211 protein-coding genes, 5 tRNA genes, 1 other RNA gene and 3 pseudogenes (2 of these 220 only partly in view) are annotated in these 229,635 nt (G+C 44.2%); 120 read left to right on the forward strand and 100 right to left on the reverse strand.

Annotated elements, in window-relative coordinates:
* Positions 1 to 1,521: the 3' portion of an ABC transporter ATP-binding protein gene (locus WCW_RS01740; protein ID WP_013181463.1), read on the forward strand. 216 nt of this gene lie to the left of the window's left edge; only the last 1,521 of its 1,737 coding nucleotides appear in the window; its start codon lies beyond the left edge, outside the window; the stop codon is at positions 1,519 to 1,521.
* Here the strand turns inward: WCW_RS01740 and WCW_RS10370 are convergent.
* Positions 1,506 to 3,617: a type II toxin-antitoxin system HicA family toxin gene (locus WCW_RS10370; protein WP_013181464.1), complete on the reverse strand. Its 2,112-nt coding sequence runs from the start codon at positions 3,615 to 3,617 to the stop codon at positions 1,506 to 1,508. The two genes, WCW_RS01740 and WCW_RS10370, sit on opposite strands and share 16 nt — an antisense overlap.
* Positions 3,618 to 3,914: 297 nt before the next feature.
* On the opposite strand from WCW_RS10370, the gene WCW_RS01750 reads away from it, so the two are divergent.
* From WCW_RS01750 to WCW_RS01760, 3 genes are read left to right on the forward strand one after another with little or no spacing between them, the layout of a single operon-like run.
* On the forward strand, positions 3,915 to 4,613 hold the full coding sequence (locus tag WCW_RS01750; RefSeq protein WP_338063164.1) for a hypothetical protein: 699 nt from the start codon (positions 3,915 to 3,917) through the stop codon (positions 4,611 to 4,613).
* Positions 4,614 to 4,643: 30 nt separating this feature from the next.
* Entirely contained in the window at positions 4,644 to 5,444 is an 801-nt protein-coding gene (queF, locus tag WCW_RS01755; protein WP_143876392.1) for an NADPH-dependent 7-cyano-7-deazaguanine reductase QueF, read from the forward strand.
* 28 nt (positions 5,445 to 5,472) lie between these two features.
* Positions 5,473 to 5,859 carry a hypothetical protein gene (locus WCW_RS01760; RefSeq protein WP_013181467.1) on the forward strand — a complete coding sequence of 129 codons (387 nt, stop codon included), beginning with the start codon at positions 5,473 to 5,475 and terminating at the stop codon, positions 5,857 to 5,859.
* A gap of 13 nt (positions 5,860 to 5,872) precedes the next feature.
* Here WCW_RS01760 and WCW_RS10495 read toward each other — a convergent pair.
* Positions 5,873 to 6,323: pseudogene (locus WCW_RS10495) on the reverse strand (YchJ family protein).
* 30 nt (positions 6,324 to 6,353) lie between these two features.
* On the opposite strand from WCW_RS10495, the gene WCW_RS01770 reads away from it, so the two are divergent.
* A tRNA-Leu gene (locus WCW_RS01770) sits at positions 6,354 to 6,437 on the forward strand.
* A 176-nt stretch (positions 6,438 to 6,613) separates the two neighbouring features.
* Here the strand turns inward: WCW_RS01770 and WCW_RS01775 are convergent.
* The gene (locus tag WCW_RS01775; RefSeq protein WP_013181470.1) at positions 6,614 to 7,102 is read right to left on the reverse strand and encodes a YybH family protein; all 489 of its coding nucleotides are present in this window, start codon (positions 7,100 to 7,102) and stop codon (positions 6,614 to 6,616) included.
* Positions 7,103 to 7,219: 117 nt separating this feature from the next.
* On the opposite strand from WCW_RS01775, the gene WCW_RS01780 reads away from it, so the two are divergent.
* Entirely contained in the window at positions 7,220 to 7,513 is a 294-nt protein-coding gene (locus WCW_RS01780; RefSeq protein ID WP_013181471.1) for a hypothetical protein, read from the forward strand.
* A gap of 187 nt (positions 7,514 to 7,700) precedes the next feature.
* Here WCW_RS01780 and WCW_RS01785 read toward each other — a convergent pair whose 3' ends face one another.
* Complete coding sequence (locus WCW_RS01785) at positions 7,701 to 8,525, reverse strand: D-Ala-D-Ala carboxypeptidase family metallohydrolase (RefSeq protein WP_041941463.1); 825 nt, start codon at positions 8,523 to 8,525, stop codon at positions 7,701 to 7,703.
* A 71-nt stretch (positions 8,526 to 8,596) separates the two neighbouring features.
* On the opposite strand from WCW_RS01785, the gene WCW_RS01790 reads away from it, so the two are divergent.
* A complete protein-coding gene (locus WCW_RS01790; protein ID WP_013181473.1) occupies positions 8,597 to 9,277 on the forward strand; it encodes an HAD family hydrolase in 681 nt (226 codons plus the stop codon).
* On the opposite strand, the gene truA is transcribed toward WCW_RS01790, so the two are convergent.
* Genes truA through WCW_RS01810 form a run of 4 tightly spaced genes read right to left on the reverse strand, consistent with a single transcriptional unit; the run spans position 9,240 to position 12,084 of the window.
* The gene (gene truA, locus WCW_RS01795) at positions 9,240 to 10,004 is read right to left on the reverse strand and encodes a tRNA pseudouridine(38-40) synthase TruA (protein WP_013181474.1); all 765 of its coding nucleotides are present in this window, start codon (positions 10,002 to 10,004) and stop codon (positions 9,240 to 9,242) included. The two genes, WCW_RS01790 and truA, sit on opposite strands and share 38 nt — an antisense overlap.
* Complete coding sequence (locus WCW_RS01800) at positions 10,001 to 10,780, reverse strand: hypothetical protein (RefSeq protein ID WP_013181475.1); 780 nt, start codon at positions 10,778 to 10,780, stop codon at positions 10,001 to 10,003. Before WCW_RS01800 ends, truA begins: the two co-directional genes overlap by 4 nt.
* On the reverse strand, positions 10,780 to 11,748 hold the full coding sequence (gene lpxG / locus WCW_RS01805) for a UDP-2,3-diacylglucosamine diphosphatase LpxG (protein ID WP_013181476.1): 969 nt from the start codon (positions 11,746 to 11,748) through the stop codon (positions 10,780 to 10,782). The genes WCW_RS01800 and lpxG overlap by 1 nt, the downstream gene beginning before the upstream one ends.
* 51 nt (positions 11,749 to 11,799) lie before the next feature.
* On the reverse strand, positions 11,800 to 12,084 hold the full coding sequence (locus tag WCW_RS01810) for an SWIB/MDM2 domain-containing protein (RefSeq protein WP_013181477.1): 285 nt from the start codon (positions 12,082 to 12,084) through the stop codon (positions 11,800 to 11,802).
* A 200-nt stretch (positions 12,085 to 12,284) separates the two neighbouring features.
* Between WCW_RS01810 and WCW_RS01815 the strand changes: the two genes are divergently transcribed.
* On the forward strand, positions 12,285 to 14,375 hold the full coding sequence (locus WCW_RS01815) for a UTP--glucose-1-phosphate uridylyltransferase (RefSeq protein ID WP_013181478.1): 2,091 nt from the start codon (positions 12,285 to 12,287) through the stop codon (positions 14,373 to 14,375).
* 129 nt (positions 14,376 to 14,504) lie between these two features.
* Here WCW_RS01815 and WCW_RS01820 read toward each other — a convergent pair whose 3' ends face one another.
* Entirely contained in the window at positions 14,505 to 14,888 is a 384-nt protein-coding gene (locus WCW_RS01820; RefSeq protein ID WP_013181480.1) for a hypothetical protein, read from the reverse strand.
* A 495-nt stretch (positions 14,889 to 15,383) separates the two neighbouring features.
* Here WCW_RS01820 and WCW_RS01825 point away from each other — a divergent pair, with 495 nt between their 5' ends.
* The 15 genes and pseudogenes from WCW_RS01825 to proS all read left to right on the forward strand — a co-directional run bounded on the left by WCW_RS01825 (position 15,384) and on the right by proS (position 31,502).
* Positions 15,384 to 16,505 (forward strand): branched-chain amino acid transport system II carrier protein, encoded by a 1,122-nt coding sequence (locus WCW_RS01825; RefSeq protein WP_013181481.1) that lies wholly within the window; start codon positions 15,384 to 15,386, stop codon positions 16,503 to 16,505.
* Positions 16,506 to 16,547: 42 nt separating this feature from the next.
* Positions 16,548 to 17,624: a peptide chain release factor 2 gene (gene prfB / locus WCW_RS01830; protein WP_041941464.1), complete on the forward strand. Its 1,077-nt coding sequence runs from the start codon at positions 16,548 to 16,550 to the stop codon at positions 17,622 to 17,624.
* 5 nt (positions 17,625 to 17,629) lie between these two features.
* Positions 17,630 to 18,142: a GNAT family N-acetyltransferase gene (locus tag WCW_RS01835; protein ID WP_013181483.1), complete on the forward strand. Its 513-nt coding sequence runs from the start codon at positions 17,630 to 17,632 to the stop codon at positions 18,140 to 18,142.
* Between the two features lie 19 nt (positions 18,143 to 18,161).
* Positions 18,162 to 18,848, forward strand: coding sequence for a hypothetical protein (locus tag WCW_RS01840; protein ID WP_013181484.1), 687 nt, complete (start codon positions 18,162 to 18,164; stop codon positions 18,846 to 18,848).
* Positions 18,849 to 18,851: 3 nt separating this feature from the next.
* A complete protein-coding gene (locus WCW_RS01845) occupies positions 18,852 to 19,583 on the forward strand; it encodes a YebC/PmpR family DNA-binding transcriptional regulator (RefSeq protein WP_013181485.1) in 732 nt (243 codons plus the stop codon).
* Positions 19,570 to 20,820, forward strand: coding sequence for an anthranilate synthase component I family protein (locus WCW_RS01850; protein ID WP_013181486.1), 1,251 nt, complete (start codon positions 19,570 to 19,572; stop codon positions 20,818 to 20,820). The genes WCW_RS01845 and WCW_RS01850 overlap by 14 nt, the downstream gene beginning before the upstream one ends.
* A gap of 22 nt (positions 20,821 to 20,842) precedes the next feature.
* The gene (locus WCW_RS01855) at positions 20,843 to 21,865 is read left to right on the forward strand and encodes a hypothetical protein (protein WP_013181487.1); all 1,023 of its coding nucleotides are present in this window, start codon (positions 20,843 to 20,845) and stop codon (positions 21,863 to 21,865) included.
* A 12-nt stretch (positions 21,866 to 21,877) separates the two neighbouring features.
* On the forward strand, positions 21,878 to 22,825 hold the full coding sequence (locus WCW_RS01860; protein WP_013181488.1) for a hypothetical protein: 948 nt from the start codon (positions 21,878 to 21,880) through the stop codon (positions 22,823 to 22,825).
* Positions 22,822 to 23,538 carry an aminotransferase class IV gene (locus WCW_RS01865; RefSeq protein ID WP_041941465.1) on the forward strand — a complete coding sequence of 239 codons (717 nt, stop codon included), beginning with the start codon at positions 22,822 to 22,824 and terminating at the stop codon, positions 23,536 to 23,538. The genes WCW_RS01860 and WCW_RS01865 overlap by 4 nt, the downstream gene beginning before the upstream one ends.
* A 76-nt stretch (positions 23,539 to 23,614) precedes the next feature.
* Positions 23,615 to 27,664 carry a DUF6531 domain-containing protein gene (locus WCW_RS01870; protein WP_013181490.1) on the forward strand — a complete coding sequence of 1,350 codons (4,050 nt, stop codon included), beginning with the start codon at positions 23,615 to 23,617 and terminating at the stop codon, positions 27,662 to 27,664.
* Positions 27,665 to 27,679: 15 nt separating this feature from the next.
* Positions 27,680 to 27,778 (forward strand): annotated as a pseudogene (locus WCW_RS10375) (RHS repeat-associated core domain-containing protein); the annotation flags it as partial.
* A 15-nt stretch (positions 27,779 to 27,793) separates the two neighbouring features.
* The gene (locus tag WCW_RS10380; RefSeq protein ID WP_013181491.1) at positions 27,794 to 28,561 is read left to right on the forward strand and encodes a hypothetical protein; all 768 of its coding nucleotides are present in this window, start codon (positions 27,794 to 27,796) and stop codon (positions 28,559 to 28,561) included.
* A 1-nt stretch (position 28,562) separates the two neighbouring features.
* Positions 28,563 to 28,802: a hypothetical protein gene (locus tag WCW_RS01880; RefSeq protein WP_041941467.1), complete on the forward strand. Its 240-nt coding sequence runs from the start codon at positions 28,563 to 28,565 to the stop codon at positions 28,800 to 28,802.
* 122 nt (positions 28,803 to 28,924) lie between these two features.
* Positions 28,925 to 29,398 (forward strand): hypothetical protein, encoded by a 474-nt coding sequence (locus WCW_RS01885; protein ID WP_013181493.1) that lies wholly within the window; start codon positions 28,925 to 28,927, stop codon positions 29,396 to 29,398.
* A 580-nt stretch (positions 29,399 to 29,978) separates the two neighbouring features.
* Complete coding sequence (gene proS, locus WCW_RS01890; RefSeq protein WP_013181494.1) at positions 29,979 to 31,502, forward strand: proline--tRNA ligase; 1,524 nt, start codon at positions 29,979 to 29,981, stop codon at positions 31,500 to 31,502.
* Between the two features lie 3 nt (positions 31,503 to 31,505).
* Here proS and WCW_RS01895 read toward each other — a convergent pair whose 3' ends face one another.
* Entirely contained in the window at positions 31,506 to 31,823 is a 318-nt protein-coding gene (locus WCW_RS01895; protein ID WP_041941468.1) for a hypothetical protein, read from the reverse strand.
* A gap of 66 nt (positions 31,824 to 31,889) precedes the next feature.
* Here WCW_RS01895 and WCW_RS01900 point away from each other — a divergent pair, with 66 nt between their 5' ends.
* The 3 genes from WCW_RS01900 to WCW_RS01910 all read left to right on the forward strand — a co-directional run bounded on the left by WCW_RS01900 (position 31,890) and on the right by WCW_RS01910 (position 35,669).
* The gene (locus tag WCW_RS01900; protein WP_013181496.1) at positions 31,890 to 33,791 is read left to right on the forward strand and encodes a RasGEF domain-containing protein; all 1,902 of its coding nucleotides are present in this window, start codon (positions 31,890 to 31,892) and stop codon (positions 33,789 to 33,791) included.
* Complete coding sequence (locus WCW_RS01905) at positions 33,788 to 35,227, forward strand: SAM-dependent methyltransferase (protein WP_013181497.1); 1,440 nt, start codon at positions 33,788 to 33,790, stop codon at positions 35,225 to 35,227. The genes WCW_RS01900 and WCW_RS01905 overlap by 4 nt, the downstream gene beginning before the upstream one ends.
* 118 nt (positions 35,228 to 35,345) lie before the next feature.
* Positions 35,346 to 35,669, forward strand: a complete 324-nt coding sequence (locus WCW_RS01910) for a hypothetical protein (protein ID WP_041941469.1) — start codon at positions 35,346 to 35,348, stop codon at positions 35,667 to 35,669.
* On the opposite strand, the gene WCW_RS01915 is transcribed toward WCW_RS01910, so the two are convergent.
* The 5 genes from WCW_RS01915 to WCW_RS01935 form a co-directional block, all read right to left on the reverse strand.
* The gene (locus WCW_RS01915; RefSeq protein ID WP_013181498.1) at positions 35,661 to 38,585 is read right to left on the reverse strand and encodes an insulinase family protein; all 2,925 of its coding nucleotides are present in this window, start codon (positions 38,583 to 38,585) and stop codon (positions 35,661 to 35,663) included. The two genes, WCW_RS01910 and WCW_RS01915, sit on opposite strands and share 9 nt — an antisense overlap.
* Positions 38,586 to 38,650: 65 nt before the next feature.
* The gene (locus tag WCW_RS01920; RefSeq protein WP_013181499.1) at positions 38,651 to 39,133 is read right to left on the reverse strand and encodes a hypothetical protein; all 483 of its coding nucleotides are present in this window, start codon (positions 39,131 to 39,133) and stop codon (positions 38,651 to 38,653) included.
* Between the two features lie 35 nt (positions 39,134 to 39,168).
* Positions 39,169 to 40,161: a 1-acyl-sn-glycerol-3-phosphate acyltransferase gene (locus WCW_RS01925; protein ID WP_013181500.1), complete on the reverse strand. Its 993-nt coding sequence runs from the start codon at positions 40,159 to 40,161 to the stop codon at positions 39,169 to 39,171.
* 3 nt (positions 40,162 to 40,164) lie between these two features.
* Positions 40,165 to 41,703 carry an Rne/Rng family ribonuclease gene (locus WCW_RS01930; RefSeq protein ID WP_368664665.1) on the reverse strand — a complete coding sequence of 513 codons (1,539 nt, stop codon included), beginning with the start codon at positions 41,701 to 41,703 and terminating at the stop codon, positions 40,165 to 40,167.
* A gap of 116 nt (positions 41,704 to 41,819) precedes the next feature.
* Positions 41,820 to 42,191 carry a hypothetical protein gene (locus tag WCW_RS01935; protein ID WP_041941470.1) on the reverse strand — a complete coding sequence of 124 codons (372 nt, stop codon included), beginning with the start codon at positions 42,189 to 42,191 and terminating at the stop codon, positions 41,820 to 41,822.
* Between the two features lie 129 nt (positions 42,192 to 42,320).
* Between WCW_RS01935 and WCW_RS01940 the strand changes: the two genes are divergently transcribed.
* From WCW_RS01940 to WCW_RS01960, 6 genes are all read left to right on the forward strand, one after another.
* Positions 42,321 to 42,803, forward strand: coding sequence for a YceD family protein (locus WCW_RS01940; RefSeq protein ID WP_041941471.1), 483 nt, complete (start codon positions 42,321 to 42,323; stop codon positions 42,801 to 42,803).
* A gap of 10 nt (positions 42,804 to 42,813) precedes the next feature.
* A complete protein-coding gene (gene rpmF, locus WCW_RS09900; protein WP_013181504.1) occupies positions 42,814 to 43,005 on the forward strand; it encodes a 50S ribosomal protein L32 in 192 nt (63 codons plus the stop codon).
* A gap of 11 nt (positions 43,006 to 43,016) precedes the next feature.
* A complete protein-coding gene (plsX, locus tag WCW_RS01945) occupies positions 43,017 to 44,015 on the forward strand; it encodes a phosphate acyltransferase PlsX (protein ID WP_169302728.1) in 999 nt (332 codons plus the stop codon).
* Positions 44,016 to 44,164: 149 nt separating this feature from the next.
* Positions 44,165 to 44,626 carry a hypothetical protein gene (locus WCW_RS01950; protein WP_227738820.1) on the forward strand — a complete coding sequence of 154 codons (462 nt, stop codon included), beginning with the start codon at positions 44,165 to 44,167 and terminating at the stop codon, positions 44,624 to 44,626.
* A gap of 138 nt (positions 44,627 to 44,764) precedes the next feature.
* Positions 44,765 to 45,577, forward strand: coding sequence for an AAA domain-containing protein (locus WCW_RS01955; protein ID WP_013181507.1), 813 nt, complete (start codon positions 44,765 to 44,767; stop codon positions 45,575 to 45,577).
* Complete coding sequence (locus tag WCW_RS01960) at positions 45,537 to 45,980, forward strand: hypothetical protein (protein WP_013181508.1); 444 nt, start codon at positions 45,537 to 45,539, stop codon at positions 45,978 to 45,980. The genes WCW_RS01955 and WCW_RS01960 overlap by 41 nt, the downstream gene beginning before the upstream one ends.
* Here the strand turns inward: WCW_RS01960 and WCW_RS01965 are convergent.
* The 6 genes from WCW_RS01965 to WCW_RS09660 form a co-directional block, all read right to left on the reverse strand.
* Complete coding sequence (locus tag WCW_RS01965) at positions 45,934 to 46,629, reverse strand: lysophospholipid acyltransferase family protein (RefSeq protein WP_013181509.1); 696 nt, start codon at positions 46,627 to 46,629, stop codon at positions 45,934 to 45,936. The two genes, WCW_RS01960 and WCW_RS01965, sit on opposite strands and share 47 nt — an antisense overlap.
* A complete protein-coding gene (gene lpxB / locus WCW_RS01970) occupies positions 46,626 to 47,786 on the reverse strand; it encodes a lipid-A-disaccharide synthase (protein ID WP_013181510.1) in 1,161 nt (386 codons plus the stop codon). The genes WCW_RS01965 and lpxB overlap by 4 nt, the downstream gene beginning before the upstream one ends.
* Before the next feature lie 6 nt (positions 47,787 to 47,792).
* On the reverse strand, positions 47,793 to 48,509 hold the full coding sequence (locus WCW_RS01975; protein ID WP_013181511.1) for a glycosyltransferase family 2 protein: 717 nt from the start codon (positions 48,507 to 48,509) through the stop codon (positions 47,793 to 47,795).
* A gap of 9 nt (positions 48,510 to 48,518) precedes the next feature.
* The gene (locus tag WCW_RS01980) at positions 48,519 to 49,274 is read right to left on the reverse strand and encodes an alpha/beta hydrolase family protein (protein WP_013181512.1); all 756 of its coding nucleotides are present in this window, start codon (positions 49,272 to 49,274) and stop codon (positions 48,519 to 48,521) included.
* Complete coding sequence (pcnB, locus tag WCW_RS01985; RefSeq protein WP_227738821.1) at positions 49,271 to 50,494, reverse strand: polynucleotide adenylyltransferase PcnB; 1,224 nt, start codon at positions 50,492 to 50,494, stop codon at positions 49,271 to 49,273. The genes WCW_RS01980 and pcnB overlap by 4 nt, the downstream gene beginning before the upstream one ends.
* Positions 50,495 to 50,645: 151 nt before the next feature.
* Positions 50,646 to 51,176, reverse strand: coding sequence for a GNAT family N-acetyltransferase (locus WCW_RS09660; protein WP_013181514.1), 531 nt, complete (start codon positions 51,174 to 51,176; stop codon positions 50,646 to 50,648).
* A gap of 83 nt (positions 51,177 to 51,259) precedes the next feature.
* On the opposite strand from WCW_RS09660, the gene glmM reads away from it, so the two are divergent.
* From glmM to WCW_RS02025, 7 genes are all read left to right on the forward strand, one after another.
* Positions 51,260 to 52,624: a phosphoglucosamine mutase gene (gene glmM / locus WCW_RS01995; protein ID WP_013181515.1), complete on the forward strand. Its 1,365-nt coding sequence runs from the start codon at positions 51,260 to 51,262 to the stop codon at positions 52,622 to 52,624.
* A gap of 6 nt (positions 52,625 to 52,630) precedes the next feature.
* On the forward strand, positions 52,631 to 54,457 hold the full coding sequence (gene glmS, locus WCW_RS02000) for a glutamine--fructose-6-phosphate transaminase (isomerizing) (protein WP_013181516.1): 1,827 nt from the start codon (positions 52,631 to 52,633) through the stop codon (positions 54,455 to 54,457).
* 14 nt (positions 54,458 to 54,471) lie between these two features.
* Positions 54,472 to 55,650, forward strand: coding sequence for an amino acid permease (locus WCW_RS02005; protein ID WP_041941473.1), 1,179 nt, complete (start codon positions 54,472 to 54,474; stop codon positions 55,648 to 55,650).
* A gap of 17 nt (positions 55,651 to 55,667) precedes the next feature.
* Complete coding sequence (rhuM, locus tag WCW_RS02010) at positions 55,668 to 56,366, forward strand: RhuM family protein (RefSeq protein ID WP_013181518.1); 699 nt, start codon at positions 55,668 to 55,670, stop codon at positions 56,364 to 56,366.
* Positions 56,367 to 56,469: 103 nt separating this feature from the next.
* Positions 56,470 to 56,961, forward strand: a complete 492-nt coding sequence (locus WCW_RS02015) for an AAA family ATPase (RefSeq protein WP_079891149.1) — start codon at positions 56,470 to 56,472, stop codon at positions 56,959 to 56,961.
* Positions 56,958 to 58,187, forward strand: a complete 1,230-nt coding sequence (locus tag WCW_RS02020; RefSeq protein WP_013181520.1) for an exonuclease SbcCD subunit D C-terminal domain-containing protein — start codon at positions 56,958 to 56,960, stop codon at positions 58,185 to 58,187. The genes WCW_RS02015 and WCW_RS02020 overlap by 4 nt, the downstream gene beginning before the upstream one ends.
* Before the next feature lie 11 nt (positions 58,188 to 58,198).
* Positions 58,199 to 61,444 (forward strand): AAA family ATPase, encoded by a 3,246-nt coding sequence (locus WCW_RS02025; RefSeq protein ID WP_013181521.1) that lies wholly within the window; start codon positions 58,199 to 58,201, stop codon positions 61,442 to 61,444.
* 78 nt (positions 61,445 to 61,522) lie between these two features.
* Here the strand turns inward: WCW_RS02025 and WCW_RS10385 are convergent, their stop codons facing one another.
* Positions 61,523 to 61,843, reverse strand: a complete 321-nt coding sequence (locus tag WCW_RS10385) for a hypothetical protein (RefSeq protein WP_013181522.1) — start codon at positions 61,841 to 61,843, stop codon at positions 61,523 to 61,525.
* Between the two features lie 107 nt (positions 61,844 to 61,950).
* The gene (ftsY, locus tag WCW_RS02035) at positions 61,951 to 62,874 is read right to left on the reverse strand and encodes a signal recognition particle-docking protein FtsY (RefSeq protein ID WP_013181523.1); all 924 of its coding nucleotides are present in this window, start codon (positions 62,872 to 62,874) and stop codon (positions 61,951 to 61,953) included.
* Between the two features lie 63 nt (positions 62,875 to 62,937).
* On the opposite strand from ftsY, the gene sucC reads away from it, so the two are divergent.
* From sucC to WCW_RS10100, 4 genes are all read left to right on the forward strand, one after another.
* Complete coding sequence (gene sucC, locus WCW_RS02040) at positions 62,938 to 64,104, forward strand: ADP-forming succinate--CoA ligase subunit beta (protein WP_013181524.1); 1,167 nt, start codon at positions 62,938 to 62,940, stop codon at positions 64,102 to 64,104.
* A gap of 3 nt (positions 64,105 to 64,107) precedes the next feature.
* Positions 64,108 to 65,001 carry a succinate--CoA ligase subunit alpha gene (gene sucD, locus WCW_RS02045; RefSeq protein ID WP_013181525.1) on the forward strand — a complete coding sequence of 298 codons (894 nt, stop codon included), beginning with the start codon at positions 64,108 to 64,110 and terminating at the stop codon, positions 64,999 to 65,001.
* The gene (locus tag WCW_RS02050) at positions 64,992 to 66,131 is read left to right on the forward strand and encodes a site-2 protease family protein (RefSeq protein WP_013181526.1); all 1,140 of its coding nucleotides are present in this window, start codon (positions 64,992 to 64,994) and stop codon (positions 66,129 to 66,131) included. Before sucD ends, WCW_RS02050 begins: the two co-directional genes overlap by 10 nt.
* A gap of 99 nt (positions 66,132 to 66,230) precedes the next feature.
* A complete protein-coding gene (locus WCW_RS10100; RefSeq protein ID WP_143876337.1) occupies positions 66,231 to 66,575 on the forward strand; it encodes a hypothetical protein in 345 nt (114 codons plus the stop codon).
* A gap of 48 nt (positions 66,576 to 66,623) precedes the next feature.
* Here the strand turns inward: WCW_RS10100 and WCW_RS02060 are convergent, their stop codons facing one another.
* The 7 genes from WCW_RS02060 to WCW_RS02090 form a co-directional block, all read right to left on the reverse strand.
* Positions 66,624 to 68,096: a hypothetical protein gene (locus WCW_RS02060; protein WP_013181528.1), complete on the reverse strand. Its 1,473-nt coding sequence runs from the start codon at positions 68,094 to 68,096 to the stop codon at positions 66,624 to 66,626.
* Positions 68,097 to 68,222: 126 nt separating this feature from the next.
* On the reverse strand, positions 68,223 to 69,518 hold the full coding sequence (locus tag WCW_RS02065; protein WP_013181529.1) for a hypothetical protein: 1,296 nt from the start codon (positions 69,516 to 69,518) through the stop codon (positions 68,223 to 68,225).
* 96 nt (positions 69,519 to 69,614) lie between these two features.
* Positions 69,615 to 70,862, reverse strand: coding sequence for an NAD(P)/FAD-dependent oxidoreductase (locus WCW_RS02070; protein ID WP_013181530.1), 1,248 nt, complete (start codon positions 70,860 to 70,862; stop codon positions 69,615 to 69,617).
* A gap of 40 nt (positions 70,863 to 70,902) precedes the next feature.
* The gene (locus tag WCW_RS02075; RefSeq protein ID WP_013181531.1) at positions 70,903 to 72,279 is read right to left on the reverse strand and encodes a hypothetical protein; all 1,377 of its coding nucleotides are present in this window, start codon (positions 72,277 to 72,279) and stop codon (positions 70,903 to 70,905) included.
* Positions 72,280 to 72,288: 9 nt separating this feature from the next.
* Positions 72,289 to 73,740 (reverse strand): DegQ family serine endoprotease, encoded by a 1,452-nt coding sequence (locus WCW_RS02080; protein WP_013181532.1) that lies wholly within the window; start codon positions 73,738 to 73,740, stop codon positions 72,289 to 72,291.
* 87 nt (positions 73,741 to 73,827) lie between these two features.
* Entirely contained in the window at positions 73,828 to 75,195 is a 1,368-nt protein-coding gene (locus WCW_RS02085; protein WP_013181533.1) for a dipeptidase, read from the reverse strand.
* A 13-nt stretch (positions 75,196 to 75,208) separates the two neighbouring features.
* Entirely contained in the window at positions 75,209 to 76,477 is a 1,269-nt protein-coding gene (locus WCW_RS02090; protein WP_013181534.1) for a M48 family metallopeptidase, read from the reverse strand.
* 41 nt (positions 76,478 to 76,518) lie between these two features.
* On the opposite strand from WCW_RS02090, the gene WCW_RS02095 reads away from it, so the two are divergent.
* Positions 76,519 to 77,763, forward strand: coding sequence for a dicarboxylate/amino acid:cation symporter (locus WCW_RS02095; protein WP_013181535.1), 1,245 nt, complete (start codon positions 76,519 to 76,521; stop codon positions 77,761 to 77,763).
* Here WCW_RS02095 and WCW_RS02100 read toward each other — a convergent pair.
* The 3 genes from WCW_RS02100 to WCW_RS02110 form a co-directional block, all read right to left on the reverse strand.
* A complete protein-coding gene (locus WCW_RS02100; RefSeq protein WP_013181536.1) occupies positions 77,751 to 78,731 on the reverse strand; it encodes a hypothetical protein in 981 nt (326 codons plus the stop codon). The genes WCW_RS02095 and WCW_RS02100 overlap by 13 nt on opposite strands.
* Positions 78,724 to 83,115, reverse strand: a complete 4,392-nt coding sequence (locus WCW_RS02105; protein ID WP_013181537.1) for a glycogen/starch synthase — start codon at positions 83,113 to 83,115, stop codon at positions 78,724 to 78,726. Before WCW_RS02105 ends, WCW_RS02100 begins: the two co-directional genes overlap by 8 nt.
* Positions 83,116 to 83,193: 78 nt before the next feature.
* Positions 83,194 to 84,039, reverse strand: coding sequence for a glycosyltransferase (locus WCW_RS02110; RefSeq protein WP_013181538.1), 846 nt, complete (start codon positions 84,037 to 84,039; stop codon positions 83,194 to 83,196).
* Positions 84,040 to 84,110: 71 nt separating this feature from the next.
* Between WCW_RS02110 and mnmA the strand changes: the two genes are divergently transcribed.
* The 4 genes from mnmA (at position 84,111) to WCW_RS02130 (ending at position 87,350) form a co-directional block, all read left to right on the forward strand.
* Positions 84,111 to 85,175: a tRNA 2-thiouridine(34) synthase MnmA gene (gene mnmA / locus WCW_RS02115; RefSeq protein WP_013181539.1), complete on the forward strand. Its 1,065-nt coding sequence runs from the start codon at positions 84,111 to 84,113 to the stop codon at positions 85,173 to 85,175.
* A complete protein-coding gene (locus WCW_RS02120) occupies positions 85,172 to 85,528 on the forward strand; it encodes a hypothetical protein (RefSeq protein WP_013181540.1) in 357 nt (118 codons plus the stop codon). The genes mnmA and WCW_RS02120 overlap by 4 nt, the downstream gene beginning before the upstream one ends.
* Before the next feature lie 41 nt (positions 85,529 to 85,569).
* A complete protein-coding gene (locus tag WCW_RS02125) occupies positions 85,570 to 86,376 on the forward strand; it encodes a hypothetical protein (RefSeq protein ID WP_013181541.1) in 807 nt (268 codons plus the stop codon).
* A 107-nt stretch (positions 86,377 to 86,483) separates the two neighbouring features.
* The gene (locus WCW_RS02130; RefSeq protein WP_013181542.1) at positions 86,484 to 87,350 is read left to right on the forward strand and encodes an SDR family oxidoreductase; all 867 of its coding nucleotides are present in this window, start codon (positions 86,484 to 86,486) and stop codon (positions 87,348 to 87,350) included.
* Here the strand turns inward: WCW_RS02130 and WCW_RS02135 are convergent, their stop codons facing one another.
* Complete coding sequence (locus WCW_RS02135) at positions 87,351 to 89,165, reverse strand: glycoside hydrolase family 15 protein (RefSeq protein WP_013181543.1); 1,815 nt, start codon at positions 89,163 to 89,165, stop codon at positions 87,351 to 87,353.
* Positions 89,166 to 89,215: 50 nt separating this feature from the next.
* Positions 89,216 to 89,944, reverse strand: a complete 729-nt coding sequence (locus tag WCW_RS02140) for a hypothetical protein (RefSeq protein WP_013181544.1) — start codon at positions 89,942 to 89,944, stop codon at positions 89,216 to 89,218.
* A gap of 123 nt (positions 89,945 to 90,067) precedes the next feature.
* On the opposite strand from WCW_RS02140, the gene WCW_RS02145 reads away from it, so the two are divergent.
* From WCW_RS02145 to WCW_RS02210, 13 genes are all read left to right on the forward strand, one after another.
* Entirely contained in the window at positions 90,068 to 90,577 is a 510-nt protein-coding gene (locus WCW_RS02145; RefSeq protein WP_013181545.1) for a hypothetical protein, read from the forward strand.
* Positions 90,578 to 90,636: 59 nt separating this feature from the next.
* A complete protein-coding gene (locus tag WCW_RS02150; RefSeq protein ID WP_013181546.1) occupies positions 90,637 to 92,328 on the forward strand; it encodes an acyl-CoA dehydrogenase family protein in 1,692 nt (563 codons plus the stop codon).
* Entirely contained in the window at positions 92,329 to 93,885 is a 1,557-nt protein-coding gene (locus WCW_RS02155; protein ID WP_013181547.1) for an acyl-CoA carboxylase subunit beta, read from the forward strand.
* Between the two features lie 160 nt (positions 93,886 to 94,045).
* Complete coding sequence (locus WCW_RS02165) at positions 94,046 to 95,386, forward strand: acyclic terpene utilization AtuA family protein (protein WP_013181548.1); 1,341 nt, start codon at positions 94,046 to 94,048, stop codon at positions 95,384 to 95,386.
* Entirely contained in the window at positions 95,387 to 95,737 is a 351-nt protein-coding gene (locus tag WCW_RS02170; protein WP_013181549.1) for an AtuA-related protein, read from the forward strand.
* Positions 95,719 to 96,480 carry an enoyl-CoA hydratase/isomerase family protein gene (locus WCW_RS02175; protein ID WP_013181550.1) on the forward strand — a complete coding sequence of 254 codons (762 nt, stop codon included), beginning with the start codon at positions 95,719 to 95,721 and terminating at the stop codon, positions 96,478 to 96,480. Before WCW_RS02170 ends, WCW_RS02175 begins: the two co-directional genes overlap by 19 nt.
* On the forward strand, positions 96,477 to 97,316 hold the full coding sequence (locus WCW_RS02180; protein WP_041941714.1) for an MBL fold metallo-hydrolase: 840 nt from the start codon (positions 96,477 to 96,479) through the stop codon (positions 97,314 to 97,316). The genes WCW_RS02175 and WCW_RS02180 overlap by 4 nt, the downstream gene beginning before the upstream one ends.
* 292 nt (positions 97,317 to 97,608) lie before the next feature.
* Complete coding sequence (locus tag WCW_RS02185; RefSeq protein ID WP_013181553.1) at positions 97,609 to 102,819, forward strand: RHS repeat-associated core domain-containing protein; 5,211 nt, start codon at positions 97,609 to 97,611, stop codon at positions 102,817 to 102,819.
* Positions 102,813 to 103,091, forward strand: coding sequence for a hypothetical protein (locus tag WCW_RS02190; protein ID WP_013181554.1), 279 nt, complete (start codon positions 102,813 to 102,815; stop codon positions 103,089 to 103,091). The genes WCW_RS02185 and WCW_RS02190 overlap by 7 nt, the downstream gene beginning before the upstream one ends.
* Positions 103,092 to 103,239: 148 nt before the next feature.
* Positions 103,240 to 103,902 carry an RHS repeat-associated core domain-containing protein gene (locus WCW_RS02195; RefSeq protein WP_013181555.1) on the forward strand — a complete coding sequence of 221 codons (663 nt, stop codon included), beginning with the start codon at positions 103,240 to 103,242 and terminating at the stop codon, positions 103,900 to 103,902.
* A gap of 34 nt (positions 103,903 to 103,936) precedes the next feature.
* Positions 103,937 to 104,329 carry a hypothetical protein gene (locus WCW_RS10390; RefSeq protein WP_041941475.1) on the forward strand — a complete coding sequence of 131 codons (393 nt, stop codon included), beginning with the start codon at positions 103,937 to 103,939 and terminating at the stop codon, positions 104,327 to 104,329.
* Positions 104,319 to 104,588, forward strand: a complete 270-nt coding sequence (locus WCW_RS10395; RefSeq protein WP_041941476.1) for a hypothetical protein — start codon at positions 104,319 to 104,321, stop codon at positions 104,586 to 104,588. Before WCW_RS10390 ends, WCW_RS10395 begins: the two co-directional genes overlap by 11 nt.
* Before the next feature lie 144 nt (positions 104,589 to 104,732).
* Positions 104,733 to 106,427, forward strand: coding sequence for an RHS repeat domain-containing protein (locus WCW_RS02210; RefSeq protein ID WP_476723154.1), 1,695 nt, complete (start codon positions 104,733 to 104,735; stop codon positions 106,425 to 106,427).
* Positions 106,428 to 106,483: 56 nt separating this feature from the next.
* Here the strand turns inward: WCW_RS02210 and WCW_RS02215 are convergent, their stop codons facing one another.
* Positions 106,484 to 106,897, reverse strand: coding sequence for an acyl-CoA thioesterase (locus WCW_RS02215; protein WP_013181560.1), 414 nt, complete (start codon positions 106,895 to 106,897; stop codon positions 106,484 to 106,486).
* A 204-nt stretch (positions 106,898 to 107,101) separates the two neighbouring features.
* On the opposite strand from WCW_RS02215, the gene icmF reads away from it, so the two are divergent.
* Complete coding sequence (gene icmF / locus WCW_RS02220; protein WP_013181562.1) at positions 107,102 to 110,200, forward strand: fused isobutyryl-CoA mutase/GTPase IcmF; 3,099 nt, start codon at positions 107,102 to 107,104, stop codon at positions 110,198 to 110,200.
* Here icmF and WCW_RS02225 read toward each other — a convergent pair.
* Positions 110,192 to 111,382, reverse strand: a complete 1,191-nt coding sequence (locus WCW_RS02225) for a M23 family metallopeptidase (RefSeq protein ID WP_013181564.1) — start codon at positions 111,380 to 111,382, stop codon at positions 110,192 to 110,194. The two genes, icmF and WCW_RS02225, sit on opposite strands and share 9 nt — an antisense overlap.
* A gap of 55 nt (positions 111,383 to 111,437) precedes the next feature.
* On the opposite strand from WCW_RS02225, the gene WCW_RS02230 reads away from it, so the two are divergent.
* The 3 genes from WCW_RS02230 to WCW_RS02240 are packed head-to-tail and all read left to right on the forward strand — an operon-like array spanning position 111,438 to position 114,645.
* A complete protein-coding gene (locus WCW_RS02230; RefSeq protein WP_041941477.1) occupies positions 111,438 to 112,520 on the forward strand; it encodes a thiamine pyrophosphate-dependent dehydrogenase E1 component subunit alpha in 1,083 nt (360 codons plus the stop codon).
* Entirely contained in the window at positions 112,520 to 113,494 is a 975-nt protein-coding gene (locus WCW_RS02235; RefSeq protein ID WP_013181565.1) for an alpha-ketoacid dehydrogenase subunit beta, read from the forward strand. The genes WCW_RS02230 and WCW_RS02235 overlap by 1 nt, the downstream gene beginning before the upstream one ends.
* Positions 113,494 to 114,645, forward strand: coding sequence for a dihydrolipoamide acetyltransferase family protein (locus WCW_RS02240; protein WP_013181566.1), 1,152 nt, complete (start codon positions 113,494 to 113,496; stop codon positions 114,643 to 114,645). Before WCW_RS02235 ends, WCW_RS02240 begins: the two co-directional genes overlap by 1 nt.
* Here WCW_RS02240 and WCW_RS02245 read toward each other — a convergent pair.
* Genes WCW_RS02245 through WCW_RS02260 form a run of 4 tightly spaced genes read right to left on the reverse strand, consistent with a single transcriptional unit; the run spans position 114,637 to position 118,096 of the window.
* Positions 114,637 to 114,984 (reverse strand): DUF488 domain-containing protein, encoded by a 348-nt coding sequence (locus WCW_RS02245; protein ID WP_013181567.1) that lies wholly within the window; start codon positions 114,982 to 114,984, stop codon positions 114,637 to 114,639. The two genes, WCW_RS02240 and WCW_RS02245, sit on opposite strands and share 9 nt — an antisense overlap.
* Complete coding sequence (gene hmpA / locus WCW_RS02250) at positions 114,981 to 116,219, reverse strand: NO-inducible flavohemoprotein (RefSeq protein WP_013181568.1); 1,239 nt, start codon at positions 116,217 to 116,219, stop codon at positions 114,981 to 114,983. Before hmpA ends, WCW_RS02245 begins: the two co-directional genes overlap by 4 nt.
* A gap of 19 nt (positions 116,220 to 116,238) precedes the next feature.
* Positions 116,239 to 117,237: an arginase gene (locus tag WCW_RS02255; RefSeq protein WP_013181569.1), complete on the reverse strand. Its 999-nt coding sequence runs from the start codon at positions 117,235 to 117,237 to the stop codon at positions 116,239 to 116,241.
* Complete coding sequence (locus WCW_RS02260) at positions 117,164 to 118,096, reverse strand: PIG-L family deacetylase (RefSeq protein WP_049767104.1); 933 nt, start codon at positions 118,094 to 118,096, stop codon at positions 117,164 to 117,166. The genes WCW_RS02255 and WCW_RS02260 overlap by 74 nt, the downstream gene beginning before the upstream one ends.
* A gap of 118 nt (positions 118,097 to 118,214) precedes the next feature.
* Between WCW_RS02260 and WCW_RS02265 the strand changes: the two genes are divergently transcribed.
* A tRNA-Leu gene (locus WCW_RS02265) sits at positions 118,215 to 118,298 on the forward strand.
* Between the two features lie 115 nt (positions 118,299 to 118,413).
* A complete protein-coding gene (locus tag WCW_RS10450) occupies positions 118,414 to 118,536 on the forward strand; it encodes a hypothetical protein (protein WP_265100813.1) in 123 nt (40 codons plus the stop codon).
* A 485-nt stretch (positions 118,537 to 119,021) separates the two neighbouring features.
* On the opposite strand, the gene WCW_RS02270 is transcribed toward WCW_RS10450, so the two are convergent.
* From WCW_RS02270 to WCW_RS02295, 6 genes are all read right to left on the reverse strand, one after another.
* Positions 119,022 to 119,489, reverse strand: coding sequence for a GNAT family protein (locus WCW_RS02270; protein WP_013181571.1), 468 nt, complete (start codon positions 119,487 to 119,489; stop codon positions 119,022 to 119,024).
* 108 nt (positions 119,490 to 119,597) lie between these two features.
* Positions 119,598 to 120,587 (reverse strand): class I SAM-dependent methyltransferase, encoded by a 990-nt coding sequence (locus tag WCW_RS02275; protein ID WP_013181572.1) that lies wholly within the window; start codon positions 120,585 to 120,587, stop codon positions 119,598 to 119,600.
* 253 nt (positions 120,588 to 120,840) lie between these two features.
* On the reverse strand, positions 120,841 to 121,143 hold the full coding sequence (locus WCW_RS02280; RefSeq protein ID WP_013181573.1) for a hypothetical protein: 303 nt from the start codon (positions 121,141 to 121,143) through the stop codon (positions 120,841 to 120,843).
* Positions 121,144 to 121,348: 205 nt separating this feature from the next.
* A complete protein-coding gene (locus WCW_RS02285) occupies positions 121,349 to 122,524 on the reverse strand; it encodes an ISAs1 family transposase (RefSeq protein ID WP_013181114.1) in 1,176 nt (391 codons plus the stop codon).
* A 230-nt stretch (positions 122,525 to 122,754) separates the two neighbouring features.
* Entirely contained in the window at positions 122,755 to 123,228 is a 474-nt protein-coding gene (locus tag WCW_RS02290; protein WP_041941478.1) for a hypothetical protein, read from the reverse strand.
* Positions 123,209 to 123,643: an RrF2 family transcriptional regulator gene (locus tag WCW_RS02295; protein ID WP_013181576.1), complete on the reverse strand. Its 435-nt coding sequence runs from the start codon at positions 123,641 to 123,643 to the stop codon at positions 123,209 to 123,211. The genes WCW_RS02290 and WCW_RS02295 overlap by 20 nt, the downstream gene beginning before the upstream one ends.
* A gap of 109 nt (positions 123,644 to 123,752) precedes the next feature.
* On the opposite strand from WCW_RS02295, the gene ric reads away from it, so the two are divergent.
* From ric to WCW_RS02310, 3 genes are all read left to right on the forward strand, one after another.
* Complete coding sequence (gene ric / locus WCW_RS02300; protein WP_013181577.1) at positions 123,753 to 124,439, forward strand: iron-sulfur cluster repair di-iron protein; 687 nt, start codon at positions 123,753 to 123,755, stop codon at positions 124,437 to 124,439.
* Positions 124,440 to 124,474: 35 nt separating this feature from the next.
* The gene (locus WCW_RS02305) at positions 124,475 to 126,766 is read left to right on the forward strand and encodes a nitric-oxide reductase large subunit (protein WP_013181578.1); all 2,292 of its coding nucleotides are present in this window, start codon (positions 124,475 to 124,477) and stop codon (positions 126,764 to 126,766) included.
* Positions 126,767 to 126,833: 67 nt separating this feature from the next.
* Complete coding sequence (locus WCW_RS02310) at positions 126,834 to 127,532, forward strand: DUF1003 domain-containing protein (protein WP_013181579.1); 699 nt, start codon at positions 126,834 to 126,836, stop codon at positions 127,530 to 127,532.
* Positions 127,533 to 127,833: 301 nt separating this feature from the next.
* On the opposite strand, the gene WCW_RS02315 is transcribed toward WCW_RS02310, so the two are convergent.
* Positions 127,834 to 128,487: a hypothetical protein gene (locus WCW_RS02315; protein ID WP_063124733.1), complete on the reverse strand. Its 654-nt coding sequence runs from the start codon at positions 128,485 to 128,487 to the stop codon at positions 127,834 to 127,836.
* Positions 128,488 to 128,706: 219 nt separating this feature from the next.
* On the opposite strand from WCW_RS02315, the gene WCW_RS02320 reads away from it, so the two are divergent.
* Entirely contained in the window at positions 128,707 to 129,957 is a 1,251-nt protein-coding gene (locus tag WCW_RS02320) for an IS256-like element ISWch2 family transposase (RefSeq protein ID WP_013181580.1), read from the forward strand.
* An 18-nt stretch (positions 129,958 to 129,975) separates the two neighbouring features.
* Positions 129,976 to 130,236 (forward strand): hypothetical protein, encoded by a 261-nt coding sequence (locus tag WCW_RS02325; RefSeq protein ID WP_013181582.1) that lies wholly within the window; start codon positions 129,976 to 129,978, stop codon positions 130,234 to 130,236.
* A 13-nt stretch (positions 130,237 to 130,249) separates the two neighbouring features.
* Here WCW_RS02325 and cyoE read toward each other — a convergent pair whose 3' ends face one another.
* From cyoE to WCW_RS02360, 7 genes are all read right to left on the reverse strand, one after another.
* Positions 130,250 to 131,095, reverse strand: a complete 846-nt coding sequence (cyoE, locus tag WCW_RS02330) for a heme o synthase (RefSeq protein WP_013181583.1) — start codon at positions 131,093 to 131,095, stop codon at positions 130,250 to 130,252.
* Entirely contained in the window at positions 131,088 to 131,453 is a 366-nt protein-coding gene (gene cyoD, locus WCW_RS02335; protein WP_013181584.1) for a cytochrome o ubiquinol oxidase subunit IV, read from the reverse strand. Before cyoD ends, cyoE begins: the two co-directional genes overlap by 8 nt.
* Before the next feature lies 1 nt (position 131,454).
* Positions 131,455 to 132,084: a cytochrome o ubiquinol oxidase subunit III gene (gene cyoC, locus WCW_RS02340; protein ID WP_013181585.1), complete on the reverse strand. Its 630-nt coding sequence runs from the start codon at positions 132,082 to 132,084 to the stop codon at positions 131,455 to 131,457.
* Positions 132,081 to 134,048: a cbb3-type cytochrome c oxidase subunit I gene (locus WCW_RS02345; RefSeq protein ID WP_041941479.1), complete on the reverse strand. Its 1,968-nt coding sequence runs from the start codon at positions 134,046 to 134,048 to the stop codon at positions 132,081 to 132,083. Before WCW_RS02345 ends, cyoC begins: the two co-directional genes overlap by 4 nt.
* A gap of 2 nt (positions 134,049 to 134,050) precedes the next feature.
* A complete protein-coding gene (locus WCW_RS02350) occupies positions 134,051 to 134,941 on the reverse strand; it encodes a COX aromatic rich motif-containing protein (RefSeq protein ID WP_013181587.1) in 891 nt (296 codons plus the stop codon).
* A 75-nt stretch (positions 134,942 to 135,016) separates the two neighbouring features.
* Positions 135,017 to 137,080 carry a RhoGEF domain-containing protein gene (locus WCW_RS02355; RefSeq protein WP_013181588.1) on the reverse strand — a complete coding sequence of 688 codons (2,064 nt, stop codon included), beginning with the start codon at positions 137,078 to 137,080 and terminating at the stop codon, positions 135,017 to 135,019.
* 68 nt (positions 137,081 to 137,148) lie between these two features.
* Positions 137,149 to 140,109 carry an insulinase family protein gene (locus WCW_RS02360; protein ID WP_013181589.1) on the reverse strand — a complete coding sequence of 987 codons (2,961 nt, stop codon included), beginning with the start codon at positions 140,107 to 140,109 and terminating at the stop codon, positions 137,149 to 137,151.
* 72 nt (positions 140,110 to 140,181) lie between these two features.
* Here WCW_RS02360 and WCW_RS02365 point away from each other — a divergent pair, with 72 nt between their 5' ends.
* Entirely contained in the window at positions 140,182 to 141,030 is an 849-nt protein-coding gene (locus WCW_RS02365) for a CDP-alcohol phosphatidyltransferase family protein (RefSeq protein ID WP_013181590.1), read from the forward strand.
* On the opposite strand, the gene lexA is transcribed toward WCW_RS02365, so the two are convergent.
* Genes lexA through WCW_RS02380 form a run of 3 tightly spaced genes read right to left on the reverse strand, consistent with a single transcriptional unit; the run spans position 141,024 to position 144,537 of the window.
* Positions 141,024 to 141,641, reverse strand: a complete 618-nt coding sequence (gene lexA, locus WCW_RS02370) for a transcriptional repressor LexA (RefSeq protein ID WP_013181591.1) — start codon at positions 141,639 to 141,641, stop codon at positions 141,024 to 141,026. The two genes, WCW_RS02365 and lexA, sit on opposite strands and share 7 nt — an antisense overlap.
* A complete protein-coding gene (locus WCW_RS02375; protein ID WP_013181592.1) occupies positions 141,638 to 142,309 on the reverse strand; it encodes a phosphatase PAP2 family protein in 672 nt (223 codons plus the stop codon). Before WCW_RS02375 ends, lexA begins: the two co-directional genes overlap by 4 nt.
* Positions 142,306 to 144,537, reverse strand: coding sequence for an APC family permease (locus tag WCW_RS02380; RefSeq protein ID WP_013181593.1), 2,232 nt, complete (start codon positions 144,535 to 144,537; stop codon positions 142,306 to 142,308). The genes WCW_RS02375 and WCW_RS02380 overlap by 4 nt, the downstream gene beginning before the upstream one ends.
* Before the next feature lie 112 nt (positions 144,538 to 144,649).
* Between WCW_RS02380 and WCW_RS02385 the strand changes: the two genes are divergently transcribed.
* A complete protein-coding gene (locus WCW_RS02385; RefSeq protein ID WP_013181594.1) occupies positions 144,650 to 145,957 on the forward strand; it encodes a DNA recombination protein RmuC in 1,308 nt (435 codons plus the stop codon).
* Positions 145,958 to 145,998: 41 nt separating this feature from the next.
* Here the strand turns inward: WCW_RS02385 and WCW_RS02390 are convergent, their stop codons facing one another.
* Complete coding sequence (locus WCW_RS02390; RefSeq protein ID WP_143876338.1) at positions 145,999 to 146,754, reverse strand: hypothetical protein; 756 nt, start codon at positions 146,752 to 146,754, stop codon at positions 145,999 to 146,001.
* Between the two features lie 19 nt (positions 146,755 to 146,773).
* On the opposite strand from WCW_RS02390, the gene WCW_RS02395 reads away from it, so the two are divergent.
* The 3 genes from WCW_RS02395 to WCW_RS02405 all read left to right on the forward strand — a co-directional run bounded on the left by WCW_RS02395 (position 146,774) and on the right by WCW_RS02405 (position 149,203).
* Positions 146,774 to 147,949 carry an ISAs1 family transposase gene (locus WCW_RS02395; RefSeq protein WP_013181323.1) on the forward strand — a complete coding sequence of 392 codons (1,176 nt, stop codon included), beginning with the start codon at positions 146,774 to 146,776 and terminating at the stop codon, positions 147,947 to 147,949.
* Between the two features lie 256 nt (positions 147,950 to 148,205).
* A complete protein-coding gene (locus WCW_RS02400) occupies positions 148,206 to 148,661 on the forward strand; it encodes a hypothetical protein (RefSeq protein WP_013181596.1) in 456 nt (151 codons plus the stop codon).
* 266 nt (positions 148,662 to 148,927) lie between these two features.
* On the forward strand, positions 148,928 to 149,203 hold the full coding sequence (locus tag WCW_RS02405) for a DUF3566 domain-containing protein (RefSeq protein WP_013181597.1): 276 nt from the start codon (positions 148,928 to 148,930) through the stop codon (positions 149,201 to 149,203).
* A 40-nt stretch (positions 149,204 to 149,243) separates the two neighbouring features.
* Here WCW_RS02405 and WCW_RS02410 read toward each other — a convergent pair whose 3' ends face one another.
* Both WCW_RS02410 and WCW_RS02415 read right to left on the reverse strand, forming a co-directional pair.
* Positions 149,244 to 150,479, reverse strand: a complete 1,236-nt coding sequence (locus tag WCW_RS02410; protein ID WP_013181598.1) for an SH3 domain-containing protein — start codon at positions 150,477 to 150,479, stop codon at positions 149,244 to 149,246.
* Between the two features lie 108 nt (positions 150,480 to 150,587).
* Positions 150,588 to 151,337 carry a hypothetical protein gene (locus tag WCW_RS02415; RefSeq protein WP_013181599.1) on the reverse strand — a complete coding sequence of 250 codons (750 nt, stop codon included), beginning with the start codon at positions 151,335 to 151,337 and terminating at the stop codon, positions 150,588 to 150,590.
* A 180-nt stretch (positions 151,338 to 151,517) separates the two neighbouring features.
* On the opposite strand from WCW_RS02415, the gene WCW_RS02420 reads away from it, so the two are divergent.
* The gene (locus WCW_RS02420; RefSeq protein ID WP_013181600.1) at positions 151,518 to 152,819 is read left to right on the forward strand and encodes a PhoH family protein; all 1,302 of its coding nucleotides are present in this window, start codon (positions 151,518 to 151,520) and stop codon (positions 152,817 to 152,819) included.
* Here the strand turns inward: WCW_RS02420 and WCW_RS02425 are convergent.
* Together WCW_RS02425 and WCW_RS02430 are read right to left on the reverse strand one after the other, a co-directional pair.
* Positions 152,734 to 154,053, reverse strand: a complete 1,320-nt coding sequence (locus WCW_RS02425; RefSeq protein ID WP_013181601.1) for a DEAD/DEAH box helicase — start codon at positions 154,051 to 154,053, stop codon at positions 152,734 to 152,736. The two genes, WCW_RS02420 and WCW_RS02425, sit on opposite strands and share 86 nt — an antisense overlap.
* A gap of 53 nt (positions 154,054 to 154,106) precedes the next feature.
* On the reverse strand, positions 154,107 to 154,985 hold the full coding sequence (locus WCW_RS02430; protein ID WP_013181602.1) for a sulfite exporter TauE/SafE family protein: 879 nt from the start codon (positions 154,983 to 154,985) through the stop codon (positions 154,107 to 154,109).
* Between the two features lie 247 nt (positions 154,986 to 155,232).
* Between WCW_RS02430 and WCW_RS02435 the strand changes: the two genes are divergently transcribed.
* Positions 155,233 to 156,435 (forward strand): BaiN/RdsA family NAD(P)/FAD-dependent oxidoreductase, encoded by a 1,203-nt coding sequence (locus WCW_RS02435; protein ID WP_013181604.1) that lies wholly within the window; start codon positions 155,233 to 155,235, stop codon positions 156,433 to 156,435.
* Positions 156,436 to 156,458: 23 nt separating this feature from the next.
* A complete protein-coding gene (locus tag WCW_RS02440) occupies positions 156,459 to 156,839 on the forward strand; it encodes a VOC family protein (protein WP_013181605.1) in 381 nt (126 codons plus the stop codon).
* Here WCW_RS02440 and WCW_RS02445 read toward each other — a convergent pair.
* Complete coding sequence (locus tag WCW_RS02445; protein WP_013181607.1) at positions 156,830 to 158,590, reverse strand: cation:proton antiporter; 1,761 nt, start codon at positions 158,588 to 158,590, stop codon at positions 156,830 to 156,832. The two genes, WCW_RS02440 and WCW_RS02445, sit on opposite strands and share 10 nt — an antisense overlap.
* Before the next feature lie 81 nt (positions 158,591 to 158,671).
* Here WCW_RS02445 and WCW_RS02450 point away from each other — a divergent pair, with 81 nt between their 5' ends.
* A complete protein-coding gene (locus tag WCW_RS02450; RefSeq protein WP_013181608.1) occupies positions 158,672 to 160,225 on the forward strand; it encodes a GNAT family N-acetyltransferase in 1,554 nt (517 codons plus the stop codon).
* On the opposite strand, the gene WCW_RS02455 is transcribed toward WCW_RS02450, so the two are convergent.
* From WCW_RS02455 to WCW_RS02465, 3 genes are read right to left on the reverse strand one after another with little or no spacing between them, the layout of a single operon-like run.
* Positions 160,222 to 160,590 carry a BON domain-containing protein gene (locus WCW_RS02455; protein ID WP_013181609.1) on the reverse strand — a complete coding sequence of 123 codons (369 nt, stop codon included), beginning with the start codon at positions 160,588 to 160,590 and terminating at the stop codon, positions 160,222 to 160,224. The genes WCW_RS02450 and WCW_RS02455 overlap by 4 nt on opposite strands.
* Positions 160,591 to 160,599: 9 nt before the next feature.
* On the reverse strand, positions 160,600 to 161,391 hold the full coding sequence (locus tag WCW_RS02460) for an SDR family NAD(P)-dependent oxidoreductase (RefSeq protein ID WP_013181610.1): 792 nt from the start codon (positions 161,389 to 161,391) through the stop codon (positions 160,600 to 160,602).
* A gap of 2 nt (positions 161,392 to 161,393) precedes the next feature.
* Positions 161,394 to 162,476, reverse strand: coding sequence for an NAD(P)-dependent alcohol dehydrogenase (locus WCW_RS02465; protein WP_013181611.1), 1,083 nt, complete (start codon positions 162,474 to 162,476; stop codon positions 161,394 to 161,396).
* A 105-nt stretch (positions 162,477 to 162,581) separates the two neighbouring features.
* Here WCW_RS02465 and WCW_RS02470 point away from each other — a divergent pair, with 105 nt between their 5' ends.
* Positions 162,582 to 163,397 (forward strand): c-type cytochrome, encoded by an 816-nt coding sequence (locus tag WCW_RS02470; protein WP_013181612.1) that lies wholly within the window; start codon positions 162,582 to 162,584, stop codon positions 163,395 to 163,397.
* On the opposite strand, the gene WCW_RS02475 is transcribed toward WCW_RS02470, so the two are convergent.
* The 5 genes from WCW_RS02475 to WCW_RS10120 form a co-directional block, all read right to left on the reverse strand.
* Positions 163,388 to 164,194 (reverse strand): sulfite exporter TauE/SafE family protein, encoded by an 807-nt coding sequence (locus WCW_RS02475; RefSeq protein WP_013181613.1) that lies wholly within the window; start codon positions 164,192 to 164,194, stop codon positions 163,388 to 163,390. The genes WCW_RS02470 and WCW_RS02475 overlap by 10 nt on opposite strands.
* The gene (gene ade, locus WCW_RS02480; RefSeq protein ID WP_013181614.1) at positions 164,191 to 165,819 is read right to left on the reverse strand and encodes an adenine deaminase; all 1,629 of its coding nucleotides are present in this window, start codon (positions 165,817 to 165,819) and stop codon (positions 164,191 to 164,193) included. The genes WCW_RS02475 and ade overlap by 4 nt, the downstream gene beginning before the upstream one ends.
* The gene (locus tag WCW_RS02485; RefSeq protein WP_013181615.1) at positions 165,816 to 167,348 is read right to left on the reverse strand and encodes a helicase HerA-like domain-containing protein; all 1,533 of its coding nucleotides are present in this window, start codon (positions 167,346 to 167,348) and stop codon (positions 165,816 to 165,818) included. Before WCW_RS02485 ends, ade begins: the two co-directional genes overlap by 4 nt.
* The gene (locus tag WCW_RS02490; RefSeq protein WP_013181616.1) at positions 167,335 to 168,345 is read right to left on the reverse strand and encodes an aldo/keto reductase; all 1,011 of its coding nucleotides are present in this window, start codon (positions 168,343 to 168,345) and stop codon (positions 167,335 to 167,337) included. The genes WCW_RS02485 and WCW_RS02490 overlap by 14 nt, the downstream gene beginning before the upstream one ends.
* A 109-nt stretch (positions 168,346 to 168,454) precedes the next feature.
* Entirely contained in the window at positions 168,455 to 168,781 is a 327-nt protein-coding gene (locus tag WCW_RS10120) for a hypothetical protein (RefSeq protein WP_227738823.1), read from the reverse strand.
* Between WCW_RS10120 and WCW_RS02495 the strand changes: the two genes are divergently transcribed.
* The 4 genes from WCW_RS02495 to WCW_RS02510 all read left to right on the forward strand — a co-directional run bounded on the left by WCW_RS02495 (position 168,780) and on the right by WCW_RS02510 (position 173,465).
* Positions 168,780 to 169,364: a hypothetical protein gene (locus WCW_RS02495; RefSeq protein ID WP_143876340.1), complete on the forward strand. Its 585-nt coding sequence runs from the start codon at positions 168,780 to 168,782 to the stop codon at positions 169,362 to 169,364. The genes WCW_RS10120 and WCW_RS02495 overlap by 2 nt on opposite strands.
* Before the next feature lie 119 nt (positions 169,365 to 169,483).
* A complete protein-coding gene (locus tag WCW_RS02500) occupies positions 169,484 to 170,506 on the forward strand; it encodes a linear amide C-N hydrolase (protein ID WP_368664671.1) in 1,023 nt (340 codons plus the stop codon).
* 28 nt (positions 170,507 to 170,534) lie between these two features.
* Complete coding sequence (locus tag WCW_RS02505) at positions 170,535 to 171,575, forward strand: terpene synthase family protein (RefSeq protein WP_013181619.1); 1,041 nt, start codon at positions 170,535 to 170,537, stop codon at positions 171,573 to 171,575.
* Positions 171,576 to 171,599: 24 nt separating this feature from the next.
* The gene (locus WCW_RS02510; RefSeq protein ID WP_013181620.1) at positions 171,600 to 173,465 is read left to right on the forward strand and encodes a hypothetical protein; all 1,866 of its coding nucleotides are present in this window, start codon (positions 171,600 to 171,602) and stop codon (positions 173,463 to 173,465) included.
* Positions 173,466 to 173,531: 66 nt separating this feature from the next.
* Here WCW_RS02510 and WCW_RS02515 read toward each other — a convergent pair whose 3' ends face one another.
* From WCW_RS02515 to ssrA, 7 genes are all read right to left on the reverse strand, one after another.
* On the reverse strand, positions 173,532 to 174,764 hold the full coding sequence (locus WCW_RS02515; protein ID WP_013181621.1) for an IS256 family transposase: 1,233 nt from the start codon (positions 174,762 to 174,764) through the stop codon (positions 173,532 to 173,534).
* Between the two features lie 279 nt (positions 174,765 to 175,043).
* Positions 175,044 to 175,694 carry an RsiV family protein gene (locus WCW_RS02520; protein WP_063124726.1) on the reverse strand — a complete coding sequence of 217 codons (651 nt, stop codon included), beginning with the start codon at positions 175,692 to 175,694 and terminating at the stop codon, positions 175,044 to 175,046.
* A 25-nt stretch (positions 175,695 to 175,719) separates the two neighbouring features.
* On the reverse strand, positions 175,720 to 176,409 hold the full coding sequence (locus WCW_RS02525) for a hypothetical protein (RefSeq protein ID WP_013181623.1): 690 nt from the start codon (positions 176,407 to 176,409) through the stop codon (positions 175,720 to 175,722).
* A gap of 124 nt (positions 176,410 to 176,533) precedes the next feature.
* On the reverse strand, positions 176,534 to 177,214 hold the full coding sequence (locus WCW_RS10405) for a PDDEXK nuclease domain-containing protein (protein WP_013181624.1): 681 nt from the start codon (positions 177,212 to 177,214) through the stop codon (positions 176,534 to 176,536).
* Positions 177,215 to 177,223: 9 nt separating this feature from the next.
* Positions 177,224 to 177,643: a DUF1016 N-terminal domain-containing protein gene (locus WCW_RS10410; protein WP_013181625.1), complete on the reverse strand. Its 420-nt coding sequence runs from the start codon at positions 177,641 to 177,643 to the stop codon at positions 177,224 to 177,226.
* 39 nt (positions 177,644 to 177,682) lie between these two features.
* Complete coding sequence (locus tag WCW_RS02535) at positions 177,683 to 178,372, reverse strand: hypothetical protein (RefSeq protein WP_013181626.1); 690 nt, start codon at positions 178,370 to 178,372, stop codon at positions 177,683 to 177,685.
* A 337-nt stretch (positions 178,373 to 178,709) separates the two neighbouring features.
* Positions 178,710 to 179,148: a transfer-messenger RNA gene (ssrA, locus tag WCW_RS09910) on the reverse strand.
* A gap of 130 nt (positions 179,149 to 179,278) precedes the next feature.
* On the opposite strand from ssrA, the gene ileS reads away from it, so the two are divergent.
* Both ileS and WCW_RS02545 read left to right on the forward strand, forming a co-directional pair.
* Positions 179,279 to 182,392: an isoleucine--tRNA ligase gene (ileS, locus tag WCW_RS02540; protein ID WP_013181627.1), complete on the forward strand. Its 3,114-nt coding sequence runs from the start codon at positions 179,279 to 179,281 to the stop codon at positions 182,390 to 182,392.
* Positions 182,393 to 182,483: 91 nt separating this feature from the next.
* A complete protein-coding gene (locus WCW_RS02545) occupies positions 182,484 to 182,720 on the forward strand; it encodes a type II toxin-antitoxin system Phd/YefM family antitoxin (protein WP_013181628.1) in 237 nt (78 codons plus the stop codon).
* A 6-nt stretch (positions 182,721 to 182,726) separates the two neighbouring features.
* Here WCW_RS02545 and WCW_RS02550 read toward each other — a convergent pair whose 3' ends face one another.
* The 3 genes from WCW_RS02550 to WCW_RS02560 are packed head-to-tail and all read right to left on the reverse strand — an operon-like array spanning position 182,727 to position 186,274.
* Positions 182,727 to 183,635 carry a class I SAM-dependent methyltransferase gene (locus tag WCW_RS02550; protein WP_041941484.1) on the reverse strand — a complete coding sequence of 303 codons (909 nt, stop codon included), beginning with the start codon at positions 183,633 to 183,635 and terminating at the stop codon, positions 182,727 to 182,729.
* A complete protein-coding gene (gene lepB / locus WCW_RS02555; protein WP_013181630.1) occupies positions 183,619 to 185,499 on the reverse strand; it encodes a signal peptidase I in 1,881 nt (626 codons plus the stop codon). The genes WCW_RS02550 and lepB overlap by 17 nt, the downstream gene beginning before the upstream one ends.
* 25 nt (positions 185,500 to 185,524) lie before the next feature.
* Positions 185,525 to 186,274, reverse strand: a complete 750-nt coding sequence (locus WCW_RS02560; RefSeq protein WP_013181631.1) for a hypothetical protein — start codon at positions 186,272 to 186,274, stop codon at positions 185,525 to 185,527.
* An 86-nt stretch (positions 186,275 to 186,360) separates the two neighbouring features.
* On the opposite strand from WCW_RS02560, the gene WCW_RS02565 reads away from it, so the two are divergent.
* From WCW_RS02565 to WCW_RS02585, 5 genes are all read left to right on the forward strand, one after another.
* The gene (locus WCW_RS02565) at positions 186,361 to 187,395 is read left to right on the forward strand and encodes a glycerate kinase (protein WP_013181632.1); all 1,035 of its coding nucleotides are present in this window, start codon (positions 186,361 to 186,363) and stop codon (positions 187,393 to 187,395) included.
* Between the two features lie 30 nt (positions 187,396 to 187,425).
* Positions 187,426 to 188,898: a nicotinate phosphoribosyltransferase gene (locus WCW_RS02570; RefSeq protein ID WP_013181633.1), complete on the forward strand. Its 1,473-nt coding sequence runs from the start codon at positions 187,426 to 187,428 to the stop codon at positions 188,896 to 188,898.
* A 145-nt stretch (positions 188,899 to 189,043) separates the two neighbouring features.
* The gene (pncA, locus tag WCW_RS02575; protein WP_013181635.1) at positions 189,044 to 189,676 is read left to right on the forward strand and encodes a bifunctional nicotinamidase/pyrazinamidase; all 633 of its coding nucleotides are present in this window, start codon (positions 189,044 to 189,046) and stop codon (positions 189,674 to 189,676) included.
* Complete coding sequence (locus tag WCW_RS02580; RefSeq protein WP_013181636.1) at positions 189,669 to 190,058, forward strand: nuclear transport factor 2 family protein; 390 nt, start codon at positions 189,669 to 189,671, stop codon at positions 190,056 to 190,058. The genes pncA and WCW_RS02580 overlap by 8 nt, the downstream gene beginning before the upstream one ends.
* 42 nt (positions 190,059 to 190,100) lie before the next feature.
* Positions 190,101 to 190,385: a DUF167 domain-containing protein gene (locus tag WCW_RS02585; protein WP_013181637.1), complete on the forward strand. Its 285-nt coding sequence runs from the start codon at positions 190,101 to 190,103 to the stop codon at positions 190,383 to 190,385.
* Between the two features lie 20 nt (positions 190,386 to 190,405).
* On the opposite strand, the gene WCW_RS02590 is transcribed toward WCW_RS02585, so the two are convergent.
* Complete coding sequence (locus WCW_RS02590; protein ID WP_013181638.1) at positions 190,406 to 191,011, reverse strand: short chain dehydrogenase; 606 nt, start codon at positions 191,009 to 191,011, stop codon at positions 190,406 to 190,408.
* A 54-nt stretch (positions 191,012 to 191,065) separates the two neighbouring features.
* On the opposite strand from WCW_RS02590, the gene WCW_RS02595 reads away from it, so the two are divergent.
* From WCW_RS02595 to WCW_RS02605, 3 genes are all read left to right on the forward strand, one after another.
* Positions 191,066 to 191,821 carry an SDR family NAD(P)-dependent oxidoreductase gene (locus WCW_RS02595; RefSeq protein ID WP_013181639.1) on the forward strand — a complete coding sequence of 252 codons (756 nt, stop codon included), beginning with the start codon at positions 191,066 to 191,068 and terminating at the stop codon, positions 191,819 to 191,821.
* Positions 191,822 to 191,874: 53 nt separating this feature from the next.
* Positions 191,875 to 191,947: transfer RNA gene (locus WCW_RS02600), tRNA-Ile, on the forward strand.
* Between the two features lie 197 nt (positions 191,948 to 192,144).
* A complete protein-coding gene (locus WCW_RS02605; RefSeq protein ID WP_041941731.1) occupies positions 192,145 to 192,582 on the forward strand; it encodes a site-specific integrase in 438 nt (145 codons plus the stop codon).
* 164 nt (positions 192,583 to 192,746) lie between these two features.
* Here WCW_RS02605 and WCW_RS02610 read toward each other — a convergent pair whose 3' ends face one another.
* Positions 192,747 to 193,508, reverse strand: coding sequence for an IS3 family transposase (locus tag WCW_RS02610; RefSeq protein ID WP_013181286.1), 762 nt, complete (start codon positions 193,506 to 193,508; stop codon positions 192,747 to 192,749).
* Positions 193,505 to 193,783, reverse strand: coding sequence for a transposase (locus tag WCW_RS02615; RefSeq protein WP_013181641.1), 279 nt, complete (start codon positions 193,781 to 193,783; stop codon positions 193,505 to 193,507). Before WCW_RS02615 ends, WCW_RS02610 begins: the two co-directional genes overlap by 4 nt.
* 89 nt (positions 193,784 to 193,872) lie before the next feature.
* On the opposite strand from WCW_RS02615, the pseudogene WCW_RS02620 reads away from it, so the two are divergent.
* Positions 193,873 to 194,838: pseudogene (locus WCW_RS02620) on the forward strand (ISAs1 family transposase); the annotation flags it as partial.
* Here the strand turns inward: WCW_RS02620 and WCW_RS02625 are convergent.
* On the reverse strand, positions 194,839 to 195,393 hold the full coding sequence (locus tag WCW_RS02625; RefSeq protein WP_013181643.1) for a hypothetical protein: 555 nt from the start codon (positions 195,391 to 195,393) through the stop codon (positions 194,839 to 194,841).
* 149 nt (positions 195,394 to 195,542) lie between these two features.
* On the opposite strand from WCW_RS02625, the gene WCW_RS02630 reads away from it, so the two are divergent.
* The 3 genes from WCW_RS02630 to WCW_RS10500 are packed head-to-tail and all read left to right on the forward strand — an operon-like array spanning position 195,543 to position 197,323.
* The gene (locus WCW_RS02630) at positions 195,543 to 195,863 is read left to right on the forward strand and encodes a transposase (protein WP_013181644.1); all 321 of its coding nucleotides are present in this window, start codon (positions 195,543 to 195,545) and stop codon (positions 195,861 to 195,863) included.
* Between the two features lie 55 nt (positions 195,864 to 195,918).
* Positions 195,919 to 197,172, forward strand: coding sequence for an IS256 family transposase (locus tag WCW_RS02635; RefSeq protein WP_013181645.1), 1,254 nt, complete (start codon positions 195,919 to 195,921; stop codon positions 197,170 to 197,172).
* 46 nt (positions 197,173 to 197,218) lie between these two features.
* Positions 197,219 to 197,323, forward strand: coding sequence for a pirin family protein (locus WCW_RS10500; RefSeq protein WP_013181646.1), 105 nt, complete (start codon positions 197,219 to 197,221; stop codon positions 197,321 to 197,323).
* Here WCW_RS10500 and WCW_RS02640 read toward each other — a convergent pair.
* From WCW_RS02640 to WCW_RS02650, 3 genes are all read right to left on the reverse strand, one after another.
* The gene (locus tag WCW_RS02640) at positions 197,301 to 199,085 is read right to left on the reverse strand and encodes a hypothetical protein (RefSeq protein WP_013181647.1); all 1,785 of its coding nucleotides are present in this window, start codon (positions 199,083 to 199,085) and stop codon (positions 197,301 to 197,303) included. The genes WCW_RS10500 and WCW_RS02640 overlap by 23 nt on opposite strands.
* Before the next feature lie 44 nt (positions 199,086 to 199,129).
* On the reverse strand, positions 199,130 to 199,861 hold the full coding sequence (locus WCW_RS02645) for a hypothetical protein (RefSeq protein ID WP_013181648.1): 732 nt from the start codon (positions 199,859 to 199,861) through the stop codon (positions 199,130 to 199,132).
* A 261-nt stretch (positions 199,862 to 200,122) separates the two neighbouring features.
* A protein-coding gene (locus WCW_RS02650; protein WP_227738824.1) for an IS1 family transposase occupies positions 200,123 to 200,853 on the reverse strand; the annotation gives its coding sequence in 2 pieces (ribosomal slippage) (positions 200,123 to 200,364 and positions 200,364 to 200,853; 732 coding nt in all).
* A 157-nt stretch (positions 200,854 to 201,010) separates the two neighbouring features.
* Here WCW_RS02650 and WCW_RS02655 point away from each other — a divergent pair.
* A complete protein-coding gene (locus tag WCW_RS02655) occupies positions 201,011 to 202,792 on the forward strand; it encodes an ABC-F family ATP-binding cassette domain-containing protein (RefSeq protein WP_013181651.1) in 1,782 nt (593 codons plus the stop codon).
* Here the strand turns inward: WCW_RS02655 and WCW_RS02660 are convergent.
* Positions 202,750 to 203,658 (reverse strand): LysR family transcriptional regulator, encoded by a 909-nt coding sequence (locus WCW_RS02660; protein WP_013181652.1) that lies wholly within the window; start codon positions 203,656 to 203,658, stop codon positions 202,750 to 202,752. The two genes, WCW_RS02655 and WCW_RS02660, sit on opposite strands and share 43 nt — an antisense overlap.
* An 87-nt stretch (positions 203,659 to 203,745) precedes the next feature.
* Between WCW_RS02660 and WCW_RS02665 the strand changes: the two genes are divergently transcribed.
* The gene (locus WCW_RS02665) at positions 203,746 to 204,966 is read left to right on the forward strand and encodes a multidrug effflux MFS transporter (RefSeq protein ID WP_013181653.1); all 1,221 of its coding nucleotides are present in this window, start codon (positions 203,746 to 203,748) and stop codon (positions 204,964 to 204,966) included.
* Here WCW_RS02665 and WCW_RS02670 read toward each other — a convergent pair.
* Positions 204,938 to 205,609, reverse strand: a complete 672-nt coding sequence (locus tag WCW_RS02670; protein ID WP_013181655.1) for a cyclase family protein — start codon at positions 205,607 to 205,609, stop codon at positions 204,938 to 204,940. The two genes, WCW_RS02665 and WCW_RS02670, sit on opposite strands and share 29 nt — an antisense overlap.
* A 75-nt stretch (positions 205,610 to 205,684) precedes the next feature.
* On the opposite strand from WCW_RS02670, the gene WCW_RS02675 reads away from it, so the two are divergent.
* Positions 205,685 to 206,725 (forward strand): hemolysin family protein, encoded by a 1,041-nt coding sequence (locus WCW_RS02675; protein ID WP_041941486.1) that lies wholly within the window; start codon positions 205,685 to 205,687, stop codon positions 206,723 to 206,725.
* Here WCW_RS02675 and WCW_RS02680 read toward each other — a convergent pair.
* The 4 genes from WCW_RS02680 to WCW_RS02695 are packed head-to-tail and all read right to left on the reverse strand — an operon-like array spanning position 206,714 to position 209,665.
* Positions 206,714 to 208,141: an RtcB family protein gene (locus WCW_RS02680; RefSeq protein ID WP_013181656.1), complete on the reverse strand. Its 1,428-nt coding sequence runs from the start codon at positions 208,139 to 208,141 to the stop codon at positions 206,714 to 206,716. The two genes, WCW_RS02675 and WCW_RS02680, sit on opposite strands and share 12 nt — an antisense overlap.
* A complete protein-coding gene (locus WCW_RS09665; RefSeq protein ID WP_013181657.1) occupies positions 208,134 to 208,715 on the reverse strand; it encodes an archease in 582 nt (193 codons plus the stop codon). Before WCW_RS09665 ends, WCW_RS02680 begins: the two co-directional genes overlap by 8 nt.
* Positions 208,690 to 209,193, reverse strand: coding sequence for an NUDIX hydrolase (locus WCW_RS02690; RefSeq protein WP_013181658.1), 504 nt, complete (start codon positions 209,191 to 209,193; stop codon positions 208,690 to 208,692). Before WCW_RS02690 ends, WCW_RS09665 begins: the two co-directional genes overlap by 26 nt.
* On the reverse strand, positions 209,183 to 209,665 hold the full coding sequence (locus WCW_RS02695; RefSeq protein WP_013181659.1) for an NUDIX hydrolase: 483 nt from the start codon (positions 209,663 to 209,665) through the stop codon (positions 209,183 to 209,185). Before WCW_RS02695 ends, WCW_RS02690 begins: the two co-directional genes overlap by 11 nt.
* A 36-nt stretch (positions 209,666 to 209,701) precedes the next feature.
* Between WCW_RS02695 and WCW_RS02700 the strand changes: the two genes are divergently transcribed.
* The gene (locus tag WCW_RS02700) at positions 209,702 to 210,715 is read left to right on the forward strand and encodes a zinc-binding dehydrogenase (RefSeq protein WP_013181660.1); all 1,014 of its coding nucleotides are present in this window, start codon (positions 209,702 to 209,704) and stop codon (positions 210,713 to 210,715) included.
* Here WCW_RS02700 and WCW_RS02705 read toward each other — a convergent pair.
* Entirely contained in the window at positions 210,712 to 211,038 is a 327-nt protein-coding gene (locus tag WCW_RS02705; RefSeq protein WP_013181661.1) for a hypothetical protein, read from the reverse strand. The genes WCW_RS02700 and WCW_RS02705 overlap by 4 nt on opposite strands.
* A 57-nt stretch (positions 211,039 to 211,095) precedes the next feature.
* Between WCW_RS02705 and WCW_RS02710 the strand changes: the two genes are divergently transcribed.
* Positions 211,096 to 211,896, forward strand: coding sequence for a hypothetical protein (locus WCW_RS02710; RefSeq protein ID WP_013181662.1), 801 nt, complete (start codon positions 211,096 to 211,098; stop codon positions 211,894 to 211,896).
* Here WCW_RS02710 and WCW_RS02715 read toward each other — a convergent pair.
* The gene (locus WCW_RS02715; protein WP_013181663.1) at positions 211,855 to 212,568 is read right to left on the reverse strand and encodes a hypothetical protein; all 714 of its coding nucleotides are present in this window, start codon (positions 212,566 to 212,568) and stop codon (positions 211,855 to 211,857) included. The two genes, WCW_RS02710 and WCW_RS02715, sit on opposite strands and share 42 nt — an antisense overlap.
* Positions 212,569 to 212,633: 65 nt before the next feature.
* Positions 212,634 to 214,748, reverse strand: a complete 2,115-nt coding sequence (locus tag WCW_RS02720; protein ID WP_041941738.1) for an LOG family protein — start codon at positions 214,746 to 214,748, stop codon at positions 212,634 to 212,636.
* A 389-nt stretch (positions 214,749 to 215,137) separates the two neighbouring features.
* Between WCW_RS02720 and WCW_RS02725 the strand changes: the two genes are divergently transcribed.
* The 7 genes from WCW_RS02725 to WCW_RS02755 all read left to right on the forward strand — a co-directional run bounded on the left by WCW_RS02725 (position 215,138) and on the right by WCW_RS02755 (position 223,453).
* Positions 215,138 to 215,479 carry a DUF1622 domain-containing protein gene (locus WCW_RS02725; protein WP_041941739.1) on the forward strand — a complete coding sequence of 114 codons (342 nt, stop codon included), beginning with the start codon at positions 215,138 to 215,140 and terminating at the stop codon, positions 215,477 to 215,479.
* A 131-nt stretch (positions 215,480 to 215,610) separates the two neighbouring features.
* A complete protein-coding gene (locus WCW_RS02730; protein WP_013181667.1) occupies positions 215,611 to 216,501 on the forward strand; it encodes an MYG1 family protein in 891 nt (296 codons plus the stop codon).
* A complete protein-coding gene (locus WCW_RS02735; RefSeq protein ID WP_041941487.1) occupies positions 216,498 to 216,833 on the forward strand; it encodes a histidine triad nucleotide-binding protein in 336 nt (111 codons plus the stop codon). The genes WCW_RS02730 and WCW_RS02735 overlap by 4 nt, the downstream gene beginning before the upstream one ends.
* Complete coding sequence (locus WCW_RS02740) at positions 216,833 to 217,405, forward strand: isochorismatase family protein (protein ID WP_013181669.1); 573 nt, start codon at positions 216,833 to 216,835, stop codon at positions 217,403 to 217,405. The genes WCW_RS02735 and WCW_RS02740 overlap by 1 nt, the downstream gene beginning before the upstream one ends.
* Entirely contained in the window at positions 217,384 to 219,096 is a 1,713-nt protein-coding gene (locus tag WCW_RS02745) for a HEAT repeat domain-containing protein (RefSeq protein ID WP_013181670.1), read from the forward strand. The genes WCW_RS02740 and WCW_RS02745 overlap by 22 nt, the downstream gene beginning before the upstream one ends.
* A gap of 11 nt (positions 219,097 to 219,107) precedes the next feature.
* Positions 219,108 to 220,700, forward strand: coding sequence for an ABC transporter permease/substrate-binding protein (locus WCW_RS02750; RefSeq protein ID WP_162268179.1), 1,593 nt, complete (start codon positions 219,108 to 219,110; stop codon positions 220,698 to 220,700).
* 164 nt (positions 220,701 to 220,864) lie between these two features.
* Positions 220,865 to 223,453, forward strand: a complete 2,589-nt coding sequence (locus WCW_RS02755) for a hypothetical protein (RefSeq protein ID WP_013181672.1) — start codon at positions 220,865 to 220,867, stop codon at positions 223,451 to 223,453.
* On the opposite strand, the gene WCW_RS02760 is transcribed toward WCW_RS02755, so the two are convergent.
* Positions 223,419 to 224,108 carry an ABC transporter ATP-binding protein gene (locus tag WCW_RS02760; protein ID WP_162268177.1) on the reverse strand — a complete coding sequence of 230 codons (690 nt, stop codon included), beginning with the start codon at positions 224,106 to 224,108 and terminating at the stop codon, positions 223,419 to 223,421. The two genes, WCW_RS02755 and WCW_RS02760, sit on opposite strands and share 35 nt — an antisense overlap.
* A gap of 33 nt (positions 224,109 to 224,141) precedes the next feature.
* Between WCW_RS02760 and WCW_RS02765 the strand changes: the two genes are divergently transcribed.
* Together WCW_RS02765 and WCW_RS02770 are read left to right on the forward strand one after the other, a co-directional pair.
* Positions 224,142 to 225,332 (forward strand): M24 family metallopeptidase, encoded by a 1,191-nt coding sequence (locus WCW_RS02765; RefSeq protein WP_013181674.1) that lies wholly within the window; start codon positions 224,142 to 224,144, stop codon positions 225,330 to 225,332.
* 49 nt (positions 225,333 to 225,381) lie between these two features.
* Positions 225,382 to 226,650 carry an amino acid permease gene (locus WCW_RS02770; RefSeq protein ID WP_013181675.1) on the forward strand — a complete coding sequence of 423 codons (1,269 nt, stop codon included), beginning with the start codon at positions 225,382 to 225,384 and terminating at the stop codon, positions 226,648 to 226,650.
* Here WCW_RS02770 and WCW_RS02775 read toward each other — a convergent pair.
* The gene (locus WCW_RS02775; RefSeq protein ID WP_013181676.1) at positions 226,647 to 227,078 is read right to left on the reverse strand and encodes a SufE family protein; all 432 of its coding nucleotides are present in this window, start codon (positions 227,076 to 227,078) and stop codon (positions 226,647 to 226,649) included. The genes WCW_RS02770 and WCW_RS02775 overlap by 4 nt on opposite strands.
* Positions 227,079 to 227,190: 112 nt before the next feature.
* Between WCW_RS02775 and infA the strand changes: the two genes are divergently transcribed.
* From infA to nusG, 6 genes are all read left to right on the forward strand, one after another.
* A complete protein-coding gene (infA, locus tag WCW_RS02780) occupies positions 227,191 to 227,409 on the forward strand; it encodes a translation initiation factor IF-1 (RefSeq protein WP_013181677.1) in 219 nt (72 codons plus the stop codon).
* Between the two features lie 158 nt (positions 227,410 to 227,567).
* A tRNA-Thr gene (locus tag WCW_RS02785) sits at positions 227,568 to 227,639 on the forward strand.
* A gap of 46 nt (positions 227,640 to 227,685) precedes the next feature.
* Positions 227,686 to 228,870, forward strand: coding sequence for an elongation factor Tu (gene tuf / locus WCW_RS02790; RefSeq protein ID WP_013181678.1), 1,185 nt, complete (start codon positions 227,686 to 227,688; stop codon positions 228,868 to 228,870).
* A 49-nt stretch (positions 228,871 to 228,919) separates the two neighbouring features.
* A tRNA-Trp gene (locus tag WCW_RS02795) sits at positions 228,920 to 228,992 on the forward strand.
* Between the two features lie 29 nt (positions 228,993 to 229,021).
* Complete coding sequence (secE, locus tag WCW_RS02800; RefSeq protein WP_013181679.1) at positions 229,022 to 229,300, forward strand: preprotein translocase subunit SecE; 279 nt, start codon at positions 229,022 to 229,024, stop codon at positions 229,298 to 229,300.
* Positions 229,301 to 229,322: 22 nt separating this feature from the next.
* Positions 229,323 to 229,635, forward strand: partial view of a transcription termination/antitermination protein NusG gene (gene nusG / locus WCW_RS02805; protein ID WP_013181680.1) — the 5' portion only. Its footprint extends 230 nt past the window's final position; the window shows 313 of its 543 coding nt (coding positions 1–313); it begins with the start codon at positions 229,323 to 229,325; its stop codon lies beyond the right edge, outside the window.

Raw genomic sequence — 229,635 nt, forward strand, 5'->3', positions numbered from 1 at the left:
CTCTTTTTTGCCTATCTTTTGGATAGTTTAAACGTGTTGTTGAAAAATATCGTTGGACAACGCGCGCTGTTTGCTCTGCGCTCTGATGTGTACCGGCATATTCAGAGGATGCCGATCGATTTTTACAATCACCAAAAAGTGGGGACATTAATGACGAGGACGATACACGATGTTGATCAAATCAATCAAATGTTTGCCGAAAGTTTGATCCCATTGTTCGGAGGCGTTGTTCTGTTTATTAGCATCTGCATCTGCCTGATTGTTTTGAATTGGAAGGTTGCCATTTTGTTGATTGTCATTTTACCTTTCGTGTATCTGCTTACGCGTACATTCAGCCGGGAACAGCGGAGATGTTACGGACTCATTAGGAAAGCTGTGGCTAAAATGAACGCGTTCGTTCAAGAACATCTTTTAGGAACATCAACGATTAGAAGCTTTGGTCTTCAAAAAGAAGAAAAAAAAATTTTCGATGAGCTGAATCTGCAGCATCGCGAGGCGAATGTGGAGACGATTCATCACTTTGCCAAGTTTTTTGCCAGTATCGATTTTGTGCAGAGTTTTTCCTTAATCGCTGTTTTTGTGCTGTTGGTTCAGTGGGAGCCTTTAGGCCGCGGATTTCAAGCCGGGACATATTTCACTTTCAGCCTTTACGTACTTATGCTGTTCAGGCCTTTGTCTGATTTGGCGGAGCGCTACAATGTTTTGCAGTCTGCAGCAGCAGCAGCCGAAAGAATTTTTAGCGTTTTGGATCTTTCGGAAGAGGTCAAAGGGGGAGAAAAGGTTGTAGAAGAACTGAATCATTTGGCATTTGAAAATGTGTGGTTTGCTTATAGAAGCGAGGATTGGGTGTTAAAGGGGCTGAGCTTCGAAGTGAAAAAGGGGGAATCCGTTGCATTTGTCGGGATGACAGGAGCAGGCAAGACAACGATTCTCAACCTTCTTTTGCGATTTTACGATTATCAAAGGGGAAGGATTACAATTAATGGTAGGGAAATTACCGAGTATTCTATTTCTAGCTTGAGAAAGCTTTTTGGAGTTGTTTTACAGGATCCAGAATTGTTTTCCGGCTCAATACGGGAAAACATTTGTCTTGGCAATCCTGATATCAACGATCAACAGCTTCAGAAAACTTTGCGTTTTATGCAGTTGGATACGCTTTTAAGCAGCTATTCGGATGGACTGAATCACCGCTTGACGGAAAGGGGCAAGGGATTGTCTTCTGGAGAGAGGCAATTAGTTTCCATGGCGCGCGCCATGGCTCATAACCGCAGCTGCATGATCCTCGATGAGGCGACAGCAAATATTGATACCTCTCATGAAAAGATTATTCAGGAGGCGTTGAAAAAGATTCTCCATATGAAAACGTCGCTTGTGATCGCCCACCGACTTTCGACAATAAAAGATGTCACTAGGATTATTGTTTTACATCATGGAGCAGTTAAAGAATCGGGAGCCCATTTTGAGCTTCTTAAACAAAAAGGAATTTATGAGAAGCTTTATCGACTTCAATTTTTATCATGAATACGTTTTATCTGGGACCGAATATTTTTTACCACACCCGTTGATAAAGAGTCTTTGCTATTGACCGGAACGGTTGCGATTCCCACCTCTTTCGCCTTAGGATGTTGATAGTGATGATGGCTTCCGGAGGAGCGTTTGAGGATAAATCCAGCATTTGCAAGCTCTTTGCAAAGCGTTTTCCATTTGACATTATGTATCGAATAAGCTTTCTCGGAAAAATCACCTTCTTGCGCTGCTTCTGCGAGGCTATTTTGCAGTTTAGCCGTCGCTTCCTTCAATATTTGAGTGGCTTTTGTAATGGAAATCGTTTCTTTCGGATCGGGTTTATTTTCAACAATGGAAAAAGTTTTCTCTGTCAAATCAATGGCGCTTTCCTGTTTTTCCGCCTTGGCTCCGCTCTTTTTTTCGGATGAATCCGGTTTTGTTTGCCTTTTTCGGGAAATCGTCTTTTTTTGCTTGGCTGCTGAACCTTTAGGATTCCTTTTCTTTCGATCTCTTTCTTTGCGGTCTTGCGGAAGTTTTCCTTCAATCAGTGCATAAAGAAATTTGTTCAATTTTGGTGTCGTACTGCCTAAGGAGGCCATCATTTCTGTGGCGCATTGAATATTTCCGATCACTTTGTCGATCAATTCTGGATCTATCTTTTTTTTCCGAGTTTGTTCGTTTTCGATCACTTGGTAGATTTCCTGAAGAGTTTTAAGGATGAATTCCACTCCTTGATTCAAGCTGCCGCATACCGATCCTTTTAAATCTTGCAATGTAAAAAGAATCGCGGCAGCGTTGTCATCGGAAGATTCAATTAACTCTTCAAGGATTGTAGTGATATTTTCAATATGTATTCCCATATCGGAAAAAGAAAATTGTTGGGCTCCTGATGAGAAGACAGGCACTTTAGCTAGATCGTTTTTAATATTGATGAAGTATTGGGAAACACTTTTAGCTTCTTGAATAATTGCCTGTAAGATGTTTCTCTCTATTTTTATTCGGCTGCTTTTCATAGCATCCGCGAGAGAGGCGGACTGCATCGCTTGCAAGACAATAATGCGTCTACTATCTAGCTTGATCACTTTGGGAAGCCAGTTTGGGATCAAAAGCTGATAGAACAAAGCATTTTCTTTCTCGAGATCTGATTTTTCCATCAATTTCTTGATCGATTCCGACCATCCTAGAGGATCCAAGATTTGTTGTTTTGGAAAAGAATCAAGGATTTTCAGAGCATAAGTATGCATATTGCCAATTTTGTTCAAATGGACAGACAATGACTGATAAAACTGAACAAGGATTTTCGGGGTAAGGCTTTGGCTGTCTAGACGATGCTTGATGAGTTTTTGGACGAGTTCTAATCGTTTATCATAATTTGCGGTGTCTTCATGGAAATCGCATATTGTCCAAAAATGCGCATGTCGGTCATACCATTTGCAAGAGGTTTGCGTGTAGCGCAGCATGAGTTCAAGCCATTCATGCTGAGAGCGGACATTTTCATTCGGTTGTTCAATATGGATGGACGCTGTATTGAAAAGCTCGAATTGACATTTTTTTTCAGACAACTGTGCAGCTAAATAATCGAACGCTTCCGACACGTGTTGGCATTGGTCTTCTATCGCAGCTTTTTTTCCACTTCCCATTTTTTCAGTGAGAGCGGGCATTTGCTGACAAATTTCACGCCAGAGTTGCAAAAGGCCTTGTGCAAACTGAGGAAGTAAGACGCAAAGCCTTTCTTTTAATTGATTCTCGAAAATTTTCGCTTTTTCTCCTAATGACTCCGAAATCATATTCGCTTCTCTTACCAAGCCTAAAATGATCGAAAATTGCATATAAATGGAATCAAGGTCGATAGAGGGTACAAGGCTTGCAAGATTTATAAGGTTGCAATGCGTTTGCGTGTAGAAGAGTTCAAGGAGATTGAGATCCACCATTTTTATTCTCTTGGCGGTGTATTGCAATGCACGGGGCAGCTCTTCAATTTTTATCGAAGGATGAGGGTCGTGGATAGAGGGAATGACGGTGCTGATTACCGACATGGAATTTTTATCTATAAACGTTTCCAGTTGTCCAAAAAAATGACTTTTAGAATGATCAAGAATAGGAGGGGTCACTAATTTAATCCTTTTTTTAATTTGAAATATTGTCTCGATTTTTCAGTTTTAAAACAATGGATAACTCTGAATTTCATTTAGACTTGAAAAAAACTGAAAAGTTGAGATAATAAAAAATATTCATTTATTCAGGCCTAAAGCGACATGGACCGCTGGTTATCTTATTTGTTTGAGCGACTGAGCCCGTTTTCCTCTTTTTTGGTAATCGTGGGGGTTTCCATAAGCGCTGCGATCCTTGATGGCTCTCTTTTTAATCCAATCAATTTTACTACTTCTTGCATGGTCTGGCTTTTTTTGATGTTTTATTTTAGACTTCGCAATGATTTGGATGATATTGAGATTGACAAAGTTGCTCATCCCGGCCGCCCTTTGCAAAGAGGGTTGATTCAAAAGAAAGAGGTTGAGGTTGTTTTAAGAGGATTGGAGATAGCCCTTATTTTTTTAGGCGCTGCCATTGTTCTTTATTATGGGGCTTGGAGCCGTTTGTTAGTTTTTCTGATTGGCGGTTATTTTTGGCTGATCCGTCATCGTTTTTACCTAGGAAAAGCTCTTGATAAAAAGCCTCTTGCCAAAGCCTTAGCGTTCCAAGGGATTTTGATTCCGATGATCCTTCTTTCGATCAGTTTGTCCCATCCGCGTGCGTTGTTGACTGAAGCAAGTGTGTTTTACACACTTCTTTTATTCGGAGCTTTTTTTACGTTTGAGCTATGCCGCAAGCTAAATCCGTTTGCTCATCCAGCAGCGCAATCGCTTATTCATTTTTTTGGATTTAAGAAGGTCTTTCGTCTAGCGGCTGCTTCATTGTTTGCATCTGCAGTCGGCGCTTATGGTTTTGGAGTGTTTAGATATCTGGCTCCTTTGGAGATTTTGGTTCTGCTTGTTTTGATTTACATGTTTAAAAACCCCAGGCGGTATGCTGTTGCGAAAGCTGCGGCCAATCTTTCATTGATTGTCCATTCATGGTCGGCAATTTTTGAGAGAATTTCTTTATTTTAAAATTCGTTCTTTGATAAAATTGCAGGCATGGTGCAAGTGCAGGATTCAGTTTTAGGAAAAAAGACGTTTTATAAGGATCGGTACGATCCTTCGTTGCTCTTTCCCATCGTGCGATCCGATAAGAGAAAAGAGATCGGCATTGGAACAAAGCTGCCGTTTCATGGAGAAGATGTTTGGTTTGGTTACGAGCTTTCTTGGCTAAATGCAAAGGGGAAGCCGGCGATTACGTTGGCGGTTTTTACTTTTCCTTGCGAATCATCTCATCTCATCGAGTCAAAATCGTTTAAGCTGTATTTGAATTCCTTTAATCAGACTCGGTTTGAATCTTCCGATGATGTTTTGCAAACGTTGATTGAAGATTTATCCAAGGCTTGCGGAATGGGGGTCGGAGTGCAGTTTATCGATCGATTACCGCAGAACGATTTTAAAGGGATTTCGCTTGATTTATTGGATATTGAAGCGGACACCTATCAAGTCGATCCTTCCCTTTTGAAATGCGGAGGAGACCATGTGCAGGAGTCTATCCATACTAATTTGTTCAAATCTAATTGTTTAGTCACAGGTCAGCCTGACTGGGCATCATTGTTTATTCATTACCAAGGCCCACATATCGATCATGAATGTTTGCTTAGATATATTGTTTCCTACCGCCAGCATTTGGAGTTTCACGAGCAATGTATTGAAAGAATATTCATAGATCTTATGCGTGAGTGCTGCTGTGAAAAATTAACCGTTTTTGGCAAGTTTACCAGAAGAGGGGGTTTGGATATTAATCCATTCCGATCGAACTTTGAGCAGTCTTTGCCTCATTTCCAAACTGCTCGCCAATGAACCTATCCTTAAAGTATAAGAGTATGCGATGAGTTTATGGAATTTGTTTCCTTGGGGGAATCGGGCGGAGCCGTCGCCTCAGGAGATTCGAATCCCGCAGTTTGTCAAAGATCATGTGTATCTGACTGTTTCGGGAAGTTTGGCTTTGATTAAGGGTCCCAAAACCTTAGTTTTAGGTGGGGCTGGCGCTTTGTTTTGCAAGTTGGTGCAGTCTAGCAGAGTCTCTTCTCAAACTAAGCCGCTTGTCGACAGAGTTGTCGAGGTGATTCAGCCTGTTGTTGACGCCCCGATGACAACTGCTGATTTAGTGGCTCTTTGTGCTTGTATGATGTTTGATGATTTTGCTCCTTTTGCAACGGCATGGATCGGATTTACAGCAACTCTGATCCTTTTAGCCAAGCAGAATAGGGATTAATGAGCCGATTTTTTCAGAGGCGGCTATTTATAGAAACGATGCCGCTGGCGTAGAGCCATTGATTATTTTTCTTTAGAAAGCGGCTTTTTTCTGTAAACGAGATGTCTTGTCCATTTTGGCTGAGGGTAGCCTTGAAAGTTACGAAGGCTTCATTTTTTTTTTTCTGTGAAGGTGAAAATTTCCAATCCAATGAATTGCGTATGAATGGAGAAGGCCTGTAGTTCTTTTGTCCATTTTTTCTGATTGGATTGATAGGCAGGGTTATCGGGGTGGGTTGTTTTAATGATGTAATCGGGAAGGTTGAGTGCGTAGGCGGCGTATCGGGAGCGCATAAGTACTCGAGCGTTGGTTGCGGGTTTCCCTTGATGCAGGGGATGGCAACATCTTTCATAAGAGAGTCCGCTGTGACACGGGCAGGGTTTAGGCATAGAAGATAGCATATTCTTTTCTCTTTTAAATTTCATGAGAATTTGGTAGACTTCATTCCAATATTAGCCGATGTGGCGGAATTGGTAGACGCGGTGGATTCAAAATCCACTCTTGGCAACAAGGTTACGGTTCGAGTCCGTACATCGGCACTTCACCGGACAAATCCTCTTTGAAGAGACTTTGTCCGGTTTTTTTATTTTGTAACTCTCTGAATCAGAAAAGACGCTTAGATCAGGCTCTTCGATGCTTTTTAAAACATGATACTTGACTCTTCCTTGGTTTTTGTTTTAATTGACGACACTATCTAGTTGTATATTTGAACCCCTCATTGTTGTTGAGGAAAGGAAGAGGCTAACGTATAAGCATAAGAGATAATGATTTTCCATCCTTGGTCTTTCTGCTTGCAAAAAACATCCAATCCTTTTTCTTTTACTCTCTCAATCAGTTCGAAGTTTTTGTCAAAGACTTCTAAAGTCCAGATCAGCCTTACGATAGCTAAGTCTTCTACGGTAATGATTTGCTCAATTTCAGGCAGCTGATAACGGTATATCTTATTTGGGTCGGACAAGGATTCCGAAAGTTTTTGGCACATTCCTTCAAAATCTCTGTCGGGAGCTCCAGGATAGCTGGCAACTAAACTCGGAGAAAACAGCTCGCAAACAGCCGGAATATTTTTTTGATTAAAATCTTTTGGCCACTTTTGCAGAAGTTCCAAAATTTCAGCATGCGATTGAGGTGTGTCGTGATGCTCTAAAGCCGAAATGCTGTTTAGGCTCAAGTACATAGTAACAAGGGAAAAAAACAGAGATTTCACACTTGGCTCCTTGGTCTATTTTTAGATAGATATTTTCGATTCACCCTTGTATCCAAGAAGAGATTTAAGTTACACTGTTTTGATTGCTAACTGCAATGTTTAAAATAAAGGAATCCTATGTACCTAGAAGATTTTAACGAATTCAAAGAAACTTTAAATTCTTTTCATCAAACGCTGCGAAATGGTGTGGAAAATGACTCAGAATATGAAGGAGAAGCGGATGAATTACTCGGTTCTCTTGAAAGAGTTCAGGAAAAAATTAAGTCGATCGAAAATATTGACCAACTAAAAGAAACTGTCGGTCCATTCGGTTGGGACTTTTTACAAGTTTATCTTGCAATTGATGAGATCATGGCAATGGATGACGAAGACTTTGATTTCGAAGAAAACGAAGAGAACGCTTCTGTATAAAAGAAGGGGCTTTGCCCCTTCTTTAAACCTGTGATTGCGACTTAATCCCCCTGACAAACATCTGATAGCTGAACGTCATCTTTTTCATTTTGCTCCTCGGGAATGTAGGAACATTCCCTTCGTCACAAACTAAAAAATCTGCCGTCCATCTACAGCGTTTATCAGGGGATTAGGTCGCAATCACAGGTTAAAATCTTAAATAATTTTTGTAAGCTTTATCCCAGCTGTAAATGACCCTTTCTTTCGAATCAGGGTCGTATCTGACTTGCACGGCGATGTAAGGAAATGGGTGGCGGTTGTCGAAATTCCTTCCCTCGTTTTGTTTGAAAAGTTTGATATAAATCTCTTTGTTGTACCACGGTTTGGTTATGACACCTGTGTCATCCTTTTCATAACGTTGGAATTGACGGAAATCTTCATCTTGATGGTTTTTGTAGTAATCCATTAAAAGCTGGATAACTCTTTCCGGAGATTCCTCCAACCCTTTTACATAGAAGGACACCTCAGCTCCTACCTGATGTTTGGAGTAGAGGTTGCTTTTCGAAGAATCGACATATTGATTGTGCTCCGGACATCGGTGTCCTGAGGTGATCACGACTTTTTTTCCGGTCTCTGCCTGGATATGGTTCATTAAGGAAATAAGGATAGGCTGAACAAACTCTAAGCCGTCTTTTAACGGGAGGCTGTGCTTTTCAGCTCCTCCGCAATCGGTGATCCGTTCAAGCTGTCCATTCCGTTCGATCATTTTTTCAGGATTTAACAGGCTGCCGTTGCAACGGAAGTACTCTTTTGTAATTTTCGGAAGGTTTCCGACTAAACCTTCTTCCCATGGATAAAGAGGGGAAGGCTGGTAACGGGGAGGATCCAGGACTATGCTAACTTCATGGCTAAGCCTTGTGATCTGTTTTCCTTTATTCGCTCTTGCCGAATCCTTTTCCTTATCAAAGCATCCGGATAGGAAAAGAGAGAAGATTGTGAAAAACCCAAAGATGGGTGCATAATTGCGGGACATTGGATTTATACCGATCATGATGAAGAGTTAAAATTTGAATATGGGAATACGTTCTCAAAAGGAAAATCATAATGGAATGGACTAAAGATTATCAATTATTTCTCTTTGATTTTGACGGCCTGTTGGTCAATACGGAAGAGATCCACTATCAGGCATATAAAAAAATGTGCAGGGACCGAGGATTTGAATTGCCATGGGATTTTTCGAGATATTGCCAGGTGGCACATTATCATCAGGAAACTCTAAGAAGAGAGTTAATGCAATCGGTTCCTGGGTTGGAGAGAATGGAATCTGATTGGGAAGTTCTCTACCAAGAGAAAAAACAGGCAATGGTCGAGCTGCTAAGCAAAGGAAGTGTGACGATGATGCCAGGAGCTGAAAAGCTTTTAAGGGTGCTGGATCAAGAAGGAATCGAACGGTGCGTGGTGACGCATTCTCCCCTCGAGCAAATTGAATTGATTAAGCAGGGAAATCCGATACTTTTCTCAATTCCCCACTGGTTTACAAGGGAGAGCTACACTAAGGCAAAGCCAGATCCGGAATGTTATCTGAATGCGATTGAAAAGCTGTGTCCGGAGGAAGGAAAGGTGATTGGATTCGAAGATACCCCCAGAGGGATGCAAGCGTTGATGGAGACCCCCGCTGAAGCGGTTATGATTACTCAAGTCAACTATCCTGAACAGGAAACGTTTGTCAGCAGAGGGGCTAAGCTCTTTAACTCTTTAGCGGATTGGATACATAGTCGATCCTGACGAGAAAAAGACCTTTTGCAGGAGCTGCCCGCCCTGCATTTCTCCGGTCTTTTGATTCAAGGATTTTTTTGATCTCTTCAGGACTCAGTTTTCCTTTTGCAACATCGATTAGCGTGCCGGTCATGTTGCGCACCATCTTGTACAGAAAGCTTTCCCCTTCAAATTCCAGCCTCATGCCGATTCTTTCCGGAACAACGGAAATCCTTTTTAACGTTCGTATAGGATTTTTCTTTGCTGCGCCCTGGTTCGCCTCATTTGCGAAAGCAGAAAAATTGTGTGTTCCTATCAAGTAGGAAATCCCTTTTTTAAGCAATTCCATATTTAAAGAATTTGTAATATTCCAGCTGTATTGCTTCTCAAAAGGGTCCTGCACAGGTCCTAGATTCAAATGGTAGTAATAGATCTTATTGGTTGCACTGTAGCGTGCATGGAAATCCAGTGGAACCTCTTCCACATCCATGATTCGAATATCCTTAGGAAGAAGTCCATTGAGGGAGAGTCGAAGAAGGGAAGGGTTGAAAGGTGCCTCTACTTTAAAGTGCGCAACTTGCCCGATTGCATGCACCCCGGCATCTGTTCTTCCTGCTCCTGTTAAGGAGGTGCGGGTTTTTGTCAGCACTTTTAACTTTTCCTCCAAGACTTCCTGGATCGAAAGGGCATTGGGCTGCATTTGCCAACCGCTATACTGGGTGCCGTCGTATGCGATGATCAACTTGTATTTTTTCATGCCAAATAGTCGTTCCAATAATTAGCCATGACCTCTTTTCTTGGTCCTTTGAAGTGGAGGATTTTTTTATCAGGCTTAAAGTCAACCCATTCTCCTTGCGCTTCTATGGCATAATTATACTCAGAAGATGGAAGCAAGGCAATCTCGGCTCCTTCATAGATGAGATGATTGGGGAAAGCATTGTGCACTTTTTTAGGCACAAGGAGTTTGTTGAGGGAAGATTGAAACCCTCCCCATTCCTTGTATTCGGAATAATTCTCTAAGTAGCAGGAGTGGACGGTTTCCAAGAAATTGATCGCTTTGGTAAATCCTTCAGGGTGGATTCCTATAAAACCTCCATTAATGGGAGCTGGATGCAGGCCGCCTTCAAAAGACTTTCGATAGATAAGCGCCAAGTCAAAATTTTCCTTAAAAAGAAGCTCAATCGATTCTTGAAAAAGAAGATCGTAATCGCAAAATACAATAGGTTCTGAGGCAGTTGCTGTTTTTAAAAACTGTTGCTGCGCAATCAATCGCATGTATGCAGGCTGCTCAGGATCGACATCATAGCGGATCACTTCAACGCCTTCCATGATTTCAACAGGGGTATTTAGGTCAGTCAGCAGGATCAGTTTCGAGCGGGGATGGCAACGCTTAATTGATTGAAAACAAAAAGAGATTTCGTTGTCGACATTGAAGGGAAATCGCCTATCTAGATCTTTGAGATCAGGAAAAAATTTGCCGAATTTCTTTAAAAATGTTTTGCCAATCAGGGTGTAATAAATGGCAAAAATCATCAATTTTCCTTAAGGGTAAATTCTGTGATTTCTGGAGTTGAGAATAGCCGAAACGGCATGACCGAGCCTGTCCCGCGATTGACATACAGCCATTTTTTTCCTAATGAAAACAATCCTCTTTTGTATTGCGGCTGTTCCATTAAGGTAAAATGGTTCCATATCCATGGCAGGTTGACTTGGGCTCCGTGAGTATGGCCTGAAAGGATGAGATCTCCTGGAAACGCTTCCAAAAGAGGAATGCTGTCGGGATTATGAGAGAGGACAATTCCAGGAGCTTCAGCTTGATAATTGCTAAATGCTTTCTCAGGCAAGCAGCGGCCGAGCATGTATTCGCCTAATCCAGTCACGTTTAAGTCCTTTCCATTAATGGAAAGGACTTCTGTATGGTTGTTGAGAACTTTAAATGGAGTCTTTTCAAGAGTTTGCAGCAGTTCTGGATTGATCGGAATTTGTTTGACTGGCTTGCTGACCTTTCCCACAGGGTATTGAGGAGAGAAAAGTCTTTTGAAGCCTTGCTTGATCATTGATATCCGAAGTTCGTCAACATCATAAACTCCTTCATGATTGATAGAAACGGGTTGGTCGTAATCATGGTTTCCCATGATGGCAAAGCAGCCATAAACTGCCTTCAGACGGTTTAAAGTGGCGACCAACCTTTCTTTGTCTTCCATTTTGCAGCTGCAGAGGAAATCGCCGGTAAAAACGAGAATGTCGGGGTGTAGCAGATTGATTCTCTCCACAAGTTTGTCTAAGAAGTTTTGAGGAACTTTTCGACTCAGGTGAAGGTCGCTGAACTGTACAATTTTTGTTCCGCTAAGGGCAGGGGATAGGTTCGGGATGGGGAGGGTCAACTTGGTTGTTTTCAGAAGGCGCGGTTCGATAAACCTTGGCCAAATGCCCAAGACGGAACCGATACACCAAAGATCCCAAATTCGATCGGATAAATGTTGTTTCTTGGATTTTGCCATAGTTGAATACTGTGGAAGCTAAATGCTTCCACAGAGAGAAAGAAGTGTGTTTTATTTAGCACCCGCCGCTTCAGCTTCGTGCAGATGTTTAGAAACTTTGCTGGTCATTTTGAACATATCGATCGCTTGTGTGGAACCGAACACTTTCGCAAGCTTTTGATCAGGCACGATGTTTCTTTTGTTGTTTGGATCTTGCAGCTTGTTTTTCTTAATGTAGTCCCAAAGTTTTTTGGTGACTTCTGTACGAGCCATAGGTCCTTTGCCGACAATTTCGGCAAGAGCGTCGCTAACGCCTACAGGCTTCATGAACGCTGATGGTTTTTTTTGTTTTGTCATTGTTATTCTCCTTATTTTGAATCATGATCCGTCATAACGGACTTTTTTATCGTTTCCTCTAATTAATAGTCAAAGGATATCCCTGATAAAAAGGAAATTTTCTGCCCTTAAAGATAGCACAGATTTCTTTTTTATTGATTGCTCTTTCTTAAACCTATCCGTATATTGCTATTTACCAGGTTCATGAACTCAGGATTAGCATGATAGACAATCAACGGCTTGCCAGCTTGTCAAAATTACTCGCTGCTGCACAAGATGCTGATCAAAGGGTGCGCATCCTTCGCCAAAATTTAAACGTTCAAGAATATCTATCGGCAGCTAAACCTATTAATGACTGTCTTGTCCAAATGGATGGAGATTCCCAGGTCTCCCTATTATCTGTAATCGCTATCGGTGAAGGGGAAGTTGTTTTTCAGAATTGGCAGAGTGAGGCAGATTTGGCCGGTCAATTGAAAAAGCTGGCCGGCCAGCTTAATCAAGTTGAGCAGTTTTACCGCAGAATTGGAGGGGTCGTTGGTTATCACAATGCAGTTCTTGAATTAATCCGCGGATCTATTGATAAAAAAATTGAAAATTCATGCTTTTTGCAGCCTCCTGAGACAAGGATTGACAAGGGCTTTCTCGGAAGGGAAAGCTTTGTCAAGCGCGGAATCGAGGGAATGGAGCAGCTGGCAGAAATTTACGCGGTCGGAGGTGCTGGAGACCGCTTGAACTTGATGGATCATGAAAATGGCGAACCTCTTCCTGCAGCCGAGCTCCGTTTTGGAGGCATCACTCTTTTGGAGTGGTTGATCAGGGATTTAAAAGGGAGGGAATTCCTCTATGAACGGATCACTGGAAAGCCGATCGAGATTCCAATTGTGTTGATGACCTCCATGGAAAAAGATAATGACCGCAGAATTCGGGAAATTCTTGAAAGGCATCGCTGGTTTGAGCGTTCTCAAAATTCTTTTTATTTGATTATTCAACCGCTTGTTCCCGTTGTGACGGTTGAAGGGCATTGGGTGATGTCTGCTTCTTTTGACCTCTATAAGAAACCAGGGGGGCACGGAGTTCTATGGAAGTTGATGGAAGATCAGGGAGCTTTTGACTGGTTGCGCGAAAAAGGAAAGGAAAAAGCTCTTGTCAGGCAGATCAATAATCCTCTAGCCGGAGAGGATGACGGTTTATTTGCTTTCACAGGAGTGGGTTTGCAAGGGGATAAAGCGTTTGGTTTTGCCTCTTGTCCTCGGAAAGTCAATGCTTCCGAAGGAATGAATGTGTTGATCAAGTCAGAAAAGGAGAGTGGCAGCAGCTCTTACAGATTAACCAATGTCGAATATACCGATTTTAAGAAGTACGGAATCGAGGATATTCCAGAAAGAGAGGGAAGTCCTTATTCTCTTTTTCCAGCGAATACCAATATCCTTTTTGTCGATTTATCCGAAGTGCGTTCTCGAGCAAAGGAATATCCGGTTCCCGGCATGTTAATTAACCTAAAGTCCACAGCTTTGTACAGGTCGCCTGATGGGACGGCTCGCACCTTGAGAGCAGGAAGGCTGGAATCTACGATGCAAAATATCGCGGATGTTATTCCGTTTGATGCTGAGGAGCCGGAACATCAACCGGTTTACCTGACTTACAATGAACGGGAAAAAACGGTGGGATCAGTGAAGCAGGCTTTCGATCCCAATCGAGATGTGGAAGAGACGCCGGAGTTTTGCTACTACAAAATCTTGCTGCTGCATCGAGAGTTGCTGGCAAATGATTGCGGAGTGAAAGTGCCAAAGCTTGTGGATAAGGAAGAGTACTTGAAGATAGGTCCCAACTTGATTTTTTTATATACTCCTTCCCTGGGTCCCAACTATGCTTTGATTGCGAAAAAAATTCGTGGAGGAGAAATTTCCGATGATTCGGAAATGCACATCCAACTAGCTGACGTAGAGATCGACAACCTTCGCCTGGAAGGATCTTTATCGATCAGAGGAGAGAGCGGGCGTGCATTTTGCCGCTTGAAGAACGTTGCAGTAAAAAATAGGGGAATCGATCGGCAAAAGACTAGGGATTACTGGAAAAACGATCCGGTAAGGCATGAATTGCTAGAAATTTTCTTTGAAGGGAAAGGAGAGTTTATTGCTGAACAGGTTGTTTTCCATGGACAGCAACGCATTGTGATTCCCGATGGGGTTTGTGTCACAGCTTCAGAAGAGGGCAGTGAAATCACTCTTAAGAAAACACCTCTAAAAAGAGCGGCTAAAGTGTGGAAAATGCGGTTTGACAATGATGAGAAGATCATTGCTGAGATCTCTTGAACCCCTGATTGCGTCCTAATCCCCTGATAAACATCTGCCGTCCATCTACAGCGTTTGTCAGGGGATTAGGACGCAATCAGGGGTTGAAGAAAAATGGAAGAGCATAAGGGCTCTTCCAAAAAAAATGGACTAAATCAACGGAGCGTGAAATCCTATGGCGTAGCCGTATCCAAGAATGATTCCAGTTCCAATAGCTGTCACGATGGAAGCTGCCTGTAATGAAGCAGAAACCCACTTTTTCTCGTGATTGGTATGTGCTGCGTATCCAAGAGCAAGGCTTGATGCACCGAGAACAAGTCCCATTCCTGGAGCCGTTTTTAGAAAATCAGTTGTTCGGATCGCGAGATTTTTAAGAAATGGAAACACTGTGTTCCACGCTGTTTTGATCAATTCTGAGAATTTGTCGAAACCTTTAGTGATTTGGTGTCCTGCCCAAGCGGCCGCATTCTTGATTGGTGTAAAAACCTTTGCAGCAGCTTCACTAATTCCACTTTGAATAGATCCAATTGTCATAAGGATATCCTCCTATATTTTAAAAAAGCCATTTAATATTGTTCTTATATAGTACGAACCTATCCGAATAAAAGGATTTAATCATGCTTGGCGTTTTTTTTCAGGGCGTGCCCACACACCTTTCCGTTATTTTTCCTCGATCTGCATATTCATCTAATTGAGGAAACGCCTTAGAAAGAAAAATCGAAATTCGCCTAAAAAGATTCAAAGATCGACCATTTCTCGATTTTTTCCTTATAAGTGAATCCTTTATTCGGATAGGCTCTCTATCAACGACTAGAGATTTCAAAATAGAACTCGATAATCATTTTTGTCTATAATTTCTAAATAATCTCGAAATTATAGCAAATATACTGGCGATTTGTATTTTTTGCAATATACAAGTGGAAAATTGACAAAAACAATGGATGAAGATAAAATTATATCTTAAAACATAATATTTTTTGAAGTTAAGGTAAGGCTGTAGGGCCGATTTTTTTTAGGAGTCTTTGAATCATGAAACTGGATAAGAGTACATCTTCATTAGTAGTTGGGCTAGCATTGTTTGCCATGTTTTTCGGTTCAGGGAATTTGATCTATCCTCTGTTTGTTGGACAATTCGCACAAGATCAGTGGGTGACGATGGGTACAGGCTTTTTGTTGACGGCAGTCCTAATGCCTTTTCTTGGTGTTGTCGCTATGGTTGCCTATGAAGGATGCTATGCGAGTTTTTTCAACACGATCGGGCGTGTTCCGGGCTTTATCTTTAGAACGTTTCTATTGACGATTTGGATCCCTTTGGGGTCTGCTCCAAGATGCATGACCTTGGCATTTGCCAGCATGAAATCCTATTTCGCTTATATGCCGCCGCTTTGGATGTTTAGCCTGATTTATAGCGCACTAATTTTTGTGATTGTCGTAAAAAAACTGGGAATTCTTGACATCTTGGGAAAATGGATCACGCCTCTTCTTTTGGGCAGCATCGCTTGCGTTTTTTACCAGGGATTCACGTCTTTTTCTACTCCTTCCAGTGTTCAAGAAGTTAAGGACGGACTATTCTTTTCAGGCATTATCGAAGGCTACAACACGATGGACTTGATTGCCTCTTTTTTCTTCTCGGCATCTGTGATCCATATCATTAATTCCTCTGGAAGCACGATGAAACAGGCATTAAAACTTGTTGTGCGTTCGTCTGTAATCGGTATCGTTGTCTTAGCTGGTGTTTACGTGAGCTTGATTGCTGTTTCGGCCAGGCATGCAGGTTTACTGGAGGGGATTCCGAAAGACGAAGCTCTTGCTTACTTGGCACAAGTCTTGATGGGGCCGGCCTGGTCTTTCGCTGCGATTCTGGCCATTCTCCTTGCATGCTTTTCCACATCGATTGCCCTGATTTTGGTTTATACAGACTACTTGCATGATGAAGTACTGAAGAAAACGCAGCACCCTATTCTTTCCGTTATCATTGCTTTGGCAATCACTTATGTCATGTCGTTGTTCGGGCTGGAGGGGATTACGATGGTCACAGCTCCTGTGTTCAAAATTTGCTATCCCCTTCTGATTTGCCTGATCGTATGGAATGTGTGCGGGAAGCTTTTTTTTCAGAAAAAGGACAATGAACAGGTATACTCTAACAATTAAATCAGACAGAAGAAAGACAGATGACAAACGAACCTCAGAAAATTGACGTCAAAGACTTGGAAAAGAGAATCCTTCATATGTGGAGGTATCTTTGACATCCCTAAAAAAGAAAAACGGGTAGGCGAACTGCAGCTAAGTATGGAGGCTGCCGGCTTTTGGGATGATCCCGATGCCGCACAACAGGTAATTACCGAAATAAACTCCCTGAAACAGTGGACAATTCCTTGCAAAGAGCTCAAACGGCGGTTAGAAGATGTTAAGGAGCTTCAGCCCGAAGCTGAGGAGGCAGGTGACGAAGGTTTACTCGCGGATCTGAATCAGGAGCTTTTCCGCATCGAAAATGAATTGGGAGAGCTTGAGATACGCCGCATGCTGTCTGGAGAACTCGACAACAAAAATTGTTATCTAAGCATTAATGCAGGAGCGGGAGGAACCGAGGCGTGCGACTGGGTAGAGATGTTGTCGCGCATGTACCAGCGATGGTGCGATAAGAGGAAGTGGAAGTGCGAAGTGGTCGATATGGTTCCAGGAGAAGTGGCGGGAACTAAGAGTGTGACATTAAAGATGACCGGAAACTTTGCCTTTGGCTATTCAAAGGCCGAAAAGGGGGTGCATAGACTTGTGCGCATTTCGCCCTTCGACAGCGGTAGCCGCAGGCACACTAGTTTCGCATCTGTCGATGTCACTCCAGAAATTACTGATGATATCCAAATTGAGATCAATCCGGATGACATTAGAATTGATACATTTCGGGCGTCTGGAGCCGGAGGGCAGCATGTCAACGTCACGGATTCTGCAGTCAGAATGACTCACATTCCAACAGGAGTGGTTGTTTCCTGCCAATCGCAGCGCAGCCAGAACCAGAATAAGGAAGCCTGCTTTAAGATTTTGAAATCTAAACTCTACGAAATGGAAGTGATGGAGAGAGAAAAGAAAATCAAAGAGTTAGGGGGAGAAAAGATGGATATTGGCTGGGGCAGCCAGATTAGGAATTACGTTTTTCACCCCTATAGTCTTGTGAAAGATACCCGAACTAAAGTAGAATCAGCAAATGTGCAGGCAGTGATGGATGGCAGTCTAGATCTGTTTGTGAATGCTTATTTGAAAGAATTTGGTTAACCGCGATGACAATAGAAAAAAAAGAAATCGAAGGGTTGGATTTTCGCTACACGCAAAACAGCGATGCGAATTTTTTGAAAGATTGGCTGATGGATCCGTCAGTTGCTAAATGGTTTCCGATGGCGGATGAAGTGGAGATCGACGATGCTGTTAGTCGTTGGGTTGGATTTAGCCGATACCGATGCAGCATCACCGCCGAGATGCATGGGAAACCGTGCGGGATCTCAACTCTCTATTTACAGCCGTATAAAAAGTTAGCTCATCAGTGCGAATTTGGAATCATTGTCGGACCCGGGTACCGTGCTCAAGGGATCGGCGCTCAGCTTATATTAACTTTAATAGAATTAGCACGGGAAAGATTTAAAATAGAGCTTCTCCACCTACAGGTTTATGCAGAAAACCCTGCTAAGCGCCTGTATGAAAGGATGGGGTTTAAAGAATTCGGACGTCAGGATGAATGGATTAAAGAGGCGGATGGTTCGTACACCGGCCGCATTTTCATGGAAAGACGCCTTTAAATAATTATCGTTGTTCTTAATGAATCAAAATTTTTTTCTGGCTGATTTTCAACGCGAGCTTGAGCAGGCTTTGCGTAAAAGTGTCAAGCTTCGGATCAATAATAATCGATCGACGATGTTGAGTGTCAAATGGGAACCGGATTGCACGAAGGTTTCCATGCATCGGTTTTTTCTCGATGCTCCGAAGAATATCATGGATGACCTAGCATGCTATATTAAGAAAGAGTCGAAACAGTTGACTCCGGACGTGAAATCTTTCATGGAAGATAGAATCAACCGGCTTGACTACACTCACGAGTTGGGAAAAGTGAAGCTGAATTCGGCTGGCAGCATCTATAATTTGCGACAATTAATGGACCAGGTGAACCGGCAGTATTTTGAGAATCAGCTGGATTTGAACATTACCTGGTTTGAACAGCAGCGAAAAAAATTCAGATCGCAATTTACATTTGGTCTTTATCATCAACCTTTGCGCTTGGTAAAAATCAATCGGTTGTTGGATAGGGTGGATGTTCCGGAATACCTTTTGTCTTTTGTGATCTATCATGAGATGCTTCACTGTGTATTTCCCAGCTACTGCGATGGAGCTGGCAGAAGGAAAGTGCATCATCATCAGTTTAAAACAATGGAAAGGAAATTTCATGCGTACGATCACGCCATGGAGTGGATCGAATTAAATCGTGAACGATTGATTAGAATGAGGTAAATAATGGCAGGACATAGCAAATGGGCAAACATCAAACATAAAAAGGCGCGCGTTGATGCTAAAAAGGGCAAAATTTTTTCCCGTGTGGCGAAAGAAATTATCAGTGCAGTTAAAGTCGGAGGGCCTGACCCCAAAGCGAATCCCCGATTGAGGCTGGTTTTGCAAAAAGCCAAATCGCAGAATGTGCCCAATGACATTATTGATAGAAACATCAAAAAAGCAACGGATGCAGATCAAGCAGATTTCGATGAGTTGACTTACGAGCTCTATGGCCATGGGGGCGTAGGAATTATTTGCGACGTGATGACAGATAATAAAAACCGCTTGGCGTCTGAAATGAGGATAGCCACAAATAAAAAAGGGGGATCGATTGCGACTCCGGGATCGGTTTCGTTCAACTTTGACAGAAAAGGGGTGATCCAGATGGCTCTGGATCACGCAGTCGAAGAGGAGCTGTTCAATGCTTCCATCGAAGCTGGAGCGGAAGAATTTGAAAAAGAGGAGGGGATGTTTGTCATCACGACAGATCCTACCATGCTCTATGAGGTCAAAGAGGCAATCGAAAAGCTGGGATTTAAATGCGATGAGGCTTCTTTGGAGATGATTCCAAAAGTTTCTGTTGAATGCGATGTTGAAACTGCCAAGTCCAATCTGGAATTGATTGAATGGTTGGAGGAGATCGATGATGTTGATGTCGTTTATCACAATATGATCCTTCCCGATGAGCTTCAATAGATCCCGTTTAACGCGTGAACAGCTTCTAGCTATCGCCGGAAGGTATGCGGATCTTCCAGGGACATCTCTTTTTTATTCTGGCGGCTCTTTTGATTCTGCGCAAAAGTCTTTTCTGTGTTTGTTTCCGATTAGAAAAGTATCAGCTTCAAGTGACACTCCCTGGAATTTAGCTTTGCCGTTTTCAGGGAAGCCTTATCCTGAATGGACGGGATTTTTCTCTTACGAAATGGGAGCTTTCAGCGATCCTGATAAGAGCATTCCTCATTTTCAAAGCGAACTTCCCTATGCAGTGTTTTATCAACCTTCGGTCGTTCTTGAGGTTGATCATCAGACGGATGCTTTGCATGTGCATGGCGATCGAGAGTTTCCACTTGCAGACTTTCAAGAAAAACCTCCGCAGCCGTTTGCATTGCGTATGACTCAGAAAGGGGAGGGCAAGGGATGTTATATTGAAAAAATCCATGCTGCCAAGGAGTTGATCAAGAAGGGAGAGATTTATCAGGTCAATCTTTCTCAGGAATTTCTTTTTGAAGGATGCGCAGATCCTTTTCAATTATTTAAGACCGTTGCAGCGCTCAATCCCGCACCTTTCATGGCATATATAAGGCTTGAAGATCACGCCATCATTTCCTCTTCTCCTGAGCGTTTTCTACAAAAAAGAGGCAATGTCCTCGAAACGCGTCCGATCAAAGGAACATCTAAAAGGGGAAGCTCTCCCGAAGAGGATCTGCAGAGCAAGGAGGAGCTGTTGTCATCCCCTAAAGAGAAGGCTGAGCTTTTGATGATCACAGATTTAATGCGCAATGATCTTGGCCGTGTTAGCTTGTTGGGAAGTGTTAAAACGGAAAAAATTTGGCATTTGGAGAGTTATGCCAATGTTCACCACATGATTTCGATAATCAGATCGCTGGAAGATCCTAAATATAGACCTCTCGAAATCCTTCGAGCCTGCTTCCCTGGGGGATCGATCACAGGATGCCCAAAGCTTAGAGCCATGGAGGCAATCCATCAACTGGAGCAAAGAGCTCGCGGGATCTACACAGGATCGATCGGCTACTTCACCGGTTTAGGCGATTTTGACTTTAATATTGCTATTCGCACAATGCTTTGGAACAGAAAGGAGATCAGCGTCCAGCTTGGAGGTGGGATTGTCTTCGACTCTGTTCCAGAGAAAGAGTATGAAGAGACCTTGTACAAAGGGGAGTCCTTATTTCATTCTCTCTTGACCCAATATTAAACAATAAAATAAAGATAGAGGAATGACTAGTGCGTTATTAAGTGCAGCTGAAGCGGCGTTGGCGTTGAACGACGCTGTAGAGGAAGAGACTGGAGAGGCGTCCGGCTCTTTAAATGGAAGAGTTGTCACTCATTGGTCATATAAGCTTTTTATTGCTGGAACAGTTGTTGGAGTGGTCGTTGCAGTTGCTTGCTATGCGATTGGTATGCACGCCATTGCTATTTTCGGAGCCTTTCTTGCTGTCACCAATGGATTCGCTGCTTTTTATATCAAAAAATTTGCTGTTCTTAAAACCCTTGAAGATTATACCGGCAAGCTTGCTAAAAAAGTGAATGATTTAAAAGAGGTGAATCAAGACCTGGAAAAGGTAAATGGCGGTTTGCAGCAGATCCCGAGCGATTGGAGAGCGGAAATACAAAAGGGAAAACGGGAAATTGAGCGCAAAACCCGTCAGCTCAAAGATGTTTCCGAGAAATTGCAAGCAACTGAAAGAAAATTGCAGAAGTTAGCGGGGATCACTTGTGAGATTCAGAAAAGGACCGGAGAGCTCTCTGAGGCTGCAGTTAAATTCAGCAAGGAAAACCAGCTGTTTGGCGAAAAGGTGGAACGGCTGGAAGAAGGGGTGAAAAAGGTGGAAAAATACAATGTTCGCCTAGCTGATCTTATTATGGAAACAGACGTGAATACAGATGCCTATGAAAAGCTGAATCAACAATTTTCTGGACAACTGCAAATGCAGAGCGACCTATTTGGGTTAATGAAAGATCTATATATCAAAGCTCAAAAACGGATGAAGGATCTGGAAGCTCAGGTTGATGAATTGGGAGTCGTGATTCCTAAAGCAGTAAAAGCTGCAGAAGAGGCGAAACAGGTGCGCTTGGAAATGAAGCAGCTGCGGCAAGAGTATGAGCAGGTTGTCAATAAACTGGAAGCAACCGTTCACACAGTGGAGCGGTATCAGAAGTACAAAGAAGGCTATAAAGAATTGAAAGAATTGAAAAAAAGTGAAAAATGGCCGGAGATTGAACGTTTGTTAAAACTATAGGAGAATGTCGAGATGTTACCAGTGGAAAGTCGCGATATAGAGTTAGGTATCATTCCTCCTTCCGACGATGTGTTGGAATCTTCCAGTGCTCCTCTTGAAGAGCGCAATCAAAATTTTTGCGGCCGGATTGTTAAGGATTGGACGCAAGTCGTTGGCGGTTTTTTGACTTTAGCGGGTCTTGTTGGCGGCGGAGTGGGAGTCGGGTTAGAGGATTACCGCGTGATGCTGGGGGCTTCTGTAGTTATTCTTGCCAGCTCGGTGCTGTTATGCGCACGCATTAGCTGCTTAAAGCCTGAAAAAGAGTTAGAAAGGCAGGTTGCGTATTTCAGTGGAGAGGTAGATCGGCTGACACGCAACGAAGCTGAGCTAAAGACAAGTCGGGATGAACTCCGGAAAGTTTTGGGAGAAGCGGAAACGAGCATTCAAGAGTTAGCGTTGGCCATGAAAGTACCTGTGGATGAAATTGAAGGATTATCAGGGAAATTTGAAGCGATTGAAGAAAAACTGCATGTTTTGATCGATCTTTATCACCGCTACAAGGCTGTTGCAAAGGCTTTTAAAGATGACCTTGCGATTTTTAGAAAGAGCCAAAAAATCGCAGATGAAAATCTCTCCCGTTTAGGTGAAGAGACAAAAAAGATCAGCAGCTTTGAAGAGGAACTCGAAGAGTACCAGAAGGCAAAAGAGTTTCACCGGCAAAAGAATGAGGAGTTACAGGAGATTCTTTCAAGTTTTCAAGAGGATTTTGTCGATGTGCAAAAGCGCTTTCTTCTGATGAGAGGAGAATTAGAAGAGCTTAAACAACATGTTTTGAAGCTTGATGAGGTTGATGACAAATTCTCTTCGGGCGGTGCTGATTTTGAAGAAGGAATCGGTCAAGCGCGTTCCGAGCTGCTTCCCAAGTTAAAGGAGATCGTTGAACGTTTGGACAAAGCTGTAAAAGAATTAGGTGATGATTGACTTGGGTAATTTTAAATCATGAATGTGTTTTAGCGGATCGAGCATCTATTTCCATCAAGGACAGAGGATTTTTGTTTGGAGATGGTGTATTCACATCGGTAAAAGTGGAAAACGGCCGGTTGCTTCATTGGGATAGGCACTGCGAAAGAGTGACCGCTCAATGCGAAGCGCTCCATATCCAGCCTCCTGACATCAAGCAATCAAAAGTTGAGGAACTCATCGAGCGCAATGGGGCTGAGCAGGGGGTGTGGAAACTAAAAATAGTGATCACTGGCGGCATTGATTCAAGGCTTTCCCTTCCAACCCGTACATACGGGACGTATTTGGTCACTTTGGAAAAATATGAAATGCCGGAAGGGAAAGCGAAGTTGTGCCGCTATCCTTATCCGATTGAATCGCCGGCCTCTTCATTAAAAACGTTGGCATATCTGCCTCGATTGATGGTGAAACAGTATGCTCTTGAGCGAGGGTTCGATGATGCTGTTGTTTGTTCTTCCGAAGGGTGGGTGTTGGAAAGCGCCTTTTCTAATCTTTACTGGGAAGAGGGAGGAGCTGTGTTCACACCAATGTCCACTCTGCCGCTATTGGCAGGAACCTATCTCACTTCCATCGATCACTTAAAGGAAGAGCGGATCACTTATGAACAGCTGAAAGAAAAGCAGGCTGTCTTTATTTGTAATGCCATGGGATCGCGTTTAAGCGAGATCATATAGTAGCTCCTAAAAAAATATTCCTTGCAAGACAAACAAATTTTTTCGTGTAAAGTTTGCATTTTCAAAATCGGACCAGATGAAAATGCGCAAACTCTCTTTTTTACTCCTCCTCTTCCTTTCCACCCTCTATGCATCCGACAACGAGATCCCCGGGCGTCTGTCAGCCGACCAGCAGCCGCAGGCAGTCGTTGCAGGCTGCGTCAACACTGTTTCCGGCAGCTTTTTCTTTTCCGAAACCGACCTTCCAGCAGCAGGCCTTGGCACCCTTCAGCTCGTGCGCAGCTATGACAGCGGCAATGGCGGCAAAGGCTTTTTCGGCAAAGGAATGTCCCACACCTTTCCCACCAACCTCTGGATCAGAGAAAAAAAAGATCAAATCAAAGCCGCCCTTTCGACAAGCGAATCCTCAGAGATCCCCTATGAAGGGAAAGCTGGCGGCACCTTCTCTATCCCTTTCGATTTTAGGGAAGAATCCGGCTACACCGGCTCGATCAATCCCTTAAACCGCTTAGAGCCGCACCTAGGGCACATCCACATCAGCGGAGGCCAAGGCAAATGGAGAGCCCGGCTCTCCAACGGAGCCTTAAGACACTTTATACATAAAAAAGATCGCGACAACCGCCTCACGCTAGAAGAGCTCCCTAACGGACAAACCTTTCACTATCTCTATCCCTCTGATTCCATGTCCGTTTTTCAAAAAGATGCCGACGGCAGCCGCTTGTCCTCTTTATTCATCCTAAACGGAGACACGAAATACGCCAGCCTCGATAAACAAAAATACTGCACCTACCACTTCGATTCCAGAAAACGCCTAAAGGCAGTCGAAGCCGGCCACCTTCCCGCCCAAGGCTACGAATACAACAGAGCCGGCAAACTCTGCAAACTCTGGAAAGGAGGATCCGAGCAGCTCAAAATCGAGTACTTCAAAACAGACAAGCACCACAAAGGGAAAGTCAAAAACATCCAGCGTCCCAAAAGGTATGGCGGCCATGAAAAACTCTACACCTTTTCCTATAAAAAAGATCAAACCATCGTCACCTGTCCCCTTGGAAATGCGCAGATTTTCAACTACCACAACCGCAGAATCACCCAATTTGAAGACTGCGCAGCCAACAGATGCTGGAAATACCGCTACACCCCCCTTGCCGACATCCGAAGCCTTGCACTATTTGAAACCTCCACAAACACCTGCCTCCACTACATCAGCTACACCTACGATAAAAACGGCAACCCCTTAAGCAAAAAAACATACGGACAGATCACAGGCAATCAGGACAGCGCCGTCGCATTTCCCAACCAGGATCAGCCCCATCAAGAAACCGCATTCGAGTACTCGGAAGAGAACCGCTTAACCAAAGAGATCAAGCCAAACGGCACAGAAATCCACTACACCTACCATCCCGGCACCTCGCTTGTCCAATCCAAACAAATCATCAGCCAAGGCGTCTGCCAGCTCAGAGAGTTTTACACCTATAACAGCGCAGGATTTACAACAGAGATCATCGAAGACGACGGCAGCGGATCAGAGGCTGACGACCTTACGAACGCCACCTATCGCCTCAAAACCGTCAACACCTACGAAAAACTCCTGCCCCTCTCCACCTCTAAGCTTTACCAGGACCCCCAAACAAAAGAGTGGATCCTTCTTTCCCGCAAAGAAAACCACTACGACCACCTCAACCGGCCCATCGAACAAAGAACCTACGACGCCGGGGGAAGCCATGCCTACTCCACCCATACAGAATACGACGCCCACAACAACATCACCTCCCAGATCAACCCCTTAGGCGAACTCACCCTCTATACCTACGACCACCTCGACAGAAAAACCTCCGAAGAGCACTTCGGCACAGGAAAAATCACCCGTTTCCACTACAACAGATACAACCAGCTCATCAAAGAAACAGAAGAACATGCAGATGGCGAAACCCTTATCACCACCCATACCTATGATTTAGCCGGCAACCGCAAAAGAACAACCGACCCTTACGGCAACAAAACCATCTTTATCTATGACCAAAGCAGTCGCCTGATCTCCACCATCGACCCCTCAGGCAATCAAGAGACAACCACCTACGACATCTTCAATCATCCCATCATCGCCACAGATAAAAACGGCCATCAGACCCATAGAAGCTATAACATCTTCGGCCAGGTGCTCACCACCGCCCACCCCGACGGCACCTTTACCTGCAACCAGTACCGCCTCGATAGCACCCTCCATATCAAAACAGAAGCAGACGGATCCTATACCGAATACACCTACGACTATTTAGACCGCGTCATCAAAGAAGAGATCTTCAGCCCCGAGGGGAAAAGCCTTGCCGTTTCCACCAAGCATTATAAAGGAAAAAACCTCATTTTCGAAATCGATGCCCGAGGCATCAAAACCACATACACCCATGACCCCGCCGGCCGAAAAACCTCCATGCAAAGAGGCAGCCGCCTCGAAGAATACAGCTACGATTCCTTAGGCAGACTCTATTGCACCAAAACCCAAGACCGCATCGAGATCAAAGAGTTTGACAATTTAGACCGCGTCATCGAAGAAAGAGTCGAAGACCGTCAAAAGCTCCTGCGCAAGAAAACCCTTGCCTATGACCGCTTTGGCAACATCTGCCTGGAGCGTCAATACACCTCTTTAACAGAGTATTCAGAAATCCGCACCCTTTATAACTCCCATAACCTCATCGCATCCACTATCGATCCCCAAGGAAACGAAACCACCTATCACTACCTCTTTGATGACCAATTCACAAAAATACGGATCGACCCCTTAGGGCAAGAGCAGTGGGAGACATTCGACTGGAGCGGCAACTGCATCCGCAAAGAGATCCGCTTCTTTGGCAACGTATACGCCGGCCAGCGCAACCACTACGACCCCGTCGGCAACCTCATCAAGCAGATCCACGACATTTACATCGATACCGAGAAAACCGGCGAATACGTCATCGAGTGGCAATACAATGAAGTCGGACAGGTCGTCAAAGAAACCGAACAGAACCTAAAAACCACCGAGACCTACTATTTCCTTGGGAAAAAAACATGCGAAATCAAACCCGGAGGCGCCTCTCTTTGCTACGCCTACGATCATTTTGGCAGAGTGTCCGAGCTCTTTTCCTCCGACAGCACCATCCATTATCAATACCGCTACGACCCCGTCGGCAACCTCACTTCCTCAGAAGACCTCGTCAACCAAACCCTGCTTGAAAGAGAGTATGACGAGAACAACAACATCACCAAAGAGCGCCTGCCCAACGGGTATGAAAGCCGCTTTGACTACGACAGCCAAAACAGGCTCACTAAAATCATCCTTCCCGATCTCTCCGAAGTGCACTACATCTGGAATGCTGCCGATTTAATCGCCGTTAAGCGAGGAGATCAAGAGCATCGCTATACACTCGACTTAGCCGGCAACATCATCCAAGAAACCGGTTTTCACGGAGAGGTCGTTGACTACACCTACGATCCTAACCAGCGGATCACCTCCATTGTCTCAAAAAACTTTAAGCAGCACCTCGCCTTTGACGCCGTCGGCAATCTTGTCGAAGACAACGAGGAAGCGTATACCTACGATTTCCTCTATCAGCTCACCTCCGATCAAAACACCCATTACAAGTACGATTCGCTGAACAACCGCCTAGAGAAAGACAGCCTCTCCTATTCGCACACCCCCCTGCAGCAGGTGGCCTTCGACGGGGAGTCTGAGTATGCCTACGATGGCGACGGCAACCGAATCGTCAAAGGGAACACTTGCTATCAGTATGACGCTTTAAACCGTCTGATTGAAGCAGACGGCATCCGCTACAGCTACGACTCCTTCGGCCGTTTAATGAGCCGTAGCAACGAGTGCTTTTTTTACTACAAGAACTACGACCTCGGAAATCCCGATGCCTTAAGGTTGATCGGCAGGTCGACAATCGGGATCGAGACCTCTCAAGGACTTTTTTCCGCCCTTTGCGATTATCGGGGAAGTGTGTGCGTCATTTTGGATGAGGCGTTGAACAAAAGGGCAGAGTATCGCTACTCAGCTTTTGGCGAAACCGAAGCAACAGGAGATTTTCACTCTCCCTGGCAGTTTTATTCGCAGCGTGCAGATGCGGAGACAGGGTTTTTGCATTTTTAAAAAAGAGTTTACGACCCTGCCATCGGTCAATGGCTGACTCCCGATCCTCTAGGCTTTGCAGACGGCCCCAATCTCTATGCCTATGTGCACAGCAACCCCTTAAGGTTTTGCGATCCGTACGGTTTGTCGATGAAGGAATTTTTCAAGGGGTTTGCAGCATCGGCAGCTCAAGTAGGGGCGGCGTGTGTGGTTAAGTGGGCAATTGTCGGGGCTGTAACATTTGCTTGTCCTCCGGCAGGAGCTGCCGTGTCGTCTGCAATGACGGCGTACTCAGTGGGGATGACGGCATACAGCGTAGGGAAATGTGCGTATGACAACTACGATACGTTGCAGGAGATAGGAGACGCTGCACTCGCGGGCGACTTGGGACAGATTGCAGCATGGGGGATCGATGCGGTTTGCAGTATGTCTTATGAGCAGCTGGGGAGCCTGGCTTTCGATGCGGTGTCGATCGCAGCTCCTGTAGCCAGGGCAAAAGGGGCGAAGGCTGTGGCAGATGCCAAGGCTGCATCTGTAGCAGCGAGTGCTGAAAAGGTGGCGAAAGTTGCGCCGGTTGTTGGTTCTACAAAAAATTCTTTGCCTACTAAGTTGGATTTAGATGCATTGTCAAAAGCAGGGCAAGAATGGGATAGAGGAGGATTGACACGAGCTGGAAGGGCTTTGGATAAACATGGGAATAGGTCTGGAAGTGTTTTTCCTAGAGCTTTTGGTAATCCTGAATTTAAAAATGTACAAGGACAGTTTCATTTGGATGATATTTTAACTCATCCAGAGTCAAAATTTATTAATTGTGGTTTAAAAGGATTTGAAATCTACTCTCCTGATGGAAGAGGTGCATATTTTTATAAAGATGGGACATTTAGGGGATTCCTTAAATATAGAGAACTAGGAGATTGATATGGGAAAATTTAGAATCCGTGAATGTAGTGATTTAGATTATGATGGAATGGTAGTGGATATTATCTATGATGACAAATGGTTAGCTACTCTAAGTTGTGATGGCGGTTTTGATAAAACGGTTATAAAATTTTTTTGTGACAATAACGAAAATCCTTCTTGGGAATTTAACTTTTTTGAATTTATTCAAGTTTTAAATAATTCAATTAAAATTCTGAAAGAAATAAATAATTTAGATTAAATGATGAAGGTTTAACCGATGGATGTATCCAGAGATATCTGTTAGCCTTTGCAGACGGTCCCAATCTCTATGCCTATGTGCACAACAACCCCTTAAGGTTTTGCGATCCGTACGGTTTGTCGATGAAGGAATTTTTCAAGGGGTTTGCAGCATCGGCAGCTCAAGTAGGGGCGGCGTGTGTGGCCAAGTGGGCAGTTGTCGGAGCGGTGACAGCGGTTTGCTCCCCGGCAGGTGCTGCGCTGGGGTCTGCGTTGACAGCGTACTCGGTGGGGATGACGGCATACAGCGTAGGGAAATGTGCGTATGACAACTACGATACGTTGCAGGAGATAGGAGACGCTGCACTCGCGGGCGATCTAGGACAGATTGCAGCATGGGGGATCGATGCGGTTTGCAGCATGTCTTATGAGCAGCTGGGAAGCTTGGCTTTCGATGCCTTGTCGATCGCAGCTCCTGTAGCCAGGGTAAAAGGTGCGAAGGCTGCATCTGTAGCGGCGAAAGTTTATATGGTTGTTGGTACTACAAAAAAATCTTTACCCACTAAGTTGGATTTAGATGCATTGTCAAGAGCAGGGCAAAAATGGGATAGAGGATGATTGACACGATCTGGAAGAGTTTTGAATAAGAGGAATCGATTAGGAAATGTTTTTCTCAATTTTTTTGAAATATTGAAAAATATTTTTTAAATTTAGAAGAGAATGGACGCATTAGAAATTTATCTGCTTCGCCGAAAAACATGGACGCATACTGTAGATAGATCCTGTATTTTCCATTGTATTCTGGTACAATCCATGTTAAAATTGAACGCAATACCGTAGGACAGACGGGAATTAAAGTCTGTGGAGAGAGGTCTGAGAGGGATGATGACGATAAAAACCAAGCCATTTCCTCTGGGTAGTCTCATTGAAGCAGAAACCTGTTGAAAAGTGTGAGCAAGTACAACTTTTGTGAGTAATCATAAGGAATCACCTCCCTTTAGGTGGGTGAGGATGTCAATAAACTAAGTGATACCGAATTAACTTCAGGAATCGGAATTTTGCAAAGAGTTCCCTGTGTTTGAACCAAACGGAGCCGACGTGTCAAGCAGTCTCACGATGTATGAGACTCTAATGACGAGGTCAAATTCTGATTCTTCAAGTCGTTTCGGTATAAACGTAATATTTGGAATACCGACGTATGACACAAAGACGAGAAAAAACAGCAATCACTCCGACTAGGCAAGAAGATTATCCTGAGTGGTACCAGCAGGTGATCAAGGCTGCAGATATGGCCGAAAACTCTCCGGTAAGAGGGTGCATGGTGATCAAGCCTTGGGGATTCGGGATTTGGGAAAACATTAAATCGACCTTAGATCAAATGATTAAAGAAACGGGGCATGAAAATGTCTATTTTCCACTGTTTATTCCGTTAAGCTTTTTGGAAAAAGAAGCAGCGCATGTCGAAGGGTTTGCCAAGGAATGCGCAGTTGTGACGCATCATCGTCTGGAAGAGAAGGATGGTAAGCTGATTCCAACAGGAGAGCTGGAAGAGCCATTGATCGTGCGTCCAACCTCCGAAACAATTATTGGTGATTCTTTTTCCCGCTGGGTAGAGTCGTACAGAGACCTTCCTCTTTTGATCAACCAGTGGGCGAATGTGGTCAGATGGGAGATGCGGCCTAGAATCTTCTTGAGAACGTCTGAGTTTTTGTGGCAGGAAGGGCACACCGTTCATGCAACTAAGCAGGAAGCAAAAGAGGAAACGTTGAAGATGCTGGAGGTTTACAGAGTCCTTGCCGAAGAGGTGCTCGCGATTCCTGTGATCTTGGGAGAAAAATCTGCTGGAGAAAGGTTTCCCGGTGCAGAGAGTACCTACACGCTTGAAATGATGATGCAGGATCGCAAGGCCCTCCAAGGAGGGACGTCGCATTATCTTGGTCAGAATTTCGCTAGAGCGCAAGGCATCCAGTTTTCCGGAAAGGAAGGAGAGTTAGAATATGCCTATACCACTTCATGGGGCGTTACCACTCGTCTGATTGGAGGGATGATTATGTGCCACGGAGATGATGACGGGCTTCGTATCCCGCCGCGAGTGGCTCCAAAACAGATTGTCATCATCCCTGTCATTCCAAAACCCGAATTGGAAGAAGAAGTGCTTGCTTTCGCTGAAAAAGTTAAACAGCAGATCATTTCTCAAATGTTTTATGGCAAACCAATCTCGGTTCACATTGATAAAAGGGATCGCAGAGGTGGCGAGAAAAATTGGGAATGGGTCAAGAAAGGTGTTCCGGTTAGGATTGAAATTGGGCCGCGCGATATCGAATCAGATTCTGTGATGCTCGCAAGACGAGATCGGGGACATAAGGAGAAAGAAAAAGTCTCTTTAGAGACATTGGGAGCAATCATTCCTAATCTTCTTAATGAAATCCAAAAGAACTATTTTGAACAGGCAAAGGCTTTCCGTGAAATGCACATCCAGAGAGGAGTTGAAACTTTAGAGGCGTTGCGGGAGTTTTTCACTCCGAAAAATCCTGATAAGCCGGAAATTCACGGGGGATTTGTGTTAGCCAAATGGAGCGAAGATCCTGAGTCGGAAAAAATTTTAGATGAGATGAAGTTGACGATCCGCTGTTTGCCTTTGAGTCAATCAGGGACAAAAGGAAAATGCATCTTGACGGGAAAAGATGCAGTCAAAGATGTAATTATTGCTAAATCTTATTAACGTTTATCTGATGAAAAGCCAATGAGAGCCCACATTTCTATCTTGAAGAGCTTTTTTGCTTTTTAGAGGGTCTCTGATGTTGGTCAAATCGGTTGCTAATTTTTGCTCGATCTCTTTTTTCCTTTCTTGCAGTTGCTCCCAATTTTTCTCGGTAAAATTCTCTTTCTTTTCAATGAACCGGGAAAGTTGCTCCGATGTGATTTGGAGCTTGGAAAGCAAATCGGAATAATCTCTATCGATTTGACCGTTACGGATTTCTAATTCATTGATTTCTTTTTGTGTTTTATTAATGTTTTCGTCAAAATCTGAAGTTTTAAACATAACGATTTCCAATATAAATTTATAATTAGGCATTATACTAACAATAAGTATTTTAAGGCAATTTTCATGAATGATGTACGATTTAGCAGTGAAAGTCCTCTTTATACAACTGTCACAGAGGATTCAGGCGTCGAGCAAAAAAAGTCGAAGCAGCAATTGAAGCGTATCCATTCTATAAGAATCTCACGGATGTCTGTGAGCGATATTTACGACAATAGTGGCAAGCCAAATACGTTAAGCCTCCGTTCTCGTTGTGTGAAGCGTTCTCCGTCCAAGGTGACCCCTATTCTCAGGCAAGATGAACTAGATCGGATCCAATATGAGGATTCTATATTTGCAGATATTGATCTATCCAAAGAAAAAAGAGGTTTGAGGTTTGAGCCGGGGAATTTTTATCGTGTTTTAACGAAATGCATCCAGAACCCTTCCAGAAAGATTGCGGTTGGATCCAAAGGATATCCGGAAGCTTTTGCTACAATTGGAGGGGAACATTCCTTGGAATCCGCTGTTGCTGTCATGCGGCTTCTGCGACGTTCGATCGAACTGGAAGTGACAGGAATATTCACAGATCACGGTAAATGGGTGTCCATGAGAACCTTTTTAATGAAGATTCAAGCATTAATGGAAGCAGATCAAAAGTTTAAGGAGATCATGGACGAGGAAAACCTGTCATTACTGGAAAAGATCATAGATCGATATCCTAGCGAGGAAGACGATTCTCCCCGTGTGAACTTAAGAAAACTTCCTCTTCCTGATGGAGCCAAAAGGCTTAAAAAAGAAGATAGAAGGGTCGTGTACCTTTTGCAAAGACTTTACCCGTACGGAAAGTCAAGCCAAAAGGCAGTAGATCCAGTTAGATTGCTGTTAGTGTATCCCAAATATGTTTCAACAACGAGATTGTTTGAATTGGTTCATCTTCTTCTTAATGCTTCTGATGATCAGGTTCCTCTCATTCAAAAGCAGCGATTGCTCTGTTTTTGCTGCACATGGATTTCGCGAGGGTATCATTTAGATGGGGTCAACCATGCTGAACTTCATCAGATAGTTAAAGCAGGCAAGCTACTGAAAGACCCTGTTTCCTGCGATCTTGCCGACGAGCTGTCGGTTCTTCTCATGAAAATCCCAGTGTGTCTCAGACGCTACTCGTTTAAGAATGGAGATCCTCTGTCACTTGAATTGATCGATTCCCTCAATAAGGAGAACATAGATAAAATGACGAAGTTGTTTGTCGAAGACTGCTTTCGTATTTCACAAGGGTTAGCCTTAAATGTTCCATTGTACGAAATGTTGATGGATCCTTCTGAAACAACTCATCAAACGAAAACGATCGAATATTTTGAACAACTCTCTCGATTTATCGAAATGTCTATTCTATCTCCAGTTCAAGTTGAAGGAGTTGAAAAGGGAAGAGGAAAGGTTTATCAGCGGATTGAATTTTGGATCAAAGTTGCTTCAGGCTTGGTTGATAAGGGAGATTTCCACTCAGCTTTAGCGATTGTTGGAAGCTTGAACAGCACGTCGATTTCTCGTCTGTTTTGCAAAAAGGGAGAAAATGGAGAGACTAAAGCTAGCAAATTGTCTAAAAGCGGGCTTAAAAAATGGAAAAATTTAGATGTATTATTTTCTCCTTTAAAAGGGTTCTGTGTGATGAAGTATGAAACTTTGCGACGGAAAAAGGAAAAGCTGCCTGTTGTCCCCTATTCGGGAATCTTCTATACTCAATATCTCCACGCAGATGACGGAAACCCGGAGCTGGTTCGAGGACAGATCAATTTGGAGAAGCTCGAATTGATTGCTAAATTGATGCACGGTTTCTGGGAAGATTTGAACAGGGTTAGGAAAAACAGGAAAAACACAGGCTTTCAAACTCAGTTAGAGACCGATCTTAAAGACCAGCTAGAACGTTGTGAATACGATTGGGATCCTTGGGAAGTTTCTAAACAATTGAAGCCATCCGACCTAAAATGAAGCAGCTTGAAAAAGATCAGTTATTTTCCAAGTCCATTCTTTGGGATTTGCAATTGGCGGTTTACCGCGAGTTCGGCCCTTCAGCCTGGGCAGAAAAAGGGGTGCCTTTTTATTTGACGAGCAATCCTTTGCTTGCTCGTCAGTTCGTATCAGTAATTGAAAGTTATTTTTTTGAAATGCCGGCTTCCAATCCTTCAGAGCCGATCTATGTGTTTGATTTGGGAGCAGGCTCCGGGCGTTTGGCATTTCTCATACTGAAGGATTTGATTAAGCTTCGGGATCGGGTTCCGTTTGTGTATGTCATGACAGATATGGTGGAGGAAAATCTCAAGTTTTGGAGACAACATCCTCGCTTGAAGCCTTACTTTGAAAAAGGCGTTCTTGACTGTGCGTCGTACAAAAACGATCAGAAAGAACCTCTAAAGCTTCAAGTCAGCGGAAAAATCTTGGATGTTGTTCAAAATCCTATGGTATTAATCTGTACCTATTTTTTTGACACCATTCCACAGGATCTTTTCAGAGTCAAGAACGGCAAGTTGGAAGAGGGGCGCATATCGATTTCTGTTCCTGCTGGTTCTACGCAGTCGATCGATCCTGACTGGATTAACTCTTTAGAAGAGAGTTACTCGTTTCAACCGGTAGATAATGCAAGCAAGTATTATCCCAATGAGGCGGCGAACCAGATCTTGTGCGAATATGTTAAAGAGATGGAAGGGGCGACATTCCTTTTTCCATCGGGAAGTTTGCTTACGCTAGAGTATTTCCAGAAACTATCGAAAGGGAAAATGTTGCTGTTGGCTGCAGACCAGGGAGTCTGTTCCAAAGATCAGATCATGAGATGGGGAATCCCGCATATTTCTCGACATTCCAGTTTTTCCATAGCAGTTAATTATCATGCATTGGCAAGATATTTTGAGCTTCATGACGGTTTGGGATTTCTTCCTTCTTTACCCGACCACAGGTTTGCTTTGATTGCAGGAATCTTGGGAGAGGGGGTTTACAATCAGGCATGCTTGGCTTTCTATAAGGAAATGGATGTGTTGCAGCCGGTAGAGTATTGGCATTTGACGGGAATTTCGGATGAACAAGCAGATGAACTCAGTTTGAAGCAGCTGCTCATCCTTGTGAAAATGGGAAATAACGATCCCTTGAATATGCATTGTTTTTTTAAACAGATTCGCGACAAACTTTCAGAAGCTGATGAGGAAACACTCGATTTTTTGAAAAGCGTTGTTAAGAAATGCGTAGGGAACTTTTATCCGGTTTCCCCTTCAGAAGGTGATTTTGTGCAGAATATGGGAGTTCTTTTATTTGAAGCAAAGGACTACGAGAGTGCTGCGCAGGTGTTTGCTTACGCCGCTTCAATCAAAGGGCTGGATGCTCAGTTGATGCAAAACTTAGCTTTATGCAAAGCAAAGATTCATTCCCATTTGTAATCGTGCTTTCTCTGCTTGCAGGCATTTCAGTTGAATAATTTTATATCTTAAATAAATCTTAATTATTTATTAAAAATTTTTTGTTATAAATATTTTTTATAATTAATAGGTGATATTAATGATAGATCGATTAAATTATCAATTTGTGGGACCATCGTTTAAAAATGCCGATAGAAGAGAAAAAATTGGTGAAACCTTATTAAAACCTGCCAGGCTGGCTTTCGGTTGTGAAAAGACACGTATCTTCGTAAGCGCGAGAGGAAATTCTGCAGGCATCACAAAGGTTAAGGCCAGTGTTGTCTATATCTTTGCATTTTTTTTGACTTTGCCACTCTCTCTACCGCTTACAACTGCTGGAGCGCTCCTTTTGGGAAGTTCGAACACACACATGGATAAATACGCAGGCTATATTTCCCCTGAAAAAAAATCAGATTCAGTCTGAGTGAATCAGAGTACTAGCTTCATATTTGCTCGTCTTTTTAATCATGCACCGATTTCTTGCCCGATGATAGGTAAATGCCTGTGTATCGGGGATCTCTCCATCTAGTAAGATGGCAAGCCGCTGCTTGTTCTGCCTTCCAAGCATTTCCCTGGATAGTTGCAGCATTTCAGAATAGGTAAGGGATTGCATTCCCTTCTTTCTTTTATCCATCCATAGGAAATCCCCGTCATGCTTCACCATGAGTTCTGCCAGCAGTTTTCCCATCTCTTTGATGTTGTTCGCTGGCTGTTCCAGGTTTTGAAGAAGAGCTTGTTTGATTGTTTCAAACTGCTCCTCTGTCAATTCTGCTTTTCCTATTTCCTGCAGATAATTTTCAATAAACGTTTCAAAGCGATAGAGAAGGTCTTGAGGATCATGCGAATTTGATTGCACGACAAATAAATTGAACAGCTTTTTCTCGATTTCCTGGGCGAAGCTATCGACTATGTATCCTGTTTGCTGCTTCGTTCTCAACTCTTCAAAGAAAGGCTGTTTAATCGCTGTCATTAAAATCTGCTGGGCCGCTCTTTCTTTGAAGGAGAAGCGTGTGTTTTCGATCATGAGAAGCGCTGCGTTGCCTTGAGCTTTCGTGTGCAGTTCCAAATAAAAAGGGCCTTGCGTTTCCGGAAGCACGATAACTTTATCTAGTTTTTGTTCTGATTGCGGATAGACTCCATTGTAGAAGGATTTTTTCGTCAGTTCCATCGCTTCCCGTGCTTGGCTTTCACTCAAGTTTCCGTAGAACATTCCCTCTGTATAAGTGTTGAGGTAAAGCTGCCTGAGCCACTCGTTGAATTTCTTGAACGAGGCTTTTCCAGATGCCGATGCTTTCTCTTTGTTTGTCGCATAATCTTCGTACATCAGCGATTTCAGAATATCGATCGACTGTTCCAGAGGACTGGCTTTAGCGTGGTTGTGATACTCGCGCGAGACCGATTCTTTGTAGATTTTGTATTTTTCCGGTGTCGCGTTCAACGTCACCATTTGCTGCAGGATCTCTTCCCAAAGGAACTGCCCGTTTTCACTGTAGCCGTTTAGCGTCACTTGGATGCCATTATTTTTTCTTTCAATTTCGTAGTCAAGGCCAGCCATCTTAGCAGGGTAGCTGAATTTGTCCAACACGTCTTTGACGTATTTAATGTAGATGTCGGTAAAGACCGCTTTCAAAGGGTCGTCCTGTGTGACTTGAGGAGTTTTGATCAGGAGGGACCAGCTGATTTTAGGCACGCCGAAATAATTGTCTTGAGCAAAATAGAACTTGGAAGCACTGTCGTCCGAAAGGATTTTTACTTCAGGGATTTGATAGGTGTCTTGAATCAAGGAAGTGTCGACAAGTTCAAGATTTGTGGGGATGAACGGATTGTGCAAAGGAATGGCGATCTCTTGATGAGGTTCAAGGTGTTTCCATTTTCTAGATAGATCAGGCGATACAGGTTTAATGGCGTAGCTGACACCCATCCATTTCTCCTGGAGTGTGGGTTTGACCCCGGTTAGCCGCTGAGGAGCCATCACAAAAAGGAGCGCATGCTCGGGAGTTAGGTAAGAAAGCATTTCTTGCACTGCTTCAGGGTCGAAAATTTGGATCACCTTGGTTTTTTCAGGATAGGTTTCCATCTTTTCATCCTGAATGGTATATCCATGCATCAATAGGGTATAAAATTCATCCTCTCTTGATTGGTACTGGTATTGCAGCCGCTGCATGGTTTGTACTTCCTCAAAGATGTAGGGAGGAATCCCTTCCCTGCGCATTTGTTCGATCGTCTGAAATACCCGGGTCATGACCTTATCGACATCTACCACACCGCTGTTGGTCAGATCGATTTGAACATACAGGATAAATAAATTGTCTCCTGCTTTCATCCCTCCACTAGAGAGAGATTCGGCTAGTTTGTCTTTTTTCAGATTAGCCAGCAAACTTTTATCCCCTTCATATCCGAGGATATACGCAATCAATTCTTCCGGCTTGGAGTCGATTAAATGCGCAAATTTAGGGGGCAGTTCCCAGAAAATCGTTAACTTTTGCGTCTCTTTGATCGGATCGATGTAGACCACTTCTCCCGAAAGATTTTTGGGAAAGCTTGGCTGATTGTTGACATAGGGAGCCTTGTCGTGTGAGGGGATATCACTTAACTGATCTGCGACAAAGGTCTTCAATTCATCGATAGGAAGAGAAGAGTAGACAATCAACCGCATGAGATGCGCACTGTAGTGGTCTTGATACCATTTGCGCAAGGTGCTCTGAGACACTTTATCCAGTGTCTTGCTGTTTCCTATGTTAAATTGATGAAAAGGATGTTTGGGATCGGTCAATGCTTTCAATACGTAATATTGGCGGATCGAATCGTTTTCAAGATTTTTTGCGTATTCCTGATCGATTGCCTTCAATTCCCGAGAGACCCCAGAGGGATTGAAAAGAGGCTCTTTGAAAAATGAGGAAAATCTCTTGAAAGCTTCTTTAAATGCGTTATTTTGAATTGTGAATAGGTAGTTCGTCGTATTGCTGGAGGTGAACGCGTTTGTCTGACCGCCGTTTTCGCTGATAAACCGGCTGTATTCCGATTCGTCGGGATAGGCGCGTGTTCCCATAAAGAGCATATGTTCCAAAAAATGCGCCAGCCCTGGGTATTCCTGCGGGTCTTCCCAGCTGCCTGCATTGACAGACATCATTGCTCCCGATAAATTTAAATCAGGGTTGCTAATTAAGTAAGCTTCCAGCCCATTGCTTAAACGGATCTTTGCTGTTTTCTGGTCTTTGAAGGCTGCTGTGAGAATGGGAAGTTTTCCCTTTTCGGGGATCGTTTCGTATTGCGCAGCGGATAGGTGGAGGTGGAAGGTACATATGATCAAAGCCATCAAAATTAACAGTTTCAAACGCATGGGATTGCCTTATAAGTGAATCTGGGTTTTTATTTTAAAAAATTTCTGGATAGAGCACAAGCTATCTAATCCTCAAAAAAAGAGAAAACTTCATCCCACTCCTTATCAGGAATTCCCGGCTCCTGTTGAGGATCGGAAACTTTTTTGCGGGGAGATTTCTCTTCGGATAAATCTTCCGATTGAGGGAGATTCTCTAGAGAGCTTGAGGGCACATAGGATAAAAGAGAGGAGGCTTTTTTATAGGAATTACTAGGAGGAATCGGTATCTCTTTAGGGGAAACAAAGACACTAGCTGCTTTTTTATTAGTTTTTTCTACTGTTTCATCGCCTTTTTGATCCATAAATTTTTGGATATCAAAATCGCAATCATGCAGAGTGCTGATCTCTGAGAGCGAATAGCCAAGATATGCCAACACTTCATGGCACACAGCTTCTTTTTCTCGAGGCTTTCCAATCGTTGGTCCAAAGAATAGGGAACTCCAAACTTCGGGATTTTCATGAATGATTTTAGTAAGTTCACCGTGTTTAAAACCTTGAAAAGGGGTCATATTTCCTCCTTGAAATGGTCGTTTAAAATACGTCGTCAAACAATTAATTGATAAAGTTGATCGACAAGTGACCGAATGCAGCGAGCGCGTTCGATCCTTTGAGCTTTTTTATCTAAATTTATGGATATTGGCAATTGTTCGAAGAGAATTTCTTTTCCAAAGGCAAGATGGATGGGGGTAGTGTTTGGTAGCCGCTTTTCTCCTAATGATTTCTTGATTTCATCCGGTGGCGGAAGCAAGGGATAAGTGTTGAGTGCCAGGGGATAGAATCGAGTTGGAGTTTTTGACTGCTTAGCAATGAAGTGGAACATCTCAATGCTTTGGTGGTCGAACGGTGCAACCTCGACAACTCCTGCGGCATTCGGTCTGTCACGCCCTCCGCTGGGTGCGACATAAATGCACTGTCCGCCTTCTGTAAGGAGATCGCGCATCGTTTTCATGGTATGTTGGTTGTGGGCAATTTTTCGAGGCTTTTCTTCAGGGGGGTGATCGATGTAGTTTTTCGAATAGATACAAAGAAGATTGCATCCCATGCTCAAGGGAACGGCCATCGGATCTGTTGTCACTCTGTGACCTGCGACAAAGATCATGCGGTCGACAAGATCGGGATAGGTTTTCTCCAGAAGCAGGCTGATCGCTTGAGGATCGGGTTCAATTTGGTGATTGGCAAACAGAATGGCATTCTCCCCTCTTTTCATGCCAGTTTCGATCTCTTCGACAATGTCGAGTCCAAGAATTTTGGATTTTTCCAGCTGCACAAGGGGGCGGATAAAGTCGATCCCAAAGCGGTAAAGATCTTTCGGTTTTCTGATTTTTTTGTGAAAGGGCTCAAAAATAAAAGGGGATTTTAACTGAGCTTCCAATAGATCTAGAAAGGTGAGCAGCGGCTCTTGGCAATCGGCAACATCTACTCCGTTTTGCGAAACAGCTTGAGCATAGCTTGAATAAAATGCCTCTAAACTATCCAATAGAATCTTTGGATATGCAAAATCGCTCCGTATCTCCTGCAGCCGCTGTTGGAAGTCCATCCTTTAAGTCTCGATCTCTTCGCCATTTGTTGTCGAGTAGAAACGAAAGTCGTTGATATGAAGGTTGTCGTCCTGTTCGATTTCTAAACGCGCGTTCATTTTATCTGCAAGAGCGAGCAGGTACTCTTTGTCGTCAATGCAGAGATATCGGTAAAGCTCGGGATGGACGGTCAGCTTAAGAGCGAATTGCTGACTCAGGCCGACCACTTTTTTGAGCGATCTTTCCAATTCAATTGCGACACTCTCGTGCGTTTTAATCAATCCGCTGCCTGCGCAGTAAGGGCAGGTGGTAAAGACCGTTTGGATCAGCGACCCGCGGCTGCGCTGCCGCGTCATCTCTACTAATCCAAAATCGCTCATACTAAGAATGGTGCATTTAGCCGAGTCTTCTTTCATGCAGTCGCGCAGCCGGTCAAGGACGCGTCGTTGATTTTTTCGGTAGCGCATATCGATGAAATCGCAGATCACAAGCCCTCCGATATTTCTTAACCGAAGCTGTCTTGAAATCTCTTCGGCAGCTTCAAGGTTGATCTGCACCAAGGTTTCCTCTACATTGCTGTCGCTGCTGGAGCTGCGGCCTGAGTTGACATCGATCGTGTACATGGCCTCAGTGCGGTCGAAAAAGAGGTAGCCCCCGCTGTTCAGCCAAATTTTTCTGCGCAAAGATTTGTCGATCTCTTTTTCAACATTAAATCGCTCATACATCGGGACTTTATCGCGGTAAAGTTCGATTTTTAAAGGATGTTCATGCTGGTATTTGCTATAGTGCCTTTTGCATTTTTGATAGATGTTGTAATCGTCAATCAGAATGCGGTCGATTTTTTTATCGGCTGCTGTAATGAGAGCGCGTTTGATTAGATCAGATTCGGCAAATAAGATGCCCGATTCTTCTTTCGAGTTAAACTGCTCAATGATCTGCTCCCAGTTCTGAAGCAGATCGTTCGCTTCGTCGATCAGCATTTCCGGAGAGGCGTGTGCACTGGCCGTCCTACAGATCAATCCCATATCTTGAGGCATCTCAAACGAACGGATCAGCTTTTTCAGCCGCTCACGCGTATGCCTGTCCTCAATCCTTCTTGAGACTCCTCGATGCGATGAATTGGGAAGCAGTACAAGATATCTTCCCGCAATCGAGATATTTGATGTCAGCCGGGCGCCTTTTGTACCCATCGGCTCTTTGATCACTTGAACGAGAACAGGCTGATCCAGTTTGAGAACCTCGTCGATATTCAAATCGGCCTTTTTCTCATTGATTTTAGAGATGTCGTAATCAAGGTCGAATTCCAAATCGAACTGCTCATGGAATTTTTTTGTATTTTCGATGATGTCTGAGATATGAATGAATCCGTTTTCCCCTTCATTGATGTCGATGAAAGCGGATTGGATATTATGGAGAATATTTTTGACTTTGCCTTTGTAAATATTGCCTGTAAGCTGGCGGTCTTTCTTTCGCTCAACGATTAAGTCGTGAAGCACTCCGTGCTTCAGTAATGCGCAGCGGATCTCTTTGGACTCGATATTGAGTAAGATTTCTTGCATAATACCACCTTTTCAATTCCTTTTTCTCGTTCGCGGCGTCGTACGGCATTGGCATGCGTATGCGTAAGCGGACACTATAAAATTTAAGAGTACAGAATATAGGAATTGGGTGATCTTGCCTAGGGGTTTTTTTCTTCTTTTTGAGAAGAGTCTTCAGGGGGACGCTGCAATTTTTGCATGAGCTGCGTAAACTCTTTAATCATCCCAAAAAGATATCCAATGTCTTCAGTAATTCGGGTGATTTGCTCTTCGTAAGACTCTGATTGACCGCTTTCTGAAGTTTCCCGGCATTCTTCTTTCAAAGATTCGCATGAATCTTGGATTTGTTGAAGGAATTCCAAGGCCTTATATTGGCTTTTTTTCCTTTTCGGCTTTGGGAAAGCGGAAGGCTCTTGGGGAGTGTAGAACTCAAAAAGGAGGGTGCCTGAACGTTTGGAGTCGCTTTTTTTAAAGTCAATGACCCAGCAAATGGACGAATCCTTTTTTTTCATGATGTGAATTTCCTCCCTTTTCACTCTTTATTATATAGTGATTTTTTTAAAAAATCAAGGTTAAGGGAGTGTTTCGTAAACAAAAATAGTGGATGGAAATCCCGTTTTCAGCTAAGATTTATGATACTTATGTCCAATGAAGTCGATAACTATAAGATTTATGTAGATCAGTTGAGGGATGGCAAGATCGAATCGGTCGGCTGCTTTTTTCCTCCTGAGATGATGGATGTGCAGGATGACGCGCTTGCCTTCGATGCCCGTATTCATGTCAAGGGCGAGGCTTACGTCAGCGATCATGCTCTGATTTTGCATCTTGATTTACATGCATCAGCTGTGATTCCCTGTTCGATTTGCAATGCTTCCGTCGATACACCTGTTGTTGTCAAGGGAATCTATCATCTTGTTCCTCTAGACGAGATCAAAGGGCATATCTTTGATATAAGAGAGGTTGTCAGAGAGAATATTCTTCTCAACACTCCTTTGTTTTCGGAGTGTAATGAGGGAAATTGCAGCGAAAGGCAGTTTCTTAAAAAATATTTAAAAAGTGACGAAGATTTACAACAAAAACCCTTTGAAGGGCAACAGCCATTCAAGGATTTACCATTTATGTAGGAGTTAACTCATGGCAGTACCACGTAGTCGGTTATCTAATCAGAGAAAGAATACACGCCGCGCGCATCACGCCAAAAAACCCCGCAGCCTTATTGATTGTTCAAAATGCGGAGTGAAGCGGTTGCCGCACACCATTTGTCAATCATGCGGTTGGTACGGCGATCGTTCCGTTTTGGGGGGCAAGGAAGGCTCTCAGGAGTAGAGTAGGTCGTTTTGCGTATAGGTGTCGACCTAATGGGGAGCGAAAGTTCTCCAGGAGTTTTATTTGAGGCCGTTCTGGCCTCTGCTTCGTATTTATCTAAGCAGGATTCCCTTGTTGTTTTTTTGACCCGCTTCGCAATGGAAAGCATCTTGCGAGATTCTCGTTTCAGTTGTTTTTTAGATGAGCATTCGGGGCTTGTTGATCTTCATGTTGTGGAGGGAGAGATCTCCATGGAAGACGATCCGTTGGCGGCAGTAAGGTTGAAAAAGGAATCATCGGTTGTTGTCGGACTTCGACTGCTTAAAGAAAGGAACATCGATGCATTTGTTTCTGCTGGAAATACAGGGGCGATTGTTGCCGCAGCGGCTCTTATCTTGCCGAAAATGGGACTTGATCGTTGCTGTTTGCTGGCTTCCTTGCCTACTAAAAAAGATCCTTTAGCAGTGCTTGATGTCGGAGGGTTTTTAGATCCTACGCCGGAAATTTTGCTGCAGTATGCCAGGATCGGCGCGTTTTATCAGCGTGCGCTTTTAGGCAAAGAAACGCCCAATGTTGGATTGATGAATATCGGGGTTGAATCGAAAAAAGGCACTGGAGAAGTCAGAGAGGCGTACCGTTTGCTGAAACAAGAAGAGGGCGGGCAGTTTCATTTTGTTGGCAATATAGAGGGGCGGGAAGCTTTTGAAGGGGGAGTTGATGTTCTTGTCACAGACGGTTTTACTGGAAATGTTCTTTTAAAAGTCTCTCAGGGGGTCTCTTCATTTATTTTTGATTATCTAAAGTCTGAAATAAAAGAGATTTTAAATGATGAAGTTCATCAAGTGATCGATGATTTACACCGCCATTTCCGTTACGATGAGCATCCAGGGGCTTTTTTATGTGGTGTAGAGGGACTTGTGATTAAGTGTCATGGGGCCGCAACAGTGCGCAGCATGGTTCAGAGTATTTTAGGGGCAAAACGTCTTGTCCAGATTAACATTATTAATCAAATAAAAAGGAATTTTTATTAATGAGTATTCATCCTATATTAAATCCCAATTCAAAAAGTAATGAATGGATATGGGTTTCCGAAGATCCTTCTGGAAAGAGTGAAAGCTCTCTTCCGGAACCAAAAGAGACATCAACGCAGGTTAAAAATATAAAAACAACTCTTGGTAAAGTGGCTGAAGAATTTCTAAGTCTTCAAAAAAGTTTTGAAGAAATGGCGCTTAAGAATGCTGATAATGAACGTATGGTTAATAGCCTTATAAAAGAAAGAAGCGACCTTGTACAAGAAAATGGTCAATTGCGGCGCCAGACAGCTGATTTGCAGGAGTGCTATGCCAAGTTGCAGCATCTTGTGAATTGTTTGACCCAGGAAAATGCGCAGTTGCAGGATTTGACGAGCAATTTACAACATGGAAATGGTCAATTGCGGAACTCTGTAAGTCATTTCCAGAGAGAAAATGGTCAATTGCGGAGTTCTGTAAATCATTTCCGGAGTGAAAATTCTAGGTTGCAGCATCTTGTGAAATATTGGGAGAGTGCTCATCTTAGTTTATGGCTTGAGAAAAATGAAATGCAGCAAAAACGTCAAAAACAGGAAAGGGATTGCTCTGAACCGCATGAAAAACCCTCTTAACAGGAAATAGAAAAAAATATCAAAAATAATATCTAATTAGAATTTATTTAACCTCTGTCTGTAGCGCTTGGCCGCTTTTGCTTTTATTGTCGACCTCTTAATTTGAGGTCGACTTCTTATGCTAAGAGGAATTACGACATGGATGAAAAATCTCTTGTTCTTGTGCAGAACTCTGCAAATCAGTGGGAAGACAAGACTGAAGAGATTATCGAATATATTGTCGATCCTATTGAAGGATGTGTGAAAATCCTTTATAAAGGCAATTCCAGAAAATATACATATCGGCAAGGACGTGTGCGTCTGCTTGCTGCAACAGCTGTTTTGAATCCTTCAGAGGTTCAGCTCCGAGTTGGTGGTCGGCTTCTGCCTAAAGCTGATATGATTATTAAGTATCCCGGTTTTTATCTTGTTAAAACTCCTCGTTCTCGTAAGTTGTACGAAGAAGCTAAAGTCTGTGTGGAACGGGATATCGCTGTTGATCCTGCCTGTAAAATAGTATTGGACTATTTCCGTTCGGTGGCTAATCGGATTGGTATCAAAGGCGAGAATGAGCAATCGATATTGAAAGGGCAGTACAAATACTTGTCACGAGTACCTAATAGTAGCGTGCTGGCTGCTTACCTATCACCGGGTTCCAAACTGAAGGAATTAACAGCACCAGGTCCACTGATTTATCCTTTTGGCACTAATGCTAGCCAAAAAACTGCTGTCGAAAAGGTCTTTCAATCGCAGGTAAGTATTGTGCAAGGACCACCAGGAACTGGTAAAACGCAAACGATTTTAAACATTGTGGCAAATGCGATTTGCTTCAGACAGACGGTTGCCATCGTATCTAACAATAACGCAGCGACGAAAAATGTCGCTGACAAACTGAAAGCAAAGCAACAAGGTTTTAGATACTTGCGATGGTTTGAAGTTATTGGGGCGGAGTGGGATCGGGCAGGGAATTGAAAGGGGAGCGGGAGTTGTTGTTTTCGATCTGGCGATGCTTGTTTCGATCGGATTCATGGTTTGGGGGTTGACGATTGCTTTTAGCGAAGTGTTTCTTGCTAAATCCGCACCTGAGAATAGCGGTCACTTGTCGGAGTGGCCAATTAGTATCATCACCAATGTGTTTTTGATCTCCCTTATCTACTCCTGGACGATTAAAAGAGAACAGACGTTATATAAGACTAAGCGGATCATGGTCGAACATTTCCATTCAGGAGATATAGAGGAGGAGGGGCATGGATTACAAGGAGAGAGTTTAAATCGTTTGGTTGGCGCGTGTAATCACCTGCTAGATATGTTGGCGGAAAAGTGCCAGTTTAATACGCTGCCTTCTCAGTACCGTTTGGATCCCGATCGTTTGTGATTGCGAGGAGCGCATGCTCGAGTTGTTGAGCGTCCTGTTCCACTGTTGTTTCGCTTGTTTTGCCCAAAGTGACGGGATTGCCCCATTGTACCGTAATTGTGGAAAAGGGTTTGGGAAGCATCATGCCGTCCCATGTGTTGAATTTCCAGAAACGGTTTGCCGACCAGGAAAGAGGAATCACCTGAGCGTTGCACTTTCTGGCAGCTAAAGCAACACCGGGTTTAAGGGTATATTTTGGGCCGCGCGGTCCGTCAGGCGTGACAATGCCGATCTCATTGCTGGATTTTAATTGGTTGATCATCATTTGCAGTGCCTGCGCACGTTGATTGTGAGGCACCTTGATTGCTCTGCCTTCTTTATAGCTATTGGCGATCACAGCAATGAACTGGCCGTCGCGACTATTGCTCACCATCGCAGCGTACCGATATTGAGGCCCGGTCCGTTTAAGGATCTCTGTAATGATTCCTAAACGGTTATGCCAAGCGATTAAGATGCATTTTGAGTTTTTAGCGCTTTGGTGCAGCTTCTCAGTGCCAAGAATGCGAAAACGGCAGGTCATGGCAAGAAGGGAGATCACTCCTTTTAAGGTATACCCGAGAAAAAAGGGAATAACGGTTTTGCGGAAAAATTCTTTTTTGCGAAGCTTCATCCAATCAGTTCCCGAACGGCCAAGGCTGCTTGCCTGCTGGCATCTTTGTTTTGCAGAAGCTGATCGAGTTCTTGGCATTTTTCAATGCATTGCCGGCGCTCTTCTGTGTGGCCATTTAAAGGCATCAATTTTTTGTACAAATTTTGTGCAGATAAACCTTTCTCGATAACCTCAGGATAGACGGTTTGATTGCTGAGAATGTTCACAATGCAGTAATGAGGCAGGTTCAGTCGCAAAAGATATTTTGCAATGAAGCGGTTTAACCAAGTGAGTTTATACAAGACGACGGTAGGTGTTTGGTGCAAAGCAAGCTCAAGTGTAACTGTTCCCGATTTTGCAAGGGCACTTCGACAGTCCCGCATGAGTTCGTAAGAGTAGGTTTTCGGCAGGAGAAAAAGGTCTTGGTGCAGCTTCAACGAAACGTTGCGCAGCATTGGATGCATGACAGGCATGATTTTTTCATGCGCACAAGAAATTGCGAACACAAGATTCGGATTTTTCTTTTTCATTAATTCGCATGTTTTTAGTTGGTAGGGGAGATTCCTTTGAATCTCTCCTTTACGGCTTCCAGGAAAGATGGCGATCAGATGGTCCATTTTTTTGATGCCGAAAAGAGCGTGCCAGTTCTCATCGTGTTTGTGGTTCTGAACGATTTTTTTGACAGGATTGCCCACATATTCAACTTTCAAAGGGGAGTTCTCAAAATAAGCGGGCTCAAAAGGATAAATCGACAGCACTAAGTCAAGAGCTTCTTCCATCTTTTGCTTGCGTTTACGGCCCCATGCCCAGATGGTGGGACAAACATATTGGACGAGCTTTCCGCGATAGCCTTTCTTGCGTAGGGATTTTGCCATGCGGAGATTAAATCCTGGATAATCGATAAAAATGACAGCATCGGGATTCTTCGAAAGGATCCAGTTTCGAATTGTTTTAAACTGCTTGATTAGCTTGGGTACCGACCTGATGATATCTGAAAATCCATGAAGTTCGAAATCCTCAGTTCTCAATACGCAATCTAGCCCTTCCTGCCGCATTTCTTGTCCGCCGACTCCAGCGAAAGCGGTGCCAGGCATCTGCTCTTTCAGAGCTTTCATTAAATTGCACCCAAGCATGTCTCCACTTTTTTCGCCGGCGATTAAAAACAGAGAATGACTCATATGAAATTAGCTCTTTGTTGTTTTGTATTTTAACTGTCTCTTACGCATCCAGCGGACAGCAAACATATCAAAGACAGTGTTAAATGAACGATTTAGAAAATTGTACTTGGTTTTTCCCTGATCTCTTTTCCTGTGGTTGACCGCTAACTGGCCGACGCTGAACCCTTCGATCTTAAAAAGGGCGGGTAGAAATCTGTGCATTCCATGATACATTTTAATCTTGCTCAGACAGTTTTTCCTGTAGATTTTGAGAGAACAGCCTGTGTCTTGCACACCATCTCCGCAAAATCTGCTGCGGATGGCGTTAGCCCAATAAGAAATGGTGCGTTTCAACCACTTATCTCGTCGCTTTTTCCTGATTCCGCAGACAAGATCATATTGATCCGCCATAGCGATCATTTTTGGAATGTCGGAAGGGTCGTTTTGCCGGTCTCCGTCAAGAGTGATCACAAACTCTCCCAAAGCAGCACGAAATCCTGCGTCAAACGCGCTGGATTGTCCATAATTGCGGTCGAAGACAATTGTTCTTAAATACGGTTTTTCGACGCCAAGCTCGCTGAGGATCGCAAGCGTTCGGTCAGTGGAGCCATCATCAACGCAGATCAATTCCCATTTTTCATGCAAAGAGCACATAACGGGTTCGAGCTCTTCTATTAAAGGTCTAACATTCCCTTCCTCATCTTTCATAGGGATGACGATCGAGTATTTGACATTCGTAGGCATAAGAGATAATTATACAGTCTTTGCTGTTAATAAGGAAGCGATCCATTCAGCTCCCTCTTGAAAGGTTGAAGGAGGTGTGCCGTGCCCTTTGTGTCCGATGGACGAATTGATCACCAGCGTCACATCTGGGGAACGGATTTGACGCTCGTAGTTCAGATCGGTCAATTCACGGACAAATTGGTAGCAGGCGTCTGTTCCTACCCGAAGATCGCGATTGCCGATATAAAATTTGACCTTTTTTCCTACCAACAGGGATTTTTCGATTTCAAGGGATTGCGTAATGGGGTGGTTATGGATCTTGTTGAATTCTTGAATCGTGGCCATTGTCGTTAAAGGGGCAAATCCTAAAACCGTACTCAATTCGGGAACTCTGGAAGCAAGGTGAAGTGCAATAAATCCGCCTCGGGAAAGCCCGCCGACAGCCATCCGTTCGCTATCAACGATCCCATTTTGAATGAGGAAATGGATATTTTCCAGGCATTTTTCCAAAAAAGATGACAAAGGATTGACTCCTTGCTCAATCTTTTCTGCCCAAAATCCCATAGCTTCTGTGTTCTTCAGCCCTTCGCCGTGGCCAGGAATTGTAAAGGAAAAGGTGCGCAGAGGGTAGGATTCTAGAAAAAGTGCCGGTTGGTTAAAAGGGTCCAGGAACAGGCTGTCCTTTCCGGATAAGGCAAAGTAGAAAAAGGCTGGAAGCTTTCCTTCTTCTAGGGGAGCTCCGCGATGGTAAATAGGAAGCCCTGATGGAGAGGGGATCGCCTTCATTGCCTTTTTTCCAAGGGTGGCGGGTGGGGGTGCTTTTGATGCACCCCTTTCTTTAAGTGCTGGCGCCAGGCATTGTTCCAAGCTTTATAGGGTTTGAGCAGATCGGGATCAAGCGCTGCGCGCATTTTTAAAAATTGCAGTGCTTCGGGAAACTCGTTCATTGAGAGCGGTTTGTGTCGGATCGATTGCTTTCCTGACAGAGGAGTTAGCCGAAACTGCATGGTAATCAAGGAGGAAACTGCTGTGCTCAATTTTCTTGGAAGGAGGGAAAAAGAGGAGGCTACAAATTTTTTCATGACAGAAGAGGTTGCCATCATCACATCGCCAAGATGAAGGCATTTGTCTTGATCAACAGATTTTTTCTTCAATTCTTGGTCAACAATAGGGAATAGAAGGCAAGCGGTTAGAATGGGACGCGACAACAAAGATTCGGCCTGCTGCCGATGAATCTGGTCGGCAACTTGCAGAAGATCGTAGATCTGTTTCCCTTTTTCTGTTTCCAGGATGGTTGTCAACATGGGAAAAAGCAGGTGGAGCATTTTTGCTTGAGTCATTAAGTGGAAGAACTGAGCTGCTGCTCCGGACTCCAGCATCCGCAGCATCTCTTCGAGAATTCTAGCCGGAGAGCTTTTCGTAATTTCTTTTCGGGTAGCGATTAACGCCTGTTTTGTTTGTTCATCAATATTAAAGCCGAATCTGGCTCTGAATTTGATGAGGCGCAGCATGCGGACGGGATCCTGCTTGAAGCGGATGATCGGATCTCCAATGCTTCTTAACACTTTTTGATGGATGTCTTCCCATCCTCCGACGTAGTCAATGACTTTATGTTCAAAGGGATCGTAGAAAAGTCCGTTGATGGTAAAATCGCGCCGGATCACATCTTCTTCTTCGGTTCCCCAAGTATTATCCCGCACGATCAGGTCGCTTGCATTCTCTCCGGATCGGAAAGTGGAGACCTCGATAATTTTTTTGCCAAACTTGATGTGGGCGAGCCGGAATCTTTTCCCAATGAGGAAACAATTTCTTCGAAAAATTTTTTTTATTTCTTGCGGATGCGCAGAGGTGGAAATATCGAAATCCTTTGGCTCGCGTTTGACCAGAAGATCTCTGACACTTCCTCCAACAAGGTAGGCCGTGTAGCCGGCTTCGTTAAGTTTTCGAATCACATATAAAGCGTCGGAATCGACGTGGGCCGGATCAATTTCGTGATCGTCGGCCACAAATTCTCTGGGGCGCACTAGCTGACATCTCGAGTTAACAATCTAGGAAGAAATAAGCCCAAAAATCGGTGCTTTGGCGGCCAAAACCCCGATTTATGAGCTTTTTCGATCCAATAAATTGATGTTAAAAACTATCTTATCATCCCCAAAACTAAGGGAAATTTGTTAAATTGTCAACTGTTTTCCAGATATAAGCGACTGTCGGGATCTTATTTGATCGCACGCGTGAAATCCCTTCGAGATCTGTTTTTTCTGCACCGACTGATAAATAAAAAGATTGGTAAGGGTTTTCTTTGGCTATCCAGACAAAACATGAATGAAAACCGTTTTCAGTTAACCATTTGAAATATTTATTTACTAAATTTCTCCCAATCCCTTTGCCTCTGGATTCTTCAAGAAGGTAAATGGCATAGATCTCTGCATCGCAGTTTTCCAAAGTTTGGCGTGCCTGGCCTCCACTTAAGAAGCCTACAATCCGATCGTTTTCGACGGCGACTAAAATCGTTGCTTGACTGCCTAAAGACTTAATCGTTTCACGCCAGTTTTCTACGCGATCTTCCCAGTTCATCGCGCTAAGCACTTCTTCGTCGACAATTTTTTGGTAGGTTGTCTGCCAGCTTTTTACATGCACTTTTGCAATTTGTTCAGCATCTTCAGGTGTTGCGTTGCGGATTTCAATCATGTTTAACTTTTCTTTCACTTTATTAATACGAGTTGAATATGGTATCGTGATTTGGATTATTCAGAAAACATCCCTTTATTGAAATGAAAACATACCAAGAAAAAAAAATTTTTGGAACAGACGGCGTTAGAGGAAAAGCGAATTTCTCTCCGATGACAGTTGAAACGGCGCTTGCTTTGGGTCGCGCCGCAGGGAAGTTTTTCCGGCGCCACAATGGCAAACACCGGGTTGTGATCGGAAAAGATACTCGGTTGTCTTGCTATATGTTTGAAAATGCTCTCATTGCCGGTCTTTGTTCCATGGGTGTCGACACGCTCATGGTGGGACCTCTGCCTACGCCGGGAGTTGCGTTCATTACCCGCGCTTACAGAGCCGATGCCGGCATTGTGATTTCTGCTTCCCACAATTCGTACGAGGATAATGGAATTAAATTTTTTTCCTCGGACGGTATCAAACTCTCCGATGAATGGGAAAGAGAAATAGAAAAACTCATTGAGGAAAACGATTTTAACGATAGTCTGCCTGCTTCTCACTTGATCGGTCGAAATAAAAAAATTGATGACGCTGCAGGAAGATATATTGAATTTGTCAAAGCGACTTTTGGGAAAAAACTCTCTTTGAACGGGATGAAAATCGCTCTCGATTGCGCAAACGGAGCTGCCTATAGGGTAGCGCCGCATGTGTTCAATGAGTTGGACGGTCAGGTGTTTGCGTATGGCATCAATCCCAATGGATTAAATATCAATGATATGTGTGGATCTCTTCACCCTGAGGTGGTCCAAAAGGCTGTGATTGAGCATCACGCCGATGTTGGGATTGCTTTGGATGGAGATGGTGACAGAGTCATTCTCATCGATGAGCATGCTCAAATTGTTGATGGCGATCAAATGCTTGCCATTTGCGCTAAGCACATGCTTGGAGAGGGAACATTAAAAAATGCTCGCGTTGTTGCAACAATTATGACCAACATGGGCATTGTCAATGCAATGGAGCAGAGCGGAATCGAGGTGATCCGCTCAGCGGTCGGCGACCGCTATGTCGTCAAGGAAATGATCGATAACGGTGCTGAATTAGGCGGCGAACAGAGCGGGCATGTGATCTTTCTTGAACATAACACAACAGGGGACGGACTTGTTTCCGCGTTGCAGGTGCTGCGGATTATGCAGACGACGGGATTAAGGTTGTCTGAGCTTGCAAAGCCATTTGAAAAATTTCCCCAAGTCACAGTTAACGTTGCGGTCAAATCCAAACCTCCTTTAGAAGAGATCTCTGAGTTGCGTAAAGTGGTCCAAGATGTTGAGAAGAAGTTGCAAGGAAAAGGGCGTGTACTTGTTCGTTATTCGGGAACGGAGAATATGTGCCGCGTGATGGTCGAGGGGGAAAACCTGCATCAAGTTTCCGTATTCGCGGGGCAGATTGCAGAATCGGTGGAACAGGCAATAGGGTAATTGATCATGTGCGGTATTTTTGGATACGTAGGAAAGAAAAATTCCGTCAAGATTGCGATCGAGGGACTGAAGCGTTTAGAGTACAGGGGATACGATTCTGCGGGTATTGCAGGGGTTAGTTCGGGTCAGTTGTTTGCCTGCAAAGAGGTAGGAAAGGTTGCCATTCTTGAAACGATCGTAGAGAAAGCCGATATTTCACTTGATGCCGCGATCGCCCATACTAGATGGGCAACACACGGAAAGCCGAGTGGACTCAATGCGCATCCCCATCTGGATACCCTCCATTCACTTGCCGTTGTGCACAACGGTATTGTAGAAAATCATGACACTTTGCGCAGGCATTTGATGCAGCAAGGGGTTGCCTTCGAATCAGAAACTGATACCGAAGTGATCGCTCATCTCGTCAGCAGCTTTTATGAAGGGGATCTATTAAAAGCTGTAAAGGAGACGATTCCGTTGTTGGAAGGATCGTTTGCGATAGCTCTTGTCCATAAAGATTATCCCGATCAAATCATTGCTGTTGCTCATGAATCGCCCCTGGTGATTGGAATAGGAGAAGACGAAGCGTTCATTTCATCTGATTCTCATGCTTTTATCTCTCACACCAGGGAAGTGGTTTTCCTTTCGAATTCCGAAATCGCTGTTGTCACTCCTGACAAGTTGGAAATTTTCAATACTTCGCTTCAGCAGATTCAAAAAGAGCGTGAAATCCTTTCTATCGAAGCTGAAGAGATCTCAAAAAAGGGATATCAGCACTACACTCTGAAAGAGATTAATGAGCAGCCTCAGTCTATTCGAAACGCTCTGCTTTCCCGCTACTTTGAGGATTACGGAACTGCCGTTTTCGAAGAATTGACATTTGATGTCAATGAGTTGCTCTCTATCCAGCGAGTGTTGATTCTCGCTTGCGGCACTTCGTGGCATGCAGGCTGCGTTGGTTCCTATCTGATCGAGGATATGGCGCGCATTCCTGTCCAGGTGGAGATCTCTTCTGAATTTCGATATAAAAACCCTATCGTTCCCCCGGGTACATTTGTCGTGGCAGTCAGCCAGTCGGGCGAAACGGCCGACACTATTGCCGCATTGAGGGAGCTAAAGGCAAAAGCTGTAAAAGTATTGGGAATTTGCAATGTGCATAGCTCTACGCTGGCAAGAGAGTGCGACTGTACGATCTTTCTTAAAGCTGGACCTGAGATAGGCGTCTGTTCAACGAAAGCATTTGTTTCGCAAGTCGTTGTTTTTTCTCTTTTCTCTCTCCTGCTTGCACGGATGCGCCATATGAGCAAAGCAGACGGACAAGAATTTATTCAAGCGCTGAAGGTCTTGCCTGAACAGGTGCAAAAAGTGTTGAATCAGGCAGATGCCATCCAGTCTCTTGCTAAAAAGTATGCGAAATACGACAACTTTTTTTACTTGGGCCGCCACTACATGTTTCCTACAGCGTTGGAAGGAGCATTGAAGTTGAAAGAGATCTCTTATATCAATGCCAATGGATATCCAGCCGGTGAGATGAAGCATGGACCGATCGCTTTGATCGGGCCTGATTGTCCGACAGTCGCTTTTTGCGCTAATCGGCTGACTTATGACAAGCTGTTAAGCAATTTGATGGAAATCAAGTCTCGGAGCGGGCCGATCATTGCAATTTCAGAAGAGGGAAGTGCCGGGATCGACAGTATTGCCGATGATGTGATCTGGGTTCCGGCATCCAGAGATGAGATTGCTGTGGTTCCTACAACCGTCGCTGCGCAGTTATTTGCCTACTATGTTGCATTGGAAAGAGGAGAGGATATCGATCAGCCGCGCAATTTGGCTAAATCGGTCACAGTCGAATAACGAAAAGAAATTCTATGGATAGAAAACTTATTATAGGAACGTTGCTCGTTTCCGGAACGTGCATAGGGGGGGGGATGCTCGCGCTTCCCGTCTTGACCAGCTTAGGAGGGTTTGTCCCTTCCATGGTGATTTTCTTGTTATGCTGGCTTTTTATGGCGGGAACCGGGTTGCTGTTTTTGGAAGTTTGCCATTGGATGAATGGAGACACTAATATTGTTTCTATGGCAGGAAAAACTCTGGGAAAAGGGGGAAAGGCGTTTGCCTGGCTTCTCTATCTCTTTATGTTTTATTGTCTGACGCTTGCCTATATCGTTGGATGCGGAAATCTCGTGACTGAAATCCTTCCCTTGCCTGCTTGGGCGGGCTCTCTTGTTTTTGTTGCGGTTTTTTCGCCCGCGGTCTTTTTTGGAGCACGTGTTGTCGGCAGGGTCAACAGCTTGTTGATGGTAGGACTGTTGGTTTCTTATTTCGTTTTTGTTGCCATTGGAATTCCTTATGTCAACGTTGAGAATTTGAAGCATATTGACTGGCCTTCATCGCTTCTTGCACTTCCTGTTGCCTTCACATCGTTTGCTTATCAAGGAATTATTCCCACGTTATCCCGCTACATGGAGTTTAATATCAGGAAAACTCGATCTGCAATTTTACTGGGGAGCTTTTTGCCTTTTGCTGCCTATGTCATTTGGCAATGGCTCATTTTAGGGATTGTCCCCACTTTCAGTGAAAACGGGTTGGCAGATACCTTGGAGGTCGGCGGCAACGCAGTCGATCCCCTTAAATTTTTTATCAAACACTCATCTGTGTACACCGTCGGGCAATTTTTCGCCTTTTTTGCTTTGACGACATCTTTCTACGGGGTAACCTTAGGACTGCTCGATTTTTTAGCTGACGGTCTGGACATCAAAAAAGATGCTAAAGGGAAGTTCTTTTTGTCGATGCTTGTTTTTGTCCCGCCTCTTTTTCTAGCTGTCTCTTATCCTCGAGTTTTCCTCACCTCTTTAGAATACGCAGGAGGATACGGAAGTGCATTGCTTCTCGGATTGCTGCCTATTCTCATGGTTTGGTCAGGAAGATATTGCCAGAAGCTGCCTTCAAAATATTCCTTGTTTGGAGGGAGAATCACCCTTGTTTTAATGCTGCTGTTTGTGATTTTTGAGATCATTTTTGAAACAGCGCATCTCATTTTTCATTAACAGCATGAGGTTCAGTAATGCCGAAAAAGCCACAGATGGACGCAGATGAACATGGATTGGAAACTGCCAAAGGGCAGTTTCTTGTGTATCAAGCGGAAGATGGTCGTTTAAAGCTAGATGTACGCCTCGAAGGAGAGACGGTCTGGTTGACGCAACCCTTGATAGCGGAACTATTCCAGACTACCCAGCAAAATATAAGCCAACATATTTTAAGTATTTACGAAGAAGGTGAGCTGGCTCCTGAGACAACTCACAAGAAATTCTTGTCGGTTCGATCAGAGGGAAAGCGGGAAGTCAAACGACTGCTGGATTACTACAGCCTGGACATGATTATCTCGGTTGGCTATCGGGTGAAAAGTCATGTGGCTACTCGTTTCCGCATCTGGGCGACTCAACAACTAACCGAGTTTGTCAAAAAGGGCTTTCTGTTGGATGACGAACGCCTAAAAAACCCTGATCAGCCTTTCGATTATTTTGAAGAGCTCGAACGGCGCATTCAGGATATTCGTATTTCCGAGCGCCGATTTTATCAGAAGATTACCGACATCTACGCCACCAGCATCGATTACGACCCTACGTTGGATATCAGCATTGAGTTCTTTAAAACTGTCCAGAATAAGATGCATTGGGCTATTACCGGCCAAACAGCGGCAGAAATCATCCATTCCCGTGCCGATGCGGACAAGCCGAATATGGGTTTAACAAGTTACCGTTGATTGGAACAGGTATATAGACAAGCCTTTTGACTGGCTAAGGAGGAAATGAACATGTTTGATTGGCAAACGGGGGGCGAGAAATGGCCTTTGAACGGATAAGCAAATTCAAAAACAATTGGATTTTTCGCGGCGGCCAGGGAGATTTTATATGCTGACCAGCAACGCAACTGGTGCCAATCGATCTTCCTCTATATCAAAACTCGACAGCTTACTATATGAGTACGAATCAGAATATCACTATCTTTTTAGTCTTGTTTACGAAGCAGCCAATTCTAAAGAAAAGGCTGGCTTGCAACAAAATTACCCTCTGCCCAATATCGCTCGAAGGCTCTTGGAATCATTTCTTGCGTTTCGCCTGCCGTCAAAGTCTGGAGAATTGCGCCAGCAACTCGATTTTATCGATTTCGATGTAGTGAAAAAGACCAGAATTCTCAGATTTCTTCATACATACTCTCACTCTGGACAGATATCCGACTCGGAACACGATCCATCAATTCTTATTGAAACGAAACAGGTACTAAACGACCTGCTTTGCTTGATTCAAAAAGACGATTACCGCCACTTTAACCAGATGAAGGCGTTGGTTACCAAATGAGAGTTCTTCACACATCCGACTGGCACATTGGCCGCACCCTCTACGGCAGAAAACGCTACGAAGAATTCGAAGCCTTTCTGGCCTGGCTAGCGGAAACGATTCAGCAGAATGAAATTGATACGCTGCTCGTGGCAGGTGATGTCTTTGACACCAGTACTCCGAGCAATCGCGCCCAGGAGCTTTATTACCGCTTTTTATGCCGTGTAGCCGCCTCATCCTGTCGGCATGTTGTTGTCGTCGCGGGCAATCACGATTCACCGTCCTTTCTCAATGCTTCCAAGGAACTGCTCAAAGCTTTAGATGTCCACGTGGTCGGTAGTAGCACGGAATCCCCGGAAGACGAAGTGCTGGTGCTCCGTAACGAGCAGGACGCTCCGGAATTGATTATCTGTGCTGTGCCTTACCTTCGCGACAGGGATATCCGTGTGGCGGAAGCGGGTGAAAGCGTCGAGGACAAAGAGCGGAAATTAATTGACGGCATCCGTACTCATTACGCCACTGTTGCCTCCCTGGCAGAACAGAGGCGAGAGGAACTCGGGGCCGATATTCCCATTATTGGCATGGGGCATCTGTTCACTGCAGGCGGCCAAACTGTCGATGGTGATGGCGTGCGCGAACTCTACATCGGCTCCTTGGCTCATGTGACAGCCGGAATTTTTCCTACCTGTTTCAACTATCTGGCGCTTGGTCACCTCCATATCCCGCAAAAAGTGAACGGCTCCGAAACTATAAGGTACAGCGGCTCTCCATTGCCCATGGGATTTGGAGAGGCAAAACAGCAGAAGAGTGTTTGTCAGGTTGAATTCCACAGCACGACCGCATCCGTACAACTGATCGACGTGCCGGTGTTTCAGAAATTCGAGCGCGTCAAGGGAGACTGGGATGACATCTTAAACCGCATCATCGAATTGTCGGCAACCGACTTTCAAGGTTGGCTCGAAGTTATTTATGATGGCATTGAGGTTATTGGCAATCTGAGTGAGCGTCTGGAGGTTGCGATTTCCGGCACTCAAATGGAAATTCTACGGATAAAGAACAACCGCGTCATCGACCGCGTTCTGGAGCGAATCCATGAAGAAGAAACGCTTGACGATCTGAACGTGAACGACGTGTTCGAGCGCTGTCTTGCTGTCCATGAGGTGTCTGAAGAGCAGCGGCCGGAGCTGCTTCGGACCTACCAGGAAACGATCTTGTCTCTCTATGAAGACGATCTGCAGGCGGATTAGAGGGGCTGTCGATGAGAATATTACAGGTGCGCTTCAAGAATCTGAACTCTCTGGTCGGCGAATGGCAAATTGACCTGACCCACCCGGTTTTTGCGTCTGACGGCATCTTTGCCATCACCGGCCCCACCGGTGCGGGGAAGACCACAATCCTTGATGCTATTTGCCTCGCTCTTTATGGGCGGACACCGCGCCTGAACAAGGTTACCAAGAGCGGAAACGAAATCATGTCCCGTCAGACCGCCGAATGTTTTGCCGAGGTGATCTTCGAAACCCAGACAGGGCGTTATCTCTGCCACTGGAGTCAACACCGAGCACGCAGGAAGCTAGACGGCGAACTCCAGGCCCCGAAACACGAAATTGCCAATGCCGATTCTGGCGATCTCTTCGAATCCAAAATCAGAGGCGTAGCTGACCAGATCGAATCAGTTACCGGCATGGATTTTGACCGTTTCACCCGCTCCATGTTGTTGGCCCAGGGCGGCTTTGCCGTGTTTCTTCAGGCGGCACCGGATGACCGTGCTCCGATTCTGGAACAGATAACTGGCACAGAGATCTACAGCCAGATATCTATCTGTGTCCACGAGCGCCAGCGCGAAGAGAGGGAAAAATTGAACCTGCTTCAAGCTGAAACGGTAGGTATCGTGATTCTTGAGACGGAGCAGGAACAAGAGATTGGGCAGACTCTTGAAACAAGGCTGAAAGAGGAGAGAGATCTTGCCGCCAAATCCGCTGACACAGGGAAGGCTATTACCTGGCTTGCCAACATCGATGGGTTGAAGAAAGAACTCGCCAACCTAGCCGATGAAGCGAGTAAGCTGCAGGGCGATATCGAGGCGTTCAAACCGGATCGCGAAAAGCTGGGCAGGGCTTTGAGCGCCGCTGCACTGGACGGCGCATACGCAACGCTTACTGCCATCCGCAAACAGCAGGCGGATGACAATGCAGGCTTGAAAGCCTGGAAAGAGACTCTTCCCGAGCTGGAATCCTCTGCCAAGGAATTGGCCAAGGCACTGAAATCAGCAGAGCAACAAACTGCTCTGATCAAAGAAGAACTGAAAGCGGCCGTGCCTACATTGCAGAAAGTTCGCTCTCTTGATCAGAAACTTACCGATCAGAAAAAAGCCGTTTTGGAAGGTAATGAGGATTGTAAAAAGGATGCGGGAAAGATTGATGCAGACAAAAAAGCTAGGCTAGAGGAGGAGAGAAAACGATCCAAGGCTTATGAGGCGCTGGATCTCGTAGACGGCTATCTTAAGGAGCATGCAAAGGATGAATGGCTGGTTAGTGGTCTGGCTGGGGTTGAAGAGCAGATCGCCGGCCTGCTCTCCAAGCAAAATGAAATCTTACAACAAGAGGCTACTCAAGAAACGGTCACGAAGGCTCTGGAACAGGCGACAAAGTCATTCGACGACTGTCAGAAGCTATCTGGCATTCGGAAGCAAGAACTGAAGGGTAAATCAAAACAGATTCAGCAGGGCAAGGATGCTTTGAACCGGCTTTTGGGAGATCGCTTGTTGCGGGAATATCGCACCGAGAAAGAAACGTTGCTGCGTGAAATGGCCTTCCTGACGAAAATTGCGGAGCTTAAAGATCACAGGGAAAAACTGGAAGACGGCAAGCCCTGTCCTCTTTGCGGCGCAATCAAACACCCCTTCGCTGAAGAGAATATCCCTGCCCCTGATAAAACCGAACAAGAGATCGACGCCCTAACCAGGCTGATCAGCAAAGCCGAGGATCAGGAAATCACCATCAAAAAATTCGAAGAAGCAGAAAATCTGGCCCGCAAAAATTTGACGGAGGCTGAAAAGCTGGAGTCAGTAGCGGATAATGAAAAGAAGGCTGCCGAGAAAATCCTTGCCGAGGTGAGGGACTGCCTGGTAAAACTCCGTTCCGATTTTACCGAACGGAGGCAGGCTATTACTATCAAACTCCAGCCACTTGGTATTGCAGACATCCCTGAAACGGACATTTCATTACTGATCGGAACCCTCAAGGTGCGGCTCAAGGCGTGGCAGGCCAAGGTAAAGAAAAAGGTGGAGATCGAGAAACAGATTGCCGACATCGACAGCGAGGTGAAGCGGCTGGATGCGGTTATCGAAATTCAAAGCACTGCCCTAGCCGAAAAGCTGGAGCGCTTGGGTTTCTTGAAAAAGGAACTTGCAACCGAAAGCAATGAACGTAAGGCTCTTTACGGCGACAAGAATCCGGGCGATGAGGAGCGCCGTTTAAATAAGGCAATTTCGGATGCCGAAGGTTCAGAAAAGCAGATAAGAGAACGGCATAATGAACTCCAACAAAAATGGAATACCGCGAAGTCCCATGTTGAATCTCTGAAGAAACGCATCGAACAACGAGAGCCGGAACTGAGAAGGTTTGAAATAGAATTCTCCGCAGCGCTTGAGCCTGTGGAATTTTCAAATGAAGAACAGTTTTTGGCGGCCATATTGCCCTCTGAAGCTCGGGCGAAGTTGATGGCTACAGCCAAGGATCTGGATGAACGTCAAACAGATCTGAAAGCGAGGCAGAAGGATCGGGAAACGCGCTTGATCGCGGAAATGGCTAGAGAAGTTGCCGACAAGCCTATAGAAGAGCTCGAGACCCAACTCAAGGAGCACGAGGAAGTCCTGAAAGAGCTGCGAGACATCATTGCCGGTCTTAAGCACAAGCTAAGTGAGAATATGGCTGCAAAAGAGCGGATAAAGGAAAAGCAGACAGCTATCGAAGCCCAGAAAAAAGAGTGCCGCAGGTGGGAAAACCTGCACGAGTTGATTGGCTCCGCAGACGGCAAGAAGTACCGCAATTTTGCTCAGGGGCTGACCTTTGAAATAATGATTGGTCACGCCAACCGGCAATTGCAGAAAATGACCGACCGCTACTTGCTGGCTCGGGACAATGCTCAGCCTCTGGAACTCAACGTGGTCGACAACTATCAAGCAGGGGAGATTCGCTCCACGAAAAACCTTTCCGGTGGAGAGAGTTTTATCGTCAGCCTGTCCTTGGCGCTAGGCTTGTCTCATATGGCCAGCAAAAATGTTCGGGTGGATTCGCTGTTTCTAGATGAAGGCTTTGGCACCTTGGACGAAGAAGCCCTAGACACCGCCCTGGAAACTCTTGCAAGCCTGCAGCAGGACGGCAAGTTGATCGGCGTCATTTCACACGTGCCCGCTTTAAAGGAGCGAATCAGCACGCAGATCCAAGTAACACCTCAAACAGGTGGCAGAAGTCAGATATCAGGGCCTGGATGCAACAAATTCTAACTTTGAGGCTTGCTTGTATTGCGTGAGCCTGAACAGACTCACGCTGCTTGGTGCACCGGCTTTATTTGATTCCCGCATCTATCTGATGCGGAAGTAAACTCCGGCGCCGCCTCTTGGATAATAGTGATAGCGGTAATATGGGCCATAATAGGGATCGCGGTAGTGATGATAGTATCTTGGTTGATAACGATAGTGGTTTCTCGGATAATAGCGATATCGGTCATGATGCCGGTAATATCTGGGACTTCCTCCGAAATAGATTCCGAAGCCGCTGCTAGCGATCTCCTGGCCCTTATTAGGAACTGTTGTTTCTGCTGTTGCTTGCGGCATGAAAAATGGCGTGGCTGCAAATAATCCAACGAGCAACCAATGGTATACACGAGGCTTAATGTTAATCATCTCCAGACCTCCTCAGACATTCTTTTAGTTATAGAACGCCTTTTGTGATTAGATGACAAATGGATCTTTCCTTCCAATTCTTATTATAAAAAATATTTTATAAATCGTCAATCAAGCAAAGCTTGGGAGAAATGGGCGGGATTAAACGGCTCTAAGTCACTTAGCGTTTCACCGACGCCAATAAATTTTACAGGAATGCCAAGTTGTTTCTGAATATTGATGACAACCCCCCCCTTTGCTGTTCCATCCAGCTTGGTCAGGCAAAGTCCGGAAATAGGGGTGTATTCGTGGAAAATTTTCGCCTGATCGATCGCATTTTGCCCAATTGTCGCATCAAGAACGAGAAGTGTTTCGTGTGGAGAACCCGGCATCACTTTGTTGCATACCCGTTTAATCTTCTCCAGCTCTTGCATCAAGTCTTTGCGGGTGTGGAGCCTGCCTGCTGTATCGATCAGGACGACATCTGCGCCTCTTGCTTTTGCTGCTGTCATTGCATCGAAAGCGACTGCTGCAGCGTCGCTGTTAGGGGCGCCTTTCACAAGATCCGATCCAATTCTGCTGGTCCATACTTCCAGCTGTGCAACCGCTGCTGCCCGGTAGGTGTCGGCTGCTGCAATCAACACCTTTTTCCCGGCATCTTGATAGCGCTTGGCAAGTTTGGCAACAGTTGTGGTTTTACCATTTCCATTCACCCCGACAACAAGGATGACTGTAGGAGGGTCGGGGTTTTCGGCCATTTCTGCCGAGATTTTGGAAAGAGATTGCTCGATTTCCTTCTTCATCTCCACAATCAGTCCTTCGGCGTCCAGATTGGGATTTTTGCGGTAAATCTCTTTGACTTTTGCGGTCAGTTCTACAGATGCCTGAATTCCAAGGTCTGCTTCGTAAAAAAGCTGTTCAAGCTGTTCCAGTGTTTCTTCATCGATTTTTCCACTGAAAAGAGAACGCAATTTTTCTCCCAGAGCGGAACGCGTTTTGGAGAGGGCATTTTTAACTTTTTCAAAACTAGATTTTAAGAATTTTAGTACCATTGGAAGTCTCAGTTGTGTAAGATAAGAGTTTAAAGTCTAACATAACAGATACAATAAGAAAAGATGAACACACACGAATTTCAAGCAAAGAAGATTCTGGAAAAGTACGGTATGCCTATTCCACCATTCAGGGTGATCTCCGATCTTTCCGAGCTGGAATCGGTTATTTCCGATCTTGCACTTGACCAAGCGGTCATAAAAGTGCAAGTCCATGCGGGCGGGAGAGGCAAGGCCGGAGGGGTTAAATTGGCGAAAACTCCGGAGCAGATCCGTGAGGCAGCTAAAGAGCTTCTTGGCATGAAAATTGTCAACAACCAGACGGGAGAAGAGGGGGTAGTTGCACACAAGATTCTGATCACTGCTCTTACAGACTATCGGAAGGAATACTACATGGGAGCTGTGATCGATCGGCAGAATGCGCGTGCAGTGCTTATGGTGTCGCCGGATGGAGGAGTGGATATTGAAGAAGTGGCGGAGAAAACTCCGGATAGAATTTTAAAGCTTCCGATGAGCTTGAACGGAACTTTTAGAAACTATCAACTGATCGAATTGGTAAAATTTATGGGATGGTCGAAAGAGACTGCCAAGCAGGGCATCGCATTGGCCAAAGGTCTCGCTAAAGCGTTTATGGACAGTGATGCTTCCCTTTTTGAGATCAATCCTCTGGTTGAAACGGAAGAAGGCGATCTGCTCGTTTTGGATGCCAAGCTTTCTGTCGATGACAATGCACTCTACCGCCAAAAAGAGATCGCTTCATTTTACGATGAAACGCAAATCCCGAAAAATGAGGCGATGGCTCATGAACACAATCTTGCTTACGTTTCTCTTGAAGGGGAGGTGGGCTGCATGGTTAACGGAGCAGGACTTGCGATGGCGACTATGGATATGGTCTACCATTTTGGAGGGACGCCGGCGAATTTTCTCGACGTCGGCGGCGGAGCATCCAAAGAAAAGGTTGCCGAGGGATTTAAGATTATTTTGACCGATCCCAATGTTAAAGCAATTCTGGTCAACATTTTCGGCGGGATCATGAATTGCGCAACTCTTGCTTCAGGGATTGTTGCTGCGGTGAATGAGTTAAAATTGCAGGTGCCTCTAGTCGTTAGAATGGAAGGGACAAATGTAGATGAAGGGCGCCGCATTTTGGCGGGATCGGGGTTGAATATCGACATTGCAGATAGTATGACAGCTGCTGCGGAAAAAGCGGTTGCTGCGGCAAAGGGGGTGTAAATCATGGCGATATTAGTCAACAAGAAAACGAAAGTCATGACACAAGGGATCACAGGGAATGCTGGTTCCTTCCATACTGAGCAATGCCTTGAATACGGCTCCCAATTTGTGGGAGGGGTCACCCCTTGGAAAGGGGGACAGACGTGTTTGGGGCTTCCAGTGTTTGATACAGTGAAGGAAGCAAAAAAAGCGACCGGCTGCGACGCTACCATGATTTTTGTTCCTCCTCCATTTGCTGCCGAGGCGATTTTGGAAGCAGAGGATGCCGGTATTCCGCTTATCGTGTGCATTACCGAGGGAATTCCTGTGCGCGATATGCTGGAAGTGAGCCAGGTAATGAAGCGCAGCAAAAAAAGTCGTTTGATTGGTCCGAATTGTCCAGGAGTGATCACTCCTGGGGAATGCAAGATCGGGATTATGCCTGGATATATTCATCAAAGAGGAAGAGTTGGGATTGTCTCCCGTTCGGGAACATTGACTTATGAAGCTGTTTGGCAAACGACTCAACTGGAGTTGGGCCAATCCTCTTGCGTGGGAATTGGGGGAGATCCGCTAAACGGTACAAACTTCATTGATGTATTGGAGCTTTTTGAAAACGATCCGGAAACTGAGGGAATTCTGCTGATTGGCGAGATTGGAGGCGATGCTGAAGAGCAGGCAGCAGAGTGGATTAGAGAGCGTTGTTCAAAACCTGTTGCAGCTTTTGTCGCGGGACAGACGGCTCCTCCTGGAAGACGGATGGGTCATGCCGGAGCGATCATTTCCGGAAATCAAGGAACAGCTCAGAACAAAATTGAGGCGCTTAAACATGCAGGAGTGACTGTGGCCGAAACTCCAGCTGATTTGGGAAAGGCGATGCTGAGTGCGTTTAACGAAAAGCTAAAGAGATGCAACTGAATTTCGGATCAATTCCTATTCGTATACAGCCATTTTTTCTTGTGTTGATTTTTCTTATTGGTTGGTTAAGCACACAGTCTCTCTTGCTGACGTTTTTGTGGGCGTTTGTGATTTTTTATTCTGTTCTTGCTCATGAATTAGGACACGCATTAACGGCAAAAAAGTTCAATCAATCGGTGATGATCGAACTGTTTGGGATGGGCGGAGTCACCTATCGCCAAGGCCCTCCTTTGCGCAAATGGCAGGATTTCGTGATAGTTTTTAACGGCCCTCTTGCTGGCTTTTCATTGGCAGCGACCGCTTATCTTCTTTTAAAAATCTTGGGAGCAAATCCTCCCAATTTATTTTCCTATCTTCTTATTGTTACGTTCAACGTGAACCTATTTTGGACAGTCGTCAATCTTTTACCAGTTCATCCTTTGGATGGCGGACACCTGTTGCGCATTTTATTTGAGGGAATGATGGGATTTCGCGGTGCTCAAGCGGCACTGCTTTTGAGTACTCTGTTTGGCCTTGCCTTCAGCATTTTATTTTTCATCATCCATTTTTGGATCGCCGGTGCGCTGTTTTTTATGTTTACTTTCGAAAGCTTTAGAAAATTTCAAAGCACGCTTCAACTTTCGAATAGTGACCAGAGTGAAGAGCTTCAAGCGTTGTACAAAGAGGCTGAAGAGGTGCGCGTTTCTGGAATGGATGAACAATCGCTTCAGCTCTTTCTTGAGCTGCGGAAAAAGGCTGGCGAAGGGGTGTTGTTCTTGGGAGCTTCGGAATCGGCAGCACAACTCCTAGTCCGTTTGGGCCGTTTAAAGGAGGCGTATAAAATTTTATTGCCGATTTCCAAAAAACTTAGTATGAGCAGCCTGTTTTTACTTCATCAATTGGCTTATGAACTTGGACACTGGAAGGAAGCAGCCACAATTGGGAATCAAGTCTTTCAACAACGTCCCGAATATGAGATAGCTGCAATTAACTCCCTTTGTCATGCCGCACTTGGAGAAGCAGAGCCTGCTGTTGGTTGGCTTCAAGCAGCGATTGACGCAGGTTTGCCAAATCTCTCTGAATTTTTGCAGAAAAGAGAGTATGACCGTATTCGAGAAAACGATCAATTTAAAAAATTAAAAATTAAGTAAAATTTATCTTATTAATTTATTTATTTAATCTTTATGATTTTTTAATCTTATTCTTTCAAGATTTATAAATTTCAACAAAAAGTACAAAGGGGCATAATTATGGTATCGCCAGCAAGACTAGTACCTGGAGGAGATCGTCGGAGAAACGATCTTGGAGTTTTTGGATCGCGTCAGATTCCGGGGGTAGACAGAAGAACACATGTCGTTTATGAAAGATCAAGGCCCTTTTATCGAACAAGGCCCTCTAATCATTCGGTACACATCATGCATACGCCGCCAGCTGCAAGAGTTAGCAAACTTTCGGCATTAATTGTTGGGATTGCACTGGCAATTTTTGGCGTTTGCATTTTCCCTGCCAATCCTATTGCAGGTTTCATCATAGGAGGAGTAGGGGGTGTTATAGCCGCTTCTGGAGCGATTGCTTATAACGCGGGTCGCCGCTAAATAGTGAAAATAAAACGCCGCCTTTTTAAAAAGGAGGCGTTTTATCACTTATTCTTCCTCAACAATTCTAGGAGGAAAGATCCCATATGGTTGAAACATCAAAGGATTCATCATTGGTGTTCCCATGTAGGCAAAACGAAGGCGTGTTGAACCGGTTGTAAACTCTTTGGTTGCTATTGGACGAGCTGTTCCTATCTGTTGCCCTAAGAAAGAGTTAGCCGATGAGATGATATTTTTAAAAACATCATAGAGATATCCACGCCATCCTTGCGTTTTCTTGGTCGGATTCACTTTGGCGATCGTGTGATCTTGAGAGGCTGTTCGTCTTTGATATGAATGGTTGGTGTGTAAAAGAGCAAAAACGGAAAATAATACTCCTACTCCTGCAATTCCCACCATTCTAGGATTAAACCCTAAACGAGAGCTGATGCCAACTGCTTTAGAGATCGAGTTAATACTTGATGTAGGAGGAATTATGGAAGGTTGCGGATTAGAGCTTGCCATGAGATGAAGCTCTTCTCGAAGTGCTTTCTCAAACAATGCTGTTGATGCTAAAAGCGTAATCGCTGGAGTGCTGTTAATCAGGTCTTTTTCCGTATCTTCTGAAAGATCTTCAGGGTTATCCTCCAATTGCAGACGGCCGTGGCTGCTGCCGCCTTCTAATTGCAATACGCGTTTATGTGCACCTTGCAGCTCGAATGGAAGCTGTTGATGAAGGTTAGACATGACCATATCTATAGGAGATCGATCTCCTGTTAGCGGTGTGTCCAAAGAGATTTTGACGAGATGTTCAACACGATCCAAAACAATGAGAATTGTCGCATCGGCTTTGAGATGAGGTTCTTCATGACCAGCGATATAGTTCCATCCTTGGCTAAGTATAGAGCTGAGAGAGCTTAAATAACCGCTGTTTTGCGTTGGAATGAGGCTCCTTTCACTTAATGGATTGGCTTGGTCTTCAATTTGCAGCGGAGGGGGACTATGCAAGACTTGCTCCGGACTCATGCCGAAGATTTCCAGGTTCATTTCTAGTACCGTAAAAGTCATTTCTGGTAGAGGCCTTCCTTGTTCAATATTCGGAGTCAGAGGAAAAGGTTGTCCGATAAAAGGGTTGGTTTGAACGATACCAAGGTCTTGATTATGTGGAGAGATAGTATCCGGTTCAACATTTTCACCAGAAGAAATAGGAGGATCTTCCGGGGCTTCGATCTTTTCGTCGGTTCCTTCATTTTTGGCTTCTTGTATTGGTTTATCTTTTCTGCCACTGACAATTTCACTGATCTCTTTATTATGGAAGACGCGCCCGTATTCTCTTTTTAAGAAAGAATTTTCACCCCGTAGAAGTTCAAAATTGATCGTAAAAACTGTTAAAATATTTAATAAGATTAATCCTGTACCTTCAAAAATTTTTCTAGCGATGCTATAGGTTTTTTTGTCTATTTTATTTAAATCTTTATTAGATTTTTCTTGTTTCTCAATCTGAGAATAATTTTGTTTAATACTATCTGTAGAATTTACCATCTTTAATCCGTCCTCTTTATTTTATTTATAATAGAATTTTAAAATATTTATTTTAATTTATTATAAAGAAATTTTTAAGATAAAAATGTTAGGCAATGATGATTGCCTAACATTTTCTTAAGATGATCAATCTAGTTCTCTATTATCATTTAATCGAATGCCTAATAAATCCACTTTGACAGGAACATTGCCAACGTTGATGATTCTGGTGTCAATGGGGGTTGCGTTTTGCCACCAAAGTTTAGAAGAATAAGTTCTCGCAGACTGCCCAATATAAGCGATGGCTTTAGTGAAAACGGAGTAGAAACGGGAGTACCAAGGCTGGCTTTTCTCCGGTGTTTTTGCAGTGAATCGATCTGCTCCCATGTTTGCACCTCTCATGTGCATCATTGCCCAGTACATGATAAATCCAACTAATGGGGGAGTTTGTGTGTATTTTGGTTTGGGGCGTTCGCTTTCTCTTTGAGGTGCTTGTTGCCGCTCTTCGGTTTTTACAACAGGTTGTCTTTTGTTTTGCACTTGCGGGGGAATGCCCAAGTGTTTTGGAGCTTCTTGATTTGTTAAGAAAAGAGAGGGTGAACATTTTGAGATGCTGGTTTTCATAACAGGCCGGCTTCCCTCCAGCATTAGTGGTTGAGGAGGAGAGGAGATTTTTTTGGAAACAGAAAAATTTGGCTGAGAACTGCCTTCAATTTGCCCAAATATATTGCCTGCAACGGAATTCATGAATTGAGGCGTCAAACGTTCTGCAGGTACATTGAATGATATTTTGAATATTGTTTCGATATTGTCGATTGTTAAGCGCATGGTAGAGCTCTGCTGAACTGTTGCCTCGGAAAGCTGGCCTCTGAAGCCGAACACTTGATTAAAAGCTTGCCCTGCTCCATTCCAAAGACGGCTTAATGCACTAGAAGAACTTTGATGCTCTAATTGGGGGAGATGAGATGTCGTGAAGTTGTTAGGGGAAGAAATCAGCGTTGTCACTAGATCAAGAATTTCTAATTCGCCTTTCACGCCATTTGCCAGTTGAATGGTAAATTTTTTTCCAACTAAAGAACTTTCTTTGGTTTTTGGATTTTCCTCTAGTGCTCCTATGTTGCTTCTCGTTGCTAAGTCTGTTGAAACTTTGGGAACCAGGCTCTGTTCAACTTGCTGAGACGGACTTTGAGAAGTTTTTATCACTTCTATAGTGCGCCCATTCCAAACTGCTTGATATTCTTTCCTTAGCCAGGAATCTTCTTTTAAAAGATCGAGGTTGATCAAAAATGCTGTTCCTATGTTCCATAAAGCAAGTTGTCCCGCTTTAATTGTCCTTTCTCCTAAAGTGTGAGTTTTTTCTACAATCTCTTCGATAACCGGTAGATCGGCTGTTTGAACTGAATTTTTTACTGGATTGGAACCCAATGATTCTACATGATTCATAAATAATTTATTCCTTTATTATTTTTTTAAAAGAAATTATAAAGTAATGCTTTATAAAAAAACAATAAAAATTATTTTTAATTATGTGGGTGGGAGTTATTTTTTCTGATCGAAGATCGGTTTTTTGATGATGCGAACATGACGGTTTCCTCCAAGATACATGATCATCCACTGCATCATCACGATAAGGCGATTGGGGAAGCTAATCAGGTAAAAAATATGGATGAAGCACCATGCGAACCAAGCAAGCAGGCCTGTAAAACATCGTTTGCCGATGGCTGCAACGGCTTTAGATGTACCGACGGTTGCCATCACACCTTTGTCTACATAGTGAAACGGAGGCCTTTCTCCTGTTTCGATCACTTTAGCTACATAGCGGCCCTGTTGAATGGCAACAGGAGCGATTCCGGGTAGGGGATTGCCTTCCCTATTTTTTGCACACGCTGCGTCGCCGATCACAAAGACATTGGAATATCCGGGAATGGACAGGTCTTCGTTAACAATGGCCCGTCCGGAGCGATCTTGTGGAACATTCAGTGTTTTTAAAAGAGGGGAAGCTTGATTTCCGGCGGCCCAGATGACGTTGGAGGTGGGGATGAACTCTTCGTTGATATACACCCCTTTTTCAGTAATGTTTGTAACGTGGGTATGAGTGCGTACCTTGACACCCATCTGCTGCAAATCTTCCAATGCTTTTTTGGAGAGTTCTTCAGGAAAAGTGTGAAGAAGTCGGTCAGTCCCTTCGATGATAAGAATTTCGGAATTTTCAGGGACGATCCGTCTAAAATTATTAAACAATGTTTTGCGCGCAATTTCTGCAATCGATCCCGCCATTTCGACACCGGTTGGTCCTCCGCCGACGATGACAAAACGCAGCTCGCTTGCGATCTGTTCAGGGTCGTTACTTCGTTCAGCCCTTTCAAAAGCCAGTAAAATACTTTCTCGGACCGCAATTGCATCGTTTAACGTTTTAAGGCCTGGAGCAAACGGCTCCCATTGTTCATTGCCGAAATAAGAGTGCCTAGCTCCGGTGGCAACGATGAGGTAGTCATACTCCATCGTTTCTCCATGAAGCATGATGATTTTTTTGCTCTCCTTATCGATTGCGGTCACTTCTCCCATGATGACTGCTGCATTTTTCTGGTTGCGCAAAATTTCACGGATGGGAAGAGCTATATTTCCCGGAGAAAGAGCTGCTGTTGCCACTTGATAGAGGAGAGGTTGAAAGAGATGATGATTCGTGCGGTCGATGACTGTTAGATCGATGTTGGCATTTGCAAGTTCGCGGGCAGCGTTGATCCCGCCAAAACCGCCTCCAATAATAATGACTTTAGGTTTGCTCATATCTTGTTTATATAATTAAAAATGATTTTAAAAATCCAGATTAAAATTGTTCGACGAGTTGATGGATTTCTGAAAAGGAAAGGGGGTTCTGAGGGAGCAAAGTGTTCCAGTCGGAAGCTCCGTTCCTGCTTAGGTGCGAATACAGATGGTAGGCTTTATGCTCCATTTCCAATGCGACATCAGCGCGGACAGTGCCGGAGGCAAGTCTTAAAGGGCGATTCTCTTTGACATTGTATAAAAAAGATCTTGAGGTTTCCAAAGAGGAGAGTTGGCTGTTGATGAGCACGCAATTTTCTATCGTAAGCGACTCTGCTTCAACACCGATCAGAACAGAATTTTTTATGGATCCGCCCCGGATTTGAGAGTCGATTAAATAAGAATTCCTATCCATGATGACTCGGTTTTCCAAGCAGTAGTTAGCTGGAGTGTTCAGGTTGAATAAACTTCTCATATAATGGCTTTCTTTGGTGTTTCCAGTCAGTTTTAAAAGCGTGCGGTAGTAGGAATTCACTGAACGGAAGTCCCACCAATATCCATCTGTTCCAATATCGAGCGGTTTGAAAAAAGAGCGGGAAGGATCTTGTTTGACTAGCTGTTTTTTCAGGTCTGCCATCCGATGGAAATGCATTTGATATTCAGGATAAGGGATAAGAGATGCGTATGTTTGGTAGTTTAGTGTCAATGGCATCCAAAAATGGGCATTTGCGTCCATTTGGCCCGATTCTTTTCCCAGTTCCTGTTTAAACTCTTTGAGAAGTGCTTGAAGCATCTCCCAAGAAAGGCTGAAAGAGGAAAGGTTGGATGCCATCGGACTTTTTGTTTGAAGAAAGATCGGTTTTGCCATATCGAACACTCTGGCGCCTGCGGGCTTTAAGACGATCAGTTTCTTTCCTGGTTGATGCTGCGGCAATCTCTGGCAAAAAAGGTCGATATGACTATCTGGAGAGTATGAGAAAGTTTTTGATGGATAAAAAATTTGATTACAGTGGAAAACGGATAATCTTCTTTCTCTGTTTTTTGAAAAATGTTCGTTGGTTTGTTTGATCACCGTTTCTAATAAGTAGCAGTTTTTAGAAAGGATCCGAAGGTTGGCGATCGAATTATTTTCGCTTGCAGTTAGAGGAAAAAGATTTTTCCCATCTCCTGCAGTGTGATAAAGCGCGACAGAAGCGCCTGCATTGTGCATTTGGAGAAGGTCGCAGTGATATTTGAATTTTGCTTTTTCTGCGGCCTTTTGATAGGCATACAATGTTCCCAGTCCGGTTCCAGCACCTCCAGCCCAATTTTCCGCGATAGTGATGATCAATGCGCCTGGCTTGCAGATCTCTTTGCTTGAGGAACGCAGCCTTTTATGCCAGAACTCCTCTTGCGAGGAGTTCCGGGTGGAGACGATCACGATATCGAAGCCTTGCCTCATCGTGGGCAGCTATCCTGTTTTAATGGAAACAAAATGCATGTAATCGCCCTGTTTTACAAGAAGCAGTATCGGTTTTTGGGGATCTGCTTTAGATATCTGCTGATTAAAGGCTTCCACTGAATCGATCTTGACGTGGTTGACTGCAGTGATCAGGGCTCCCTGCTTAATTCCAGCCATAGCAGCAGGGCTGCCTGCGGAAATTTTGCTGACGACCACTCCTTTCAAATCGACATAGCCGAGATTGTGCGCGATATCTGCTGTCAAAGGTTTGACTTCGATCCCAAGTTTATTCGTTTTGGAGGAGGCGATTTCCTCTTCATCAGGGAATTCTCCAACTGTGAGTGGAATGTGGATTTCTTTTCCGTCGCGTAAGACTTTTAAAGTGATTTTAGAGCCGGGCTTCATAAAAGAGACAGCATTGCGTAAGCTGGAGATTGTCGAGACCTCTTTTCCGTTGTAATCCAGAATAATATCTCCCTGTTTCAAACCTGCTTTTTGCGCTGGCGAGTCAGGGGTCACATCGGAAACCAAAGCTCCCTTTACTTTGCTTAAGCTGAACGATTGAGCTAAGTTGTTGTCGATCGGCTGTAGATTGATGCCGATAAATCCGCGGGTCACAGAACCGTTTGCGATCAATTGTTCCATAATGTTTTGGATCATATTGCTTGGAATGGCAAAACCGATTCCCATATATCCTCCGGAACCCATATTGGTGACGATTGCTGTGTTCATTCCAATGACATTGCCGTCGAGGTCGAGAAGCGGCCCTCCGGAATTTCCTCTATTGATTGCAGCATCTGTTTGAATAAAGTCTTCAATGCGCGCAAGGTCCAGGCCGCTGCGCCCTTTTGCGCTGACCACTCCGGCTGTAACTGATGCCTGTAGGCCAAGGGGATTGCCGATAGCGATGACCCACTGTCCCACTTCAAGGTCATCTGAATTTCCAAGATTGAGATAAGGAAGGTTTTTATCGTTGATTTTGATGACGGCGATATCGGTGCTGCTGTCGATTCCGATCAATTCTGCATTGTATTCTCTGCCGTCATTGAACAAAACAGAGATCTCTTCTGCTCCGTTGACAACGTGGCCGTTTGTCAGGATATAGCCGTCTTCACTGATGATGAAACCGGATCCCTGTCCTGTTTGGTATTGAGGTTCTTGCGGATGTGCCGGGCTGCGCGGACGGCGTCCAAAAAAATGGCCGAAGAAATCGTCATGGTTGAAAAAATCGAAAGGATCGCTGTCTCCAAATTGAAAGGAATTTCTTTTAGTTTTGGATTTGACTTTTACTGAAACGACTGCAGGCGTTGCTTTTTTTACGACCTCTGTAAAGTCCAGAGATGTCCTCCCTAGTGGTTGATCTTTGCAAAATCCGCTGATGGGAAAGCAGACGAAGGCCATAAAAGCTGCAACCATCGACCATTTTTTCGCGTATGAAATTGAATCGGGCTGATGATTCATATTGATTGCCTCTCTTTATTTTTGATCAAGAAAATACCTCTATTTTTTTAGGAAATTTCTGGAAAAAATTCAACCTTTCAAAAAAAATTAAATATTTAGAATTCCCAAAGCCATGATCAACGCTCCTTTTTCCAGTCTGTCAATGCCAAAGTGCTCGTTGGGTGCGTGCATGTAATCATCGGCTAGGCCAAGCCCAAGCAGGATCACTTCCGATCCGCTAGCTTCTGACAATGCATTGATGATCGGAATCGATCCCCCTTCGTAAGTATAGCTGATGGGTTGTCCGAAGACCTCCTCATAGGCTTTGGAAAATGCTTGCACTCCTTTCGAACGGATGTCGCTGCGGCAAGCGCTTCCTGAGCCAGGATGTACGTTGACTTCAACTTCTATTCCTTCAGGGGCAAGGCTTTTCAAATATTCAGCAACGAGAGGCCCGATCTGTTTAGGGTCCTGCCTTGGGACAAGTCTGCAGGAAATCTTTGCGGAGGCTTGTGCAGGGATGACTGTTTTGAACCCGTCGCCTGTGTAGCCTCCGTGAATTCCATTGATTTCAAGCGTTGGACGTGTCCAGGCACGTTCAAAAGGGGTCAATCGGGTTTCCCCTCCTGTGGGTAGAGCTCCGAATGCTTGATGATACTCCTTTTCATCGAAATCCAGAAAGAGCCTCTCTTTTTCACGATCATTGATAGGGGATACAGAATCATAAAAACCGGGAACGGTAATTTTTCCCTCCTTATCTCGGCAGCTGGATAAGATGTGCACGAGGGCGTGGATGGGATTGAAGACGATGCCTCCATGGACTCCTGAGTGCAAGTCGGTATTAGACCCTTTGACAACGATGTCCATGGTCAAGATGCCTCTCGTCCCCAGCGTAATAGCGGGAATATTCGGCCCTGGAATGCCCAGGTCCACAATGGCTAAGTAGTCAGCTTTAAGCTCTTGGCTTTTCTCTGCTAGGATCCCTTCAAGTCCTTCACTTCCTGTTTCTTCTTCACCTTCGATGAGCCATTTAATATTGATTGGGTAGCCGCCGTTTTTCTCCCTCAATAGCTTCAAGGCTTGCATCACGTAAAAACACTGTCCTTTGTTGTCTTGAGCCCCTCTTGCATAGATTTGCCCATTGCGGATCGCTGGCTCAAACGGAGGCGACTTCCAAAGTTCGAGCGGGTCCACCGGCTGTACGTCGTAGTGATTGTAGATGAGAAGAGTCGGTTTGCTTGGGCCTGCGCTGAGATCCTCTCCAAACAGGATGGGGTGCCCTGATGTTTTCCACAGTTGGGTGGTAAGTCCAAGCGAATTCATCTTCTCTCTCAGCCAACCTGCGCACTCCAGAAGATGCGGAGTGTATTCCGCTTCTGAACTGATGCTTGGAAATGACAAAAATTTCTGGAATGCTTCCAAAGCTTTTGCTTCAGATTGCTTATAGGAATGCCTGAGTTGATCTAAGGTTTTCATGGTTTGGTATTTTCTAAAAAAAACTTTTGTAAGTAAAGATAATTCCTACCCCAAGCAGAATAAAGTAGAGGATCAAACTGAGCCTGACGTGTTGATGGTGTTTGGCGATTAACAACGGGTCTTTTTTTGTTGCCTCTAAGAAATCGATCCGCTTTTGGATGCTGTAGTGGTGCCAGCAAGGCACTTGATGAGTGCCGCCGGTGGCATGTCCGATTTCGTCCAGTGCAAGCTGCATATCCTCTACAGGAATGCCCAACTGATACACATGCAGATCTGCCTGCCTTTCGAACAAGCGGGAAAAATAGCCGAATACCACGCGTAGATAGATGAAAAAAACGAGGGAGTAAAGGGCAAAAAATGTAAAAGAAGAGGCGATCGGCTCAAGCAGCGGCGTTCCTAGAGCAAACAAGACCAGTATGCCAAAGATGACTGCAGGATAATATAAGAGGTGCTTGTGTGCACAGTGCCCGATTTCATGAGCTAAGATGGCATTGATCGATCGGGGAGAAAGCTCGTTAAGCAGGCGTTTTGTAAACATGATGTAGCGGAAGCGGGGGAGAATGCCGATGATGGCGGCTGTGTAGGAGTGGTTTAGCACCGTCCAGGTTTTTATTCCTGCATGTTTAAATTGTGCCTTTACACAGAGGGCGTCCAGATTTTGCTTGAGTTTGCTTGAAGAGAGATCGCGGCATTTCCAAATACGTATTGTTAACGGCGGATAGAATAAAACGATTAGGAGAAGAAGCGCTAGTAAGCCGATTGTAAAAAGCGCAGAGTAGCTTCTGCTTAATTCCACCTTGTCTGCTGGAATCAGTGTGATCGCATCCATGATGCAGGCAATGAGAAGGAAAGGCAGGCAGAAGGGAAGTAAAAACCGGAGATGATTGATCGCATAGAGATTAGCAGAGCTGGCTAATCCACGGCTTCCGGCTGGAATACGGGGGTAGGCGCTTCGGTGGAAGACGTAGAGTCCTCCAAAATAAAGGGTGAGCGAAGCTGCCGAGACAAGGAGTATAGATGGAAAAATCAATAGGGAGTGAATGGCTAGCAGAAACAAAATGAGGAGCGCATTTGCTGTGGCAAGCAGAATGTGGTGAGTGTTTCGCAGCCATTTTGAAAAGAGGATATTTTGAAGAGCAATGAGTATCAGAGTGAAAATGTAGGCTGCGGATCCTAAGAGAAAAGCTGGCAATGGAGAGAGGGTTAAGGGAGGCTGTTGATGCTGCGGTGAAAAGCTGATGATGAGTAACACCACTGTAAGATAAAAAATTTGGGTGAACATTGCCTGGAATTGCCCCATTCATTTAAAATGTTTTCCAGATTATGAAGAAAAAACGTGTTTTGGTTAAAGTTTTTCTAGCGATTGCTTTAGGTGCTGCCGCTGGTTTAGCCGCCGGTAAGGATGCGGGAATTTTTGGCATTCCCTGGATTCGGATTTTTAATCTGATGGGGCAGCTTTTTTTGAATGCTCTAACTATCGTTGTCGTCCCTTTGGTCTCCTCGTCGATTATTACAGGCACTGCACGAGTGGGGGCTGACAAAGAATTTGCCAAACTTGGGCGGCGTACATTTTTCTATTTTATTTTGACAAGTCTCATTGCAGTCTTAACGGGATTGACTTTGACTTTGCTTATCGGGCCCGGAGATTCGGTCGATTTTAGGCTCCTGTCGGAAATATCGCCATCTCCTGAAATTGTGGATCTGCAAGGAGCAGCTGCGGGAGGGTTGTTTGATAAATTCGAAAATATTTTGTTCCGCCTTGTTCCGTCCAATATTCTTTCTGCCGCTGCTCAAGGGCAGCTTTTGGGATTGATCTTCTTTAGCTTGCTCTTTGGCTATTTTATCCCTCGCGTGGATAAGGAGCTTTCAGAAACAATGCAGCGTTTTTGGGATGGCGTTTTCCAGATCATGATGCGCATGACTCATCTTGTGATGGAATTCTTGCCGATCGGTGTCTTTGGATTAGTGGCAAAGGTGACAGCGACCACAGGTCTTGGAACTGTCAAGCCGGTTTCTATTTTCTTTTTAACTGTGATGGCTGGCTTGGGAATCCATATGTTTTTCATGCTGTCTTTTCTGTTGAAAGCAAGAGGCGGCATCAATCCTCTTCAACACTTCAAAGCTGTCTTACCTGCGATCGTCACCGCATACAGTACGAGTTCATCTGCAGCGACGTTGCCGGTCACCATCGAGTGCATGGAAGAGCGGGCAGGTCTCCCTAACAGCTTATGCAGCTTTATCCTGCCTTTAGGCAGCACCGTTAATCTTGCAGGAACAGCTCTCTATGTGACAAGCGCTGTAATCTTTATCTCCCAGGCTTATCATCTTGAGATGAATCTTGCAACTCTCCTCCCAATCATCGTTCTTGGCCTTTTTACAAGTCTTGGGATGGTGGCCGGCATCCCTTCAGGAAGCATTGTCAGTATTGTCATTATCTTGCAAAGCATTGGACTTCCTTCTGATGGGATCGTGTTGATTTTGGCCGTGGAAAGGATTCTGGATATGTTCCGCACTTCGGTTAGTGTTTATAACAACACGTGCTGCGCTTCTCTTGTTCATGAGTGGTAGATAGCGGCAGGGCGTGTTTTTTCAGGATAACCAAGATGTTTCATCATGCTTTCCACAGCGTGGCTGTGAGATTTGATTCTGGAGTTGAAGGCGCTTGGTATCATGAATTGTTTACCAAAATTGCCTGGTGTGCGCACTCCTAATGCGCTTAGGAATCGATCGAATAGGTGTGTAATCTGAAGATCGGTTAGCCAATCTTTTTTGACGGTCAAGTGAGTGATGGTTTGGCGTGCTATTTTCAACCGTTCTGCTCCAATCTTTTGTTGCAAGCCGGCTCCTAAAGGGACTGCATTCACGCAAAACGCTTCCTTTTGATGCATGAGTGCGGCATATGAGGCCAGCGATGCGCCGTAGCATTGTCCGGTAAAGATCACTTTTTTTCCTGAAAAGCGGGGATCTTTAAGCAGATCGGAGACTAGCTGGTCTGCTTGTTCGTAGATAGCAGGGACTCCTCCAAAGATATTCAGGCATGTATTGATGATCGGCAGTGCCGTTATTTTGTGTCTTTCATCTGCATTGTATGGGATTTCGGATTTATCCGATCCTTTGGCGCCAAAGGTAATTAAATAGACATCTTCCTTTCTTACAACGGTGGCTTTTAGCCCTGTCTTTGGATCGAAGAAGCATCTCTCCCTTGATTCAATCGTCTGATCTATTTCTGAAAATGATGCGGGTGTTTCGATATGATAACCAAAAGGTTCTATCCATTCCGGATTGCAGTTATGAACAAAAGCGCAACTGCACGCAAGGTCTATTTTTTCATGCAACTCTTTAGAAGACATATCCGTTCTATCGTTGAAAGAGTAGCCGAACGTTTCTTTCGATCCCATGTAGCGCTTGGGGAACTGTAATATTTCTTTTAGAATATGTAAGATTTTGAGCGTGAGTTCTTTCAAACGGATAATGCCCTGTTCGCAAGCGAGAGCAAACTTGCTAGGCTGACTATGAGCTGTTACAAGACTAACCATGATGGACCTCCTTCATCATGACGGTAGTGAGCGGAGGGATTGTTACCTTGTAGCTTTTTCCTTTGCTTCCGGAGACGATGTCCACAGCAAGGTTGATTTGTCCTGAACCGCCAAATTCTACGGCATCGCTATTGAAAATTTCCAGAGGGGCTTCAATGGAATTTGCGCTGCATTTGATCGTGAACGTGCGCTCCTTGTCTGTGAAGTTGTGCAGGCAGACGCAGCTATCTCCAGAAGAGCTTTTCCTGCGGTAAGCATGTACTTTTTTCTCGGGGTCTTCAATCCACTCAAGATCATGCCCGTTATTATCTGATTCCCATAATTCCTTATGTTCCCGGTAGAGGGTATTCAGCCTGGCTATCATCTCGAGTATTTCTTCTTTCTCTCGGGAAGGATCGGCAAAAGACTCATGCGAAGCAAACGCTTCCAGCCAGGAATTTTCGTTGCCTGAATCGCTTCCCATGAAAAGCAGCTTTTTCCCGGGCAGGCACATCATGAAACTCAGCATCGCTTTAAGATTGGCCAGCTTCTCTTCTTCAGTCAAGTCGGGAGTTAAAGCAATGAGTCCCTTTGAATGGAAATCGTCGTGCGACAGGGCCATTACCTGCTTGTGGAAATTATCGCTTTGGATCGCTTTTTTTAGTTCTTCATATCTTTTCGAACGGTTTTTTGGAGAAATTTTAAAAAAGGACAATGCACCTTTTAACCAGCCGACGTGCCATTTCATGTCGAAGCCTAAACCGTCAAGCCAGACAGGCTTGGTGACGGATGTATCGCCTGAATACTCTTCGGCAATTGTGACTGCTCCCGGGCAATGCTCATGGACAACAGCATTCAAATCCCGCATGAATTGATTAGCGGATTGCTGATCCTCACTGTTGAGCATGCTGCGTACGCAGTCTACGCGCAGCCCGTCGATATGCATCTCTTTCAGCCAAAAGGCGGCGCTCGAAATCAAAAATTCCCTTACTGATTTTTTGCTATAGTCAAAATGTTTGCATCCGTAGGAAAAGGCCAGTTTTCTAATGCTAAGTTGATACTTCAGTCCGCTAGCTTCATATAAGTTGGAGCCGTCAAAATCCATCAGGCCATAATCATCTTTTGCGAAGTGGGCGGGAACCCAATCCATAATGATTCCGATGCCGTTTGCATGCAGGTGATCGACCATGAATTTAAAGTCGTCGACCGAACCCATGCGGCTGTTGGGAGCGAAATATCCCGATACCTGATAACCCCAGGACTCTTCATAAAAATGTTCTAGAATCCCCATGGGCTCCACATGGGTATATCCTACTTTTTTACAATGTTTGACTAGCTCACTTGCCAGCTCGCGATAGTTTAAGGGTTTGCGCTCTTTTCTTTTCCAGGTAGTGGGATGGAATTCAAAAATGCTCATTGGTTTAGGCTTTCCCTTATCGCTTTCCCGTTGTGTCATCCACTCCTTATCGTTCCATTCAAAAGTTGAGTGGGTGACGATCGAATAGGGTGCTTGATGTTTGTTTGAAAAAGAGGTATAGGAGCGGCTATAAGGATCGATCTTGATTTTGCCATCGACGACATAGTGATAGCGCTGTCCCTGCTTGATTTGGCCAAAGATTGTTTCCCATTCCCCCTTGCTATTTTTTTTCATTGGCGCTTCGCAGAATAGATTTTCCTGTTCGTCGTACAGCCGGACTTTAACGCCGAGCGCATGCGGAGCGTATACCCTGAAAGTTGTCTCATCCTCTCGATAAAAAGCTCCATATTCGTTGTATCTGGTATGATTGACATGCTTTCCATAAGGCGAAGGGACAGCAATGCGCCAATCAGTCGGCACTGTGGAATAGGTTTGATACAGTTCTGCGCTATCCAATCCGCTCTGGTAGTATTGCTGCATATACGATTCTTCAGGGAAAGTTTCCGCTTTTTTTGCGGGGTCGACCACGATCTCACGTGCAACGGCGTCAATTCTGTAGACGCTGTTTTCTTGCCGTCCTCTGTTTCCTATCCGTCTTTTTGCGTTTTCATAGGAAAATCGATACTTTTCCGCAGGAGTAAACCCTCGTGGAGAGCTATGCCATCCATATTTTTTCCCCTCTTTCATCAAACGGCTCATGATTGCCCTCTTTGATGAGTCGCTTTGCTCACCCCAGAATTTAAGGGATTTTGCAACCACTGCTGCGGCCGAATTGTCAACACTTCCCTCTCTTTCGAACAGGAAGCCATTAAATGCATTCTCTTCTTTTTCAGGGGAGATAATGGTGTCGGCAAGCCCGCCGGTATTCGAACCGATTGCCAAAGAGCCGAACAGCCATCCTTCAAATTGCACAAGCCCGCAGGGTTCAAATCTCGAAGGCACATACAAGAAATCCGAAACAGCCCTTAGCAAAGATCCCATTCCGGGGCGTTCCGCGTTGCCTTGCTGGAAATGGATGCGTCCATCAGGATCCTTGTAGTCGCGCACGAAAAGGACCCCTTCTTTGTATTTTTTCTCTAGTTTGTCCAGTATGCGTGCGGCCTCGGGGTCTTCCCCCATGCCCATTGCTATAAATTGGCCGCCGTTTTCGAGGGTGGCCTCGATGGCCTCTTCGAACTTATCGACTCCTTTCTGATAGCTATCGAATCGCCCAATGAAAGTGACCAGCGGTTTGGAAAAATCAATCTTTGACTCCGGCATATATTTCTCTGTCCATAACTGCAGCTGCTCTCTGGCCAAGCCTTTTTTCTCCAGTATGTCTTCGTCATCCGGCCCATAAGAAAGGTTAAGGGGTTCGCCGCTTTTTAGATCTTTCCACTTGACTAACAGCGGATCGGTTTTCGGATCCCATCGATCCGTATTCGTGCCATTGACGATCCCAACTAACTTGCCTACTTTTGCAGCTTGGCGGACGGCGAAAGAGACTCCTTCTCCAAACTTCTCTTGCTGCGATTCAAGACCGAACATTTCAGATACTGTCGTCATGGCATCGGCCGACATCAGGGTCGAAACAAAGAGATTGTCATTCTTGCTGGTGATGCCGCTGTCCTGAAACCCTTTGACAACAGGATCATAGTTATACGCGCCAAGAAGGATTCTTCCTTGCGCGCAGCGGTTGTTGTTGTGAAAGGTAAACAAAACAGGAGGGATTTCACCGCTTTGCCATTCCTCTTGATGATCCTGCTTCAATTTAAGGCCGACACCAGAAACATGCCAGTCATGAAGATGGATCACATCTGTATCTTTTTGCTCCCAGATCAATTCTGCGGCAAGCTCTGAAAATTTAGCAAAGCGCGTTGCCTGCGTTTGCATATCGGGGCCGTAAATATCAGGTTTTTCTTCTGAGAGAACAAAGGAAGGATCTTCAATGAAATAGCATTCAACTCCATTGATGTCAAGTCGGTAGACATTGAATGTTCCATTTTTTCCCGAGTGAACAACAGGATCATGCAATTGTTCTTGAATGTTTTTTGGAAGATGGCTGTATTTTGGAAAAATGAGCTTAACCCTGTTCTGTTCATTCTGCTCCTTGATGCCGCGGCTCAATCCCTCCAACGCTTCGGCTAAACCACCCTGCTTGACAAGGCCGGCATATTCGACCCCTACCATCGTTACCGTAATGGGTTTTTCTAAAAGAGTTTCCGAAAGATCGCCTAGGACGCCTTCCGTAGAAACATCGTAGATGACTTTTTCCTTGTTGCGTCTTCTGGAGAAAATTAAATCATTTTTCGCGATGACGGTTTGCAAATCCCTTTGATCCTCTTGTGCATCGAGGGCATTAAGCTTGCTGTAAGCGTCTGCCTGGGAATGAATGATTCTAGCGATTTCTTCGATAGCAGTGGTGCTGTTTTCTTCTTTTTTCAATAAAAGCAGCGGATTCTCTTTGACTGTTTCCGCATAACGTTCTCTTACCACCTTACGCAGCAGTTCCCGCAGGAATTTAGGCAGGCTTTTGTATTCCTTGTACAATTGTTCAGGGGTTGCGTCAGCAGTCTTTTCTTCAAATGCGGCCAATTGCGATTCCAGTTTCTGAAACTGCACTTGCTGCAGATAGGTTAGGCCTGATTGTACCCAAGTTTCGATTTGCTCATGCTTCAATTGTGCGGGATAATCCATCTTTTCGGGATTTAAAATCTCGGTGTATTTGCGATGCAGTAATTTTGCGCAGCGGTTGGAGGTTAGCAGTCCGTCGATTTTATTAAACTCTGCATTGAAGATTTTCATAACGAAGTTGATAATTTTTAAAATTAAAACTTGTAATTTATTTAATTTCACTTTTTTGACGAGTTCTTTGGACTTCGCAATGGCCTGCGTGTCCGAAGAAAGGTCTACACAGATTTTCATTTGCAAATCCATTTCGTTCTTGCGGGCATCAAAATTGAAGAAACTTGAAAACGAATCGATTTTTTCAATGGCGGAAACGGTCATTGTACACCTTTTTCAATTATCTAAAATAAAATTATATTTTTTAATTGTTAAGTTTTAATTAAATTGAACTTACAAAAATTACCAGTGGTAGGGTTTTTTTGGCATCTGAATATTGAAGCTTGAAAAACGATGATGGTTGAAGCTTTTGAATAATCCGGCAAAATGGACCACCTTTGCTTCAGGGTTTTGACCCCACTCCTTGACGATCCAATTGTAGGTGTTCGGCAGGCGGTTGACCTCGATCCTTTGTTCGTAGATGAGAGCATTTAAAATATCTTGATCGCCAAAATACCACTGATCTCTGCAGACAGAAGCAACAGTCCAGTCGTTGATCAAGGCATCTCCTCTTTGAAAACAGATGACTCCGCTGTTAAAAAGAACTTGATCATCGGAAGGTTTTTGCTGCTGCGCCGGGTTCAACTGTTTATAAGGGGACATGGGAGTTAGGGCAATTCCGTTTTTGCAATAGTCGAAAATCGGAGAAAGAGAGGCTTGTACCCGGCAGTCGATATCGATCCAGACAGAGTGCTGATAAGGGGACTGTAGTAGTGCGAACGGTTTGAAAAAATAGGAGAAGCGCTCCAAATTTTTCTTTCTCAACGCTTTGGTAGAATGCTTTTCTTTCAATTGTTCCGGAAGAAGAATCCGTTTTTTTAACAAATATTTAGGAATGAGAAGTGGAGCAACTCGCCCTCTTCTTTCGCAATAGTGCCGCATGGTGTCTGACAGTCCCATATCGATGAATGTAACAGGAAGGGCGTTGTATTTGCTATAGTGCTCCCACCACCAAGGGATCATTGCTTGCATTTTCCAGTTGCAGCCGATGATAAAACCTTCCGGTTCGATCTTTTCCCATTGCTTCCAGCGGGTAAATTCTTGGAAAATATCTTTTAAATACGGATGAGGGTAATTGCTGAGTTCCATATGGGAAAAAGTTGCATTTTATGTAAATATTTTGTATAATATTTTCAAATATTTAAATATAAGTTGTTTAAATGTCAAGAACTGTTGTCGTAGGTTTGTCCGGAGGTGTTGATTCAGCCGTTGCAGCCCTGTTGCTCAAGCAACAGGGGTATTCGGTCATTGGCCTCTTCATGAAAAACTGGGAAGAGAAAGATAGTGACGGTCAATGCTCTTCTGCGGCAGATTACGAAGATGTTTCACGCGTATGCGATCTTTTGGACATTCCTTATTACGGAGTCAATTTTTCTCAGGAATATTGGGATTCGGTTTTTGCTGATTGCCTTGAGGAATTTAAAAAAGGGCATACTCCAAATCCGGATGTGTTGTGCAACCGTGAGATAAAATTTAAAGTGTTATTTGAAAAAGCGAAAGAGCTTGGCGGAGACTATCTAGCGACTGGCCACTATTGCCGTACTCGGATTTACGAAGGGGAAGCACAGTTGCTGAAGGGGGCCGACCCTGATAAAGACCAAAGCTATTTTCTTTACATGATCAAAAGCGATATTTTGCAGAGTGTGCTGTTTCCGATTGGCTCTCTCCCAAAAAAAGAGGTGCGAGAGATCGCCCGTCGTCACAATCTTCCGGTCCATTCCAAAAAGGACAGCACAGGAATTTGCTTTATCGGAGAGAGGAATTTTAAAGAATTTTTAGGTCAGTACATCTCTTTTGCTCCAGGCGAGTTTCAAACAATGGATGGGAAAACTGTAGGTCGGCATGACGGCGTTCCATTTTATACCATTGGCCAGCGTAGAGGGTTAGGGATTGGCGGCGCGGGAGATGCCTGGTTTGTTGTTGGCAAGGATGTCGAGAAAAACATTGTATTTGTCGAACAAGGAGCTGATCATCCAGCTTTATACGCAACTGATTTGTATGCGGATGAACTCTCTTGGGTTTCTTCAAAGGGAGCTCCGGAAAAAACGTTTGTCTGCTCTTCGAAGATCCGCTATCGTCAGAAGGACAAGCCCTGCCGGATTACAGCGATCGAAGAGGGCATTGCTCGCGTAGAATTCCCGGAAAAGCAGCGTGCAGTGACTCCGAGACAGTCGATTGTGTTTTATGACGGCGATGTCTGCCTTGGCGGAGGGATGATTCGATGAGAAAATCTCTCTCTATTTTATTTTTAGCCATTTTTGTAGAGCTGTTCAGCTTTCCTGCGGCGAAAATTGAGCGAGTAGGCAACTCCGAATTTGAGAGCTTCACGACATTCAAAGCTCATTCATGCATTGCTCAACATGAGTGGCAAGAGGAGAGATCGCAACCTAAAAGACAGGGAAATTCGCCTACAGGAAAAGACGCTCAAGATCTACCTTTTATTCTTCATCATGAAAAGTTCTTGACAGAACTTTTAGTGATTTCTCTTCACTTCCACCCTGTTTCCCCGTCTTATGACGAAGCGAAATTGGAAGTATTAAAATCCAGATCCCACCCTCCAACAAAATTATTATTTTAATTTAAAAAATAAAATTTAAAATTAAAATAATGAGGTTTAAAATGAGTTGTTTAACAAATAACTGCTATCCTTGGAGAAAAGAATTTCCAGAAATTTCAAAAGTACTTAATAATAAAGAAGTTGAGTCTGTTGAAAGCCTGTTTTCTAAAAAAGGAATCGATCGAGCTGCTGAGAGGTTGGAAGGAGTGCTCTTCCTGCCTGACGGTGAATCGCGAACCGTGCAGCTTATCCATTTGGCTCGGATTGGCGATGATGAGTCATTAAGACCATTGACTGAAAAGCAGGAGCGTATTTTTGAAGTCGGTCAACGTACAGATAAGGTCGCCGTCAACTGGTTGAATGGCGGCTGCGGCCTTTATGCTGTGACCAGTCTCGTTAGTTTTACGACTTGCGGGCCAACTTATGCTTTGAGTTGGATTCCTGCTTCGATTTCTACTCTCTTTAATGTAGTCAGTACCGGAGTGAGTTATTTATCAACGGGGTGCTATCCGCATATGGCCAGCGTTGAGGGTAACAAAATGCAGAACACGTTTCATGAAGCAAAAAGAATGTATACTGAGCTTGGCAGCCATTTAATCAGTATCTATGAAATTGATTCTAAAAAAGCGGAGAAATTAGCAGAAAAAATTGATATTCAGAGTATTATCAATCGGTTGGAAGATTTTTTCTCCGATAGAGAAGCTGTTTCTTTAACTGAACCTTTGGCGGCAGCAAGACGTTTTGTTTTGAAGAAAGAAATACCGGATGGTCCGGTGGAAATTAGAAACAGTGCCCGGCTTGTTTTGCTCAGTGAAGAAGTGGAGCATTTGCAAAAACAAAACAAGAAACTTAAAGGGAAACATCTCTAACATTTGGGAAAATATGGCGTGAAATCACGCCATATTTTCTTTTTAGCATTTGCCAAAAGAGAATCAATTAATTAGATTGAGGGAAAACGATTGAAGGGGAATTCTCAATGGAAAATGTGCAACCAGAAGAAAGTCTTCCCGATGCAGCGGTGCCTTCGTGCCGGATAAGGAAGGTTTTAAAAGGGCAAAAAGCTTTGGTGACGGGAGGGGACTCCGGTATTGGTAAAGGCATTGCGCTTTCTCTTGCTCAAGCAGGAGCTGATATTGTTGTCAATTATGCTTCCAACGAAGCGGCAGCCGGGGAAACTGTCGAAGAGATTAAACAAAAAAACCCTGAAGTTCAGGTGTTTGCGCACCAAACAGATGTCTCCGATGAGAGCCAGGTACAGGGGATGTTTAAGGGGATGATTAAGCAGTTCGGAGCAATCGATATCTTGGTCAATAATGCAGGGCTTCAGCAGGATTCTCCCTTTCACGAGATGACCTTGGAAAAATGGAATAAAGTGATCAATGTCAATTTGACAGGGCAGTTCCTTTGCGCTCGTGAAGCTGTCAGGGAATTTATGCGTCAGGGGGTCAAAGAGAAGGTCTCTTGTTCTGCTGGAAAAATTATTTGTATCAGTTCTGTGCATGAAGTGATCCCTTGGGCGGGTCATGTCAACTATGCCGCCTCCAAGGGGGGAATCATGATGATGATGAAAAGCATTGCTCAAGAGGTTGCCCGCTATAAAATTCGAGTGAACAGCATTTGTCCCGGAGCTATCCGTACACCGATCAATCGCTCTGCATGGGACACTCCCGAGGCCTACAAGTCATTAATGTCGCTCATTCCTTATAACCGCATTGGCGAAGCGGACGATATTGGGAGAGCGGCAGTGTGGTTGGCCTCTGATGAAGCAGACTATGTCTGTGGAGTCAGCTTTTTCGTTGACGGAGGGATGACGCTTTATCCAGGATTTACTTCTGGAGGATAATCACCAGAGGATTCTGTGGTTGTCTAAGCTTCGGTTCAATTCGAAGGCTGCACTGATTAATGCGAGATGGGTGAAGGCTTGAGGAAAGTTTCCAAGTTGCCGTCCTTCGACTGAAAGCTCTTCTGCATATAAACCTAGGTGATTAGCATAGCTTAACATTTTCTCAAAAAGATAGCGTGCCTGCTGCACGTCTCCTGAGCGGGAAAGGCACTCTACATACCAAAAGGAGCACATGTTGAAGGTTCCTTCAGATCCTTGGAGGCCGTCTGGAGCTCCTTCCTGGGTGCGATAGCGGAAGACAAGAGAGTCTTCGACGAGATTTTTTTTCATGGCTTGCAAGGTGGATAGCCAGCGTGGATCGACAGGGCTGATGTAGCGGATCATGGGCATGAGAAGATTCGAAGCATCGACTGATTGGCTGTTTTTATATTGCACAAAGGCTTGATGTTTATGATCCCAAAAATTTTTGATGATGTCTTCATGGATTTGATTTCTGACTGCGTGCCACTTTTCCATCGGGGCGGCTAGAGAACGTTTTTGGGCAAGCCTCATTGCTCGGTCGACGGCTACCCAGCACATGACACGGGAGTAAAGAAATTCCTTCTGCCCTCCTCGTACTTCCCAGATCCCTTCGTCTTTTCGCTGCCAGTTATTTGTCACCCAATCAATGAGGATTTTTAATTTATCCCATAGGTCGAAGGAGATTCCTTTGCCGTATTTGTCGTAAAGATAAACAGAATCCATCAACTCTCCATAGATATCTAACTGCAGCTGATCATAAGCGCCATTGCCGATTCTGACAGGAGAGGAGCCTTCATACCCTTCAAAATGGGGTAGAGGTTCTTCCGTGAGGGTTTTGCGGCCGTCGATTCCATACATGATTTGCAGAGGGGAGTTGGGATTCATATCGGCACATCTATCCCAAACCCATTTCATGAACGCTTCCGATTCTTCAACGAATCCCAATCGCATCAATCCGTAAAGAGTAAAAGAAGCGTCGCGGATCCAGGTGAATCTGTAGTCCCAATTTCTCTCTCCGCCTAATTCTTCCGGCAATCCGAAAGTGGGGGAGGCAACGATCGATCCATATTTTCTCGAAGTCAATAATTTCAATGTGAGAGCGGAGCGGTTGACCATTTCCTGCCAGCGTCCGCGGTAGTTGGAGCGGCTGATCCAGCGCTGCCAATAATTCATCGTATCTTTGAAGCTTTTGACTGCATAGGAGGGATGCGTGGAAGGGGTGATCTCTTCATCTTCTCCAAGTTCAAGAATAAAGGTCGCTGTTTCTCCTTCTTCCAGGATAAATTCCGAAACGACATCGCCGTTCTGGACGTTTAGAGGAAATTCCGATTTAAGACGGATGGCATCGATCTTTTCATTTTCCGGGATGAAAATCACTTCATTGCCCTTTTGACGTACTTTGTGGCTGCATCGAGCGTAATCAAAACGGGGGCTGCATTCGATTCTGAACTTCACTCTTCCTCTGACGGCTTTAGCACGCCTTACAAGTGTGTTGTGATACTCCTCTTCGTGGATCACCATATAGTCGGATATTTCGCTGATGCCGCCGCTGCAAAGGGCCCGGGTCAGCAAGATGTTGGATCCGGGAAGATACATCTGTTTGCGGACAACATTTTCGATTTGAGGGGCGATCAGAAACCGTCCCCCTTTTTTGTGATCTAGCAGAGAAGCAAATACAGAAGGAGAATCGAAGTAGGGAAAGCACATAAAATCAATGGAGCCATCAATTCCCACAAGAGCGACTGTGTCGAGGTCGCCGATGATTCCGTAATCTTCAATTCGTTTGTAAACCATATAGCCCTCTTAAAACCTCAAATTAGAGCTTTTAAGAGGATTTGTCAAATTCAAAACCAGCGGACCAGCCCGATTTTGCCGCCGCGGCCTCTGATTCCGTTCTTTTCCCGGCTATAACTTTCGTTGTAGGCAGTTGCGAAATTCACCGACCAGTAGTCGGAAAAGTCATATTCGATCATCGCTGCGTAAGCCGGGCCGCGCGAGTCGCTTGTTGCTTTAAGAAGGTCTTTAATTTCTGTTTCTGATCGGCTCCATGCATACTGCCCGCTGAGGCTCAAACGGAGATTTGAACGCAGGCGGTAAGTGATTTCAAGACCTATATAGGGAGCCCATCCGTCAAATGTCTCGTCAAAGGTGAAAAATCTGCCATCGCCGAATAACAGATCAATGGTTGTGTCTAAACGCGTATAATTGGCTCCTACACTGGGAGAGACGAGAAAACACTTTCCCAAAGGGATGCATACTCCAAGACAAGCGCCTGCAGTGATCAATTCACTTTCATCTTTTTTCCCCCACATTCCGAACGGTTTAATGTACATGCCTTTTCCCATGTTCCAGGCGCCTTCGACTCTGATTGCAGGCATATCGATATCTTTCATGGTAATGCCCGACTCAATCAAATCAATATGCACATAGCTTGCAGCCACTTCCAATTTTCCCTTTGTTTCTGAAAATAAAGGATTCGAGGAGATAAAAAGTAGAAAAGCGCTAAGAATTAATTGGGTAAGGTTTTGTGTTAGATTGTCCGAAAGTTTGTGAAATATCTGTGTCAAAGTCATTTTGATACCTCTAGAAAAGTGAAAAAACAGCTAATATACGCTTTATCCATTTAAACTTCTTTAAAAAAAACAAGATCGTTTAAGATGAAAAATATTTTTTTTTAATTTTTGGGAGGATAAGCAATGTCATTGAGCACAAGCATTAAGATGGAGAGCGGTTGGCAGATTCTGCCTGATTTGGTTGCCAATCTATTGGATGGGCGCGCTGAAAAGCAAAGGTTTAAGATGTATGAAAACGGGACCTATCAAGGGACAATCCAGATCAGGCTTCTTAAAGAGGGGCAATTTAAACCAAGAGTTAGAACTTCTGGTTCATTGAATGTTGTGTACATGGCAGAGCCTGTTAAGGATTTTATCTTTTCCTCTCACCTTGCTCCTTTTTATCATCTGCATGATCGCGATACGGCTTGCTTGATCCATTCAATTTTTTTAAGCGTGATGAAAGGGATTGAGAAAGAAGAATTCTCTCTTTCGGATGATGCTCGAATCCAGTATCGATATGGAGGCGGAACGATCCGATTTTATAAGGTAAGCGAGTCGTTGAATGAGGAGCAGATGGCAATAGTAAATGTTGCGAGCGATTTTTTTGGTTCGGTAAATGTTGGAGATCTATTTGGAAAAATCAAAATTTAATCTGTCTCCTTGTCAAATTTTCAATTTTCAAGTTTACTAACCAATATGTGGATGGGTTTATGGACGAAGAAGAAAAAAAATTAGCGGAGGAGTTGCTTTTTTCCGAGAAGAAAAATCCAAGTTTTGCCAAGCAGCTGTTTTTAGGGAAGTTTGATCACTCGCTTGTGTTCCCTTATCCCTACCCTGAAAAATCGGAAGAGGAAGAAACTGCGAGATTTGTTGGCAAAGTCTCAGAATTTGCCAGTGTTCATCTTAATGCTGCTGAAATCGATCGCCAAGCGCAAATTCCTGATGAGGTGTTGAAAGGGCTGGCAGACATGGGTGTGCTTGGAATGACTGTGCCGAAGGAGTATGCTGGTTTAGGCATGTCTCAACGCGCTTACTGCAAGGTAACCGATCGGATTGCCCGGCAATGTGGATCGACTGCGCTGTTTATCAATGTCCATCAAAGCATCGGGCTTAAAGCTCTTCTTCTTTTCGGAACAGAGGAGCAGAAAGAAAAATGGCTTCCTGATTTGGCAAAAGGGAAGAAGTATGCGGCATTTTCACTGACGGAGCCAAATGCAGGATCGGATGCTAATGGTGTGGAGACGAAGGCAGTTTATGACCCTGAAAAAAAAGTTTATCGTATCAATGGTTTGAAACAGTGGACAACCAATGGAAGCATTGCCGATATTTTGACGGTCATGGCAAAAACCGAGGTGGAGACCAAGGAGGGAGTTCAAGAGCGTGTCACAGCATTTTTGGTAACTCCGGACATGCCGGGGTTTATTGTTCGTGATAAGGCATTGGACAAGTTGGGAACGCGAGGGGCATGGACTGCGAACTTAGCATTCAATCATCTCGAAGTTCCGGAGGAAAATATCCTAGGCCCTCTAGGAGGCGGCCTCAAGGTGTGTTTAACATTGTTGGATTATGGCCGCACAACATTTGGTGCGATGTGTACGGGAGCGGCTCGAGAGCTGGTGCAGCTAGGTGTTAAACACGCCAGGGAGCGGTATCAATTTAAGCGTCCGTTGGCTTCATTTTCCTTGGTAAAAAAGAAAATTGCCAAGATCTGTTCTCTTCTTTATGCGATGGATGCCTCGACGTATCTTACTGCCGGTTTGATTGATAGCGGGGTAGAAGATATTATGCTTGAATCAGCCATTCTCAAAGTGTTTACGAGCGATGCGCTTTGGGAAATTATCTATGAAGTGATGCAGATTTTGGGAGGCCGTTCATTTTTTACCGACCAGCCTTATGAGAGGATGATGCGCGATGCTCGTTTGAACATGATCGGCGAAGGTTCCAACGAGGTGTTGCGAGCGTTCATCGGCGCCGTTGGCATGCGCGGTTTAGGAGTCGAGCTTCAAAAAGGAGTGTTTTCCAATGCAGGAAAATTGTTTAGCCGGCTGTTTTTGCCTGCGATTCCTGTTAGATCGCAGCGGCTGAGTAAAGAAGCGAAAGAGTTGGCGGCGGTTCTTCGAAAATTGCATTGGTATTCTGCGGGCCTTCTTGCAAAGCACGGTGAGGACATTGTCGAGTGTCAGCTGCAGTTAAACAGGATCGCTTCCATTGCGATGTCGGTGTATACCATGAGTGCTGTTTTAAGCAAGCTTGATACCGATAAACCATCGGGCAGAGACTTGTCCGTAGGGATCTATTTTATTCGAAGCCAGCTTGCCCTGTGCCGTCGATGGTTCAAAGGGATTGGATCAAATGATGATGAAGCAAGTGTTAAGTTGGCTGACGCGATCACAGGGATTTAGATGACTTTGCTCCGGTTGACAGAAGAGTTGCAAGCCGAAGAACAGAGGCTTAGGCAAGGAGGCGGGGAGAAAGGGCGCGAAAGGCAGCGCAAGTATGGACGGCTGACTGTGCGCGAGAGACTGGAAAAGTTGCTGGATGATGCGGCTCATTTTCAGGAATTGCAATTATGGGCTGCTTACGGAATGTATACTGAATGGGGCGGGGCTCCATCTGCAGGTGTTGTGGCAGGTATCGGCAAGGTTTGCGGCAGAGACTTTATGGTTATCGCCAACGATGCAACGGTGAAAGCAGGGGCAATGTTCCCTCAATCAGTGAAAAAGATTCTGCGTGCGCAGCGGATCGCTTTTGAATGCCGGCTGCCGATCATTTATCTGGTGGATTCGGCGGGCGTGTTTTTGCCGATGCAGGATGAAATTTTTCCAGATGAGGATGACTTTGGACGAATTTTCCGCAATAACTCCATCATCTCAGCTGCCGGGATTCCGCAATACGCAGCGATTATGGGCAACTGCATCGCTGGAGGGGGGTATCTCCCTGTATTATGCGATAAACTCTTGATGACCAAAGGGAGTAGTTTGAATTTGGCAGGACCTGCTCTTGTAAAGGCGGCGATTGGCCACGAAGTGGATCCCGAAGCGCTTGGCGGAGCTGAAATGCACGCATCGATCAGCGGCACTGTGGATTTTTTGGAAGAGAACGACGATTCATGCTTGGAGCGTTTGCGTGCGTTGGCTGATTTACTGCCGATGGATGAATCCGTGAAAAGCAGCTATCAGACAGAAATGCCGCCGGATCATCTTTACGATTTGATGGATGCAGCTTATGATGCCCGCGATCTTTTGGCCTGTATTGTCGATAAGGAATCGATCCTGGAATATAAGGCCGATTATGGCAAGCCTCTTGTGACAGCCTTTGCAAAAATTGACGGGCATCCAGTGGGAGTGATCGCTAACCAACGGCACCAGACGAAGACAGGAAGAGGAGAGGTAGAGATTGGCGGGGTGATTTATGCCGATAGTGCGGACAAGGCGGCTCGTTTTGTGATGGATTGCAATCAAACCAAGATTCCCCTCATCTTTTTTCAGGATGTCATGGGATTTATGGTCGGAGAAGCTGCCGAGCAAGCGGGGATCATCCGATCAGGAGCTAAGCTTGTTAATGCTGTGAGCAATTCGATCGTGCCGAAAATTACTGTAGTGGTGGGAAATTCATTTGGAGCAGGGAATTATGCCTTATGCGGCAAAGCGTATGATCCCAACTTTCTTTTTGCTTGGCCAAATGCCAAATATGCTGTGATGGGAGCCGATCAGGCGGCCGGGACTTTGCTGAGCATTCGCGCTAAACAAGCGGAAAAGGAAGAAAACACGGACGTATTCCAAAAAATTCGCGAATCGTATGCGCAGCAGATGGATATTCGCTATGGAGCAGCAAGAGGATGGATCGATGCAATCATAGCTCCCCATGAGACGCGTAAAGTGTTAACCAATTGCTTGCGGTTTGTCAAGCGAGCGCCCCTGTCTGAAAAAACGTTTCACACCGGAGTGATGCAGGTATGATTAACCTGTATTTCTCACAAGATCTCGGTGAAGGTGGGCAAGATGTTTGGTCGGATTTGCTTTCAAGTACCCGAGAACATTGTCAGATGACCAAGGCGAGGGTATTTGAAAGCAAAGATGGCCGGGCAGATTGTCCAGATTCACCAAGAGGTTATGAGAAATGCGGGTTAAGATAGGAAATGCTCAAGGGTTTTGGGGTGATCAAGCAGGTGCGGCGGCGCGCCTGCTTGCGCTTCAGCCCGATCTTGACTATCTCACGATGGATTACCTTGCCGAGGTCTCCCTTTCCCTTTTGGCAATACAGAAGGAGCGTATCCCTTCTCTGGGGTATGCCAGAGATTTTATCGAAGAATTGCGCGGATTGATCCCGCACTGGGAGAAAGGTTCGCACGTTAAAGTGGTGGTGAATGCCGGAGGATTGAATCCTATAGCTTGCGCGCGATCTTGCGCTGAGATGTTAAAGAACAGTAAGAAAATAGCGGTTGTGATCGGAGATGATGTACTCGAGATCATCGCTCGAGGGGGAGAGTATCTCAATTTAGATACCGGAGAAGAGGTGGAAAGCGTTCGGCCTCTTCTCGTTTCAGCAAATGCTTATGTTGGGGCAGCTGCAATCGCGGAAGCATTGAATCGGGGAGCAGATATTGTGATTACCGGAAGGGTTGCAGATCCGAGTTTAGTTGTAGCTTGCTGCATTTCGCATTTTAACTGGAAGCTTGATGCGTATGATCAGCTTGCACAAGCGACCGTTGCGGGGCATTTGATTGAGTGTGGAACACAGGTGACCGGCGGGATTTCCACGCATTGGCTTGACATTGAAAATAGGGAAAATTTGGGTTTCCCTATCGTAGAAGTGGAGGCCAACGGGACATTTGTCGTGACGAAACCGGAAGGAACCGGTGGTGTTGTCAATGAACAGACAGTTAAAGAACAGCTTCTTTATGAGATTGGAGATCCCGATCGCTATCTCAGCCCGGATGTAGAGGTCTCTTTTTTAGAGCTGTCTTTGGAGGAAAGAGGCGAAAACAGGATACAAGTGAGCGGAGCTATTGGAAGATCGCCTCCGAGTACTTATAAGGTGAGTGCGACATTTCGCGATGGGTTTGCAGCGGAAGGGATGGTGGCTCTTTTCGGCACTTATCTAAGGGAAAAGGCTTCTCTTTGCGGACAAATGGTTTTTGAAAGGGTGAAGCAGGCGGGGTTTGTTTTGGAAAGCACGCATGTTGAATGCATAGGCTTAGGAGACGTCGTCAAGGGCGTGATGCAGCCTATTGATGATCGGAATCTTCGCGAAGGGATGCTGCGTATCGGTGCCAAGGACAGTAGAAGAGAGGCGATCGACTGCTTTGCAAAAGCGATCGCTCCTTTGGTTACGAGCGGTCCGCAAGGGGTTACAGGCTATTTCCATGCACGGCCGAAAACGCGTCAAGTATTTGGTTTCTGGCCCTGTCTGATTCCCGTGGATCTTGTGCATTTATCCGTTGAGTGGGTGGAGGCTTAAGTGATCAAAGAAAAGGTGCGGCTTAGGGAAATCGCCTACGCAAGAAGCGGAGATAAAGGAAGGCATGCCAATGTTGGAGTCATTGCCTATACAGAAGATGGCTATAGATTTTTGGCGGAAAACCTGACAGAAGAGATCGTCCATGCCTTTTTTGAACAGATGGGTGTAGAAGAGACAGAGCGCTATTTGCTGCCAAATTTGGGAGCATTAAATTTTTTTCTCAAAGGGATTTTAGGAGAAGGAGGAAGCCGCTCGCTTAGGATTGATGCGCAAGGAAAAGCTCTTGGGCAGGCGTTGCTTGAATTGGAACTCGTGGTTCCGGAGGATGTGTTATGTCGGTGCAGGTTGTAAAAAACGATCATTATACAGTGATCCGGATGAACCGTCCGGAAAAGCGGAATGCCCTCTCTTGTGCATTGATGAAGGAGATGATCGCAGCTCTTGATGAGATCAGACAGGATTCCGATCAGCGCGCTGTTTTGTTCATTGGCGAAGGGCCTGTATTTTGTTCAGGTCTTGATTTGCGGGAAATGTCAGACCTTAGCAAATCCAGGGATTCTGCTGATTGTTTAAGTCGGTTGCTCAGCATCATTTATTCTTTTCCGTTGACGACAGTCTGCGGTGTACATGGCGCTGCAGTTGCCGGAGGGGCTGCCATCATGTCTGCATGCGATCTCGTCTATGCGGAGGAGGGAGCAAAAATCTGGTTTCCTGAAGTGCGAAAAGGAATCGTTGCCGGCTTCGTGAGTGCACTGCTCCAGAAGCAAATGCGGATGAGAGAAATGAAAGAGCTGTTGTTGCTAGGAGATCCAGTTTCGGCGCAGCGGGCTTGCGAAATGGGATTAGTCACACGTGTGATTCCCGATGGAAGCTTAGCGGATGAAACAAAGAAAGTTTTAGCTCAGATTTTGAAAGGAGCTCCTCAAACCATGCGTTTAAGTAAGGAATTGCTTGAAAAATTAGATTCTTCGCCTTTGGAGCATTCTTGGAAAGTCGCTGAGAGTTTTCATCTCCAGTCCCGGGCTTCCGAGGAGGCGCGTGAAGGCGCTTTGGCGTTTATTGAAAAGCGGGAACCGAAATGGTTAAAACAATGAAATTTTTTGCAATTGAAGGAAACCGTCAACATCTTGATGGAGGCGCGATGTTTGGCAACGCGCCTAAAGCGATGTGGGAGAAGTGGGTGTATCCTGACGATCTAAACCGCATTCCGCTTGCGACGCGCGCACTGTTGGTTCGCTTAGATGATGGCCGCAACGTCTTGTTTGAAGTTGGAGTTGGGGCATTTTTCGATCCCGAGCTAAAAAAGAGATTTGGGATCGAACCTGAAGAGGATCTCTTGCTCAAAAATCTCAATCAGAGCGGCGTGGGGGAGGCAGATATCGACATCGTTGTGCTTTCCCATTTGCACTTTGATCATGCGGGAGGACTTCTGCCTGAATATGGAGACGATCCTCCAAAATTGAAATTTCCCAATGCTGTTTACTATGTGGGAGCAGAGCATTGGGAATATGCACAAAATCCGCATCCCCGCGAGCGCGCATCGTTTATTCCGCTTCTTCATGAGCTACTGCACGCATCCGATCGACTTGTTCTCATCGATAAACCCGAGCATCCTGATTTGAATTTCGGAGTCACGTTCCGTTTTTCGGAAGGGCATACTCGAGGGATGATGCTTTCTCAGCTTGCTACCGATGATGGTCCTCTTATTTTTGTGACCGATCTTATCCCGGGAAACGCTTGGGTGCATTTGCCGTTGACGATGGGATATGATCGGTTTCCTGAGCTGAAAGTGGACGAAAAGCGGGAGCTTTACGAGTCTTTGTTGGAAAAGGGTGCGAGATTTTTCTACACTCACGACCCCAATATTGCCTGCGCTGCATTGAAGCAGAATGAAGAGGGGAGGTATTTTGGAGAGCCGGTGGAATTATAACGATTATGATAATGAACCTATCCCGATATTCAAATTTGACATCTATTCCTTCTTTTTGGCTCTTTTTTTCGACCGCTTCTTGTAAATCTTCACTAAGATTCACAGCGAAGCGGTCGAAGAAAATTTCTCAAAAAGAAAAAACATCTGCACAAATAGCAATATCGGGATAGGTTCATGAGTCTTCAAATAGCATCCTGCGCCCATTTTTCCGTGGAGAATTATCCATAAATAATTCTTATCAATAAATTGTCGAGTCGATTAGGATCCATGTCCATAAAAAATGGAGTTGTCGATGCTGAAGCGATTATTGATTTTTGTTTTCCTTCCGTTTTTGATTTACAGCGATGAAGAGAATCAAGTGGAGCTTCTTTCAGACCGTTTTCAAGCGCCTTCAGGCATCGTTGCCGGCTGCGTCAATGTCGTCACAGGCAATTACTTCCTCGTTGAAACAGACCTTTATGTTCCAGGCCCCGTACCGATTATTTACAAACGTTTTTACAATAGCGGAAACCTTGGAGGCGGAATACTTGGCGGAGCTTGGGGGGCGTGGAACGATAACTACCACACTTTAGCAATCCGCCATAAGTGTGTAGTATCAGAAGGCCCGGCAATCGTTCATATTAATGATGGAGCAGGGGTTTTGCAGTATGAAGGGGAGTTAAACACAGACTATGAGCATTTAAGCTATGCCAGCGACCATCTCAAATGGGGAGTGATCAACGGACTTCAGGGATCAGATAGCGCGCGCTATAACGTCATGAAGCGAAAGGTTTATTTGAAATGCGATCCTTATCCTGCAATCAAGATTGCTCATGAAAATGGGGAGGAGTGGCAGTTTACCGCGTTTTCAGACTCTCCTTTTCGCAACTGGATGCGGATGAATCAAAAGATAAGCGACAACCAAACATATCAAAGCTATAGTTATCAAGGGCCCGGCAACGTTGTGATTGACTGTGTCAAATTTTACGACAGCCGGGACCTCATGCTAGGCTCCCTTAAATTCATCAGGCATTACAACAACAAAGAACTGAAGCAGCTCGACTTAAACTTGCATGACGGCCAATGGGCCACAATGTTGTATAAGAACGAAAAGATTGCTTATGTTTCAAGACCTGTTGCAGCGCACACAGCTTACGACTGGAAAGATGGCCGCATCGTCAAGCGGATGCTTCAAGTCGATACCCATTTCACAGAAATTCAATATTATGAGAAGGGAAAACCAACCATTGGCGGCAGAAAAGTCAATATCAGATATGAAGACGACCGGCGTATCGGACGAGTCGCCGAGCTTCGGGCACCCGTTGGAACAAGTGCAGCCCCCATTGCCACACATCGATTTTACTATTATTTACAAGATAAAAATCGGGCAAAAGGCCCAATTAGCGGCTTTTGTGAAGTAAGGGATGCTTATGACTATAAGAAAGTGTACACCTTTAACAACAAGCAGCGTCTGACCTGTATTGAGGATTACACCCGAACAGAAGAGATTTACCGAACAGAAAGATTTTTTTGGGATAGCCACTATTTCGCATTTAGCTGCAAACATGATGAATCGGAGAAGATCTCAAAAGGTTATTTCCAACACTACGACGACCAGCGAAATATTTCCCAATGCACCATTGTAGGCAACTTAACCGGATTATGCGAAAAACTGCCTGAATATCTACCTTTATATCAATCCGTATATCCACCTAGGTACGTCTCTGGGCGGAGAAAAAAAATAAAGTACGAGAGTCATCACATCCATTACAAGTACAATGACCGCAATCTCGTCACCGAAAAAAATGACGGCAGGCAAACCGTCCACACCACCTATGTAGGAGACTCTTCTCAAATAGCTTCCAAGATCATATCGGATAGCGATGGCATAAAAGAGAGAACTTTTTACACATATGATGCCGCAGGCGCAGTCATTGAAGAGATCAAAGATAACGGCAGCACACCCCATGTTTCCGACTTAACAGGAGTATCGCAAAGATTAATCACACGTACACAGCCGACAACAACATCACCTGTAGGCCTTCCGAGAATCGTCGAAGAGTTTTACCTGAACCTTGAGACGCAAGAAGAAATCTTCCTGAAAAAAACAATCAACACCTACGATCGGTGCGGCAGCCTGATTAAGCAAGATATTTACGACTCAGAAGGCAATCATGCCTCCACTCGCGAATGGAAATACAACGAGCACCGCAAAGTCACCTGGGAAAAAGATCCATTAGGAAGAGTTTCAACCTATACCTATGATGCCCATGACAACTGCCGCAAGAAAATCACCCCGACACAAGAAGAGGAATGCACATACGATTTCTCTAACCGTTTAATCAAAAGAACAATCCGTCGGCCCGTTTTCCTAACCGAGTCGTATACCTACGACTACAAGCACAACTGCACCTCCTCAACCGATATCTATGGCAATACCACTCATTACGCTTACGATGAATTTGACCGGTTGATCAAAAAAACACTTCCGGAGGGCGCCGTTGAAGAGTATCGCTACGATATCGACGATAATCAGACACAAGTCATCGACGGCAATGGACACCTGACGCAGAAAAAATATACCGCATACGGCCTTCCCTACCATATCAAATATCCCGATGGAACAGAAGAGAGATACATCTATCAAACAGACGGCGTATTAGAACAGCACATCGACCAAAACGGCACGCGCACCGTCTACACCCACGACTACAAAAAGCGGAAAACCTCAGAAGAGGTTTACTCTGATAAAGAAGAGCTTCTGTTATCGAAATACTGGATCTATAACGCCTACCATCTCATAAAAGAGATCGATCCCGAAGGAACAGTCACCGAATACAGCTATGATGGAGCCGGAAGGCTCGCTTCAAAAACATGCGGAGAGCGTGAAACCCTCTACGGCTACGATTCCCTCGGCAGGCAGAATCAAACATGGGAAAAATTTGCCGAAGGGCAATACCGCGTCTCCATTAAAATCTTCGATCCCTTAGATCAAGTCATTGAAGAGCGGATCGAAGATCAAGAAGGCACCCTTTTTTCAAAAACCCTCTTTTCCTACGACTTCGACGGCAACCTCGTTAAGCGCACCCGTTTGACAGACAACGGCTTGGAGACAGCCTCCAAGGAGTATAACGCCTTAGGTCAAGTGACAAAAACCATCGACCCCAATGGAAACGAAACCCATTTTACCTATACCTATGGCAAGCAGCCCGCCACCACCAAAACCGATCCCCTCGGCCGGCAGACCCGCTCGCTATTTGACAGCCAGAACAACCTCATCAAAGAAGAGAAGTTGGATCCTTTAGGAAACCCCCTTCATACAGCCATCTTCGTTTACGACCCCGTCGGCAATCTCTTAGAAAGAGAAGATCGTGTCTATGTCGATCAGACACATGAAAGAACGCTTTTCACAGCATTTGAATACGATGCCTTAAACAGGCAGACAGCCATCATCGAACCTGAAGGGAAGATCACTCGGACCGACTATACACCGACAGGGAAAGTTGCCTGCATCTACAAACCGGACGGCAAAGCGATCATCCACGTTTATGACCCTCTAGATCGATTAAAAGAACTGTTCTCATCCGATGGAACCGTGCATGACCATTATTGCTACGACCTGAACGATCAGATCGTTCAAACCACAGATCAGATCCATCAAACAACACTTGAAAGAGTCTTTGATGCCCATGGAAACATCCTTTCAGAAAGCTTCGGCGATTACACTATCGACTATGCTTATGACCCCTTAGGGCGTTTAATCAAGCAGACGCTTCCCGACGGCTCCACAATCAACTACACCTACAATGCAGAGCATCTGTTGTCTGTTGCGCGGGATCATTGTATTCACCAGTATGCCTACGATTTGTCAGGGCGGGTAAAAGAGACCCATTCACGCACGGCAGGCAAGACAGTGTATCATTATAACTTAAACGGAGCTCCCCTTGCATTGGAGTCGGAGAAACTGGTTCAGGAGTGTACCTATGATGCCGTTGGGAATTTGACCGCGTTAAAGCAGATCGACCCGTTAGGGGAGGTCAACTGTCAGTATCGCTACGATCATTTAGATCAACTCGTATCAGAGTCTGGATTTGCGGAGTACACCTATCATTCAGACTCCTTTGCAAACAGACGGCTAAAAGATCAATCGCACTATCAGGTAAACGATTTAAACCAGCTTATCGATCTCGACGGCCGGCATTTTTCCTACGATCAAAATGGCAACTTAGAATCTTTTGAAACAGAGCACAATTGTGTCTACGACGCTCTCGATCGCCTGATTGAAGTGCACACGCAAGAGTGCACCTGCCTCTATACCTATGATCCCTTTCATCGCCGGCTGAGTCGAACGGTATTGAACCAAGAGGGATCTTTGCAGCAACACTATCTCTATAGCGGCGATAAGGAGATTGGTTTGCTTGTGCAGGGAGAGATTCGTCAGTTGAGGATCTTAGGCAACCCCGCTGAAGAGATCGGCTCGGCAGTGCTGTTTGAAATCGATGGCATCAAGTACGTTCCCCAGCATGATTTAAGGGGGAATGTTGTCCTTTTGCTCAGTCCAGCCGGAAAGGCAGAGGTCTATCGTTACTCAGCATTTGGAGAGGAGTTGTTTCAGGAACCGGTTTCTCCGTGGCGTTTTTCTTCCAAGCGGGTAGATGAAGAGACGGGCTGGGTCTATTTCGGGAGGCGTTATTACGCACCTTCTTGGGGAAGGTGGACGACAGCAGACCCCGCCTGGTTTGCAGACGGCCCGAACCTCTATGCCTATGTGCACAACAACCCTTTAAAATATGTGGATCCGGACGGTCTGTCGGCAATCGAGCATCAGCAGATGAACAGACCCGGGACGCAAGGGACGTTTTTTGGAAGCTTTTCCCGAGGCATATTAGATGATACGAGCTGGGGAGCAAGCAGCTGGATGCTGGGAGATTACGTGTGTGATAACTGGCAGTCGAGCTTGGGATATGGAATGGGGACCGGAGTCTCCATGATGGCAGGTCTTGTCTATGGCGGAACAGAGGCGAAGTTGCTTGGTGCTGCAGGGAAGGGGGTGAACCGGGCGGCGCGTTGGCTTAACTTTGCAGAGAAGGAGGTGAAGGCTGCGTGCAAGATGGAGGGAACGGCAGCTAAGATCTCAAGAGACATTGCGCCAAAGATTGAACGGTCTGTGAAGGATGTTGTTTCGAATGGAGGAAAGGGGAATTACCAGGCTCTTAGTTCAAAATCAGGAGCAGACCTTAATCGTCATTTATTTTATAGTCAAAAATATGGAAAGGAAACTACTCGACATCTCGAAAATGGTAGAGTTAGATATTATGGTACTCTTAAGCTTCCTCGCACTCCAGGAGAAATGATTGGAAGAAGATATGTTCATGAGTTTGATCCTGCCACGGGATTATCTAGAGGATGGCATGAAACTCTGGATTCTTCTTTGAAAGTCAGGCAGGTACGACCTCAAACTTCTTTTCAACCTAAACGTCACTATTTTTTTGATCAGAATGGTTTATTGGAAAAAATATGGTAAAAATCATGGTAATGCTTACTTTGGATTCAGTTCGCAAAGTGTTTTTAGATGTTATTGAAGAAAAAAAATCTTTTGGGGAAGCTAGTCGTTGGGCTTCTGAAATGATTGAAAAAGACGAAAGAGGATTGCTCGAATTTGATCCTAAGGAGGACATTTCGACCATATTCTCGGGTTTAACCTATTTATTAGGAGTTGATTTAGAAGAATCTCCAGGTGTGTATTTTCACTCAATTCAGAACGTAAAAGATGAGTATAACGAACTTTTTTATTAAGTAAACTAGACGAGACTTAATCAGACACCTTGGCGCTCAACTTTTAGGATATGATCCCTTTCATCGCCGGCTGAGTCGAACGGTTTGCCATCAGGGAAATCTTCTCAATGAGCAGCGCTACCTTTATAGCGGCGATAAGGAGATCGGCTTGCTTGAGCAGGGAGAGATTCGTCAGTTGAGGATCTTAGGCGACCCTGTTGAAGAGATCGGCTCGGCAGTGCTGTTTGAAATCGATGGCATCAAGTATGTTCCCCAGCATGATTTAAGGGGGAATGTTGTCCTTTTACTCAGTCCAGCCGGAAAGGCAGAGGTCTATCGTTACTCAGCATTTGGAGAGGAGTTGTTTCAAGAAACAGTGTCTCCATGGCGTTTTTCTTCCAAGCGGGTAGATGAGGAGACGGGCTGGGTTTATTTTGGGAGGCGTTATTATGCACCTTCTTGGGGAAGGTGGACAACAGCGGACCCCGCCTGGTTTGCAGACGGCCCTAATCTCTATGCCTATGTGCACAACAACCCTCTGAGATATGTGGATCCGGACGGTCTGTCGGCAATCGAGCATCAGCAGATGAACAGACCCGGGACGCAAGGGACGTTTTTTGGAAGCTTTTCCCGAGGCATATTAGATGATACGAGCTGGGGAGCAAGCAGCTGGATGCTGGGAGATTACGTGTGTGATAACTGGCAGTCGAGCTTGGGATATGGAATGGGGACCGGAGTCTCCATGATGACAGGTCTTGTCTATGGCGGAACGGAGGCGAAGCTGCTTGGTGTTGCCGGGAAAGGGCCTGAACCGGGCGGCGCGTTGGCTTAACTTTGCAGAGAAGGAGGTGAAGGCTGCGTGCAAGATGGAAGGGATGGCAGCTAAGATCTCTAGGGAGATTGCGCCAAAGATTGAACGGCCTGTGAAGGATGTTGTTTCGAATGGAGGAAAGGGACAGATTTGGTCCGAGACAAAGAAAAGATCATCGGTAACTAATGCTTATAAACATTGGAAGGATCATGGTAATGAATTTCCTGAGTTAAATAATGCAAAGGAGTATGTAGATCGAGCTCATAATTTTTTAAGAGATCCAAGTGCTTTATCAAGAACTAGACCGAACGGAGAAATATTGAAATATGATTCTCGTAGCAATACATTCGGCTCATATACCAAGGATGGAATTCCTAAAACACTTTTTAAGCCAGATCCATCAAAACATAGACATTCAACTAATCTTGAGTACTTTTATGGCCAATGATAAATTAAAAAAAAATTGTAGGGTTTGTGGTCTTGTTCTAGACGATCCTCCTTGGGGAGAAGATGGTGCTACCCCCTCTTTTGATTATTGTCCTTGTTGTGGTGTTGAATTTGGCTATCAAGACTGTTCTACAGAGGCTGCTAAGCATTATAGAAAATGTTGGATCAGTGAGGGAGCGAACTGGGCTGAAAAAAACGAAATGCCTTTTAACTGGTCTTTAGAAGAGCAACTTAAAAATATTCCTAATGAATTTAAATAGATAATTGGCAGTCGAGTTGAGGGTCTTAGGCGATCCCCCTGAAGAGATCGGCTCGGCCGGCAGACCCGCTCGCTATTTGACAGCCAAAACAACCTCATCAAAGAAGAGAAGCTCGACCCCTTAGGAAACCCCCTTCATACAGCCATCTTCGTTTACGACCCCGCCGGCAATCTCTTAGAAAGAGAAGATCGTGTCTATGTCGATCAGACACATGAAAGAACGCTTTTCACAGCATTTGAATACGATGCCTTAAACAGGCAGACAGCCATCATCGAACCTGAAGGGAAGATCACTCGGACCGACTATACACCGACAGGGAAAGTTGCCTGCATCTACAAACCGGACGGCAAAGCGATCATCCACGTTTATGACCCTCTAGATCGATTAAAAGAACTGTTCTCATCCGATGGAACCGTGCATGACCATTATTGCTACGACCTGAACGATCAGATCGTTCAAACCACAGATCAGATCCATCAAACAACACTTGAAAGAGTCTTTGATGCCCATGGAAACATCCTTTCAGAAAGCTTCGGCGATTACACTATCGACTATGCTTATGACCCCTTAGGGCGTTTAATCAAGCAGACGCTTCCCGACGGCTCCACAATCAACTACACCTACAATGCAGAGCATCTGTTGTCTGTTGCGCGGGATCATTGTATTCACCAGTATGCCTACGATTTGTCAGGGCGGGTAAAAGAGACCCATTCACGCACGGCAGGCAAGACAGTGTATCATTATAACTTAAACGGAGCTCCCCTTGCATTGGAGTCGGAGAAACTGGTTCAGGAGTGTACCTATGATGCCGTTGGGAATTTGACCGCGTTAAAGCAGATCGACCCGTTAGGGGAGGTCAACTGTCAGTATCGCTACGATCATTTAGATCAACTCGTATCAGAGTCTGGATTTGCGGAGTACACCTATCATTCAGACTCCTTTGCAAACAGACGGCTAAAAGATCAATCGCACTATCAGGTAAACGATTTAAACCAGCTTATCGATCTCGACGGCCGGCATTTTTCCTACGATCAAAATGGCAACTTAGAATCTTTTGAAACAGAGCACAATTGTGTCTATGACGCTCTCGATCGCCTGATTGAAGTGCACACGCAAGAGTGCACTTACCTCTACACCTACGATCCCTTTCATCGCCGGCTGAGTCGAACGGTACTGAACCAAGAGGGATCTTTGCAGCAACACTATCTCTATAGCGGCGATAAAGAGATTGGTTTGCTTGAGCAGGGGAGGATTCGTCAGTTGAGGATCTTAGGCAACCCCGCTGAAGAAATCGGCTCGGCAGTGCTGTTTGAAATCGATGGCATCAAGTACGTTCCCCAGCATGATTTAAGGGGGAATGTTGCCCTTTTGCTCAGTCCAGCCGGAAAGGCAGAGGTCTATCGTTACTCAGCATTTGGAGAGGAGTTGTTTCAAGAAACAGTGTCTCCATGGCGTTTTTCTTCCAAGCGGGTAGATGAGGAGACGGGCTGGGTTTATTTTGGGAGGCGTTATTATGCACCTTCTTGGGGAAGGTGGACAACAGCGGACCCCGCCTGGTTTGCAGACGGCCCGAACCTCTATGCCTATGTGCACAATAACCCTTTGAAATATGTGGATCCGGACGGTCTGTCGGCAATCGAGCATCAGCAGATGAACAGGCCCGGGACGCAAGGGACGTTTTTTGGAAGCTTTTCCCGAGGCATATTGGATGATACCAGCTGGGGAGCGAGCAGCTGGATGCTGGGAGATTACGTGTGTGATAACTGGCAGTCGAGCTTGGGATATGGAATGGGAACCGAAGTCTCCACGATGGCAGGGTTTGTCTATGGCGGGGCGTAGGTGAAGGCTATGTAAAAAATATGCTGACTGTCAGATCAAGTCTTGACCAGGACAATTTAAGAATCTCGCGAGTAGTGCTTCATTAAAACATCTTTTAACAGCTTGGGAATGGGAATTTTCTTTCGATTTTTCTTATCAATGGTGACATGAACGGTTTTGGCTCGGCCAACTTCCAATCCATCTTCGCGGTAAATTTGATATGACAGGGTAAATGAAGTGCGGCCAATTTCCTTGCACACCATATGCACTTCAAGGTCATCTCCTAGCCTCATTGAGTGGAAATAATCGGATTCGCAGTGGACAATCACAAACATAAAATCTTTTTCGTAAAAGAGTGTTTCGAACGGCATCCCTTCTTGGGACATAAAATCTTCTAATGTATCGTGCACAAATCGGAACTGCCTAGGGAAATAAAGCAGTCCGGCCATATCCATATCGTGCATCCTCACCTGATTTTTTCCGACAAACATCTTTACTACCTCTTCTTTTTCCTCTATTTAGTATAATATTTAAATTTTATGTTATACCGATCATTATACTCAAATTTGAGATTTTTCTCTTCTTTTTGGCTTCTCTTTTCCGCTCGCTTCTTGCAAAGCTTCAAAGAGAAGCGGTCGGAAAAAATCTCTCAAAAAGAAAAAAATCTGCACAAGTAGCAATATCTGGATAGATTTATGATTTACCGAATTTTAACAGCTTCATCCCTTTATGACGGCCATGATGCTGCAATCAATGTATTCCGCCGCCTTTTTCAAAAAGCAGGACTGGAAGTGATCCATATCGGCCACAACCGAAGCGTGGAAGAACTTGTCAAGACAGCGATCGAAGAAGATGTTAATGCTGTCTGTGTCAGCTCCTATCAAGGGGGGCATATGGAGTATTTCCGCTATCTCAGACAACGGCTAAACGAGGAAGGAGGGGAGGAGATCGCAATTTTTGGTGGAGGTGGAGGAACGATTCTTCCCAGCGAGATCAAACAGCTGGAGAGTGAAGGAATCACGCGCCTCTATCATCCTGAAGACGGACAAAAGCTGGGTCTGAGAGGAATCATCAAGGATGCTATTTCCCGCATGAAGCCAAAAAAAAGGGAGGCAGATACGCTTGCCAAAGCTTTGACCCGCATTGAATTGGGTGAGTCCGTTTCGGTGCCCAAAAAAGATGTTCAGGCAGTTGTGATAGGATTGACAGGTCCAGGGGGAGCGGGTAAAAGCTCCTTGATGGATGAATTAATCCTACGTTATCTCTATTCGACACCTTCCGGCCGAGTAGGTGTGCTTGCCTTTGATCCAACAAAAAGGAAAACAGGCGGAGCCCTGCTCGGCGACCGCATACGTATGAACTCCATTTATAACGAAAGAGTATTCCTCCGTTCGATGGCAACGCGAGGATCAGGAACAGAGATGAGCAGCGTTGCCAAAAACGCGTTGGAGCTGATGAAACGTTCCGGATTCGATCTAATCATTTTGGAGACAACGGGGATCGGGCAAGGAGATGCTGAGATTGTTGATTTAGCAGACTTTTGCCTTTATGTGATGACCAGTGAATATGGCGCTTCGACGCAGCTGGAGAAGATCGATATGCTCGATTATGCCGATGTGATCGTTCTTAACAAGTTCGATCGAATGGGGTCTGAAGGCGCTTTTGAAGATGTACTGCATGCATACGCCGACTCGCGAGGGGTGCGGGTGACTGAGAAAAATCGCGACAAACTGCCTGTATTCGGCACTATAGCATCTGACTTTAATAACCCTGGTGTGACGCGTTTATTTATCCGACTGATGCAGATATTAAAGGAAAAAGGACTTCTGACATCTACGGGAAATCAAGAGCTTGATTTGGAAAAAACTCGGGAGCTGAATAATTCTTACACCTTTGCGATTATCCCTTCCGAAAAGACCTTCTATCTCGGAAAAATTGCCTCTGCTTTGCGCAACTACCATAGAGAAACAAAGCAGAAAGGGGAGATCGCCTCTGAGATTTACAAGCTAAGAACAACCGGAAGAGATGCGGAGAAGTTGGAAAAGGAGCTTGGAGCGGACAACCAAGAACTCTTGGAACAGTACCGTCAACTTCAAACCAAGTATCGTGAGGAAGAACTAGGATACGAGGTGCGGGGCAAGACGATTAAAAGACCTTTGTTTTCAAAATCTCTTTCCGGCCTCTTTATCTCTCGCATAGCCCTTCCTAAATATCGCGATTGGGGAGATATTCTGAATTTTATGCGAAAAGAAAATCTTCCTGGACATTTTCCGTATACCGCGGGAGTCTTTCCTTTGAAAAATGTAGAGGAGGAGCCAAAGCGGCAGTTTGCAGGCGAGGGGGCGCCTGAGAGGACGAACAAGCGGTTCCATTATTTGACGCGCAATGATCAAGCGCACCGTTTGAGCACAGCGTTTGATTCTGTGACTTTATACGGTGAAGATCCGCGCAATCGACCGGATGTCTACGGGAAAATCGGCAACAGCGGCGTGAACATTGCGACTTTGGACGATATGAAAGCGTTGTACAAGGGGTTTAATCTGATCGATCCCTTGACATCCGTGTCTCTGACGATCAACGGCCCTGCTCCAATGATTTTGGCGATGTTTTTGAACACGGCCATTGATTTCGAAATGGAAAAGCAGGGTCAAGAGCCATATGAGAAAGTTAAGGAAAGAGTTTTGCAAGTTGTTCGAGGAACTGTGCAAGCTGATATTCTAAAAGAGGAGCAGGCACAAAACACTTGTATTTTCTCCTCTAAATTTGCGTTGAAGATGATGGGAGATATCCAAGAGTACTTCATCGACCACAATGTCAGAAATTTCTATTCTGTCAGCATCAGCGGTTATCATATTGCAGAGGCAGGTGCTAATCCTATTTCTCAACTGGCTTTCACTTTGGCCAACGGGTTCACTCTCGTTGAGTACTACTTATCAAGAGGAATGAAAATCGATGATTTTGCTCCCAACCTCTCTTTTTTCTTCAGTATGGGAATGGATCCTGAATACTCTGTGATCGGGCGCGTGGCCAGACGTATTTGGGCGATTGCGATGCGAGAGCGGTATGGAGGGAATGAGCGCAGCTGCAAATTGAAATACCACATTCAGACATCCGGCCGCAGCCTGCACGCGCAAGAGATTGCTTTTAACGATATCCGTACCACACTACAGGCGCTTTATGCGGTTAATGACAATTGTAATAGCCTGCATACTAATGCTTATGATGAGGCGATCACCACTCCGACAGAGGAATCGGTGCGGCGGGCAATGGCGATTCAAATGATCCTCAATCGGGAATATGGGACGACTAAGTGCGAGAATGCTATCCAAGGATCGTATTTTATTGAAGAACTGACCGACCTTGTCGAGGAAGCCGTGATGGAGGAGTTTGATTCTCTTTCTCGAAGAGGAGGTGTTCTGGGAGCGATGGAGAAACAGTATCAGCGGCACCGTATTCAGAGTGAATCGATGAAGTATGAACTGATGAAAGAGTCGGGTGAACTGCCGATTATTGGCGTCAATACGTTTACCTCGGAAGCAGGCCAGCCGGACTATGAGCATATGGAGGTGATTCGCGCGACTGAAGAGGAAAAACAGTCGCAAATTGAAAGAACACAGAAATTTATAGAGCGGGCTGGTGATCGGAATGCGGAAGCTCTTGAACGCTTGAGGCATACCGCACTTTCTGGGGAAAACATTTTTGCAGAGTTGATGGAAACAGTTAAATACTGCTCATTGGGGCAGATTACCCGTCTCCTGTATGAGTGCGGCGGTCAATACCGCCGATCAATCTGATTCTAAAATATTGAGATCGAGAGGCAGTTGATGGTTCCGCCATTCATCCGGAATGGTGATCACTTGGAGAGCGTCCAAATTTTCATGTTCATAAAAACTATTTTCCTCAATCAAGCCGGCGAGCTTGAAACGATCGTAAGTGTAAGCGACAGGATTTGAGCCTATGGGAGAAGGTGCATCCATCAAATGCAGATGCAGATGAGGAGCTGACGTGTTGCCAGAGTTGCCTACTCTAGCAATCTCATCTCCTTTGGATACTGAATTGCCTTCTTTTACTCGAATGCTTCCCTTCTTAAGATGGGCGTAGAAAGCGTACACACCTGAGCTGAGCTTGAGAATAATATGGTTTCCGGTCACTGTTTTTAGTGTGATTGAGTTGGGATCGGGTAAAGCGCCGGGGGGCTGGTCTTCCAATCCTTCCAGTACACTGATGACTAAGCCGTCCTCAACCGCGTAGACTTTTTCATTGTAGCAGTGCCAGTTGGAAGGAACGGAGGGGTCTCCGCTGTACAAAGTCCCCTTGTCGTCTAGCTTCATGAAATCGATCGCATACCGTTGAGCATTGTATAAAGTGCCATTGACGGGCAGCAATGAATTTTGGTGGGCTCCTGCAGACGAGCAGCATCCATTGAACACGATCCATCCTTTACCTCTCAAGGGAAGAGCAAGCGCTGGGAGGTCTTTTTTGCAGACGCAGAAAGATCCTGCTTCATAAGTCAGCGATGATTGCGATTTGCTTCCCGGTCCTGCAGAGCCCTTAAGCTTCAGGCGGTGCTTAAGTGAGCCGGGGATCTTTTCTTTTTGATCAAATGCCAGCTTTACGAAAAATATTCTTGAGGAATCGATATCGAAGTTGCCGGACTCAGCCGGCGTTGCGTTGAGGTGGGCTAAATTGCTGAGCAGATCGTTTCCTGAAAAAGCTTGTACAACTTTTCCTTCGCAGCCATCCAAGACTTCGATAGATTCCAGTTGAGCAGGAAGGTTTCCTGCATTTGTCAGACGAAGCCCGTAAAGGAGGTGGTATTTATTGTCTGTTCCGGGGAAGGGAGGGGTTGGTTCGAAAATTTCAGCCAGGATGGGGGTGAATTGATCTTCGTTGTGTTTAGAACAGTTTTCCTTTCTGTCTTGGCAGCTGGCCAAGCTTAAGGAGGCGCAAAGTAAAAATATCCAGCTCTTATTCATTGTTGTCAGAATAGTGAAATTGAATTTTAATTTGCAAGAGGGTAAACAAAAGTCTATGAAGATACCAACGATTGCTTACTTAAGCGCAGAAGGAAAACTCTCAAGCTCTTGCAAGACTAAAATTCCGGAAAAGAGCTTGTTGAAAGGTTATCGCATCATGTGTCTGACACGGCACAATGATGAACGGATGATCACTTTGCAGAGGCAGGGTGTGATCTCTTTTGCGATGAGCTCCAAGGGGGAAGAGTGTTGTGCAGTTGCCAGTGCTGCTGCATTGAAAGCTTCTGACTGGATGTACCCGCAGTATCGCGAAGCAGGGATTGTCTTTTGGCGCGGAATGAGCGTGGAGGACTATGTCAACCACATGTTTTGCAACGCTAAAGATATCATCTTGGGAAGGCAGATGCCTAATCACTTCGGTTCAAGGGAGCTCAACATCGTCACCGTCTCATCGCCAATCGGAACGAAAATTCCCCATGCGGCAGGTTCTGCTTACGCAATGAGGGTGAAAAAAGAGAAAAACGTTGCGATTTGCTATTTTGGCGAAGGGGCGTCTTCAGAAGGGGATTTTCATGTTGGCCTTACCTTTGCTGCTGTTAGAAAAGCACCTGTAATTTTCTTTTGCCGCAATAATGGCTATGCGATTTCTACGCCGACTTCAAAGCAGTTTGGCTCCGAAGGCGTTGCTCCGGAGGGGATTGGGCATGGCATCACAACTTACCGTGTAGACGGCAACGATTTTTTTGCTGTTTATGAAACAGTTTTAAACGCGCGCAAAGAGTGTATTCAGGGAAAAGGGCCTGTGTTGATCGAAGCGATGACGTACCGCATGGGGGCGCACTCCACTTCGGATGATCCTTCTCGCTATCGGGATGATAAAGAGTGTAGGAAGTGGGAGAAGAGGTGTCCCATTTTGAGGTTGAAGCGCTACTTGGAAAAGAAAAAGTTATGGAATGAAGAGGAAGAGAAGAAGTTGCAGAAAAAGATAAAACAAGAAGTGGATGCGGCGATTGCCGCAGCAAAAGAGGTGCTTCCTCCTTCTTTGGAGACATTGATTCAGGATGTATATTTTGCGCCGACACCTCGTTTGCGCGAACAATTACAGGAACTCAAACGTTTTTTCCCAGGAAGACAGTGATGCCGGAAATGACGATCATCCAATCGCTTAATCATACGCTGCACGAGGAATTTGCTCGCGATGAGCGGTTGATTTCATTTGGCGAGGATGCAGGCGCTTTTGGAGGCGTTTTTCGTGTCACAGAAGGATTGCAGGAAAAATTTGGCGAGGAGCGTGTTTTTGATACTCCGCTTGCAGAACAGGGAATCGTTGGATTTGCCATCGGTATTGCACAAAATGGTTTGAAGCCGATCTGCGAAATTCAATTCGCCGATTATATTTTTCCGGCGTATGATCAAATTGTCAACGAGATGGCTAAAATGCGGTACCGGACGGCGAATCAGTACTCTGCACCAGTAGTGATCCGTACGCCGTGTGGAGGAGGAATTCATGGAGGGCATTACCACTCCCAGTCGCCGGCAGCTCAGTTTTTACATACGCCAGGCTTGATTGTGATTTGCGTGTCGGGACCTTATGATGCAAAAGGTTTACTGACAGCTGCCATTGAATGCAATGATCCTGTGCTTTTTTTCGAACCTAAGCGGATTTATCGGTCAGTCAAAGAAGAGGTGCCTTTAGAGCGTTATACGATTCCTATAGGCAAAGCGGATTTGGCGCGGCAGGGGAAAGACATCACGCTCATTGGTTGGGGAGCGCAGCACCATCAGAACATGGCCGCTGCTGAGGAACTTGCGCAAGAGGGAATCGATGTTGAGGTGCTCAACTTGCGTACGTTGAATCCTTTGGATGAGCCTGCGATTGTTGCTTCTGTGCAAAAGACAGGGCGCTGCGTGGTGGCTGACGAAGCGCCTAAAACAATGAGTTTTGCAGCGGAGATTGCTGCAACGATTATGGAAAAATGTTTTTTATCCCTCGAAGCTCCGGTTGAAAGATGCTGTGGTCTCGATACGCCTTTCCCACATACGCTTGAACATGAATATCTTCCGGATGCCTACAAAGTCAGGCAGGCGGTGATTGACACACTGGAGTACTGATGCCGCAGATGTTTACTGTCACATTGCCGGATATTGGCGAAGGAGTCGTTGAAGGAGAAGTGGTTGAGTGGCTTAAAAGAGTGGGCGATGAGCTAGAGCAGGACGAGCCTGTCGTCGTTGTCATGACTGATAAGGCCACAGTCGAGCTTCCGGCGCCCCATCCCGGCATCTTATCCAAACAGTATTTGCAAGCAGGTGAAATAGCCGTTAAGGACCGTCCTCTTTATGAAATCGAGTTGGAAGGGGAGGTAAGTGGCAAGCCTGAAAAAGAAACCCCTAAAATTGTGCCGTTGAAGAAGCAGAAGAGGAGAACGGAGCTGCGAGGAGTGAAAGCATTGGCAACACCTTCAGTGCGTAAGATAGCAAAAGAGATGGGAGTCGACTTGAATCAAGTGATCGGGACAGGCAAGGATGGCAGGGTATTAGCTGAAGATTTGAAGCAGTCGATGGATAGAGTTCCTCACAGGGATGACGATGAAGAAGTCGCTTGGATTGGGGTGCGTGGGATGATGGCGAGAAAAATGGCGGAATCAAAAAAATTGATCCCGCATTTTTCCTATTTTGAGAAAGTGGATGCCGGAAGGTTGCTCAAACTGCATGCCAATGTGAAGAAACAGGGAGAGAAGGAGGGGATGCGTGTCACATTCATGCCCTATTTTATTCGGGCTTTATCTTTGACGATTCGTGAATTTCCCGAGTTGAATAGCTCTTTGGACGGGCAAACGCTTTTGATCCACAAGCACCACAACATCGGGATCGCCATGAGTACTGAACAGGGGCTGATTGTTCCAGTATTGAAAAACGTGGAGGAAAAGTCGTTTGAAGAGGTGGTTCGTTCTTATGAAGCGTTCAAGAATAAGAAGCCTTTCGAGCCTGTGGATATGAAAGAGGGGACGATCACGATCAGTAATTTTGGTGTATTTGGCAATGGGGGAGTTTGGGCGACTCCGATCATTAATCCTCCAGAGTCTGCGATCTTAGCCATCAACCGCATCCAAAAACAGCCTGTGGTACGTCAGGGAGGCGTAGAGATTGCCGATCTTTTAGATCTTTCCTGGAGCTTCGACCATCGAGTGATTGATGGCAGTTTGGCTTCTAAAATCTCCCACCATTTTGCGAAGTTGATTGAAAACCCTGCGCACTTACTCTAACTTTTCGAGATACTCTTTTAGGATCAGTGCGTGTGTGTGCTTTTTGTCTTTAGCAGCGTATAAAAGAACTAGTTGATGACCAGGAATGTTTTTCAGCAGTTCTTTAGCCCTCTCTTTGAGCAAGGACAGTTCAGACAAATATTCTTTGCGGAACCCCTTCCATTTCTCAGGATCGTGGCCAAACCATTTTCGTAAGTGGTCGCTTGGTGCCAATTCTTTCCAGTGAGCGTCCAGGTCTGCTTTCTCGCGGGAAATACCGCGAGGCCATAGGCGGTCAACGAGAACGCGATATCCATGCGGGCCGTCCTCTTCATAGATGCGGTGAAGATGAATTTTCATACTGTTGCCATTTGTTCGAGTTGTTGTCTGGGACCAAAGAATTCGAAATGAAGCTGAGAGTTGGGGATGCCCCATGCCATAAGATTTTGATAAATGTTGATCATAAAGAATTCCGGACCGCAGAAATAATACTCTGCATAGCGGTCAGGTATGAGGGAATCAATTAACTCTGCATCTACAAAACCTGTTGAACAATTTCCTTCTCGTTTGACTCCTTCTGTTTCTGGATTGCTGTAACGATAATGAATTTTTAGCTTTGAGTGGTCTTTTGCCAGTTGATCGATTGTGCTTTTAAATGCCTGAACTTTTTCATTTAAGCAGCCGTGAATAAAAACGATCTCACGTTTTGGCATCGTTTCAACAGCTGTTTTTAAGATGCTCAGTATCGGTGTAATGCCAACGCCAGCTGCAAGAAGAACCAGAGGATGTTCTCCATGGTTTTCTGCGTCCAGGAAGAATTCACCGCATGGCGGGCCAATTTCAAGAACATCGCCAACGTTAATTTCATCATGAAGCTTATGAGAAACATATCCTTTGGGAGTATTGCTTCTGATACCGATTTCTCTTTTAACGCTGATGCGGAAATGATCTTGTCCGGGTTTATCTGACAAGCTGTAATTGCGCATGGTTGTCGATCCGTCCGGCGTTGGAATGCGCACAGTGATATATTGACCAGGAAGGTATTTAGGCAATGGATTGCCATCTGCAGGTTTCAGATAAAAGGATGTGATTACACTGCTTTCCGCTTCTTTTTTTTCAACATTGAAGCGTCTAAACCCTTCCCAACCTCCTGTTTTCTTAGCATTGCTGTTGTAAATCTGCTTTTCCCGTCCAGTCAGAATATTTGCCAGAAAATCATAAGCATGGCTCCATGCGTGAATCACATCGTCTGTTGCGTCTTCTCCGAGTACTTCACGGATTGAAGCTAGAAGATTAGCTCCGACTATTGGATAATGCTGAGGTTTGATCATCAGAGATGCATGTTTATGAGCGATCTGTTCAAGCGTTTCTTTCAGTGCGTTCAAATTGTCGATATTAGCTGCGTAAGTGCAAATGGCTTCAGCCAGAGCCCTCTGCTGTGCACCTTCTGTTTGGTTGGCAGAGTTGAAATAGGGAGCCACTTCAGGGTTTTGAGAGAACATGCGTTTGTAAAAATATTTTGTCAGAGTTTCTCCCTGTTCCTGTAAAATAGGAACTGTGGATTTAACAAGATCGATTGTTTGTTGAGAAAGCATGTAAGACTCCATAAAAAAATTATTTTTCAACTTCCCGAGAGATTGCATGAATCATGTGAAAGATGGTTTCAGCCATTTGATTTTGTTGATCGAGGAGGGGATTCACCTCAGCAAATTCGAGGCAGCGGACCTTTGGAGAAGCGCAAAAGCCCAGTAGAAGATTTTCAGCTTCCTTTTTAGTGAGGCCATTAGCTGCGGGAGTGTCTGTTCCTTGAGAAATGGGAGAATTCATGCTGTTCACATCGAATGAAAGATAGATGACGTCGCAATGCCGCAGCCTGCGGAGAATTTCTGAGATCACTTCCTCTATTCCTTTTCCGCGGATATCTTCTAAAGGGTAATTTTTCAGATTGTATTTTCGCATGAGGAATTCTTCTTGAGGGTCTTTATCTCTGACAGTCAAATAGACAAGATCGGAAGGTTGGATATTGCGATTGGGTCCGCCGATCTCTTTGATTTTTTCCCATAGTACGATTGTTTCGCTATCTGGTTTGTTCTTTTTTTTCAGATGATTGTCTTCGCTTAGAGCAATAGCGACTGGCATTCTTTGGAGGTTTCCTGAAGGAGTGGTATAGGGGGAATGGAGATCTGCATGAGCGTCTATCCAGATAACGCCTATCCTCTGTTTAGGAAAAGCTTTCTTCATTCCTGCCAGGGTTCCTGCAGCTGTGCTATGGTCGCCGGCAATCACGATTAAGAAGGTGTTTTTTTCTCGCATGATTTGAGCGACGGAGGTAGAGGTTTTTTCCATCACTTTTGCAAAAGCGTTGATGTTTTTAGCGTATGGAGTCGTTTGTTTTAGGTAAAGTGCTTGGTTTTCAGGTTCGATTTTTGTTGTCGCATGTTGATGAAAAAAATCGCTGTTTGTATTGATTGCTGCAATTTCGATTGCTCTGGGTCCTAAGCTGGCGCCTCGTTTGTCGGCTCCAATTTCGGAGGGAACTTCAAGAATTTTGATGGTCTTGGCAGAAATGCAGGTGGTGAGAAGAATCAGAATCAGGGTAAAGGACTTTTTCATAATGATCCTCTCCAAGTTTTTGGAACAATTGCTGGATCCACTGTAAGCGATCGAGGTTGTTTAATGCAAAAAAGTAAAAATTTTCTCTATCGCCTTTGTTCATCAATTGTTGCATGGCGCCTTGCGATTTGTGTTCTGCGATTACCCAATTGACAATGATCTGATAATCAAGCTGGTTTTTGAAGCCGAATGTCTTTCGTTTATTAAAAAAAACGATCGGTTTAGTAGGGGTCATCTTCGTTTGAGGATATCCGGGTAGTTCTTCAAAAGGTTGAGCGGGGTTCGCTTCATCTGAGATCGCAGCGGCTAGAATGACTGGTCGGCATTTTTCGGGCAGTTTTAGGACAGCGTTGAGAGCGATCAAAGTTGCGGCTTTGTGATGTCCATGTGTTTGCTGCGTTGGAAGCATGGTAAAGACTGCGTCATAGCGGTGGCATTTCATCAGATTGGCTAGTTTGTTCTCTATGGTGGAGATGTTCCAAATTCCCTGAAAGACTTCCTTCTCATTCAGCGTGTATCTGTGATCTACTTCGTTGAAAAAGTAATAGTGGCGCACACCCATGATTTTTCCGCCGTTCAATGCTTCTTGTTTCCGGATGGAGGGCAATGCAGCTCTTCCTATTTCTTCTCTAGTTAGCTTCAAGTTGTAATAGGGTTCTGCAAGAGTAGAGTATTTGTAGCCTCCTTCTCCGTTTGTGATCATGACGACATCTACTGTGCCTTTCAGGTGATGAGTGATTGCGTAGACGGTGGCGGCAAAAAGAGTTTCATCATCCGGGTGTGCCACGACGCAGAGAATTTTTGGATGAGCTTGTAGAGATCCAATCGTGATAAGAAAAAAGAAAATGAGATTTCTCATTGTTTTCCAAAGATGGGATGGGTTTATGAGTGGACAATATCCAAAAGGGGAGATAAATGAAAGGATGGTCATTGAGATTGACCATAAAGGAGTAAAAGAGGTAATCTTTAGCTCGTTCGCTCGGATGGTGGAATAGGTAGACACTAGGGACTTAAAATCCCTTGCTCTTTTGAGCGTGTGGGTTCGAGTCCCACTCCGAGCAAACTAACACACAGCAATTTAGGTTACACACGATAACCTCCTAAACGGAAGAAACAATAGGTAAGGACCAATTTTGGACCGGTAGGTTCCAAAGGTCACCTAAGGAGGAACAGTGTATGCCAATGATTGATAAGCGTGTGCATCCTAATGGTAAGGTGACTTATCGAGTAAGGGGCGAATGCGTGGAGTGCCCACGCAAACGAGGCCTTTTAAGGACAAAAAGTCGAAGCAGCGGTTAGAGAAGGAAAAAATTTTCCCGAGAGTCAAACGCGAAAACGAAAGTTCAAAGACTTAGTCGACAAATACATTCTCGAGATGCTTCCATCAAAGCCGAAAAGCGTAGAGAAACAAGCTATGCAATCAAATTGGTGGAAGAGTCAAATAGGCTATCTACTTCTTTGTGAGGTCACACCTAACGTGACCGCTCAATCAACAGTAAACCGTACTTAGCTACTTTATCTCACGCTTTTACTATTGCCATTAAAGAATAGCAATAGCTGTTTGATAATCCTGTATCTCTTATTACACGTTCAAAAGAACCATGTAGACGCGATCGTTATTTATACAACAAGAATGGTATTACGTGGACTTCCTCTTTTCAAGAGTATATTGATCGGACTCTATCAGGAAGTGGATGTATTAATCAATTTCCTTTGCCGGATTATGTTGGTATGAGTTGTAAGATGACTGTTCAGTCATTCAGGGGAGGTCTTCACTTGAAAGACTACTTTCTGTTGTGCTTTTTTGAATGTTTGCCTGAGTTTTCTGTGTCCGAAACCGGACGATAAGTAAGCTGGGTTTCATCATCTTTATTGACTCGGAATCCAAGGTTTAGCCAATATTTCTCAGAATTCTGAGCGACGGTTTTCACATTTTTTTTGAAATTTAGTATATGGTTAACCAAAAATGTTCCGGATCCTTTTGAATTTGGATCACAAATGTTTCTTAAAAGAAAACGGATTTGAATGCCATCAGGGAGATCATCGGCGATCAATATTGAGCAGCACCTATTGTCTAGGTTCGCAAAAAGAATATACGCGTGCCGTTCGCTTAGCGCAGAAAGGATTTGGTCGGCAATGGAGCTTGCATTGGCGTAAGTTTTATTTTTCTTCTTCTTAGAATCAAAGCTCTGTTTCCAGGAATCTACAGTTGATTCTGCTGTGATTTTTGAAGGACGGACTAATGTGAACATCGGGAATGCTATTATTTAAATTAAATAACATTTTAAAATAAAAATAGATTTTATTTCAATATTTATTTTTATTTTTTTTGAAATGCTAAATTGTTAAAGGGGTTATTTTTAAATGCAGGAGGTAGATAGTTTCCAGCAGCGATGAATTTTTTTTTGGTGAAAATCAAGAGGAATTGTTTTGTGTGAAATTTCCTGAATGAAGCAGTGGGGAAAAAGTGAAGAATCAAAGAGAAACTTGCGTGAGTTGGTGCTGAACAGGATAACTCCTTCTTTTGAAAGGAGTTTTAACCCCATTGTCATCAGGAAGGTATAGTCTTTTTGGACATCGAACATTTTTCCCATTTTTTTCGAACGGGAAATGGTCGGAGGATCGATGACAATGACATCATATCGATTGTTGGAGCGCACCTCTTCTTCCAAAAACTTTAGACAGTCAGCGCGCACGATTGGATGATTTTTTGCAGCGATATCGTTTAAAATAAAATTATTTTTACTCCATTCAGTGTAAGTATTTGAGAGGTCGACACTTTTGGTGAAAGCGGCTCCCGCAAGAGCGGCGTGGACGCTAAAGGAACTTGTATAGGAAAACAAGTTTAATAACCGCTTTCCTTTTGAAAGAGACGCTGCCATCTGCCGGGTTTCCCGATGATCAAGAAACAACCCAGTATCCAGGTAGTCTTGAAGATTCACCTTAAACTTCGCTCCGTACTCGAGAACAGTAAAAAAATCCTTTTCTTCCGCTTGCTTCTCGTATTGCTCGAATTTTCGGCGTTTGATGCGTGATCGCCAGTAGATAAGGCCTGGCGCAGTTCCGAAAATAGAGTTAAGCACATCATTGATTTCCTTGACCAGTTCTTCCGGAGCGTTGTCATTGTCGTGGTCAAACGAGAAAAACTGGACGCAGAAGCGGCCATCATAAAAATCGATGGCAAGTGGATACTCTTTTATATCGCGGTCGTAGATTCGAAAACAGTTTGTCTTTGTGCGATTGGCCCATTTGCGCAGATGGCGGTAGTTTTTGCGAATCCGATTTTTCAGAGGAAAGCTTTTATCCTCGTTATCGGTAATCAGAGGAAGAAATAAAGTGTTTTGATTCATATGTTTAAAGTAAAGCCAAGTGTATAATGATACATCTTTTTCCCAATTTTCAGGAAGAGCTTAAGTGTTCTGCTTTGAGGCATGCAAAGACAACTAAAAAGTTCGATTCAGTATGGCGAACCAACTTCAAGAATCGGTTTTTGACGCCATCGTTAGTCTTTGATTTTGAGATCTGCTTGCATCGCTGAAGCCTATTCAGGTTGAGCTGCAATAGCTTCGGCTTTGCCTGGCTCAAATTCAAGGCGACTCTCTGTCAAAACGATTCTTGAAGTTGATTCGGTATAAACAGGTCTCTTAGCGACCGGTCATCCCTTCTGGTTGTTCTGGTCGCTCCTTGGATCGGGATCTCCGCTGTCGCATCATCAATTTCCTGAAGGTCGTTGCTAGTCAGTTTAATGATGATAGATTCAATATTTTCTTCCAGTTTTTTTTCTTTTACTCGATCGTTTTTCGTGTCAACAACCGTGGCAAAGACGGCAATCTTTTCAGAGGCTCTTAAACATCGGGTGAGAGCGTCAATGAGAGGAGATACTCGCCCAGTCTGTAATTTGTACACACAAGAAATATTCCAATTTGTGATAGTACCAACAAAAGAAGTCTACCCTAAACTCAAAGCAACGAAAGTTTTGACAAAAACAAGCCCTTGATTATAATGCTGTTGTGTTAGTTATACGGAAACAAACTCAAAATTAAAAGTTGACAACGACGTCAAAAACCAATTTTTGGGTTTATTTCCGTATAACGCCAGGGCATTTTCATAGTTAAAATTTGACATTCATTAGTTTCAGAAGATAGTCAGGATTCCAGCTCGCTTTCTTTCGTTTGAGTTCTATCCCCCCTTTTGTTTGCTTTTCCTGCTTCAGCAAAATAAGCGCCATCTTGCGTATGAAAGATAGATTTTCAGCTATATGTCCGATTCGTGCCCTCAATGTATCTTCCCTAAATGCTATGTCAAGAATCCAGTGACAACTTTCTATTCCCCAGTGCGATCGGATCGCATATGCAATACGACGTGCATCGGCTGGCAGACTTGAAATATACATCCGTAGCTCCGTGGAAGTGACACTATCTATCGTTCGTTCTGTCTTCAGGAGAATAATCGTTTTTAACTTCTTCCATCGATCATAATCCGGCAGCCAATCGATATCTTCCGTCACAAAAAATGAACGTTTTTCTAATCTTCCGTGCCCTTCCTCTATCATGTGATATGATTGATGATCAACGCCTTCAAACTCTACTTGCTGCGCTTGAATAAAATAATTCGATACCTCGTCATGAAGAGATGACTGATTTCCCTTCAATGCCAGAATATATTCGCCACCATCTTCAATGATCTGTGCTGCAATCGCAGTTTGGGTTCCCATTGCGTCAATCGTTATCGTTGCGCCAGTTATGTCGATCATTTCCAATAATTTTGGGATCGCTGTGATTTCATTGGATTTGTCTTTTACTTTTACCTGCCCTAACGTAAGTTGTTGACCACATGCCCAGAGGCTGACTGTGTGAATAAAAGAATTTGGTCGACCCTTGATTGCAGTACCTCTCAAAGCCTTTCCATCGATCGCATATACTTGATTGTCATCTTGCCTTACCAGTGTGGAAATCCATTTTGAAAACCCATTATGAAATTCGGTGGGATCGAGCATAACGAAAGTCCACCAAAATGTGCTGTAGTGTGGTACCCCATTTTCAAGTTTAAGTACATTTGTCAACCATGTTTCTCGCTCCTCTGCATAGACTGCAACCTCTTTAATTTTGTCGGCACCGCAAAGAACTGCACACAACGTAATGAAAAGAATGTCGATCAATTTGTGTCGTATAGCTCCAGTCAAAACACGGGGATCTTGCACATCTGCAAACGCTTGAAAAATCGATTCTTGAAACTCTTCTAACTCCTCAAGGGAATAATCAATCTGCCTCGGTTTTCTTTTTGACATAGCTGAACCTCTGAACTTTGGTAATTCAGCTACAAAGAAAAGCGGATAGAAACTATTTTATCAAGTTTTGACTATGAAAACGCCCTGATTGTGGCAGGCAACCCTGCTAAGGTTGTCAAGATGCGATTCGATGGCAAAATTATTGAGCGTTTATTGAAAATTTCATGGTGGAATTGGCCTATTGAAAAAATAAACCAAAATTTGTCCCTGATTTCTGGAACAGATATTGATCAATTGGAAGAAATTTCATATGCCGAATCATAAATGATTCTTAATCCAAAAATAAACAAAGAAATCACCTTTATGAATTCAACTAAAATGTAAAAAACATGAATAGAAGATTTTGGAGCGATCATTCCTTGAGAAATAATGTCAGTTCTTTCGTTTAATAATGGAAGTAGAAAAAATGTTTGTGAAAGAAGAATTAAAATTGGAATAATTAATATTTTTGTTTTTCTAAATTTCAGTATTTTTTTATTAAACAATATCAACATTAATGTTGTAATTAAAAAAAACCATTCCACGATATTTAAGGCCGAAAAAATAAGTTTTCCAATTCCTAACCCTATAGATAATGAAACGTTAGGTGCTCGAAATTTTAACCAGGCTTCCATAAAGCTGATCGAACAGACAAAACCAATCCAAAGAAAAGTTGGAATCAGTATGAAAGAATATGAAATTTCTTTACGATTTTTTCTTTCCATGTGTACATAAAACAGGTTGTTCACGATTTTTTGAAAAAGTACTTAACGAGCAATCTTTGAAAATTTTTTGAAAATCGGCGTATACGTTGTCTAATTTTCTATGAAGAGGACATAATGTCTTGTGCTCAGCAATGCCAAGAGGGCATTCATCAAATCTTGTAAACGGATCAACTGCATTGATGATGTCGAATAAAGAAATCTCATCTGCAGACCTGCTTAAAAGATATCCTCCTCCCAATCCTTTTTGAGCTTGAACTAAACCCGCTCTATTCAATAATTGCAAAATTTTCGCAGAGTAAGCCTCTGAGACTTTTGTTTCTTTAGCAAGTTCTTTCCCTTTTAGAAATGAATTCTCTTTTTGATGAGCTAAAATTACCATGATGCGCAAGGCATATTCCGAAGTACTTGATAACATGATTTTATTTTTCCGTTGCCTTTATCTATGATGAAAAGCTAAATTATATACCAATGGATAAATTTGTCCAGATATCTTTTGTTCATACGTTATAAAAAGGAGAAGTGTGATGAATTTCCTAAATGAAAATGCAAAAATTGGAAGTTTGGTAGAGAAAAAACCCGAATACGCAAATGTTTTTGAAAAGTTTGGATTAGATTACTGCTGCAAAGGCGATAGAACGTTGAAAGAGGCTTGCGATGAGAAAAAACTCAACATCAACGAAGTGTTGGATCATCTAAAGGAAATACAAACCTCCGATGGAGGCATCAATTGGAGTCAAATGTCTATGAAGGAAATGATCGAGAGTATCATAGATAAATACCATCTCTATCTAAGGCAAGAGCTGCCAAGAATCAGTCAATTGCTCAAGAAAATAAAGATTAAACATGGACAGAGATATGCCTATATTTCCGATCTTCAAAATATTTTTGAAAATATGAAGGGCTCTCTTTTAAAGCATATAGATGAAGAAGAACAGCTCGTTTTTCCCCTTGTGATGAATCTTGAAGTCAATAAAGATTCTCATAAAGAAGAGATAAAAAAATATTTAAGCTCTTTAGACGAGGATCACTTAGAGGCAGGAGAAGCATTGGAAAAAATGAAAGAATTGACAAATGGTTACACTCCGCCTTCTGATGCATGCATGTCCCATATTGTTATGCTCAACAGCTTGGAACGCTTGGAACGAAATTTACATGAACATATCCATAAGGAAAATCAGATTTTATTTCCTCGCGCAAAAGCTATGCTTTGAACAAAAAATGTACAGACGAAAAATGGAGTTTTAAAATGTCGTTTGATCTTGAAAAGAATGAAAAGATTTCCCCTTGGTGGAGATATATCAGCCTCCTTGTTTTGGTTATTGGCTTTACAATCTTAGGAGCTGTAACAAAGGTTGCTTATGATAATACGCCTCCTATTCCAAAACAAGTGGTTGACTCTAGCGGACAAGTGATTTTTACAGGAGATCAAGTGATCCGTGGGCAAGGGGTATTTCTCAAAAAAAATTTAATGGAACACGGAACTTTATGGGGGCATGGGGCTTACCTAGGACCAGACTATAGCGCCTCCCATTTGCACGAGCAAACGTTATTTATGCAAGAGTATTTGGCTGATAAAATTTATCAAAAACCGTTCGACCAGCTAGATTCGTTTGAGAGGGGATCGGTTTTAAGGGAAATTCCTAAAATTTTAAAGGAAAACCGCTATGACAGTGAGTCAGACTCTTTGCTGTTTACCGAAGTAGAAGCTAAATCATATGAACATAGCATAAATGTTTGGAAAAATTATTTTGCTTCAGAAAAAGCTCAAGGATTGCCGAAGGGCTATATTTCAGATCCAGAAGAACTTTCCGATCTTTCTTCGTTTTTTGCCTGGGCATCCTGGGCATCTGCAGCTAATCGTCCTGGAGAGGACTTTACCTATACGAACAATTTTCCTTACGACCCAGTTGCAGGAAACTATCCAAGTGCCGACGCCTATCTCTGGAGCGCAATCAGTTTGCTTTTTATTATTGGGGTGACAGGGCTTGTTCTCTTCATTGTTAGCAAATTTGGTTTTGGGTGGGGAGAAAAGTCTAAACAACAGCATATTTGTGAGACATACTTGACTTTGCCAACTCTGACCGCGAGTCAAAGAGCTACCGGTAAATTTTTCGTTATTGCTATTTTCTTGTTTCTTTTTCAAAGCTTGATAGGAGGGCTTTTGGCCCATTATCGGGTAGAACCGACATTTTATGGATTTCCTATTGCAGATTTTCTCCCTTACAATCTTTTGCGTACCTGGCATTTGCAGTTGGCGATTTTTTGGATTGCGACAGCATGGGTGGCTGCAGGATTGTTTATTGCACCTCTTCTTAGTGAACATGAGCCTCGCAACCAAGCGCTGGGTGTCAATCTTCTTTTCGGAGCTCTTTTAATTGTTGTCGTGGGAAGTCTTTTTGGCGAGTTTTTAAGCAGTCGAGATTTTTTTACAGGCGATTGGTGGTTCTGGTTTGGAAATCAGGGATCCGAATATTTAGATCTAGGCCGCTTTTGGCAGTATCTGCTAATTGTAGGTTTCTCTTTTTGGTTATACCTGCTTTTTGGAGCATTAAAACCGGCATTTCGATTACCGCGTAGAAGAGAGCTTTCGATTTTGTTCTTTTTAGCATCTTCAACGATTCCGATTTTTTATGTTCCTGCGGTGTTTTATAACCATGAAACGCATTTCACTCTGATCGATAATTGGCGGTTTTGGATTATTCATCTTTGGGTTGAAGGATTTTTTGAGGTGTTTGCTACTGTTCTTGTTGCAATTATTGCTTTGCAGATGGGAATCATCAGAGCGATTACCGCACTTCGCATTATTTATTTGGACGTGATCCTTTATCTCCTAGGTGGAGTTGTGGGGACAGGGCACCACTGGTATTTTACAGGCCAGACGAACCTTAACATGGCGTTGTCAGCTTGTTTTTCTGCGATGGAGGTTGTGCCTTTAACTCTCCTTACAATGGAAGCAAGGCATTTTATTCGCGTGACTCATTCTAAATGTGAGAAATGCGGGCATTATATGGCTGAAAAACAGTTATGGACAGTTTATTTTCTCATCGCGGTAGGAGTGTGGAATTTTGTGGGAGCTGGAATGTTTGGTTTCTTAATCAATCTTCCGGTCATTTCCTATTTCGAGGTGGGAACTAACTTGACACCTAATCATGGCCATGCTGCCATGTTTGGTGTTTTTGGAATGCTTGCCCTTGGAGCAACGATGTTTTGCATGCGGGCTATGCAAGATGAAGAGGTTTGGAAATATAACAAAACTTTGATAAAAATCGGATTTTGGGGTCTCAATGGCGGCATGGGATTGATGGTTGTTCTGGATCTTTTCCCTGCCGGAGTCCTTCAGCTTTGGGATGCGATGCAGAACGGTTATTGGCACGCAAGAGAGTTAACTTTCTTGATGTCCGGCTATTTTTATACCTTGGAATGGATGCGCATGGCTGGTGATTTAATTTTTATCTTTGTTGGGGTTGTTCCCACTGTTATTGCAATTTTGCGCGCATTTTTGTCTTGTGGGTTTTCAAAGCAGAAGGTAGCTGCATGATATTCTAAACCGTTTCCGATCGCTTTGCGAGGCGATCGGAAAGAAGAAATAAGGATCTATTTGTAAGATGTATAAAAAACAGCATTGTGAAATTTGCAAAAAACCATTTTTTTTAAGAGATCTGTATCCGGCAGTTTTAATACGCGACAATACATTTGAAGCGGCAAAGAAGAAGTGTCCTGAGATGGATCGCAAAGGGTATATTTGCTTTCCCGATTTGCGTAAAATCCACGCCTCCTATTATGAGGAGATCCTTACTCAAGAAAGAGGAGAGCTTTCCAAGTTGGAAAAGGAGGTTTTATCTAGCTTGGAACAACACGATATCTTATCGGAAAACATTAACGAGGAATTTGATGCAACTAGGACATTAGGGGGAAGGATTGCCGATAAAGTGGCCTCATTTGGGGGAAGTTGGACGTTTATTTTTATCTTTGGTTTTGTCTTGCTTAGTTGGATGGCGATTAACTCCTATCAATTTTTCTTCGAAAAAGCCTTAGATCCCTATCCCTATATTTTATTAAATTTTTTTCTTTCCTGCTTGACAACTATTCAGGCTCCTATTATCATGATGAGCCAAAATAGGCAAACGGCTAAAGACCGGCTTACTCAAGAAAACGATTATCAAATTAATCTAAAGTCTGAGCTTCAGATTCGGCAATTAAATGCGCGTTTGGATATGTTCATGAGGCACAGTTGGCAGAAGTTGAACGAAATTTCCCAAATACAAGAGGAAATTTTGGAAATTTTGGAAAATTTGGGTAGATAGTTGCCCTGTCTTTACTAAATCTTGATAAAAAATTCATTAAATAAAAACTTTGGAATGGTATCTTTGTTATAAAAAAGGAGGTGAAAGATGGTAGGTTACTTAGTCCGCCTTGAAAAACCCTGAATTTCTTGAGGTTTTCGATTAAATATCTGAATGTATCTCTCGCCATAGGGATTATTTTCTGTATCAAGATCTGTGGATTTGTAAAATCATCAAAATTTTCCGAGTTTTTTGGAAAAATCTGATATTTGGAGGTAGCAAGAATTCTGACTCGAGGCTTGTTTCCTGGAGATAATGTGTTTTATACCAGCTGCATCTTTCTATCAAAGTGATTGAGAATCAGCCGTATGTTGTGACCAATTCCGCATAAAATAGCGTTTAGACAGTCACCCACCCTTCCTTTCAAATAATTTCTGTTGAGCTTGCCATCGCTTTTCATATGGCCTATCGTCGGCTCAATCGCCTGACACCTTCTCAGCATTTTTTTGAAGTGTAGGGTCAACTTCCTTTTACCTGAAATAAAAACTTCTTTCCCTTTCACCTTATGTCCTCGATACCCCTTATCGACGAACAAACGACGGATTTCCTTTTGACTACAAGCTTCCGCATCTACGATCGCTTGCTTTAATGTGTGTCCGTCAAAAGGATTGCCATGCAGAGCTTCTGAGCTTAAAACAAAACCCTGGTTATGTGTAGTAACGATAGAGACCTTGCATCCAAATTCATATTTCTTATGAGCTTTTCCTTTTGAAATACACTCCACCTGAGGCTCATGTACACTGTAAATCTTTGGAGAATCTGTCCGCTTTTGTTCGAAGATACCTCTTAAAATTGATAACCACTCCGAAGTCATTCTTTTTAGCTCAGAGTCTTTCTCTACATGGCGTTCTATTTCTCTAAGTACTCTGCCAAAATACGTCTTCAAACGCTTCGTTTCACGCTTGGCCAATTTCATTTTTCTAGAGTGAACATACTGGGAAACTCGCCTTAAAGTCTTTTTGGATAAAAACACATAACTCTGACGAAGTTCGATATTAAATCGTTTAGCGAAACGAACCAGTTGTTTCAGGCATCTGTAATACAAAGAGATATGATCAAAAGTTGTGTTTGAGATAAAAAGAGCGTACCCTATGAAATTTTGAAACAAAAAATAAATTTTATAGGAGATACGCTCATGAAAGATGATGTCATTTTTTTGGATAAATTTCACGCAACAAGTGAAATGAAGAGTTTTCTGGAACAAACTTTGAGGGAGGGAGCTCGCTTTCTGCTTCAACAGGCTGTTGAAAATGAAGTCAATGAATACCTTGAATCGATGAGTAGCAGAACGAACTCCGAAGGAAGAAAACAATTTGTGCGCAACGGTTACCTGCCTGAAAGAGAAGTGCAAACAGGAATTGGGCCAATAGCTGTGAAACAACCTCGAGTACGCGATAAGAACGGCTTTACAAAGTACTCAAGCGCAATTCTTCCAAAATATTTGAGGAGAACGCCGTCTCTAGAGGCAGTGATTCCAGCTCTTTATCTCAGAGGAATATCTACGAATAATTTCCAGGAGGCTCTTGAAGCGATAATGGGCAAGGATGCGAAAGGATTATCCGCAGCTAACATCACTCGTTTAAAACAATCTTGGGAGCAGGAATACAAAGACTGGAACAAGCGCTCTCTTGAAGGAAAGCACTACGCTTACATCTGGGTAGATGGGATCTATTTCAATGTTCGTCTTGAAGATGACCGCATCTGTTTTCTTGTCATTCTCGGCGCTTTGCCCAATGGAAAAAAAGAGCTTATAGCGATCCACAATGGTTATAGAGAGAGCAAGATTTCCTGGACGGAGGTTTTAGAAAATTTAAAGCGGCGCGGGTTATGCACTCCACCTGAGCTTGCTATAGGAGACGGGGCGCTTGGATTTTGGTCTGCGATAGAAGAAGTATTCCCGAAGACAAAGCAGCAGCGGTGTTGGGTGCATAAGACGGCCAATGTGCTTGATAAGATGCCTAAAAGCGTGCAGGTAAATGCGAAAAAGGCCATCCATGAAATCTATCTGGCTCCAACCAAAGAAGATGGGTTGGCTGCATTTGAAACATTTTTAAAAACATATCGAGACAAATACCCCAAAGCCTGCGCTTGTCTTGAAAAAGATAAGGCGCAGCTGTTTACCTTCTACAACTTCCCTGCAATCCATTGGCAGCACATCAGGACAACCAATCCAATCGAGTCCACTTTTGCAACAATTAGGCATCGGACAAGGCAGACCAAGGGTTGTGGTTCAGTTACTGCCACATTGACCATGGTATTCAAACTAGCCACATCAGCTGAAAAGAAATGGAGAAAGCTTAAGGGCTGTGAAATGATTGAAAAAGTGATCAGGGGAGTGATTTTTAAAAATGGTGAAGAGGTAATGGATAAAGAAAAAATAGCTTAGAAAAATTTTTAAAACAGGGTGCGCTTAAGGATTCCAAACACAACATTTGAAAATATCTCACATCATTGCGTCAAAGTAGATAAGGTGATTGTTTCAACGCTTCCTGTAGGAATGGATTCTCCATATAAGGCTCGTTTTCTCGATCAGGCAGACAGGGCTTATATTCTAGATGTCAGGCCAAAGGTAAAGGATTGGACAAAAAAAGCGATTACCAGGAAATCTGGCGAGTCTGTCTCTGAAATATCAGAGCCTGTAGGTATTCGAGAAACTCGTGTATAGGAAGGATGTGCCGTCATGTCTGGTCAAAATAGATCAGGAAGCAGATCGCATTGATCATGATCAATGAAACGCGGAACATCTGCTTGCCCCAACGCGTATCATTTTTTGCATAAAAACCCAACAAGCAAAGAACAAGCCAGAGAATTCCTAGAGAACCGGTGACGGCAAAAAATAGACTGCCTGTATATCCCAGGGCTGTTAGAAGAAACAAAACAGGGATTAACAAAAGAATGTAGGCAATCATATGTATTTTTGTGCGTTGGATCCCTTTGGCAACCGGCATAATTGGCAGATTCGCTTTGGAGTAGTCACTCCATCGCCAAATACCGATGGCAAAAAAGTGAGGCATTTGCCAAAAAAATAAGATTAAAAAGAGTAAAAGAGCGGCCATATCCAAGCGGTTGCTGACTGCGCAGTACCCAACCAGAGGAGGAATGGCTCCGGAAATGCTTCCGATAAGAGTGCTCAAAGGTGTTCGAGCTTTGATAAAGCTATAAATGCACACGTAGACGAAAAACCCTGTATCGGCAACTAGTACTGTTAAAGCATTGGAGTAGAGATATAAAATACTATTGCCGACAAATCCTAAAACGGTTCCGTAAATCAATGCGGAAGAGCAGCTGACAGCTCCTGTCACCAGGGCGCGCTCTTTTGTACGGCTCATTTTTCGATCGGCATCACGGTTGATGTAGTTATTAAAAACGCAGGCAGAGGCGATCACCATTGCAAGGCCAATCAGTGTGGTTAAAAAAAGCTTTAGATCAAAGCTCCCTTTAGAAGCGAGGACAAAGCCCGCAGCAAAAGTGATGAGATTGCCTAGGATAACTCCAGGCTTGATGAGTAAATAATAATTAATCATGGTGGGCAGCCGTCATATTATGCTTCGGCATCATTCTTTCGTTCAGGTCGTTCATGACCCAAAGTGATCCGACAACAATGATCAGTAAAATTAAAAGCATAAAGAAAAAAATAAATGTTTCCCAGTGCGGCTTTCCCTCTTGTCCTAAGTGCAGGAAAAAGATGAGTTGAACGACAGCTTGCAAGAAGGCAAGGGTCGCGATCGTGTAGATAAGCGATACCGGAGGAAATGCATCATAGGCGACAAGGAGAAATGAAATGGAAGTAAAGACCAAGGAAACGAAAAAACCGATTCCATAGGAGAGGTAAGTGCCGTGCCAAAGCTTTTTTTCCTCATTGAGGCTAACTCTTGTGCTCATGTTAAATCACTCCTATTAGATAGACAAAAGTAAAGATGAAGATCCAAATCAAATCAAGAAAATGCCAAAACAAACTGAACAAGACTAGGCGGCGGAATGTGTCGATTGTCAACCCATAGTAAAACAGCTGACAGATCATGGCACTTGCCCAAATCAGGCCAAACGTGATGTGCAGTCCGTGAGTGCCGACCAAAGCAAAGAAAGAGGAGAGAAATGCGCTGACGGTCCAGCTGTGGCCCTCTGAAATAAAGTGATGGAATTCCGAAATCTCCATGGTTAAGAACGAAAGACCTAAGGCAATGGTGGCTCCTAAAAAGGCAATCGATGTGCGCAAGCGTTGATGGACGGCGGCAAGAACGGCAAGGCCGCAGGTTACGCTGCTGATCAGCAGGACAAAGGTCTCGCCGAAAGCAAGGCGCAAATCGAAGAGGTCTTTGCTCGAAGGGCCTCCAAAGGTGTTAGCTTGCAAAACGGCGTGGGTGATGAACAGCGTGGCAAAAAGGATGCAGTCAGTCATCAGGTAAACCCAAAATCCAATGAACCTCATGGAGAAATAGTCTTGATGAGGATCGGGGACGCTGGTATTCGGATTTGGTTCGGGAGTATGGTGAACGATTAATGAGTCGGTCATGCGATTTGCTGCCTTTTACTGTAAGATTCTTCGATTTTTTTCACTTCTTCGGCTGAGATCGTAAAATGCTCGTCTTTGCTGGACAGCCGGGCAATGATCAGTCCGAGGATACCTGCGAAGCTCAAGACTCCCAGCCAGTAGATCTGCCAAGTCATGGCAAATCCCAGCACCATGCTTAATGCTCCTATGTAGAAGCTGATAGGAGTGTTGGCGGGAAGATGGATATCTTCGTACTCCGGCTTCTCTTCTGTTGCCGGCTTTTCAGCCCATAACGGATCCCGCTGGTTGATCGTTGGAATGACGGCAAAGTTATAGATAGGGGGAGGAGAGTGGGTTGCCCACTCCAGAGTTCTGCCGTTCCAAGGGTTTCCTCCAGTGGTATCCATGTTGTCTTTCCGCTTGTAGATGCTCCAGAATAGCCCAACGAATTGGATCAGAGCACCGATGAAAATAATCACCCCTCCCATAGCAGCAATGACGAATAACGGCTGCCATCCGGTAGAGGGATCGTAGTGATCCAGACGTCTAGTCGCTCCCATAAAGCCGAGCATGTACAGAGGCATAAACGCTAAAAGGAAGCCGGCGAACCAGCAGAAAAAGGCCCATCTATTGAGTCGTTCGCTAATAAAAAATCCTGTGTATTTTGGAAACCAGTAGGTGAAGCCGGCAAAAAATCCGAAGAGCACGCCGCCGATCACCATGCCGTGAAAGTGGGCGATCAGAAAAAGGCTGTTGTGTACTTGAAAGTCCACAGGTGGAGCGGCCAGTAAAATTCCTGTCATTCCTGCGATGCTGAAGTTAAGAACAAAGGAGAAAAACCAAAGCATTGGCGAGGTGAAGTGCACTTTTCCCCGATATTTGGTGAAAAGCCAGTTGAAAATTTTCACTCCTGTAGGAATGGCCACTAGCATCGTCATCACGCTAAAGAAGGTATTAACGCTTGGACTTGCTCCCATTGTAAAGAAGTGGTGGAGCCAGACGAGAAATGACAAAAAAGCAATGAGGACCATTGCCCACACCATTGAGGTATAGCCAAAAAGGCGTTTTTCAGAGAAGGTGGGAACCACCTCGGAGAAAATTCCAAACGCAGGGAGAATCAGGATATAGACTTCCGGGTGCCCCCAAGCCCAAATGAGATTAAAATAGAGCATAGGATTTCCCCCGCCGCTGGCGGTGAAGAAATGCATCCCTAAATAGCGGTCCAGCATCAATAATCCGACTGTTGCTGTCAGGATGGGAAACGCGAAGATCACAAGGACCATGGCACATAAGCTGCTCCAAACAAAAATGGGCATTTTCATCAGTGTCATCCCGGGGCAGCGCATCTTTAAGATCGTAACGAGAAAGTTAATCCCTGAAAAGGTCGATCCTATCCCTGAAATCTGTACCGACCAGGCCCAGTAGTCCACCCCTTCATTTGGACTATATGCAACTTCAGAAAGAGGGGGATAGGCAAGCCAGCCGGACACTGAAAAATGGCCAATTCCCAAAGAGATCAGAATGAGCATTCCTCCTGCAGCGAATAACCAAAAGCTCACGGCGTTTAAAAAGGGAAAGGCTAAGTCGCGTGCGCCGATTTGTAGAGGAATGATCAGGTTCATGATTCCGAACATAAACCCCATAGCGACAAAAAAGATCATTGTTGCGCCGTGGGCGGAAAACACTTCCTGAAAATGCTCGGAAGTCAGAAAGGGGTTTGCAGCTCCTGTTGCCGTCGCCTGTTGAATCCGCATCATCATCGCATCAGCAAATCCTTTTAAAAACATGATCAGAACGACAACAATGTACATCATGCCGATCTTCTTGTGATCGACAGTTGTGATCCATTCGTTCCATAGCCACTTCCAACGTTTGAGGTATGTGATTAGCGCAATCAGTAAAATGCCGTTCACAACACCGCCTAGTACCGCCATATTCTGGACAAAGTCGTGCTGAAACGCTTCTAGAGTGAGATTTCCAAACATCATTAAATCTTTGATTGAGGTTTCATAAATTTCATAACAATTTCATGGAAAAGATGATTTTCCTCCAGTTGATACAACTTGACGGAAGTGTCTTCCGAAGGTTTTGCCAGCTCTCGGTAAACGGGGATATTCATAGGTTGGTCCGACTTTTTTACAGAAGCAACCCATTCCTCGTACTCTTCTTGTGTGGAGGCTTTAGCTACAAATGTCATATCGGCAAAGCCTTTGCCGCTGATATTTGCCGACGATCCTCTAAACTCGCCCGCTTCGTCAGCGATTAGATTGAGTTCGGTCGTCATGCCTGGCATGGCATAGATCATCCCTCCAAGACGAGGAATCCAAAACGCGTTCATCGGAGCATCGGCTGTGATTTTGAAATGGATGGGAGTCTCTTTTGGAAACTGGATATAATTGACAGTGGCGATCTTTTCTTCCGGATAGATAAACAGCCATCTCCACTGGAGGGCGACAGCTTCGATCTCTATCGCTTTTTTATCCGAAGCAATAGGTTTATAGGGGTCTAGTTCGTATGTTTTATAAGCGGTGATGATGCAAATCAACACTGTCATGATCAGAGGAAGTCCCCACCAAACAATTTCTGCGACTTTGTGGTCAATGAGGTCGGGATCATATTCCGATTGATCATTATCTGCTCGGTACCACCATGAAAAGATGAAGGTCATGATGTAGATGGGAATGATGAAAAGAAGCATCAATGCCTGGATCAGAAGGAGTAGATTCCTCTGTTCCAACCCAATCCATCCCTTGGGAAATAGAACAACGATGTCCTTTAGTAAGATGTACACTTCTAAAGGCTGCATTAAGAGGATGATGATGAGGATGATGCCGGAAAAGATGAGCTTGTTGAAGATGGGCCGCGTGGTTTCTTTCATTCGATACCAAAAATTTGTACTTAACTTTAAGTATTCAATATAAAAATATTTTTCTACTTGTCAAGCACAAGAAAATTATTTTGGGATATAACTATTTAGGCGGCCAATGCTCTCTTCAATGGCTGAGAGCTCTCCTTGAAGTAATTTGAGCGCCTCTGAGCCTTCAGGAGAGTGTTTTACAAGCTCTTTCATAAATAACTGATATCTTGGTCCTCTTTGTATAGGCGTTATCAAAAAGGCTCCGATATCTTTACCCATATTAGTTGGCCGCTGTGTGAAATCTCCCATAAGAGGTTGAGCTTCTTTTTTCTTAAGGGTGTTTTCCATGATCTGAATCACTTGTTTGTGCTTGATTGCCATACAAGAGATTTCGGATATGATCTCTTTTTGTCTTTCCTTTCTGAAGGCATGAATACAGTTTTTAAGTTGATCTTCAGGGGGTAAACGCTTAAATGCTTCTTCTGCAGACTTTAGAGTTGATTGAAGGTCTGAGTTTTTGGGATAAGGAATTCCTGAAAGTTCGCAAAGTGTGAGCATTGATTGTTCCAGACATGTGTCAAGATGTGCTTGCAAAATACTCGATTCATAAGAAGAGATCAGTCCTTCGTGCTCCATTCTTTCAAAGATATTCATCGCTTTGCCATCTACACCCCAGGTTTTTTCAGTAAGAGAGTATAGACCTTTAACGTAGGAAACCTCTGTAGCGAAAATTTCTTTTAAAATGTTCTTTGTTTGGAGGGCACTAGGAGGGGTAGTGCTTATTGAAACACTTGATGTATCCGGCTTGGATTTATCTTCCTCTTTTATTTCAAAATTGCGCACTACCGAATCATAATTGGCAGCTAATTCCCTGGCTTTGACAGCGGATTGAAGAAAGGCTTTCTTTTGTTTTTCAGACGTTATCGGCATTTTTTCGAGAGCCATTGCAATTTCTGGCGAGTATTTCTTCACAGAATCCAGAGTATCGTTGCGAAAACTATTGAACAAACTCGTATTTTTGGCAATGGCTTTGCGTCCATTTTTTTTAGTGATCACCTTTTGAAGAATTTCCTTGGTCGATCTTGTGACTTTTATGTTTTCTTTTTCTGTCTTATCGGAATCTGGTTCGGCTTTCGCTTTTGGAACTTCTGCAGTCCAACTAATCTCCGTAACGTTGTGTGATTCTAATTCCATGATTGCTTCAACGATTTCCCGATACTGTTTACTATCTAATTTCGTTTTCGATGCCAATTCCAATTGATTAGGATTTGCAGATACAGTTCCATCAAATCTTACCAGCATACCCTTTAAATTTTCGATTCTGACCATTGTTTCAGCAGCTTTTTGAGCTTGTTCAGTAGAACCTGATGTAAGAGTTTTCCTTAACTCACCGATACTACTTTTTCGTCGTGAGGGTTGTGTTTGAGTGGGCGAATCCCTAGAAAGTAAATGCATTGATGTAGAGCTAGGATCAGAGTCTATTTCCTCGAAGCTAACTCTAAGAGGGGTTTTGGACCCTTTTTCTTCCGGCAACGTAGAGATAGGCCCAAGGTCTTCAATGTTTTGGCCGGAAGGATCCATTTCCTCAAAGCGAACTTTAGTAGTGAGGTTTTCGGTTTTTTTTTCTGGCGGTTTAGGCAGAGGCTTTGGCGGAGATTTTTCAGATGAACTTTTGATTAATTGACCGATATTCGACTGTTCAAAGGCTTTGACCACCTTTGATGCACTTGATCCAAGAGCGGCTAAATCTGGATCCTCACTGCCTGCTAATTCTCCAAGGGTTCTTTGTTCGCCGCCTTTTAGTTTTACTTTTGTGTGCTCCGGATCATCCAATTTAGCGGTTATTTGGTATCCCGATAATTTTGCGATAGACGCAGCATCCATGCTATCGACAATCTTATCGACAACACTTGCAAGATCAGCTCGGTCTGAACCTGCTTTTTGGACATGTTCTCTGAGTTTAGCGTCGTTGAAGCCTACACGAACTTTATAGCTTCTTTCAGTGCCGTCAGGCATCTGCATTTTGACACTATAAGAAGCAAATGTCTTTCCGGATTCTCCAGTTTCCAACTCGCCGACACGTGTAGCTGTTCCCATTTTTTGCGGTTGGCCATTCTCGGAAACAGACATTTGAAGGTGAGAATCGCCACTTATTGACATTTTTAATTACCTTATTAAGCATGACCACGCCCAATTATATCAAATAAAAATTTTATACACAAATGTGATTAAGTGGAAAATATAGGTAATAGAGGTTTATTTAGGCTTTGAAATTTCCGGTTTTCAGATTCAAGAAGCTCTTTTTCTGCAAATACGACTGTCACGCTTTCCTGCATTTGTGGAGCAAGGTGAGTTTTAACTGCTTCTTTGACCTGCTCTCGAGTAAGAGACAGGACTTGATTGCGATACTGTTGCCTGATTTCAAGCGATTTGCCGCTGCGAAGCCAAGAATATGCGGTGTATGCGCGGCTTCCGGGGCTGATGGGGCTGTCCAGCCCTTGAATGATTTCCAGTTTTGCCTCTTCCAAATCCTCTTCAGAAAAGCTGCCTTCAGCAATTTTTTGTACAGAAAGCGCAAAAGCGTCTAGAGAAGAGGCGATGCAAGGATCGCGATAGGTGTAAAAAGTGAATGTTCCTTGTGTGGCATGATTGATCGCACCTGCTCCATAGGCGCCTCCTTTTTCCCGAATTTGAGGATGTAGGATCAGATTGTCGAACATTTTGGCTGCTGCGGTAATGGCAGGAGTATCGGGGTGTTTATAGGGGATGCTCCTGGTTGCTGTCGATGTGAAGGCAACAGGGGAAGCGATGATTCGTCCTTGCGATTCTACTTTTGGAATTTGATGATTAGTTATCCAGTGAGCAGCTTCCTTGGTTTCTATTTCGCAAAGGCCGTAACAATGCTCTTTTTTCAACGCTTCATAGTCGGAGGCGCTGCAGGAAAGCACCAAGTGGGGAGATCCGGCTCCAAGCAATCGATTTTGAAGTGATTGCAAAGATGTAATCAACGATTCCAGGCGGGAATCGAGGTTTTCCATCAGTTCTTTTAGAAAATGATAGTAAGTTAAGCCTCCCATTACTTGGTTGATCCGATTTGCGGGGCTGAATGGGGATGTGGAAAGTCCCATGGCGTAGCGAAGAGCGTTTTGAGTAAATTTGCTTTGCATGCCGGTAAAATGTTTAACGAGCACCTCTTTGATGCGAGAGGCATCGGTAAAATCGGTGGATGTTGTCATTTCTCGCAGCAGCTTGAACAGCTTGCCTTGGTTTCTCTTTAATGCTTTCCCTTCGATGGTAAGATAAGGATCCAGCAAGCTGGGATCACTTATCTGAGCATTGAGGGTTTCCGACACGCTGATGCCGCCAGTATGTGCTTGAATATACTCCAAATTCTCAATGTAGGAGCGGCCGCCGCAGCCCAATTGAGGAAGGAGAAGCGTAAATAAGCGTAAAAAGGGGAGCTCTTGCTCTTCAATACGTGGAAGAGGGAAGACCAGGTCGCTGTAGATGATCTCATTGGTGAAACAGTCGTGGTGGTACAGGGTAAAGTTGTTGAAGGCCTCTTGTTCAAGAGGAAAATTCATAGAATTTTTTGGCACATCTTTGAGAGAAATCTTGGGGAGGATATCGATATTGATCTCTTCCTGCTCTTTTTGAAAGGCGGAGAGCTCTGCTGCGCGTTTGACGAGAAACTCCTTTTGAGAATCATCAAGAGCAATTTCTTTTTCTTTCAGTTTTTTTTCTTCCAACTCCCTTTCTTTATTGTTTAACTCAGGATCAGGAGCGGCAAGGATGGAGACAAAATGAGGATTGTGGATGAAGTGCTTTGTGATCAGTTCACTTAGGTAGCGAGGATTTTTTTTGAGTTTTGCGAGCAAGTCATCGCAGAGGGAATGAACGAGAAGGCTGCTCTCCGGATTTCCACCGTGTTGCATCAAGAGGCCGCAGCGTAAAAAAAGGGAAAGACCGTAAGGGTAATGATCGCCGGTGATCTCGCTGCGGTGGAATTCTACCTGATGCAGGGCGCTTTGGATAAGAGTGTCAGAGAGGCCTTGCTCTGCGATCTCCTGCAACTTTTCTTTGATAAGAATTTTCAACTTCTGGATATTGTCAGGATTGCACCCTTTGACAACGATCGATACAGGAATTTCGCTGTTATCGTCGCCAACGCTTGCAAAGACTTGCTTGCACAAGCCTGATTTTAAAAGTGCTTTTTTAAGCGGCGCTGCGTCTGTTCCGAAGAGAACAAGAGTAATGATTTCTAGCGCTAATGTGGTTTCTTGCTCCAAAATCCCGCAGGTTAGCCACCCGAAAGCCGCCATTGCTTGCTCGGAAGGATCTTCATCGCGTGAAAAGGGGTAGCCGATCTCTTTGCTTTTCTCTTCTTGAAATCGCTTTTGTCTAGAAAGATGGGGGATCGGTTCAACTTTTTCCACTCCTGAGAGGATGTTTTTTTGAATAAAATCAAGGTGGCGCTCAACAGGGAGATTTCCGTAAAAATAGAAGAGGCAGCGGCTGGGATGGTAGAATTTGCTGTGGAAAGCTTTAAGTTCTTCGTAGGTAAGTTCCGGAATCACCATGGGGTCTCCTCCGGAGTTGACGCTATAGGTCAAATCGGGAAATAGAGCGTGGTCGATCGCATTGTACAACCTTTGATCCGGAGAGGCCATGGCGCCTTTCATTTCGTTGTAGACGATCCCTTTATATTCTAGAGGGCTTGAAGGGTCTTCGGGGATGGAAAACTCAAGTCGATGCCCTTCTTGAAGGAAACTGTATTCTTTGAGATTGGGATGAAAAACCGCATCTAAGTAGACTTCTAAAAGATTGTAAAAATCCTGAGGGACTTGGGATGCGGCAGGATAACAGGTGAAGTCGTCTCCCGTAAAGGCGTTCATAAAGGTGTTGAGGCTGCGTCTGGTCATGGAGAAGAACGGGTCTTTAACAGGGAATTTTTTTGAACCGCAGAGCACTGTGTGCTCTAGAATGTGCGCAACCCCGTTTGAAGTTTCGGGGATGGTGCGGAAGGAGAGGCAAAACACATTTTCCGGATCGTTGTTTTCGATGTGGAGAACTTTTGCTCCAGAGGGTTCGTGTTCAATTTCTCTTAACAGGCAATTGATTTCCGGAAGAGGGACTAATCTTTTCAGTTTAAATGCGTTGTAGGTGTCGCCGATCTTATTCAAAGCCATAATATATCCTTCATTAAGGTTTTGAAGATATCTTATTGTTCCTTTAATGCCAATGGTTTATAATAGTTCCTTATGAAGAAAGTTCATTTGTTGCCCAATGCTGTGACTGCTTTCGGCCTCTCTTGTGGGTTGTTTGTCATTTTTAAGTTGAATATGACTCCCATAGGAGGTGCGTCAATGCAGGTGCTGACGCAGACAGCGGGGATTTTGCTTCTTGCTGCGATCGCCGATCTTCTAGATGGGGGGATTGCACGGGCGATGAATGCTGAAAGCGAATTTGGCGGATTTTTTGATTCGATGGCAGACGCGGTCACCTTTGGTGTTGCCCCGTCGGTGATTGTGCTGAAGAGTTTTTCCGTTGAACCGGGGACTGAGCTATCGTTTTTTTTAACGATATCGGTCATGGTCTTTTCGTTATGCGGTGTGCTTCGGTTGGTGCGTTTTAGCGTTAGTGCGCAGACCGCTAAAGGAAGCGAGGATCTTTTGTCGGCGCACAAGAAAAATTTTGTCGGACTTCCCATTCCTGGAGCTGCGGCTGCGGCGGTTTCTTTGAATTTATTTTTAGCTTCCGATCTTTTCAACAGCCTTTTTTCTTTGACCGATGAGTTGCGGGCATCCTTGCTTGTTTTTGTCATGATTTCTCTTGGCTATTTAATGGTTTGCCGCTGGAAGTTTCCCAGTTTGAAAACACTTCGTTTAAAGGTGTTTTCGTTTCAACAGGTCTTTTTTATTGTTCTGATTGCTGTGGTGATCTTCTACGGCATCATGTACCATTTCGCAACGGTCTTTTTTATCTTTTCTTGGGGATATATTGCTCTTGCGATGACTTTGTCATTGATCCGGTTAATTTCTGGAAAACGATCCAAAACATTAGAAGATTTTGAGCCCGCCCCGGACGATATCGAGTTTACCGATCAATGAAATAAACGCCAAAGTCCTACGAGGACGCCGTGGATCGTGAGTTGGTCATGGCGAAGGGCGGTTTCCTCTTTTGACAGAGAAGTGATCAGCCGGACAGAGTTTCCCTCCGGAAAGTATTGTTTGACAAATGTGCGGCGGTCTTCCAAGGCGCCGATGATAATTTCTCCGGCAAGCGCCTCAGATCTTGCCTCTGTTAAAAGGAGATCTCCGTCTTGGATCATTTCTTGAGATAAAGAGTCTCCTTTGGCGCGAAGAACATAGGTTTTCTCTACATTGTGGACCAGGAATTTAGGAACGGTCAATGTCTGGGTAAGCGGAAATGTTTCAATCGGGACTCCTCCCATGATATGTCCGATGAACGGCAGCTCCGCTTCCGCAGATTCCTTTTGTTGGGGAGTGCTATCGCAAGGAGTGATCGAGCGGCGGCTGTTTTTTTTGGTCGTAATGGCGCCTTTACTCTGGAGAACACCCAAGTGTTTGGATACCGAGGCGATTGATAGGAATCCGAAGTGTTCCATGATTTCCCGATAACTCGGAGAGTATCTGTTGCTTTTGATATACTCCTGAATGTAATCGAAAATTTCCCTTTGCCTTTTGGTCAAACCCTTCATTGAGCAGTCCCTTTTTTTTCAAATAAAATCTTATCAAACATAAGGGCGGTCAACCACATGATCAAAGCTGTTGCGAGAATATCGGAAAAGAAATGGCCTCCTTGCAAGATGCGGGCGGCTCCAAGTCCGAAGCCTAGTAAAAGGCTGACAAAGGTTCCTAAAATTGAGATCCACGGCTTCTTCAAGCGTTTCCCTAAAAAATAAAAAGAGAAAAACGCAAATCCCATGGTGCAGTGGCCGCAGGGAAACGACTTCATCGATTTGGATTGTTTGCTGAAGTTGGGTTTCCAAAACGGACGGTACTCTTCTGTTCCTCCAAACTCGATCACCTGCCTTGGACGAGGGCGTCCCCAATGGTCTTTCAACAGGGCGTGGGTAATGAATCCTGCTCCGATTGCCAATGTGGCAACAAGGTAGAGTGCTTGCTTTCTATATCGCTTGTATTTGTTTACTAGATAAGAGACGATGAGTGCGATCAGGGAAAAGGCGATCAGCAGCTGCCCTGGAAGCAACCCCCATTTGAAGATAAAGTCAAGCAAGGGACCGGAGTGGAAAGAGTTTGTTAAATAGCTCATTTGCGACAAGGCAAGATCAATCGTTGAGGTAAAGGGAGCAATGAGGAAAAGCAGGGCGATAGGGGAGAACCACATCAAATGAGAACTGTTCATGACGTGTTTTGGTTATGGGGGTAATAGTACAATTCACTGTGTTCAACTTGGTCGAAGCAGGTGACAAAGGCGAGAACTCCACAGTTTTGCGATTGATTGATCACAAGCTGAAGGTAATCTGCGTACTCTTCATAGGAATCGCTGTTTTCAAAATGTTGGAGACATAAAAATGTTAAATCGGCTTTGCTGGAATACTTTTCCATGTAGAGAAACGGATCAAAAGCGTTCGATTCGTGGATGATTTTTGGAGTCATCTTCAAACGGCTTTTTGTCACAAACTGCTGAATATATTCTTTTAGAGGGTCTTGAGCGCTTGGATGTGGAGAGAGAACATTCAGGTACACTTTGGTGTTGCGCCATGTTTTGCTATCATAAAGGGTTTTTACCAAAGAAGCGGCCAGATTGAAGCTTTTGCTCGATGTACCGTCCCACCATAGATCAATCCGCTTTTTCGGGCTGATGGACGGCTTGATGAACCGCTTGTCTGCTACCTTCTTAGAGTCTTTAAAAAAAATCAAATTTTTTTGCATCGTACGGCAGGCATCGACAATTTCAATCAATTTTTCAATATCGGGATTTTCAACATCCAAGTCAACAAGAATTGTATTTGGTTGAATCGGCCCGATTCCGAAGGTCTTAATCATGTTCAGCATCCCTTCATGCAGAGATGGAGCAGGCAGGACTTCCAGCAGACAGCCGATATTTTGCTTCATGAAGTGATTCTCCAGAGATTGTCTGGAAGCTGCGATCTTTTCGGCGCTAGACCAAGTATCCTCAGGAACGATCGATCCGAAAGTCAGAATGCCGCTTCGTCTTGTCAGTTGGTGGGATAAGTGGACAAGTTTTTTCGATTGAGTCGGAGAAGAGGGGAATACCAAGAGCTGAGGATGCCAAACGATCGCGTATTCCGCAGGATTGGATAAATGGTAGAGTGCAAAGCGGGAGAAAAAGAAAACGACACTTTCTCTTAGATCTTGGAATCCGGCATCCAAATTGCGCTTTTGAAGCAATAGCAGGATTGCAATGACTAAAAAGATCGATCCGAAAGACCACAGAGGGGAGATGATAATCATGAGGAATAAAGAGAGAAAAACACCCAGCATGGGAATGGACCAATGGATTCTGAATTGCGGCCGCCAGCTTGGAGTGTTCATTAATTCTGCGATTGCTGCGATGAAATTCAACATGCCATAAGTGATTAGGCAGATCATTGTCAAAATGGGAAGAATTTGGTCTAGCGTAGTAAAAAGGATGATGAAAAGGGAAGCGATTGTTGTCAGCAGCAGAGACCAGATCGGCTCTTGATACTTGCCGATTGTCTTTGCGAAGACAACTGGTGCAACTCCGTCTTCTGCTAAGCTTTGAAAGATTCTCGGAGCTCCGACAAGGCTTCCAAGCGCACTGGAAAGAGTGGCGCAAAACACCCCTAGGATCACAAGTTTTGAGCTATAGGCATAGGAAACGAGCACGAAAGGATCAGATTTAAGTAGTGTCAACGGGATCTTTTGATAAACGAAGATCGAAAGCAGAGCGTAGGTGAGCGCGACAAAGATTAAAGAGCTGATATTTCCATAAGCAAGAGATTTTGCCGGATTTTTTAAATTGCCTGAAAGAGCCATGCCTGCCTCAATTCCGGTTAGGGCAGGGTAAAATAGGGCGAACGCTGCAAGGAAAGTGAGGCTGCCGCCTGGATAGAAGGGGGTGATATCTTTCGGAGCAGGGATCTGATTGGAAGACCCCAAAAAAACGGAGCCGATCGCTAAGAGAATGAGTGCAAAAATCACTCCTTGTGCACGCAGAGCAAGGGAGGTGGAAATACAAGCAAGTAAAGATAAGGCGATGAGAGCTGCGACTTCGACCTGTACTGGAGTGAAAGCTGGGAAAATGTCGCAAAAAAGGTATGCGAAACCGGTAATGGTCAAGGAGATCGAGATGAGTTGCGCAAGATAGACAGCAATTCCCACTGCACCGCCAAGTTCGATGCCCAATGTGCGCGTGATGAGATAATACACGCCTCCTGTTCCCACCTCCATGTTCGTTGCGATTGAAGCAATGGAAAAACTTGTGATCAACATGAAAGTCAGTGAAAGCGCGATGACAGCCAATTGAGGCCATAATCCGATGTGCGAGACGATAATCGGAAGGCGTAAAAATAAAATGACGCCGAACATCATCGTGACATTAGGGATGAATACCCCTTTGATGAGGCCGAATTTTTTATCTTCCATTAGTCAAAATTTTAATCATGAGTCGGCTCAAGCATATCATAGAAATAAGGACTGGTCAAATTTAACCGGCCAACGTAGAATCAGGCTCCGTTAATTGAGTTGATCTTGCCGTATGGATGTTATTTTTCATTTTTTTCTTTCTTATCTTCCTTGGATTTTGACGTCGGTCATGCTGTTTGCTTGCACAGGGGTTTTGGGTTGGCTTTTGTGGAGAAAAGAGGTTAGGTTGCGTACTTTTCAAGAAGAGAACCGGCAATTGCTTTCCAGAAGAGCCGAGCTTGAAGCGACTTTGGAACATGAAAGGAGAGCCCATGGAGAAAAAGTTTCCTTGCTCAATGAGGCTCAAACGAAAATGAGTCATGCATTCAAAGCTTTGTCCGTTGATGTCTTGAAAAACAATTCTGAATCTTTTTTGGAGATTGCCACTGCAAAATTAGAGAAGCTTCAAGAAGCTGCTAAGGGGGATTTGAGTGTCAAGCATTATGCGATCAAAGAATCTTTAGAAAAAGTGAATGATAAAATCCACATGTTGGAGAAGGCAAGGACAGATGCTTATGCTAGTTTAACGGAACAGGTGAAGTTGCTGGCCATGACACAGACTCGATTGCAGAGTGAGACTTCGAATCTGGTGAAAGCGTTGAGGCAGCCTGTTGTGCGCGGTCGTTGGGGAGAGATTCAGTTGCGGAGAGTGGTAGAAATGGCCGGGATGGTGGAACATTGCGATTTTTTACAGCAGGAAAGCGTTCAGTCGGAAAATGGGCGTTTGCGTCCGGATTTGATTATTCGGCTGCCCAATAATAAACAGGTTGTTGTTGATTCTAAAGCTTCATTAAGTGCATATCTTGAATCGCTGGAAATAGACTCTGAAAAAGAGAAGCTTGAGAAACTTAAAGACCATGCGAAACAGATCCGTCATCACATCACTCAGTTGTCAGCAAAAAGTTACTGGGATCAATTTCAACCCGCTCCCGAGTTTGTCGTTTTGTTTATTCCCGGCGAGACTTTTTTTAGTGCTGCTCTTGAGCAGGAACCTTCGTTGATCGAACATGGGGTTGAGCAGAAAGTTATTTTAGCAACTCCTACAACATTGATTGCTCTCCTCCGAGCTGTTGCCTATGGCTGGAGGCAGGAACAGATTGCTGAAAATGCTTTAGCGATCAGCGAATTGGGAAAAACACTGTATGAAAGAATTCGTGTGATGGGCGAGCATATTGAAGAGATACGAAAAGGGCTCGAGCGATCCGTCAATGGATACAATTCTGCAGTAGGGTCGCTTGAAGGAAGGGTGTTGGTGACGGCTAGAAAGTTTAAAGAGTTAGGCGCTTCTGCTGGAAAAGAGTTGCCGGTTCTGAAAAATGTCGATTTGTCTTTGCGTAAACTTTCCGAGGAAGTTTCCGATTCGGAGTATATAACCGATTAACTTTAAGAATTGATATACACACAACTTATCTATTTATCCCGTTAGACGATTTCTTTTTTAAATTCCTGAATCTTAATCATTTCATCTCTAACATCTTTCTTTTTATCAAGAGCCTTTGTTTTCCTTTCTTCAGAAATTCTCTCTTGCTCAAACAGAAATTCAATTTTTTGATTTAGTTTTTGTCTGTTTTTAGAGAATGCTTCGATCTGTCCTTGGAATATCTTGTTTGCAACAACTGTTTGATCTTTTTTAAAATTTGATGTGAATTCCTTCTGATTTGCGAGCTCTTTCAGCTTAATACCGGTTTTTTCTTCACTATCAACTTCTTTTTGCTGTCTAGCAATAAACGTTAGATGCGTCATTGCTTCAGAATGGATGTGTTTATACTGCGAATCGTTAAGAGACCCAATTGTTATGTCTCTACTTCCAAAATCACTGATGCATTCCGTTCCATCATCAGATTCCCTGTGTATTCTAATAAATTTTTTATCTAATTGTTTTGCCTCACCGGCTCTTGTCATCAGAACAGGTGCATGTCCTTCCTTTTCAAGCAAAAGACCTGCGAGAATTCTTTCTGAAGGGGGAAGTTGATCTTTTCCAAGTTTAACAAAACGGCTTGCATCATAAAAATCTATACACTCATGATCTGCAGAATCAATTTTTCTAATATCAGCAAATACTTCTGTTTTTTTTATTTTTTGAATCTTAATATCTGAACTAGAATTTTCTACACCCAGGGCAATTTCATGAAAAATACTTGATACACTAAATTCTTTAGTATTAGACTCTTTAGTCAACCCCACCAAGGAGATGGATATGACTGAAGAAGATCTTGATCAAGACACCAGCAACGCTTTTAGAAAATCACTTGAAGAACACTTTGGCTGCCTCGACGATTACAGACGACAAGGTAGCATAAGGTATCGATTAATAGACATTCTGTTTATCACGATTTGCGCAGTGATAAGTGGAGCCAATGATCTCAAGGCTGTGGCGATGTATGCGCAGCGCAAGCGCCGCTGGCTAACGAGCACCCTTGCACTTGAGGATGACGTCCCATCCTACACTACCTTTTGGACTATCTTTGTCCTATTATCCCCTGTTGCCTTGGAACAATGCTTCGTGCAATGGGTACGATCGAAAATCGGCGCAAACACGCCTGATGGCCACAATGTAAGCATTGATGGTAAAGCCCAGAGGGGAACTGCGAAAAAAGGCGAACCTCATTCATTTGTTCACATTGTAAGCGCCTGGGCTGCGACACACAACCTAACCTTGGGGCAGCTAAAAGTAGATGGAAAATCCAATGAAATAACGGCCATCCCGAAGTTGTTGGATATGATCGATGTTGCGGGAGCCACGATTACGATTGATGCGATGGGCTGCCAAACAGCAATCGCGGAAAAAATTGTAGACAAAAGTGGAGATTATGTTTTGGCTCTAAAGGGCAATCAAGGCCATCTTTCAGATGAGGTGGAAAACTACTTCGTCCAAGCGGAGCAAATTGATTTTGAAGGTGTTTTATGTAACGCTGTAGGGTCAAAACACTGTGCACACGGGCGGATAGAAATGCGTGAGATATACATTACAGAAGACATTGACTGGTTGCAGCAAAAAGAAGAGTGGAAAAACCTAAAATCCTTGATCATGGTGAAGAGTGAACGCATAATACCTGGGCGATCGACTTCGACTGAAAGGAGATATTACATATCAAGTTTGTCGGCAGATGCATTAAGGGTCGCCAATATAATACGAGGGCACTGGGGCATAGAGAATTGTGTCCACTGGATTTTAGACGTAGCTTTTAGGGAGGATGAACAGAACGCAAATGCAGGAAATATAGCTGAAAACATGTCGATGATAAGGAGATTATCGCTGAATCTTCTTAAGCAGGAAAAGACTGCTAAATGTGGGATTGAGATTAAACGTCAGATGGCAGGTTGGGATGATGAGTACTTGCTAAAAGTGCTGGGTGTCAAATCTTTTTCATGAAATCGCCCTGTTTCTACACCTGAATTGATGCTGACTAAGTCATCAAAACTGAAGTTCCCAAATCCATCAAAATTAAAGTCTGAGTTGCTTGATCCCCCAATTAAACTCATGTTTTTCCCTCTCTCTCTTGATTTTTCCAAAATCCCATTGTAAACATTATAACATATTTCAATTTATTTTTTACAATTTTAATTGATCTAAATTCTGAATTTCTCTATAATATTAAGAAACTATAAACTTAAATAAGGATGTTGTTATGTCAATACAAGGAGATTATCCATTCTCTATGAGCCCTCTTTTGGATTCTGGATTCAAAACATGGACAGTGGATTTTGAAGAAACAATTCAATATCAAATGGTCTATGTGCGTGAGTTTTCAGAGGATAAAAAACAAGTGATGATCAGAACTTTAGACTGGGAAAATGATGAATGCTTAACAAAAGCTAGAAATCTAGTTGCTAATCGATTAATCGGCGCCCTGCAAACCAATAAAGAAGGAGTAGTTCTTTGGGTTTCTGATAAGTTGAAGCCGAATTTTGAAAAGGGTAGAGAATTGAAAGTGGTTTATCAAGGAAAGGATACATCTACAGATATTTGTGATCTAAGAGGTATTGCTTTCTTAAATGAAACAAAGTTCGCAGAAACCACTCCTTGGTTTAGAGAATTTTGCATAAAGTCTGCGCAACGAAGAACAGAAAAATCATCTGTATAGGCTCATTTTTTCAATTGCACAAAAATGTTTCATCTATTTGACGAGGTTTCTACCTCGTCGAATGGATGACGTTAATTTTGTATAAATCTCCTCTATTTCATTTTTTATAACATGTAATTTGTTATTTTAATTCGACAAATTCATGATCTCATGATTTAATATAAGAAAAACTATGTTGATTGGATATGTGAGTGTTTCGTTGGGTTCGGATTGTCACCCCTGATTTTTGAAGTTAATTCGGTATAAAGTTACCTTGGAGTTTTTTTATGAAAAAACAGTTGTCGGGCATTGGAATCAAGCAGTCAGCTAAATTTATGGCTGTTTTATATTTTATTCTTTCTGCCATCTTTTGCATACCAGTTGGAATCCTTTTGATCATACAGGAAGGTTTTCAGGAAAGGGGCTACATCCTTCTTGTCCCGATCGTTTATGGATTACTTACCTGGATTTTTACTGCATTTGTCGCGTTTATCTATAATATCGTCGCGGATATGGTGGGAGGATTGGAACTTACATTAAAAGATGTTGATGAAACAATCTAAAAATATCCCTATCTTGCGATAGGGATATTGAACGCATTGTCTATTCTGCCTTTAGGATATAATAGGCGGGATAGGCAAAATTATTGTTTGGACGTAAGACAGCTTCCAACGAAACTTCCTGGCCGACATAATCTTGCAGGTTCACCTGAGTGCTGTAGATATAAGCGATCGGCAGGCGGTTGCCTCGGTTGACTAACAGGTAATCTCCAGGTTTGTTTCTAATCGGACGATCATAGGGTTCTACGATGCCGCGCAGTGCCATCGCATGTCCGCGCTGCTCTTTATAGAACTCTTGAATCGGACGATTTTGGTTATCTTTTGCCCACTTCTCGTAATAAGCAATCTCAACCGGAATCCAAAGCGCCATGCGTGCATTCACATCGGATGCTGCTTGTTCGTGCACCCACTTTTTATACACTTGGCTTGCATCGGCTTGGGAAGAATTTGCAGATGGTTGCTGATGATCCTGCATGGCTGTTTCCGATTGACCGCGATGTTTCCAATCAGTATCGGCCTTGCTCGCTTTGTCTTCTAAATAGTTGACTTTCTTATGAAGATAAGTTTCCTGAAACTTTGCAAGAGAGTCTTTTGCCTGCTTGACTTCGCGGGGAAACTCTGTGTATTCTTCAATAATTTTTTGGTAATTTTTAACCACTTTTTCCGGTTGGATTTCACTGAAAGGCTTCTGCAGTTCCTGCTGGCTGATGAGGTAGGTGCCATTAAGCAGGTCGTTGACATCGTTTTCCCTTTTTTCAAAATGGGCAAGGTAATCGGCGTCACCGATTTTCTCAACGAAATCTGCTGATACATAGAAGCGGGTCATTTCCGGGGGATCGATCTCGAGCCACTTGCTGTTTTTATCGCTGATCTTTCCTTTGATACGCTCTCCCATGTTTAACTGGCCGATCACAGGAGCTTCGAGATGAGGCTCGATCCTGACATTGACTTTATTTCCTTCCACAACACCGTCTAAAATATAGGTGCGGTATACATAAGCCTTTGTTCCATTTAAAGGTTTGATTGCGTAGAAGTCGTCTTCTTCTCCGGTCACAAGGAACATGTCTCCCCGATTCAGCTCTTTGATGATCGGGCTGTCGGTGGAGGCGCTAAGGCGAAGGCGGACGCGGTCGCGCGAGACTCTCCCTGTAAACGCTTTGCTATTATGATGAGCTGCCTTGTTGAAACCACATTCGGAATCCGTAGGGGACCCGTCGCTAAAAACGGGAGCACTGAATAAGGTTGAAGCAATAAATAGGTAGGATGATGCTTTGAGCATGTGATGTCTCCTAGGATATTTCTGTTTTGTGCACAAATCATCTTTACGAAAAAAAAATCCGCAAAGACGTGCTCTAGATTCTAGACTTTTTAGGTAATTTCCCGCAAACTAACTTTTAAGGACTGCAAGGATGTGTTCACATCCCTCTTTCCCACAGGTACATCCCACCGGATGGCCAAGGAAGACATTGTATTTTTCTTCGGTGTCCAATTTATTAGTCACTGTGTACATTTTTTCGTCGGTTTGGATGATCTGCCACTGTTGAAATTGAAGATCGGAGTCGCGAACCTCTTCTTGAGAAACATCGATGACTCTCTCTTCCTTCTTGTCCTCCTCATTATCCCAAGCGTTCTGCCCGTCCCATCCTTCGTGCAGAGCTTTGGCTACTTGGCAATACATGCAGTTGCAATGAGGTTCCCCTTTGGGGGCGCTCTCGAGGGCTTCCTTTGGAATCAAAATCTTTGACAGCGATCGAATTTTGCTAAGAATCTCTTCTGGAAGATTGTCCATATTTGCCTGTTCGGGATTGTGCTGCATGGCAGCCTGGAAATTTTCAAATCCGCCGGCTCCGAACTTGAATGGAAATTCTCCTGTTTGCAGCCCTCCTTGAGCAAAGGGGAATTGGAATGTTGCTGTCTGAGGTTGCTTGGGAGGTTGGTCGCCGCCTGATTCAATAAATGAGGCATGAGCGTCGAAAATAGACTCGAGCAATTGAGGATCGACGTCGGGAATCGACACGGATTCCCCATTGTATAAGGAGATAATGAGCGAAGTGTGCTCCATATGAAGCGACTCGACATTTGTCCAGCTTGTTGAAATATAGGGAGGGAGGCTTAAAATTTTTTTATTTATTTTCATTATCTACCTCAAAACGTTGCTTTTTATACCGAGTTTTTCTACGCTCCGTTTCATTTTTCCGTTGATGTGGAGCTTTGGAATTACCTCTTGAATTCAATCACTAAATATATCTAAATAAACCTATTTAAGTCAATTGATTTAGCACTCTCAAGCTATAAGTGCTATTAAAAAGGAGCGTATGTGAAGAAAAAGACCTTTGTATTAGATACTAATGTTTTACTGCACGATCCCGAGTCGATCTTGAAATTCCCAAAAAGTTATGTCGTGATTCCTGTTACGGTATTGGAGGAATTGAACCGCATGAAGCGTTTGCCTGATGAATTGGGAAAACATTCTCGAACTGTGTTTCGACTGTTTGATTCGATATCTAAAGAGGGGAGGGGAGATCTTCACAAAGGGCTGAATTTAGACAATGGAGCGAGTTTGAGAATTCAGCTTCACAGCAAAGCAGGGATGTTGGGAGATCTCACTCCGTCGATCAGAGATAACAGAATTTTAATGTCGGCCCTTCTTCTTCAAGAACAGGGAGAGGTTGTCGTTTTTGTTTCCAAGGATTTTGCAGCGCGGATCAAAGCTGAAGCGATCGGCTTAGAGGCTGAAGATTATGAAAATCTCAAATTTTCCTATGATGACCTGTATCGGGGGATTCGCTTGATTGATGTCACAAAGCGGGAAGTGGATGAATTTTTCAAAGACAGTATTTTAAAAGTTGAGGCAAATGGGTGGAAGCCAAACGAGTATTGTGTGATGAAGTCGCCGGAGAACTCCTCTGCAATCGGTAAGTACGATGCGGCAGATGGATCTGTGAAGCCTCTGATCAAATTTTCCGATTTATGGGGGGTGCGGCCGCGCAATGTCGAACAAAAGTGCGCTGTTGATCTTTTATTGCGCGACGACATCAAGCTTGTGACTCTTATAGGGCCTGCTGGAACGGGGAAAACGCTTCTTGCTCTAGCTTGCGGAATGCGGAAAGTGTTTGACGATAATGAGTTTATGCGCATTCTTGTTAGCCGCCCTGTAGTGCCTCTTGGAAGGGATATTGGTTACCTTCCTGGGACAAAGGAGGAGAAACTGTTTCACTGGATGCAGCCGATCTACGACAATTTAGAATATCTTTGCGATTCAACAAGCGGTAACGGACCGAACGACACTTTGCAGTGGGTCATGGATAGCAAGAAAATTGAGATGGAGGCTGTAACCTACATCCGCGGCCGCTCTTTGCCTAAGGCATATATTATTGTTGACGAGGCGCAAAATTTAACCCCCCACGAAATGAAGACGATCATCTCGCGGGCCGGGGAAGGAACGAAGGTTGTGCTGACGGGAGATCCGACTCAGATTGACAACCCCTATCTTGATCAAGACTCCAATGGCTTGACGTATACCGTGGGAAGATTCAGCGATGAGAAGTTGTACGGCCACGTTTACCTTTCCAAGACGGAGAGGTCTGAGTTGGCCGCTCTTGCTGCTGAGATCCTTTGAATGCTCTGCCGGCACTGGGTTTTTTATGACGGTGCTTGCCTTTCCACTTGTTTGCAGGCCTTTTGGCCGGCTTGTTTTTGTGTTCTGTTTTGATCGGTTTTGGTTCAAGGCCGGCCACAACAGCTACATCAATTGGCTGTCCGGTGTACTCCTCGATTTTTTTAACCAGAGAGGTGTCTTTTCCAGAGGCAAAGGAAAGCGCTGTTCCGGCTGCTCCGGCGCGTCCCGTTCTTCCTATGCGGTGTACGTAGTCTTCTACATTGCGTGGAAGGTCGAAATTGATCACATGGGTGATGTTTTGTACGTCGATTCCGCGTGCTGCCACATCAGTGGCAACAAGAACTTTGATTTTTCCAGTCCGTAGCTGAGCAATTGTCCGGGAACGCTGCCGCTGGCTCATGTCGCCGTGTAAAGCACCGGCTAGCAGTCCTTTATCATGCAGTTCGAAAACTAGCTGGGATGCGTGCCGTTTTGTAGAGGTGAACACGATCGCGTGTTTGACCACGTCATCATTTAAGATATGCTCCAAAAGTTGATTTTTATGCTGGAGTCCATCGACATAATGAAGCTTTTGAGTGATGTTCTCGTGTTTTGTTTTCTCTGAATGGATCACGATGTCCATCGGTTCGTTAAGCAGGCGGTTGGACAGATTTAATACGCTTCCTTGCATGGTTGCTGAAAAAAGGAGGGTTTGCCTACTTGACGGTGTTGCAGCGGCGATTTTCTCCACCGGCTCGATAAAGCCCATGTCAAGCATGCGATCAGCTTCGTCAAGCACTAGGATCTCAATGGCTGAAAGATTGATCGCTTTCTGGTTGATGTAGTCGATCAGGCGCCCGGGAGTGGCGATCAAGATTTCATAAGGGCGCCTAAGCTTGCGTTGTTGAACGTGGTAGGGGACTCCTCCACTGATGCAGACTGATTTCACGCGATTGAGGAATTTGCTGTATTTATCCGCTTGGGTTGCGATCTGCATTGCTAGCTCTCTTGTCGGAGAAAGAATCAGAACGCGCGGACCAACTGTCGGTTTACGCGGATTTGCAACGCAGTGATGAAGGGCTGGCAGTAAAAATGCGGCGGTCTTTCCAGAACCGGTTTGCGCTGAGGCGCGCAGATCAAAACCTTTGACCGCTTTGGGAATGGCTTTGCATTGAATCTCTGTAGGGCTTTTATATCCCGCAGCGTTCAGTGCTTTTAAAAGATCGGAATGGAGGTTTAAAGCGTCAAAAGTCATTAATTGGCCTAATTTTAAAAGGGTTGGAAAAGACAGTATAGTAGAAAAGTTATTTAAATGCGAGCAGGTTTAACGTTTTCTTCATTAATTAACTTCCAGAGAGAAAAAGCGTTATAAGCTGCAATGGTTAAGAGGAGCCAGTGGAGGGAGGAAAGATTGACGAAAGAGATGATCGGTACAGCAACAGCTACGCCTAAAATGCCTGAAAAGCTAAGAAACAGACTTTCTTTGACAGCAAATTCCCCTCTCATGACAAAAGCGGATGCTGTAGCGGTTTGAACGATGGCGCCTGCTGTCGTCATGATCGGGAACGCGGCAAGAGGGGAGAGCCCTAGAAGAAAAAGGATGGTTTGAATGGGAACATAGATCCCTGCACCGATAGCGGGCAGCATCCCTGCAAAAACCATAGCAACGGCTCCGACAGCCATTTTAAACGGAGGAAGCGAAGTGGCAAATCCGGCATTGGGAAGCAGGCCTCCTTTTTGAGAGAGGATAAGCATGACGACTCCAACGAATCCGGCGCACATTAATTGGCGGATAGCCTTTTTGTCCAGTTTTGACACTAGGTAGCCGCTTAAAAATCCTCCGAAGCAGGCGGATGCGACAAACAAAAGGAGAAGATAGAGATCGACTTCGACAAAATTGAGAAAAAGGATGGATTGCAGCATCGATGGCAGAACGCTTTGAGCATTCAGGGTGCCGGGGACTATTTTGTCGTCGAATGTTCGAAAACGGTTGTTTAAGGCAACAACGACTGCAAAACTCCCTAATCCTATTGTATCTGAAATATTGCTGATAAAACCTGTAAATAGTAAGGCGCATGTTTTTTTGAAACTAAATGGCTCTTTCTTCATCTGCCGATAGTGCGTCAGAATTTGAAAAAAGACAAACAAACAGGCTGTGGCAACAATTAATTTTATAGCGTTATTCACTATGAACCTATCCCGATATTGCTATTTTTGCAGATATTTTTTCTTTTTGAGAAATTTTCTTCGACCGCTTCGCTGTGAATCTTAGTGAAGATTTACAAGAAGTGATCGAAAAAAAGAGCCAAAAAGAAGGAATAGATGTCAAATTTGAATATCGGGATAGGTTCATAATTCCTTAAACTTATTGTGCAGATTATAAATGTAAAAGCAGATAAAATCAAATTCGCGAAATAGCAATAGGTTCAGGTTTATGAAAATTGTTGTGATTGGGGGGGGTGCCGCGGGCTTTTTCTCAGCTCTTACTGCAAAACAGTCCAATCCTGAAATCGAGGTGATTCTCATCGAAAAAACTGCGCAGCTGCTGAGTAAAGTGCGTGTTTCTGGAGGCGGCAGGTGCAATGTCACCCACTCTTGTTTTGATCCGCGCATGTTGGCAGCTAACTACCCAAGAGGCAGGAAGGAATTGTTGGGGCCTTTTCACCGGTTTCAACCGAAGGATGTGATTGAGTGGTTTCGATTGCGCGGCGTGCGGTTAAAAACCGAAGGCGATGGCAGAATGTTTCCGATTACAGACTCCTCCGAGACTATTATTGACTGTTTGCTGAACGAGGTTCAAAAATGCGGGGTAAAAATTTGGACCCGTTGCAAGCTGAAAAGCGTGCAAATTGCAGAGCCTGGATTTTTGTTGGATGTAGGTACTGCGGTTCCTCTGAAAGCCGACCGATTGATTATGGCGACCGGAAGTTCTCGTCAGGGGTGGGAGTTTGCTTGTTTGCTTGGCCATGCAATTGAGGAGCCTGTGCCATCGCTTTTCACTTTTAATGTGCCGGAATTTCCTTTGGAACATTTTGCAGGGGTCTCGGTAACTCCAGCAAAAATTGCCATTCAGGGAACAAAATTAGAACAGACAGGGCCTTTATTGATCACTCATTGGGGATTTAGCGGACCTGCAGCGTTGAAACTCTCAGCTTTCGGTGCTCGTTATTTGGCAGAGCGCCATTACGAGGTTTGCCTTAGCATCGATTGGGTGCCAGAATTTTCGATCCAGAAATTTAAGGAAGAGCACAGCTCTCATCCTAAGAAGCTTCTCAGACAGGCGAACCCGCCTTCTCTTCCTAAAAAATTGTGGTGTGCGCTTTTAAAAAAGGCAGGTGTCGGCGATGAAACAGTGTTCGCAGGATTTGGCAAAGAAAAGTCAGCTGCATTGGCACAAGTGTTAAGTAAAGATCTTTATAATGTTAGGGGGAAAACGACCAATAAGGAGGAGTTTGTCACATGTGGAGGAATCAGGCTCTCTCAGGTAGATTTTAAAACGATGGAAAGTAAAATCTGCCCCAACCTCTATTTTTGCGGCGAGATTCTCGATATTGATGGAATCACCGGCGGATTCAATTTTCAAAATGCTTGGACGACAGGTTGGATAGCTGGTCGATCGGCTTCCGATTTTTCTTAAGAAAATAAAAAGAGGGTTAAACGATGCGTATTTTTCACCATTATGGAATTCCTACAACTGAGCAAAGGGATGATGAAACGTTGGTTGAAGTGGGCGGTTTTAAATTTTATTCGACTCCGTTCGAAGGAAACCGCTGGCATATTCAATGGCACCGTTTCCCGGAAGGCCATGGTTTGCCAGAACTTGTGACTCAGGTTCCCCATCTCGCTTTTCAGGTAGACGATCTGGATAGGGAGATTGAGGGGGCTAACATTCTCTTTGGCCCTTATAGTCCTTTAGAAGGATATCGCGTAGCCATGATTGAGGAACAGGGAGTGCCGATTGAATTGGTTGAAACGAAGCTTTCTGATGAGGAACTATCTGAGTTGGAGAGGAAAGAATTCAACAAAGGTTATTACCCCTGATCCAAAAAGACGATGGCTCCTTTCTGCACCTTGCGAACTGCTTCGCTGTCTTCGATTGTTTCAAGAGGAGTGTTGGAAGAGAGTAAAAAGAGGGGAATTGCTTTCGGATTTTTCTCTTTCCATTCTTTATATCCAAACTGTTTCGTCAGTTGAGTGGAGCGGATCACTGAACCGTTGTCAACTTTTTGACGCAGCTGCGAGTGGTCGATCTCTTTGGAAAAGAGTCCTCGTCCGGTCAGATGATTCGGGATTTTTTCGGTTTCCGGATGAAATTGATAGAGTTGTTCTCGATCGAAAAATCGGGAAAAATGATTGATTGCCAGGCTGTTGACCTCGTCATTTTCTGTGAGTGCCAGCACGACTCCTATTTCGGCAAGAGTGTCCTGATTTTCTTCTTCGAAAGAGATGAAGCTTCCGTAGAACACGTTTCCCTTTTGCTTCTTAGCTTCAGAAGCTTTCCAAAAATTGGTATCAATATAGTAAGGGATTAATCCTCTTTCAGAAAGCGATTTGCCCACTTCACGAGCGAAAGAGTTCGCTCCGATAATCAGGACTCCAGGCTCAAAAGATGAGGCAAGTTTTAAAAGAGGGGCAAAAACAAACGTTCCAATGGCGCAGAAGCAGACGGTTAGAGCAATAACACTGAATACGATGGATGTTAACCAGGCGGTTTCTTTGAATCCTAGTTCTGCAAGTTCCAGTGCAAATAGGGAAGCTACTGAAGCAGAGACGATTCCTCGAGGGGCGACAATAATCATAAGAGTTTTTTCTCTCCAGCTCAACTGTGAGCCAAATGTAGAGATAAAAACGACAAGCGGTCTGACAATGAAAAGAAGAAATAGCGTAATCATGAGAGATTCTTTCCAGTATTTCAGCACAACTTGAGGATCGATGCTGGCAGCCAGTGTGATAAAGAGGAATGCAATCAGAATGACGCGGAGGCTCTCTTTAAATTCTACGATATGTTTGACAGAGAGATTCTTTTGGTTCGCAAGAGTAAATCCCATGACTGTCGCTGTCACAAGGCCGGAATCCGTTTGGATATAGTTGGAAATGCTGTAAGCAAAAATCAGCAAAAGAAGGACGACTGAGTTATGTAGGATGTCCGGAATGAGATAGCGTTTCAGTGCAAGAATAAAAAGGAATGCGCAAAGCACTCCCAATCCAACGCCGATTAGAATGCTTAGAGAAAGGCCTATGGCAAATGTTTCTGTCGGAGAGTGGGAGGTTTTGAAAAATGCTTCAAAGATAAGAACGGCTGTGATGGCACCGATCGGATCGATGATGATCCCTTCCCAGCGCAGGATCGATCTAGCAGGTTCTTTGATGTGGAGCTGCTGCAGCAAAGGAATGATCACTGTTGGGCCTGTAATCACCAGAATTGATGCGAGAAGAACAGCGTATTCATAGGAAAACTTTGCGTAATGCTGAAGAAAAATCCCTGCTAAGACAATTCCTAAGAGTGTGCTGAAAATGACCAATCGCATGACGATCGGGCCGATCTTCTTTACTTTTCGGATCTCCAGGCTTAAGCCCCCCTCGAATAAGATGATGGCGACCGAGAGAGAGACGATTGGCAAAAGCAAATCTCCGAACAGCTCCTGTGGATTGATGAGGCCGGTGATCGGTCCGACCAGGAATCCCATCAGCAGCATGAGCAAGATATTGGGAATATGAATCAGCTCCGCTATCCAAGTGGATAGAAGGCCGACGATCAAGATGATTGAAAGTTGGAAAAAAGGATCTTCCATATTTGCTGTTATACGTTTTAACAATCAGTTTTTAAAGAAAAAAAGTTTGCCTTTTCAAGAAAATTTGCTATCTCTTTAAGCATGGTAAAATCGAATGAAGAAAAGCCTAAGTTGGTCATTAGAAATGCTGCTGTGCGCGATGTGCCTGCAATTCAGAAGCTTTCGGTCAAGGTTTATAAAGAGCACTACCAATATAGCCAGGCTGAGCTTCGAGGGCAGATACGTCATTTTCCTGAAGGGCAGTTTGTTGCAGAATACAATGGCAAAGTGATTGGATATTGCGCTTCGCTCATCGTGCATCGGCAAAAAGCAATGAGGAGCCATTCCTGGAGGGAAATTACAGGGAACGGTTATTGTTCGACCCACACGCGCAATGGCGATTTTCTCTATGGAGTTGATATTTTCGTCGATCCCGCCTACCGCCGCATGCGGATAGGGGAAAGATTTTATAGAGAGCGAATCAGTTTGTGTAAGTTTCTAAGGTTAAAGGGGATTATTTTTGCTGGCCGCTTGCCTTTATTGAAGAAAAAATTTAAACAGGTGGGGTCTGCAGAGGGATATTTGCAAGCTGTTTTGGATAAGAAAATTCGAGATCCTGTGATCAACTTTCAATTGAGGCAAGGGTTTGAGATCTTAGGAATTCTTGAGAAATACGACCCCAAAGATACTGAATCGATGGGGTATGCAGCGCATATGATCTGGTACAATCCCGAAATGTCTTCCCAGGATGCCACAGAATCGGGTAACAGAAGCGGCAGCGATGCACTTCGCGTCGCTTCTGTTCAGTACATGCAAAGAGAGATCGGCTCCTTTGATGAATTTAAAAAAATAATCACCTATTATATTGATGTCGTGCATGATTATCGCTGCGATTTTGTTCTTTTTCCTGAATTTTTTACGCTTCAGCTGCTTTCGATAGAATCGGAAAAATTATCTCCGGAAAAGGCGATTTTGCGCCTGGCGGAGTACACGGAAGATTTGAAGGAATTTTTTAAAGATTTAGCGATCAAATACAATACGAATATCATTGCAGGTTCGCATCCGGTCAGAGTCAGCGATACTGAGGTGCAAAATATTTGTTTTATTTTTCTTCGAGACGGTTCTGTCCATGAGCAGCCGAAAATTCATCCGACTCCCGATGAGAAGTATTGGTGGAACATCACTGGCGGCGACAAGTTAGAGCCGATTGAAACTGATTGCGGAGCGATCGGCGTTCTAATCTGTTATGATTCAGAGTTTCCCGAACTGGCCCGGTATCTAGTCGATCAGGGGGCAAATATCTTATTTGTTCCATTTTGCACAGATCAGAGGCAGGGATATTTGCGCGTACGTTATTGTTCTCAAGCAAGAGCTGTGGAGAATCAGTGTTATGTGGTGATGTCGGGAAATGTGGGAAACTTGCCCAAAGTGGAGAATATGGATATTAACTATGGGCAGAGTTGTATCCTAACTCCTTGCGACTTTGTTTTTTCGCGCGATGGAATTGCCGCTGAATGCGAGCCGAATGTGGAGACGATCATTTTTGCTGACCTACACCTGAACGATCTCTTCGAATCCCGTTCTTCCGGAAGTGTGATCAATCTGCGCGATCGCCGCCACGATTTGTTTAGCGTTGTTTGGCATAAGAAACATTAATGCCTTGGACCGGTTGGCCTGTTTGAGATCCGTTTGTTCTTCATAGGATCGATGTCGTGAACATAGACGTTAACGATTACATGGTCGACGCCAGGAATATCAAGTGCGATATCTCTCAACAACTCTTGTTCTCTCTTGGAATCCACTCTTCCTTTAAACAACACTTTCCCATGATTAACTGAAACATGCACATGGTTTTGATGATAATCGTACCCGTGGGACTGCAATCTTCTATGAATGGCATAAAAAATTTCTTCGTCCTCTGCGCTGAATTTCAAATTTGACCCGCATGTTTTGCAGTCTGCCGATAATGTGGTCGTTGTTACTGTTAGAACTGATAAAATTAAGGCCAGCTTCTTTAACATTTGATTTTCCTAATTGATTTGATTCACTATCCCGCCTTCAACTTTCACTGACGAGCCGTTTGTCAAAGCAGCTAGCGGACTGCAGAGGAAGGCTGCCATATGCGCGACCTCTTCTACTCGTGCAAATCGTCGAATTAAAGAGTCTGGCCGGTTTTTTTTGACAAAATCGTCAATCAGCTCCTGCTTATCGATCCCTTTGTCCTCTGCGATCTTTGTTAAAAACTGATCGACTCCTTCTGTAAGAGTTGGTCCGGGAAGGAGAGCATTGACTGTCACTTGGGTTCCTTTGGTTAACTTGGCTAAACCGCGCATGATGGACAGTTGAGCTGCTTTAGTGAAACCGTAATGGATCATCTCTTCAGGGATATTGAGGCCGCTTTCGCTGGAAACAAAAATGACTCTTCCCCAATTGCGCTTAAGCATGGGTTTAAGAAAATGTCTTGAAAGGGCGACTCCTGTAAGTACATTGCTTTCAAAGTAATGTCTCCAAAGGCCGTCGGTTGTGTCAAAAAAGTCGACGACCTCATAAATGCCGAAATTGTTGATTAAAAGATCAATGGGTTCTTTGATTGCATCAATTAGCTTTGCGCATCCATCAGGCTTGTTTAAGTCTGCTCCTATTCCGGCAACTTTTGGGTATTTTGACTGAAATTCATTAACGGCTTTTTCTGCGGAAGCGTCTCGGCTGCCATGGATGATGACGCTTGCGCCTTCTTTCAGCAGTTCTTCAGCAATTGCCTTGCCGATTCCTCCCGTCGATGCCGTAACAAGAGCTGTTTTCCCTTCTAATTGCAGGTCCATGTTTAACCTTTTAAAGATTTCATATCGATAACGAAGCGGTATTTTACATCACTTTTCAACATCCTTTCATAAGCTTCATTGATCTGATCGATATGGATCATTTCCACATCGCAGACAATGTTGTGTTTGCCGCAAAAATCTAGCATCTCTTGCGTTTCCTTCAGCCCTCCGATTAGTGAGCCTGCCAGTTTGCGCCTTTGAAAGATCAGGCTGAAAGCGGCAACAGGGACAGGTTCCGGAGGAGCGCCGACCAAGACCATTGCTCCTGAGCATTTGAGTAAGTTGAGATAGAGGTTTAGGTCGTGCTCTGCAGAGACGGTATCCAAGATAAAATCAAAGCGATTGACAGCTTTTTCCAATTGGTTTTGATCTTTTGTGTAGATGACGTCTTTAGCGCCAAGTTTCAGTGCGTCCTCTCTCTTATTATCAGAATGGGTAAGCACCGTTACCTCAGCACCCATTGCTGCAGCAAGTTTCACACCCATATGTCCCAATCCTCCCAAGCCGACAACGCCGACTTTTTGGCCGGGACCGACATTGTATTGCCTAAGGGGTGAATACGTGGTGATTCCGGCGCAGAGCAGAGGGGCGGCAGCGGCGAAATCAAGGTTGTCTGGCATTTTTAAGACAAAGTCTTCGTCAACAACGATCATTTCCGAGTAGCCGCCGTAGGTTGTGTCTTTTAGGTGCTTGTCTGGGCTGTTGTAGGTCATCGTTGCGCCGTTTTCACAGTGCTGTTCCAGATTTTCTTTGCAGCTGCTGCATGTTCGACAGGAATCGACAAGACAGCCGACAGCAACTTTGTCGCCTTTTTGATATTTTGTTGCACCGGATCCCGTTTCGACAACAATTCCAACGATCTCATGTCCTGGTACGCAAGGGTAGGTTGTGTTTTGCCATTCATTGCGTGCTGTATGGAGATCGCTGTGGCACACCCCGCAGTAATGGATATCGATCACGACATCCTTAGACGTAGGAGAGCGTCTGTTAATTGTGGTTTGAGAAAGCGGTTTTTCAGCAGTTGGAGCCGCGTAGGCTTTGACAGTTTTAGACACGGGAGCCTCCTTTTTCTTATCTTTTAACATAGAGGCAAGAAAAACGTGAAATTTTATTTCCAAAAAGAGATTAACTTTTTTATAAGAGGGATATACTGAAATGAATTCAAAATTTAGAATCAGGTGTTGATTTAGATGAAGTTAAGTTATTTGTCAGGCGGCATTTTTTTTATTCTCCTGGGGGGAATTTACTTTTATTTTCTAAGGCATCCTGTAGATGATATTGCAAGGGTGCATTCGTATAATGTTCCCGATAAATATGACCTATATGATCCGGAAATGGCTCCGGAGGAAATCCGTGATCAGGTGGTAAGCGGCTTCCAAATGATGATCGAAACCAAAAATCAGCTTCCTCAATATGTTGGTAATGATATGAACTGCCGAAACTGCCATTTTAACGGGGGAAATTCCATGGGGGGAAGAAGCTGCGGATTTTCCTTGGTAGGTGTTGTGCATAAATATCCTCGAAAGCTTCCCTCAGGAAAAGAGTATACGTTGGAAGAGCGAGTGAACTCCTGTTTTATGAGAAGTATGAATGGCAAGCCTTTGCCGGTAGACAGCAAAGAAATGCGGGCATTAGTTACGTATATGGAGTGGATTTCAAACGGTATTCCAAAGCTTGAAAGCTACCCTTGGTTAGGTGCAAAGAAATTGACAAGCTCCCATGTACCCGATCCAAAGAGAGGAGAAAAGCTGTTCGCGATGAAGTGCGCCCCTTGTCATGGAGAAAATGGAGAAGGGCAGAAACGTCCTTATCAATTGGACTATCCACCTCTTTGGGGTAATGGGGCATTCAACGACGGAGCCGGTATGAGCAAACTTGATATGTTCGCTTATTTTATCTATAAGAACATGCCCTACAATGATCCGAGACTTTCTGTTGAGGAGGCGCTCGATATAGCTTCTTATGTCACTAAGCAGCCCCGTCCCAAGCTCGAGAATCATGAGTAAAGTACAAAAGACACAATCACTAGAAAAATGCCGAAGATAGCCCGCAGGATCCGGGTGGGGAGCATGTAGGCGAGGTTTGCTCCAAAAGGAGCGCTGAGAACAGATGAGAGGCCGGCGATGAGCATTCCGGGAAGATATAGATACCCCAAACTTCCATTGGAGACTTGGCTGCCCAGCCCAAAATATAGATAAGAAAGAGTTCCAACGGTACCAACCAGCAAGCTCACAAAGGCTGATGTAGAAATTGCATGCTTTAATTGGACGTGATGCGAAGTAAGAAAAGGAATGGTGATTGGAGCGCCGCCTACGCCCAAGATTGAGCAGATAGTTCCCCCGATTAAACCAACTCCTCCTGTTGTTATTGCACGTGGAGGTTTTTTATGATCCTTGAATTGATAAGGGTTTTCCTTTTTAAAAGCTGTGTAAATAAAATAGATGCCGAAGCAGAAAATGTAGGTACTGAAGAGGGTGACGAGTTTTCTATTAGGGAGAGTGTGTGCGATCAAGGCTCCAAAGACCGTTCCACAAATGATACCCGGTGCATAGTAGCGCAAATAGTCCCACTGGATTCCCTTCTTTAGAAAATGTGCTCCGCTTGAAGAAATTGCAGTGAATATCATGACTCCAAGTGAAGTGCCGATGGCAACATGAATCGTGTAGGTAGCGGGGAATTCAAAAACGTGGAAAAAGAAAAGGAAAGCGGGGACGGTAAAAATGCCTCCCCCAATGCCCAGAAGCCCTCCTAAGAGTCCTGCAATGATTCCAATCAAGGATAAGGCAAGATATTCAATGATCATGACGCTTCTAAAGGAATGAATTGAAAAGTTTCCGCATCAAACAGACCCAAATCGCTTAATTTAAGCGAAGGGATCACTAGAAGAGCCAGAAATGACAAGGTCATTAAAGGGTCGTGCAGCTTGGATCCAAGGCTATGTGAGAGCTTTTTGATCCTTGCGTAGTCGGCGGCAACTTGCCATCCGTCTTTATCGCTCATCAACCCTGCGACGGGGAGAGGAACACATTCTATTTGATCGTTTGCTGCCGCAACGCCGCCTTTGGATTCAATCACAGCATTGATTGCGCGGCACAGCGATTGGTCGTCGACGCCTACGGCAACGATGTTGTGAGAGTCGTGAGCGATGGAAGACGCCAGAGCGCCTGATTTTAAGCCAAGTCCCTGAACAAAAGCAATTGCTGGCGGGGCGTCTTGATATCTATTGACGACAACGAGCTTGAGCACGTCCTTGTCCACATCTGAAATGTATTCCCCTTTTTCGATGCATGCAGGAAGGATCAATTTTCCAGTCACAAGCTCTCCTTGGACTGCCTGGATGACGTGAATGTTTTCTCCTTTGGCAGCGATTTTAAAAGCATTCTCCTTTTTTAAGGAGCAGGCAAATCGGTTGATCGGAGAAACAGCAACGGAATCGATCAGGCTTTTTCCTTCGGAAGCTACTTGAATCCCTTGAATAAAGGTGGATTTAACGTTGAAAGTTTCTAAATCTTCCAAGACGATAAAGTCGGCTGAATCGTTTAGGCGAAGAAGGCCAACATTCATGCGATAATGTTCCACAGGATGGATGCAGGCAGCACGCAGAACGTCCATTAAATCGTAACCTAATTCTATGGATCGCTTCACGATCAGGTTGATATGCCCTTCAATCAACTCATCGGGGTGTTTATCATCGGAGCAGAACATTATTCGATCGGGATGCGATTTGATAAGAGGATGCAAGGCTTGAAAATTTTTTGCAGCAGATCCTTCGCGTATCAGGATTTTCATTCCATAGAGGATTTTGCCTAACGCCTCTTCTAGAGTGAAACATTCGTGATCTGTGCTGATTCCGGCATTGATATAGGCTTTTGCCTGATCTTTCTTCAACCCGGGCGAGTGGCCGTCGATGGGAAATCCAAATGATTGCGCGACTGCGATTTTTTGCATGACCTCAGGGTCCTGGTGCAGTACACCGGGGAAGTTCATCATTTCGCTTAAGTATTTTAGTCTGTCTTTTTCAAACAGCGTATGGATGTCATCTGCTGTGATTGAGGCGCCGGCAGTTTCGAAGGAGGTTGCAGGAACGCAAGAGGGAGCTCCGAAATGGAAGTGGAAGGGCACTTTGCTGCCATTTTCGAGCATGAAGCGGATCCCTTCCATGCCTGCCACATTGGCGATTTCGTGAGGATCGGAGATCGTCCCGACTGTCCCGTGAAGAACCGCTATGCGAGCAAACTCCGAAGGGATGAGCATCGAGCTTTCAATGTGGATATGTGCATCGATGAAGCCGGGAAGGATATATTGATCGGGCGCTTTTTCTTTTTCAGAAATTGACGCGATCCTGCCATCAGCGAGTGTGATTTCTCCTGGAAAGATCCGTTTTGCAAAGAGATCGACGATCTGGCCTGAAATGGAGAGGTTAGTCATCGCCTGCGGCCGCCAAGTCCAAAGACGCCTAGCAAGCCTCTGGAAATTTCCCTAGCGATAGTTCGGCCTATTTGCCGGGCGGCAGAGCTGTCTACGATCTTTTCCAGCATCGATTTTTCTTTTTTTGCTTTTTTAAAATCTTGTTGAATTTCGTCTTGTTTCTCTTTTTTGTTGAACGCCTTGATCTTCGCATTTAGGATCTCATAGGCGCTTTCCGAGTCAATTTCTGCATTGTATTTTTGCACAAGATGAGATTTGCTGACAATCTCATCGATCTCATCTAAGGTCAGCACTCCCATTCGAGATCTTGGAGCAGACAGTAGAGTCGCAATGAGAGGGGTTGGAACGCCTTTTTCACTCAGGGCAGTAATAAGCGCTTCTCCGATTCCGAGGCTGGTCAGCAGTTCTGTTGTGTTATAGTAATGAGAGGTTGGATAATTTTCCGCTGTCAATTTGATTGCTTTTCTGTCTTTAGCTGTGAAGGCGCGTAGAGCGTGCTGTATTTTAAGCCCCAATTGGCTGAGGATATTACTTGGGATATCTGTCGGCAGCTGCGTGCAAAAAATCATGCCGACTCCTTTGGAGCGGATCAATTTTACGATGGAATCAAGTTGATCTAAAAGCGCTTTTGAAGCTTCTTCGAAGACCAAATGCGCTTCATCGATGAAAATCACAAGTTTAGGTTTTTCCAAATCTCCTTCTTCGGGAAAGCTTCCATAGATTTCCGCTAACAAGCTGAGCATAAATGTTGAGAAGAGGTTTGGTTTGTCCTGGATATCAGTGAGTCTAAGGATGGAAATGCAGCCTTTTCCCTCTTCATCGATTCTGGCCAAATCCTTGACCTCAAACGAGCGTTCGCCGAAAAAGCGGGTTGCTCCCTGCTGTTCCAATTCGATGATTTTTCTAAGAATAATTCCCATTGATCTGTTGGAGATTGCGCCATATTGAGATTCGATCTCCTCTTTTCCTTCATTGGTCATGTACTGAATCACTTTTTTTAGATCTTTCAGATCGAGAAGGGGAAGATGGTGATTGTCGCAGTAGCTGAAGATGATTGAGACAAGGCTTGCTTGGGTATCGTTCAGTTCAAGAATTTTTGAGAGAAGGATCGGGCCGAATTCTGAAACGGTCGCCCTTACCTTCACTCCTTTTTCTTCTGAAAGGCTGAGAAATTCGACAGGATACTGTTCTGGCTTAAAATCAATGCCTAGTGTTTTCTGCCGCTCTTCAATTCGGGGAGTGGATTCGCCAGCCTTTGCAATGCCGCTCAAGTCTCCCTTGATATCCATCAACAAGGTGGGAACTCCTTTGGAAGAGAGAGCGCCGGCGAGAAGTTGGAGTGTTTTTGTTTTTCCAGTTCCCGTTGCGCCGCTGATCAGCCCATGTCGGTTGAGAGTTTTCAAAGGGATGTTGACCCTTGCCTTCTTTAGGCACTTGTTGTCCAATAAGCCGGCTCCAAGGGTGATTGACTCTCCTTTTGGGAGATAGGCGGCTTCCATTTCTTTAATGAATTGTTCAGTTTGTTCCATGTTGATGGTCGACCATGCGTTCTAATTCCTCTGGATATCGGGAGCCTTGAATCGTTATGCTTTCTGCCGTTCGATCAATTTCATGCAAGTCTTCTTCTGTTAGTTCGATGTTAACTGCTGCAATGTTTTCTTCCAGGCGGTGGAGCTTAGTTGTTCCCGGGATGGGGACGATCCAAGGTTTTTGCGCAAGTATCCAAGCAAGAGAGATTTGAGCCGGTGTACATGCCTTTCTTTCAGCAATTTTCTGAAGAGACTTCACTAGGGCGAGGTTCTCTTGCCGTGCTTCATGAGCAAAGCGAGGCAGTTTCTTGCGAAAGTCGGACAGATCAAAGTCTGCGGTTTCATCAATTTTTCCAGTCAGAAAGCCTCTTCCCAGGGGACTGTAGGGAACAAATCCGATGCCAAGCTCTTCCAAAACAGGGAATAGTTCTTTTTCAGGCTGTCTCCACCACAAAGAGTATTCGCTTTGAAGAGCGGTTACTGGCAGCACAGCGTGTGCCCGCCTCAGCGTTTCTTCTCCAGCTTCAGATAAGCCAAAGTGTTTGACTTTTCCTTCTTGAATCAGATTTTTTACAGTTCCCGCAACATCTTCAATAGGGACGTTTGGATCGACACGATGTTGATAGAGGAGATCGATGGATTCGACTTTGAGCCGCTTAAGAGATCCGTCGACAACTTCTCGGATATGTTCGGAACGGCTGTCCAGCCCATCATAACCAGGATCTTTTCCGAATTTAAGCTTAAATCCGAATTTGGTTGCGATGGTCACTTGATTTCTGATTGGCTTCAGAGCTTCTCCTACAAGTTCTTCATTGGCGTAAGGGCCGTAGACTTCTGCAGTGTCGAAAAAGGTGATTCCGTGCTCGACGGCTTTTTTTAGAAGGTCGCTCATCTCCTTTTTATCTTTAGGGGGGCCATAGCCGAAGCTCATTCCCATGCATCCAAGTCCCAGAGCTGAGACCTCTAAACCACTTTTTCCGAGGGTGCGTTTTTTCATGACAATCCTTCGATCTTTCCCTCACATTGGAAGATATGGTGGAAAATGTCAATTATACCGATCATGTTTCAAAATTAAATTTCTTGCACCGTCGGCTAGTCGCTGAATTTTAGCCCGCTTGCATCATCCAACTCATTCGAGTTGAACTGCTTGACGCATCGACTGCCTCCGGAACGAATTCAATGAAGGTTTTTGATAAATTTTCTTTGCTAATAAAAGTAATGTTATTATCATTGTTGTTTTTAGTTAATTTAATCCATGGATATTTTATGAAAATCAATAAATTTATTTTATTATCAAAAATTTTAATTGTATTATTTATCTTTAATCTTAACACTCTTTGTGCCGCACGCCCGCATCGAGCATATAGCATAGAAAGTTCACTTGAAGCGAGGCATCCAAATGTTAGAGCCGTCATTCTCCAGTTAAAGCGCATGCCTGAATCAAACGAAGTGATTAGGCAAGCTCTTGGAATGGGGTCGATCACTGTTGAGATGAGTTCTAAAGGAATGCCTTTCAATGCAATGTGGGAAAACTATGAAAGAAGAATTGTCGTTGACAAAAGAGCTTCAAAAGATCAGGGGAGTCTTTTATGCCATCTATTGTTTGAGTTGACGAATGCAGTTGCTGAGCCTAGATATCAAGAATTATGCGAGTTGGCAATTGATGGTTTGATCGATTGCGATTCTTATGTAGAGGCTGTGGAGAGGATCGAATATGAAAATATGGTTCGAACAGTTGCGATTATTGAAAAGGGGATTTCTTCTGGCATTTTTCCGTCGACTGCGGGATGGGAAGTGATTCATGACTTTGACATCCATTACAAAATTCAGCAATTAGCTGGACATTCCTTATTAATTGCCAAGGAGTATCAGGAAATCACGGGAAGAAAACGCTTTTCTTCTTATCAAGGCACTGTAAAAAATCTTAAGAGAATGTCTCATTCAGAAAAAATGTCGCTGATCGAATACCTGAGTTCGCAATATTTTCACTCAAAAAGAAAGATCTCCAACGCGTAGGGTAATTCATAAACAGTTTTACCCCTGATTGCGTCCATCTACAGCGTTTGTCCGGGGATTAGGCCGCAATCAGGGGTTTCAGTTCTTGTCAAAATTCCTTAATTCATTTACTACTTCAGATCTGTATCAATTCGATTTCGAAAAATAAATGGGGATTGCCGTTAATGTGTACTCGCATTCTTTGGAATACTAATCATTTAGCTGTTGTCACAGGACGGTCGATGGACTGGCCGGAGCCTACCCAGCCACAATTGATGGTACTGCCTCGTGGGATGAAGCGAGATGGTGGACGTTTAGGGCCGGAGGTGGTGGTTGAAGAGAATCCCTTGCAGTGGACGTCAAAGTATGGAAGCATTGTTGTGACGATTTACGGTTTAGGTTCTGTCGATGGACTTAATGAAGAAGGACTTGGAATGCACTTGCTTTTCTTAACTGCAACAGATTATGGACCGCGTGATCGCAGCAAGCAGGGAGTTCAGGCTATGCTTTGGGGGCAGTATCTGCTCGATAATGCTTCAACTGTGGAAGAAGCAATAGAGCTGGTCGAACAAATTCAGCCTGTGATGGTTGGATATGCGGGCTATAAATCCTCAGTACATTTAGCTATTGAGGACAGGCTAGGGGACTCAGCAGTGATTGAATATGTTGAAGGGAAACCAAGAATTTACCATGGGAAGCATTACCAAGTGATGACAAATGATCCGCCTTATGATCAGCAGTTGGATATTTTGAAAACTTACGACTTCTCAAATGCTACGCGCGAAACTCCGTTGCCGGGAAATGTAGATCCCGTTTCGCGGTTTGTGCGGGCTAACTATTTTTTGCAAACGCAGCGGGAGCCAAAAAGCGAAAGGGAAGCAATTGCGGCAATCCTTTCGATTTCACGTAATACTTCTGTACCTTTCAACTCTCCCAACAAAGACCCAGGAACGATTTACGATACAGAATATCGTACTGTTTTAGATTCGACAAACCAACGCTACTTTTTTGAACTGACAACAAGTCCTAACTTAGTATGGGCTGAGCTCGCTAAGTTTGATTTATCTTCAAACGCTTCTGCTTTCGTTGTCAATCCTGACAACATAACGTTATCGGGTGATATTTCCAAAAAATTTGAAGAAATTCAAAAGAATCCATTTTAATTCTTAATCTTTGAAAGGAGTATTGGTCATGACTTTAAGAATTTCTGGCTCAGGGATAAATTCTTCTTCAGATTCATCAGAATCTGTGTGGTCTGATCGAGACCCTAAGCATGTTGAGAGTCTCGTTCGAAAGGCTGTGGATAAGCTGGATTTGCCTTACAAAAAAACTGTGAGTCATCCTTATTCTAACGAAGTTCAGAAATTAACAATCCAATGGATCCACAGATATCGGATCATTGAAGATCATGCTAAAATCGAAAAGATCAATGCTTCAAAATTTGCTGATTTTTTAGGACGGGCGCATCCTAGAGCTGATAAGGAAACATTAAGCATCGTTGTCGATTTTGCCACATGGTTATTTATCTATGACGATATGATCGAAAAATGCAGCAATCAAGAGACCGTTAACCGTTTTCATGAGCGTTCAATTGCCGTCCTTTCTGGAGAAAAAGTGAACGATGAAGACGATCCATTGACTCTTGGGTTGTCTGATATTGCTGAAAGAATAACGAAGATATGCAGCTCTCTGATTTGGAGGCAGCGGTTAATTAAAGAGATGCAGCGTTATTGTAATGGAACTCTTTGGGAGTTGTTCAATCGGGAAAAATCGAGAGTACCTCTTCTTGAAGAGTATCAATGCAAACGGTTGGATACGAGTGGAACGCAAGCCATGTTTTGCTTTATTGAGATGATTGAAAAAGTGCAAATTTCACAAACAGTTTTTGAAAGCGATTATTTTAAAAAAATTTGCAGATTGGGAGCGAATTTGGTGAATTGGGAAAACGATCTTCTCTCAGCGCCTAAAGAGATTAAGAGCGGCGATTTGCATAACCTCGTTTTTGTTTATCAAGGTCCATCCAGCAGCGGTTATGAAAAGGCTATTGAAAGTGTTTGCGAAGATTTAAAAGACGATCTTGAACGTTTTCGGAAGTTGGCAAAAGAAATTCCGGATTTTGGATCTGAAACAGAAGCTGTGAAGAAGTATTTAACAGGAATTCAGGATTGGGTAGCGGCCCACCATTTTTGGGCAATAGAGTCGCCTCGTTATGTCATTAGTAAGAGCGTTTGAAAATTTATTAAATTGGAGAATTTCATGAATTCGTTATCAGATTTTTCCGTTAGCTCGTCTTCATCGTCTTCTATAGTGGTCGATGGAGGCCTCGAGTCTCCTCGTTCAGTTTTCAAAAAGCATCCCTTTACCTTAGCTGAAGGCAAATTGAAACCGACAAATTACATTAACCCGGGTATAGGAAAAAGGCTTGAAGAAAGTTATAGAGATGTAAGAGAAATTAATAAGAAGATTGAGAAAAGCATGAGAAAACTGAATCCCGAGGATCTCAGCGTTGTCAATCAAAAAGCATTGGAAAGATTAGGCTTTTTGATCAGGAAACAGCAGGAGGCTTACGGTCGATATTGTCACAATATGAGCATGCTGCATATCGGAACAGATTACGTTGAGCGGGAACAAGGGAAGAAATTTCCTTTTTTTCTCTTTTGTCGAGAAACTTTTTTTCAAAACACTGATGAGAAATTGAGAGAATATCTCAATAAGACAATTGTCTTGGATCCTTCGAAACCTTTTCACAAAAAGCAGCGTTTTGATCTTGTGCATCCGAAGTGGCTGCAAGAATTGTTTCCTAAGGAGAAAAAAGAGCAGACTGTTGAGGTCGATAAAAAAAAGAGAGAGTTGCATCTCTTGGTCTTATACAAAGAAGCTCTTTGCTATTTTTGTCATCGGTTGAAAAATGAACAGGCTTCTTTAAAGAAAACAAGTGAATTTGCCAATGTGGATCAAGTGGATCAAATGATTGGAAAAATCAAGAAAATTTTAGAAAAGAATAAGGATGTTCAGAAGCTTTTGGAGCTTGTTTCAGAGGAGGTTTCGATTTATCTCGAAGGGTCTTTTCAGCAGCAAATTTTTGACAAGGCTGCAGAGGCGTTTCTTCATGCTTTGGAAAAGAGTTATCAAAGAGAGGTAGCTTATTGCAATGAGAGCATTTGCAAAGCTGTGTTGGAAGCGTTCAATAGTGAGAAAAACCGCCCTTTAGCTGTTGAGTCCAGTCGTGCAGTGATCGGAGGCATCATCACTTTCTTGGAAAAACGGGGTAAGCATGACAAAATACTTCTTCCTCCTTTTAAAGGTCCTCCAATGGATGCAGAAGGCGATGCCGATTATGAAAAGCTTATGGAAAGGAAGGTGCAAGAGTACGTTGTTGAATGTCAAAAGTTAGTTGGGGAGAAGGTGTTTTGCGATGATCAAGTTGTGATCAACTTTTCGATGCTTCTACCGCAGTTTGCAAGCCAAGAGTGTCCGGGGCCTGAGAATGAAAGCGCGCTAAGCGCGCAGGAGCGTATTTTTAATTTTCTGATGACTTTGGAAGAAGATCAAGGGCTTACAAAAAAATTTCGGGCGTTTATGAATGCAGAGCTTATGCGATCCAATAGAAAGTGTATGAAAAGATTGGGAGAGAAAAATAAGGATTGCATGGAGATTCGCAAGTATTTGCTGTATTTTTACCGCGCACCATTTCAAACTTACTTGAATGAACCTGTAAAGGCTTTAAAAGAGATTGATGAGAGGATTTTCAAAGAGATTTACAAGACTTCGATTTTTGTGCAGTTGAAGGATTGGAAAGATGACGAAACGAAAAAAATCATTATTGGTTTTGATGAAGAGGTTGTAAATTTTCAATTTTTGAGAAGGGGAGCGATTGGATTGGCGAGTGAGAATCCTGCAGGAGTTCTTGTGCAAGATCTTTCGATTATGGTTTCGCGTCCAAGGAAATACGAGACGGAAATCAAGGATCCGGTCAAATTAAGGTTTTATTGTGAGAAACGCAAGGATTTGACAAGAGAGGAAGAGAAGGAATTGAATCGCTACTTGGGAAGGATAGCATTTATTTTGAAAATGTTAAAATTTCCTCCTCTGGAAATCAGGGAGATAGAAGACGAATCATAGGTGATTGCGAGATATTTTCAAATGTTGTGTTTCGAATCCTTAAGTGCACCCTGATTTGAAATTTATTTATGCTATTTTTTCAGCCTCTTGAGCTTCTATTCCGTCTTTAAAAATCACTCCCTTGATCACTTTTTCAATCATTTCACAGCCCTTAAGCTTTCTCCATTTCTTTTCAGCCGATGTCGCTAGTTTGAATACCATGGTCAATGTGGCAGTAACTGAACCACAACCTTTGGTCTGTCTTGTCCGATGTCTAATTGTTGCAAAAGTGGACTCGATTGGATTGGTTGTCCTGATGTGCTGCCAATGGATTGCAGGGAAGTTATAGAAGCTAAACAGCTGCGCCTTATCTTTTTCAAGACAAGCGCAGGCTTTGGGGTATTTGTCTCGATATGTTTTTAAAAATGTTTCAAATGCAGCCAATCCATCTTCTTTGGTTGGAGCCATATAGATTTCATGGATGGCCTTTTTCGCATTTACCTGCACGCTTTTAGGCATCTTATCAAGCACATTGGCCGTCTTATGCACCCAACACCGCTGCTGCTTTGTCTTCGGGAATACTTCTTCTATCGCAGACCAAAATCCAAGCGCGCCGTCTCCTATCGCAAGCTCTGGTGGAGTGCATAACCCGCGCCGCTTTAAATTTTCTAAAACCTCCGTCCAGGAAATCTTGCCCTCTCTATAACCATTGTGGATCGCTATAAGCTCTTTTTTTCTATTGGGCAAAGCGCCGAGAATGACAAGAAAACAGATGCGGTCATCTTCAAGACGAACATTGAAATAGATGCCATCTACCCAGATGTAAGCGTAGCGCTTTCCTTGAAGAGAGCGCTTGTTCCAGTCTTTGTATTCCTGCTCCCAAGATTGTTTTAAACGAGTGATGTTAGCTGCGGATAATCCTTTCGCATCCTTGCCCATTATCGCTTCAAGAGCCTCCTGGAAATTATTCGTAGATATTCCTCTGAGATAAAGAGCTGGAATGACCGCCTCTAGAGACGGCGCTCTCCTCAAATATTTTGGAAGAATTGCGCTTGAGTACTTTGTAAAGCCGTTCTTATCGCGTACTCGAGGTTGTTTCACAGCTATTGGCCCAATTCCTGTTTGCACTTCCCTTTCAGGCAGGTAACCGTTGCGCACAAATTGTTTTCTTCCTTCGGAGTTCGTCCTGCTACTCATCGATTCAAGGTGTTCATTGACTTCATTTTCAACAGCAAAAATGACAAGGCTTTCGTAATGTTTAATAAGGTTTGGAGGTTTCCACCTCCAACAGCACCTTGTCAAAGCACAAACGGCTTCCATCACCCCATCTTTCCAGCGATACACTCCTCGTCAGACCGATAGGTCTGACTTCGTCGCGATCGTGAAAATCTGAAGCAATAGAAGCCGTTTGTATCTTCAAACAGTACTGTTGGAGGTGGAGAGAATCGAACTCTATTCTATTGCTAAAACCAGGTTAAACTAGAATAAACAAGATTGAGACTATAAGCGATTTACGAAAAATTGAGTGAGCTGGTATGTGCTATTTTACACTGGTTTTTTCTGGTCTAGTGCGTAAAATTTGCGCAAAAATTGAACTCTCTAAAACGAGTCTTGGATATCACTGATCCAATCATCGCTATTCCAGGAAGAGAGATAATTTTTGATAGGTAGCAGCTTTTCAAGAGGATTTCCTGCCTGCCATTTTCCTGCAAGCTCAGAAAATGGGATTTTAATCGTAAAGGGACCGTCGGCAAATCCACCAACTGTATAGGGTTGGAAAATGAGGATTAACGATTCGTGGTCTACAACAAAAGTTTTTAGAAATTCTAAATCTAATCGATCATGGAGAGGCTCTGAACTTTGGAAATAAGAGAGCTCAATCTTATTCTTGAGAGAGTTTTCGCAATAAATTCTCAAAAACTCTTTTTGATTATCCAAAGGAAACAAGTCCTCTAAAGTGATCTCTTTAAAAGAGCCATTTGTTTTCACATAGGTTTTACCTTCATAATGGATCCATCCATGGGGCAGATGTGCATACACAAACAAATCTCCCATCAGGCTCACCACATCATCTGAAAACAAAACAGTTTTCAAATGGTAATTCATGCGGAAAGGACCTTCTTCTAAAGCACTTTCTGTTAAAATAGTGGAGATGAAATCTTTTTTGATCTCCTCTAAATCGCCAAAACTCTTTCGCTCTTTATCAGTAGAGCATCCAGTACAGATAAGAAGAAAAAAAAGGCAAAACATTTTCATAGGAACAAATTAAACCCTTTTAAGTAACGACAACGAAACTGTGCTGACCATGCTCAGGACGTAGATAGTGATTTCCATTTTTCATATGGACAAGGACTGCATGCAGCCTACCTTCAAAGGCCCATTTTATAGCATCTTGTTTTAGGAGCCATACAGGTCCACCTTCGATGCAAACCTGATATTCGGTAATAACACCTTGTTTCTTGTGCACTCCAGAAATAATCCATCTTGGAATAAAATCTTCATTGCCAACTTCCCAGCATTCATTTTTTTCTATAGCTTTCCAGTATCTTTCAAATTCCTCATCCGATAGAGAGCTGATTTTGCGATTAGGATCAAGATTGCTCATTTTTGCAATCTTTGGACCATGACCAGGATCCTCTTGAACATATCTGATTGAGGCTTCTAATAACGTTAGGTTTCGATAGCGGCTGCCTCTTAACATAACAATCAAAGCCTCATGTCCTGTTTCATAGTCGGGATAAACAGCATATTCATACCCCCCAGATCCTGCTGAGCCGATAGCACGTCTATCTTTGCCCATACTATAACGACTTTTAAGAAGCGCTCCTGGATTATTACATCTCCAAGTTCGTTTACCACCGCTTCGGATAACCATGTTGCCTTGTTCATCGAAATACTGAACCGTGAACATATTTGGTGGGTCTCCAATATTAGGAGGACCTGCTTTAGCTTTCACAAAAACCATTTTATTCACCTAACTATGCTATTAAGGAGCCAAATGCCATCCTATTGTAGCGATGTCCAAGGAAAAATCAAATGGATTTCGTTTTTCAGACTCGGGTGCGTCATTGGTCTTATTTCTTGAGTTCTTACTTTGGTGTCTTTTTCGAAGACCTTTTCTTTTGGACAACAGGAAGAGAGCTAAGTTCTGCCTCGATTTCATCGATGGAGGGGAGTTTGCCTTTCAGTTTTTTAGGCAGTGAGGAGATAATTTTTGTTTCGTATTCTGCTACGCCCATGGGCTTATTGATGTCGCGAAGCGCATATTCAACGATAAAATTGTCTTTTCTTCTGCAAATAAGAATGCCGATTGTTGGACTGTCAGCAGGGTATCGCATAAGATCATCGACGGCAGATAGATAGAAATTCATTTTGCCGGCAAATTCTGGCTTGAAATCTGTTGCTTTTAGCTCGACAACTACAAAACATCGTAGTTTCAAGTGGTAGAACAGCAGGTCAATGTAAAAGTCCTTGTTACCCACTTTAAGGGGCACTTGTCTTCCTACGAAAGAGAATCCTTGACCGAGTTCACATATGAATTTTTCGACATGTTCAATAAGGCCATCTTCCAAGTCCTTTTCGACATGCTCTCTTGTCAATTCCAAAAAATCAAAATTATAAGGATCTTTTAATGTTTCATGGGCAAGTTGTGATTGTGGATCGGGAAGTCTTACATGAAAGTTGGTGATAGCTTTTCCATGGCGTTTGTAGGTTTTGATTTTGATGGCGTCGAGTAGCGCATTTTGAGACCAGCCCTCCTGAATGACCATGTTAGCATACTAAAGACGTTCTTCAAGAGTTTTAACACCTTCGAAAATGGCAATATTTTGCCCCCAAGGGATATTAAAAACAGGGAGATCTTCTAATTGTCGCACAGCTTGTGCGACTTTTTCATAAGACAGATAAAATGTTTTCATTCTGAATAAGTTAGATCTGGAAAATCCCTCTATCCCAGGAAATTCATTCTGAATATCTTTGGAAATGCGCTCGATGACACTTGTGCCCCACCCATCTTTCTGTTGCCTATCTAAGATTTCTTTTCCAATTTCCCAATACAAACGAATGAGTTCACGGTTAACAGCGAGAGCTGCCTTAAATTGTGCGGAGCGTATTTTTAGCTTCAGGTGAGTGACAAACTTTACATAGCTTGCTTGAGATGGAGAAGAAACTGTTTTTGTAGTTTTTTTGGGCTTCTGCATAGAGAATTAAAAAATGGGTGTTGAGTGTTAATAGTTTGCCTATAGCCTACAGACTGCTAAAGGGATTGTCAAGGATGTGTTTAAGACTTTATTTTTCAGGAATGGAGGTCTGCGGATTAAGTTGGCAGGAGACGTCTGAAAAGCATCCCCAAGGCTTTTAGTAAATGGACATGGCCAAAGGCGTAAATTGGAATATTGCCTCATCCAAAACGCACAATGCTTTTTTCCTGCTTCATCAAAGTCTAAAGACAGAAGGATCAAAGGAGCTTGTCTGAGTATGGTGTCCAGCTTGGCATCAGGCTTTTTGCTTACACCTCCTAGGGCTACACTGCAAACTAAATGGGAGGCTTCTTGCTGGGCTAGGATGGCGTCCAGCTCAGATTCGACAATTATGATAGGCTTCGTTGTATCTCCATAGATGGTTGGCGATGGCTTGCTTCCAGAGACTTCTATGTACTTTGGCAGAGGGTCTTGTTTTGTCCAGTTATCTCTTCGAATTTTTATTTTCATAGGAATAGTTTTCTTGAAGGAGGGAATTACGATCCCTTTGGGAAGCCATAGCTTCCTTGGATTACCATTTTCCTTTATCTCTTCAGATAGTCCCCAAGTTGTTCTTGGCTGAAAAAGGGTTGTAGGATTCCAGCCTAGATGAAAATGTTGGATCGTTTTCAGAGTTAAACCTCTTTGAGTAAGCTGTGCAATTGATGTGGAAGAGTTCAGGAGGTTCATATGCGCGAAGGAAACAAACCGTTTAATAGTCTCTTGCCTGGCTATTGTTTGCGACTTCTGTTTTTTCCATCGTTTGCCGTATCCAAATCCAATGAAGATTAAAAAAACGTGTAATTGTTTGTAATTTTATTGGTGAGCGATGATGCTCCTGTCTCTTACTGAGAGGAGAGTAACAGGAAGCATGGAAAAGAGGAATGGTTTTATGTTGGTTTCATCTAGTCTAGTGCGTAAATACTGCGTAATTAATCTTTATGCAGCTAAATTTTTCGATAAGAATTTCGTATTGCATGTATCTAAAAATAAAAAGCTTCACTTCGAAAAGTGAAGCCTTAAATTTGACTGGAGGTGGAGAGAATCGAACTCTCGTCCTAAGTATACTCCATAATGACTACTACATGCTTAGTGCTCTGAAAAATGGGCCAACCGCTATGCAGAGCACTCCAATACGATTAACCCGCCTTATTCAATCTCGATACGGCAACCTAAAGACTGTCGGTCCGCCGCACCATACCAAGTACTTAACGATAGACCCTAAAACCCTCGGTCCAATTTTAGGCTATCGGGCTGCTTAATCGGTTAAGATTAAGCTGCAACTGCAGCTGTAGCAAGGTCAAGATCAGCAGCTACGAATTGAGCTGGGAAATCTACAACTTTGCTTCCAGTTACTTTTGTGCTTGATTTGGCACTTAATGTTCTATCGGCTTTTTAAAGAGGCCAACCGATATCCTCTGCATGCAATCAATACTTCGCATCCCAGTCGAAACCAGTACACCCCCATATCGATGTAATCTTTTGATACAGCACTCATTATAACATGAAAAGGGAATTTCTGAAAAGAAATGGACTTTAACGAAGAAGAACGCCTATAATTCCACTCAAATTTAAAAAAAAATAAAGGCAAGTTCAATGTTCGACGAGATCCAGCAGGAATCCTTCGATGAAAGGGAAAAACGTATCCTCGATTCCTGGGAGAGAGACCAAATTTTTGAAAAATCGGTTGAAAACCGGAAAAACCATCCGCAGTTCTCCTTTTATGACGGACCTCCGTTCGCTACGGGACTTCCCCATTACGGCCACTTTCTTGCTGGCACCATCAAAGATGTTGTCCTCCGTTATAAAACGATGAAAGGATTCTACGCTCCCAGGAGATTCGGGTGGGATTGCCATGGGCTGCCTGTCGAATACGAAGTAGAAAAAGCCAATAACCTCTCAGGATCCGGTTCTATTGAAGATTTTGGCATCGCTAAATTTAACGAAGCTTGCCGCTCCATCGTTCTTCGATACACTGAAGAATGGAAAGATCAAGTGAAACGGATGGGACGCTGGGTTGACTTTGGCAACACCTACCGCACCATGGATCTCAACTTTATGGAATCGGTTTGGTGGGTTTTCAAACAACTCTACGAAAAAGGACTGGTCTACCAAGGCCACAAAGTGATGCCGTTTTCTGCCAAATTGGGCACGCCCCTTTCCAATTTCGAAGCTGGAGAAAACTACAAGGAGGTGGATGATCCATCTCTTACCGTCGCCTTCGATGTGGAAGGGGAGGAGAATACCTGCTTTCTCGCTTGGACAACGACTCCCTGGACTCTAATCTCTAACCTTGCCCTTATGGTTGGGCCTGATGTTGACTACGTGAAAATCAAAGATGCCGATAATGGAAAATTCTACATCCTGGCTAAGGACTGCCTTGGCACCTACTATAAAAATGATGAGGGGTACGAGATCGTTCAAACAGTGAAGGGAAGCGAATTGGCTGGGAAAAAATACTGTCCGCTATTCAATTACTTCAAAGATCAAGAAAATGCCTTTCAAGTCTTATTGGAAGAAAGTGTCGACCTTAGCGAAGGAACAGGAATCGTCCATTCGGCTCCGGCTTTTGGCGAAGTGGATTTCTATGCTTGCGAGCGAGCGGGGATAGGCTTAGTCTGCCCTGTAGACAACAATGGGCGTTACACCAACGAGATTCCGGAATACACGGGGATGTTTGTTAAAGATGCTGACAAGCAGATCATCAAACGGCTGAAAGAGATGGGAAGGGTCGTGCACCACGGTACCTGCCGCCACCGCTATCCGTTCTGCTGGCGCTCGGATACTCCTTTGATTTACAAAGCGGTCTCTACTTGGTTTGTTTCCGTTGAGAAAATCAAAGATGCCATGCTGGCCAACAATGACAAGATTCACTGGATGCCTGAACATTTAAAAGAGGGGCGTTTCGGCAAATGGCTCGAAGGTGCACGCGACTGGGCAATCAGCCGCAACCGTTACTGGGGAACACCGATCCCGCTTTGGATTGCCGATGACGGGGAAATCTACGTTGCGGGAAGCATTCATGAATTGGAAGTTGCCACCAATACAGAGATCACCGATCTGCACCGGCATTTTATTGATGATCTGACATTTATTAGAAATGGCAAAACTTTTAAGCGTATTCCTGAAGTGTTCGACTGTTGGTTTGAATCGGGCTCGATGCCTTATGCTCAAAATCACTACCCTTTTAACAACAGGGCGCTGTTTGAATCGAATTTTCCCGCGGATTTTATCGCCGAAGGACTGGATCAAACTCGAGGGTGGTTTTACACGTTGACTGTGCTGTCGACGGCTTTATTCAATAAGCCGGCATTTAAGAATGTTGTCGTCAATGGAATTGTACTTGCTGAAGATGGCAACAAAATGTCAAAGAGGTTGAAAAATTACCCCGATCCCATGGATGTGGTGAAAAAATACGGAGCCGATGCGATTCGTCTCTACATGATGCACAGTGGGGCGGTAAAAGGGGAGGATTTGAGATTCCAAGAAAAGGGTGTAGAATTGATCCTTAGGCAGATATTCATCCCCTTCTGGAATGCTTACAGCTTTTTTGTTACTTATGCTCGGATCTATGATTGGAAGCCTTCAGACAGCTATCCCCATCCGCAGGCGGTGATCGATCGGTGGATCCTTTCGATGGTGAACAAACTTAATCGCGATGTGGAAGCTGGCATGGACGAGTATAATTTGAGCCGTGCTGTCGAACCTTTTATTGGCTTTATCGATCAGCTGACAAACTGGTATATCCGTCGCAGCCGCCGCCGTTTCTGGGAGGAAGAGGCGACTCGGGATCGTGACGAGGCGTTTCAGACGCTTTATCAGGTGTTGCTGGCGCTTACCAAAATTGCAGCACCGTTTGTCCCATTTATTAGCGATGCAATTTACCGAAATTTGCGCTCCAAAGGTGATCCTGAATCTGCGCACTTATGCGATTATCCGCAATACCATCCGGAAAGCCGTGATGAAAAATTGGAAGCAGAGATGTTTGTTGTGCAGAAAACTGTGAGCTTGGGGCATGCTTTGCGCAAAGAGTACAAAATGAAGGTGCGGCAGCCGTTGCCTGCGGTTCATGTAGCTTCCTCTAATCCACAGGTACTGGAATTTTTGTGCGAGCAGCGGCATCTTGTCGCTGATGAACTCAATGTCAAAGAGGTAATCTTTTCTTCCGATGAGACAGATTTTGTGCGATTAAAGGCTAAGCCGAATTTCCGTACTCTGGGAAGGCGGTTGGGTAAATTAATGAAACCTGCTCAAGAGGTGATCTCAAAGTTTTCTTCAGCAGAGTTGGAGAAGCTGCGCAGCGGACAGGCTTTGCGCGTTATCCTTGAAGGGGAAGAGATGGAGTTGACTTCGGAAGATGTAGAGGTCGAAAGGGAAGTGCGCGAGGGGTTGATTGCCGCGAATGAAGGAGAGATCACAATTGCTCTTGATACATCTCTCAATGAATCGCTGGTGATTGAAGGATTAGCTAGAGAGGTGGTCAACAAAATTAATTCGATGCGTCGTGATGGCGGGTTTGATGTTACAGATCGTATCCATGTGAAAATTCAAACGACCGATAAAGTCCGTACCTGTTTTGAGGTGCATGGCGATTATATCTGCAATGAAGTGCTTGCTCTTTCAGTTGATTTTCAGGAATGTGATGGAATTCAGTGGGATCTGAATGGCGAAGACGCCAGAATCTTGATCGAAAAAGTCGAGCAGAAATAAAACGGTATTGTAAAAAAAATCTTAATGATTATAGTTGCAGAGAAGAATACGTGATATTTTTTTTAAACGAGACAAGACTGTATGAGGTTGTATGGATACTGTAGCTGCTTCGGAAGCTAAGGATAAGCTTCAAGAAATGATCAAAGAGGCGGTGAGAAATCGTCAGCAATACAAAATTATAGGAAACGAAGGCTCTGTTGTATTGCTGCCGCAGGAAACGTATGACAACATTCTTGTGACTCTTGAGCTTCTATCGACTCCTGGTCTTTTGGACCAAATCAAACTGCAAGAGGTGGAAGAGGAATTTTCCAAGGCATTTAATCATTAGCTGTTTTTATGAGGGCTTCTTGGCGATCACAACAAAGCTTCTTCCCAATCCTTGCATTCCCAGCCATTGATAAAAGGATTCCAATAGCTTGGGGTTATTCGCGAGCATCAATTTTTCAAGCGTTTTTCGTTTTCCGTGTACTTCCCGTCCTAAAGCATGATTTTCTATATAATTATCGTCGCAAAGAAGGAAGAACTCCATGGGAAAGGTGCCTAAAGACTCTACGACTTGCAGCTGATGCTGTTTAAAAAGAGATTGGATGGAAGTAAAATCAAAGTAGTTGAGGTGGTGGCGGGGAACTATCCACCAAGGTGGATAGTTTTTTTGATTTCGCAAAATTTTCTGGAGGGGGTTGTAGTCGTTGGGAGAGATTACGCAAAGAAGTCCACCAGGATTCAGAAGAGAGCTGCAAAGCGCAATCATCGAAGAGGGGTTAGGAACGTGTTCAAGAAGGGTATCCATAAAAATGAGATCGAATGTTCCAAGTTTTTTTGCAGTTTCTTCATGAAAAAAATCATGGATCACAGGCACATCAAATTGTTTGGAAAAGGCGACAGCTTGCTTTGAAGGTTCTATCCCAAGCACATCCCATCCATGCTCTTTCCCCACTTTGAGGAAAAAGCCCGGGCCGGATCCGATTTCAAACAGGCTGGGAGCTTCTTTTTTTAGATGTTTGTCAAATAGATGGAAATATTGCCGGTAGGTCATCTCCCACCATTCTTGATCTTCCTCTGAATCTTTGAGATATTGAGGTTTGTCTAAGCTGTAGTACTCCTTTTTGTAGAGAGTCTCTAGTTCTTCTTGTGATGGTAAAGGATTGACATGCTTAAAACCGCAAACAGTGCATTCGATCACATCGATTCCATCGATCGTGTCGATAACGTTTCCTTGGTGGATTTTATTTTTCTCCGTCATGAGGAAACAGCCGTGTCTGCATTTTTTTTCTGTGGAATCCATACCACACAGCAAAGATCAATGCCGCAATCCCCCAAATGATGAGACGGGGAGCATTAAAGAGCGGATATGCTGTTTGTGGAGGCGTGCCCCATCGCTCTCCTGGAGGCCACAGGATGAGACTGGGAGCGCCTTCCAGGTTCTCTTGAGGAACGAATCCAAAAACTCGGGAATCTGCGCTCATCGCGTGATTATCTCCAAGGACAAAATAATGTTTCTCAGGGATTTTGAGTCCGAATGTACGGATTTTTTCCTTATCTAATTCACCGTTTTTGATAGGAGCTCCAAAATCTAGAAAAGGGAGGTAAGGAGCATAAGCTGTGGAATGGGAGGCTTTTTCCTTTTCAGATTCGATAAATGCTTTTAGTAAGGGATCTTCTTTATTCATCACTTTAGCGCCCATTAAATAGAAGTCGCCATCGCGAAAGTAGGCGTAGCGATGGGGAAAGTAGTATCTATAGAAAGCGTCGCTGTTCGTGCTGCCATACAAGTCGACTCCCATATTAAACAGTTCCTGGATGTGATCGGGGTCGTGGCTGTATAGGGGGTGATTCTTGGGCAGTTTTGTCGTTATCCCTTGAAACCCGACTTTTTCTGCTGCGCCTCGAGTAAATTCATAGGTTCCTTCAGGAATTCCCAAAAATTTCGCCGATGCCATGGTTGTAGCGCCGCCTTCTGTTGTGTAGCGTTTCAGTCTTCCTTTATTGATGACAAACCGCGCAGTGTAGAGGTGATCCATGATTTTGTTCAGATGTTCTTGATTTAAGGGAATCAAGGACTCGAAAACGGGCATGCGCACGTTTAAATAGCCTCCTTCCTGGTAAATTTTCGGACTGGGATAAGTGAGATTAGGAGAGTGGCGCAAGTGAAGATACAGCAAGCCTTTGCCAACTTCTTCCGGATCGAAGTTTGTGTATTTTCTGACCTGCTCTGCGGTTAAAAGGCGTGCCATTGCGAAATTTTTTATCCCCCACAAATCGCCGAAGGTTCCCAAGACATCAGGGTTGCTATTTAGAAGGTTGTCCAGTTTCCATTTTTTGCCGTCGAATAACTCGCCATGGGCTTTGCCGAATGGCGATAAAGTGAGCTTGCCGACAGGGATCTGCATGTGCTTAAACAAAACCTCATCTTTGCGCGGCATGGAAGGCTCTCCTTCGAAGGAGAGAAAGGGGATATGCTCAATTTTTTTCATCCAGGGATCTTCTAAAAGCTCTGTCAAAGGATTGCCGTCTTTATCGATGCCATAAATGTTTCCTCCATAAAAATAGAGGGTATCGCCGGGTTTGCCGATCATTCGTTTAATGTACCGTTTTTTATAAGGTAGAATGCCGAAGTAGGTGGCGTCAGTGTCCGGAAGAGAAATATTATCTCCCGAAAAAATAACCACTTTTCCCCTTTCAACAAGATCGGGATCGAAGATAAAGTGGCCGGTGCGCAAAGGGATATTGATTCCAAAAGAGGTTTTAGTTACGCTCAGGCGATCCTTTTCTCGAAAAGAGGGGCGCATGGAGCCTGTGGGGATTTCATAGAGCTCAAACCACGTTTGCCTAACAACAGTTGCGACGATTAAAGCAAATGCAATGGCAATGACAACTTCTAGACCCTTTTCCCACCATTTTTTCTTAAAATGAGTGTATGTCAAATGTTCCGCTTCTTCTGCAAGAGTGCTTGCGGAGGGGCGGTTTTTCTCAAAGATTGCGTTTTCAAGGTTTTTTAATATTTCCAGAAACCGAGCTTTTTCAGAATCGGAAAGGGTCGCCTCTTTTTTCTTGTAGATTCGGTAAGCGTGATGCAGAGTTTTACGTGATTTTCTCAGTGAATGCATAGTTATCCTTTAGGGGCAGGCCTTATTAATGCACTTTTCTTGGAGGTGCAGAGCGGGGGGATCGCATGCGGTGGCCAGAGTCTACAATGCTGATCTTTGCTTTTCCCAACATCCCTTGGATTTCTAGCCAATAAGGGAAGTAGGTAGGGTATTTTTTTTCGTCTTCAGGAAGATAAACAGTGATTGTTTTTCCCGATAGCTCGCTGCAATCGCGCGGCCAGCGGGTGCGCCACGCTTCGAACTCTGCGCCATAAATCGTTTCTCCTTCATAAACCAGCTTAGGAGTCCAGATTCTTCGGGAGTCCTGGCCATATTTTTCTGAGGGAGGGACGACTCCGACCCGCTTCATATTTTCGCGCGGAATCTTGACAAAGCGTAAGTTGAGCAGCGTCGATAGGAAATTGTTGACGTCGGACATGCTGTGCCACTGCTCGCTTGTATAGGAGAAATATTCGCGCATCATGCCTGAGTCAACGTGGATCGTGTAAAGCAGCCAGGAAGTGTGGCCGTTCGCGCCGTTTTCCACCCAATGTTTCCAGCCGGCCCAAGGGAATCGCTTGTCATGCAGGCGTTGCACAGGAATACTGATCTCTTCAATGGAAATTTGGTGTTCCGATCTTTCTTTGATTAAGAGCACCGTATAGGTGTTGTCGATTCGGGTAACGATATAGTCGCCGTCCCTGCTGCTCTGGAGCCTGTCTTTAAGAAAAGTGGCAGCGTCTAGTTGGACAAATAAAAACAGTAGCAGAGTAAGGAGATACTTCGGAAATTTCATCTCACACCTATGGTCAAAATAGATAAATATTGAAATATACCATAAAAAGTCAGGTAGACTCAAATAAAAATCGAAGGATAAAGCTCATGAAAGTGATGGTTGCTCCTCAGGCATTCAAAGGAACTCTTACTGTTTTTGAAGTTGGTGAGGCGATGATGCGAGGAGTGCAAAAGGCTTTGCCTGGATGCGAGTGTGTGTTTGTCCCCATTGCTGATGGGGGAGATGGTTTTATGGATGTCCTTTTTTATTACCGCCAGGGGACCTTAATCCAGCAGCAGGTAACAGGTCCATTAGGAGAGAGGATCTTAGTAGAATGGGGAATTGACGAGGCATCCCAAACGGCAGTGATCGAATTGAGCAAATTTTCCGGACTTTCCCTAATTCCTGAACACAGGAGGAATCCACTGGCAGCGACAACTTTTGGTATCGGGGAGGCGATCCTCTTAGCGTTGGATAAGGGAATCCGTCATTTTCTGATTGGAATAGGGGGGAGCGGGACCAACGACTGCGGTGCAGGAGTGATTGAGGCTCTGGGAGGGCGATTTCTCGATGAGTGGGGAAATCCCTTGCCAAGAGGAGGAGCAGCACTTAAGGAGTTGAAAACGATCGATCTCAAAGGATTGGACGATCGGTTGTTGGAATCGACATTTATTGTAGGGTACGATGTTAAAAATCCCATGACAGGCCCTGAGGGGGCCTCGCTCGTTTATTCTTCTCAGAAAGGAGCGGATCCAGTCGAGGCAGAAAGATTGGAACAGGCTGTATTGCGGTTTGTTGAAGTTATTCAGAGTCAGTTGGGGATCGAGCTTAATGCCATTGAAGGAAGCGGAGCTGCTGGAGGTGCGGGAGGAGGGTTGCATGCTTTATTGGGAGCTCGATTGATTTCCGGTATCGACTTAGTGTTGGATCGCGCAGGATTTGACAGGCTTCTTAAGGACGCGGACTTGGTGGTCACTGGAGAGGGAAGAATTGACAGGCAGACCACCTATGGCAAGGGACCGATTGTTGTTGCCCATAGGGCAAAAGCGAGAGGGATTCCAGTCTACGCTTTTGTTGGTTCTGTTGGAGAAGGGTATGAAGCCGTTTATGATCATGGCATAACCAAAGTGATTCCATTGTAAAATTGTTTTTCCTATGTTACAATAGCTCCCATGAACTCTTTAAGTCCGTTCCGTTATCATCAGTCTCTTGCGTTGTTGACCGATTTGTATCAGATTACAATGTCCTATGGGTATTGGAAAAATGGTCTTCAGGATAAAGAAGCTGTTTTCCATCTGTTTTTCAGAAAGTGTCCTTTTCGCGGTGGTTATGCGATCGCAGCTGGGCTTGAGCTTGTCATCGATTATTTAAACAACTTTCGCTTCGATGACAGCGATCTGAATTATTTAGCAGGTCTTAAAGGGGCAGATGGCAATCCTTTATTCGAAGAAGGTTTTTTTGATTATCTGTCAAAAATGGAGTTCTCTTGCAATGTCGATGCCGTGCCGGAAGGGACTGCTGTTTTTCCTTATGAGCCGATGGTGAGGGTATCGGGGCCTTTAATTCAAGCGCAGATTTTGGAGACGCCCATTCTCAATTTAATCAATTTTTCTTCTCTGATTGCGACCAAGGCGTCCCGTATTTGCGCTGCTGCAGACGGAGACAATGTACTGGAATTTGGACTGCGTCGTGCACAAGGGATTGATGGAGCTATAACTGGTGCACGTTCAGCGTATATTGGAGGGTGTTCATCAACTTCCAATGTGTTAGCGGGGAAATTATTCGGTATTCCAGTTGAAGGAACCCATTCCCATAGCTGGGTCATGACATTCGAAGATGAGCAGGATTCGTTCGAGTCTTTTGCGGATGCCTTGCCGGCTAACTGTGTTTTCCTTGTCGATACTTATAACTCCATTGAGGGAGTTAAGAAAGCCATCAATGTTGGAAAAAAGCTGAAAGAGAGGGGAAAGCGGATGCTTGGCATCCGATTAGATTCTGGAGATTTGGCTTATTTAAGCAAAGTCAGTCGCCAGATGTTGGACGAAGCTGGGTTTGAAGACGCTGTGATTGTCGCGAGTAACGAGCTTGACGAGACCATTATCAGCGATTTGAAAAAGCAAGGGGCTAAGATTGCAGTGTGGGGGGTTGGAACAAATCTGATCACAGCTAAAGATCAGCCGGCTCTGGATGGTGTTTACAAGTTGTCTGCGATTAGGAATCCCGGAGAGGAGTGGCAGTTTCGCCTGAAGCTTTCTGAGCAGATGGTCAAAATTTCTAATCCAGGCGTGCTGCAAGTGCGCCGTTATTTTAACCAGAAGGAGTATGTTGCTGACGCCATTTTCAATGAGGGAGATGACTTAAGCAGTGGGTGTTTTATTGTTGATCCATTGGATTCCACGCGTCAAAAAAGGATCGATCCGAATCTTTTGCACAAGGATTTGCTTGTTCCGATATTTCGAAATGGCAAATGCATTTATACTCTTCCTTTGCTTCAGGATATCCGGAAAAGTGTCCGGAGCGAGCTTTCCCGTGTTCATGAAGGAGTTAAGCGGTTTATTTTTCCGCATCAATATGTTGTTGGTTTGGAGCGTTCGCTTTATGACCGCAAGCTGGAATTAATCAAGCAAATACGTCGTATATCGTGAGCAAATACATGAACCTATCCGCATATTCAAATCTGTTTTCCGATCGCTTCTTGCAAAGCTTTTCCAAGCTTTACTTGCGAAGCGATCGAAAAAATCTCTCAAAAAGAAAAAAAATTTGCACAAATAGCAATATACGGATAGGTTCATGAAAAGAGCATTTCTTGTGGTTGATGTCCAAAATGATTTTTTGCCTGGGGGAGCGTTGGAAGTCAAAGAGGGCGATAAAGTCATTCCTTTAATTAACGAGCTGTTGAAGCTGCCTTTTGAGTTGGTTGTTGCCAGTAAAGATTGGCATCCTGTTAATCATGGCAGTTTCGCTGATACTCACGGCAAAGGAGTGGGGGACTTTATCAAGCTGCGGGAATTGGATCAAATTTTATGGCCGGTGCATTGCGTGCAAGATTCTCTTGGGGCCGAGTTTAGTGATAGGTTGGATCAGAGCCGTTTCGATAAAGTGTTTCATAAGGGCACGGACGAGGGTATTGATAGTTACAGCGCTTTTTTCGACAATGGTCATTTGAAGGCGACCGGCATGGGCGATTATCTCAAAGAAGAGGGAATTACCGATCTCTATATTGCAGGTCTTACGACCGATTTCTGTGTCAAATATTCCGTACTCGATGCTGTTAACCTAGGATTTCGTACCCATGTAGTCAGAGACGCTTGCAAGGCGGTTAATCTCTCTCCCGATGATGAGGAAAAGGCTGTAGAGGAGATGAAAAAGGCGGGAGCACAGGTTGTCGCATCAGAGCAGGTGATTAAGGAGTTTGATGGGTAAAAAAAGAGTAAAGGAGGCTTTAGAAGCCATACTAACTGATCTTGGGGCTAGCGTATCGTTGATCGAAGAGTATTTTCATCCTGATTACGTCCAGAAGGTGGATGGAAAAACACTGGATTTTGAGGGATTTGTCGCTCATATGCATTCTTTAAGATCGAAAGTAGATAGGCTCAAGCTCACGTTTGAGAAGCTATTTGAAGAGGGGGAGAATGTGTGTTCTGTCCATATTGTTGATGTTGCGAAAAAAGATGGATCGAATGCTCGGATGAAAGTAATCGCGCATTTTAAACTGTCTGGAGGTAAGATCATTTATTGTGACGAGCTTACCTTTCTCATTGCCGGAGAGGCTCAAGATGCTCAGCTTGGATCATGCTTTTCTTAAGCAAGTTTGGCATGATGCATACTCAGGTATAATACTTTTCAGATGTGGATATCAACAAAAGAGGGAGTCGTGCTCCCGGTCAAACTGATTCCGAACGCAGGCAAAGACGAGATTTCCGGTTGGGAGAACGGCATTTTGAAGGTGCGCATCACAGCCGTTCCGGAAAAGGGAAAGGCTAATGCTCATCTGATCAAGTTCCTTGCCAGTCAGCTCAAAGTATCCAAATCGGACATTACCTTGATTAAAGGGGAGAAGAATCGACATAAGACCCTGCTGATTAAAGGGGATGCCGATGTCGTTGGTGAACGGCTTTCTATTTATACCTAATCAACTTGAAAGAATTGGTATTATCGGTCGACGTGATAGATCTTACCGGTTTGCGACCCTTCAACACTTCTGACATACGCTTGCGTTACATTGTACGCTTGTACAGGGATAAAGCCTCTAAAGTAGTTTTCCAGGCGTTCATAGGATTCGACCAGGATTGTTGGGCTTACGGCATTGATTCGGCATCCTTTAGGCAATTCAATAGCAGCGCCTTTGACGAAGCCTTCGATTGCCGCATTGGTCATTGCAGCGGGAGTGCCGCTTGCGATTGGTTCCCTATTGAGGATTCCGCTGGTGAGTGTGAAGGAGCCTTTTTCGTTGATTGTTTGCAGTCCTAGGCGTACCAGATTGACTTGTCCCATCAATTTGCTTTGGAGGCCTACATAATAATTCTCTTCAGTCAGTTCTTTTAGTGGAGCGAAATGCACTTTTCCCGCGCAGCAGATTAGCGCATCGAATGTTCCGATATCAGAAAACATTTTTTCGATGGATTCAGTTGATGTCAGATCGCATTGAAAATCTCCGGATTGCGAGCCGACAGGAATCACTTCATGCCTTTCGCTTAGGACGTTGACCACTTCTCTCCCAATCGTTCCGGTTCCGCCGACAACAATGATTCTTTGCATTTCACCCCTCGCTTTTTGTAGAATCATAGATCATTAAGTGAATTTATTCGATACATGAAAAGATTTGAGAGAAGAAATGTTTTAATTACCGGCGCTGCATCAGGGATCGGTCGAGCTGCTGCTTTTCGGATTGCGAGTGAGGGAGGATCTTTGGCTTTGCTTGACCGCGACTGGAATAAGCTGTCAGAAACAGTCGATGAGCTTTCTTCTTGTGGTGTTCGTGTAGTTGGAGAAGCTTGCGACGTTTCTGATTTTACTCAGACACGAGAAGTCATCGATAAGTTGGCTGAGCGGCTTGGAGGGATACATTCTTTAAGTCATAATGCGGGGATTTTGCGGTGTTATCGGACGCATGAGATGTTACCTTCGGACTGGGACGAGATCATTTCGATTAATTTGACAGGGACATTTAATGTAAACCGTCATGCTTTGCCGCATCTTCTAAAAAATAAGGTGAGTTATCTTGTGAATACATCATCGATTGCTTCGTATTATCGGCATCCTTGGACGAGTGCGTATTCTGCAACGAAGGGTGCGATTGTGTCGTTTACGCGGTCGTTGTTTATTGAGTATTTTCAGGAGGGGTTACGGGCGAACTGTGTGTTACCAGGGGGTATTGATACGCCGTTGGCGCGGGCTTACAAAGTTCCCGAGGGTGCGAATCCCGAGTTGATTCAGAGTTTAGTGCCATTTAAGGAGCCGGTGATGGTGTCTCCGGAGAGTGTAGCTGGGGCGATTGCATTTTTGGCATCGGATGATGCGTATCACATCAATGGGACTGAGATAACTGTTGATGGCGGGAAAGTATGATTTTCTTGCTATTCTTGTCGTTGAGTGTTATTTTACTTGTTTTATTTCACAATGGGGCAATAGCTCAGTGGTTAGAGCAGCGGACTCATAACCCGCCGGTCGCTGGTTCAAGTCCAGCTTGCCCCATATTATTTAAACTACTGTGGTAGAGTGATTAAGGTTTATGCTAATGACAACAAAACATTAGAAAAACCAGCCACAAACAGGGTCGTGGCACACATATGGCACACTTCGACCCTACACACCACAGCAAATCTCAGCACATCACAACACATTCATCGTGTTACTGCTCACGCTAACCAAGAAAACGGAGCATGAGCAATATGGCATCAATTCGAAAATTCAAAAAGAAAAATGGAAAGTACAGTTACAAGGCAATCGTTCGGGTGAATGATGGCTATCCACCCGACTACAAATCTTTCCCCACTCGCAAAGAAGCAAAAGATTGGGGTACACAGATCGAGGCCAGTAGAAGACAGGGAAGCTATTTTCCTGAGCAGGTTAAGGCGAAGCATACTCTAGCTGATTTGATTGATCGATATCTGAATATTCTGCAATCAACAAAACCAAAAAGTACTAAGGATATCGTTAGGCACCTGGAATGGTGGAAAAAAAGACTGGGCAAATATGCAGTAAGAAATATTACAGCAGACTTAATTGCAGGGTGTCGTCAAGAATTGGCAGAGGGAAGTACATATAAAGGAACCATGCGGTCGCCATCTACAGTTAACCGATACTTGGCATCACTTTCTGGGGTGTAGTGCTACCCGTTAATCAAGCAAAAACTAAGAGAGTTTTCGCCCCCCTGATACAGGAATTTTCGAAGCTCTCAGATTGCAGTAAATGCTGCCTTTCAGCTCGCTAACGCTCGGCATTGACCGCAATCTGATTTCTCCTTCAATGCTTCCTATCAGGGGCGCTCGCATTAAGCAGCCTCACATTTATAATAATGTTTTTCCATTTCATTTGGAGATCGGTATTTCAAAGTAGAGTGCAGGTAATCGGAATTGTATTTCAGAACCCAACTTTGCAATTCTTTTGAGAGTTCTTCTGAAGACCTCCATTCTTTTAGCCATAAAAGCTCCTCTTTCATGGTGCGCATGAATCGCTCGGTCTCTGCATTTCCCTTTGGATTGTTGTAGCTTGTGTAAATTTGCTCTACATCTACTTTTGAGCAGTAACGCATATAAGCCTCTGAAGTGGGCTGACATCCGTTATCTGAGACAAGTTTTAGTCCTTTGCCACGGGCCCCTTCTGGAAATTGCGTGTTAAGCGCCCGGTCTAATGCTTCTAGCCAGTCTATTGACTTAGAGCGCCTTCCAGACTTCAACCCCACAATTTTTTTCGTGTACCAGTCAAGTACAACTGTTATGTAAGTCCAGCCATCGCCTTCGACAAAAACTTTTGTCATGTCTGTTCCCCATATCTGATTAGGTTTTTCCGCCTTGGGCTTCGGTCGATGATGTCTATCAGCAGTTTTAGGCCTCATTTTTTTGGCGCAAAGAAGATTTCGCTCTTTCATAATTCGATAAATGCGTTTCAAATTGCACGGTATTCCATCTCTATAACGCAAACTTGCCCATACTCGCCTGTAACCCCAAAAGGGGTGCTCCATTTTTATCTGAGCAATTCTTTCGGCGAGGACATCATCGATTTTTCTTCTTATCTCAGGACGTTTTCTCTTCACAGATACCACTCCTCGTCGTTTTTTTTTAACTCGAGAGTAAGATCTGCAACCACTTGTTTCAAACGATTGTTTTGCTTCTGAAGACGTGCTTCCTTTTGGTCTGATTTTCCTTTTTCAAACGCTCGGCTCGCATTGTTTAGAAAACAGTCCTTCCATTGGTAGAACTGAGCCTGACTTATTTCGTATTCAGTGCAAATTTCGGCAAGGGGACGACCCTTTAATCCTTCCAATACAATTTTTGTTTTTAATTCAGGAGTCCATTTTCTTCGTTTCATGAGTAAAACCCTATAGTTTAGATAGTTATTTTACTCTCTTAGCACCTTTTATGTCTTAACGGGGAGCAGTATATGCAGTCTATGCAGAGGAGCGAGAAACATGGTTGACAAATGTACTTAAACTTGAAAATGGGGTACCACACTACAGCACATTTTGGTGGACTTTCGTTATGCTCGATCCCACCGAATTTCATAATGGGTTTTCAAAATGGATTTCCACACTGGTAAGGCAAGATGACAATCAAGTATATGCGATCGATGGAAAGGCTTTGAGAGGTACTGCAATCAAGGGTCGACCAAATTCTTTTATTCACACAGTCAGCCTCTGGGCATGTGGTCAACAACTTACGTTAGGGCAGGTAAAAGTAAAAGACAAATCCAATGAAATCACAGCGATCCCAAAATTATTGGAAATGATCGACATAACTGGCGCAACGATAACGATTGACGCAATGGGAACCCAAACTGCGATTGCAGCACAGATCATTGAAGATGGTGGCGAATATATTCTGGCATTGAAGGGAAATCAGTCATCTCTTCATGACGAGGTATCGAATTATTTTATTCAAGCGCAGCAAGTAGAGTTTGAAGGCGTTGATCATCAATCATATCACATGATAGAGGAAGGGCACGGAAGATTAGAAAAACGTTCATTTTTTGTGACGGAAGATATCGATTGGCTGCCGGATTATGATCGATGGAAGAAGTTAAAAACGATTATTCTCCTGAAGACAGAACGAACGATAGATAGTGTCACTTCCACGGAGCTACGGATGTATATTTCAAGTCTGCCAGCCGATGCACGTCGTATTGCATATGCGATCCGATCGCACTGGGGAATAGAAAGTTGTCACTGGATTCTTGACATAGCATTTAGGGAAGATACATTGAGGGCACGAATCGGACATATAGCTGAAAATCTATCTTTCATACGCAAGATGGCGCTTATTTTGCTGAAGCAGGAAAAGCAAACAAAAGGGGGGATAGAACTCAAACGAAAGAAAGCGAGCTGGAATCCTGACTATCTTCTGAAACTAATGAATGTCAAATTTTAACTATGAAAATGCCCTGCTTCCATATCCTAATAAGATTCCCATTCTAATGTGATATTTTGATTTTTGTTCATCAGAGCAGTTTACATAATTTTCAAGTTTTTCGCTTTTGAGGAATGTGTCAGTATCGTACCCAGGAGAGAAAAAGTCGTTGTTGTTTTTGATACTTTCATTAAATAACGTTTTTTTGATTAACACTAGGTCGATGTAGTCCTTTCCCATTGCAAGTGTGCGTTCTTGTAATATGTATTTATTGCTAGGAAACTTTTTTTCGTACTTCTTCCAAACAGAATATGATTCAATAAAATCTTCATTCACGGTGAAGTAGGGTCGTTTTTTATTATAGTCAGGTTCAGCTAACCAGCACAGAAGGGAGACTGGCTTGTCTCCAAATAGGGTGTAGCCAAAACCGTATTGCTTAATTAATGTCCTAAAAAAATGCTCAATCTTTTCTTGTTCTGCGTTTGGCATGCCTTGTAGTTCTTTTTGTATGTCAACAGAAGAATCTGCATAGAGAAGAAAATTTGTGAAAATTAAAATTAAAAGTATTTTGTTCATTTTGAATAGTTGAGTGTTTGTGTAGAGAAAGACTCTGTTAAATTAAAAGAGTCTTTCTCATAGTTGATGTGAATCAATACTGAGAGGTTGTATGTGAATTAAACTTTTAGGTATAAATTAGCGCATTTTTTGAATATGTGGGGGCTAAAATGCGCAAACCTTATCCGGATGACCTAACAGACAAAGAGTGGGAGCAAATCAAGCCACTTTTAACCAGCTCAACTTACCGTAATGCCGGCAGGAAGCCAAAGCACTCTCGACGGGAAATGTTTAATGCTATCTTTTACCTTTTGAGAACAGGATGCCAATGGAGACATCTCCCTCATGATTTTCCTCCATGGACAGCTGTACAGGGCCAATATTCTCGTTGGAAAAGAAAGGGAGTTTTTCACATGGTTCACGATTATTTACGTAGAAGATTGCGAATTCTTCTTGGTAAGAGATATGATCAAAAGTTGTGTTTGAGATAAAAAGAGCGTACCCTATGAAATTTTAGAATCAAAAAAATTTATAGGAGATACGCTCATGAAGAATGATGTCATTTCTTTGGATAAATTTCACGCAACAAGTGAAATGAACAGCTTGCTGGAACAAACATTGAGGGAAGGAGCTCGCCTGTTGCTTCAACAGGCTATTGAAAATGAAGTCAATGAATACCTGGAATCGATGAAAGGCAGGAGGGATTTCGAGGGAAGAAAACAATTTGTCCGCAACGGCTACCTCCCTGAAAGAGAAGTACAAACAGGAATCGGACCGATATCAGTAAAGCAACCTAGAATTCGAAACAGAGAAGAGAGCTCTGAAGGGTACTCAAGCGCAATTCTTCCGAAATATCTAAGGAGGGTGCCATCTCTTGATGCGGTGATTCCAGCTCTTTACCTCAGGGGGATTTCTACAAGCAATTTCCAGGATGCACTTGAAGCGATCATGGGCAAGGATGCGAAAGGATTATCCGCAGCTAACATCACTCGTTTAAAACAATCTTGGGAGCAGGAATACAAAGACTGGAACAAGCGCTCTCTTGAAGGAAAGCGCTACGCTTACATCTGGGTAGATGGGATCTATTTCAATGTTCGTCTTGGAGATGACCGAATTTGCTTTCTCGTGATTCTTGGCGCTCTTCCTAATGGTAAAAAGGAACTTGTGGCGATCCACAATGGTTATAGAGAGAGCAAAATTTCCTGGACAGAGGTATTGGAGAGTTTGAAGCGGCGCGGGCTGTGTACAGCTCCTGAGCTTGCGATAGGAGATGGTGCGCTTGGATTTTGGTCGGCAATAGAGGAAGTTTTTCCGAAGACAAAGCAGCAGCGGTGTTGGGTGCATAAAACGGCCAATGTGCTGGATAAAATGCCCAAAAGTATTCAAGTGAATGCGAAAAAGGCCATTCATGAAATTTATATGGCCCCTACCAAAGAAGATGGACTGGCGGCGTTTGAGGTGTTTTTAAAAACATACCGAGACAAATACCCCAAAGCCTGTGCTTGTCTTGAGAAGGATAAGGCGCAACTGTTTACCTTCTACAATTTTCCGGCGATCCATTGGCAGCACGTCAGGACAACTAACCCGATTGAATCGACTTTTGCAACAATAAGACACCGGACAAGGCAAACCAAAGGCTGCGGTTCAGTGCCTGCCACTTTGACAATGGTATTCAAGCTGGCTACTACAGCCGAGAAAAAATGGAGAAAACTCAAAGGTTGTGAAATGATTGAAAAAGTAATCAACGGAGTGGTCTTTAAAGATGGAGAAGAGGTTCTGGAAAAAGAAAAAGTAGCTTAAAAGAATTTTTAAATTAGGGTGCGCTTAACGATTCCAAACACAACATTTGAAAATATCTCCTTCAGGTGATGGGGTTGCCATTAGCGAAGGAAAGGCTCTGCGTTTTGAAGCAAAGAGCGATGCGGAAATCATGCTTTTTGATCTGGCTTAGGTCTATCGCTGCCGCTATTTCCCTGATCATCTTCTCGGCGTTTCTGCCTCCGATCTCGTCTGCTATCGCTCCTTTTGCGGATTTCTTGCCTGATTTCCGAGGGTTGATTTCTCCTTGGCTGAACCCGCTGAGGCTGTCTTTGAATTTCTTCGGAAGGTCCCTCTCTAAATCCGGGAGGATAAGAAATTCTGGGTTTTTCAGGTTGGCGAATTTCACGTATTGGCGGAAAGGTTCTCCGTTCGGGTAGACGATCAAAGCCTGGGCGTTTGACATCCTGTTGAGATTCGCGGGGTAACTTTAGCCTTGACCGGGAAGGTTGGCGCACAGCAGGACGTTCAAAATCAGGACGGTCGAAATCAACTCTTGGGCGCGTGGGTCTTCTTATCGGAGGCTGTTCGCCATCCGGACGGCGGGGAGGGCGACGTTGTATGTCTGGTTTTTGAGCTTGAGGGACGGAAGGTCTTTCTGGCCTTTTGGGAATCTTGGGTAGACGCCCTTCAGGCGCTCGGGGCACGCGCTGTACCGGCTCCGTGTCAATTCGAGGTTTTTTTAGACTGGATCGTCTGATATCAGGATTAAAGGGACGAGGGCGACCTTCCGGCCTGATCTTTTCATTTCCTTTTGGCGACACCTCTTGCCAAATTTTATCCCGCTGAGCACGGTTTGATGGGAAGATGGGCCTGCGGCTTCCGCTGATTCTTTGTGTTTCTTTCAGAATGGTATTCGGTGGCACGATTCCTCTTGGGGTGATGAATTCAGGTGGCCTTACTTTTTTCATATGATTGTAAAGAGCCGGGCGGGGAGGGGGAAGAGTTGAGCTGATGTTTCCTGTGATCCAAAGAGGAGCGGGATACCCTGGATTCGAATACCACCACCACAAGCCCCATTGATTGCTCCAGGAAAGCCCCCACCAAGTGTCCCACAGCCACCATTGAGGGGCGCAGCAGTGGTTTTCCCAGTAATGAGGGTGGTAATGGAAGTGGTGATAGTAAAAGCTGGTGTAATCCGGGTAGGTGTAGAAATAGTGGTCGATGATGTAAGAAACTTCGACAATTTTCGTTGGTTCGTAGACGATCGTTTCCCGTTGTGCAGGAGGAATATAAACAGGTTCGTACGCTTCTCCAAGGGAATCTAGCGGCCAATCCCAATAAGCGTCAATAAATACATACCCCTCAGGCCTCCAAGTGTAATGCGCAGGGATCAAGACCCAGTTGGGATCTAGTTCTTCCCATCGGCCATCTACCCATTCATATTCATTGGCATTTGGGTTGTACCACCAAAATCCTGGATTCCAAAAATAGTTGTCTTGGGGCGCTGAAGGAACATTTTCGTCAATCGCAGAAGGAGGCGCGAGGTTGATGTAGCTTAGTTGACTGAGATTTTTATCGGACCAAAAACCGGGGATCCACGCCCATCCATCATTAAATTCTTTCCAAAATCCATCAATCCATTGATGCCCTGGAGGAGGGCGTCTCCATACGCCCGATGTCCAAATGTAGTCTTGTTTACTATCGGACCAAGCCCAGTAACCTCCCAGCCAAATGGCGGCATTGTCCGTTTGGCGCGGGATGCGCTCACGTATAGGAGTAGGAGGCGGCTTCGAATGGGCATCAATTAGGATGTTTCCTGCCACCCGAGTAACGAATGCCTCGTGCACATCGCCATTTTCAACGGGTTGATACTCTTGCGCCCAGTTTTGATTCGAGAAGGAGAGTGTAAAAATAAATGAAAGGAACCAAAAGGCAATGGATGATTGTTTCATGAATGATCACCGTTAAATTTGTATACTTGTGTGTATAAAAAAAATCATTTTTGAGTCGACAATAAAATTGTCAGAGCTTCCTTGGTTATCTTATAAGCCACTGCAAAGCTGCCGACAGCCAAGGCTTTGACTGGTCCCCCTTTCATTGCGTGGCTTAAATTGTTCACTTGAATCCCTTTTTGCCAGCAGGTTAGAGCTGTATCTGCCGGATGGCTGATCAAACTGCCGAAAGCTGCGCTAAAAAATGTTGAGCCGTAGATCACAGAAGGGTGGTCGCCGAACTTGTTTTTCATATGATTGCTTACAGGATCGCTGATTCGGATCGATAACAGAAAGCAGGTCTCTCTTGCAACGATCGCTGCTGTTTGCAGTAGGGAAAGTCCTTTGAGGCTTTGCATTAAAGACTTTCCCATCGACTGTCCATTAAAAACGGCTAATCCCGGAGCGGAAAGTGTTCCGACAAATGCCGAACTTACCAACATCGACAGCAGGCTTGGCTGCTGACCCTCTATAGGAGGGGTAAATAGTTTTTTCTCTGCGATTTCTTGGATGACCAGCTGAGCTCCGATCACTGCGCCGATTGTCGGGGAGGCTCTGAGCCCTTCCCATAGCCCTCTGAAAACTGTCATGCGAGGTGCGGGCTTCCCAAGTTGTTGTGCGCTTTTTATTATAAACCCACGAAAAACAGGGATGATGGATGCTCCTGCTGATACGGGAGGAATGATGTAGGGCAGGTAGGGGGCGAATGGACTGTGCCCTTCAAGGTTTGTGGACATTTTAACTCCTTTAATTTTTACTAGAATCTGTTAATAATTTTTTGTAGTCTTTCGTAATAGACCATTTCGGCGATCCCTTTAAAGCTGTCAGCAGAGTTTTGTCAGCAATACCGTCATCTTTCATCCAGCAGGAAGGTTTCCATTGCGCAAAAGTTTCGACAAAGGGAAGCCGGGGTTATGGCAATGCTGATTAGAATGTGGAATATCTTCATGGTTAATATTGGATGTTAGTTAAGATTAGAGTAATGAAAACAGGTAGTCCTAAACAAGTAATGCCATCCTTTTGTTGTAATCACAAATGAAATACTGAATCATACCAATATGGTTGGCTAATTTTTTTGAAAATGACAGGGTTTTCCTAACCAGCCTCGAACATCTTTGCCTCAAGGTGTTGTTAAATCTTTCAATGTAACTCGTTTTTCCTGAATTTTTTCCGACTGCCTGGTGTTGCTTCCAAGGAAGGACTTCGTAGTACACAGAGAACTTATCAGAGTAAAAGAAGGTTTTTTTTTTAAATCCTCAGGAAGTTTTGCTAATAATGCTTCGGCAGCTCTCTTATCCCTTTTTCCTACATGCATTGCCAAAACCTGCCTGCTAGCCAAATGGAACGCCAACCAAAGCCATTGCTGATTTTTCTTATTTCCGACATAACTCCACTGTTCATCAAGCTCTATAATTGCCACTTCAAAATCCTTATAATCCTTGACCACAGTAGCGTTTAAATCGTCGGGCAACTCATAAATTATCTGTTGTATAAAGCTCAATAACCAGGGCATACTCACACTGAAAATTCTACAGATGCCTTCTAAAGAAACTCTTTCCAGAAGTGCTTGACGGACCTCACTTTTAGTTTGATCTGTAATAATTTTTTGTTGGGGGTCTAGAACAAATTGGCGGCCGCAAACAAGGCAACGATGATTTTGTTTTCCATTGTGGATATGTCCATTCTTTTTTACCGCGGTTGACTCGCATTTAGGGCACGATGGGTTCATTTCATTTCTCCAGCTGTTATGGCTGAATATGAAACTTTAAATTTCCATCAGTGTCAAACGAATTTTGATTTGAGCATTACATGTTTAGGACTACCTGAAAACATCATATTAATGTCTATGAGTTGCCATTTTCTCAAAAAACGATGATAATTAGCACATGACGTCTTCATTTATTGGCATTCATTCGATTTCTAAATCATTCGGGTCTCGCAAGTTATTCGAGAATATCTCATTGACGATTTCAAAAGGAGAGCGAATCGGCCTGTTAGGTCCAAATGGAGCGGGGAAATCAACCTTGCTGAAGATTTTAATGGGAATGGAGCTCCCAGACGATGGCGAGATCTCAAAACGAAAAGGTCTGCGGATCGGATATGCCAGCCAAATACCGGAGTTTTCTGATTTGACCGTTGAGGAGGTGTTGACTCGCTCCATATCCGCAGGAGATCCTCATGAACTCGAAACGCGTGCCCGCGTTTTATTGGGGAAAGCGCAGTTTATCGATTTTAACCAAAATGCCGCAGCTCTTTCCGGAGGTTGGAAAAAACGCCTCGACATTATCCGAGCGTTAATGAACGAGCCGGATCTTTTGCTGTTGGACGAACCGACCAATCATCTGGATTTAGAAGGGATTCTCTGGTTGGAAAATTTTTTGTCCCGTGAGAATTTTACTTATGTCATCGTCAGCCACGATAGATATTTTTTAGAAGCTACAGCAAATAAGATGATCGAGTTGAATAAATGCTTTCCTCAAGGCATTTTTGAGAGCGAAGGAAAAATGAGCGGCTTTATGGAGCAAAGGGAAGCCTTTCTGGAAGCTCAGGAGAAGCGGGAAAAGGGATTGGCCTCATCTGTTAGGGGGGAAGTTGATTGGTTGAGGCAGTCTCCGAAAGCAAGAACGACGAAATCGCGCTCTCGCATCCAAAGAGCGTATCAGATGATGGATGAACTTGCTTCGGTCAAAAAAAGGAATCGGCAGGAAACTGTTGGAATTGACTTTTCAGCATCGGAACGTTCGACGCGTAAATTATTAGCTGCAAAGAATCTCGGAAAATCAATTGAAGGAAAGGTGTTATTCAAAGGAGTCGATGTCACACTGTCGCCTGGTACAAGGCTGGGCATTGTCGGAAAGAACGGCACAGGAAAGACAACTCTTCTAAAGGTCTTATCCGGTATGGTTCCTCAGGATATGGGAACGATTAAGACTGCCGATGATCTGAAAATCGTGTATTTCGATCAGCACCGGGAAAAAATCCCTTTGAATGCTTCTCTTAAAGAGGCACTGTCTCCTTCCGGAGATCATGTCAATTACAGGGGACAGCAGATTCATGTCAACGGATGGGCGCGCAAATTTCTCTTCGATACAGACCGCATGGAGCTTCCAGTCTCCCGTTTATCCGGAGGGGAAAGAGCTCGCATCCTCATCGCTAGGCTCATGCTGGAGCCTGCCGATGTGCTCTTTCTTGATGAACCGACCAACGACCTTGATATTCCAACGTTGGAAGTGATTGAAGAGAGTTTGATCGAGTTCAATGGAGCTGTCGTTCTCATTACTCACGACCGTTGCTTAATGGATCGCGTCTGCACTGAAGTGATCGGTTTGGGCGAAGGGAATGAGCGTCAGATATTTGCCGACTATGACCAATGGAATCAAGCGTGCCTTCCGAGGGAACAGCTGCCTAAAATAGAAAAAAAGGAGAGGCAGATCCGGCAGGCAGTTAAGATGTCCTATAAAGAGAAAAAGGAACTGGAAGGAATGGAAGAAGCTATTCTGTTGGCAGAAAATCAGCTGGAGGAGCTGCAAAAGCAGGCAAGCGATCCATTGCTTGCTGCCAATTCCGAAAGATCTTTGGGGCATTACGAACTGATGGGCAAAGCTCAAAAACAGTTGGAGGAACTCTATGAGCGTTGGCAGCTTCTTATCGATAAATCAGAGCTGTGAAGTTTCTCGTCGATGAAGTCGATAAGCGCTCTTACTTTGCGCGGTGTGTATTTTCTCGGAGGTAAAACAACGTAGATGGGGACGTCATCTTGTGATAGATTCTGAAAAAGTTCCTGCAGCTCTCCACTTTGCAGATATTTTTTTACTGTGTAGTGATGCAACTGGACAATACCTATTCCCTGAAACGCTAGGTCAACTAATATTTTGGCATCGTTGACTTTGATGTAAGGGGCAAAGGCGACTTTCTTTTTGTCTTTGAAGTAGAGAAGATTGTCCGGACAGCGCATGCGATGCGTAAGAATGCGGTGATCTTTCAAGTCATTAAAGTGCTTTGGCTCCCCATACCTTTTCAAATAGCTTGGAGCAGCGCAAATCGCGTATCGCGTAGTCAATAGGCGGCGGTGGACTAAATCGCTCCCTGCTTGCATGCTGTTTCCCATCATCACATCGATCTTTTCCCCTTCGAAGTGGGGAATTCTTTCACCGATCTCTAACTCTAATTCAATCTTTGGATAGAGATTCAAAAATTCAGCAATGTTCGGCACAACAATGCGGCTTGCGAAGTGGGGAGTACAAAAAACTCTTAGCTTCCCGCAAGGAATTGCTTTCATTTGCGACACTAATGCCTTTGATGCTTCAAGCTCTTCAATAATCCTGTGCACCTGTTCCAAATACGCTGCGCCTATATCGGTAAATGCCAGCTTTCTTGTTGTGCGCACAAGAAGTTGAATGCCTAGCTCTTTTTCAAGTTTTGAGATCTGCTTGCTAACCGCAGCTGATGAAACGCCGAGCTCCCGCGCTGCGCCTGCTAGGCTTCCATGTCGACCGACGGAGGCCAATGTTTCAATTTGATGTAATCGACTCATTCTTAACAAAAAGTTAATAAGTATTAATATTTTGTGTTATTATAAACAAACTCGAAATCTATTACAATAGTAGAAAAGGAGATGTCGATGAAAAAAATTGCGATTAGCCTTTGTCTAATTATTGGGTTGGTTAGTCTGCCGCAGATTAGCGAAACGATTTACACGCCTGCTTTGCCAGATGTTGCGAAAGGATTGAAGGCAAGCGTGCATGCTGTTGAAGCTTCTTTGTCTGTCTATTTTCTGGGCTTTGCATTTGGAGTTTTTTTATGGGGAGGATGTTCCGATCTGATTGGCAGGCGGAAAACGCTGTTGATCGGATTGACGATCTACATCATCAGCTGCGTTGCCTGCTTGATTTCTCATCGGATCGATCTGTTGCTGGTTTGGAGATTTTTTCAAGCTGTTGGAGCAAGCGTCGGTTCAGTAATCACGCAAACAATACTGCGGGATGTGTATGAAGGGAAAGAGCGTTCCAGGCTTTTTGCAACAATTTCTGCAGCTCTCAGTTTGTCACCTGCGATTGGGCCAGTTATTGGAGGCTTGTTAAGCGAGGATTGGGGATGGCGTTCGAATTTTGCGTTTCTGATTGCCCTTGGATCAGTTTTGCTTGCTTGGGCGTATTTGAAGTTGCCGGAAACGCGTCCATCTCATGTAGAGCTGCCTGGAAAAAGGGAATATCAGAATCTGTGCAGGCGTATGTTTAGCTCTACTGCTTTATGGGGGCATGTGCTATTAATAGGGGCGACAAACGGGATTCTGTTCTGTTTTTACCAAGAGGCTCCGTTTATTTTTATCAATCAAATAGGTCTTAGCCCGAAAGCGTATGGTTTGCTTGGATTAGTTGTAGCCAGTGCAACTGTGTTTTCGGCGAGGCTCACTTATCGATTGGCTGGCAAGTACTCCCAGGAATGCTTGATTTCTTCCGGTGCTTTTACAGCAACGATTGGAGCGATTGCTTTGATCCTTCTGCAACAGGCAGGATATTTTCAGATCGAGGGCCTAACATCTGTTGTGTTTGCCTTATTTGTGACTTTTGTTGGAGTGGGAATGATTATTCCGAATAGTTTAAGCATTGCCCTTAAGGATTACCAAGCAATGGTTGGCACGGCAGGATCGATTTTTGGCGCGTTATACTACTTGATCATTTCTCTGGCGACTTGGGGAATGAGCATACTGCATGATGGATCAGCTTTGCCCCTTCCTTTGTATCTGACGCTTCTTTGTTTGCTTCTCTTGATCGGAAGCTTTTTTATTCAACAGACTCTCACTGTTGAGGAAGTTATTGATCAACCAGAGCAATCAGCCTGATAGGAGCTTCCGTGCCTCCGCGGATTTTCGGAGGCAGTGCGATTGCTAAGGCGCCGCTGTCGGGAACACTAGGTAAGTTGGCAATATTTTCGATGATGTATTTTCCCTTTTTTAGCAGCAGATGATGCACAGGAAAGTTCATATTTCTCCCATCAGGAGAGAGGGTATCGATCCCTATGCCCACGATTTTTCTTTTGAGAAGAACCTCCGCTGATTCAACAGAGAAGCCAGGAAAGTGGGTTTTATTTCGGTATTTTGAAGGGTTGTTCCAATGCTTGGCCCAGCCTGTGTCTGCAACAACAAGGCTTCCTGGAGAGATCTTCCCATGTTTTGCTTCATAGTCTTTAATGTTTTGGGGAGTGACGAGAATATCGGGAAAGGAATCGGAGTCGACTCTAATGATGCAAAGGGGAGCGACAAAAATGCTGACATCTAGATCAGAGATATTTTCTCCGTTGGGATTGAAGTGGGAAGGAGCATCCATATGTGTGCCGATTCCAGATTCCATATCATAGTGCATGACTCGGCAGCCTTCTTCATCATAATCCATTTCGACAGTGATGCGGAACCCGCATTGCCCACTCCAGGTAGGAATGTTTGGATGCACCTCGTGGCTGAGATCGATCACCTCAGGGATTTTCATTTTATCCTCCTTTCGGTATATATCTTTTTTAAAACAAATGTTTTTTTGTTAAAAGGAGTCATTTATACTGAAATCATGTTTGAGTTATTGATGATTGTTGCCTGCATTGGCATGAACGCTTTTCTTGCGGCATATGAGACCGCTTTTATTGCTTCCAGCAAACCTCTTGTGCGCAGGATTGCAGCAGATAAAACAAAAACCGACTACTTGAAGCTGTTGTTTCTTAAAGACAATCCTGAACGCACGTTATCTGTGATTCAAGTGGGGATCACTTTTGTCGGTATGTTTGCTGCTGCAGTGGGTGGAGTGGGAGTTGAAAAAGGGTTGTCCCCTTATTTTCGGGAAACGTTAGGGCTTAGATCGGAATTAGCCGAACTTTTATCCCTACTGGCTGCGGCTGTGCCATTGACCTATTTTACAGTTGTTTTTGGAGAGTTGATCCCAAAAACGTTTGCCCTTAGAAATCCTTTAAGGACTGCATCGCGGTTTTCCCATGCGATTTCTAAGATGAGCAAGGTGTTTTGGCCTGTTGTTTTGTTATTGGAAAAATCAACGAAAGCTTTGCTGAAGTGGATTCCTAGGCTGCATGAGAGTGAACAAAAAGACCTTGATGATGTTTCCGAAGAGTTCGAGACAATGTCAGCTCAGAGTAAAGAATATGTGCTGAATCTGTTTAAAATTGAAAAAACTAAAGTCGCATCTGTTTTCATTCCATGGAATGAAGTCGATATTTTGGAAAAAGATCAGCCTATACAGGAAGTTGAAGAGAAAATCATTCGGTTCGGCCATACCCGCTTGCCGGTGTTTGAATCTGGTCGTTGCGTAGGTGTTTTGAATGCAAAAGAGTTTTTGGCGCTTTTAAAAGCTGGCAAAAGCGATTGGAGCTCTATCATCCATCCCAGTGTCATCCTCTACGAGCAAGCGCCTTTGTTGTCTGCTTTCAGAATAATGCAAAAAAGGAAAGCGCATATGGGAATTGTGAAAGATCTTCATGGAGTTCATTTGGGGATCGTCACCATGGAGGATATCTTCGAAGAGATTGTCGGAGACATTTATGATGAAGATGACGACGGGAGCATCTTGAAAATATTGATGGGACGGGGCTTACCCTTTTAAAACCAGTTGAGGGCGGAGTTTGGCCACCATGCGGGCAAGGCCGGCTTCCTGCACAGCTTCCACAACAGCATCTACATCCTTGTAGGCATCGGGCATCTCTTCGGCAATTGTACGGTAGGAGCGGGCAGCCACTTTCACTCCTTGATTTTCCATATACTCGACAGGATCTCGCCCTTTCCAAGCTTGCAAAGACTTGATGCGGCTGCGAGCGCGTCCAGCTCCATGACAGGAGCTGCACCAGGTCAGCGGGTTGCCCTGGCCAGCCATTAAATGGCTGGCACGTCCCATATCTCCAGGGACAAGGACAGGCTGCCCCGTGGTTTGAAACACCGGCGCCAGTTCCTCGGCACCTGGACCAAAGGCTCGGGTAGCGCCCTTGCGATGGACGCAGACTGTTTTTAACTTTCCGTCGATTGTGTACTGTTCGAATTTGGCAATATTGTGGCAGACGTCATAAATGAGGCGGATGCTTTCCGCACTGGTTCCCAAGACTTCCAGAAAGCTTTGACGCACTTGATGAAGGATCCTTTGCCGGTTGTTGAACGCGAAATTTGCTGCGGAGGCCATTGCTTGGAAATATTGTTTTCCCAAAGCGCTGCGGATAGGAGCGGCGATTAACTGCTTATCAGGCAGGCCCTCATCCAGATTCTTCTTAACGAACGTATTCAATGTATCTTGGCAAATCTGGTGGCCGAACCCGCGCGATCCTGAATGGATGAGGATATAGGTCATCCCTTTGACAATTCCCCATGTTTGTGCAATCTCTTCAAGGTAGAGATGGCTGACCTCTCCGATCTCTACAAAGTGGTTGCCAGATCCTACAGATCCAAGTTGATGACGTCCTCGTTCTTTTGCAAGAGGAGAGACGGCGTCAATCTCTCCTCCTTCGATGAACCCGCGGCTTTCCGTATGCTCAAGGTCTTGAGGCAAGCCGAACCCTTGCTCAACAGACCATCTTGATCCTTTTTCGACAATCTGTTTGTAGTCGGATTCTGTTAATTCCTTTCCCTGTTTTGTCCCTCTTCCTACTCCAGAGGGGACACGCTTGAAGATGGCTTGAAGAAGTGCATCTTTTTCCTTTGCTTTAAGTGTTTGGAAGGGCAGAGGAACAACAGCAAGGCGTACGCCGCAATTGATGTCGTATCCTACTCCTCCGGGGCTGATCACTCCCTCTTCCAGATCCATGGCTGCCACCCCGCCGATGGGAAATCCGTATCCCCAGTGGATGTCGGGCATTGCGATACTATAGCCGATGATCCCGGGCAGATGAGCGACATTGCGCACTTGCTGTAGAGGCTGGTCAAGCGCAGCGTCCTGCAGTAAGCGATCTGTTGCGATGACTAAGCCGGGAACGCGCATTCCCTCTTCGATAGGCAGTTCGTAGCATCCTGAATCGATAAGCTTCAAGTTAAACATCAATCATCATCTCCCATTGCAAAAAGCCTTGCATCTCTTTGATTCTACCGTGAAAACTCACCGCTTTAAATGCGCATCCTGATTCAGTGTCGATCTTGGTGATCAGCGAGTTGAGGTGGATGATGATCGTATCGAGATCTGCGCTTGAGCGTGGAATGGGAATGAACGGGATCATTTGCGGTTCGTAAAAAGCTAAAGCAGCCAAAGCATGGTAATGGAGTTGCTCCAGATCTTCCCCTTTAACAGCGAATGCGATATCGGCGGTGTGGTCGATCTCTTCGAAGGCCGGAGGGAACGAAAGCGACCAGATAGAAGCTTTATCTTCGAAAAGGTGAACGGTATGGGCGGAAAAAGGAGTCAGATCGCGGTAAAGGGCAGCTGGAAGGTGTCCTGATAAATGTAGAACGCGGGGTTCATCAATATAAAAGCGGACGGGCGATCCCAATGTTCCTGCCAACCCGACTTTCCAGATCGGATGCACCCTTTTTGGCTCGCTTAAGTGCGAGACATGGAGAAAGGAGCTTTGATCTGCAGCTGGGGTTGTGATTTCAAGAGAGAGTGTGTATGTTTTCATGATAAGGGATCTCAAAGAATGGGTCGGGTTCTTGAAGGATATAGCGTTCTTCGATAAAACTGATGATCCGCCTTTGATTGGAAAATTGCAGATACTTGAGCGCCTCCTCTAGAGGCTTCCAGATAAAGCAACGATGCTCGGTAGGGGAGAGGCGCACAGCCTGTTCGGGATTGACGATTGCTAAGAAAATTGGGCCGAACAAAATTTTATCAAGCTCAAGTTCGTAAAAGCTTTCGACTTGATCGACTTTGTAGAAAATTTTCGGCTTCAGGCTGGTTTCTTCGTATAGTTCTCTAAGAGCTGCTTGCCATGCAGTTTCTCCTGTTTGAATTGAACCGGTCACCATTTGCCAGTTGCCGTTGAGGTATTCGCTGCAGCGTTGCATCAATAAATATTCGCTCTGGCCGTTAACCATGCGAACGACATAGCAGACCGTGTGTGTTGGCTGAATCATGAAGGCGGTTTGACTAAAGTTCATCGATAACTCCTGCAGCTTTAAGAACCGCCTTGGCTCCAGCCATAAGAGGAAGAATATCTGCTTGAGATGGTGGAATCCATTGATATTCAAGATGTTCGGAATTGATGTTGACCTCCGGCTTTGCATCGAGAAGGATTAAGAACATATGATAAACATAGTCGATTGCAGGCTTTCGGATATACCGCTTTCCTTTTTCAATGAATTTCTCAGGAGGCAGCCCAATTCCGGTTTCTTCCTTCAATTCACGGAGAGCCCCCTCCAAAGGAGTTTCTCCCGGGTCGATTTTACCGGCAGGCACACCCCATAATCCCTCTTCGGGCTTCCCATAGCTCCGTTTCAAAAGAAGCATTTCATTACTATAGAGAAGATAGCAGGCGGCAACTTCGATTTGTGGAGCAAAATCGGTTGGCGGGTGATTAAAAATTTCCAATTGGTTTTTACAGTCTTGAAGTTTTTTTGTTACAAACGTCATATTAGCTAAATATGACGAAAAAAGGAATAGATTGCCATGAAAGTTATTCAGATTCGGGAGCTTAAAAGAACGGTTGAGGAGGCGATTCACTCACTGGAGGTGGTGGAAAAGCCGATTCCTGATCCAAAACCCGGCCAGGTTCTTGTCAAAATGGCAGCCGCTCCTTGCAACCCTTCCGATCTGTTATTTTTGAGCGGCAAATACGGCGTGAAAAAGTCTTACCCAGCTGTCCCTGGGTGGGAAGGGGCGGGGATAGTTGTCAAAAGCGGCGGCGGAGCTTTAGGCTGGTGGCTGAAAGGAAAAAGGGTTGCTTGTGGAGGGCAGTCGAAATTGGATGGAACATGGGCAGAATACTACATCGCTGATGCTAAGGCTTGCGTCCCTTTGCGTGACGAAGTCAGCTTCGAGCAAGGAGCGACACTGTTGATCAATCCTTTGACTGCTGTTGGAATGATGGAGGAGGTTTTGAAAGGGAAGCACAAAGCAGTGGTGCAAAACGCATCTCTTAGCCAAGTTGGCAGGCTTCTTCGGAAATTAGCAGAAATAGAGGGAATTCCTCTTATCGATATCGTTAGGAGGAGTGAGCATGAACGGCAGCTTAGACAAGAGGGAGCAAGGCATGTGGTGAATTCATCAGAGGAAAACTTTAGGGATCAATTGAAAAAGCTTTGCGATGAACTTAGTGCGACAATTGCTTTTGATGCAGTTGCTGGAGAAATGACTGGGGATTTGGCAAATGCGATGCCGGAGAAATCTTTTGTCTTTGTTTACGGAGCTTTATCTGGAAAACCTAGTGCAGGCGTCACCCCTTACAGTCTGATCTTCCAAAGTAAGTGTGTCCGCGGTTTTTGGTTGTCGAAATGGATCAAAGAAAAAGGAGTGCTGCGGACGCTCCTTGCGATCCGCAAAGTGCAGCAATTAATGGGAAGCGGGGGCTTTCATACAACGATCAGGGAAGTGGTAGGTCCGGAGAAGTGGTCGAAAGCTTTATTGGAATATAGCCGAAGCATGAGCGGCGGCAAGATTCTTCTCTCTTTTCAGAACGTTTAGGAAAGCGGTTTTTCGTGTACCGGCTTAAGTTTGTTTCCGTCTTCTCTGACCATAACCTTCCAGTCAAAGAGGGGGGAAACAAATTCGATCAATTTTTTTTGCGTTTCCGGATCGACGACATACTCATTTTGTGCATTGATCAAATGATAAGGTCTAACCAATGTGTACATCGCAGAGTTTTCTTTGAATATTCGGATCACAGGAAGGCCATCATGGACGAACTTCCCTGAAGAATCCCAGCCTTCTCTCCAGTCTTCAATAGGGCACTCGACAATCTCTTTTGAGAATGGGCTTCGAACGAAATAGGTGATTGAATTTGTCATGCATTTCTCCTATGATAAGAGGTCTTGAAAAGCCATTGTAAAGGAATCACCGAGGATATGCAACTTTCTGAAAAAGATTTTATTCATGAAACTAAATCCTCAGAAGGCTGGAAAGTTTGGCTTGGACTAGGTATTGTTGCCTTAGCTTTTATTTTATTGGTTTTTTCCTCGAAATGGATGCTGGATCAGACCCACCAAAAGATTAACAAGTCTCCTTTTCTTCAGGTGACAAATCGCGAGTTTTCCTTGTTCCTTTGGCAAAACCCGGAGTTTATGCGCTCGAATCGCAAGAAAAAGACTGGCTATCTTTCCGGTTTTCACTCATACCCGAAAGCTTCTCCGATCCCCGAACAAGCAGATGAATGGGTTTCAGCGCCTCCGGATGTTTTATTTCTTTATCATACCTGGAAACGTTTGTTGAGCAGCGATCGCTTCTCTCGTTCCGTCTCTATCGTGGAGTTTCACGAGTTTCTTGATGATGCAAAAGAGTGGCAGCCGATCTATTGGAAAGGGGCCTCTCCAGAATATACTCAGCTTGTTTCCCGCTTGCTTCAACTGGACCAGATTGATATTCGCGATCAGCTTCCTGAACCAGTGCTTCAGGCGTTTATCGGCTGGAAAAACTACTACAAAGAAGGGAAAAAGATCAATGACTCTGCATACACTTCCGCTTATGTGGCTTCCTTCCTAAAAAAGCATCCTGCTTATGCCTCAAATTATTGGCGCCCGATGTATCCCGACTATCTTCGTTCCTTAGACCCTTCTTCAAGGGAGACAATTCCTAGTTCCGAAATTCCCTCCTTTTTGAAAGCTGCGCTATACAACTCTAAAGATCCTTCGGAGAAAATTCCAGATTGAGATAAAGGATTGTTTGATTCCGTTTCCGATCCTAATAAAGAAGCGCACGATTGCTGACTGTTTTTTTTGCGTTTGATCCGTTGCTTCTACAGAGAGTTTTTCACTATTGGAGGCAATATGTGAATCTAGAGGTAAAGAATCTTCTACAACATCAGCTGAATTGCTTATGATTTCGTCTATATTTTTTTTCTGAGCCTTTTCTTTTTTTCCAAGAAATCGATTTTCATAGATTTTTGTAAGAGCTCGACTTAGCTTTATATGATTTTGTGTAAATGTTGCTTGCCCTTTTTCAATGAAGTCGGAGGTGTTCTTAAACTGTCCCAATCCAAGCTTGTATTGAAGCCAACTTCTGACATTTTCTTCGCTGTATTCTGTTCCTTCCACAAATTTTTTTGCTAATTTTTCCACGCGATCTACAAGAAAGTCTATTGAAGCCTTATGTCGATCAAGTTTTTCATCCGTGTCGCTGTCTTCTCTTTTTCTCCAGCTATGAATGTTATAATCGTATAACAATCCATCTGGTTTTTGCGCTTGGATCAAGAAAACAGCAAGTGGAGTGGAATAAACAGTTTTTATCGCTTCTTTTAAATGAGCTTTGCGTTCTTCGTTTTTGTAGAGTTTTCGGACCTCGCGCCTTCCTTCTGCAGCATGTAAAATAGGTGTTATGCTCATGAGTTCTCCTTTTTTAAAACCACAAAGAGTGGCACGAATTGAAAATAATAGGCAAGCAAATGAATTTATGCGGAAACGAAACCGTCTGGATAAATCGGGCCATTTTTACCGATGACAAGATTCCCGGTAAAATAATCTTCGTAGACTTTAAGCCCTTGTTTGGCATTTTGCACACAAAAAAAGCAGTTGCTCAGCCACTCTGAGCCTTTATTTGTTCCACTTTTAAGATTCATTTGAAAGCGTGAGGTGATTTTTGCATGCCAATACTCTTTTTCTCCGAAAAGAAGAATTGGAGTTGGCTTGATGGCTCCCACTTTTCTTCTTACCTCTTCAAGGCAATATTCAAAATCAGTGCCGATGCCTCCTTTGAGGAAGATGGGGAAGTCCAGATTGAATTCCGCCTGCCGCTCCACTAATTTATCCAGGCGGTAAGTCATCTTTGCTTCGATGTAAGGATTTTGCTTTTGCTCGTTGAGAACTGCTTCGTCGTCTGCCGGCCTAAAATCGACAATGTTTGCGCAGGATAGGATTTCCAGCTCTTTGGCGATGCGGTTCCCAACCTCCATCGCTCCGGGGCCCCCTCCGGTAACTAGTGCAAGCGGTGTGTGTTCATTGAGTTTGGGGTGGGTCGTTTTGCATTGCATTTTTTTGATTCCTGCCATCAGCTCTCTGAGCTCTTTTTCAAAATCTCCTTCCATAAGATTGGAGCCGTAGATGCCGAATACCGTCGATTGTAAAAACGCTTCTCTTTTGTCTAATGGGACAAAGAGGCCGTTGTCGCTATCCGGTTTTTGAATATACTGAAGAATTTTGCGAGAGTCTTTGTCTACCCAGAATACTGGAATGGCAAATTTGTATAAATCCGCTAGAAGAGCTCTGTCTTCAGCGGAGAAATAGGAATCAAAAGAGCGTGAGGGATATTGAAAGTATAGCCCTTTGAGACATGTCTGCATCTGATCGCTTAATAGCATCCGTTTCATCATTGGGCTGGGAAAATACCGGGCAAGTAAAATTCCCTGACTTGTAATTCTTTCTTCAATAATCGCTTTCAAGAAAGGGGTAGAAGGCTGTTGCTCAATGTAGCGATCGACCATCAACGCCTGCCTTTCACTGTGGGTAAGTCCAGGGAAATCGTGAAAGCGAGGTTCTCTGACGATCCAGTCGCTCTCTTTGAGATTGAGCAGCTGTTCTCCTTTGACGATGAAGACTGCTGTCCGTTTTTCAATTGGCTTTGGAGCGCTGTCAAAGGCATCAAGCAGGCTTTCTTCATTGTCCAAACAGATCTGAAGCTGATCGCGGTCCTCGAAAAAAATATACTCGCGATGAGGTTCAAGAGTATAAAACTCTAAGGGGATATCGGTCAGCTCCCTTTTGCTATTTCCATAGAGCTCGTAAATATCACCTGACGCTTCTGTATCAGGCTGTAAGATGGATGCGGTGGTGTGATAGTAGCCCTTAGAAAGAAGCTCGGGCACAACATGAGCAAAGACGGTTCGAATATGCAAGGGGAGAGTTTTCACAAGCAGAAGCTCGTCCTCTTCAATGTTGTGGGGAACCATCGCTTGCCACTCTTGATGCAGCTTCAATATTTCTCTGAAGGAAGTATCGGCGATCAACCCTTGTCCTAAAGTCGGTAGAAACCCATAGATTGAGGAGTCATATTCCACTTTTCCACTGCGTAAAGAGAGGTAGGCAACTGCCCGCCCTTCCACTTTGTCCAAAATAAGATCGCGGCTGCCTTGCATCCCTCCTAAAGAAAGAAGGGGCCTGCCCCAACGGTCAGAGCGGCCAAACATCCGTGTCAGATAGTGCGGGTCCCTGACTCGTCTTCTTTCGTCAGCAGCGAACAGTTTTCCAATCTTAGCTCCCGTTTTAATGAACGGAAGCATTGTTCTTCCCAGGCGGCCGATGGCGTGTAACTTGATTTTTATTTGAGCACATCTTCTGATTGGATCCAAATGATACTCTAGTCCTATGCCGTTGATGCCGACTTGAGCCAAAGTGCTTTTAATATTGAAAAATACCCGCTCCGGTTCGATTTCAAAACCTACGAAAGCAGGAGAGATCTCCTCGATAAACACAACAGCTTCTGCTACTGAGTCATCTATTGAGGTCAAATTAGTGATCGTTCCGTCAGGAGTGACTAAGTCATAGTGTCCTGCGCCTAAATAAGATTCCATAATGAACATCATAGCTTAAGGTAAATTATCCTGTTAAGAGAAAAACAAAAATTCAATGTTCGCTATATGTTTGCCAAAAATAACTAAGTCGTTGGGAATAAGTAGGGATTTTTTGTGGATTTCTTGAAGATAAAATATCCCTTACAAAGAGCAGAAGGAAAAAAAGAGGATTTCATCTTAAAAATATTAAAGGATCTAAGATTTTAATATTTTTCTTCAATTTATTAAAAATTAAAGAGATAGGTAATGTAATCTCATTCAGATGGTATTTGAGAGGCGATTTCTTAGGAGTTCTTTGAGGGAGAAACAAATGATTGTCGATAACTAGACCGAATATCGGTATAGAAGGAGCGTTTCCTTTTTTTAAATTTTATGTTAAATTAAGTGTCATGGAAATCATAGTCAAAGAAGCGGCTCATTTTGTGGCTTTAATAGCAGAATTTGTGGCTATTCTGGTAATCCTTTTGGGGGTGATCAAAACAACCATCTTTTATTTCAAAAGTCCTCTTCCTTGGCGGTTTGTTCCCGAAGCATTTTTGAAAATGAGGGTGCAGCTTGGAGGTGCTCTCAGTCTTAGTTTAGAATTCCTGATTGGAGCAGACATCTTGAAAACAGCCATATCGCCGACTTGGAGTGAGATTGGAATTTTGGGATCCGTCGTTGTGATCCGAACTGTGTTGAATTACTTTCTGACTCAGGAGCTAAGCGAAGGAATCGGAAAAGTTAAGTGACAAGCAGAGTTGCGGCTCTCTTTGGTTTCCTATGAGACGTTCTCTTGTTCATTTTTTTTTTCAGACTTTTACAGAAAACCTGTATTTGCCGTAATATCGTTACTTGCTTGCAAAATTTCGCGGTTTGGTCAATGAGTCAAGAAAAAAATCCTAAAAGTTTCGGCACCCATGATGGTTCCTTTCACGCAGATGAGGTGACCGCTTGCGCCTTGTTGCTTTTATTCGAATTGATTGAAGAAGAGAAAATTCATCGGACCCGAGAGAGGTCAGTCCTGGAAAAATGCGAGTATGTGTGCGACGTAGGCGGAATCTACGATCCATCGAAGAAGCTGTTTGATCATCATCAAGTAGATTATCAAGGGCCTCTTAGCAGCGCTGGAATGACTTTGTTGTATTTGAAAGATTCCGGGGTGATTTCCGAAAAAATGTATCATTTCTACAATGAAACCCTTATCATCGGAGTGGATGACCATGACAACGGCAAAGATATGCAACCGAGAGGGCACAGCTCTTATTCCTATGTGGTATCGAACTTTGCGCCAATTCCCTACAACCCTACTGAAGAGGAGCAAAACGCGGCGTTTAGAGAGGCTTTGCATTTTGCTGTAGGCCATTTAGGCCGTCTTAGGAAAAGGTATGAGTACGTGCAGTCCTGCCGGCAAGTGGTGGAAGAGACAATGAAATCTAGCGATGAGGTGTTAATTTTCGACGAGGGCATCCCCTGGTTGCAGCTGTTTTTTGATCTGGGCGGCAAGAATCATCCGGCGAAATTTGTGATCATGCCTTCTGGGCCTCATTGGAATTTGCGGGGAATTCCTCCCAGTTATGAGGAAAGGATGGATGTACGGATTCCTCTTCCAAAAGAGTGGGCAGGCCTTCTTGAAGGCGAACTGAAGAAAGTTTGTCCAATCCCTGGCGGCGTCTTTTGTCATAAAGGTCGCTTTATCTCTGTATGGGAAACGAAAGAATCTGCGCTGCAGGCGTTGAATTATGTCTTAAGCCAAGTAAAGGAGAAGCGATGACAACCATATTCGGAAAAATTATCGCAGGCGAGATGCCCGCGCAAAAAGTGTTCGAAAATGAGCGTATCCTTGCGATCAAAGATCTTTTTCCCAAGGCGCCTGTCCACCTATTGATCATGCCAAAAAAAGAGATTCCGAATCTACAGTCCGTTTCAAAAGAAGACCTTCCGTTGATTTCTGAAATTGTAGAGATTGCTCAGAATCTGGCGGATACGTTTAATGTTGCCGAAGGTTATCGACTGATTGTCAATAATGGTGCTGAAGCAGGCCAATCAGTTTCTCATCTCCACTTTCATCTGATTGGCGGAAAGACTTTAGGGGGGATGGCATAATGACGAGATTTGCTATTGATAGAAACAAATCCGGATTGATCGTCGTCGATGTGCAGGAAAAGCTTTATCCTAAAATCGATCGCTATGAAGAGCTGTTTCAGTCTCTTTACAAAGTGATCTGCGGATGCCGTGTTCTCGGTTTGCCGATTGTCGTCTCCGAACAGTATCCAAAAGGATTGGGGGAAACCCTTTCTCAATTGATTCAACTTGTTGGAGAGGAAGCAATTAAGTTGACTAAGACAACCTTTTCCGCCCTTGGTGATGAGGAGTGCAGGCAACAGCTGCTCAGCCTGCCTGTCGAGCAATGGGTGGTGGTCGGTATAGAGGCGCATGTCTGTGTGCTCCAAACTGCCCGAGACTTAATCCAGGAAGGGAAAGAGGTTGTCGTGATCAATGATGCTGTAGGATCGCGCTCCATTTACGACTTTTCTTCGGCTATTGCTGAATGTCGGGACATGGGAGCACGGGTTAGCAGTACGGAAACATTGCTGTTTGAATTGCTTCGCGACTCAAAGGCGCCAGAATTTAAGGAGATCAGCAAGCTCGTCCAATGCGCTCAATGTTCTTGCTAGCTTTTCTGCTGCTACTCACAAATTTTTCTCAAGCTTCCGAAGAAAAACGGGTGTTGAATTTTCTCATTTTAGATGATGTATCTACGGCATGTTCCGAAGGGAATGCATTAGTTCAGAAGTATCCTCAGTCGAAAGGGTGCTGGGAAGCTTATCTTCAAGCATCGGCAAAAAAAGGGGATACCTATCAATGGCTGCAAGTTTGGGACAGCTTCATTGAGCGGTTTCCGGATTGTGCAAACGATCGGTTTTTGCTTGAATCGATCGCTTGGGGAGTGATTGAAAACAGTAGCAAATCCGATTCTCCTATTATCCGTTCTTATGCCCTCATCGGTGCTTTATATGGTCAAGACGCCAGAGGTGTGCAAATTATTGAAAAAGGAATGCAAGATTCCAATGTCGCTGTGCGTGGATTGGCTTTAAAATTATCGAGTTTTTTGCGTGATGATAGATTGCAAGAGAAGGTGTTGCGCATTCTGGAAGAGGATCATAACCTTCAAATTCGCTTAGGAGCAATTGAAGCTGTTGGAGTCATGAAAATCAAGCAGGCTCAAAGTCGATTGTTGAAGATTTTGCAAAGTTCGACTTCTCGTGCGGAAGAGAAATTGGCTGCGATACAAGCGTTTGTTTCTTTATATGATCAGATCTCTTTGAGCCAGGTGCGGATGCTAATCAAAAGCAGCAGGGCTGCTTTGAGGGAATTGGCTTGTCGTGTGGTGCTGCATTCGGAGATGAAAGAAGCTGTTCCTGATATTTCCTCTTTGTTAAGCGATGCATCACCGGATGTACGTTCTGCAGCATTGGAAACGGTCGGGTTCCTTAAGGAGGCAGCAACCGATGATCTGATCGATCGAGTGCGCACTCTTTCTCTGGACCCGAATCCGAGAGTCTCTATTAGCGCCTCCTGGGCTTTGATGTTTTTTGACGCGCAGGAAGGCTATTTATCCCTTAAGAAACATTTGGAGGGGGGCAATCGAGATTGCTGTTTATTAGCAGGCTCTGCGTTGGCATCTACAGGGCAGTTTGGAAATGGCTTTTTAGAAGAAGCGTTTGATGCAGCCGACGATCCCTATTTGAGAATGAATTTAGCGCTGGGTCTTTTAGCTAATGACCAGAGAGTAGAAGAATCTTGTCAGTCGATTGTAGAAAGGTTTGTTGATGACAGGGAACAGTGGATGTGGAAGCAAGAAGGGATTTTTCGAGTGTTGGCGCCTAGCGAGATTAAGCATGTTCCCTGGATTCCAAATCAACCTGAAATGGTTAATCAAATGACCCGTTTGGAAGTGCTGAATGTGTTGGCAATTAAAGAATCCCCAACTGCTCTAGATGCTGTGAAAAGCTTTTTGTCAAGAAGGCAATGGGGAATTTCGGGCATGGCTTCTTCATTGCTGCTGCAAGAAGGAGATGAAAGCTCTATCGATCTTGTCCGATCGCTATTAGATGATTCGAATCAAAGGATTAGAGTGCAGGCTGCGTTAGTGCTGGCAATGTGGGGAGGAGACAGCCAGGCAGTGCATATTCTTCAAGAGTCTTATCACAAGGTTGACAGAGAAATAAAAGAGAGAATATTAGAAGGCCTGGGGAGTGTCGGATCGAAAAATTCTCTGTCATTTTTAACACAGCGTTTAGGAGATCCGCAGCCGACACTAAAAGTGATTTCAGCTGCAGCTTTATTACAATGTCTTTACCGCTAAGAATTTTTCCGATGATTGCATTGATTTGTCTCTTCTGGCTAGGCTGGGAGTGGATGTGTTTGACTTCTGATCTTCTGCAATTTTCTCTTCCTCCTCCTTCAAAAATCATTAACAGTTTATGGACATATCGGGGACGTTTTCTTTTCCACACCATATCTACGTTTAAAGAGATGGCGGGAGGTTTTGCATTAGCATCGGTTTGTGCTTTCCCCTTGGCTTGGCTGATGGCGCGGTGGAAAGTTATGCGAGCCGTTTTGCAGCCGCTGTTCATTTTCACCCAGTGCATTCCCATGTTTGCTTTGGCTCCATTGATGGTCTTGTGGTTTGATTGGTCCTACTTGGCTGTGATTGTTCCGACAGCACTGATGATCTTTTTTCCTTTAACGATGAATCTGTATAGAGGCCTTGTCTCGACTCCGCAGCATCTTTTGGACTTTTTCCGTTTGCATGAGGCAACTTCCATGCAAATTTTCTGGAAATTGCGTTTTCCATGGGCAGTTCCCTATATGTGGGCAGGATTGCGCATTTCAGCAGCAGTTGCCGGAATTGGCGCTGTTGCCGGGGAGTGGGCCGGTGCTCAGTCCGGGTTGGGTATTTTGATGCTGGAAAGCCGCCGAGCGGCTGAGATCGATGTGATGTTTGGCGCGCTTTTTTGTCTATCGGCGATGAGTTTTGCGCTTTATGCCTGTATTTCGCTTTTTGAAAGGAATCGTTTACGCTTAAGAGGCGTGATGGCGGCTCTTTTTTTTATCGTGATGATCGGCTGTCAGGCTGCTGATTCCGGCAAGACGCGTTTGGTTTTGGATTGGTTGCCAAATCCCAATCATGTTCCTTTATATGCAGGTATTGCGAAGGGATTTTTTAAAGAGCATGGCATCGATCTTGAGATTAAAAAAATACACGATCCAAGCGACCCCATCCCGCTGCTGATTTCCAGGCAAACCGATTTAGCGATCTCTTACTCTAGCTATGTTTTACGAGCGGTTAATCGTGGAGCAGAGATTAAGCCCGTGGGAATTTTGATCGAGGAACCTTTGAATTGTCTCATTTATCGAAAAAATCTTGGAATTGATTCGATATCCGACCTAAATGGAAAAGTGATTGGTTATTCTCTGGATGGCTCGGAAACGCGTTTGCTTAGGCAGCTTTTGCAGTGGAATCATGTCGTTCCTAAAGAGTTGAAAAATTTACAGTTTGATCTCGTTGGAAGTTTGGCTATTGGCCGGGTCGATGCGTTTTACGGAGGATATTGGAATATTGAATCGGAACAGCTGCATATGATGGGGGTGGATACCGATTATTTTTCCATTTCGGAATTAGGAATCCCTCCAATTTATGAGTTAGTCGTCATTTCCCGCAGGAGTGGATCAAGCGCGGAAGCATTTAAAAAGGCTTTGCAAAAAAGTATCGATTATAGCTTGGAACACCCCGAAGAAGCATTTGCCTTATATTTAGATGCACATCCTGACAAAAGTTCTTCGACAAGGAATTGGGAGAAAAAAGCTTGGCTGCGCACATTAAAAGCGCTTCCTAAATCTCAAAGTTTTGATTGGGAAAGGTGGGAACACTTTTTCCAGTGGATGGATGCGCATCATTTGCTTTAGGATACAATCACAGGTTTCTATACCGATCAAATAAGATTTATTGATTTTTTTTTAAAAAATAAATATAATAAATCTAAGGCCGATTTACAAGCATAACTCTATGTAATTCTTATATTTAATTAGGAAAATTTTTAGAAAAAATCGTAATTCAAAGAGATAAATCCATGAGTAACTTTGCAGATTTCCATACATCAGATGCCTTTGGAAAGTGGAAAAAAGAGAATTTCGAAGATGGGAAAATTAAGCTCTATCGCGAAGTTAAGATTGGAGCCAATACCTACAAGATCAGTGTTGGTTATAATGAACATCTTGCCTCGCATATCGATCATCCAGATCAACCGCTTGACACTACTGTAAAAAAAGTGATTGATGAATCTCAGGAACAAATCGAGGCACTCGTCAAATCTTTGGAACAAGAGGCGCAGCCAATTGAAAAAGTGACCGTAAAAACGGACTTAGTCAAGCGCACGAGCACAGTTTCATTAAAAATTTTGGAAAAAGAAGAAGATGTCCTTTCCTTTGATCAACTCCAAGAGAAAAATATTTCGTTTCAAAAAGCAACGACTGGATTTGTTCAATTTGTTGCCAGTTATTTGAAAAAGACGACGGATCTAAATCCGGTTGAAGAGATCCGCTTTTTAGAGAATAAGACTGTTGGATTGGATACTTACAAGCAAAGAACGGTTCAGCAATTAGAATCCATTCTAGCTCAAGTGCGGCAGCAAACCGATCCAGGAATTGATGAGCATGGGGTAAAGAGATGGAAAGACTTTCAAGTTGGTGGACAGAGGGTTGAAATAAAGGAGTTTACAGAGGAAGCCTATAACGGCCCGTTAATGGAGGATTTTAAGGGGAGGCAGCATCTGGTCTATCGGGCCGTCAATACATTTCTGGAAAATAATAAAGAAAATATTGAGAATTTTGGGAAAGTTTCCAAGGGGCTTGTCGAGTTGAATAAGCAATTTGAGGAAAAATACAAGGAATACCAACTCGACTATAAACAGATGCGAGAAGGCATTGTTGCTACCGATCATTTTGTGGAAGTGAATGAAAAACAAGTGGAATTGATCGCGCAGTTCGCGCGGGATGCTCAAGCCCTTGTCAACAAGTCTTTATCTTCCGGAGAGTTGACAATTGACGATATTGATCGGTTGGAAAGAGAAGAGATCGCACGGGAAGGACGGCCAGTTGTCGTGAATATTTTTACAGTTAAAGGTCAAAAATTTTTCAGCATGCAAACTCCGGAATCGAAAGATGATCAAGGCAAAAGTACGCCAACAATTCCAAGCACCTTGAGAGATCAGCCAGGGTTGGCAAATTACGTTGCCACCTCTTTTGGAACGATTTCAGAAGATCAGCAAATTAACATAGACCATTTAGCAGTTCGGCACTCTTCTTACGGACCGATTGCGGTTGAAGATGATTCTTTACGACAGGCCTACGCGATTAAGAATGTCAAACAACTAATGACTGACTTGGCTTCCGCAGCTCTAGAAGGGCAGGAAGGAGGAGCTTCTGAAGATCATCCTCTCACAATCCCGTTGCGCAGCATGATGCTGCTCACTCCGTTAAAAGGAGACCGTTATTACAGAAACCGCAAGCGGTTTGTGGCAGGAAAATGGACAGGAGAAAGCGAAACTCAGCAATTAAAGGAATCTGCTCTTGCCTTAACCGTCATGAGAGATCGAGTGATCCCGTTGCAAATTAACGGGAGAACGGTCTTTGTCAAGCTTGACAGCAGCTACATGAATTTAGGAGCAAATAAAGAAGCGGCAAGGATGGGGGTATTCGGAAAAATTCCTTTATCTTCTTATGAACGAGAAATTAATCATCGCGGATATGCCGAGTTTTTAAGAGATGTAGAAAAACATCTATTACAGCAAGAGATCTCGCAGGAATGTAAGAGTTACTTAAACGAGTTAATTAACAGAGAGTGTCCATCAGAATATAAGTTGAAGCAAAGAGAACTGCAAAAAACAATCTCAGGAATGAGAAGCATGCTAAATAATAAAAAAGAGGCGTTGGAAGACCTCTATATGGAGTATGAAGGCTCTAGGGCTCCGCAAGTTGCCAAAAAGATCGACAGTGCTTGCAAGGAGATAAGAAGAATAGAAAAAAAGATTAACAAGCAGTTTGGAGAACTTTATGCATTACGGATGGAGGCCGTCGATCAAAATCACGAGAACATTCAAGAGCTTCAGAAAGAAATGATAAACAAGTTGAATGAGGAAATACAAGGTGAGATCGATCTATTCAGGAAAAAAAAATTGGAAAGGACCAGGGATATCGTTCACAATTATTTCCTGGCAAAAGAGATTTATCAATCTAAAACGTATCGACAGCCGGAAACAGTGATGGATTTCCAAACGCTATATTTGCAAACGTATGAAATGATTGGGTATATGACCGAGTTTTTTTGCAAAAGTGCTGAAGACCGCACCGGCCGCATCGACAATAAGATCCAGGAACGGCATGCCTTCAGTGCGCTGTATCATCATCAGCCATCGAAGTCCGATAAAAAAGAGATCGATGAAGAGATCGCTCCAGCCATTCACCAGTATTCAACCAGCAAAGACAACACACGGTTTAATTCAGAATCGCCTGGTTTGCAGATTTCCCAAGATGTAAACCCCTCCTTGACGGCGAAAATCGATCACACAAATGCGACAATGGCTAAAAGAGTGATCAAAAAAGCTAAAGAACTTTCGCCAAGCGAGATCATTGTTGAATTGGAACGCAAGTCCGGTTCCTGATTTTATGAAGAAGTTGGCCAGTTTGAGAGGGATCTTTTCTAATCTCTTCAGTAATGTTCCAGCGACTTTTAATGCTCCCATTGCTTAACCATAAAATTTCATCTGCGATTGTAATGGCATCGCGATAATCATGAGTCACGATCAATAGAGTCGATCCATTTTTTTTCTGAATGCTTTTCAAGAGTTGGAAAAGATGTTCTCTTGTATGGATATCCAAAGAGGAAAAAGGTTCATCCATTAAAAGGAGCGAGTGTTCTCGAAGAATGGCCTGAGCCAAAGACACCCTTCTTTTCATTCCTCCTGAAAGTTGATAGGGAAGTTTGTTTTCCGATCCCTCAAGATTGAGCAGGTGCAGAAGCTCCTGCAATAGAGAGCGGTCGATCTCCTTATTTTGCAGTTCTAAGATCAGAGTCAAGTGTTCCCAAACTGTTCTCCAAGGAAGCAGCGTGTCTTCTTGCATAAGGTAGGAGCAGTTGCCCTCAATGTTTATTCTGCCTTCCGAAAGAGGAAGCAGCTTCGCGATCAATTTGAGAAACGTTGTCTTTCCAGAGCCGGAGGCGCCAATGAGTGCCGAGGTGGTCCCTGGCTGAAGAGTGATTGATAGCTCTTCAATAACCTTGATTGCTCCAAAAGAAAATGTTAGATTTTCTATCATTAATGTCATGAGAAATAGGATAGAGGATTTTGTATGGATTTTCCAGATAAACTCAAAGAGGTGCAAAAATATCTTTTTGAAAAGTGTTTAGATGGTTGGCTGTTGTACGATTTTAGAAACCAAAATGATCTGGCTACTCGGTTTTTAGAAATTCCTGATTCGAAAATGTTGACCCGCAGGTTTTTCTATTGGATTCCTGCAAAAGGAGAGCCCCAGAAATTTGTCCATGCGATCGAAGCCGATAACCTTAGCCACTTGCCTGGAAAGCAGGTCCTATATTCCACATGGCAGAAACTAGAAGAGATACTTAAAAAAGCTTTGTCAGGAAAAGAAATCATTTTAATGGAGTACTCTAAAAATAACGCAATTCCTTACCTATCCAAAGTTGATGGGGGAACATTGGAACTTGTGAAAGGGTGCGGTGTTGAAGTGGAGAGCTCTGGCACTCTTTTGCAGCGTTACACAAGCGTTTGGTCAAAAGATCAATATGCCGATCACGTTGAAGCTGCCAGTGTATTATCGAAAGCGGCCGAAGACGCCTGGAGGTTTGTAGGGGAAAAACTCAAGAATCAGGAACAGGTTAATGAATATCAGGTGCAGCAAAAAATACTGGAAGTGATCAAAAGCTGCGGCTGCCAAACCGAAGAGCCTCCTATTGTCGCTGTCAACGCTCATTCTGCCGATCCTCACTATTTGCCCTGTTCGGATCGATGGGACCCAATTAAAAGAGGGGATTTTTTATTAATCGACCTCTACTGCCGGAAAAATAAAGAAAGAGCTCCTTATGCAGATATCACCCGGGTTGCCGTCGCAGCATCCAAACCTCAAGAAAAGCACAGGGAAGTGTTTGAAATTGTTAGACGTGCGCAGGCTGCTGCACTCGAACTTGTCAGGCAGAGATTTCAGGAAAAAAAGAAGCTAATGGGACGGGAAGTGGATCGGGTTTGCCGGACATTGATCGATGCCAGCGGCTATGGGCAGTATTTTATCCATCGTACAGGCCATAATCTCGATGTTCAGCTTCACGGACCGGGAGCAAATCTTGACGATTTCGAAACCCGGGACGAAAGGGAACTTTTACCGGGCACCTGCTTTACCATAGAGCCTGGCATCTATCTCCCGGGAGAGTTTGGCATTAGGCTAGAGTATGATGTGTTTGTTCATCTCGATGGAGAAGTTGTCGTCAATGGAGGAATGCAAAACGAAATCGCCTGTTTATTGTAATGCTCCAATTATGCTATCATAATGCACGCATTATTAGCGGAGAGTTTTAGTGGAGCATAAAAAAAGTACATTATCTGCAATTTTCCTTGTCGCAGGCACCTGTATCGGCGGCGGTATGCTGGCGTTGCCAATTGCTACCGGAATCAGTGGTTTTTTCCCTTCTTTGGCAATCATGGCGATCTGCTGGTTGGCAATGACTACAACAGCCTTGCTGTTGATGGAAGTGAGCCTTTGGATGCCTGAAGGAGCGCATATCATCTCCATGACGTCCAGCATTCTAGGTCCTTGGGGGAAACGGGTTGCCTGGATTCTGTATTTATTTATTTGTTATGCTTCTCTAGTCGCTTATGCTGCAGGAGGAGGCGTGCAGATGGCGTCTGCATGCGACTTTTATTGCCAGCTGCCGATTTCCAAAGACTGGGGAGCTGTGCTATTTACGCTATTGTTAACAGCCGTCATTTTTGTCGGGAACTGGTTTGTCGGACGTATCAATACGTTGCTGTTCGGAGCGATGATTTTTGCTTATTTCATGCTCGTGGGCACCGGTTTTTCTGAGATTAAGCCTTCGCTTTTACTGCATTCGAACTGGTCAACATCTTTGATCGCTGTGCCTTTGCTTCTGACAGCATTCAGCTTTCAGACAATGGTGCCTAGTTTAACCCCTTATTTAAAACGAAACGTTAAATCGCTCAGAACAGCAATCATTGGCGGTACCGTGCTTGCCCTGTTTATTTATCTCATCTGGCAGGCGATGATTCTTGGTATCGTTCCCGTCGAAGGGGAGAATGGATTGGCACAAGCCTTATCTCAAGCGAATTTGCCTGCAACAGAGTTTTTACGCCAGCATGTGATCGGAAGATGGGTGTCTATCATTGCTGAATTTTTTGCCTATTTTGCTATTGCAACTTCTTTTTTAGGGATAGCAATGGGGCTGTTCGATTTCTTGGCCGATGGATTGAAAATCAAAAAAAATTTGACAGGAAAAACAATCATTGCTTTGATGATCGTCATTCCAACATTGATTATTGCTACGCGGTTTGAAAGGGTTTTTATGACTGCAATGGATGCTTCAGGCGGGATTGGCGACTCTATTCTCAACGGAATCATTCCAGTTTTGATGGTGTGGAAAGGGCGTTATCTTCTAGGGTATCAAAACGGATTCCGTCTTCCCGGCGGTAAAGTTGCTTTGGCCGTGATTTGTGCCTTCTTCATTTCTGCGTTGATTATTGAAATCTTGGGAATGGGCGGATGGATGCCTTCTGTTTATGAATCCCATATTCCTTTAGAAATTCATAACCCTTCCGAAATCATTGATTAAGATCCCTCTTCCATAAAGGTTTCCAGTGCAATTTGTTTCATGCGAAGGTGAATGTGATACAAGCCATTTGCCCGGTTGGGGCTTAAGCTCGAACTGACGCCGATCTCTTCCAAGTAATCAGGGGGGCATTTGAGAATGACAATAGGTTCCTCCCCACTGTAAACATGAGTAAGCAAGGCCGCCAGTCCGGAAGAGATCAGAGCTTCGGACTCGGCTTCAAAAAATAATTTCCCATTTTTAAGAAATGCCCGCATATGCATTAAACTTTGACATCCCTGCACTTCATTTGCAGGGATCTTATACTCCGCTTCTAATCCAAGAGAGGATCTCCCGATCTCAATAATTTTTTGATAAATTTCCTCTTTAGAGCGGCAGGATTCGAAAAGTTTTTTTACGTTTTGCTGTTTTTTGATACACGATTCAAACATACAAAAATCTTCATTTTTAAAAGACGATTATAGACAAAGAGTTGATTGACAACAATGGAATTATGCGATTAAATATTCCTATAAAGATCCAAGGGGGATTCAAAGAAAGTACATGGCTAAAGAAGATACAATTAAATTAGATGGTATTGTTGAAGAATTGTTACCGAATATGCATTTTAAAGTGAAACTGGAAAATGGTATGAATGTAACCGCTCATCTATGTGGAAAAATGAGAATGCGCAATATCCGTGTATTGGCAGGAGACACAGTGACGGTGGAGATGTCTCCTTATGATCTCTCCAAAGCTAGGATTATTTATCGTCAAAAATAATTTTCTTAAGAAATTTCATCAGTTGCTGTTGATTTTTTTTGCATAACACACTACAATTACAACCTTTCAAGTTTTAGGGTGTTTCTCTTAGCAGATGAATAGATGAATTTTCGGCTGTTTAGGGAAGCATCCTATAAGATCTTGATTTTTATGGTCTTGCCCAGATAGCTCAGAGGTAGAGCACTTGCATGGTAAGCAAGCGGTCGTAGGTTCAATTCCTATTCTGGGCAAACAAGAAAACAAACAAAAGACTGGAGCCTTAACGGAGGAAGTTAAATGGCGAAAGAAACATTTCAAAGAAATAAGCCGCACGTCAACATCGGAACGATTGGCCACGTTGACCACGGTAAAACGACATTAACTGCTGCTATCACAAATGTGTTGGCTAAAAAGATGGGTGGAAAGGCCCGTTCTTTCGAGGAGATCGATAATACTCCGGAAGAGAAAGCGCGTGGGATTACGATTAACTCGTCTCATGTTGAGTATGAAACGCCTAACCGCCATTATGCTCACGTCGACTGTCCTGGACACGCCGACTATGTCAAAAACATGATTACAGGTGCTGCTCAGATGGACGGAGCGATTCTTGTAGTAGCAGCAACAGACGGGGCGATGCCGCAAACTCGCGAGCACATTCTCCTTGCTCACCAGATGCAGGTGCCAAAAATTGTTGTGTTCCTCAACAAGTGCGATATGCTGGGCGAAGGCGACCAGGAACTTCTTGATCTCGTTGAACTTGAGCTGCAAGAGCTGCTTGAAGCAAAAGGTTATGAGAACGCTCCGATCGTGCGAGGTTCTGCACTTAAAGCGCTTGAAGGCGATGCAGAGTGGGAAGAGAAGATTCTTGAACTCATGAGCACTGTCGATGATAATGTTCCTGAACCTCAGCGTGATGTTGACAAACCATTCCTAATGCCGGTTGAGGATGTTTTCTCCATTTCCGGACGTGGTACCGTAGCGACAGGTCGTGTTGAACGTGGAGTGATTAAACTTAACGATAAAGTGGAAATTGTCCGATTCGGTGATAAGAAAGAATCTGTAGCGACAGGTCTTGAAATGTTCAATAAGCTTCTTGATGAAGCACGTGCCGGCGAGAACGTTGGAGTTCTTTTACGCGGTGTGAACAAAGACGAGATTCAGCGTGGTCAGATTTTAGCAGCTCCCGGATCCTGCAAGCCTCATAAGAAATTTAAGGGTCCTGTCTACGTCTTAACAAAAGATGAAGGTGGACGCCACAAGCCTTTCTTTACAGGCTACAGACCTCAAATTTACATCAGAACAACTGACGTAACAGGTACTGTAAAACTTCCTGAAGGTGTTGAGATGGTCATGCCTGGAGATAACGTGGAAATTGAGGTAGAGTTGATCTACCCTGTTGCGTTGGAGAAAGGGATGCGTTTTGCTATCCGTGAGGGTGGACGTACAATCGGAGCAGGAACAGTTTCCGAAATTATTGAGTAAGACTTCTAGAGTCGCTCTTTTTCTGCGCTTCTGAAAAAGAAGCGTAGATGGGTGTGTAGCTCAGCTGGTAGAGCAGCGGTCTCCAAAGCCGCCGGTCGGGGGTTCGAATCCCTCCGCACTCGATAGCAAGTTTCCCGCATAGGTTGGAAACATGATAAAAATGGAGAAAGCAACTGTGAGTGCTAAGATTATGGATGATAAAAGATCGCAATCCAAGCCTATGGCAGGAAGTGGCGCTTTTAACTTTTTGGGAGAAGTGAAGCAAGAGTTCAAAAAGATCTCTTGGACTGACAAGGACGAACTGAAAGTGTATACAAAAGTTGTTGTCGCTTTCACGTTTATTTTTGGAATGTCGGTTTTGTTTGTCGATGTCATCATTCAACAGGCACTTGCTGGTTTGAACGGATTTATCAGGTTAATTACCGGCTAGAGAAAGATAAGGATAAACTTACATGCATAATTGGTTTGTCGTTCACGTATTGTCGGCACAAGAAAAAAAAGTAAAAAAAGCGATTGAAGAGCAGCGCGACTTAAAAGGCATGACTGACTTGATCGATATTGTACTTCTGCCGGTGGAGAATATTTCGGAAGTTAAAAAGGGGCAGCAGAAGGTGGTCGAAAAGAGAATGTGGCCTGGTTATCTGCTGGTCAAAATGACTCTGACTGATGAATCGTGGGGCTATATTTGTGACGTTCCAGGTGTTATCGGATTTTTGGGGGGAGATCAACCGACGCCTCTGACTCCTCAGGAAGTCGATGAGATTC

Origin of the sequence: Waddlia chondrophila WSU 86-1044, assembly GCF_000092785.1 — a bacterium.
GTDB lineage: Bacteria > Chlamydiota > Chlamydiia > Chlamydiales > Waddliaceae > Waddlia > Waddlia chondrophila.

Excerpts from the sequence above, each read along its gene's own strand:
- WCW_RS02230 (WP_041941477.1), top strand. The coding sequence starts at position 111,438 with ATGAAGATACCAACGATTGCTTACTTAAGCGCAGAAGGAAAACTCTCA.
- WCW_RS01915 (WP_013181498.1), bottom strand. The coding sequence starts at position 38,585 with ATGCGTTTGAAACTGTTAATTTTGATGGCTTTGATCATATGTACCTTC.
- WCW_RS02150 (WP_013181546.1), top strand. The coding sequence starts at position 90,637 with ATGGACGAAGAAGAAAAAAAATTAGCGGAGGAGTTGCTTTTTTCCGAG.
- cyoD (WP_013181584.1), bottom strand. The coding sequence starts at position 131,453 with ATGAGCACAAGAGTTAGCCTCAATGAGGAAAAAAAGCTTTGGCACGGC.
- WCW_RS02355 (WP_013181588.1), bottom strand. The coding sequence starts at position 137,080 with ATGTCAATAAGTGGCGATTCTCACCTTCAAATGTCTGTTTCCGAGAAT.
- WCW_RS02270 (WP_013181571.1), bottom strand. The coding sequence starts at position 119,489 with ATGTTCACATTAGTCCGTCCTTCAAAAATCACAGCAGAATCAACTGTA.
- WCW_RS02070 (WP_013181530.1), bottom strand. The coding sequence starts at position 70,862 with ATGAGCAAACCTAAAGTCATTATTATTGGAGGCGGTTTTGGCGGGATC.
- WCW_RS02400 (WP_013181596.1), top strand. The coding sequence starts at position 148,206 with ATGTCAATACAAGGAGATTATCCATTCTCTATGAGCCCTCTTTTGGAT.
- WCW_RS02135 (WP_013181543.1), bottom strand. The coding sequence starts at position 89,165 with ATGGTTTACAAACGAATTGAAGATTACGGAATCATCGGCGACCTCGAC.
- WCW_RS02605 (WP_041941731.1), top strand. The coding sequence starts at position 192,145 with ATGGCATCAATTCGAAAATTCAAAAAGAAAAATGGAAAGTACAGTTAC.
- WCW_RS01835 (WP_013181483.1), top strand. The coding sequence starts at position 17,630 with ATGACAATAGAAAAAAAAGAAATCGAAGGGTTGGATTTTCGCTACACG.
- lpxB (WP_013181510.1), bottom strand. The coding sequence starts at position 47,786 with ATGAGTCATTCTCTGTTTTTAATCGCCGGCGAAAAAAGTGGAGACATG.
- WCW_RS02645 (WP_013181648.1), bottom strand. The coding sequence starts at position 199,861 with ATGTCCACAAACCTTGAAGGGCACAGTCCATTCGCCCCCTACCTGCCC.
- WCW_RS02660 (WP_013181652.1), bottom strand. The coding sequence starts at position 203,658 with ATGAGTCGATTACATCAAATTGAAACATTGGCCTCCGTCGGTCGACAT.
- WCW_RS02625 (WP_013181643.1), bottom strand. The coding sequence starts at position 195,393 with ATGAACAAAATACTTTTAATTTTAATTTTCACAAATTTTCTTCTCTAT.
- hmpA (WP_013181568.1), bottom strand. The coding sequence starts at position 116,219 with ATGCTTTCTCAACAAACAATCGATCTTGTTAAATCCACAGTTCCTATT.
- WCW_RS02760 (WP_162268177.1), bottom strand. The coding sequence starts at position 224,108 with ATGATAGAAAATCTAACATTTTCTTTTGGAGCAATCAAGGTTATTGAA.
- mnmA (WP_013181539.1), top strand. The coding sequence starts at position 84,111 with ATGTCAAGAACTGTTGTCGTAGGTTTGTCCGGAGGTGTTGATTCAGCC.
- WCW_RS01780 (WP_013181471.1), top strand. The coding sequence starts at position 7,220 with ATGTACCTAGAAGATTTTAACGAATTCAAAGAAACTTTAAATTCTTTT.
- WCW_RS02715 (WP_013181663.1), bottom strand. The coding sequence starts at position 212,568 with ATGAGCATAACACCTATTTTACATGCTGCAGAAGGAAGGCGCGAGGTC.
- WCW_RS10390 (WP_041941475.1), top strand. The coding sequence starts at position 103,937 with ATGGAAGGGATGGCAGCTAAGATCTCTAGGGAGATTGCGCCAAAGATT.
- WCW_RS02560 (WP_013181631.1), bottom strand. The coding sequence starts at position 186,274 with ATGAAATTTCCGAAGTATCTCCTTACTCTGCTACTGTTTTTATTTGTC.
- WCW_RS02110 (WP_013181538.1), bottom strand. The coding sequence starts at position 84,039 with ATGGAACTCAGCAATTACCCTCATCCGTATTTAAAAGATATTTTCCAA.
- WCW_RS02165 (WP_013181548.1), top strand. The coding sequence starts at position 94,046 with ATGCGGGTTAAGATAGGAAATGCTCAAGGGTTTTGGGGTGATCAAGCA.
- WCW_RS02260 (WP_049767104.1), bottom strand. The coding sequence starts at position 118,096 with ATGAGAAATCTCATTTTCTTTTTTCTTATCACGATTGGATCTCTACAA.
- WCW_RS02665 (WP_013181653.1), top strand. The coding sequence starts at position 203,746 with ATGAAAAAAATTGCGATTAGCCTTTGTCTAATTATTGGGTTGGTTAGT.
- WCW_RS02410 (WP_013181598.1), bottom strand. The coding sequence starts at position 150,479 with ATGCTCAAAGCATCATCCTACCTATTTATTGCTTCAACCTTATTCAGT.
- WCW_RS02425 (WP_013181601.1), bottom strand. The coding sequence starts at position 154,053 with ATGACTTTTGACGCTTTAAACCTCCATTCCGATCTTTTAAAAGCACTG.
- WCW_RS02775 (WP_013181676.1), bottom strand. The coding sequence starts at position 227,078 with ATGTTTGAATCGTGTATCAAAAAACAGCAAAACGTAAAAAAACTTTTC.
- WCW_RS02385 (WP_013181594.1), top strand. The coding sequence starts at position 144,650 with ATGGATGTTATTTTTCATTTTTTTCTTTCTTATCTTCCTTGGATTTTG.
- WCW_RS01820 (WP_013181480.1), bottom strand. The coding sequence starts at position 14,888 with ATGACAATTGGATCTATTCAAAGTGGAATTAGTGAAGCTGCTGCAAAG.
- WCW_RS02100 (WP_013181536.1), bottom strand. The coding sequence starts at position 78,731 with ATGGTTAGTCTTGTAACAGCTCATAGTCAGCCTAGCAAGTTTGCTCTC.
- WCW_RS02695 (WP_013181659.1), bottom strand. The coding sequence starts at position 209,665 with ATGACGTTTGTAACAAAAAAACTTCAAGACTGTAAAAACCAATTGGAA.
- WCW_RS02725 (WP_041941739.1), top strand. The coding sequence starts at position 215,138 with ATGGAAATCATAGTCAAAGAAGCGGCTCATTTTGTGGCTTTAATAGCA.
- WCW_RS02310 (WP_013181579.1), top strand. The coding sequence starts at position 126,834 with ATGTATAAAAAACAGCATTGTGAAATTTGCAAAAAACCATTTTTTTTA.
- WCW_RS01940 (WP_041941471.1), top strand. The coding sequence starts at position 42,321 with ATGTCCAATGAAGTCGATAACTATAAGATTTATGTAGATCAGTTGAGG.
- glmM (WP_013181515.1), top strand. The coding sequence starts at position 51,260 with ATGAAAACATACCAAGAAAAAAAAATTTTTGGAACAGACGGCGTTAGA.
- WCW_RS02705 (WP_013181661.1), bottom strand. The coding sequence starts at position 211,038 with ATGACAAATTCAATCACCTATTTCGTTCGAAGCCCATTCTCAAAAGAG.
- WCW_RS02155 (WP_013181547.1), top strand. The coding sequence starts at position 92,329 with ATGACTTTGCTCCGGTTGACAGAAGAGTTGCAAGCCGAAGAACAGAGG.
- WCW_RS02240 (WP_013181566.1), top strand. The coding sequence starts at position 113,494 with ATGCCGCAGATGTTTACTGTCACATTGCCGGATATTGGCGAAGGAGTC.
- WCW_RS02520 (WP_063124726.1), bottom strand. The coding sequence starts at position 175,694 with ATGTTTTGCCTTTTTTTTCTTCTTATCTGTACTGGATGCTCTACTGAT.
- WCW_RS02085 (WP_013181533.1), bottom strand. The coding sequence starts at position 75,195 with ATGAAAACCTTAGATCAACTCAGGCATTCCTATAAGCAATCTGAAGCA.
- WCW_RS02455 (WP_013181609.1), bottom strand. The coding sequence starts at position 160,590 with ATGTTAAAGAAGCTGGCCTTAATTTTATCAGTTCTAACAGTAACAACG.
- WCW_RS02275 (WP_013181572.1), bottom strand. The coding sequence starts at position 120,587 with ATGAATCAAAACACTTTATTTCTTCCTCTGATTACCGATAACGAGGAT.
- WCW_RS02255 (WP_013181569.1), bottom strand. The coding sequence starts at position 117,237 with ATGAAAAAGTCCTTTACCCTGATTCTGATTCTTCTCACCACCTGCATT.
- WCW_RS02745 (WP_013181670.1), top strand. The coding sequence starts at position 217,384 with ATGCGCTCAATGTTCTTGCTAGCTTTTCTGCTGCTACTCACAAATTTT.
- WCW_RS02630 (WP_013181644.1), top strand. The coding sequence starts at position 195,543 with ATGCGCAAACCTTATCCGGATGACCTAACAGACAAAGAGTGGGAGCAA.
- WCW_RS02565 (WP_013181632.1), top strand. The coding sequence starts at position 186,361 with ATGAAAGTGATGGTTGCTCCTCAGGCATTCAAAGGAACTCTTACTGTT.
- WCW_RS02090 (WP_013181534.1), bottom strand. The coding sequence starts at position 76,477 with ATGTTCACCCAAATTTTTTATCTTACAGTGGTGTTACTCATCATCAGC.
- WCW_RS02080 (WP_013181532.1), bottom strand. The coding sequence starts at position 73,740 with ATGAATCATCAGCCCGATTCAATTTCATACGCGAAAAAATGGTCGATG.
- WCW_RS02680 (WP_013181656.1), bottom strand. The coding sequence starts at position 208,141 with ATGTTTAACTTGAAGCTTATCGATTCAGGATGCTACGAACTGCCTATC.
- WCW_RS02525 (WP_013181623.1), bottom strand. The coding sequence starts at position 176,409 with ATGGTTTTTGTGAAAGCTAAAGCAGGTCCTCCTAATATTGGAGACCCA.
- WCW_RS02375 (WP_013181592.1), bottom strand. The coding sequence starts at position 142,309 with ATGAACAGTTCTCATTTGATGTGGTTCTCCCCTATCGCCCTGCTTTTC.
- ric (WP_013181577.1), top strand. The coding sequence starts at position 123,753 with ATGAATTTCCTAAATGAAAATGCAAAAATTGGAAGTTTGGTAGAGAAA.
- WCW_RS10385 (WP_013181522.1), bottom strand. The coding sequence starts at position 61,843 with ATGATTAACATTAAGCCTCGTGTATACCATTGGTTGCTCGTTGGATTA.
- tuf (WP_013181678.1), top strand. The coding sequence starts at position 227,686 with ATGGCGAAAGAAACATTTCAAAGAAATAAGCCGCACGTCAACATCGGA.
- WCW_RS02290 (WP_041941478.1), bottom strand. The coding sequence starts at position 123,228 with ATGGAAAGAAAAAATCGTAAAGAAATTTCATATTCTTTCATACTGATT.
- WCW_RS01900 (WP_013181496.1), top strand. The coding sequence starts at position 31,890 with ATGAATGATGTACGATTTAGCAGTGAAAGTCCTCTTTATACAACTGTC.
- WCW_RS02065 (WP_013181529.1), bottom strand. The coding sequence starts at position 69,518 with ATGAATCATGTAGAATCATTGGGTTCCAATCCAGTAAAAAATTCAGTT.
- WCW_RS02415 (WP_013181599.1), bottom strand. The coding sequence starts at position 151,337 with ATGAAAATAAATAAAAAAATTTTAAGCCTCCCTCCCTATATTTCAACA.
- WCW_RS02475 (WP_013181613.1), bottom strand. The coding sequence starts at position 164,194 with ATGATCATTGAATATCTTGCCTTATCCTTGATTGGAATCATTGCAGGA.
- WCW_RS02740 (WP_013181669.1), top strand. The coding sequence starts at position 216,833 with ATGACGAGATTTGCTATTGATAGAAACAAATCCGGATTGATCGTCGTC.
- pncA (WP_013181635.1), top strand. The coding sequence starts at position 189,044 with ATGAAAAGAGCATTTCTTGTGGTTGATGTCCAAAATGATTTTTTGCCT.
- WCW_RS02075 (WP_013181531.1), bottom strand. The coding sequence starts at position 72,279 with ATGAGGCAAGGCTTCGATATCGTGATCGTCTCCACCCGGAACTCCTCG.
- WCW_RS02535 (WP_013181626.1), bottom strand. The coding sequence starts at position 178,372 with ATGAACCTCCTGAACTCTTCCACATCAATTGCACAGCTTACTCAAAGA.
- WCW_RS02655 (WP_013181651.1), top strand. The coding sequence starts at position 201,011 with ATGACGTCTTCATTTATTGGCATTCATTCGATTTCTAAATCATTCGGG.
- ileS (WP_013181627.1), top strand. The coding sequence starts at position 179,279 with ATGTTCGACGAGATCCAGCAGGAATCCTTCGATGAAAGGGAAAAACGT.
- WCW_RS02145 (WP_013181545.1), top strand. The coding sequence starts at position 90,068 with ATGTCATTGAGCACAAGCATTAAGATGGAGAGCGGTTGGCAGATTCTG.
- WCW_RS02720 (WP_041941738.1), bottom strand. The coding sequence starts at position 214,748 with ATGGAATCTTATTTAGGCGCAGGACACTATGACTTAGTCACTCCTGAC.
- lpxG (WP_013181476.1), bottom strand. The coding sequence starts at position 11,748 with ATGGCAAAATCCAAGAAACAACATTTATCCGATCGAATTTGGGATCTT.
- WCW_RS02495 (WP_143876340.1), top strand. The coding sequence starts at position 168,780 with ATGCCTGAATCAAACGAAGTGATTAGGCAAGCTCTTGGAATGGGGTCG.
- WCW_RS02095 (WP_013181535.1), top strand. The coding sequence starts at position 76,519 with ATGAAGAAAAAACGTGTTTTGGTTAAAGTTTTTCTAGCGATTGCTTTA.
- WCW_RS01750 (WP_338063164.1), top strand. The coding sequence starts at position 3,915 with ATGTTTTATTTTAGACTTCGCAATGATTTGGATGATATTGAGATTGAC.
- WCW_RS01815 (WP_013181478.1), top strand. The coding sequence starts at position 12,285 with ATGATAGACAATCAACGGCTTGCCAGCTTGTCAAAATTACTCGCTGCT.
- WCW_RS02060 (WP_013181528.1), bottom strand. The coding sequence starts at position 68,096 with ATGGTAAATTCTACAGATAGTATTAAACAAAATTATTCTCAGATTGAG.
- WCW_RS02595 (WP_013181639.1), top strand. The coding sequence starts at position 191,066 with ATGAAAAGATTTGAGAGAAGAAATGTTTTAATTACCGGCGCTGCATCA.
- WCW_RS01800 (WP_013181475.1), bottom strand. The coding sequence starts at position 10,780 with ATGATTTTTGCCATTTATTACACCCTGATTGGCAAAACATTTTTAAAG.
- WCW_RS02130 (WP_013181542.1), top strand. The coding sequence starts at position 86,484 with ATGGAAAATGTGCAACCAGAAGAAAGTCTTCCCGATGCAGCGGTGCCT.
- WCW_RS01790 (WP_013181473.1), top strand. The coding sequence starts at position 8,597 with ATGGAATGGACTAAAGATTATCAATTATTTCTCTTTGATTTTGACGGC.
- WCW_RS02140 (WP_013181544.1), bottom strand. The coding sequence starts at position 89,944 with ATGACTTTGACACAGATATTTCACAAACTTTCGGACAATCTAACACAA.
- WCW_RS02700 (WP_013181660.1), top strand. The coding sequence starts at position 209,702 with ATGAAAGTTATTCAGATTCGGGAGCTTAAAAGAACGGTTGAGGAGGCG.
- WCW_RS01825 (WP_013181481.1), top strand. The coding sequence starts at position 15,384 with ATGAAACTGGATAAGAGTACATCTTCATTAGTAGTTGGGCTAGCATTG.
- WCW_RS01870 (WP_013181490.1), top strand. The coding sequence starts at position 23,615 with ATGAAAATGCGCAAACTCTCTTTTTTACTCCTCCTCTTCCTTTCCACC.
- WCW_RS02585 (WP_013181637.1), top strand. The coding sequence starts at position 190,101 with ATGTGGATATCAACAAAAGAGGGAGTCGTGCTCCCGGTCAAACTGATT.
- rhuM (WP_013181518.1), top strand. The coding sequence starts at position 55,668 with ATGCCGAAAAAGCCACAGATGGACGCAGATGAACATGGATTGGAAACT.
- WCW_RS02050 (WP_013181526.1), top strand. The coding sequence starts at position 64,992 with ATGCAACTGAATTTCGGATCAATTCCTATTCGTATACAGCCATTTTTT.
- WCW_RS02435 (WP_013181604.1), top strand. The coding sequence starts at position 155,233 with ATGAAAATTGTTGTGATTGGGGGGGGTGCCGCGGGCTTTTTCTCAGCT.
- WCW_RS02580 (WP_013181636.1), top strand. The coding sequence starts at position 189,669 with ATGGGTAAAAAAAGAGTAAAGGAGGCTTTAGAAGCCATACTAACTGAT.
- cyoE (WP_013181583.1), bottom strand. The coding sequence starts at position 131,095 with ATGATTAATTATTATTTACTCATCAAGCCTGGAGTTATCCTAGGCAAT.
- WCW_RS02730 (WP_013181667.1), top strand. The coding sequence starts at position 215,611 with ATGAGTCAAGAAAAAAATCCTAAAAGTTTCGGCACCCATGATGGTTCC.
- WCW_RS02490 (WP_013181616.1), bottom strand. The coding sequence starts at position 168,345 with ATGAAAAAACGCACCCTCGGAAAAAGTGGTTTAGAGGTCTCAGCTCTG.
- WCW_RS02320 (WP_013181580.1), top strand. The coding sequence starts at position 128,707 with ATGAAAGATGATGTCATTTTTTTGGATAAATTTCACGCAACAAGTGAA.
- WCW_RS02190 (WP_013181554.1), top strand. The coding sequence starts at position 102,813 with ATGGTAAAAATCATGGTAATGCTTACTTTGGATTCAGTTCGCAAAGTG.
- glmS (WP_013181516.1), top strand. The coding sequence starts at position 52,631 with ATGTGCGGTATTTTTGGATACGTAGGAAAGAAAAATTCCGTCAAGATT.
- ftsY (WP_013181523.1), bottom strand. The coding sequence starts at position 62,874 with ATGGTACTAAAATTCTTAAAATCTAGTTTTGAAAAAGTTAAAAATGCC.
- WCW_RS02215 (WP_013181560.1), bottom strand. The coding sequence starts at position 106,897 with ATGTTTGTCGGAAAAAATCAGGTGAGGATGCACGATATGGATATGGCC.
- WCW_RS02515 (WP_013181621.1), bottom strand. The coding sequence starts at position 174,764 with ATGGAAGCCGTTTGTGCTTTGACAAGGTGCTGTTGGAGGTGGAAACCT.
- WCW_RS02245 (WP_013181567.1), bottom strand. The coding sequence starts at position 114,984 with ATGAAAATTCATCTTCACCGCATCTATGAAGAGGACGGCCCGCATGGA.
- WCW_RS02445 (WP_013181607.1), bottom strand. The coding sequence starts at position 158,590 with ATGGAAGATCCTTTTTTCCAACTTTCAATCATCTTGATCGTCGGCCTT.
- WCW_RS02465 (WP_013181611.1), bottom strand. The coding sequence starts at position 162,476 with ATGTTAAAAGATAAGAAAAAGGAGGCTCCCGTGTCTAAAACTGTCAAA.
- WCW_RS02120 (WP_013181540.1), top strand. The coding sequence starts at position 85,172 with ATGAGAAAATCTCTCTCTATTTTATTTTTAGCCATTTTTGTAGAGCTG.
- WCW_RS01955 (WP_013181507.1), top strand. The coding sequence starts at position 44,765 with ATGGATGAAAAATCTCTTGTTCTTGTGCAGAACTCTGCAAATCAGTGG.
- WCW_RS02710 (WP_013181662.1), top strand. The coding sequence starts at position 211,096 with ATGCAACTTTCTGAAAAAGATTTTATTCATGAAACTAAATCCTCAGAA.
- WCW_RS02225 (WP_013181564.1), bottom strand. The coding sequence starts at position 111,382 with ATGAATAAGAGCTGGATATTTTTACTTTGCGCCTCCTTAAGCTTGGCC.
- WCW_RS02345 (WP_041941479.1), bottom strand. The coding sequence starts at position 134,048 with ATGTTTGGAAATCTCACTCTAGAAGCGTTTCAGCACGACTTTGTCCAG.
- WCW_RS02105 (WP_013181537.1), bottom strand. The coding sequence starts at position 83,115 with ATGACCGTTTCCGCCATTGAAAAAATCGATTCGTTTTCAAGTTTCTTC.
- rpmF (WP_013181504.1), top strand. The coding sequence starts at position 42,814 with ATGGCAGTACCACGTAGTCGGTTATCTAATCAGAGAAAGAATACACGC.
- WCW_RS02755 (WP_013181672.1), top strand. The coding sequence starts at position 220,865 with ATGAGTAACTTTGCAGATTTCCATACATCAGATGCCTTTGGAAAGTGG.
- WCW_RS02470 (WP_013181612.1), top strand. The coding sequence starts at position 162,582 with ATGAAGTTAAGTTATTTGTCAGGCGGCATTTTTTTTATTCTCCTGGGG.
- WCW_RS02690 (WP_013181658.1), bottom strand. The coding sequence starts at position 209,193 with ATGAACTTTAGTCAAACCGCCTTCATGATTCAGCCAACACACACGGTC.
- WCW_RS02395 (WP_013181323.1), top strand. The coding sequence starts at position 146,774 with ATGACTGAAGAAGATCTTGATCAAGACACCAGCAACGCTTTTAGAAAA.
- WCW_RS02590 (WP_013181638.1), bottom strand. The coding sequence starts at position 191,011 with ATGCAAAGAATCATTGTTGTCGGCGGAACCGGAACGATTGGGAGAGAA.
- WCW_RS10405 (WP_013181624.1), bottom strand. The coding sequence starts at position 177,214 with ATGGTCATTCAGGAGGGCTGGTCTCAAAATGCGCTACTCGACGCCATC.
- WCW_RS02285 (WP_013181114.1), bottom strand. The coding sequence starts at position 122,524 with ATGTCAAAAAGAAAACCGAGGCAGATTGATTATTCCCTTGAGGAGTTA.
- WCW_RS02020 (WP_013181520.1), top strand. The coding sequence starts at position 56,958 with ATGAGAGTTCTTCACACATCCGACTGGCACATTGGCCGCACCCTCTAC.
- WCW_RS02545 (WP_013181628.1), top strand. The coding sequence starts at position 182,484 with ATGGATACTGTAGCTGCTTCGGAAGCTAAGGATAAGCTTCAAGAAATG.
- WCW_RS02405 (WP_013181597.1), top strand. The coding sequence starts at position 148,928 with ATGAAAAAACAGTTGTCGGGCATTGGAATCAAGCAGTCAGCTAAATTT.
- WCW_RS02635 (WP_013181645.1), top strand. The coding sequence starts at position 195,919 with ATGAAGAATGATGTCATTTCTTTGGATAAATTTCACGCAACAAGTGAA.
- WCW_RS02025 (WP_013181521.1), top strand. The coding sequence starts at position 58,199 with ATGAGAATATTACAGGTGCGCTTCAAGAATCTGAACTCTCTGGTCGGC.
- WCW_RS02510 (WP_013181620.1), top strand. The coding sequence starts at position 171,600 with ATGAATTCGTTATCAGATTTTTCCGTTAGCTCGTCTTCATCGTCTTCT.
- WCW_RS02735 (WP_041941487.1), top strand. The coding sequence starts at position 216,498 with ATGACAACCATATTCGGAAAAATTATCGCAGGCGAGATGCCCGCGCAA.
- WCW_RS01965 (WP_013181509.1), bottom strand. The coding sequence starts at position 46,629 with ATGAAGCTTCGCAAAAAAGAATTTTTCCGCAAAACCGTTATTCCCTTT.
- WCW_RS02380 (WP_013181593.1), bottom strand. The coding sequence starts at position 144,537 with ATGGAAGATAAAAAATTCGGCCTCATCAAAGGGGTATTCATCCCTAAT.
- WCW_RS01935 (WP_041941470.1), bottom strand. The coding sequence starts at position 42,191 with ATGAAAAAAAAGGATTCGTCCATTTGCTGGGTCATTGACTTTAAAAAA.
- WCW_RS01810 (WP_013181477.1), bottom strand. The coding sequence starts at position 12,084 with ATGACAAAACAAAAAAAACCATCAGCGTTCATGAAGCCTGTAGGCGTT.
- WCW_RS02615 (WP_013181641.1), bottom strand. The coding sequence starts at position 193,783 with ATGAAACGAAGAAAATGGACTCCTGAATTAAAAACAAAAATTGTATTG.
- WCW_RS01925 (WP_013181500.1), bottom strand. The coding sequence starts at position 40,161 with ATGGACTTCCAACAGCGGCTGCAGGAGATACGGAGCGATTTTGCATAT.
- WCW_RS01975 (WP_013181511.1), bottom strand. The coding sequence starts at position 48,509 with ATGCCTACGAATGTCAAATACTCGATCGTCATCCCTATGAAAGATGAG.
- WCW_RS01860 (WP_013181488.1), top strand. The coding sequence starts at position 21,878 with ATGTTACCAGTGGAAAGTCGCGATATAGAGTTAGGTATCATTCCTCCT.
- WCW_RS01910 (WP_041941469.1), top strand. The coding sequence starts at position 35,346 with ATGATAGATCGATTAAATTATCAATTTGTGGGACCATCGTTTAAAAAT.
- icmF (WP_013181562.1), top strand. The coding sequence starts at position 107,102 with ATGATTTACCGAATTTTAACAGCTTCATCCCTTTATGACGGCCATGAT.
- WCW_RS01920 (WP_013181499.1), bottom strand. The coding sequence starts at position 39,133 with ATGACCCCTTTTCAAGGTTTTAAACACGGTGAACTTACTAAAATCATT.
- WCW_RS01785 (WP_041941463.1), bottom strand. The coding sequence starts at position 8,525 with ATGTCCCGCAATTATGCACCCATCTTTGGGTTTTTCACAATCTTCTCT.
- WCW_RS01855 (WP_013181487.1), top strand. The coding sequence starts at position 20,843 with ATGACTAGTGCGTTATTAAGTGCAGCTGAAGCGGCGTTGGCGTTGAAC.
- WCW_RS02765 (WP_013181674.1), top strand. The coding sequence starts at position 224,142 with ATGGATTTTCCAGATAAACTCAAAGAGGTGCAAAAATATCTTTTTGAA.
- WCW_RS01895 (WP_041941468.1), bottom strand. The coding sequence starts at position 31,823 with ATGTTTAAAACTTCAGATTTTGACGAAAACATTAATAAAACACAAAAA.
- secE (WP_013181679.1), top strand. The coding sequence starts at position 229,022 with ATGATAAAAATGGAGAAAGCAACTGTGAGTGCTAAGATTATGGATGAT.
- cyoC (WP_013181585.1), bottom strand. The coding sequence starts at position 132,084 with ATGACCGACTCATTAATCGTTCACCATACTCCCGAACCAAATCCGAAT.
- ade (WP_013181614.1), bottom strand. The coding sequence starts at position 165,819 with ATGACTAACCTCTCCATTTCAGGCCAGATCGTCGATCTCTTTGCAAAA.
- WCW_RS02305 (WP_013181578.1), top strand. The coding sequence starts at position 124,475 with ATGTCGTTTGATCTTGAAAAGAATGAAAAGATTTCCCCTTGGTGGAGA.
- WCW_RS01880 (WP_041941467.1), top strand. The coding sequence starts at position 28,563 with ATGGGAAAATTTAGAATCCGTGAATGTAGTGATTTAGATTATGATGGA.
- WCW_RS10100 (WP_143876337.1), top strand. The coding sequence starts at position 66,231 with ATGGTATCGCCAGCAAGACTAGTACCTGGAGGAGATCGTCGGAGAAAC.
- WCW_RS02460 (WP_013181610.1), bottom strand. The coding sequence starts at position 161,391 with ATGGACCTGCAATTAGAAGGGAAAACAGCTCTTGTTACGGCATCGACG.
- WCW_RS02550 (WP_041941484.1), bottom strand. The coding sequence starts at position 183,635 with ATGACGGAGAAAAATAAAATCCACCAAGGAAACGTTATCGACACGATC.
- WCW_RS01905 (WP_013181497.1), top strand. The coding sequence starts at position 33,788 with ATGAAGCAGCTTGAAAAAGATCAGTTATTTTCCAAGTCCATTCTTTGG.
- WCW_RS02005 (WP_041941473.1), top strand. The coding sequence starts at position 54,472 with ATGGATAGAAAACTTATTATAGGAACGTTGCTCGTTTCCGGAACGTGC.
- WCW_RS02450 (WP_013181608.1), top strand. The coding sequence starts at position 158,672 with ATGGTAAAATCGAATGAAGAAAAGCCTAAGTTGGTCATTAGAAATGCT.
- lexA (WP_013181591.1), bottom strand. The coding sequence starts at position 141,641 with ATGAAGGGTTTGACCAAAAGGCAAAGGGAAATTTTCGATTACATTCAG.
- WCW_RS09665 (WP_013181657.1), bottom strand. The coding sequence starts at position 208,715 with ATGAAAACATACACACTCTCTCTTGAAATCACAACCCCAGCTGCAGAT.
- WCW_RS10380 (WP_013181491.1), top strand. The coding sequence starts at position 27,794 with ATGAAGGAATTTTTCAAGGGGTTTGCAGCATCGGCAGCTCAAGTAGGG.
- WCW_RS02570 (WP_013181633.1), top strand. The coding sequence starts at position 187,426 with ATGAACTCTTTAAGTCCGTTCCGTTATCATCAGTCTCTTGCGTTGTTG.
- WCW_RS02175 (WP_013181550.1), top strand. The coding sequence starts at position 95,719 with ATGTCGGTGCAGGTTGTAAAAAACGATCATTATACAGTGATCCGGATG.
- WCW_RS02350 (WP_013181587.1), bottom strand. The coding sequence starts at position 134,941 with ATGAAAGAAACCACGCGGCCCATCTTCAACAAGCTCATCTTTTCCGGC.
- infA (WP_013181677.1), top strand. The coding sequence starts at position 227,191 with ATGGCTAAAGAAGATACAATTAAATTAGATGGTATTGTTGAAGAATTG.
- WCW_RS02315 (WP_063124733.1), bottom strand. The coding sequence starts at position 128,487 with ATGAAATTGGCCAAGCGTGAAACGAAGCGTTTGAAGACGTATTTTGGC.
- WCW_RS02485 (WP_013181615.1), bottom strand. The coding sequence starts at position 167,348 with ATGGAACAAACTGAACAATTCATTAAAGAAATGGAAGCCGCCTATCTC.
- WCW_RS10410 (WP_013181625.1), bottom strand. The coding sequence starts at position 177,643 with ATGCAGAAGCCCAAAAAAACTACAAAAACAGTTTCTTCTCCATCTCAA.
- WCW_RS02750 (WP_162268179.1), top strand. The coding sequence starts at position 219,108 with ATGATTGCATTGATTTGTCTCTTCTGGCTAGGCTGGGAGTGGATGTGT.
- WCW_RS02125 (WP_013181541.1), top strand. The coding sequence starts at position 85,570 with ATGAGTTGTTTAACAAATAACTGCTATCCTTGGAGAAAAGAATTTCCA.
- WCW_RS02180 (WP_041941714.1), top strand. The coding sequence starts at position 96,477 with ATGAAATTTTTTGCAATTGAAGGAAACCGTCAACATCTTGATGGAGGC.
- truA (WP_013181474.1), bottom strand. The coding sequence starts at position 10,004 with ATGAAAAAATACAAGTTGATCATCGCATACGACGGCACCCAGTATAGC.
- lepB (WP_013181630.1), bottom strand. The coding sequence starts at position 185,499 with ATGCATTCACTGAGAAAATCACGTAAAACTCTGCATCACGCTTACCGA.
- WCW_RS02670 (WP_013181655.1), bottom strand. The coding sequence starts at position 205,609 with ATGAAAATCCCTGAGGTGATCGATCTCAGCCACGAGGTGCATCCAAAC.
- WCW_RS02365 (WP_013181590.1), top strand. The coding sequence starts at position 140,182 with ATGAAGAAAGTTCATTTGTTGCCCAATGCTGTGACTGCTTTCGGCCTC.
- WCW_RS10450 (WP_265100813.1), top strand. The coding sequence starts at position 118,414 with ATGCCAATGATTGATAAGCGTGTGCATCCTAATGGTAAGGTGACTTAT.
- sucD (WP_013181525.1), top strand. The coding sequence starts at position 64,108 with ATGGCGATATTAGTCAACAAGAAAACGAAAGTCATGACACAAGGGATC.
- sucC (WP_013181524.1), top strand. The coding sequence starts at position 62,938 with ATGAACACACACGAATTTCAAGCAAAGAAGATTCTGGAAAAGTACGGT.
- WCW_RS02505 (WP_013181619.1), top strand. The coding sequence starts at position 170,535 with ATGACTTTAAGAATTTCTGGCTCAGGGATAAATTCTTCTTCAGATTCA.
- WCW_RS02675 (WP_041941486.1), top strand. The coding sequence starts at position 205,685 with ATGTTTGAGTTATTGATGATTGTTGCCTGCATTGGCATGAACGCTTTT.
- WCW_RS01850 (WP_013181486.1), top strand. The coding sequence starts at position 19,570 with ATGAGCTTCAATAGATCCCGTTTAACGCGTGAACAGCTTCTAGCTATC.
- WCW_RS02295 (WP_013181576.1), bottom strand. The coding sequence starts at position 123,643 with ATGTTATCAAGTACTTCGGAATATGCCTTGCGCATCATGGTAATTTTA.
- WCW_RS02360 (WP_013181589.1), bottom strand. The coding sequence starts at position 140,109 with ATGGCTTTGAATAAGATCGGCGACACCTACAACGCATTTAAACTGAAA.
- WCW_RS02185 (WP_013181553.1), top strand. The coding sequence starts at position 97,609 with ATGCTGAAGCGATTATTGATTTTTGTTTTCCTTCCGTTTTTGATTTAC.
- WCW_RS10395 (WP_041941476.1), top strand. The coding sequence starts at position 104,319 with ATGGCCAATGATAAATTAAAAAAAAATTGTAGGGTTTGTGGTCTTGTT.
- WCW_RS01885 (WP_013181493.1), top strand. The coding sequence starts at position 28,925 with ATGAAGGAATTTTTCAAGGGGTTTGCAGCATCGGCAGCTCAAGTAGGG.
- WCW_RS09660 (WP_013181514.1), bottom strand. The coding sequence starts at position 51,176 with ATGATTGAAATCCGCAACGCAACACCTGAAGATGCTGAACAAATTGCA.
- WCW_RS02440 (WP_013181605.1), top strand. The coding sequence starts at position 156,459 with ATGCGTATTTTTCACCATTATGGAATTCCTACAACTGAGCAAAGGGAT.
- proS (WP_013181494.1), top strand. The coding sequence starts at position 29,979 with ATGACACAAAGACGAGAAAAAACAGCAATCACTCCGACTAGGCAAGAA.
- WCW_RS01760 (WP_013181467.1), top strand. The coding sequence starts at position 5,473 with ATGAGTTTATGGAATTTGTTTCCTTGGGGGAATCGGGCGGAGCCGTCG.
- WCW_RS01845 (WP_013181485.1), top strand. The coding sequence starts at position 18,852 with ATGGCAGGACATAGCAAATGGGCAAACATCAAACATAAAAAGGCGCGC.
- WCW_RS02640 (WP_013181647.1), bottom strand. The coding sequence starts at position 199,085 with ATGAAACAATCATCCATTGCCTTTTGGTTCCTTTCATTTATTTTTACA.
- WCW_RS01840 (WP_013181484.1), top strand. The coding sequence starts at position 18,162 with ATGAATCAAAATTTTTTTCTGGCTGATTTTCAACGCGAGCTTGAGCAG.
- WCW_RS02235 (WP_013181565.1), top strand. The coding sequence starts at position 112,520 with ATGCCGGAAATGACGATCATCCAATCGCTTAATCATACGCTGCACGAG.
- WCW_RS01980 (WP_013181512.1), bottom strand. The coding sequence starts at position 49,274 with ATGAAGGCGATCCCCTCTCCATCAGGGCTTCCTATTTACCATCGCGGA.
- WCW_RS10120 (WP_227738823.1), bottom strand. The coding sequence starts at position 168,781 with ATGCGCTTTAACTGGAGAATGACGGCTCTAACATTTGGATGCCTCGCT.